Raw genomic sequence first — 178,019 nt, forward strand, 5'->3', positions numbered from 1 at the left:
ATCAGGAATGGACGCAATTCTGGACTGGTTCGAAAGGCATGTCAAGAACTGGAGGAAAATAATTCCGGATGCGTTATCGAGTGCCTTTATTCAACTCAAGAAAACCTCGGCCCTCCCGACAGCCGTTATCAGGCCTTCGCTCGCTGACACGCCTGCACGGCCGGTGAGCGACGTCGGCCCGACGTCCTCAGTGCCCGCGAATGTAGTGCTCCAGTTGCCGAATCAAATCGGCCTGCTCGACGATGGCTTCCTTGACCAGATCGCCGATCGACAGCAGCCCGATCAATTCACCGCCCTCCAGCACCGGCAGATGGCGCAAATGACTGTCGGTCATCACCTCCATGCAGCGCTCGATGCTCTGCAAGCTGTCGGCGGTCACCACCGGTGCGCTCATGATGTCGCGCACCGGCGTGCCGACCGAAGAACGCCCCTGCAGCACCACTTTGCGCGCATAGTCGCGCTCGCTGATGACGCCGATCACCTGCCCTTCTTCGATCACGGGCAGCGCGCCGACGTTCTTTTCGGCCATCATTTTCAAGGCGTCGAGAACCATCTCGTCCGGTGCAATGCTATGCACCTGCTGGTTTTGCACGACTTTCAGTTTCAGCAACTGTGCGGCTGTTTTCATCCACGTTCTCCGATACGGTTCAGGGCGGCGGTCAAGCCGCCGCGACTTCCACGACGCCGGCGTTCAGGCGCACCGGCCAGACCCGCAGGCGCTGCTCCGGGTACTCCAGGCAACTGCCATCCTCCAGACGGAAATGTTGCTTGTAGATCGGCGAAGCCACCACCAAATCGCCCTTGAGGCTACCGATCAAGCCGCGGCCGATGACGTTCGCGCCGGATTGCGGATCATGGTTGTCGATGGCGTAAAGGGTGCGGCCTTCAGCCTGCGGCAGGTAGAACAGCGCCACCTGGGCGCCGTCGAGCCAGACGACAACGCCGGAGTTGCTGACCAGATCCTGCTGGCTGCACACCGCCTGCCAGGCCTGGGCATGGGCCGCGGTGGCCAGGGCATCGACACGCTGGGTAGTGGACTGGCTCATCAGGCATTCTCCTCGGTGACAGGGATAAGGTTGAGTTCGGCGGCCATGATCGGCCGGCGTTGACCGCGTTCCTGAACAAAGTGGATGTCCGGATCCGGGCGTTGATCGTTGACGAAAGTGCGGAAACGCTTGAGTTTTTCCGGGTCTTTGAGGGCGTTGGCCCATTCGCATTCGTAGCGGTTGACCACCAGTTGCATCTGCGACTCGAGTTCCTCGCCAAGCCCCAGGCTGTCGTTGATGATCACGTCCTTGAGGTAATCCAGACCGCCTTCCAGGCTTTCACGCCAGACCGAGGTGCGCTGCAATTTGTCGGCGGTGCGGATGTAGAACATCAGGAACCGGTCGATGTAACGGATCAGGGTTGCATCGTCCAGGTCGGTGGCGAACAGTTCGGCGTGGCGCGGGCGCATGCCGCCGTTGCCGGCCACGTAGAGGTTCCAGCCATTCTCGGTGGCGATCACGCCCACATCCTTACTCTGCGCCTCGGCACATTCACGGGTGCAGCCAGACACCGCGAACTTGAGCTTGTGCGGCGAGCGCAGGCCTTTGTAGCGATCCTCCAGGGTCAGGGCCATTTTCACGCTGTCCTGCACACCATAACGGCACCAGGTACTGCCCACGCAAGACTTCACGGTGCGGGTCGATTTGCCGTAGGCGTGCCCGGTTTCGAAACCAGCCTCGATCAGCTCGGACCAGATGTCCGGCAGCTGATGCAATTGCGCGCCGAACAGGTCGATCCGCTGGCCGCCGGTGATTTTGGTGTAGAGGTCGTATTTCTTCGCCACCACGCCGATCGCGATCAGCTTGTCGGCCGTGATCTCGCCCCCGGCGATGCGTGGCACCACCGAATAGGTGCCATTTTTCTGCATGTTGGCCATGAAGGTGTCGTTGGTGTCCTGCAACGGCACCAGCGAGGCGTCCATGATCGGCTGGTTCCAGCATGAGGCGAGGATCGAGCCCACCGCCGGTTTGCACACATCGCAACCGGTGTGACCACGGCCATGCTTGGCCAGCAGTTCTTCGAAAGTGATCACCCCTTCTACCCGCACCAGTGCATATAGCTCCTGACGGGTATAGGCGAAGTGTTCGCACAGGCTCTTGTCGACGCTGACGCCACGGGCAATCAGCTCATGCTCGAACACTTGCTTGAGCAGCCCCGCGCAACCGCCGCAACCGGTGCAGGCCTTGGTCTGCGACTTGAGCAGGCCCAGGTCGGTGCAGCCGCCGTCGATGGCCGAGCAGATCGAACCCTTGGTGACGTTATGGCATGAGCACACCGTTGCCGACTCGGGCAACGCGCCCGGGCCCAGGGTTGGCGCGCCGGCGGACGATGGCAGAATCAGGCTGGCCGGTTCCGACGGCAAGGCAATGCCGTTCTGCATGTATTGCAGCAGGGTGTCGTAATAGCTGTTGTCGCCAACCAGCACTGCGCCGAGCACGCGTTTGCTGTCGGCGTCCACCACCAGACGACGGTAGCTGGCCGTCGCTTCGTCGATGAACTGATAACTGCGCGCACCCGGTGTCTGGGCATGAGCGTCGCCGATGGAACCGACGTCGACGCCGAGCAGTTTGAGCTTGGTCGACATGTCGGCGCCCTGGAACGGCTCGGCGGCTTGATTGCACAGCAGGGACGCCACACCACGGGCCATCTGGTAACCAGGGGCGACCAGGCCGAAGAGGCTGCCATTCCAGGCAGCACACTCGCCGATGGCGTAGATGCTCGGATCGCTGGTCAGGCACTGGTCGTCGATCACCACGCCGCCACGAGGACCGATGTCCAGCGCGCATTGGCGGGCCAGCGCATCTTGCGGGCGGATGCCGGCGGAGAACACGATCAGGTCGGCTTCGAGAAATTCGTCGTTGGCAAAATTCATCCGGTAACGGTACTGCTCGCCGGCACTGATCGACTGCGTGCCACGGGACAAGTGCACGCCCACGCCGAGTCGCTCGATTTGCGCCTTGAGCGCCAGGCCACCCTGCTCGTCCAGCTGCACCGGCATCAGGCGCGGGGCGAATTCCACCACATGGGCTTCCAGCCCCAGGCTTTTCAGGGCGTTGGCCGCTTCCAGGCCGAGCAGCCCACCGCCAACCACCACGCCACGCCGGGCATTGGCCGCCGCGGCACGAATGGCGTCGAGGTCTTCAAGGGTGCGATACACCAGGCGCGAATCACCTTCAGCACCTTCAATGGGCGGCACGAAAGGATAAGAGCCGGTGGCCAGCACCAGTTTGTCGTAGGCGACGCAACCTTGTGCGGTGATCACCTGACGCCGTGCGCGGTCGATCTCCAGCACCGGCACGCCCAGATGCAGGGTGACGCCCGGCGTCTGGTACAGAGAGGCTTCGCCCAAGGCCAGCGACTCGGCATCGCGACCACCGAAATACTCGGACAGATGCACGCGGTCGTAGGCACGCATCGGCTCTTCGCTGAAGACATGCAGGCGGTAGTGGTCGAGGGCGCCGCGCTCGATGAGCTGCTCGACACAATGATGTCCGACCATGCCATTGCCGATCACGATCAGCGTTTGCAGTTTGTTCAATGCGGCAACATTGGAATTCATAGTAAGCACCCAGCCAAAGCCAATCACGGTTAAAAAAGCAAAAAAAAACGCCTGAAACCTCTCGGTTTCAGGCGTCTTTGCCTGTTCTTCGCGGTGTTGACCTGGCGCCTTCGCCGGATCCACCGATGTTGCCCACGACCTGCTCGGCCGGTCGATCTTCGTTGATCGACGGGGCGGCCCACTGCGTGGACCTTGATCGATGTCATGCAGCGTTTGTGCCAGTTGCGGATCGGCGTCTTGAAAAGGTCTTATCGGTGGGGATCTAGCGGGGCTTAACGTGATTTCCCTTGCGAATCATTGAGGCTCGGGACGATTCGGTTTTTGCCTTGGCATAGTGCAGGCCACCTGCGGTGAGCTTCATAAAAGTGCATGCACCTCAATGAATGAAAGAACAGCAACACTTCGTAAATAACGAAATGTTGGTAAAGAATATTCGATTTTTCTTCGCCGCAATCTCCCCGCTAGCATGACCCTGTCGGCTCCAGAACACATCGAGACAGGGAGAACGACATGCGGCCCATGAACATCGGTGAACCCTGGATGTGGTTCGCCTTCATCGTCTTCGTTCTTGCCATGCTGGCCGTGGATCTGTTTGTCCTCGGTGGGCGCAAGGCGCATCGGGTATCGGTGCGCGAGGCGTCGTGCTGGGTGGTTGCGTGGTGCGCGCTAACGCTGACCTTCGCGGGATTGCTCTGGTGGTATTTGAATGGCGAGTTCGGACCTGAGATCGCCCAGCGCAAAATCCTCGAATTCCTCACGGGCTACCTGATCGAGCAGTCACTGTCGATCGACAACATGTTCATCTTCGTGATGATTTTCGGCTACTTCGCCGTGCCGCCGGAGTTGCAGCGCCGGGTGTTGCTGTACGGTGTGCTCGGGGCAATTGTGATGCGTGGGGCGATGATTTTCGCCGGCGTGTGGTTGGTGTCGCAGTTTGTGTGGCTGCTGTATGTATTCGGTGTGTTCCTGATCATCACCGGGATCAAGATGCTGATATTCGCCCATCAGCGGCCTGACCTTGATAAAAACCCCTTGTTGCACTGGATACACGGCCATCTGCGCGTCACCAGCGGACTTCATGGCGAACACTTTTTTGTGATGCAAGACGGTCGGCGCTGGGCGACGCCAATGTTTCTGGTGCTGGTGCTGATCGAGGCCAGCGACCTGATCTTTGCGGTCGACAGCATCCCGGCGATCTTCGCCATCACCACCGATCCGTTCATTGTGTTCACGTCGAACATCTTCGCGATCATGGGCCTGCGGGCGCTGTACTTCCTGCTGGCCGACATGGCTGACCGCTTCCACCTGCTCAAATACGGCTTGGCGATCGTGCTGGTGTTCATCGGCGCCAAGATGACGCTAATGCCGTGGCTTCAAATGCCGGTTGAATGGTCGCTGGCCATTGTTGGCGGGGTGATTCTGGTTTCGGTGGTGTTGAGTCTGATCTTGACCCGCAAGGAGGATCAAATGCGATCGCTGTAGGAGGGCCGAAGGCTGCGATCTTTTATCGTATTCGCCTGCCCTCACCTGATAATCTGAGGACCCTTGCCTGCATGTCTCTGATGGATCATCCGCGCGAAGACACCTCGATGATCACTTCACCCCCCATTCAATCAAGACACGGTGACTCTTTTGATCAGTAACACCCCTGCATTTGCCCGCGACATCGACGGCAAAGCCATTTCTGCCAAAGTCCTCGACGAAGTTCGGGATGAGGTTCTGGCCCTGGCCGGCCAACAGATCTATCCCGCCCTGGCGGTCGTGTTGGTCGGCGACGACCCGGCCAGCCACGTTTATGTGCGCAATAAACTGCTACGGGCCAAGGAAGTCGGTATCCGTTCCCTTGAACACCGCCTGCCGGAAACCGCCAGTCAGGCCCAGGTACTGGAACTGATTGCGCAACTCAATGCCGATCCCTCGGTGAACGGCATTCTCGTGCAACTGCCCTTGCCCGCTCCTATCGATGAACAGGCGGTGATTCATGCCATCGACCCGATCAAGGACGTGGACGGTTTTCATCGGGAAAACGTCGGCGGGCTGGTGCAAGGCATCGAGGTTCTGACCCCATGCACGCCCAGCGGCTGCATGCGCCTGCTGCACGAAACCTGCGGTGATGACTTGAGCGGCTTGCACGCAGTGGTCGTGGGCCGTTCGAACATTGTCGGCAAGCCGATGGCGACCTTGCTGTTGCAGGCCAACTGCTCGGTCAGCGTGGTGCATTCGCGCAGCGTCGATGCCCCGGCGTTGTGCCGGTTGGCCGATATCGTGGTCGCGGCGGTGGGTCGGCCGGGGTTGATCGACGCCAGTTGGCTCAAACCCGGCGCGGTGGTGATCGATGTCGGCATCAACCGCATCGCCGACGAGTCGGGCGAGCGTCTGGTGGGCGATGTCGACTACGCCAGCGCGCGCACCGTCGCCCGTGCGATCACCCCGGTTCCCGGCGGCGTCGGACCAATGACCATTGCCTATCTGCTGAAGAACACCCTGATCGCCAGCCGGTTGCAGCGCGCCGCGCAGGCCCGCGGGCAGCAGCCTGTGGACGACCTGGCGTTGAACTGAGCATTGATCTGACCCCAAAATTAGGATTGGTGCCCAACTTTTGGGGGGCAGATCAACCTGTAGGAGCGAGGCTTGCCCGCGAAGCTTTTGGCGTACTTGAGAACGCCTTCGCGGGCAAGTCGGATCGCCGCACCGCTCGCTCCTACAGTGGGCCGGGCCGGTCTTGCACTTCCTTTGTTTATTTCCCGGCGTGCAGCACCTGCGCTTGCGGCATCGCCGAAGAGTGGTGATTGAGAATCTTCCACTGACCGCCCACTTGCTCATAAACGAAGGTGTAGCGCGCCTGCACTTGACGGGTCTTGCCGTCGGCGTCGGTCAGGGTAAAGGTGTAGACGCCACTGTCCATGGCCACGTTGGCACCCAGTGGGCGGATCTCACGGAAGTTGATCTGGCCCACCGGCTTGAGCGCCATGAAGTGATCGAAGTAGTCCTTGATCTGCGCCGGCGTGGTGCGTACTTGATTGGAAACCGTCGGTTGCAGCACGGCGTTCGATGCATACAGGTCGACCACGCTCTGAACGTTGCCACTCTTCAACGCGCTGTTCCAATGGTCAAACAGGGCGGCGATTTCGCGTTCCTTCGCATCAACTGGCTGCTGCACCACGCTGCTGTAAACGTAAGGCACTGCCTCCAGTGCCTGGGCCAACGGGGCGCTCAGGGCGAAAAACAGGGCGATGGCTGAGGTCTTGAATTTCATTGCGCTATTCCAATGGTGGTCGATGGGCACACTGTGCCGTCCGTAACACCGCCCGCCATCGGCCAACCGGAGCCATTTGCCTATGCCATTCGGCAGATAGCGCCCTGCCCCGTTAACAAGGTTTAATGACGCCCCCGCCCGAACGGGCGTGCCAGCGCCGGAACCCTCCCATGCAAAAACCTGATCATGACCCCGGCAGCGCCCTGGCCATTCGCACCCAGTATCGGCAATCGCAAAGTCGCGCCGCGCGGCTGCGGCTGTTGGTGGATACCGGTCAGGAACTGACGCAACTGGATCCCGAGGCCATGCGTCAACGCGTGTTACAACGGGCCTGCGCCTTCCTGGCGATGGACCATGCACTGCTGCTGGAATGGGACGTGGATGCGCAAGTCCGGACCACCGCCAGTCACGGCAACCGTGATCGTTTGCACAGCCTGGAACGCCTCGCCGATACCGCGATGTGCACCCCGCACTGGCAGGAACAGCCAAGCGCGGTCTTGCCCAACGTGCTGCGGGTGCCTTTGCGCGGTGGCGATGGCGCGGCCTTCGGTGCGTTGGTGCTGGCCAACAGCGTCAGCATCAACGCGCCGGACACCGAGGACCTCGAGTCCCTGCAATTGCTCGCCACCCTGCTGGCCGCACACCTGGAGAACCAGCGCCTGCTGGACGCACTGGTGGCCCGCGAGCGCACCATGTCCGATCTGGTGCACAGGCTGTTTCGGGCCCAGGAAGACGAACGCAAACGCATGGCTTACGACCTGCACGACGGCCTGGCACAAACACTCGCCGGGCTGCATCAGCGCCTGCAAGGTTTTGCCGGTCGTTGCCCGCCACTGCCCGAGGAACTCGGCGCGGACTTACAGACGATTCTGGCACTGGCCCAGCATTGCGTGGGTGAAGGCCGACAATTGATCAGCGGCCTGCGCCCGACGGTACTCGACGATTTTGGCTTGCTCAAGGCCGTCGACAAAGAAGCGGATCGCCTGCGCGACGCCGGGATCAAAGTGAACTGGAATGCGCGTTGCGAAGCTCGCTTGCCCAGTCACGTGGAGATCGCCCTGTTCAGGATTGCCCAGGAAGCCATCAACAACATCCTCAAACATGCGCAAGCCAGCCACGTCGTCCTGGCGCTGGAACTGCTCGAAGGACAAGCCTCGCTGCGGGTGGACGACAACGGCAAAGGCTTTGCCATGGAGCAACCACTCGACACCTGCGGCGCCCGGCATCTGGGGCTTGCCGCGATGCAGGAGCGCGCGAGCCTGCTGGGCGGCGAGTTCACTTGCCTCAGCCAGGCGCACGGCGGCACGCAACTGCACGCCACCGTCCCTCTGGCCTCAATGGAACAGCTCAATGACTGACGCTATACGACTGGTGGTCGCGGACGATCATGAAGTCACGCGCACCGGCTTCGTCTCGTTGCTCGCCGGCCTGACGCAATTCGAAGTGGTCGGCCAGGCGTGCAATGGCCAGGAAGCACTGGATTTATGTGAACGGCTTTTGCCCGACATCGTCATTCTCGACATCCGCATGCCGGTGCTCAACGGGCTGGGCGCGGCACGCCTGCTTCAAGAGCGCCTGCCGAGCCTGAAAGTGATGATGTTCACCATGGACGACAGCCCCGATCACCTTGAAGCCGCCATGAACGCGGGCGCCGTGGGCTATCTGCTCAAGGATGCCAGCCGCCATGAGGTAATCGACGCCTTGCAACGTGTCGCCGCCGGCGAGCAAGCCCTCAACAGTTCAGTCAGTGCGCAGCTGCTGCGCCGCCTGACCGAGCGCAACGCCAGCGGCGCCGCCCCCGTCACCTTGACCCCACGGGAACGCCAGGTGCTGGGGCTGGTGGCCAGTGGCATGAGCAACCGTGCAATCGGCGAAAATCTCGGCATCACCACCGGCACGGCTAAAGCTCATGTGGAACGGGTCATCGGCAAACTCGGCGCCGCCGACCGCACCCAGGCCGCTGTGCGCGGCATCGCGTTGGGCCTGGTGACCCAGTCATGAAAGGTTCAAGCGCCCGCCGCTGGGCCGATCTGCCGTTACGCGGCAAAGCCCTCGTGGTGATTTCCCTGCCGTTGGTGATTCTGCTGCTCTCGCTGGTGCTGATCTATATCACCGAGCGCCAGACCGCTCGCGCGGAAGAAGACGTACGCCGTGTGCTGCTGGTGCAAGGCGACATTCAAGCGGTGCACACCCTGCTCGCCGAGGCCGCTGCCAGTGTGCGCGGCTATCTGCTGACCCACCGCGAGGATTTCCTGCCAGGCTACCGACAAGCCAAGCCCTTGATCGAATCGGCTCTGCAACGGCTCGACCGCAACGTTCGCGATGAGCGGGTGCGCAAACATCTGGAGGCGATCACACCGCTGATCGACACCAAGGTCGAGGGTCTGGTTGAACTGCTCGATGATCGCAACGCAACCCCTGAGTCGATCACCACCATCCTGATCAACAACAAGCACGTCCTCGACGAACTGCGCGAACGCATCAGCGCCATGCGCACCCTTGAGGACACCCTGCTGGCCGAGCGTACAGCGGCGGCGGCCTCCACTCGACAACGGCTGTTGTTCTCCACCCTGCTGGCCGCCGTTTGCGGGCTGTTTGGCGCCATTGTCGCGGTGCTGTTCCTGTCCAAGGGCATCGTCGCCCGGGTGAAACAGGTCCAGGGCAACGCCCAACGGCTGGCACTCGGTCAGCCGTTGTTGCCGCAACCGCCGGAAAACGATGAGATAGGTCAATTGGGCACGCGTCTGGTCGAAGCCGGGCTGCTGCTGGCCGAACGTGAACGGGCCTTGCGCGACAACGAAGAACGCCTGCGGCTGATCATCGACGGGGTGAAGGACTACGGCATTTTCGCCCTCGATACGCGGGGCGTCGTCACCAGTTGGAATGCCGGCGCCGAACGGATCAAGGGTTACACCGAACAGGAGATCGTGGGTCAGCATTTCTCCGTGTTTTATTTATCGCAGGAGTGCCCGCAACATCCCGACATGGCGCTGCGCGAGGCCACTCGCAATGGTCATTACATGGAAGAGGCCTGGCGCTGTCGTAAGGATGGCAGCCGCTTCTGGGCCAGTGTGGTGATTACCGCGCAGTACGACAGCAGTGGCGCCCTGCGTGGCTTCTCCAAGATCACCCGCGACATCACCGATCGCCGTGCCGCCGAGATCGCCCTGAGTACCGCACGGGAAGAAGCGGAGCGCGCCAGCCGCGCCAAAAGCGAATTCCTGTCGCGCATGAGCCATGAACTGCGCACGCCGCTCAACTCCATTCTCGGCTTTGCGCAACTGCTGGACATGGACTCACCCAAGGGGCAACGGGCGCAGATCGGTCATATCCTGCGGGCCGGGCAACACCTGCTGACCCTGATCAACGAAGTGCTGGACATCGCCAAGATCGAAGCCGGGCGCCTGCCGCTGAATGTAGAAGCGGTGCCCCTGGCGGTGGTGCTGCAAGAAGCCCTGACGCTGGTGTCTCCCATGGCGTGCGACGCCGGCATTCAGCTGGTCGAGTTGCCGATGCTGGCCGCCGACAACGGGATCGTCGCCGATCGGCAACGCCTGGTTCAGGTGCTGCTCAACCTGTTGTCCAACGCGATCAAATACAACCGCCCCCAGGGCCAGGTGCACATTGAGGTCAGGGTTCATCAACAGCGAATTGCCGTGTCGGTCTGCGATACCGGCAAGGGCATTGTGGCCGATCGACTGGATCAACTGTTCAAGCCGTTCGAGCGCCTGGAGACCGATCCGAACGTGGAAGGCACCGGCCTGGGGCTGGCCTTGAGCAAGAGTCTGCTGGAAATGATGAACGGCAGCCTGACGGTCAAAAGCCAGCCGGGCGAAGGCTCCAGCTTCACCCTGGAGTTGCCCTTCGTGCGCCTGCAGCCAGCCGCCGAGTCACCTGCTGCACGAATCAGCCACCCAGCGGCAAGGCCCGCCCTCGCCGCCCCCGATTACCAGGGCAAAGTGCTGTGCATCGAAGACAATCTGTCGAGCCTGGCCCTGATCGAAACCCTGCTGCAACGGCGACCGCACATCCAGTTGCTCTCAAGCATGCAAGGGCAAATGGGCCTGGACCTGGCCCGGCAACATGCACCGCAGCTGATTTTGCTGGATGTGGCGCTCCCGGACCTTGACGGCTTCAACGTCCTGCAACGCTTGCGTCAGTCCCCCAGCACCCGTGCCACGCCCGTGCTGATGATCACCGCCGATGCCAGCGACCTCACTCACCTGGCCTTGCTGGAGGCGGGAGCGACCGCGGTGCTGACCAAGCCGATTCACATTCCCTCATTCCTCGCCCACCTTGACCAGCACCTACCGGAGCCCGTGTGAACACCGACCTGCGTATTCTGATCATCGATGACCAACGGCCCAACCTCGATTTGATGGAGCAATTACTTGTCCGTGAAGGGCTGAGCAATGTACTGAGCAGCACCCAACCGTTGCGAACCCTGGACCTGTTCAACAGCTTCGAGCCTGACCTGGTCATTCTCGACCTGCACATGCCGGAGTTCGATGGCTTTGCCGTGCTTGAACAGCTCAACCGGCGCATCCCGGCCGGCGAATACCTGCCGATCCTCGTGCTCACCGCTGACGCCACCCGCGATACCCGGCTGCGCGCGCTGGCGCTGGGCGCCAAAGACTTTATCAGCAAACCATTGGACGCCCTGGAAACCATGCTGCGGGTATGGAACCTGCTAGAGACCCGCGCACTGTATAAAGCCCTGCGCACGCTGGTCCCTGCCGATCAGATCGAGTTGTTGCGTCAGCTAAAGCCGCAGCCAATTACCTGACTGAAGCGGCGGGATCACCGATGATTTGCCACTCAAAGCCAGGCTACGGGGCTGGCTTGGCGTCCTTACGACCACCGGCTGCAGAAATCCCAGCAAGGCCTGTTGGGTGTCATGCCAGGCTGTCGGGTGTTCCATGTCGAGGAAGTGTCCGGCGTTCTTGATGGTTTGAAACTGAGCCTGACGGGTATGACGCGCAAAAAGGCGGGCGTCTTCCACCGAGGTGTACTCATCCCGATCACCGTTGATGAACAGCAGCGGGACTTCGATGGCATCAGCACAGGAAACGTAGCAGTGGGTGTCCTGGGTCAGCACTTCATTGACGTGAAAATGCATCTGCTGGTATTCGTGTTCGTCCAGGCTGCTGACATGGCGTTCGTTGAAACGCTTGAACAGCGATGGCAGGTGCTTGCCGATCGTGCCGTTGATCAAACGCCCGACATTGCGCCGATCGCACGCGTGGAGAAAGTCCCGACCGCTCTCCAGATAATCGCGCATCGGCGTGTTGATCCGCGCAGCGAATGAACTGATCACCGCCTTTTCGATCCGGCGTGGCCGCTGGGCCAGCGCCACCAGGGTCGCTGCACCGCCCCAGGAAAAGGACAGCACATGGTGCGCGCGAAAGTGCTCGATCAACTCCAGCAGTATTTCGGCCTCGTCTTCCTTGCGGATCGGTTGGTCGTGCCGGTTGTGTTGTTTCGATTGACCGGCGTAGGGCTGATCGTAGAGGACCACATTGAAGCGTGGCCGCAGGTAACGCACCGTTTGTGCAAAGGATGCGGTCGTTGCCAGCGAGCCATTGACCAGAATGATGGTCTTGTCAGCGGCGGCGTTGAGATAGTGCTCGGTATAAACCTTGTACTTCTTACCAATCTCGACGATGGCAGTTATCGGCATCATTTCATTCTATTCCTTGAACAATTTGGACCAGACACACAGCTCGATCGACCGTCCGGCGTCCTCCGGGCAAGCCTGACAGCGCGAACCAGCGACAACGGTACAAGGGCGCTGAGATGAACGCCATGACTAATAAGTCACAACCCGACCAGCGGTTTCCAGTTAAGCAGGGATTTCTCCATGCGCAAGGTCGAAAAGCTTGAAAATGGCTGCCCAGACGCTTCGCCAACACCCGCCTAAGCGGGTTCATTGACCCATCGTCATCCGTACAGGGTTATCGCCGTCTGCGTTTGAGCCTTGCGCTCCCCCCCCTCAAGTCCAACGAGGAGTTAAAAAATGTCGCTGACGCTTTACTACCATCCGCTGTCATCGTACTGCCATAAAGTACTCGTCGCACTCTACGAGAACGGGATCGAGTTCGACAGAAGGATCATCGATCTTGCGGACGCTGCCGACCGTGCAGAACTTCAGGCATTGTGGCCAATCGGAAAGTTCCCGGTACTTCGCGACCCTGCTCGCCAACGTGATCTGCCGGAGTCCAGTGTCATCATCGAGTACCTGGATCGCCTGTATCCAGGTGAACGACGCCTGGTTCCAGACGATTGGGAGACCGCACTGGAGGTGCGGTTATGGGACCGTTTCTTCGACAATTATCTACAAACGCCGATCCAGCGGATTGTCAGTGATCGCCTATACGCGACCAACGGTGATTTGACGGGAGAACGGTCTACGCTTGCGACGGCGTACCGCATGCTCGATCACCGGATGGCGTCCAGAATCTGGGCGGCCAGCCCGGACTTCAGCCTGGCCGATTGCGCTGCCGCTCCGGCGCTCTTCTATGCCTGCACGCTTGTGCCGTTTCCCGACGACTGCAGCCACTTGAGCGCCTATTTTGAAAGGTTGATACAGAGACCGTCAGTCCTGAGGGTGATCGATGAAGCCCGGCCCTGGTTTTCGTTCTATCCGTTTGCGCAGGCCATCGAGCAACGGTTTCGCCAGGCGTCGGAGGAGAAAGGGTCCCGACCGGTTTAGCGCCCAATCGTGGCGGCGGTCTACCGTTGCGCCAACTCATGCCGGATGCATTGCTCGTAATACGTTTGCCTGATGCCGGCCGGCTTGAGACGCGAAGAGCTGTTATAGGTTTGCTCCGTAATTCCCATGGCCGTCATGCGCATCCACGGCCGGGGAAATTTGCGCGATTGCAGCTTCTTGCGTGCCCCATAAAGCGTGAGCCCGGAAAGTTTCGAGGCTTGCGCGCCCTCGGCAATTTCCGAACCCCAGCTGCATACATAGCGAGCGTTCTTGCTCAGTTCCTTGGCCTGAGCCCCAAGCGAGATAGCCACCAGGACAAACGTTGCAGCCATCCCTACCAAAGTCCGCATATCGCCAATGCCTAACCTGCTGAAAAGAAAGCAAGTTTGACAACGAACCGGAGATCGGGGGGCCAGCAGTTTGCCTCATTTCATCGCTGATTCTCTCTGCCAGGCCCGATGCAAAAGATCGATGACTTCTTCGTCCGATGTCTGAGAAAAGTCCGTGTACCAATGGCCGATCGATATCAGCCAGTCAGGGATCAGCGGGCAAATCAGTTCGTCCACTTCGTCGCGCAGCGCCTCTGCCGTCTCAAGGGGGGCCACCGGCACGGCAACGACGATGCGCGACGGCGCTTGCAGGCGCACGGACTGTATCGCCGCCATCATCGTGGCTCCTGTCGCCAGCCCGTCATCGATCAGGATCACCACCTGATCCTTGAGCGCCACAGGCGCACGGGACGCCCGGTATACCTGCTCGCGACGCAACAATTCCCGGGTTTCCCGTGCAACCACGCCATCGAGCGTGCGTTGATCGATACCGTTAGCCCGCAGCGCATCGTCATTCACAATCTGGATGCCGCCGCTGGCGATGGCGCCCATGGCGAACTCCTGGTGGGACGGCACCCCCAGTTTGCGGACCAGCATCAGGTCCAGGCGAACCTCCAGGGCTGTGGCCACTTCATAGGCGACCGGCACGCCGCCACGGGGTAAGGCAAGGACGATGACATCGGCTCTTTTAGCGTATTTAAGCAACGGCTCCACCAGGCTGCGGCCGGCATCGACCCGGTCATGCAAGATGGTTTGCAATGACGGACTATGAGTCATTTTGAAAACCTCCCTGGGGCGGGAGCCCCAAAAAACGGGCGAGCCCATTTCGTCAAGGATGCTCGCAACTACACCGCCAGAATGCTGCAAGGCACCTGATACAGAATATGCTCGGTCGTGCTGCCCAGCAGCCTCTCCAGACCACTGTATTGAGCTCTGCCCATCACGATCACATCCATTTGATGCTCGTAGGCAAACTCGCTCAGCACCGAAACCGGTTGCCCCATGACGAAATGCCGACAGTCAGGGGGCACACCGAACCGACCAGCCAGCTTGAGAAAAGACGTCTCCAGGTCGCTGCGCAATTCCTGGGTCAGCTCCGCGAGCATCAGACCGCCATCCATATCCGCCAGAAAAGCTGCCGAAATGTCACAGGCGTGCAGTAGATGCAACTCGGCATTGCATTGCAGTGCAAGGCTCGACGCCTGCAGGATGATCCGATCATTGAGCTCGCTGTTCGAAGGCTCGGTATCAGCAACGTCAACCGCGGCCACCACCTTCTGCGGCAAGGCATGGCTTTGAGCCCCCACCAGATAAACCGGCACCGGACAATGGCGCAACAAACGCCAGTCCAGCGGCGTAAAGAACGCGCGCTTGAGCATTGGCTCATGCTCGACTTGCTTGATCAGCAGATCGGGCTGCATTTGCGTGACGTGTTCAAGGATGTCCCGGCGCATGTTGTCGGCCCAGGCGACTTCGGTAGTCACCTCGACCCCTCTGCCCTGTATCTTTTGCGCCTGCTCCTCGAGCCAGTCGCGGTGTTCCTGCAGGTAACTCGCCCGCGCCTGTTTCCGGTCGCCTTCTTCAAGCAACGACAGAATGTTCAACGAAGGGATCAGCGCAGCAATATGCAAGCTCGCCCCGCTGGCCTTGGCCACGGCAGCGGCATGGTTCATCGCAGGAGAATGGCGCAGGAGCGGATTGATGATCAGTAATAACCGTTGATACTGGCTCATGAGCTGACTCCTCGGCATTGAAAGTGCCACTTGAAAAAGAATAGTTCACAACGGTGCCGTGCATCTCCCATCGGGCTCATTGGCGTGGGCTGTCAGCCTGGAAATCGGCGATCTGTTGCCACATCGCGATCGGGTTGGAATACATGGGGAAATGCCCGCACTGCGCAATCGGCGCCAACCGCACGCCTTCAGCCTGAATGTGCGGCAAATAGGACAGTGAGGCATTTTGCTCGCCGTACATGAACATGCGCGGGCATGGCAGGCCAAGAAACTTGCCCATCAGGTCGGCATTGTCGGAAAGATCGACCATTGACTCGAAAATCCCGCGCACCGCGCCCGCGCGCACCTTGTGCCGCAAGCTGGCGGCATAGAGCGCGCTGGCGTACGCCGGGGCGTGCCGGGCCCGTTCGATGAAGGCGGCGAAAAACTCCTCGGGATCGTCCGCCGGGTAATCGACGATCTGTCGGCTCAGGAAACAGTCCTCCGGGGCGATATTGCCCTCGATGTCGACGAAACTGAGCACCCGGTCCGGGTAGTGATGCGCCAGCATCAGCGCGGTCAGTCCGCCCATGGAATGGCCGACCAGATGGAAGCGCTCGATACCAAAATGCTCCAGCACCTTTAACGCGGCCTTCAGCAGTAAGGGAATGGAAATCCGCGACAGGTCGCTGCACTGGCTTTCCCCGCAACCCGGTGCGTCATAGGCGACGAAGGGATGACCGGTGAAGGCGGCTTGCTGCGCGATGTCGGCGTAGTCTTCCTTGGTCGAGCCAAACCCATGCAGGAACACAATTGGCGCCAGGGCACCGTCGCGATGAAGGGTGGCGATGTTCAGATCGATACCCTCCACGATCAGAGGAATGTGCGCTTGAGTAAAGGGTTTGGACACAGGATAGACTCCTTGAACGAAAAGATGGCCGTCGGGCCGGAGTTGCCGCCGGCAGGGCCGACAATTTCAAGGGGATCGGGCCTTGTGTAAATTCCTCATTCGGGAACACGGTCATAGGTCAAACCTATCAAACGCCATCGCGTAGCCGGGCGACCACCTCCTCCACCAGCGGATTAGGCCGATCGGCATTCCAGGCCACCGCGGTGGTCACCACATTGAGTGGCTGGCTCAACGGTCGCAACACCACATTGTCGGGGGCCAGTTTTTTCAGCGAGGCCGGCACCAGGGCGATGCCTTGGCCACAACTGACGAAAGCGATTTGCGAGGCGACGGAGCGCACTTCATGCAGCACCCGCGGGGAAAAACCGCTGGCGCGGCAGGTCGCGATCAGGTTGTCGAAATACACCGGGCTGACCTTTCGGGAAAACATCACCAAGGGCTCGGTGGCCAGGCTCGACAGGCTGATGCGCTTGCGCGAAGCCAATGGATGATCGCTGGCCAGGGCCACGACCAGACGATCCTCGGTCAGCGGCAGCGACTTGATCGCAGGCCCCAGGTCGCCGTCCAGGCGGGCGAAGGCCAGGTCGATGTCCCCGGCTTCCAGCGCAGGTACGGCTTCGACGCTGTCGATCTCGCGCACGGACACGGTGAGGTGCGGGTATTCGATCTTCAGTTGCTCGATCAACCCCGGCAACACATCGAACATCGCCGTGGAAATCGCGCCGATGGTTAACATCCCCGACTGACCCGCCACTGCCTCTTCCACCGCCAGTTCCAAGCGCTCCAGTTGCTCGGCGAATTTACGCACGGCCGGCAGGATCGCCGCGCCCACAGGGGTCAGCTTTGCGCCGCGTCGCGAGCGCTCGAACAGCGTGACCTTGAGTGCCTGTTCCAACACCTGAATCTGTTCGCTCAGCGGTGGCTGGGACATCCCCAGGCGCTTGGCGGCGCGGCCGAAATTCTGTTCTTCGGCTACGGCCAGGAACAACCAGAGGTGACGAATCAGACGGAAATTGATCATGGCTAATCCATAGGTTTAACGTATCTAACGCTTCTGTTATTCGTAATATACCTATCAAACCGTCTCGCCGACACTGGGCGCCTCCGACACCCCAGGGGCTCTCCCATGATCGATAAAAATTTGCTGGATCGCTTGGCGGCGCTGGACACCAATACGGTTTCCGACGCACTCGACTTCCTCGGCCTACCGGGTGCCACGGTAGGGCTACGCCCGCTGTGGAACTGCCCGAAGATCGTCGGCCGCGCCAGCACCGTGTTGCTGGCGCCCAAATCCGACACCGTACCGACCGTGCACCTGATCACACCGGTGGTTGAACAGATCGACAGCGACGATCGTGTGCTGGTGATCGCTGGCGGTAGCGAAGGTATCTCTTGCTGGGGCGACATCCTCGCCAATGCCGCGGCCGGCAAGCACGTGCGTGGCACGGTGATCGACGGATTCAGTCGCGACATCGACGGCAGTGAAGCCATCGGTTATCCGGTTTACGGGCGTGGCGTCACCATGATCAGCGCACGCAATCGGGTGGTGCAGATCGATGCGGCGGTGACGATCAAGGTGGCCGGTGTCGACGTCAGCGAGGACGACTATGTCATCGCCGATGCCTGCGGCACCGTGTTCGTGCCCCAGGCTTGCATCGAGAAAGTGATCGACCTCGGCGAGCGCATCGCCCGCCGCCAGGACGGCATGGTCGAGGCGGTACGCAGCGGTCGCTCGGTGGCCGAAGTGATGCATGACACCCAGTTCGAAGCGATCCACGTGGAGCACGCCCGATGAATCTTGAAGATCAAACCCTGGTCGCCTTGTTCGAAGGCCTGGACACCCCCGGCGTCTCCGATGCCCTGGACAAACTCGGCCTGCCCGGGCAATGCCTCGATGTGGCGCCGCTGGACAATTACCGCAAGGTCGTCGTCGGCCCAGCGTTCACCGTGCAGTACGTCTCGGCCAGTGTGCCGCCGGGCACGGTGGGCGATTTCATTGAAGACGTGGCACCCGGCGATGTCGTGGTGATTGACAACGGCGGCCGCACCGACTGCACGGTCTGGGGCGACATCATGACCCAGTACGCCGGCACCCGGCAGATCGCCGCCACGGTCATCGACGGTGTTTGTCGTGACGTGAACAAGGCACTGGGCGATGGCTACCCGATCTTCAGCAAGGGCCGCTTCATGCGCACCGGCAAAGACCGGGTGCAGGTGCAGTCGGTCAACCAGCCGGTGTCGATCGGTACGACGCGGGTCTGCGCCCGTGACATCGTGGTCGCCGACGCCAACGGCGTGGTGATCGTGCCGCGCGCCCGTGCCGCTGAAGTGGCGGCGTGTGCCCGTCAGATCGAATCGGTCGAAGCCGACATTCGCGCCCTGATCAGCCAAGGCAAAACCCTTAAAGAAGCCCGGGCCGCCCTGGGTTACCACAACCTGCAGAGGAAAGCCTGATGAGCACGCTCCCCTTTCCCCCGGATTTTCGCGCACGGGCCAAAGTGCTGGGCAGTTCGACGCTGTATGAAGCGTCCCATCTGCCCTGCGCGGTCGACAGTGCGATCCGCCCGATCTGGGACGGCGCCTTCATCGCGGCCCCCGCCTACCCGCTGGAATGTTCGCCGGGCGACAACCTCGCTCTGCACCTGGCCATGGAGCGCGTGCCCCGTGGCAGCGTGCTGGTCGTGGGCACGGGTGGTTTCATCGCCGGTTACTGGGGTGAGGTGCTGACCGTGGCGGCCGAAGCGGCTGGGGTGGTCGGGCTGGTGATCGATGGTGGCGTACGCGATATCGCGGCGTTGAAGAAACGCCAGTTCCCGGTGTTTGCCCGTGGTGTTTCGGTCAAAGGCACGGTCAAGGCCAGCGCGCCTTCGGTGGGGCAACCGTTCAATTTCAACGGTGCCTTCGTGGCGCCGGGCGATCTGGTGGTGGCCGACGATGACGGCGTGATCATCATTCCCAAGGCCGATGTGGCACGTACCCTGGCCGAAGGCGAGGCGCGCGCGAACAAGGAAACACAGATGATGCAGGCGCTGACCGAAGGCCGCTCGACCCTGGAACTGATGAACCTGACCGACTGGAGAACCCGGGCATGAGCACCGACATTCAGCGCCTGAACCAACGCCTGGTCAGCGCACAGCCCTCAGCGACTTACCGGATTATCGACCGGGTGGCGGAACGCCGGGCACAAGGGGCGAAGATCATTTCACTGTGTGCCGGCGAACCCGATTTCGATACCCCCGGGCATGTGCGTGAAGCCGCCATTCACGCCATCGAGCATGGCCACACCCGCTACACCCAGGTCGCCGGCGTGCGCTCGCTGCGTGAAGCCGTGGCGGCCAAGTTCCGTCGCGAAAACGGTCTGGACGTGAGCTGGCAAGACACGTTGGTGTGCAACGGTGGCAAACAGGTGATCTACAACGCCCTGGCCGCCACCCTCAACGAGGGTGACCAGGTCATCGTGCCGGCGCCGTACTGGGTCAGTTACCCGGAGATGGTGCAACTGTGCGGCGGTCAAGCGCGGATCGTCACCTGCGATGCCGGTACGGGATTCAAGCTGACGCCCACCGCGCTGGCCGCCGCGATCACCCCGCAGACGCGCTGGTTGATCCTCAATTCGCCGTCCAATCCGACCGGTGCGGTGTATAGCGAGCCGGAACTCCGTGCCCTGGCCGCTGTACTGCTGAATCATCCCCACGTACTGATTCTGGCCGATGACATCTATGAACACCTGATCTTCGACGATCAGGTGTTCTATACCCTGGCCCAGGTGGAGCCACGGCTGGCATCGCGCACCCTGACCATGAACGGTGTTTCCAAGGCCTACGCCATGACCGGCTGGCGCATCGGTTTTGCCACCGGGCCGCGCTGGTTGCTGGAGGCCATGGAAAAACTGCAAGGCCAGCAGACTTCCGGTGCGAGTTCTGTCTCGCAGCAAGCCGCGCTCGCCGCGCTGGAAGGGCCGAAGGATTTCATCCGCCAAAGCCGTGCCGCTTTTCAGGGCCGTCGCGATTTGATGGTGGAGCTGCTCAACGACACTCCGGGGTTGGAATGCGTCAGCCCGGCGGGGGCATTCTATGCGTTCGCCTCCTGTGCCGGGCTGATCGGCCGCACCTCGCCCGCCGGTCGAACGCTGCACACCGACGAAGATGTCGCCCACGCACTGCTCGATGAAGCGGATGTGGCGGTGGTGCATGGCAGTGCGTTTGGTCTCGGACCCTACATTCGTATTGCGTATGCGCTGGACGACGGGTCACTGCGTCAGGCCTGTAAAGCCATCCGCGCGTTCTGTACAGCGGTGCGTTAAGGAGTACGTAAAAAAACTGTAGGAGCGGGCTCGCCCGCGAAGGCGGCGGCACAGTCAACATCGATGTCGCCTGAAACACCGCCTTCGCGAGCAAGCTCGCTCCTGCATTATTGGTCGATCACCAGGTTTTGTTTGTGACCCGGGAATTCATCGTCCAGTCCCAAGAACAAACAACTCCAACATGGCCTCGATAGCATGCACCCGCAAAGACTGCCCCTGCACAACGAGCTGCACGCGCGCCCGTCCCTGTATTTCGACGAGCCCGCCCAGGTGTTTCATCTGGCGTTTCTGGCCAATGACGGGCAATGCGACACGCTGCTCAGTCGCTGCTGCCCCGGCCCTGTCGACCCGCAAGCCGCCCAGGGCATCACCGAGCTGCAAGGCCATGCCTTGAAGTGGGAGCGGCACGCCGAGTTCCTGACGCTGACGCTGGTGGTGCCCTCTTCCAGTCACGAACCTTTCTGGAGCCAGCCACCCAAAGCCTTGATGGACCGGGTCGAACCCTTCATGCAGCACGTGATCAACGCGGTGCAGATTGTGGTTCGCAACGACACATCCTTTGCCGGCGACCTGTCTGTTTATGGATTCAAAGACCCTTGCGGCTCTTGCATAGGCGGGGGCGATGCGACGGTCTGGAGCGATTTTCGCCTGAGCGCGGACGGCACTAACCGTTTCCTGTTCGTCAATAAACGCCTGAATGCCTATCGCCAGGGACGGATGATCCGCCGCCTGCTGGAAATCGAAACCTACCGCATGATGGCTTCGCTTTCGCTCACGACGGCGAAAGCCTTGAGCGCTCAGCTCAACGTTTTCGACAAGACATTGGTAAACCTTTCGGAGCGTAATGCTGGCCCCGATACCGGCAATGCCAAAGAGCTGCTGACCGACATCGCCAGCCTGTCGGCGCAAGTGGTCAGCAGCACCGCGAAAACCCGACACCGCTTCAGCGCCACCCAAGCGTATGCCCAGCTGGTTTTCGAGCGTCTGGGCGAACTCAGGGAAACTCACGTCGGTGATTGTCAGCGGCTGGGTATCTTCATCGAAAGACGCTTCAAACCCACCGTCAGGTACTGTGACGTCACCGAACAACGCCTGGAGCAACTGGCCAAAAGCGTGGCCAACCTCGGGGATCTGTTGCAGGCGCGGGTACAGGTCGAAATGGAAGAGCAAAACTCGGAAATTCTGAAAAGCCTGAACGCTCGCGCCGATACCCAAATCAAAATCCAGCGCGCGGTCGAAGGCTTGTCGATTATCGCCATCACCTATTACTTGCTGAGCCTGTTCAAGCTGTTCTACTCGGGTCTGCACACCCTGGGCGCGGACATTTCCGCGCGGGACGCCATGCTGGCCATGACCCCGCTCGCGCTGTGCATCCTGCTGTTCATTTTGATCAGAATCAGGAAAGCCAAAGAGCACTGATCCCCGCGCCGGCGTTCAAGGCTTGCGCAACAGGTAGGTGTCCATGATCCACCCGTTCGCCAGCCGCGCCGCCTTTCGCACCCGCTCGATCTCATCCGCGACATCCTTGAGCTGGCCGCTGATCAGGATTTCATCCGGTGTTCCCAGGTAAGCCCCCCAGTAAATCTCCGTTTCCTGATCGGCCACGCAATGGTAGGCATCCTGCGCATCCAGCATCACCACCAGGCTGTCGGCATCGCTCACCTGCCCCGCCGCCAACCGTCGGCCGGTGGTTATTTCAATCGAGCGGCCGATGCGATTGAGCGGCACCTTATGTTGCGCCGCCAACGCCTGCACGCTGGTGATCCCGGGGATCACCTCGAACTCGAACACACAACGACCTGACGCCAGAATCGCCTGCAGGATCCGAATGGTGCTGTCGTACAACGCCGGATCGCCCCACACCAGAAAACCGGCGCACTGGTCGTCGGTCATTTCCTCGTTGATCAACCGCTCGAACGTCTGCTGCTTGGCGCGGTTCAGTTCCTCGACGCTGGCGTTGTAGTCCACATCGCCGCGCTCACGCTCCGGGCTGTGGGCTTCGACGAAGCGGTAGTCGCGATCGGTGATGTAGCGCTCGCAGATCTCGCGGCGCAGGTCGATCAGTTTGTCTTTGCTCTGGCCCTTGTCCATGAGAAAAAACACGTCGACCCGGTTCAGTGCCTTCACCGCCTGCATCGTGATGTAGTCGGGGTTGCCGGCGCCGACACCGATGACCAGAAGTTTTTTCATCAACGCATCCCCTCAAGATCAGCGTTCATCAAGCGTAGCCGCCAGCGACCGTTGAATCGCAACTCGACGGCCGACAACGGTTCGACATCGATCTGGTTGAATGCCGCGCCCTGCAACACCTGCATCAGTGCGGCGCGAATGACGAAAGGATGGGTGACGGCAACGATATGCCCCGGCGTCGCCTCAAGGGTACTCAACCACGCAGCCACCCGCTCAGCGAGTTGTGCCACCGACTCTCCACCGTGGGGCGCCGACGTCGGGTCACTGAGCCAGGCCTGGAGCGTCTCGGGTTCGGATCTTTGCAGATCGTCGATCGACATGCCTTTCCAGCGTCCGAAATCGCAATCCCTCAATGCCGCGACAATGTCCACATTCTCGCCATACAGCTCAGCCGTTTGCCGGGTCCGCAGCTCCGGGCCGCAGAGCAACCGTCGCGCTCGCTTGAACTGACTGCAGCGCGACCCCTTCGCCGATTGCCAATCCATTTCCAATGGCTCATCTGTAGGAAAACGCGCCAATTTCTGTGCGACGGTTCGAGCGTGGCAAATCAGGGTCAAGCGGGTCGCCTGCACGGAAGAAATCTCTATCAATGGGATGGAAAACGGCACGCTGCCATGAACAACTGGCTCATTGTGCCGCAAGAAACGCACTCTGAACGCATCTCGTAGCAGCCTCGCGAGCTGGCAGCTGGTACGGCCTCTGATTCACCCCGGGAAATGGCGATATCTCACATCGCTATGGGCGATGTCCTACAAGCCCCATCGACATCTACGTAGCCCAATGAACACGAGGGTTTCGCTCTGTTTTGGTGCTTTGAAAATCCATGCGAAAAATCGCTAGACATGTAGCGCACGTTACACAAATACTATTTTAGCGATTTATGAAATGAAACCGACACACCCATCCAGCAGGAGCCCGGATGCCCCCTCTCAGAGACCTGCTCACCGATCCCGGCCTGGACTTCACGCCGTCGGATCGCAAAGTCATACGTGCCTTGCTGGACCAGTACCCGCGTAACGGACTGGGGCCGATGTCACGTTTGGCCGAACATGCCGGTGTCAGCGATCCGACCATCGTGCGGCTGGTAAAGAAGCTTGGTTTCAGCGGTTACGCCGATTTTCAAGAAGCCTTGCTCAGTGACATGGACCACCGCTTGCGCTCCCCCAGCAGCCTGTTGCAACCCCGCGCCCAACTCAAGAAAGATGACCCGTGGAGCCACTATCTGGCGGACAGCCATCGGGCACTGGTAGAAACCCAGGCGCTGACCCAACCCGAAGATGTACGAATTCTGGTCGAATGGCTGCTCGACACCCGCCACCAGGTCCACTGCTTTGGCGGGCGCTTCAGCAGTTTCCTCGCCAACTATTTGCTCAATCACCTGCGCCTGTTGCGGCCCGGCTGTTTCGCCCTGGAAGACAACGCGCAATTGCCGGACCGGTTGTTCGACGTGCAGCGCCAGGACGTGGTGCTGGTGTTCGACTATCGCCGCTACCAGTCTCAGGCCTTGCGGGTCGCCCATGCCGCGAAGAGCCGACATGCGCGGGTCGTGCTGTTCACCGACATCTATGCATCACCGCTACGGGAAGTGGCCGACCTGATCATCAGCGCACCGGTGGAATCGGCGTCGGCTTTCGACTCGATGGTGCCGGCGCTGGCCCAGGTTGAAGCGCTGATTGCCTGCCTGACCCTGCGCAGCCCCGATCTGGCCGATCGCCTGGAAGGCATCGACGCCCTGCGGACCGACTTCGACACTCACCTGCTGGAGGAAAAATAAGGATGTTCACGCTCCCCCACCCTTCGCCCCGGGACTTGCCGTTTGCCGCCGGCCATACCGCGCTGTTGCTGGTAGACATGCAACGTGCCTGGCTCGAGCCGCAGTTCGACCCACACCTCAACGGGCCGGACGCCGAATACTTCCTGACCCGCACCCACATGCAGGTGGTGCCTAATCAACGCAGGCTGCTCAGCGCCTTTCGTGGCGCACGGCAAAACGTATTACACACGCTTATCGAAAGCCTCACCGCCGATGGTCGCGATCGCTCGCTGGACCACAAGCTCTCGGACATGCACTTGCCCAAGGGCTGCCCGCAAGCGCGGATCATCGATGACCTGACGCCGGTCGAAAATGAAATCGTGCTGCCCAAGACCTCTTCCGGGGTGTTCAACTCCACCAACATCGACTACGTGCTGCGCAACCTTGAAACCCGGCACCTGATCATCGCCGGCATCGTCACCGATCAGTGCGTCGACATGGCCGTGCGCGACGCCGCCGACCGTGGCTATCTGGTGACGCTGGTCGAAGACGCCTGCGCCACTTACACCGAACAACGGCATCACGCCTGCCTGAATGCCATCAAGGGTTACTGCTGGATCACCGACACCCAGACCGTGCTCGGCCGGTTGCAGGAGATGCAGCCATGAGCGAACGCCTGTCGCCGCTGCCCATGACCACCATCGTCACCACCGACCTGATCGGCGTGACGCGCGGTCGCTCCTTTCCTACCGACGAACTCGACGCCTATCGAGTGGCAGGCTGCGGCTGGGTGCCGGCCAACAGCGCCCTGACCCCGCAAGACATCATCGCCTCCAGCAATCCATGGGGTGCTTATGGGGACTTGCGGCTGATTCCCGACTTGAGCAGCCGCGTGACCGTCAACAATGGCCCGGATGCCAATGCCCCCGCGCTGGACTTCATTCACGGCGATATCCGCGAAACCGATGGCCGTTCCTGGAGCGCCTGCCCGCGCACGCTGTTGTGCACCGAAGTGGAGCGCTATCGCGATGAGCTGGGCTTGCAGATCAACGCGGCGTTCGAACATGAGTTCAATCTCGACAGCGGCACGGCCGCGCATCTGGCCTTCTCCCTGCAAGCCCAGCGCCAGGGCGCCGAGTTCGGCGGCTGGCTGCTCAGCGCATTGCGTGCCGGCGGTGTGGAGCCGGAGATGTTCCTGCCCGAATACGGCAAGCACCAATATGAAATCACCTGCCGTCCGGCCCTCGGTGTCGCTGCCGCCGACCGCGCAGTAAACGTGCGTGAGATCACCCGTGAGATCGCCCGGCAAATGGGCCTGGACCTGAGCTTCGCGCCCAAGACGTCCGCGCAAGCGGTGTGCAATGGCGTGCATTTGCATGTAAGCCTGCAGGACCTGGCCGGCCAGCCGGTGATGTATGACGCCGGCGCCACCGACGGGCTGTCGACCCTCGGCCAGCATTGGGCCGCCGGCGTTCTGCATTACTTGCCTGCGCTCTGCGCCTTTACCGCGCCGACGCCGGTGTCCTACGAACGCTTGCAGCCCCATCACTGGAGCGCTTCCTACGCCTGCCTCGGCCAACGCAACCGCGAAGCGGCGCTGCGGATTTGCCCAACGGTGAGCCTGGGCGGCAAAGCCGTGGCGGCGCAGTACAACCTGGAATTTCGCGCCCTGGACGCCACCGCCTCGCCACACTTGGCCATGGCCGTGTTGCTGATCGCCGGGCGCCTGGGCATCGAGCAGCGCCTGGCGCTGAACGCGATCACCGATCAAGTCCCTGATTCCCTGAACGAAGAACAACGCCAGGTCCGCGGCATCGTCGCCCTGCCCGCTTCGCTGTCCCAGGCCCTGGACTGCCTGCGTCACAGCGAGGCGCTGATCGAAGCCCTGCCGAACGCGTTGCTGGACACTTACTTCGCCCTGAAAACCGAGGAACTGAAGCTGACGGAACAGCTCTCGCCCGCCGACCTCTGTGAGCACTATGCACGCCTGTACTGAGTCCGCCGAACGGGGGCTCTACACCCTGCCTGCGTACACCCTGAGCCGCGAAGCTTCCGAACACCCGCTGATTCTGGTGTGTGAACACGCCAGTCGTTTTATCCCGGCCGGGTTGAATGACCTGGGCCTGAGCGACGAGGCCGCCCGCGAACACATCGCCTGGGACATCGGCGCCCTGGCGCTGGCCGAGGGTTTAGCCCAAGCGCTGGGCGCTACCCTGTTGGCGGCCAATTATTCGCGGCTGTTGATCGACCTCAACCGTCCGCGCCATGCGCCGGACAGCATTCCGTTGCAGAGCGAGATTTATCAGGTGCCGGGCAATCGCGATCTGGACGAGGCCACCCGTGATTACCGCCGGCACTGCCTGTTCAAACCGTTTCATGCACGCCTGCAAACCTTGATCGACGCCCGTGTGGAGCAAAATAAACCGGTTCGAGTGGTGGGGATTCACAGTTTCACGCCGATATATTACGGCCAGCGACGAACGCTGGACGTCGGCGTGCTGTATGGGCAGGCCTGGGAGTACGCCCAGCGAGTGATCGACGGGCTGAGCCGATATCCCTTGAAAATCGCCGGTAATCAACCGTACAAAGTCGATCCGCTGGGTGACATGACCGTGCCGGTTCACGGCGACGCACGAGGACTGGACTCAGTGCTGATCGAGGTACGCAACGATTTGCTGCGCACGCCCGAGGACGTCGGTCGCTGGACCGACTATCTGGCGCCGTTGCTGTAGAGACCGCTTCAAACCCGCAGCGTGCAGCTGCTTTCATATCAAGGAGAACGACTTCATGGACATTGAAGAATTGGGCTACAAGCAAGAGTTGAAACGTAGCCTGTCGCTGACAGACCTGGTGGTGTACGGGATGATCTTCATGATCCCCATCGCACCGTTCGGCGTTTACGGTTACGTCAACGCCGAAGCACCGGGGATGGTGCCGCTGGCCTACATCATCGGCATGGTGGCGATGCTGTTCACCGCCCTCAGTTACGGCAGCATGGCCCGGGCCTTTCCGGTGGCGGGCTCCGTATATTCCTACGCACAACGCGGGCTCAACCCGCATGTCGGCTTTATCGCCGGTTGGCTGATGTTGCTCGACTACCTGCTGATTCCACCGCTGCTCTATGTGTACGCGGCGATGGCGCTGAATCATTTGTACCCGGACATCCCGAAAGTCGGCTTCATCCTGGCCTTTCTGGTCAGCGCCACCTTCGTCAATCTGCGGGGCATCACCTTCACCGCGCGGATGAACATCATCTTCCTGCTGGCGCAACTGGTGGTACTGGGAATCTTCCTGTTCTACGCCTGGAATGCCTTGCACAGTGGCGGCGGTAACGGTCAGCTGACCCTGGCGCCGCTGTACAACCCCGAGACGTTCAACTTCGCCTTGCTGATGCAAGCGGTGTCGATTGCGGTGCTGTCATTCCTCGGTTTCGATGCCATTTCCACCCTCGCCGAAGAGATCAAGGGCGACCCGGGCCGCAGCGTCGGCAAGGCAGCGCTGATCACACTGCTGGTGATGGGCGCGATTTTCGTGGTGCAGACCTGGATTGCCACCGACCTGGCTGCCGGCCTGGGCTTCAAGTCCGCCGACACCGCATTCTATGAAATCGCCGAAATCGCCGCCGGTAGCTGGCTGGCCACCCTGACCGCCGTGGCCACCGCGCTGGCCTGGGGGGTGGCGGTCGCGATCACCTCGCAAGCGGCGGTTTCGCGTCTGCTGTTCGGCATGGCCCGGGACGGCAAACTGCCGAAGGTGCTGGCCAAGGTACACCCGAAACACAACACGCCGTACTTGAGCATCTATCTGGTGGCGGTGCTGTCGCTGGTGATCTGCTACCTGTTCATCAACTCGGTGGACACCCTCACCTCCCTGGTGAACTTCGGAGCCCTGAGCGGTTTCATGCTGCTGCACCTGACCGTGATCAACTACTACTGGCGTCGGCAGCAGTCCGGCCAGGTGATCCGTCACCTGATCTGCCCGGTGATCGGCTTCATCATCGTCGCGGCCATCATGTACAACATGGGCGTCGACGCTCAGAAACTCGGCCTGATCTGGATTGCCCTGGGCCTGGTCTATCTGTTTTTCCTCAACAAACTGGGTGCCAGCACCGCACTGCCCGACCCAAGCAATGGCTGACAAGAAAAAGGGCAGCGTCTGACACGATTTCAGGCGACTGCCGATTTAACGCGTGGAAACCGACAGTGATAGTCAGGTTCGGTGCAAGCCGCCGAACCCTTTGATACAGGAGTACATCCATGCTGGTGTTACGCCCAGTGGAGTTAGCCGACCTGCCCCAGTTGCAACAACTGGCGCGCGACAGTCTGGTGGGGGTCACGTCCTTGCCGGACGACACCGAACGCCTGCGCGAGAAAATACTCGACTCCTGCGCTTCGTTCGAAAAGGATGTCCAGAGCCCAGGCCCGGAGAACTATTTCTTCGTGCTGGAAAACCTGACCACTCGCGGTCTGGTGGGCTGCTCGGAAATCCTCGCCACCGCGGGGTTCAACGAGCCGTTCTACAGTTTGCGCAACCGCCATTTCACCAGTGCCTCACGGGAGCTGAACATCGAGCATGGGGTGCCGGCGTTGTCGTTGTGCCAAGACCTCAGCGGCCATACCTTGCTGCGGGGTTTCCATATCGACTCGGCGCTGGAACGCACGCCGTTTTCCGAGTTGCTGTCCCGGGCACGGCTGTTGTTCATCGCCGCACACAAGGCGCGTTTTGCCGAAGCGGTGATCACCGAGATCGTCGGTTACAGCGACGAACAGGGGCAGTCGCCGTTCTGGGATGCGCTGGGCAAGCATTTCTTCGACCTGCCTTACGTCGAGGCCGAGCGACTTTGCGGTCTGCAGAGCCGGACATTCCTCGCCGAACTGATGCCGCAATACCCGATCTACGTGCCGATGCTGCCGCCAGCCGCGCAGGCCTGTATCGGCCGGATTCACCCCGATGGCCAGGAGGCCTTCGATATTCTTGAGCGTGAAGGCTTCGAGACCAACAGCTACATCGACCTGTTCGACGGTGGCCCGACGTTGTACGCACGCACTTCGAACATTCGCTCCATCGCCCGGAGCCACACCGCCGCGGTGCAAACGGGCTCATCCATCGATGCCCGTGGCCGTTATCTGGTGAGCAACGATTCGTTGACAGGCTATCGCGCCATCGTCGCCGAACTGGACTACCACGCAGGGCAACCCGTGGCCTTGAGCGACGAGATGTGCGCGGCCCTGAACGTGACCGCCACCCGTGCGATCCGGTTGATCGCCCTGTGAGCGGCCACCTGCCCCGTGCCCAACGACAGCGCCCGAGCAGGCGCGAAGAAGGAGTTGCATCATGATTGTCCGCCCGGTTCAAGTCACCGACCTGCCCGCCTTGCTGGATTTGGTCCAACGGGCCGGCCCCGGCTTCACCACCCTGCCGGCCAACGAGGAGCGCCTGGCCCACCGGGTGCGTTGGGCTCAGCGGACCTTCGCCGAACAGGTCGAGCGTGCGGATGCCGACTACCTGTTTGTGCTCGAAGACGACGATCGGCAAGTGGTCGGCGTCAGCGCCCTGGTGGGGGCCGTGGGTTTGCGGGAGCCGTGGTACAACTATCGGGTCGGGCTCACGGTCAGCTCATCGCCGGACCTGGGTATTCAGCGCCAGATCCCGACGTTGTTCCTGAACAACGAAATGACCGGGCAATCGGAAATCTGCTCGCTGTTTTTGCGACATGATCAACGCCACGGCAGTAACGGTCGATTGCTGTCGCTGGGGCGTCTGTTGTTCGTCGCCGAATTCCCCCACCTGTTCGGCGACAAGCTCATTGCCGAACTGCGCGGCAGTGCCGACGAAAACGGCTGCTCACCGTTCTGGGACAGCCTGGGCCGGCACTTCTTCAAGATGGATTTCAGCCATGCCGACCACTTGTCGGGGCTGGGCAGCAAAGCGTTCATCGCCGAACTGATGCCGCGTCAGCCGCTCTACACCTGCCTGCTCACCGAACAGGCCCAGGCGGTGATCGGCAAGCCTCACCCCAACACCGAACCTGCGCTGAAGATCCTCACCGCCGAAGGGTTTGCCCATAAGGGTTACATCGACATCTTCGACGCAGGCCCGGTGATCGAAGCCCCGGTGTCGAGAATCCGCACGGTACGCGACAGCCAATCATGGGTGCTGGCCATCGGCACGCCCGACGACCAGGCCCCGCTATGGCTGATCCACAACCGTCGCCTGGAAAGCTGTCGCATCACCGCCGCCCGGGCGCGGGTGGTGGGCAACAGCCTGATGGTCGACCGCCTCACCGCCAAGCGCCTGCAACTGCAACCCGGCAACTCGGTCCGCGCCGTACCGCTGCCTAACCAACAGCAACAGGCGGTGGCGGCGTGAACGGAAAATATCGTCCGATCTTTTGATCTGGCATCCACTGGCCAAAAAATTCGTCATCATTCCTTACCCGCCCGCGTGATAGCCTTTTGTTCCTTCGGCGTTGACACTTTTGCTCAAGCCCTTCCATTCCTTTGTATTGGTGGAACTCATATGTCCAGGCTGTCTCATCAAGATTTACGCCGTAATTTCCGTCAACTGCTCGCCTCCGACACCTGCTATCACACGGCATCGGTCTTCGATCCCATGTCGGCACGCATCGCCGCCGACCTGGGTTTTGAAGTGGGGATCCTCGGCGGTTCGGTTGCGTCGTTGCAGGTTTTGGGTGCCCCGGACTTTGCATTGATCAGCCTCAGCGAATTCTCCGAACAGGCCACCCGCATCGGCCGTGTGGCGCAATTGCCGGTCATCGCCGACGCGGACCACGGCTACGGCAATGCGCTCAACGTCATGCGCACCATTGTCGAACTCGAACGCGCCGGCGTGGCGGCCCTGACCATCGAAGACACTCTGCTGCCGGCGCAATTCGGCCGCAAATCCACCGACCTGATCACGGTCGCCGAAGGTGTCGGCAAGATTCGCGCGGCGCTGGAAGCCCGGGTCGATTCGGAAATGGCCATCATCGCCCGCACCAACGCGGGGATCCTGCCGATCCAGGAAATCATCAGCCGCACCCAGCATTACCAACAGGCCGGGGCCGATGGAATTTGCATGGTGGGCGTGCAGGATTTCGACCAACTGGAACAGATCGCCGAGCACCTGAGCGTGCCGCTGATGCTGGTCACCTACGGCAATCCGCTGCTGCGCGACGACAAGCGCCTGGCCGAACTGGGTGTGCGCGTCACTATCGACGGGCATGGTGCGTACTTCGCTGCGATCAAAGCGACTTACGACAGCCTGCGGGAACAGCGGCAGATCTTCACCCAGGCCTCCGACCTGAATGCCACCGAACTGACGCATACCTATACGCAGCCGGAGGACTACATTCTTTGGGCCAAGGAGTTCATGAGCGTTAAAGAATGATGGTGCAAACCGCCTCACCACGGCGCTTGCGCCTCTGTGGTGAGGTTGAGGTCAAGCCATTGGCATGTCCTTCAGTCCGACCTGCGACACCACTTCAAACCGATCCGCCAGAAACGGTGTGATGTCCAGCGGTAACGGCTCGTTATTCACCAGTTTGTCCAGCAATACGCCGGTTATCGCCGAGGTCAGGATGCCGGTGCGGAAATGTCCGCAGGCATTCAGGTAACCCTGCACCCCTTTCATCGGCCCGAGAATCGGCAACTCGTCCGGCGAACCCGGACGCAACCCGGCCCAGCAACGCTTCAGGCTGATGTCGGCGAGCGCCGGAATGCAGCGCACCGCGCCTTGCACCAGGCCGCTGATTTCCGGGTAGGTGGTGGTCACGTCGAAACCTTTGTCTTCGGTGGTGCTGCCGATCAGGACTTCACCGTTGTCTTTCTGCGCCACATAACAGTCGCTGGTGGTCAGGCAACCGTGCAAGATCTTCGGCATACGCTCGGTCAGCAGGATCTGGCCTTTCACCGGTTTCACCGGAATGCGAATGCCGGTGGCCTGCTCGCTGAGGTCGGCGGCCCAGGCTCCGGCGGCGTTGATCAGCGTATCGCAATGGAACACTCCCGCTGCGGTGGTCTGCACGCCGCTGACCCGCGAGCCGTGGTGCAACACGCCGGTGACGTTGGTGTTGAAATACAGATCCACACCGTTCTGCCGCGCACCTTCGGTGTAGGCATCGGCCAGGCGGAACGGGCTGACCTGATGGTCGCAGAGAAACTCCAGTGCGCCCCTCGCCTCATGGCTGACACTCGGCTCGGCTTCGCGCAGTGCCGCTTGATCGAGCCAGCGCACCTGATCCGCCAGGTGTGGTATGCAGGCAACGATGTGCTCGGCGTAGAGCCGGTCTTCATCGTCGTAAATCACGAATTTCAATCCGGTTTTCTCGAACTTGAAATCCATCCCGTGGTTTTCCTGCAACTCCCGATGCAGGTCCGGGTACATCGCGTTGGACTGCAAGGCGAAATCGAAGAATGACTGCGGCAGGATGTGCGGCGTGCTGGAATCCACCGCCACGGCCGCGCCCTGGGCTTCGCGCTTGCGATTGGCCGACATCATGCGGAAGAAAATCACCCCGCAACCCAGCCCCACCGACTCACCGATTGCCCATAAGCCACCGGCCGAAGCGCGGGTCGCGTTGCCGGGACGCTTGGCGTCGATCAGGGCGACTTTAAGGTGTTTGCGCTTGGACAATTGATAGGCGCAGGACGCCCCGATCACACCGCCGCCGGCGATCACCACGTCGTAGAACTTACTCATGGCTTGCGGCCTCCGTGCCGACAGACTGGAACGCTGAAAAGGGAATCGGGTCGACAGGAAAGCGCGGTCGCAACCAGCCGACGTCGTGCCGTCCGGTCGCTTCGCGCAAACGGTCGGTGCAATACCCGACGCACATCCGCCCCTGACAGTCGCCCATGCTCACGCGGGTGTGCATTTTCAGGCTGGCCAGGTCTTGCACGCCTTGCTCCAGCGCCCGATCGATGTCGGCGCGGGTCGCATGCTCGCAGCGGCAGATCACCGTGTCGGCGGCCGGCAAGGCGGTCTGCCCTGCGCCGCGTTCGGTGTAACGGTCGACGGCGGCGCGAAAGCGCACGATGGATTTGAGTTTCGACAGGTAGCGGTCGCGTCTGATCAACGCCAGTTCCGCGTCCAGCACGTCCCGTTGCAGCAGGATCGACACCGCGGCGATCCTTCCCGCGAGCATCGCCGCCTCGCCTCCGCGAATGCCGCCCATGTCACCGGCCAAGTGCACGTGTGGTTCGCTGCTTTGCTGCCAGACATTGGCGCTGGGCCGCAGATAGCCGTCATCGCTGAAGCCGTGATCCAGGCCCATTTGCTGGCTCAGTTGCGTGCGTGGCATGAAGCCGTAGCCGACCGCCAGGGTCTGCGCGGCAATCCGTTCGGCGCGGCTCAGGTCCGGCTCCCAGGTGCTGGAGTACGGCGCGACGGCCACCGAATGCAACTCGCCTTCACCCTGTGCCTCGACCACGCCCCAGCCATAGTGCATGGGAATGCCGTGCAGTTTCAGATAGGCGAGCATGCTCAAGCCATCGAGAAACAGTTGCGGCTTGTTCAACAGTGCGAGGCCTTCCCGAGCGATCTTGCCGAATGCACACGCCTCATAGACCCCGGCGACGTTCACCCCGGATGTGTGCAACTGGCAGGCTACCAGCGGCAACAGCGGACCGGTGCCCGCGATCACTACCGGCCCTTGGGGTTTGACGACGCCGCTCTTGATTTGCAGTTGCAGACCACCCAGCAGAATCACCCCGGGCAAGGTCCAGCCCGGGAACGGTACGCTGCGTTCATGGCAACCGGCCGCCAACAGCAGCTGCGGGTACTCGACCTCCTGCAAACGCTCGTTGACGTCCAGCACCACCAGCGCCCGGGTGCCTTCGGCGCCGACCACTCGGTGGTTCAAACGTACGTCGATCAGGCTCGACTGCTCCTGGAATGCTCCATGCAGTCTGGCCAGGGCTTCCGAATAGCGTGGCCCCAGATAGTCCAGTTGAACGTTGTCGCGCAAGGGGCCGCGATAGACCACCCCGCCAAGGCGCGAAGCTTCTTCGAGCAAGGTACAACGCACACCATGGCGCGCCAGTTCAATGGCCGCGGCCATGCCCGCCGGTCCGCCGCCGACAATCACCGGATGCGGGCTCATGACACTTCCTGCCCGGCGATACGGTTGACCCGGGTTTCGACGCTCATGCCGTCACGCACGATTGTCTGGCAGGCACGACGCTTGTGTCGGCCATCGATTTTCACCAGGCAGCACTGGCACACGCCCATGCCGCAATAGGCACCGCTGACTTGATCGTGATCGTTACGGGCCAGCTGGCGAATGCCCAGTGATTGAATGACTGTCAGCACGGTTTCGTCGATGGCGGCGCCGACGGTCTGGCCATTGATGCACACCGTCATGTCCGCCCGCACCAGCGGCTGGATATCGAAGGTTCGGTCCAGGTGTTGCATTGCGAAGTTCCTCCTTGGAAAGTTCAGGTCAGGGTTGCCAGCTTCATGCTGCGCATACACCTTGCCGGCCAGCGCAGGAAGGGCCTGGATCTTTTATGTTAAGGAGTGTCGCCAAAGGGAACATTGATCCAGGCCAGTGAAAACGCCTGCGGCGCTCAACATGAAAGTTAATTTAAAAAACCGTGCGTAAATCTTGGCAAAATGCTCGCAACTTCGTATTGAACCGATTATCAGGCAAGCCCTATGACCCGCATCTTGACCATTGAAGACGACGCCGTGACCGCCCGGGAAATTGTCGCCGAACTGAGCAGCCACGGCCTTGAGGTGGATTGGGTCGACAATGGCCGCGAAGGCCTGGAGCGGGCGGTCAGCGGCGACTATGACCTGATCACGCTTGATCGCATGCTACCGGAGCTCGATGGCCTGGCGATTGTCACCACCTTGCGCACCATGGGCGTGGCCACGCCGATCCTGATGATCAGCGCCCTCTCCGACGTCGATGAACGGGTGCGCGGCCTGCGCGCCGGCGGCGACGATTACCTGACCAAACCGTTCGCCACCGATGAAATGGCCGCCCGGGTGGAAGTCTTGCTGCGCCGGCAGAACACCGTGACCGCCCAGGCCACCACATTGCGCGTGGCCGATCTGGAGCTGAATCTGATCAGCCACGAGGCCAGCCGTGCCAGTCAGTTGCTGACGCTGCTGCCTACCGAGTACAAGTTGCTGGAATTCCTGATGCGCAACACCGGGCAGATCCTGTCCCGGATGATGATTTTCGAAGAGGTCTGGGGCTATCACTTCGACCCCGGCACCAACCTGATCGACGTGCACATCGGCCGTCTGCGCAAGAAGATCGACCCGCCAGGCAAAGTCCCACTGATTCGGACTGTGCGAGGCTCGGGCTATGTCATTGCTGAACCCCTCTAACGGCTGGCGCTCCTCCAGCAGCCGTTTGCTGGCGCTGTACAGTTCGCTGTTCGTGGCCTGGAGCGGGATTCTCATGGGGGTCATGTACTACGAGGTGTCCAGTTACCTCGACAGCCTGGCCAAGCATTCGCTGATGCAACGTCAACATTTGTTTTCACACGTCCAGGGTGAGCAACTGGTGGACGCCCTCGCCGCCAGCATGACCTTCGACATTCGCGGCATCGATGCCTACGGCCTGTTTGATGACCAGCAACGCTACCTCAGCGGTGCCCTGCGCCAGATCCCCCAGGGCCTGCCGCTGGACGGCAAGATTCACATGCTCGACGACTGCGCCGATTCCAACGATCCGACCCTGCCCGCCGACAGCTGCGATGCCGTGGCCACCCGGACCCGGGACGGGCGCTGGCTGGTGCTGGTGCGGGACAACGGTTCGTTGTTTGCCGTGACCCGGATCATCCTGCACGCGCTGCTGTGGGGTGTGTCGCTGACCATTCTGCCGGGCATCGCCGGCTGGCATTTATTGAGACGGCGCCCGCTGCGGCGGATCCGGGCGATCCAGGCCAGCGCCGAAGCCATCGTCGCCGGCGACCTGACCCGGCGCCTGCCGCTGTCCAACCGCCGCGACGAACTGGACATGCTCGCCGCCATCGTCAATGCCATGCTCGAGCGCATCGAGCGCCTGATGAACGAGGTCAAGGGCGTGTGCGACAACATCGCCCATGACCTGCGCACGCCGCTGACCCGCCTGCGGGCGCAGCTGTACCGGATTCAACAGCAGGCCGACGAAGGCTCGACGCTGGCCGTGCAGCTGGATTCGGTACTCGGCGAGGCCGATACCTTGATGGCGCGTTTCCGTGGTTTGCTGCGGATTTCCGAACTGGAGGATCGCCAGCGCCGCTCGGGTTTCGTGCAACTGGACCCGGTGCCGCTGCTCAAAGAGCTGCACGACTTTTATCTGCCACTGGCCGAAGAAGGGGAACTGACCTTTGAGCTGCAACAGCCCGAGTCCCTGCCCTGGCTGAACGGTGATCGGGCACTGTTGTTTGAAGCCGTGGCGAATTTGCTGAGCAATTCGATCAAATTCACCCCGCCCGGTGGCGCGGTGATTTTGCGTGGGGTGAATGACAACGGGCATACGCGAATCGAAGTGCTCGACTCCGGCCCCGGCATTGCGCTGGCCGAGCGTGAGGCGGTGTTTCAGCGTTTCTATCGCGCCGAAGGCGGCAACCCGCAAAGCGGATTCGGACTGGGGCTGTCGATCGTCGCGGCGATCGTCAGCCTGCACGGGTTTACGCTGGAAGTGGGCAGCAGCGAGCTGGGTGGCGCGCAATTGGTGCTCGATTGCCGACAGAGCCCGATGTAGGAGCGAGCTTGCTCGCGAAGACGGTGTCTCTGGCGACATGAATATTGAATGTGATGGCCTCTTCGCGGGCAAGCCCGCTCCTACAAGGGATTTAGGGTGTTATCGAGTCAATACCCCGGCACCTCGCGCAGAAACTCCGGCAGGTCGGTGATCGGTGGCATGGCCGGAATCTCGAAGTACATCTGGATGACCCAACCCCGGTGATAACTGGCCTGGTTCACCACATGCAACAGCATGGCGCCGGCGCTCATGATCCCGCTTTGCCCCGACATGGAGGTGAATTCGATGGGTTTATCCAGCGATTCGTCGGTCTGGGCCGAACTCCACCCACAGAACCATTGATCGATCTCCTGTTGCACCCTCCGCAGCTCGTCGAGTTCGGTATGCAGCAGGTCATGGGAGGTTTTGAAGTCGTGCCCCCGGCCCTCCAGGTGGGCTTGCCAGATACAGTCCACCACGTAGGTGTGGTTCAAAGCGCCGATCATGTCATTGAACACTGAGACCCGTTTGCGGTTGAGCTCCTCCGGTGGCAGCGCAATGAGGCTGTCGAAGAGTCGCTGATCGGCCCAGCGCTTGTAATCGGCGAGCATGCGGGCAGTGCGTACGTTGATCATCAGAGGTCTCCCATGGCGATGGGCGCATTGCCAAGAATAGCCCTCGCGGCGGGCAGTATCGTAAACGCTGATTATCGGTCAAGCCCGGTGACTCGATGCCGATCATCGATCAGGCCGGAGGATATCGCCAGCAGCAAAGCCACGATCACAAGATCACACGCCTACGCTTTCGAATCAGCAGGGGAACTCCTGAGCGTCGCCAGACATCCTAAACTATGTGTTACTTCCTTTACGCTTCACGCTTTCGGAGGACGCTGTCATGCGCCGTCTGTTTCTCATCTCTTCGCTAGTGCTTTGTTTACCCGTTGGTTCAGCCTTGGCCGATGTGGATGCAAAAGATGTCGCCACCTCGGCAGGGGTCTCCGCATCGCTGTACTCGACGTTCAAGGATGACAAAATCGTGATCCCCGCACGGGATGACGCCTCAAGCTTCGTGGCGAGTGGCGGTACGATTCGTGGCGCTTATCTGGAGTCGATGTTGAAGGAAATTCGACAAAATCATCCCGACCTCAAGGCCAGCGACGAAGACCTGGCCAAAGCGATCCTCGCAGGTCACTGAAATTTGCAAACGTAAACGGTGGGGCTTGTGACACCTGGATCGTGTTTGCAGCCCTACCTTGCGTCAGCGCTGTTTTTTTCAACCCCAGCGGACAGGCGTGCCCAGCCGGCGACCAACTGCGCGCTGATGCTGACCCCGCCGCACACCACAATCACCACGTCATGGGCCTCGGCAATCGCCGGATGGTCGAGGTATGCCACCGCCAATGAAACGCCGCACGCCGGTTCGACCAATTGGCGCAGGTCGTTGGCGTAACGGACCACGCCCATGATCGCCTCATCATCGCTGAGCACCACGCATTCGTGCGCAAAATCGAGGATGTGCTGCACCGGCCAGGCCGCCACTTGCGCAGCGCCGAGTGACGTGGCGACAGTGTCGATGCGCGGCAGTCTGACCGGGTGGCCGGCACGCACGGCGGCAGCGAAAGACGCCGCCCCCCGGGTTTCGCACGCAACGATCCTGCAGTCCATGCGCTGATGACGGATCAGCCCGGTGAGCAGGCCTGCCAGCAAACCGCCGCCCCCTACCGAGGTCACCAACACATCGACCTGAGGGCAGTCCTCAAGGATTTCATCAATCATCGTGCTGTGCCCTTCCCACAGCACCGGGTGATCAAAAGCCGGGACGTATTCGGTGTCCGCGCCCTGCGCGAGTTCTTTGGCCCGTTGATTGGCCTCGTCCCAGACCTTGCCATGGACGATCACCTCGGCACCGGTTTTTCTGATCCTGGCGCGGGTGGTTTCCGGGGTGGTATTCGGCACCACGATGCAGGCTTTCAACCCAAGGGCGGCGGCGGCCACGGCGGTGGCCAAACCGGCATTACCGCCGGAAGGACAGACGACTTTGCGCTTGCCCTGCTCCGCTGCCTGGCTGCACAGCAGGCCCATGCCGCGTAATTTGAACGAGCCGCTGGGTTGCAGGTTTTCCAGCTTGAGCCAGATTCGCCGGGCCGGGGTCGACAGGCCAGGATGCAAAATCAGGGGTGTTCTGATGTGAAGCATCGGGTGCTCCTTGTGGACTCATCCTTATCCAAGCTTAGTTCACCCTGCCCCCCCGGCCTGCCGCCGAATGACCGAACAACCGCGCAGGAGCTCCCGCAGCCAGGCGCCTACAATGTTCATATACCTTTTGCGAAGTCAGTCATGAAAATCTCGGCCAAGCTCGCGTTTTTCACCCTCGTTTCCACGCTTGCCTACCTCGCTCTCGCGGTGTTCGGACTGGGCGGGTTGGCGGTTTTTTTCTCACACCCGCCGCTGGTGCTCATTGCGTTTGCAACCTTGGTGATGGCGATCGTTTCGTTGTTCAGCGAGGGCAATTTGAGCTCCGGTGTACGTGAAGACCGGGCCAATCGCTGGGTATTGCCGGTCTTCGGGGTGATCGGGTTATTGAGTGGGTTTGTGCCGGCCTACACCGATCGGGTCGACTTCTGGACCTTCGGTGGCGAGGGCGTGCGTTGGCTGGGCGCGCTGCTGTTCATCGGCGGCGGCGCGTTGCGGATGTGGCCGGTGTTTGTCCTGGGCAAACGCTTCAGCGGCCTGGTGGCGATTCAACCGGGGCACCGCCTGGCAACCGACGGAATCTATCGAAACGTGCGCAACCCCAGCTATCTGGGGCTGCTGATCAATGGTGTGGGCTGGGCGCTGGCCTTTCGTTCCGGCGTCGGATTGCTGCTGGTGGCGTTGATGTTGATACCGTTGATCGCCCGCATTCGCTCCGAAGAAACGCTGTTACAGGCGCAGTTCGGCAGTGAATACGAGGCTTATTGCGCCCGTAGCTGGCGATTGATCCCCGGGATTTACTGAACTGACCGCCCCCACATTAGCGGCTGTACAGGCTTATTTGGCTGTCGAGATCCACTCGCACTTCGACCGAGTCATAACTGGCCAGGGTGGCATGCTGCGTCTGGAGCGGATGAACGTGGGTCGCGGTGATGACCATGACATTGGCCCCCGCCGCTTCACCGGCGCGAATACCGACGTCGGCGTCTTCGAAGATCAGGCACTCGGCAGGCTCCACTTGCAGCCGGCGAGCGGCCAGTCGATAGCCCGCAGGGTCGGGCTTGCCAGCGCTGACGTCTTCGGCGGTAACCAGCACGCCAGGTTCGGGAATACCGGCCGCCGCCATTCGGCGCAGGGCCAGCGCTCGCGGCGCGGAGGTGACGACAGCCCATTGATGGACGGGCAGCGACTTGAGGAAATTCGCCGCGCCGGGCACCTCGACAACCCCTTGCACATCGTCGATTTCCGCCTCGGTGATCCACGCCGCTTCAGCTTCAGCGTCTACTCCGGGCAAGGCCAGACGATTGATGGTGTCGATGGCGCGCACCCCATGAATAGTCGGCAGGAAAGTAACGACATCAACACCGTGGCGCAGGGCCCAGGCCGTCCAGATTCGCTCGGCGGCGGCGATGGAATTAAGGAGTGTGCCGTCCATATCGAACAGGAAGGCGCGGTACGACGGGGTAACGGATGCTTGAACTGACAAAGGGCAACTTCCTTTCCCAAGAAGGATGAGTGTTGTCAGGCAATGTACACCAGCCGTCCTACGGGATCCGGTTCGAGTGCAAGGCACTTTGCACGCAGTCCAGCAACTGCCCTACCGCCCACGGCTTCTTGATGAACGAAACCGGGTGCTTGACCCCGGAGCTTTTCGGGGTTTCGAAGCCGGACATGATCATGATCGGTTTGTCTGGCCAACGGTCGCCGAACTGATTGGCCAGGTCCGCGCCATTGAGTTTGCCCGGCATGGTGATGTCCGTCAGCAGCAATCTCACCTCTGGAGCGTGCTGCTCCAGATACTGCGACGCAGCGTCCGCGCTGACTTGTGGTTCAACCGCAAAGCCTTCTTCCTGAAGAATTTCGCACAGAAACTCCAGGATCAACGGATCGTCCTCAACCACAAGAATCAAACCGTCAGACAAATGCTCGCCCGCCGCCGATACTGGACTCATCACTGTGCCACTCCCTGATTGTTTCAATGGTTGCGCGGGCTCAAATCCGCCTCCTATTTCAGGTATGAGCAGCGGACTTCGCGGAAAATTCATTTTTGATGCATCTGCCTTGTACATTCTCCGTCCAGGCCGACAAACACGACCGTTTGTCAGCGCGTAATTGTGGTTAAAATGCCGCCTCTTCTACTTTGCCGACCTTGCCCGATGAATCCAGACGCCCTCTCCATCCTCCATGACCATTTGCTGACAGCGCTTGCGGCTGCGCCCGCAGAAACCCGTCGGCTGTTCCACGGCCGTGGGCGCTGCTGGCCGGGGCTGGAGCAATTGACCGTCGACTGGCTGCAGGGCGTGGTGCTGGTCTGCGTGTTCAAGGAGCCCGAAGCGTCGCAACTGGACGATCTGAAGCAGCGGCTGATGGCAATCACCCAGTCACCTGCGTGGAAAACCTCCGGCGCGCATACCTTGCTGCTGCAACATCGCTACCTGCAGGAAAGCACCACCGAATGGCTGCTCGGGGAGCCGATCGACGAGATGACGATCACCGAGGGCGGCTTGCAGTATCGCGTGGACCTGGGCCGCAAACAGAACACCGGCCTGTTCCTCGACATGCGCTACGGCCGCGACTGGGTGCGAGCCAATGCCGATGGCAAGCGGGTGTTGAACCTGTTTGCCTACACCTGCGGGTTTTCGGTGGCGGCCATCGCGGGGGGCGCAACGCACGTGGTCAACCTGGATATGTCCCGCGCGGCCCTGAGCCGTGGTCGCGACAATCACCGGCTCAACGGCCATGACCTGAGCAAGGTGAGTTTTCTGGGCCATGACCTGTTCAAATCCTGGGGCAAAGTGATCAATGGTGGCCCTTACGATCTGGTGATCATCGATCCACCGTCCTTTCAGAAAGGCAGTTTTCTGCTGACCAAGGACTATCAGCGCGTGCTGCGCCGTCTACCGGAACTGCTCAGCCCTCAGGGCACGGTTTTGGCCTGCATGAACGATCCGGCTTTTGGCGCGGACTTCCTCATCGACGGCGTCACTCGCGAAGCACCGAGCCTACGGTTTGAGCAACGGCTGGAAAACCCGCCGGAGTTTCCCGACGCCGATGTTGAGTGCGGGTTGAAAGCGTTGGTGTTTCGACAGGGGTAGTTGAAGATTAAAAGACGTTGATTCAACGCGGCTGCAACACCAGCGCAAACAGTTCGCCATGCCCATTCACATTGAGCTTGTGGTAAAGATTGCGCCGATGCACCTTCACCGTTTCCGGAGAAATACCCAGTTGCTGGGCGATGGCTTTGCTGGAAAAGCCCTGAAGAATCAGCCGCGCCGTCTCGACTTCGCGCCCCGACAAACGCGCATCGAAGCGGTCCAGCAGGGTCGCCAGATCACCGGCCACGGCCTCGGCGGTCGGCCCTTCCGGGGGCAGCAGTTGCAAGTGACGGCGCATCGCTGAGAGCACCCAGTCGCGCACGCACAGCAGACGACCCTGCTCCTCAAGGGTGAACGCCGTCGAGCGCCCCAACGATAAGCCGAGCACCGCCCCGTCGACGTTGACCATGAACTGCAACTCGTCGCTGCCCACCACCGAGCGGAAGTAGCTCAGGTAATACTCGCTCTGCTGAAACTGGTCAGGGGCCACGGACGCCAGGCTGTGCAAGCCATCGGCAACACCGGCGCACGCGGCCTGATAGAACGGATCGAGCAGGTACATGCCGGCGCTGTAGTCCGCCAATTCCTCATGCTCGTCGGCGCCGCCCTTGGTGTCGAAATCAATCAGCAGCCGTGGCACCCGCCCTGGCTGCATCACCGCGACCAACGCGTTATCCAGCGGCACCAGCAGCCGCAACGTGTCCACCAGCGCTCGCCAGAAACCGTCCTGCCCCAATGCCCCAAACATCCGCGCCAGCCCTTGGTGCATCGGCAATTCTTTGAGCAACGCGTCCACGCCCTACCCCTTTTGAGTAACCCATAATGGGAATGGGTGAGTACCCCGCCTGCCGATACGCTGCAAGCACCTGATCATCACCGGCCTGCAGCAGGCCAGGAGTGCCGCATCATGAGTGGTCATCGCTCGCATATCAACCTGGGACTGGGCGCCTGTCTGTGCGCTTCGCTGTCGGCGGTCGCCGCCGATACTCCCTCCGTGCACGTCTACAACTGGTATGACTACATCGGTCCCACCACCCTGCAGGATTTCAAGCGCGACACGGGGATCCAGCCGGTTTACGACACCTTCGACAGCGCCGAAGTCCTGGAAGGCAAACTGCTGACCAGCCGCAGCGGCTATGACGTGGTGGTGGCCAGCAACTTCAGCCTGCCGACGCTGATCAAGGCCGGCGCGCTGGCACCACTGCCCCGCGCGCAGATGCCTGGCCTCAAAAACATGGACACCGAACTGTTGGCGAAACTGGCCAACAACGATCCGGGCAACCAGTACGCCGTGCCGTATCTGTGGGGCACCAACGGCATCGGCTACAACGTCGACAAGNCTGTGGGGCACCAACGGCATCGGCTACAACGTCGACAAGGTCCGCGCTGCACTGGGCGACAAGGCTGCGCTGGACTCCTGGGAATTGATATTCAACGAACAGAACCTGGCCAAGCTCGGCGAATGCGGCGTGGCCATGCTCGACTCGCCTTCGGAGATGCTGCCGGTCGCCCTGCACTACCTGGGCTTGCCGCCCAACAGCACCGACCCCGAGGACTACAAGAAAGTCCAGGCGCTGTTGCTCAAATTGCGCCCGCACATCGCCTACTTCAACTCCTCAAAATTCATCAGCGACCTGGCCAACGGCAACATCTGCGTGGCGGTGGGTTGGTCCGGCGCGATGCTGGAAGCCAAGACCAACGCCGAACAGGCGGGCAATGGCGTGAAAATCGCCTACAGCCTGCCGAAGGAAGGAGCGCCGGTGTGGTTCGACACCTTGGTGCTGCTCAAGGACGCGCCGCATCCACAGCAAGGCCTGGCATTCATCGACTACTTGATGCGCCCCGACGTCATTGCCCCGGTCAGCGATCACCTGTCTTACCCCAACGGCAATCGCAGCGCGACACCGCTGGTGGCCGAAGCGACCCGCAACAACCCCGCCATTTACCCTCCGGCCGAGGCCATGGCCAAGCTGTTCACCCTTGAACCTCTGCCGAAGGCGACCGAGCGCATACGCACTCGCGTCTGGAGCGTTGTGAAGAACGGTCAGTAAGTCCCTTTTTTCTGCCACGAATTGACGATGAGAGAAACAATGAAACCACGTGCCCGCGACCTGAACATTCAGTTCGGACAACTGCAACCCGGCCCCCTCAACGCCATCACCGATGTGCCCGGCGTACGGGTCGGCCACAGCAATGTGCGAGGACGAACCGCCAATGGCCGCGACATCCATACCGGCGTCACGCTGATCGAGCCCCGTGCCGGTTCCACCAATCAACAGCCGTGCTTCGCCGGCGTCCATGTGCTCAACGGCAATGGCGATGCCACGGGGCTTGAATGGATTCGCGAAGCAGGCTTGCTGACCAGCCCGATCGCCTTCACCAACACCCACAGCCTGGGCGTGGTGCGTGATGCGCTGATTGCTCTGGATCGCCAGGACCAGCCCGACGACGGGCGTCTTTACTGGAACATGCCGGTGGTGCTGGAAACGTTCGACGGTTTGCTCAACGACATCAATGGCTTTCATGTGCGTCCTGAACATGTGGCCGAAGCGTTGCGCACAGCCGTCGGCGGCCCGGTCATCGAAGGCGCGGTGGGCGGCGGCAGCGGGATGATCTGTCATGAATTCAAGGGCGGGATCGGCACCGCATCGCGGCGGCTGAACGCAGCGCAGGGAGGCTGGACCGTCGGCGCCATCGTCCAGGCCAATCACGGCATTCGCAGTGAGTTGCGCGTCGATGGTTATCCGGTGGGACGTTATATGGAGCAGGTCGACTCGCCCTTCCTCAAAGCCTCCCTGCCGCATCCGGGCATGGGCTCCATCGTGGTCTGCCTGGCCACCGACGCACCGCTATTGCCGCACCAATGCACACGCCTGGCGCAACGTGCCAGCCTCGGCCTGGCCCGCACCGGCGGCGGCAACGAAGACCACAGCGGTGATATCTTCGTGGCCTTCGCCACCGGTAACCGGCACGTGCCGCCGGCTGCTTACGAAGGCAAGGGCGCCCCCACCTGCGACCAACTGAGCATGGTCAACAACGACCACATCAGCGAACTGTTCCTGGCCGCCACCGAAGCCGTGGAAGAAGCCATCATCAACGCCCTGCTGGCCGCGAACACCCTCGAAGGCAATGGCCATACGGTGCCGGGCCTGGACGCCGACACTTTGCTCAAAGCGTTGCGCCAGGCCGGTTGGCCGGGGGAGCAGACTAATGGTACTTGAGTACACACTCGCGGCTTCCTACGATGATGATACGCAGCGGTTGGAGGTTTAGGCCGTTGCGTAGGTGGTGGGTGAACTGAACCCCAATAAGCCCACCACTTGTTTCATGCGCATCTTGAGCCTCTGGGCTCTACTTCCTCCCCATCAAAGAGCTTTGAGGCTCTTTTTTTGTCTGTCAAAAGCGAAAAGCTCACGACCCAACACACGCGCCGTCTCCAGATGAACCGTCGGCTCCTGGATTTCCGATTCGAGCAGCAGTTCGGACGTGACCACGCGGGCGCCGCAATAATCGAAGATCCCATGGTCGATCTGTGTCTTCATGGCATCGGCATAACCGTGGCGCGCATAGGTTCCTGCGTCGGCACCGCCAACCCCCACCAGATGAACCCGCAGATGGCGAAGTTTCTTCTCTAACTTGGCATCCGCGCTGAAATCGAACGCCCAGCCATTGGCGAACACACGGTCGATCCAGCCTTTGAGCAGCGCCGGCATCGACCACCAATACACCGGATAGACCAGTATCAACGCATCGGCGCGATCGATTCGTGCCTGCTCGGCGGTCACATCCGCGGGAGGCGGTGCTTCGCGGTGATGGACGGCGAGATCGGCCGCGCCGAACCGCGGATCGAACCCTTGCGCCCAAAGGTCTGCAATTTCGAAAGAGTGAACGGAATCAGCCTCGGATACACCTTCAGCGATGTGCCTGGCGAGGCTATGGGTGAGCGACTTGGGATCATGGTGAGCCACAACGATGAGCGCATGCATGTCGAAAACTCCTGCGACGGAATGAGTGATTGAGGGTGAAAGACGAGCCTTATATACTCTTGGTAAGTTACGTTCAGTAAGCTACTTTTGGTATATAGCCATGTCAAGCACCGAAACACCCGAGCAAGATTCCAGCCCGCAACCACGCCGCCGGATGTCGCGGGAAGAGCGCCAGCGCCAGTTGCTGGACGTCGCCTGGCAACTCGTTCGAGAAGAAGGCACGGACGCGTTGACGCTTGGCCGGCTCGCCGAGCAGGCCGGTGTGACAAAACCGGTGGTTTACGATCACTTCACCACCCGCCCCGGGCTGCTGGCGGCGCTCTATCAGGAGTTCGACGCGCGTCAGACCGCACTCATGGATGCCGCGCTTCAAACCAGTGAGCCGACGCTGGCCAGCAAGGCAACGGTCATTGCCTCGTCTTATGTCGACTGCGTCCTGCTTCAGGGCCGCGAGATACCCGGCGTGATCGCGGCGTTGACCAGCTCGCCCGAGCTGGAAAAGATCAAGCGCGAGTACGAAGCGATCTTCATGGACAAGTGCCGCAATGCCCTGCTCCCCTTCGCCGGAACCGGTGATATCGCGCCGGCGAGTCTGCGGGCGATGCTCGGTGCCGCCGAGGCGCTGTCCCATGCCGCCGCGACTGGAGAAATCACGGCTTTGCAGGCGCAAGACGAACTCTTCGAAACGATCATGGCGATGGTCGAAAGAAGCGCGCGCCTCGGAGGCGGCCTCGAAGCCTGAATGGCATTACAACGCCTGGCAAAGCAGCTTCAAGAGGAGACAAAGGCCCGTCAGGACAGCAGCGTAATGCCACCTATACTCAAGCCACCTTCCCCCCACGGGGACCTGCGCTAACGACAATAAAAAGCAGAGGTGGAACATGGTCTGGCAGCAAATCTACGACCCCTTCGGTAACCCCGTGCTATCGACCCTCATGGCGGCGGTGCCGGTGGTGGTGATGCTGGTTTCCCTGGCGTTTTTCCACATCAAGGCGCATCTGGCGGCGTTGCTGGCCCTGGGCTCGGCCTTGTTGATCGCAATTTTCGCCTTCGGCATGCCGGCGAACATGGCGGGCTCGGCCGCACTGTTCGGCGCCGCCAACGGTCTGTTGCCGATTGGCTGGATCGTGCTCAACATCATTTTCCTGCATCGGCTGACCACCGAAAACGGTTCGTTCAAGGTGCTGCAAGACTCCCTGGCGCGCATCACCGACGATCGACGTTTGCAATTGCTGCTGATTGCCTTCTGCTTCGGTGCCTTCTTCGAAGGGGCCGCCGGCTTCGGCACTCCCGTGGCGGTGACCGGGGCCATTCTGATCGGGCTGGGTTTTTCGCCCCTGGCCGCGTCTGGCCTGGCGTTGATCGCCAATACCGCGCCGGTGGCGTTCGGCGCTCTGGGCACGCCCATCATCACCCTGGCCAAAGTGACCGGGCTGGATGAAATGGAGCTGTCGATGATGGTCGGCCGGCAGTTGCCGTTTTTCTCGGTGATCGTGCCGTTCTGGCTGATCTGGGCCTTTGCCGGCTGGCGCAAGATGCTGGAAATCTGGCCGGCGATTCTGGTTGCCGGGGTCAGCTTCGCCATACCGCAGTTCCTCGTCTCCAACTACCACGGGCCCATGCTGGTGGACGTGATCGCCGCGCTGATTTCCATGACCTGCCTGACCGGTTTCCTCAGGGTCTGGAAGCCGGCCACGGTGCATACCTCCGCCGCCCTGTCTGGCCGGGCCGACACCTCCAGGGTGGATGCGGACCCGGACGAGCAACCCAGCGAAATATTCACCAGCGATGCAAAACCCGCCGTGATGCGCGCCTGGATGCCGTGGATCATCCTCACGGTGTTCGTTTTCGCCTGGGGCACTCAAAGCTTCAAAAACCTGTTCGATACACGGCCGGCGATCGATCCGCAAACCAGCTCGGCCAGGCTTGATCCTCAGGGCAAGCCGATGCGCGAAGCGAACCCGATCTTTGCCCCGACCGTGACCTTCACCACGATTCACCAACAGATCGAAAAAGTCCCACCCGTGGTGCCCGCGCCGAAAACCGAGGATGCGATCTACAAGTTCACCTGGTTCACCAGCACCGGTAGCGGCATCTTGCTGGCGGCGATTCTCGGTGGGCTACTGATGGGCTATTCCATCCCGCAACTGGTACACCATTACTTGCGAACGCTATGGGTGGTTCGCTATTCGCTCATCACCATCGTGGCCATGCTCGCCCTCGGTTTCCTGACCCGCTACTCGGGCCTGGACGCGACCATGGGCCTGGCCTTCGCCGCAACGGGGATTTTCTATCCGATGTTCGGCACCCTGCTCGGCTGGCTCGGCGTGGCCCTGACCGGCTCGGACACGGCCTCCAACGTGTTGTTCGGCGGCTTGCAACGGGTGACCTCCGAGCAACTGGGCCTGAGCCCGGTACTGATGGCCGCGGCCAACAGTTCCGGCGGAGTCATGGGCAAGATGGTCGACGCCCAGTCGATCGTGGTCGCATCCACCGCCACCCGCTGGTACGGCCATGAAGGGGAAATTCTGCGCTACGTGTTTTTCCACTCCGTGGTGCTGGCGATTCTGGTCGGCGGGCTGGTGACGTTGCAGGCGTATGTCGCGCCGTTCAGCCATATGGTGGTGGGCGGGCACTGATTCAGACGGTGTCGGGCTGCCGATCCGCGCCTTGTTTTTGGCGCTGCTGCGGCCCTGACGCTGACAATTTGTCGGACAAGGCAACATCCTCTTGTATGATGGCCCGCTTCAAGAGCGGGCCGCGGATTCAGACTTGCCAATGACCACCGGAGCAACTCCGGCCTGGCGCTCTCAGGGCACACATCGCTTTTTCCAGTGTTAACAGCACGGCGCTTTCCTGAAGCGCGCCCGGCAACTGTGCCCGGTGCTCACCTAATCCGGGAATGCAGTCGTTGAGGAGTTTTGATGGATATGCTTGACCGGACCTCCCGCCACGGAGTGTCCGCCCCGCGGTTCGCGCTCAATCCCCTGAATCTGGGCCTGTTGCTGGCCAGCGTGGTGCCTTCGGCCTGGGCCGTCGAGACCGAATTGCCGGCGATGACGGTCACTGGCGAAGACACCTCCGGTTATCAGGTCAGCAGCGCTTCAGTCGGCGGTTTCGAGGCGGCGCCATTACTTGATACACCGGCCTCGATTTCGGTGGTCAATGAAGCCTTGATCAAGGATCAGCAGGCCCGCCTGCTCAGCGAAGTGCTGCGCAACGACGCCTCGGTGGGTGAAAGCTATGCGCCGGTCGGCTATTACGAAAACTTCGTCGTGCGCGGCTTCTCCCTCAACTCCGCCAGCAGTTACAAGATCAACGGCCGCACTATCACCGGCGAACAGAACGTCGGGTTGGAAAACAAACAGCAGGTGGAGTTGCTCAAGGGCCTTTCCGGCTTGCAAAGCGGTGTCAGTGAGCCCGGTGGGCTGGTCAACTACGTGACCAAGCGGCCGACCGATGTACGTTCGGTCACCGTCTCTACCGACGATCGCGGCAGCGGTTACCTGGCCACCGACGTCGGTGGCTGGTTCGGCAGCGAACAGCAGTTCGGCCTGCGCGCCAACCTGGCCCATGAAGACCTCCATTCCTACGTCGAACACACCCATGGCCAGCGTGATTTCGCCTCCCTGGCCTTCGACTGGAACATCAGCCCCGATGCTCTGCTGCAGCTGGATGTCGAGTACCAAACCAAGGAACAGCGTTCGGCGCCAGGTTACCAATTGCTCGGCGGTTCCAGCCTGCCGCACCACGCCTCGCCGAAAAAGCTGCTGGCCCACCAGAGCGGTTCGAAGCCGGTCACCACCGATGCGCTGAACCTCAATGGCAACTTCGAATACCGTTTCAGCGATCAATGGAAAGGCAGCCTCAGCGCCTCGCGCAGCCGGGTGGTGATCGATGACTACAGCTCGTTCGCCTGGGGTTGCTACGGTTCCGCCAGTTGCGCCGGCGCTACGGTGCCGAACTACTTCAGCCCCGAGGGTGACTACGACATTTACGATTTCCGCAGCCCCGACGATACCCGCCGCAACGACGAGGTGCAGGCTGCCCTCAGCGGTCACTTCGAGACCGCCGGCCTGAGCCATGAGCTGAGCGTCGGCACCAGCGCATTGCGTCGCGTAGTGGACAAGCGCGATGCCATCAACGTCATGATCGGCAGTGCCAACATCGACAGCGAACCGGCTGACGTTGCCCGCTACGAGGGCCCGCTCAACGATTCCTACCGACGGCTGGACAGCCGACAGTACGGGCTGTTTTTCAATGACCGGATCAGCTTCAACGAGCAATGGCAGACCGTGCTTGGCGGGCGCGAAGTACGCCTGGATGAAGAAACCTTCGACAGCCAGGGCGACACCACCCGGCACACTCAACGCTACGTGTTCCTGCCCCAGGCCGCGCTGATCTACAAGCCGGTGCAGGACCTGTCGCTGTACACCCGCTACAGCAAGGGACTGTCCCTGGGCGGCGAAGCGGCGTGGTTCACCACCAATGCCTATGAAATCCTTGCGCCCACTGTGTCGCGACAAATCGAGGCGGGCATCAAGTACGACTGGCAGCGAATCAGCCTCGCCGCGGCGCTGTTCCAGATCCGCCAGGCCTACCAATATTCGCGACCGAATGACGACGGCACCTTCACGTTCACCCAACAGGGCGAACAGAAGAACACCGGACTGGAACTCACGGCCAATGGCTGGGCCAGTCAGCGCCTGCAGATTAGCGCCAGCGTCGCGGCGATCCGCGCACGGGTTATCGACAGTGGCACACCGGCTTATGAAGGCCACCAGACGATCAACGTGCCGACCCTGCGCGCCAGCCTCTATGGCGACTACGCCCTGCCCTGGTTCGACGGCCTGGCGCTGCTCGGCGGGGTGCAATACAGCGGCAGCAAGTACGCCAACCGCCAGGGCGAAGTGCAGACCGGCGCCTACGCCATCTTCAACATCGGCAGCCGCTACAGCACACGCATCGACGGCTACGACACGGTGTTCCGGCTGACCGTGGACAACCTCTTCGATAAACGCTACTGGCGTGATGCCGGTGAATACCTGGGCGATGGCTACCTGTTCCAGGGCGCGCCACTGACCGCCCGGTTGAGTGCCTCGATCAACTTCTGATTCGCCGGACGGGAGCGAAGCCTGGTACTGAGCTCGCCGACGCCTGATGCGCCGTCGAGACTAAAGATGACCGCCGCCCCGTTCCGCCGGCTACACGGGCAGAACGGGGCAGCGCGTCAACGCGGTGCGATCAGAACGTCACACTGGCGCTGAGGCGTGCCGTGCGCGGCTCGCCGACATTGACCGCCAGTTGGCTGCCGGTGGAGGACGGGTAGTACTGTTTGTCGAACAGATTGTCGACGTTGAATTGCAGCGAAGTCTTGTACCCGAACATCGGCGACTCCCAGCGCACGAAGGCATCGGCGACGGTGTAACTGCTCAGCCAGAAATCGTTGGCGTTGTTGGCGGCGCGCTCGCCGACGTAACGTGCGCCGCCACCGGTATGCCAGGCCCCGAACTCCGCAGGCACATTCAGGTGATGCGTGAGGTACAGGCTCGCGGTGTGCTTCGGCGCGTTGGCGAGGCGGTGACCTTCGTCATTCGGATCGTCGAGGATTTCCGTGTGGGTGTAAGCGTAGGTGCCGATCAGGTCCCAGCGCTCGGCCACACGTCCGGTGATGTCAAGTTCCAGGCCCTGTGAACCGACCTTGCCCGCCGCCTCCGAAAGACTCTCGCCATTGATCGTTTGGGTGGTCACGACGTTTTTCTTGACGATGTCGAACAGCGCCAGGTTGATGTTCAGCCCCGGTAGCGGGTCGTACTTCGCGCCGACCTCGTAGCTGCGGCCCTCCTCCGGATCAAAGGTGTGGCCGGCATCGTCGACTTGGGTATTGGGCTTGAACGAACGGCTGTAGTTGCCGTAAAGCGACAGGGTATCGGTGGCTTTGTAAACTAGGCCCAGGAACGGCACGAAGGCATCGCCGTTATCGTCGCGGTTGACGGTGTAGCTGCTGCCGCGGCCCTGATCGCTGTACTGATCGTAATGCTGCTGGCGACCGCCGAGGACCAGGATCCAGCGGTCATCAAGGTGCCAGTTATCCTTGAAGTACACGGAGCTGGAGGTCAGCTGGTTACTCAGGTCACTTTGGCTGGCGCTGACAAGGCTCGGCTCGGCCAGACGACCATAAACCGGCGATGTGATGTTGAAGCCCGATTGCGCGGTATTGCGATAGGTTTTGCCGCGAAATTGGTCCGACGCTTCGGTGTCCGCGCCGATCAGCAGGTCATGGCGCTGGCCGAACAGTTCCTGCTGACCGATGAAGTCCCAGCTGGCGTAGCGGGTTTCATCGTCGTAGTGAGCGCCGTTGGCAGCACGGCGCAGATTGTTGCCGGTCAACGAACTCGGCTGGGCAATCGAGAGGCTGTAGCGGTCGTTGTTCCAGCCATAGGTGACGCGGGTTTTCCAATCGTCATTGAGCTGATATTCGAAACGCGCGGTGGCCACTTCACGGATACCAATGCTTTTGGCCCATTTTTCGTCAAGGCGCTTGTCGTAGTCGATGTCTGCCGGATGACCGTTGGTGAACACGGTGCCACGGTCAAAGGGCTTGGAATAATCGTTGTATTCGTAGCTCAGGGTCAGGCTGGCGCGATCGCCGGTCCAGGTCAGCGAAGGTGCGACCAGAGTGCTCTCATTCACGCCGTAGTTGCGCCAGTAATCCTCATGCTTACGTTCGGCAATCAGGCGATAGGCCAGGCCTGTATCTCCCAGCGGCCCGGTGGTGTCCACGGCCATGGTGCCGCCGCCTTCGCTGTAGGCCGAGCCGCTCAGGGTCGTGCTCTGGGTGTATTCAGGCTTCTTGCTGATCACGTTGACCAACCCGCCGGGCTCCAGCGCGCCGTACAGCAGAGACGCAGGCCCTTTGAGCACTTCGACACGATCTGTCGTGGCGCTGAAATTTTGCCCCAGATTGGAACGCACGCCATCGCGCAGGATCGAGCCGTCATCGTTGGTGCCGAAACCGCGCTTGACCAGCGAGTCCCGAGAATTGCCCAGCGTATTGCCCTGGCTGACACCGCTGACGAACTTCATGGCGTCGTCCAGCGAGCGCACCTGATAGTCGGCCAGGGTCTGCCGGGTGACCACATTGATCGACTGCGCCTCTTCCTTGATCGGCACATTGCTTTTGCTCGCCGTGCTGGCCTGGGAAGTGGTGTAGCTCGTGTCTTGGCTGACGCGGCTCGCCTGAACATCAGTGGTCGGCAGTTCGATGGTTTCCTGTGCCCATAAAGGACTGGCAAACATGACGCAGGAGAGTGTCGGCAACGCGTGTTTCATGAAGACCTTGCGGCGGGCAAAGGGGTGGGGATGGCTCAAGACGTCGCACTCAATGAGTTAGTAGTAATGATTCTCATTGTATGATGCAAGATATTTCCAGTAAATCCCCCCTTACATTATTAACTAACGAGTTATTGATCCGCCGCATAGATGATGGTCTGTGTGCTGTCTGCCCTTCATCGGTCCGGGTGGATGTGTCCCGCCGCAAAGTCTGGGTAGAATACGGTCTCGATACCGGACCCTATACAACAACAGACTCATCCTCCCTGTGATCAACACCCCTGTGGCTCTCCTCTACTTTCAATGCCTGAATGATCAACCATGAGCGGCAGCTCACGGGTCTCAACTGCCTGGACAACGGCACTTTGCTGGTTTTGTCTGTCGGTTTCGCTGCTGATGGCCTGTCACGCGAGCGGCGCCCCCTTGCCGCTCGAACTGTATATTCCGGACGCTCCACCCCTGACGTTCGTCGACGGCTCCAAAGGCCACGGCATGGTCGGTGAAGCCGTGCTGACCGCCATTGCCAACGCCGGCTATGTCGCGCATGTCCATGTGCTTCCCTGGGCCAGATCGCAGAAACACGTCAGCGAGAATCAGGACATCCTGATCGCCCCTTTGTCACGCACGCCGGAACGTGAGGATCGCTTCACCTGGATCGCGCCGATCATGCCCATGGAGCGCGCTTTTTTCAGCCTTGACCGGCCGGTGAACAGCTTCGAGCAAGCGAAGCAAACCTACCGGGTGATCGGCGTCGGCCTGGGCAGTGCGCAGGAGGAAATCCTCCGTGTACAAGGCTTCAGCGACAATCAGATCTACCCGCTGACCATCGGCGACAACCCTGCGCAGATGCTCTTGAAAGGTCGCATCGATGCCTGGTTCAACGGTGTCCCGGAGAGCCAATACATCTGGTCGAAGGTTTCTGAACACGCACTGCTCATGAGCCCCGTCATGAGCAGAGTGGAACTCTATCTGGCCTGCTCCAGGCGTTGCTCCGCCCAACTGGTGCAAAACTTGCGCGCGGCGGTTGAAACGCTTCGCGATGATGGCACCCTGGCGCGCATACAAAAGAGCTATTTGTCGCCATAACGATACGGGTCAAGGGACCTGCCGCAGCCCCGCGCTGTTGATGGAACCGACAGCGCCAGCTGTCTGGGTCAAGCACGATCATATCGATCAGTCACGAGCCCCTGTCGCGGCCATATCGCAGTCAGCAGGGCCGTGCCTGCGAACCAGTACAGAGCACGGCGGCTCAGCCATTCCCGCGACTGGTGCGTTTATCTCCTTTCTGCCTTCGCAGCCCAATAGCCATCGAATGGATTCCCCTTTCACCGTGGGCGCGACAGGCCGCCCCGTTGTCGAGCACAAAGGCTGGCAAACAACTTGCTTGGCTCTGCTCAAGCTTGAGCCATCAACGACGACGGCTTGGCAAACATCACGGACAACGGCGTCCGCTCCCCTGCACATTGCGGCAGGAGGGCGTGCGCCGTTTTTGCTTTCATCCCGGCATCAGAAGGAAATCCTCATGTCTGCTCAAGGAATGTCCCACCCGGGCCATGCCATCGCCAATCTGCACAGCGATGCCGGCAAGTCGCACCCGGTCGGCACACCATTCGCCAAGGCCTTGTTCGAACCCGGCGTGGCCCTGCTCGAACGCAGCAGGATCGGCTTCTGGGCACCGCTCGCATTGGCCCTTGGCGCCTGCGGTCTCGCACTGGTCGAACAGCCCGCCAGCGCACTGGCGCTGATACCTGGCGTCCTCTATCTGGGAGGTGCCTGGCAGCTTCGCGAGCGTCATCAACGCCATCTACAGACATTCTGGGACACTGAACTGGCACAACTGCTGCGCACCTCCCGGGAGGCCGACCCGGCGACGCTACTGGTGGCCGTCAGCCTGCAACTGCGCAACAACGAACGCTTGCGCAGCGAAGTACAGTTCGCCAGCCGTGCCCTGGAGCAGATGGCCCAACAGGCCAGCGATCAAGGTGAGGAACAGAGCCAACGCATCGCCATGATCGCCGCCGCCAGCGAGCAGATCGATCAGACCCTGCACAGCATCGATGCCTTGGCCCAGGGCGCGTTGGCAGCCTTCGCCAACGCTCATACCCAGAGCGAAACCGGTTGTCTGCAGGCACGTTCGGTGGGCGACAGCATGCGCGCCATTCAGCACAGCCTGGGCAATACCGCACACGCCGTCGAAGCGTTGCTGCAGCGCACGACCGCCGTGGCAAGCACCGTCAACAGCATTCAGGCACTGGCCAAACAGACCCAGTTGCTGGCGCTCAATGCCTCCATCGAGGCCGCCCGCGCCGGCGAACACGGTCGCGGTTTCGCCGTGGTCGCCGATGAGGTCCGCAGTCTGGCCCAGGCCACCGACCGGGCGACCCATGAAATCACCACCGCCGCGACGGCGATCGCCATGGCCGTGCGCCAGGTGGATGGCGAGGTCAAGGAGCACCGCGACCTGCTGGCCGCCGGTAGCCAGCAGAGCGAGCAGCTCGCCGCCAACCTCGACGACCTGGCGCAACATAGCCAGATCAATCTGCAACAGCTCGGTGCCATGCAACAGGCGCTCAGCGAGCATCAGCAAGCCAATCATGACCTCAGTGAACAGTTGCAACAGGTCAATGGCGCGGTGCAGGAACAGAGCACGCAGACCCATGCGTTGCACGACCTGACCCGATATCTCAACCAGCTCACCGTCGGAAGCCGCCCATGAATCCAGCACTCGCCGCAACACTCGAAGGTGGGCCATCCCGCCGAGTCCGCCTGCCACAGAGCGACACGGGACTAAGGCAGGCGCTGTTGCTGGGTATCGACCTGCTGCAAGGTCTGCAACAGCATCGCGGTCTTGGCGGGCAGATCACCCGCGAGGCGCAACAACGTTGCCAGGCACTGGGTCAATCGCTCGACCAACGCTGGAGAGGGTGGCCGTATACCGCACAGTGCCAGGCCTGGAGCGCGTTACGCCGCGACCCGGCGGATTTCGATGGCCATTGCCGCTTGCTGCAAGACCTGCTCGGTGCCATCCAGCACCTGGAACTGCAGCGCTGCGCGCTCAACCTGGCGCCCCCGAGCATCGCCGCGCGCTGCTGGGAGCTGGAAGACCTGGGACGACTGCGCGGGCTGTCGGTACGCGCCGCCGCCCATCGAAGCTGCCCATTGGAAATGCTGATTCAATTGCAGTACCTGCACGAACGCTTGCTCGAGCACGCTCCCCGTTCGCTGCACGCCGCGCTCGAACAACTGCAACGCTGCCTGATCGGTACAACGACCGTGTCCATCACCCCGGCGCAGTGTTACGCCCTCCTCACCCCATTGCTCGACGAACGCCTGGACGCGATCCGTCGGGATCTCGATTAAGGCCGCAACAACTCGTTCCTTTACCGTAGATTCGCTACTATGTTTGTCCCGCTTTCCTTGTCTGCGAATTTCTTCACTCTGGAGCCCGAATGCCTAGTCAAAAGGACATCGCCGCCGACAGCGGCGCACCGATGATTCCTGAACAGCGCCGTGAATTGATGCTGCGCCAATTACGCAAGCATCAGGTGCTGAGCGTTCATCAATTGATGGAAATGTTCGACTGTTCGCACATGACCATCCGCCGCGATATCGCGCTGCTCGAGCAGGAAGGCCGGGCTTACTCGGTCACCGGCGGCGTGCGCATCGCCAGCCAGCTCCACAGCGAGCCCAGCCATCAGTTCAAGGCGGTGGTCGAGTTGCCGCAGAAGCAGGCGATGGCCAAGATGGCCGCGCGGCTGCTGCATGCCGATATGACGGTTTATCTGGATGCGGGGACCAGCACGCTGGAGATCGTCCCGTACATCAAGGCACTGTCGGGGATGACCGTGGTGACCAACGATTTCGGGATTGTCCAGGCGCTGATCGATGCACCCCATGTCACGGTGATTCACACCGGCGGGCAGCTGGATCACTCCAACCAATCGTGCGTGGGCGGCCTGGCGGTGGCCACCTTGCGTCAGGTCGTCACCGATATCGCCTTCATCTCCACCAGCTCCTGGGATTTGCGTCGCGGCCTCACCACGCCTTCGGCGCTGAAGGTGGAGGTCAAGCAAGTCGCGATGCAATCGGCCTCGCAAGTGGTGCTGGTGGCCAGCAGTTCGAAGTACGGCACGTTCAGCATGTACCGGATCGCCGGGCTCGAGCAGTTCGACATCATCCTCAGCGACGACGCGCTGACCCCTGCCGCGGCCGATAGCATCCGCAAGCAGGGTGTCGAACTGCTGTTGCCTTCCGATAACAACCTGTAAGGCGTTAGCGCGCCTTCCAGTCACGCAACCACTGCAAGCCGGCCGACGTGTTGCCACGGGGCCGGTATTCGCACCCTACCCAGCCGTCATAACCCAACTGGTCGAGCAACTCGAACAGGTAGGGGTAGTTGACTTCGCCCTGGTCCGGCTCGTGTCGATCCGGCACGCCGGCGATCTGGATATGGCCTATCCCGGCGAAGTCCCGACGCAGTTTAGTGGCCAGGTCGCCTTCGACGATCTGGCAGTGGTAGCAGTCGAACTGAACCTTCAGGTTACTGGCGCCCACTTCCTTGCAGATGGCCTGGGCCTGATCCTGGCGGTTGAGGAAAAAGCCCGGCATGTCCCGCGTATTGATCGGCTCCAGCAGCACCGTGATGCCGACCTTGGCGGCCTGCGCGGTGGCGTAGGCCAGGTTCTCCAGGTACACGCCGTGGTGCCGCGGGCGATCGCTTTCCGACGGCAGCAACCCGGCCATCACATGGATGCGTGAGTTGCCCAATACTGCGGCGTATTCCAGTGCGCGATCGAAACCGCTGCGAAATTCACTCTCGCGGCCGGGCAACGACACCGTGCCCCGCTCGCCCGCCGCCCAATCGCCGGGCGGTGCGTTGAACAATGCCTGCACCAGGCCGTTATCGCTCAGGCGCTGTTTGAGTTCCTGAGCGCTGTAGTCGTAGGGAAACAGATATTCCACTGCTTCGAAACCATCGGCGGCCGCGGCGGCGAAGCGATCCAGAAACTCATGTTCCGGGTAGAGCATGCTGAGGTTGGCAGCAAAACGAGGCATGGTAGCTCCTTGGATAGAAGGTTAGACAAACGGCCAGATCAACAAGGTAATACCGAAACCCAACGTGCCGAGCAAGGTGGTCAGTACCGTCCAGGTGCGCAAGCCGTCGGCCACGTTCAGCCCGGACAGTTTGGTGAAGATCCAGTAACCGGCGTCGTTGATGTGGGACATGGCCAACCCGCCACCGCCCATGGCCAGGCACAGCAGCGCCATGTGGTTCGCGGTGAGATCGAGGGTCGCGATCAGCGGACTGATAATGCCGGCGGTGGTCACCAGCGCCACCGTGGTCGAGCCCTGAACCGCACGCAGCAGCATGGTCAGCAGAAAGCCCAGCGCGAGTACCGGCAGACCGGTGGTGCGCAGCAAATCGGAGACGACGGCGCCGATGCCGGTATCCACCAGCACCTTGCCGAACACACCGCCGGCGCCGGCAATCAGAATCACCATGGCCACGCCTGGCAAGGCCGAGCCGATCACGTCAGACACCTGAGTACGGCTCCAGCCCCGACGCGAACCCAGCAACCAGGCACACAGCAAGGTATCGATCAACAACGCCACCAGCGGCGCACCGAGCACGGTCATGATGCCGCGCAAGACCGAGTCGGCCGGCAGCAACGAGGTGGACAGCGTTCCCAGCAGAATCAGAATGATCGGCAGTGCAATCAGGCTGACGATCATGCCAAAACCCGGCGCGGGCGCCGGCGGCAACTTGGAAACGATAGCGCTGGTGGCTTCTTCCAGACCCATGTGCGACGCGGCCACAGCGGCTCGTTCAGCGCTCTTGCCATTGCCATTGGCCCAGGCGGCCAGATCCTCGTTGGTGACATGCGGGCCATAGACTTCGGCACGGATATCGTCGGTCATCGGGTACACACGACGGGTCATGCGCCCGGCCACGCGGTAGCCGACATAGCAGAGGAACGCCGTGATCGGCAGACCGAACATCAGCACGCGGCCAAGGTCGGCGCCCAACTGACTGGCAGCAGCCACCGCACCTGGGTGTGGCGGCAGGAAGGCGTGTACGGTCAGCAACGCCGCGCACATCGGCAGCGCGAACACCAACAGCGGCTTGCGCGCACTGCGAGCGACGCCATAGGCCAGCGGCATCAGGATGATCACGCCGACCTCGAAGAACACCGGCACCCCGACCATGAACCCGGCAATCGTCAGCGCCAGTGGCGTGCGTTTATTACCGAAACGGGTGATCAGCGTCTTGGCCAGCGCCTCGGCACCGCCAGAGAGTTCAATGATCCGCCCGATCATCGCGCCCAGGGCAATGATGATCGCGATATGGCCCAGGGTCTTGCCCATGCCGCCTTCGATGGTGGCGACCAGATCGGCCGGTTTCACCCCGGCCACCAGCGCCACCAGAATGCTCACCAGCATCAAGGCCACGAACGGCTGGAACTTGTACTTGAGCACCAGAAACAACAACAGAGCGATCCCTAGCCCCGCGGTAACCATCAGGATTAACGGGCTCATTTCACGAGCCCTCCACGCCGGGTGAACACAAGGGTTGTGCAACCGGATCCGAAACTGCCGCAGTGAAGATGAGTCATGCCTGGATGTCCTCTTGTTATTGTATTTTTCAGGCAAGCCGGGGTCGTGGGAAGTCGCTGCGCGTCTCCCGAACAGGGCCTGCTTTATCGGTCTTTCGTGTTCTTTCGTTTTCTAGCGTTTTAAAAGAAGCCAGCGCACTACCAGTGCACGCCGAAGGCCGCTCGCAGCTCGTCCAGTGCTGCCTGATCGAGCGGCTCGGGCTTGGGATTGCTCATCAGCCACAGTCGCGCGGTTTCCTCGAGTTCTTCCAGGGCATAGCTGGCCCGGGATACCGAACCTTCCCAGACCACCGGCCCCAGCCGTTCGAGCATCACGCCGCGAACGCTGTTGGCCAGTTGCGCCACCTGTTCGGCCACCTTCGGCGAGCCGGGACGCTGGTAGCCGATCAACGGGATATGCCCGACTTTCATCACCTGATACGGCGTCAGTGGCGGCAGGATGTCGTCCGGCTGCCAGACACCCGCCAGGGTCAACGCCACCAGATGAGTGGAATGGGTATGCACCACGCCACCGACACTCGGGTTGCGGTCGTAGACCTGGCGATGCAGCGCCAATGTTTTTGACGGCTTGTCACCGGACACCCATTCGCCGGCCAGATTGACCTTGGCGATGGTCGCCGGATCGAGGCGACCGAGGCATACGTCGGTCGGCGTGATCAACCAGCCGTCATCCAGCCGTGCACTGATATTGCCGGCGCTGCCGACGGTGTAACCGCGCTCATAAAGGCTGCGGCCAACGTCGCAGATTTCTTCGCGCAGGGCGTTTTCATTACTCACTGCGCAGCTCATTGCACATTCCCCTCGGCCAATTGCTTCAAGGCTTTGCTGAAGAAATCCCGACCACCGAAGTTGCCCGATTTGAGCGCCAGGGCCAGAGGCTCATCGGTGCTGCTGACCGTCGCCGGCACACCCGGATCGATCTGCGCGCCGATCTGCAGCAGTTGCACACCCAGCGCCTGAACCACCGCGCCCGAGGTTTCACCGCCGGCGATCACGAAGCGCCGCACGCCACTCTGACGCAGGCCTTGGGCAATTTCGCCGAAGGCGTTTTCCACCAGACTGCCGGCCCGTTCGACGCCGAGTTGCTGTTGCACAGCCTTGACCTCGTCCGGTGAGCAGGTGGCATAGATCAACACTGTTTGTTCGTTGTCCTTGGCGAAGGCCAGGGCCTGGGCAACCACCGGCTCCCCGGCGGCCAGGGCCAACGGGTCAATCCGCAACGCGGGCCGACCGGCTTCGAGCCAGGCCGCGACCTGGCCATTGGTGGCGATCGAAGCGCTGCCGGCCAACACCACTTCACCGCCAGATACTGCCGGGAGTTTCGAGGCATCGAGGTCGCGCAATTTACCGGCGCGACGGAAGTTTTCCGGCAAGCCCAGGGCCAGCCCCGAACCGCCAGTCAGCAACGGCAGGTCGGCGCAGGCGGTGCCGAGGGTGTACAGATCCTGGTCCGACAAGGCATCGGCAATCGCCATGCCGACTCCTTCAGCCCGCAGTTCTGCAATGCGCGCACGTACCTTGTCAGCCCCTTGGGCAATGGTGTCGTAGCGCAACAAGCCGACGTTCAATTGGGTCTGCGATTGCAGCACCCGCACCAGGTTGGCATCGGTCATCGGCGTCAACGGGTGATGCTGCATGCCCGACTCGCTGAGCAGCTGATCCTGGACGAACAAGTGGCCGCGAAAGATCGTTCGGCCATTCTCCGGGAACGCCGGGCACGCCAGGGTGAAGTCGCTGCCCAGCGCCGCCAGCAGCGCTTCGCTGACCTGGCCGATATTGCCGGCCGCGGTGGAATCGAACGTCGAGCAGTACTTGAAGAAGATCTGTTCGCAGCCTTGCTCACGCAGCCAGGCCAGCGCGGCCAGGGATTGCTCGACCGCTTCGGCGACTGGAATGGTGCGCGACTTCAGCGCGATGACGATCGCATCGGCATCCAGCCCGGCCGCCACTTCGCGGCTCGGAATACCGATGCTTTGCACGGTGCGCATCCCGCCGCGCACCAACATGTTGGCAAGGTCCGTGGCGCCGGTGAAATCGTCGGCGATGCAGCCCAGCAATGGGCGTGCAGGGGTTGTGTTCATTGGGCGTTCCTCAAACCGGCTCGGTCTTGGCAGTCGGCAACTCGATGCCGGGGAAAATCTTGATCACTGCCGAATCATCCTCACGCCCGAAGCCGGCGCTGGAAGCCTGCATGAACATTTGGTGCGCAGTGGCTGACAGCGGCAGCGGGAATTTGCTGGCCCGCGCTGTATCCAGCACCAGCCCCAGGTCCTTGACGAAAATATCCACCGCGGACAACGGCGTGTAGTCGGCCTTGAGAATGTGCGGCACGCGGTTTTCAAACATCCAGGAATTACCGGCGCTGTGGGTGATCACTTCGTAAAGCGCATCGGCATCGACCCCTTCACGCAGGCCCAGCGCCATGGCTTCGGCGGAGGCGGCGATGTGCACCCCGGCGAGCAGCTGGTTGATGATCTTGACCTTGGAACCCAGGCCATGGCTGTCACCCAGGCGATAAACCTTGCCGGCCATGCCCGCCAGAACCGCTTCGGCCTTGGCGTAGGCGTCGGCCGGGCCCGAGGTCATCATGGTCATTTCACCGGCAGCCGCCTTGGCCGCGCCACCGGAGATCGGTGCATCCAGATACAGCAAGCCTTGGGCGGTCAGGCGCTGGCCCAGATCCACGGCGTAGGTCGGCGCCACGGTGGCGCAACCGATCACCAGGCTGCCAGGGCGCAATGCAGCAACGGCACCACCCTCGCCAAACAATACGGTTTCGGTCTGCTCGGCATTCACCACCACGGTAATGATCACGTCGCACGCTGCGGCCATCTGCGCGGGCGAAGCGCACGCCACGCCGCCCTCCCCGGCAAACTGTTCAGTCACCTGCGCACGCACATCACAGGCATGCACATTGAAACCGCTGCGCAACAGTGAGCGGGCAATGCCCAGGCCCATCGCGCCCAGACCGACAACACCGACAACACCGACATTCTTGTTATTCATGGGGTACTCCTGAGGGAAGCAGCGGCCTGTTTCACGCAAGGCGCAGGCAGTGGGCCGCGTTGTAGAAATGAGCACGGGCAGTCTGAGGGCAGCCACGATCGCTTGAGCAGATAATCCTCCAATGAACAGATTATGTGAAGTATTTTTTTAAAATAACATTTTTTAACATCGACTGATAATCTGATACCGACCAGACGCTGCTTCTAATGAAAGACACGGAATCAGAACAAAAAGAGGGATGCTTGATGAAGCGCAGCCATGGGGAAGGTTCGTTGTCGCAACAGGGGGGGCCCGGCTAGTGTTCGGCAGGCTACGGCGGGTGCAGCTCTGAAAAAGCGGGCTACAGGCTCCCTGAACATCTCCTGCCCCGAATTCGGCAGGAGTGTTCAGGCTCGGCGATCGTCAATCGCTCTCTGACGTGTCTCGGATTCGAGCGGGTGACACGATGATTTTCACGTTGTGCTGCTTGTTGTTGACCAACTCCTCAAAGCCCTGCCCGACGATCTGTTCCAGCTGAATACGCCCGGTTATCAGCGGCGTGATGTCCAGCCGACCGTCGGCGATAAAGGCGATCACATCTGCAAACTCACCGTTGTAGGCGAGTGCACCCAGCACCTGTTTTTCGGTGGCGACCAGCTCGAAGAAATTGAACTCGCTGGGCTCCTCGAAGATGCCCACCAGCACACACGTGCCGGCCTTGCGGATGAGGTCGATGGCGAGCTTGGCCGTGTGTTTGTTGCCGATGCATTCAAAACTGACATCCGCCCCTAGCCCGCCGGTCAGCCGACGCACCTCGGCCAGAGCGTCGCACTCATTGGGGTCCAGCACTTGACTCGCTCCCACCTCCAGCGCCTTGGCCTTGCGCGCTCCGGACATTTCCAGAGCAATGACCTGGGCCGCACCAGCAGCCTTGGCGCACATGATGGTGCACAGGCCGATGGTTCCCGCGCCAACCACCACCACATTTTTCCCCAGCAAACTCCCGGCCTTTTTCACCGCGTGCATGCCCACTGCCAGCGGTTCGATCAGCGCGCCGGCTTCGGCGGGAAAGTTGGCCGGCAACTTGTAAAGCAGGTTGGCCGGCACGTTGACCAACTCGGCGAACGCGCCATTGTTCATCAGCCCGGTGAAGGCCAGGTTCTCGCAAATGTTGTACAGCCCATGGGTGCAGTAATAACACGTGCCACAGTGCTGACAGGCATCGGCGGCCACCGGTTCGCCCACACTGAACCCTTGGACCCCGGCGCCGATTTCGACGATCTCGCCACAGAACTCATGACCGAGAATGCACTGCCCCTTGATGCCGGTCAGCGGGTGCGGCGCATCCACTGGAATGAACACTGGCCCGGCCACGTATTCATGCAAGTCGGAGCCGCAAATACCGCACCATTGCACGCGAATCTGCACCCAACCCGCCGGTGGCGAGACGGGCAACGGCACGTCTTCGACACGGATATCGTGACGACCATGCCAGACAGCGGCACGCATGCTGCGGGTCGGATTAATGGGAAGGCTCATGTTGGAATCTCCTTGAACTCGTTGGCCTTGGCGCCCGGCAAATGGCCGGCCGCCAAGGGAGGCATCAGTGTTGTTGGACAAAGTCCAGAATCAGCCGATTGACCTGCTCGGCCGCTTCCATCTGCACCATGTGCGCCTGACCCGGCAGGATTTCGACCTGAGCAGCCAGGCCAGCGCTGTGGGTCGCAGGAATGATCGCGTCGTCACTGCCCCAGATCAGCAATACCGGTTGCCGGTTTTCTTGCACCACGCCGCGCAGATCGAGTTGTTGCCGCCCTTCTTTGAACAGCCCCGCAACCAGCAGGCGCAGGGCCGCATCCACCCCTTCCAGACGCTTGTACTTGAGCATGTCTTCGAGCATCTGCCGATTGACCAAATCGGGATCGGAGAACAGTTGCACCAATTGTGGTTTGAGGGCATTGCGGCTGGCCGCCTCGACAAAACCTTGCAGGTAATCGCCGTTGATTTCCGCGCCCAGGCCGGCGCTGCCGATCAAGCTCAGGGAACGCACCCGCTGCGGTGCCAGGCGCGCGGTGTTCAGCGACACCGCCCCGCCCATGGAATGCCCCACCAGATGCGCCACGGGAACATCCAGATGATCGAGCAGAGCCAGCAGCACCCCGCTCAACTCATCCAGATCGCCGTGCTCCAGTTGTTTGGTCGACTCACCATGGCCCGGCAGATCCAGGGCAATCACCCGGCGCTCGGCGGCCAGTGCTTCATGATTGAACATCCAGTTATTCAGGTCACCGCCGAACCCGTGCACCAGCACCAACGGCACTCCGCCTTCGCCGCGCTCGAAGTAACGGATCAGTCGCCCGTCCAGTTCGACCTTCTGCGGCTTCGGCCCACTGTCTTCCTCGGCACCGTCACCTGGCACGAACGCAGCCTGGAACTGCTCGATCACTGCATCGATCTCGGCCTCGCTGGCTTCGCCGTCGACCACGATGCCGAGCAATGCACCGACCGCGAGGGTTTCGTCCTGGCGCGCGATCTGACGGCGCAGTACACCGGAAAACGGCGCTTCGACGCTGCTGGAAATTTTGTCGGTTTCCACGTCGAGCACTTCATCGCCCTTGGCGATCGCCTGGCCCTCCTCCTTGAGCCAGACATCGACCCGGCCTTCGGTCATGGACAAGCCCCACTTGGGCATGGTCAGGGTATGGATCTGGCTCATGAACGCTTGCTCCACTCGATCAGTTTGAGCACGGCGTTTTCGATCTTCGCCGCGTCAGGGATATAGAGGTCTTCCAGGGCGTCGGAGAATGGCACCGGCGTGTGCGGCGCGGTGACCATCTCGATGGGTGCCTTGAGCGAGGCGAACGCTTTTTGCGCCACCAGGGCCGAGATGTCGGTGGCCATGGAACAGCGCGGATTGGCTTCGTCGATCACCACCAGGCGTCCGGTCTTTTCCACGCTTTCAAGAATGCTGTCTTCGTCCAGCGGGCTGGTGGTGCGCAGGTCGATGACCTCGCAGTCAATGCCTCGCCCTGCCAGGCTGCGGGCTGCATCCATCGCCGTATTGACCGTGCGCCCATAGGAGACCAGGGTCACGTCCTTGCCGTCGCGCAGGAAGTTGGCCTCGCCGAACGGGATGGTATAGAGCTCTTCCGGCACCTCGCCCTGCATGCTGTAGAGCAGTTTGTGTTCGCAGAAGATGACCGGATCGTTGTCGCGGATGGCCTGGATCAACAGGCCCTTGGCGTCATAAGGGGATGACGGGCAGACAACTTTCAGGCCGGGGATGTGGGTCCACAGCGACGTGAGCATTTGCGAGTGTTGGGCGGCGGCCCGCAGGCCCGCGCCGACCATCGTGCGAATCACCAACGGGGTGGAGGCCTTGCCCCCGAACATGTAGCGAAACTTGGCCGCCTGATTGAGGATCTGGTCCAGGCAGCAACCGGCGAAGTCGACGAACATCAACTCACACACCGGGCGCACGCCGCAGGTTGCTGCGCCTACCGCGGCACCGACATAACCCAACTCCGACAGCGGCGTGTCCAGCACGCGACCGGGAAATTGGTGGTAAAGGCCCTTGGTCACGCCCAATACCCCGCCCCAAGCGTCGTTTTCCCCGGGAGCACCGGCACCGCCGGCGACGTCTTCCCCCATGATGAACACGCTGGGGTCGCGGCGCATTTCCTGGGCCAGGGCTTCGTTGATTGCCTGCTGATAACTGATTTTTCTCGCCATGATGAAGGTCTCGATTCTTGTTATAGGGGGCGTTCAAGGATAGGAAACGTAGACGTCGGTGAGCAGGTCGGCGGCGCTTGGCTTGGGGTCGGACTTGGCCTTGCGCACGGCATTTTCGATCAGCAGGTCCACTTCGCCATCGATCTGGTCCAACTGGCTGGCATCGATCAATCCGGTCCGGGTGGTGCGCTCGCGAAACTGCATCAGGCAGTCGTTGTGTTCGCGGAAATACTTGACCTCGTCCGGTGCCCGGTAGGTCTGGGCATCGCCCTCGAAGTGACCGTAGTAGCGGGTCAACTTGACTTCGATCAGCGACGGTCCTTCACCGGCTCGGGCGCGCGCCACCGCCGCACCGGCGGCTTCGTGAACGGCAAAAAAATCGAAGCCGTCGACGGTGACCCCAGGCATGCCGAAACCGGCTGCGCGGTCGGCGATGTGATCGCAGGCCACCGACCAGTTGGAGGCCGTGGCCTCGGCGTAACCGTTGTTCTCGGCAATGAACAGGCACGGCAGGTTCCACACCGAGGCCATGTTCATCGCTTCGAACACGGCCCCTTCGTTGGAACCGCCGTCGCCGAAAAACGCCACGGCGACGCCGTCGGTTCCCTTGAGCCTGGCGGCCAGGGCCGCCCCTACCACCAGCGGTGCACCGGCCCCGACGATGCCGTTGGCACCGAGCATGCCCTTCTCGAAATCGGCGATGTGCATGGAGCCGCCCTTGCCCTGACAGACCCCGGTTTTCTTACCGTAGATTTCGGCCATCATCCCGTGCACATCAACGCCCTTGGCGATGCAATGACCGTGGCCACGGTGGTTGGAGGCGATGCAGTCGTCATCCCTCAAGTGAGCCATGACACCGGCGGCCGAGGCCTCTTCACCGGCATAAAGATGGACGAAACCGGGAATCTCGCCGGTGGCGAACTCCACGTGCAGGCGCTCTTCAAAGACGCGGATGGTGCGCATCACCCGATAGGCATGCAGCAATTGATCAGCAGTCAGCTGTGTCGACATTTTTATTCTCCAGGGTGTCTTGAGGCTCAAGTTTCAAAGTGCAAGGTTCAAAGGGTGTTGCGGGTGTTCACGACCGATAGCCAGCAGCCGCTCTTGCGCGGCATAGGCCAGCGCCGCATTGACATCGATGCTCAACGGGCCGCCGGCATCGAGGGTCACGGTGGGTAAGTCATGGGCGTTGAATTCGATTTCCCGCTCGCCATCCAGGGCCAGGGTGCCGCTGCTCAGGCACAGACGATGGGCAATGCCAGGTTCAAGGCTGGCGGCTGCGAGCACGCCGCAGCCTTGCAACAGGCCAGGCGCCAGGGGCACCAGCAAGGCTTCGGACGATTGCGGATCCAGGCGCATCCAGGCACCGTTGGGGGCTTGGCGCGATACTGGAAACCACAAGCCGCAGAGGGCCGAGATGCCAATGGACTGAGGTTCCGCGAAGGTGACGAACACCTCCGCCAGATCAATCCCGCGACTGATTGCACGGGCGCCGACGAAGGGCAGCGAGGACACCGCCACGTCCACCAGCGCCACTTCGCACAAGTCGCGGCTGGGAATCCGCACCAGCAGGCGTTTATTGCGGCGCAAAGCGATTTCGGGGGCAATCCGCCCGCTGGCAAATAGCCCGCCGGCCAACCCGGCACTGGTGGCCTCACGCAGCTCCGGGAAGGCATTGTTGGTCCCCGTCGACAGGGTCAGCAGCGGAATGTCGCCGACTTCGGCGGCCACCGCTTTGTGGGTGCCGTCACCGCCGAGCACGGCAATCAGCGACACGCCGCGTTCAGCCATCCAGCGCGCGGCCTGGCGAGTGTCCGCCACGCTCTGGCGCAAGGTCAGTTCCAGGAACTCCAGAGTTGGCCAGTGGCTGTCACGCGCCTGGCGGCCATGACTGTTCTTCTTCACCGCGGCCGCGATGCCGGTCATGTCGGTGGGCATCAGCACGCGCTCGACACCGGTGGCGCCAAAAGCCGCCAGCAGCCGTTGGATCACCGAGACCTTGTCAGTGCTGGAAAACAGCCCGGCATTCGCCGTCAGGCGCCTTACGTCCCGGCCGGACGCCGGATTGGCAATGATGCCGACGGTCAGGGGCAAGCGACTCATGTCGCCACCACGGGTACAGCAGAGTAAAGGCCTTGGCAGGAGGACATAGGGCACCTCTTGTTATTATCGGGTTGCCAGTCGTACTGGTTGACGGGGTTAGAGCAAGGCCGGTGCCAGGTTCGCAAAAGATCGCCAGAAAGCCCGGTCCAGAGCGGTTCTTGATCGCATTACAAGTGGTGGGATCTCACTTGATTGAGACGTCCCATGTCAGCCTGCACGGGTTCATGGTGAGACCTTGAGACATCGCGTCTCAGCTTCGCTGTGGGGTGAACCGATGCTTGTCGACCGTCGGTGAACGGCGCTTAATAGCCCGCACAACTAAAAGAAGATCGAACCGGAGGCCTTAAATGCTTTCCGCACACTCGAAGGCGCATGTGGATTGCGTCAGCCGTGTTTTGAAGAACGCAGCGCACCTGCCGCAACTGCCGGTGCCGGACTTGATACTGGATTCCTGGCGCCGCTCCATGGAGCAACACCACCTGGACCCTGGCTCATTACAAGGACCGCGAATCCTTTCCCAGAACGTACTGCAGGAGTGTCGAGAACGCGCCGAACTCTTCCTGCGCATCGCCAGCGAAGAAGTCGCCCGACTCCACGGTCGTGTGCGCGATGCCGACTACTGCGTGTTGCTCACCGACGCCCAGGGCCAGACCATCGACTATCGCGTGGAAACCTCCATCCGTAATGACTGCCGCAAAGCAGGCCTGTACCTGGGCACCTGCTGGTCAGAGGGCGAGGAAGGCACCTGCGGCGTGGCCGCGGTGCTGACCGCGCGAACACCGGTCACGGTGCACAAGCGGGATCACTTCCGCGCGGCTTTTATCGGACTCACCTGCTCTGCCGCTCCGGTCTTCGACCCTCGGGGTGAACTGCTCGGGGTGCTCGATGTGTCTGCGGTGCGCTCGCCGGACGACCGTCGTTCGCAGCATCTGATCCGGCAAATGGTGGTGCAGAGCGCACGGGAAATAGAGCAGGCGTTTTTCATGAACAGTGCCCAGGGTTACTGGGTGCTACGGGCCCACAACAGCCCGGGCTACGTCGACAGCCAACCCGATTACCTGCTCGCCTGGGATGACGACGGACAACTGCAGGCGCTGAACCCCGCGGCGCGACAGTGGCTGTTGCAAAGCGTTGGTCAGTTGCCGGAACACGTCGGCCAAGTGTTCGATCAGCAGTTGTTGCATCGGGCCAGGGACGAATCGCTCTGCCTGTTTCACTGCCAGGGTAGCCGCCATGTCTTGCATGGCCGACTCAGCGCGCCACGGCAGGTGAAACGCAGCCCTGCGCGTCGGGTATTGTCACCCGCCGATCTCGACCCGCGACTCGAAGAAAGCCTGCGCCTTGCGGTTCGGGTCAAAGACCGTAATCTGCCGGTGCTGATCCATGGCGAAACCGGTTCCGGCAAGGAAGTCTTCGCCCGCCAGCTGCACCAGGCCAGTCTGCGCCGTGATCGACCTTTTATCGCGGTGAACTGCGCAGCGATTCCCGAAAACCTGATCGAAAGCGAGCTGTTTGGTTATGCGGCCGGCGCCTTCACCGGGGCTTCGAGTAAAGGCATGCAAGGTCTGCTGGAACAGGCCGATGGCGGCACCCTGTTTCTCGATGAAATCGGCGATATGCCTCTGACCCTGCAAACCCGGCTACTGCGGGTTTTAGCCGAGGGCGAAGTGGCGCCCCTGGGGGCGTCACGAAGCAAAGCGATAGACATTCAGGTCGTCTGCGCGAGCCACCGCGATCTGGAAGCCCTGGTGGCCAGCGGCGAGTTTCGCGAGGACCTGTACTTTCGTCTCAGTGGCGCGCGATTCCAATTGCCGCCGTTGCGCGAACGCAGTGATCGACTCGCATTGATCAACCGGATACTCGAAGAAGAATCGTCGACCTGCGCGGTAGCGCTGCAACTGGGAAGCGCCGCACTGGAATGCCTGCTCGGCTATCGTTGGCCGGGTAATGTGCGCGAACTGCGGCACGTGCTGCGTTACGCCTGCGCCGTGTGCGAGAACCACTTGATTCTGTTGAGTGACTTGCCTGAGCATCTGCCCGGCCATCGACTCAATGATCCGGCTTCAGCTGACACCGTGGAACGCTGCGCCAGTCCGGAACGCCAGGCACTCATCGATGCCCTCGTGCGTCATCGCTGGAAACCCACCCCCGCAGCCAAGGCATTGGGCATCTCCCGGGCAACGCTGTACCGACGGGTGCATCTACATCACATCGACATGCCTGGCAGGGGCTAACCACCGCCTCATCCGGCGGCCCCGCTCAATGAGCGTTCGCCACCGGACAGGGAGCAGCCCCGGGTATTAAAACCAGGTTTCCATCTGTATCCCGTACTGCCACACACCGCCGGCATTGAAGTCCGTCTTGCCGAAGTTGTCTGTGGAGCTGTATCGGTCCAGGTCCGAAGACCAGTTCATGAGGCTGGCGAACACACGCAGTTCGGGGCGTGTGAGCAGGTCTCCAAGGTCAGGTTTGAATGTCGGCGCGACGGTGAATTTCCAGAAGTTACCGTCCACTGCATTACGTTGCAGGTAGCCCTTGGGGTCGAGGTTCATGGTTTGCCAGCTCATTTCGTAGGCCATCTCGAAATTGCTGTTGATTTCATTGGCCAAGCGCACGTTCAGGGTCATCCAGCGGTAGTCGTCACCCTTGACGTAGCGATCCTTGCTTTGTTCAGCCAGCAGACTGGGGCCGATGCGCCAGCCGGGTGCAATCGGTGTCTCGCCGTACAGCGCCAGACGCAGCGCGCGGGCGTCGTCGATCAGCTCGCCGTCCGAGCCGATGTTCTTGACCTCGGCCCCCAGCCCTTGCCCATAGAGCAGCGCCGTTTTGAAGAAGCCTTCCCTGCCGAAAAAGGTTTTCTGATGATTCGCGACCATGCTGTGCAAGCCGGAATCCGCAGGTGTCAGGCCCGCTTCATTGGTGCGAGTGCCAAAGTCGTTTTTCTTCGAGCCAATGCCATTGAACATCCACTGCCATTGACCGTTGTCGAAGAACTGGTTGGAGGTGAGGATGTAGCTTTCCACATCGGCATTGACCCCGCCCTCACTGAAATCCCCGTAGTTACGCCCGACCAACGAGTAATTGGAGCGCCAATCCTTGGTCATCTGCACATCGTAGATTCCACCCCCGGTGCCCGCCAAAAAGACCACGTCCGAGTCCAGCCAGTGGATATCGAAGTTGTCTCTGTCGAAGCGTTTGCCGGCCCACAGCGTGGCGTTCTCGAACACTGAATTGCCCTTGAAGGCGGCCAGATGATCAAGCTCGGTAAATACCTGACGCACGTTCAGATTGCTTTCGTCGGCCGTCCAGTCATTGGAACTTTCCACGCCGTCGGCGATGGAAACCGTGAATTTGGAACGGGTACCGTTCTGCGCAAGAATTTCTTTCGACAGGTCGATACGCATGTAGGTGTCGTCTTCGTTGCCCAGTCGCCCGACGGCGCCACCGACAGAACCGGCAGGCGTTGTATAAGGGCCGCCACGACCACCGCCCAGCCCATCGTTGATCAGCAATCCGGAGCGGGCGTAGCCCTTGAAACTGAAGCCGTCGGTGAGGTGTCCAGTGCTGCCCTGTTTTTCCAGGCTCTGCTGTTGGGCCTCGAGTTTGGCCAGACGGGTGTCCACAGTGGGCGCGGCAATGGCTGTCGCCGTGGACGCCGCCGGCTGTGAGGTGGGCGTGGCGAGTTTGATCTGCTGCAATTCCCTGGCAAGCGCCTGGGTTTGCTGTTCGGCGGCGGCCGCGCGTTTTTCCGCCGCGCTGGCACGGGCTTCAAACGCAGCCATGCGTTCTTCCAGCGTCGCGGCCTGAGAGGTGGCCGCCGAGGTGCCGAGTACGCCTGCGAGTAGCCAGCTTGATGCTTTCTGCATATCAATTTCCTTGTTTTGTTTTTATTGTCTTGTTCCCGCGACCGCCCTTTTTCCTCGTCAACTGTGAGTTGTCACAATCCATGAAAAAAAGGATGCCTAATCGCAAATACGCTGCTACATTTGGCGATGTTAACGTTAACTTTTCTAAAAACAAAAATAAAGAGGGCTTTATGAAACAACTAAAATCGCTCCTTCCAGCAGCACTGCTCACCCTGTGTGCCGGGCTTCCATCCCTCTCGAACGCAGCCGATCTGACGATCTCGTGCGGGGCCGTGGGTGCCGAATTGCAACTGTGCAAGGAGGCTGTCGACGCATGGTCGAAACAGACCGGCAATCACGTCGAGGTGGTGTCCACACCTAACTCGGCGACCGAAAGGTTGTCGTTCTACCAACAGATCCTCAGTGCCCAGTCCAGCGACATCGACATCATTCAAATCGACATGGTGTGGCCAGGGATGCTGGCCAAACATCTGTTGAATCTGCGCGAGGTGCTGCCCGCCGACGCGACCCAAGGCTACTTCCAGGCACAGGTGGACAACGCCACGGTGAACGGACGGCTGGTGACAATGCCGTGGTTCACCGACTCGGGCCTGCTGTATTACCGCAAGGACTTGCTCGAGAAATACAACAAGTCGGTGCCCCAGACCTGGGAGGAAATGACTGCTACCGCCAGGGATGTTCAACAGGCCGAGCGCAACGCCGGGAACGCCAATGCCTGGGGTTACATCTTTCAGGGACGCGCCTACGAGGGCCTGACCTGTAATGCGCTGGAGTGGATCAGCAGCCAACCGCAAGGTGGACTGGTCAACTCAAAAGGCGACATCGTGGTCAACAGTCAGGCCTCAAAAACGGCTTTGACCCTGGCCAAAAGCTGGGTAGGCGACATCTCCCCGCGTGGCGTACTCAACTACACCGAGGAAGAAGGACGTGGCGTATTCCAGTCGGGCAATGCGCTGTTCATGCGTAACTGGCCTTATGTCTGGGCGCTGGTGCAAAGCCAGGACAGTGCCATCAAAGACAAGGTCGGCGTCGCTCCCCTGCCCCGAGGCGGCAGCGCCGGCACCCATGCCTCCACCCTCGGTGGCTGGGGCCTGGCGGTATCGCGTTACAGCGCCCATCCAAAACTCGCCGCAGAACTGGTGAGCTACCTGAGCAGTGCCCAGCAGCAGAAACGTCGTGCTCTGGTGGGCGCCTATAACCCGGTGATCGAGTCGCTTTATCAAGATCCTGAATTGCTCGCGGCCATGCCTTATTACAGCCAGCTGCACAGCATCCTCAACGATGGGGTCATGCGCCCCGCTTCAATCACCGCCGATCGTTACCCACGGGTTTCCAATGCGTTCTTCGATCAAGTGCATGGCGTGCTGGCCGGTGAGTTGCCGGTCGATCAGGCGCTGGCCGAACTGGAAAGCCAACTCACGCGCATCAAACACCGGAACTGGTAAGCCACAAGGAAGGAAATCACCATGTCTGTTTCTACTGCCCATGTTCCCTGTGACGAGCTCCTGCTCGCCAGGGAAACGCCGGTCCAGCGTCGCCGAGTACGCGCCGCCTGGCTGTTCCTGACACCGATGTTGCTGTGTCTGGCCCTGGTGGCGGCCTGGCCGCTGCTGCGCACATTCTGGTTCAGCCTGACCGACGCCAACCTGGCGGACACCGCTGACGGAACCTTCATTGGCCTGAGCAATTATCTATTCCACAACGGTTCCAGCTGGTCGGGCATTCTGGTCGACCCTCAATGGTGGAACGCGGTGCGCAACACCTTGCATTTCACCGTGGTGTCGGTGGGGCTGGAAGTCGTACTCGGGCTGCTGGTGGCGTTGCTGCTGAACATCAAGTTCACCGGCCGTTCGCTGGTGCGGGCATTGATTCTGATTCCGTGGGCAATTCCAACGATTGTCTCGGCGAAGATTTGGTCGTGGATGCTCAACGACCAGTTCGGCATCATCAATCACCTGATGCTCAGCCTCGGCCTGATTGACGCGCCCCTGGCCTGGACGGCAGACGCGGACCTGTCGATGTGGGCGGTGATCCTCGTCGATGTCTGGAAAACCGTGCCTTTTGTCACGCTGCTGATGCTGGCGGCGTTGCAGATGTTGCCGAGTGATTGCTACGAAGCCGCCAGGGTCGATGGCATTCATCCACTGAAGGTGTTCTGGCGGGTCACACTGCCACTGCTGATGCCCGCACTGCTGGTGGCGGCGATCTTTCGCATCCTCGACTCCTTGCGAGTGTTCGACGTGATCTATGTATTGACCTCTAACTCGTCGAGCACCATGAGCATGTCGGTCTATGCCCGCCAGCATCTGGTGGAGTTCCAGGACGTCGGCTACGGCAGCGCGGCCTCGACCCTGCTGTTTCTGGTCGTTGCGGTGATTGCCGTGCTTTATCTCTACCTCGGCCGCCGTCAACTGGAGGTCCGCTCATGAGCCCGCGTCTACTGAAAAAAGCCCTGTTGCGCTTCGGGTTCTGGTGCCTGATCGGGGTGTTGCTGCTGTATGCGGTGTTCCCGTTCTACTACGCCATCGTCACGTCGCTGAAGCCGTCCAGCGCCTTGTTCCAGGTGAGCTACTGGATCAAAAACCCCGACTTCTCCAATTACGCGGCGGTACTGAACCAGGCCTCATTCCTGCGGGCGATCGGTAACTCGCTGGTGGTTGCGCTTAGCGTGGTGACGCTGGCGCTGTTCCTCAGCCTGACCGCCGCCTATGCCTTGGGCCGGGTGAAGTTCCGTGGGCGCGGCACGGTGTTGATGATGGTCCTTGGGGTGTCGATGTTTCCCCAGGTCGCGGTGCTGTCGGGGCTGTTCGAAGTGATCCGCGCCCTGGGCCTGTACAACACCTCCTGGGCGTTGATCCTCAGCTACACGATTTTCACCCTGCCCTTCACCGTCTGGGTGCTGACCACGTTCATGGGCCAACTGCCCCATGAACTGGAAGAAGCGGCAATCATGGATGGCGCGTCGCCCTGGGTCACGCTGACCCGTGTGCTGTTGCCGCTGCTCTGGCCCGCCCTGGTCACCACGGGTTTGTTGGCCTTCATCGCCGCGTGGAACGAGTTCCTGTTTGCCCTGACCTTCACCCTCACTGACACCCAACGCACAGTGCCGGTGGCCATCGCCCTGATTTCCGGCGGCAGCCCCCATGAGCTGCCTTGGGGGCTGTTGATGGCCGCCTCGGTGCTGGTCACCGTCCCGCTGGTGATTCTGGTGCTGATCTTCCAGCGCCGAATCGTTTCCGGTCTCACTGCCGGCGCGTTAAAGGGTTGATGCCCGACAATTACAAGGAACAGCATCGTGATCAAATTGAAACTGGACAACGTGAACAAACAATTGGGCGGCATGCGGATTCTGCGCGACGTCAGCCTGGACATCGCGGCGGGTGAATTCGTGGTGTTCGTCGGCCCTTCGGGCTGCGGGAAGTCGACCCTGCTGCGCCTGATCGCCGGGCTGGATTCGATCTGCGCCGGCGACCTGTTGATCGACGGGCGTCGGGTCAACGACCTGGAGCCCCGCGAGCGTGGCGTCGGCATGGTGTTTCAGTCTTATGCGCTGTACCCGCACATGAGCGTCTACGACAACATCAGCTTTGGTCTCAAACTGGCCAAGACTGAAAAAACCAGCCTGCGCGAGCGGGTGCTGAAAACCGCGCAAATCCTGCAATTGGACAAATTGCTGCAACGCAAGCCAAAGGAACTGTCTGGCGGGCAGCGTCAGCGGGTGGCGATGGGCAGAGCCATGGCGCGGGAACCGGACATTTTGTTGTTCGATGAGCCGCTCTCCAACCTGGATGCGTCCTTGCGGGTGCAGATGCGCAACGAAATCGCCCGGCTGCATGCCCGACTGGGCTCGACCATGATCTACGTCACCCACGATCAGGTGGAAGCGATGACTCTGGCCGACAAAATTGTCGTGCTCAATGGCGGTCGCGTCGAGCAGGTCGGCTCCCCACGCGAACTCTATGAACGCCCGGCCAGCCGCTTTGTCGCCGGCTTTCTCGGCTCACCCAAAATGAACTTTCTGGCGGTGCGCCTGCAGGCGCCAGGCGCCACCAGCCTGGTCGACAGCCCCGTTTTGGGTACGACATCCCTGCCCTTCGACAGCTCGAGCCTGACGGCGGGTGCGCAACTGACTCTGGGGGTTCGCCCGGAACAGGTGTCGCTCAAGGCGGCGCAGAGCGCCGGCATCGTCGTGACCGCAGTCGAATACCTGGGCAGCGAAACCTATGTGCACCTTGATATCGGTCAGGACGAGCCGCTGATCTGTCGTTGCGAAGTCAACGCCGGATGGCAGGCAGGCGATCGGGTCGAGCTGCAGCTGGACATCGCCAATCTGCATCTGTTCGACGCCGACGGCGCGGCCTTGAAGCGCCACGCCATTGAAACCCTGCCCGAGGGCGTCCCTCTGCGCTCGGCACGGGCAGGCGCCCTATGACCTTGTCTTTGAATACCATGAGCGATCCAATGTCTGCCTCTCTTGACCTTGCGCAGCGTGCGCTGAGTCACGGCCTGTCTCGCGTCATCGACGATTACCGCCCCGGTTATCACCTTGCCCCCCCGGCGGGCTGGATGAACGACCCTAACGGGGTGGTGTACTTTCGTGGCGAGTATCACGTGTTCTATCAACACCACCCCTTCGACGCGAAATGGGGCCCGATGTATTGGGGGCATGCCAAGAGTGCCGACCTGGTCCATTGGCAGCATCTGCCCATTGCCCTGGCGCCCGGCGATGACTTCGACCGCGACGGTTGTTTTTCCGGTAGCGCGGTGGTGTGTGGAGATACCCTGGCACTGATCTACACCGGGCACACCTGGCTGGGGGACGTGGGAGACGAGCGCTCGATCCGTCAAGTCCAGTGCCTGGCCACCAGTGTCGACGGCATCCGCTTCGTCAAACATGGCGCCGTCATCGAGACCGCGCCGCACGACGCGATCATGCACTTTCGTGACCCCAAGGTCTGGCAGGAGGATGACTGCTGGTACCTGATTGCCGGTGCACGCCTGGGCGATCAACCGCTGCTGCCGCTGTACCGTTCCACGGATCTGCATGCCTGGGAGTTCCTGGACTATGTGTCCAGCGGCAACGAGGGCGATGGCTATATGTGGGAGTGTCCGGACCTGTTCCGACTGAACGGACGCGATGTGCTGCTGTACTCGCCCCAGGGCATGCAACCCCAGGGTTATGAACGGCTCAACAAATACCAGACCGGTTATCGCGTGGGCCGACTCGACAGCCAATGGCACTTCACCGGCGGGCCTTTTATCGAGCTGGATAACGGCCATGACTTCTATGCCGCGCAAACCCTGGTGGCCGCCGATGGTCGACGCCTGGTGTGGGCGTGGCTCGACATGTGGGAAAGCCCGATGCCAAGCCAGGCCCATCACTGGTGCGGCATGCTCGGTTTGCCACGCGAACTTGAACTGCACGACGATCGCCTTCTCGTGTACCCGGCACGGGAGCTCACTGCTCTGCGCGAGGCGCCATTGCCGAGTACGTCTTGGTGGAATGAGTCAGGAACCCGTCGGGTGCCAGAAGTGAATGGCGACAGGCTCGAAATCCATGTGCACCTGGATCTGCTCGGCTGCACCGACGGCCACCTGGGCATCGCCTTGCGTTGCAGCGACGATGGCCAGGAACAAACCCTGCTCTACTACGATGCGTCGCTGCAGCGTCTGGTGCTGGACCGAAGCCGATCGGGTGCGCAAGTCACCGGCGAGCGCAGCGTGTCGATAGACCCGACGCAAGCGCGACTGGCACTGCGCGTGTTCCTCGATCGCTCGTCCATTGAGGTATTCGACGAAAACGGGCGCTTCAGCCTCAGCAGTCGCCTTTATCCGCGGCCCGACAGTCTGGGGGTGAAGCTTCTGGCTAGCGGAAGTGGCGGGCGTGTCCGCGTTCCCAGGGCATGGCCTTTGGCCTCGGGATGGCTGGGAGCGGCGTCATTCGGGTCGCGAGAAGCCCAGGGCCTGTGTCATGATTCTGCGTCAACCTGACCGGCCTCGCCTCGCATGACTTCAGTGAAAGACGTTGCACAACTGGCCGGCGTGTCCCTGATGACGGTTTCTCGAGCGCTCAACAACCCGGAAAAACTGAGCCCCGAAACCCTTCAGCGGGTGCGTCGCGCCATTGATGAACTGCAATTCGTACCGAGCCTGTCGGCGCGCAAAATGCGCGGCGACAATCTCCAGTCCCGAACCATTGGCGTGTTCGCGCTGGACACCGCCACCACGCCGTTCGCCGTAGAGCTGCTGCTGTCCATCGAACAGACCGCGCAGCAGGCGGGCTGGAATGTCTTCATTCTTAACCTGTTGAGCAACCCGCCCACCGACCAGAACATCGACCTGATGCTGTCGCACCGCCCCGACGGGTTGATCTTCAGCGCCATGGGCTTTCGCCAGGTGAGCATTCCCGAGCGATTGAAGAGCAAACCCCTGGTGCTCGCCAATTGCCTGGCGGACGACAGTCGCCTGGTCAGTTATGTGCCGGACGACGAAACGGGGCAGTATCGCGCCGTGCACCACGCCTTGAGTCAAGGCTATCGGCGCCCGCTGTGTATCAATCTGCCCAAGCAGAGCCTGGCCTGGGACTTGCGACAAAAAGGCCTGCAGCGTGCCTGTCAGGCATTCGGGCTGGCGCCTGACGCACTCTTGCAATACGACCTTTCCGAGCATGACGCCTATGGTGAAACCGCCGCCATCCTCGACCGGCACATCATTGAGGGTCGCCCGCAATTCGACATTCTGATCTGTGGCAACGACCGCATTGCGTTTTGTGCCTATCAGTTGTTGCTGGGCCGTGGCCTGAAGATTCCCGACGATGTCGCGGTGCTCGGCTACGACAACATGATCGGTATCGCCGAACTGTTCATCCCGCCTTTGACCACGGTGCAACTGCCGTACTACGAAATCGGTCGCAATGCGGCCCGGCACCTGATTGAAGCCCTTGAGGTGGAGGGAGCCCATCCGGTTGATTGTCCATTGGTGGTCAGGGCGTCGCTATGAGGCGCACGCCCTTCCCTCAGATCCAGCGCGGATCGACCTCCCCGGTCCAGGCCAGCAGCGCCGCCAACAGAAAGAAACTGCCGCAGGCCGACTCGACTTTCTGTTCCTGCGCCGCCGTGGTGCGATAGCAATGGCCGATGAAGCGCCCAGCCTCGAAGTCGGCACTGCGCAGGATCGCCGCCAGTAGCTGGCCGGCCTGTTGCCGCAATAACTCAGCCTCAACGGCTCCTGCCGCTTGCCCTTGCAGAGCCAAAGCTGCCATCGCCGCGGCGCAAGGGTCGTCCAGCCCTTGGGGCTGATCCAAACGATTGGCCGGGACCAACAAGCCCCGACTACCCAGCCAGTACCGGCGTGCCTTTTCGGCGTCGCTGCTGAACGGCTCGCCGTACAAGCGGGCGCCCGTTCCCAGACCGAGCAGGGCCCAGGCCTGCCCCCGGGACCAATTGCCCGGCACATCGCCGGCCTGCCACGGCCCTTGATCAAAACGCGCATGACTGCTCCAGGTCCCGCCCGTGCCTGCGCAGGCCCGCAAGGAAGTCTGCAACTGTTGACGGCCCAACCCCAGCAGCCGTGGTTCGGCATTCAGGGCAAACAGCTGCAGGGTCGCGGCCAGCGGATCGATGCTCAAACGGCTGTCACCCTGTTCACCGCCACCCATCTCGCGGCCCAGAGGGATGCAGCCCAGCACCGGATCGAAGGCCCAGGCCAGACGTTCTATCGCCTGCTCCGTCAGTTCTTCGGCCAGGGGATCGGCCAACAGGCGTGCGCCCAACCCGGCGCCGTACCAGAAAATCAGGCTGCGATGATGAGTATCGCAGTTGAGCTGGCCACGCAGCCGCTCGGCCATGCGCTGCGCCTGTTGCAGATCCGACCGACGCCCGCTGCAATGGGCGCGCAACCACCACAGACCGGCCCAGAACCCGCCCAGCCAGGAGCCGCTGGCAGAGACTTTCCAGGCCTCGCCGCTGCCCGTGCAAAACAGGGGGAAGCCTTGGTCACACGCAGCGTCGATCTGCTCCAGTCGGGTGAAGATATCGTTGATGGCGCGCCGAACTTCAGCGGTTTCAAGAGGCCGATCCAGGCGTTCGAAAGCGCTCATTTGACCACCCTCAAGGACGGCTCGACCGTACCGTTTCTCAGGCGCAGTCGAACCTGCGTCAACAAAAGGCACAGCAGGCAACCGAGCAGCAACACGCCGATCAGTGCCAGCCAGGCTTGGGCAAAGCCCCATGGCCCGTTCAGCACCCACCCGAACAACGGCGGGCCCAGCGCAAAACCACCAAAGAAACCCACCGACAACAAACCCGCAGCCGGCGCCGGGCTGCCGAAGCCCGGGTCGCGCAGCACCATGCTCATGGCGATGGCATTGGTCGCCACCGCCGTCAGCCCCATGCCCAGAGCCCCGGCCCACAATGGCCAGTGACTGCCCGGCGCGGCCAGCGAAGTCAGCCATAAGGCCAGGCTCGACAGCAGCAATAACACCAGCAGCAGCCAGGATTCGTCAGCCATGCGCGCGCCCAACGGTGTCAGGAAAATCCGCGCGACAATGCCCATCACACCGAAGCCGGCGATCAGACCGCCGATCAACGTCGCCGGCATCCCCTGCCCCGCGGCGAACACCCCAAGAAAGGTCACGAACGACGAGAGCACAATCCCCACGCACAGCTGCACGCTCATCAACAGCGCCAGTCGCCCGTTGGGCCGGGAAACGCCAAGGCTCAGCGGTTTGCCCTCGTGTACCCGTGGGGCCACTCGCGGCCCCAGAAGCGCCAGCAACAAGGCCGGTATCAACAAACTCGCCAAGGCGCCGCGCCAGCCGAAACTCACCGCCAGGGTCGGCAGCAGCAGGCCGGCAAACAGCGCCGAAACCTGCACCCCGGATTGTTTCAAGCCAACCACCGCCGCCTTGTGCCGGGGCTCGACGCGCTCGGCGATCAGCAGATTGGTCACCGGGTTGGCCAGCGCCTGGGCAATTCCGCACGCCGCCAGCGCCAACACCACGCCGACGAATCCCGGCAGGCTGGCGAGCAAGCCATAGGCGCCCACCGTGCTCCAGAACAGCACCGCCATGGCCCGCCGGGTGCCCAACCGGTTGACCAACGGCCCGGCCCACAACGACAACAGCGCAGCGAAACCGAAGGCGCTGGTGATCAGCCAACCCAGCCAGTGGGTCGGCATCCCGAGGTCGGCGACGATTAACGGGCCGAGGGTCCCGACGGCGTAGAAGATCAGCATCGGCAAAGCCATCGCCGCAGTCAGCACCACTCGCAGCCACAAACCCGACGGGGCTTTGTGCTCAGTCATCGGCCCGCTCCCGCTACCTGCGACGGCCAGTCGAAATCCAGCCCGGCTTCGCCGCAACTGTCCAGCAGTTGCCGCCCCACCGCGCTGATCAGCGCATCGTCGGTGCCGTCAAGAATGTGCGTGGTGCGGGCGGTGCGGTAAATCCCCGACAGTGGCGACAGCTCGCTCAGGCCCTCGGCGCCCATGATCTGGATCGCCGAATCCACCGCCTCGCTCAAGGCCTGGGAAGCGGCGACCTTGGCGATGTTGACCTCAATGCTGTTGGCCACCCCGGCATCGTGTTTACCGGCAGCGTCCTGCAACAATGCGCGGGCGCTGGCGATGGCCTGATAGACCTTGAACACCCGCTGGCGCACCAGCTGTTTATCCGCCAGCCGTGCCTGCTGGCCACGGGCCGAGTGGATACGCGCGCACATCAGATCGAAGCAGCGCTGAGCCAGGCCCAGCCAGTGCACCGAGCGCAATATCCGTCCCAGCCCCAGGCGTTCCTGCATCAGCGCCAGCCCTTGTCCCGGTTGCCCCAGCACATGGCTGGGCGGGACTCGCACCTGATCGAAGGATAACTCGCCCTGGCCAGAGAACCGGCCGAGGATCGACAGCGGCCGCTCGACCCGAAAGCCCGGCGTATCACTGGGCACCAGCAACATCGACAAGGCGCTTTCCAGGGGACCGGCGCCAGTGCGGGCAATCACCGTGACCAGGCCCGCACGCTCGGCGCGGCAGATGAACCACTTGCGCCCGTTCAACAACCATTGGCCGTCGATGAATTCGGCGTGGCTGCTCAAGGTCGCCGGAATCGAGCCGATGCTGTCGGGCTCGGACATGCCGTAGCTGGAGACCAGCGTCCCCGCCGCCAACGGCGCGAGAAAACGCTGGCGAATGTCCTCGCTGGCATGCCGGGTGAGCATGTGCAGATCGAGCGTCGCATCGTCACCGAAGATCGCCGGGGCGTACTCGCAACGCCCCTCCTGTTCGGCCACCGCCAGATAGTCGCGCAGGCTGGCGATGCGCCCGCCGAGAGCCTGAGGATAAAAACTGCCCCAGAGCCCGGCGGCCCGTGCCTCGGCGCTGAGCTCGGCCATACGCTGGGCGGCCTGCCGGGGTTCCGCCGCCAGTTCGGCCTCCAGTGGAATAATGCGTTCGTCGACAAAACGCCGAACCGCTCGGGCCAGCTGCGCAGTGTCCCGAGTGGCCGCCAATGGCTGTGCACTCAACATGCGATGCCCGCCCCACTCTCCAGAAACGCCACTTCGGCGGCCAGGGATTTCTTGTCGATCTTGCCCGCCGGGGTCAGCGGCAGCTGGCGGTAGAAGCGCAGGTACTCCGGCAATTTGTTGACCTCCAGGCCCTGCTCGCGCAGGTAGTCGGTCAGCTCGCTGAGGGAGAAGCGCGGCGCGCCTTCGCGCAGGGTCACGCAGATGCATACGCGCTGGCCGAGGTCCGGGTCCGGCACGGCCACGCACGCGACGCTGACCACATCCGGGTGACCGGTGGCCAGGGTTTCAATCTGCACCGGGCTGATATTGGCGCCGCCACGGATGATGATGTCTTTCTTGCGCCCGGCCAGAATCAGATAGCCGTCAGCATCGATGTAGCCCAGGTCGCCGGTGTTGACCCAGCCTTCGGCATCGCGGTACTGCGCGTCGAGTTCCGGGGCGTTGACGTATTGCATCGGGCTCAGCGGGCCGCGGGCCTTGATTTCACCGACGCTGCCCTGGGGCAATTCATGGCCCTGCTCGTCGCAAATCCTGATCGCGCACACCGCCGGGTTCGGCCGGCCGACGCTGTAGAACACCACGTCCTGGGCATCGTCCAGGGTGTTGTGACAGTTCACCCCGTCCGCCGAACCGTAAAGACTGATAAAGCCGCAACCGAACGCCTCGACACAGCGGCGCACGGTCACTTCATCGATCAGCGAACCGCCGCAAATCAGCCCCAACAGGCTGGATTTGTCGACCTGTTGCAGGCGGGCATCGGCGGCGATGCGCTGGAGCATGGTCGGCACCCCCAGAATGTGGGTCGGACGCAGCTGCTCGATGGCCTCGATCGCCGCCTCCACGTCGAACTGCGGCAGCACGGCAATCGAACCGCCGAGCCAGGACAGGCTGCCAAAGGTGGCGGTGGAGCCGAAGGACGACCCCAGTGGCACCAGGTACAACCCACGGAAGCTCTCGCCTTCGGGGTGGATACGCTGCAGGAATCGCCCGCGCCCGCCCACCAGGGCGTTGTGGGAATAGGCCACCAGCTTGGGTTCGGATTCAGTGCCGGAAGACACCAGCAAGCGCACCGGCGAGTTGGGGCAAACCTGGGGCAATTGTTCTTGGGTCAACGGCTCGGCCTGGAGCATGTCCTGCAGACTCAGCCAACCGTCCCGGGCGCTACCTTCAACCACCAGCACCCGCAGCGACAACAGGCTCGGGCGCAGGGACTCGATGACCTGGCACAGGTCGATGCCGGCGTACTGCGCCGGAACGATCACCGCCCGCGCATCGCAACGGCGCACAAGGGCCTGGATGTCCAGGCTGCCACGTCCCGGTGGAAACGGCGCGACCACCGCCCCCAGGGCTGCGGCGGCGAGATCGATGGCGCAACTGCGCCAGCTGTTGGTCAGTTGATAGGCCACCACATCGCCGGCGACGATGCCAGCAGCGCGCAGGCTCGCGGCCAGGCGCAGCGCGGCGTCGTGCAACTCGCCGTAGCTCAAAGTGCCTTCGGGCGAGAGCACCGCCGGTTTCTGCGGAGCACGCTGTGCATGCTCGCGGAACAGTTGGTAGACCGAACGGTTGGGGTAGGTGCCGTCGCGTTCCCAAACACTGCGAACGTCGGCGGGGACCAGATCAATAATGCCTGCGTTGTTCATCGAAAACTCCAGTGAGCGTTGACCGAGGTATAGGTATTCACGCTTAAACACGTCTTCAATCGCCTGTCTTGAGCCAGCTCTGACAGGTCTTCTACGACCACGGAGGCCGGTATGGCGGCGTCGCCCAGCACCTGTTGCCAGGTAGCGGCGGACTGCGACGCCAAGGCACTGCGAATCAGCCCGTCACGCCCCTCGGGGTCGCTGTGCAGATCGCAGGCGAGGATGTTTTCCAGTTGCTGAAGCTGGGCCGGGGTCTGGCAGTCGATGGCCAATAGCCCGGCCTGGGTCGGATACACGCCCTTGAGCAGACTGTCGTCGGCGGTATCTGTCTCCTGCAGTTGCTGCGCGCACAGCAGGTTGGCGGCGCCGAGCAGCGAGCTGTCGACCCGCACGCCCTGCCCGCTGAGGGCACGATGCAGCAAGGCGGCGCTGACCCCTTGGGCCGCGACCACGCCGCCCAGCACATCGAGCACGGTGAACAGCGAACCGCCCGGCGTCGCCGAAGCCAGACCGATCTGTTCGCCGACCCCGGACCAGGCCTGGACCACGAAATCGGTGCCCGGCAAGGCTTCGCCCGGACGGTCGTGGCCCCAACCGCCGGCATAGGCGTACACCAGCGCCGGATTGACCCGCATCAGGTCGGCGCGATCCAGGGCCAGTTCGACGGCCTTGCCCGGCGCCCAGTTGTGCAGGAACACGTCAGCGTCCCGGACTCGCTCATACAACTCTTCGCGGCCGGCGGCGGATTTGATGTCCAGTTCGCGGACCTGCTTGTGCCGATTGAGGGCGTCGAAGCGCACCGACACCCCGTCGACGCACGGCGGCATGCCGCGCAGCGGATCGCCACCGGGCAGCTCGATGCGGATCACCTCGGCCCCCAGCTGCGCCAACAGGTGCCCGGCCAGCGGCCCCTGGATCCGCCGGCATGACTCGATCACCGTCAGGCCGCTCAACGGCAGTGCCTGCCCATCCAGGTCACGCATCGGTTTGCCGCCAGCGCTGATGGCGTCGAAGGCCCAGGGCCCCTGCTCCAACTGACCAGGCAGATCGCGATCAGCCCGACGCTCGGCGAGGCTGCGCACCGGGCACAGGGCAACGCCGCTCAAGTCGCACAGAGCGCTGATCCGCGCCATGGACAAACGCGAAAGCGCCTGACGAAACACCGCCGGCATCGGCGCAACAGCCTTGGCGTAGCGCAGCAAAAAGGCCTTCCAACCCTGCCCGGCCTGTTCGCCGTCGATGCCTACCGCCGCCCAAAAGCGCCGCCACGGTTCGGCGTCCAGGGTTTCCAGTTCAAAGTGCACGCCGTCGGCCGAGACAAACGGCGGACGATTCTTCGCGCACGTGGCCCCTGGCAACAGGCGTTCGGCTTCGGCGCCCGCGGTCGCACCCGCCAGGTACTGGGCAATCCCCAGCACCCCGGCTGCGGCCATGGAGGTGCTCACGGTGTTGAAGTCGCCACCGCGCAATTGTCCCAGCGCTGCGGCAAATACGCCTTGCAGAGCCAGGCTGGCGCTGAGGGTCGAGACATAATCCACGCCAAGCCCTTGGGCCTTGCCGCTGGCCCGGCCATGCACCGACATCAACCCGCAAGCTGCCTGCACGGTGTGCTCTGTGATACCTGCGCTGCTGCCGTCGGGCCAGCCATGAATCAGCCCTTTGAGTGGTTGTAGATCGGGGTGGCGCAGGGTGAAGCTCAATCCCCCGTGCGCTGGATCATCGGTTGTGGTCTGCGGGTTCAGACCCAGCGTCGTCGCTTGATAGCGCAGTGACGCGGCCAGTGATTCGAACCCGGCAGGTGAAGAGGCAAAGGAGCCGCTGAGGCTACATCCATGTAAAAGACGAGACATAAAACCTACACCAGAGTGGTTGCATAACGCTGCGCGGACGGCCTCGGGTGAGGTACGTCGCGCACGCCCGGAGCGATCAGTCAGCAATCAACCGCCGGCAACCGCCGGCAGAATGGTGATGGCATCGCCGGCCTTGAGGGGGGTGGCCAGGTTGTCGGCAAAACGGATGTCGTCATCGTTGACGTAGATGTTCACGAAACGATGCACTTGACCGTCGCCAATCAGCCGTTCCTTGACGCCGGGGTACTCCCGTTCCATCTGTTCGATCACTTCAAGCACCGTACTTCCCTGAACTTCGACGCGCTTCTGGTCTTGAGTAAAAGTGCGCAACAAAGTTGGCACAATGACGGAAATCGACATGCAGAACTCCCTGAGCCTGAACAAGGCTCTTTTTATTAATTAATGGATCTTGTTTAACGCCATGCCGGTATCAAGTTTCAACGCACGACATGAATACTTTCTTCGGTCACTTTACGATTAACGATTCGAAAGCTACGCACCGCTACATCAATGTCCGGAATGGTTGAAATAATCACGTAGTGCACCGAAGCGTCACCGGCGTACTGCACATCTTCAGCACTGGGATAAGCCGCGCTGGCGGTGTGGGAGTGATAGATCACCCGGCATTCCTCGTCCCGCTCATCCAGTTCACGCCAGACCGCCAGTTGCTGTTTCGGCGCAAAGCTGAAGAAGGTTGGCGAGCGCGCCGCGTTGTCCATGGCAATCAGCCTTTCGGCGGTTTTGGTGCCAGCAGGCGCGGCGATGATGCCGCAGGTTTCCAGCGGATGATCCCGCCGTGCTTGCTCCAGCATGGCCTCCAACAGGCCGGCACGAATACTCAACATCCTCGTCCGTCGCCCCCGCTCAATAACTCGGCAACGTCGGCTCGACGTCCCGCACCCAGGCGAGTACGCCGCCGTCGAGGTTGCGCACATTGCTAAAGCCCAGTTGCTGCAATTCCAGCAACACCGCTTTGGAGCGCGCCCCGGACTTGCAGTGCAGAACCAGGTTGGCGTGCTTGCCGAAACGAGTTTCGATCAGCGCGGCGATCTTCGGGCCCTTGGGGATGTGCTGGGCTCCCTGAATGCGCACGATGTCCCATTCGGTACGTTCGCGCACATCGATCAGCAGCACATCCTGGCCGCTTTCGCGCAAGGCTTTTAGCTCCCGGGCGCTGATCGACGGAATGTCCGAAGGCTGCACGCCCTTGGGCGCGATCAGGCCGCAGAACGCCTGATAATCGCTCAGGGCGGTGATCGGCTGGCGACCGGGTGAACGGCGCAGCGGCATCTGCCGGTAGGACATTTCCAGGGCGTCGTAGACCATCAGCCGCCCCAGCAAACTTTCGCCAATGCCGGTAATGAGCTTGACCGCCTCGGTGGCCATGATCGCACCGATGGAGGCGCAGAGAATGCCCAGCACCCCGCCCTCCGAGCAGGACGGCGCCAGCTCCGGCGGTGGCGGTTCCGGGTACAGGTCGCGGTAATTGAGGCCGACGCCGCCGGGAGCGTTTTCCCAGAACACCGAGGCCTGGCCCTCGAAGCGGAAGATCGAACCCCAGACATAGGGCTTGTTGGCCAGCACACAAGCATCGTTGACCAGATAGCGGGTGGCGAAGTTGTCGGTGCCGTCGAGGATCAGGTCGTACTGGCTGAACAGCTGCACCGCGGTTTCCGGCTCCAGACGCTGATCGTAGAGGTTGACCTGCACATGGGGGTTCAGGTCCTTGATCGCCGCGGCGGCGCTTTCAACTTTCAATTGGCCGACGGTGGCCACCCGGTGAATCACCTGACGCTGCAGATTGGACTCGTCCACCCGGTCGAAATCGATGATGCCCAGGGTGCCGATGCCGGCCGCCGCCAGATACAACAAGGCCGGTGAACCCAGACCGCCCGCACCGATGACCAGCACTTTACTGCTCTTCAATCGACGCTGGCCTTCAAGGCCGACATCGGGAATTAACAAGTGCCGACTGTAGCGGGTTATTTCTTCGCTACTTAGGCTTGCAACGGGTTCTACAAGAGCGGGAAGTTTCATGGCAAATACCTGTTACTGAATGCAACCGATTCTCAAGCAGGCACTTCGATTAATCAATTCAACGGGGCTGGATTTTCATATTCAGAACACACGTTTTTGTATGCATTTAAACAATCGTCGGTAACTTGTGACGAATAGATGAAAGCCCTCTTTCAAGGGCTTTCATGGGCCGTCAATACTGTCAGGCGAGGAAGGTCGACATGTCCTTGCACACGGCGCTGAACGCCTCGACAAAATGCCGCGCTTCAGCGTCGCTGAGCACCAGCGGCGGCTGGATGCGCATCACCCGGTTGTTGTTGGCGGTGACGAAGGTGAGCACCCCATGCTCCCTCGACAGTTTGCTGACAAAGCGCAGCACGAACATCTCCTCGAAGTTCTTCTCCACCTCGCTGATGGCCTCCTCGATATGCCGCTTGGCCTTGCCCGACAGCATGCGGTAGGTGCCCGCCGCGTTCCCCGGAATCCGGGTGGCGAACTCACGCACGAACGCCTCGACCCCACCCTGGAAGCTGTACTCGAACTCGATGGCGATCATCAGCCCGACACCTCGCACCTCGCGGATAAACGGGTAAGCGCTGACCGCTTCGCGCAGCGCTTGCTTGAGTTGCCCGCCGACCCGCGCGGCATTGCCGGCCAGGTCTTCGTCGGCGATCACGTCCAGGGTTGCCAGGGCCGAGGCCGAGGCGAAATTGCCGCCGCCGAAGGTCGAGGTATGCAGGGCAAAGGTATCGATGCTGCCGTAGGCGCGGTCCCACAGTGCCGCGCTGGACAGGGTCGCGCCGATGGGCACGGCGCCGCCGGAAAGGGACTTGGACAGCACCAGGATATCCGGCACCACCGCCTCCCATTCGCAGGCGAAGAGCTTGCCGGTACGCCCGAGGCCGGTCTGGATCTCATCGAGGATCAACAGGCAGTCATGGGCGCTGCACAGCTCCCGGACCTGTTTCAAGTAACCCGTCGGCGGCAGTATCACCCCGCCCTCGCCCTGGATCGGCTCGAGGATGAAGGCGCCGATATCGCCCTGGCTCAAGGCCGTCTCCAGCGCGGCCAGATCGCCGAAGGGAATCGAATCGCAGCGCGACAACAGCGGCTTGAACGGGTCGCGGTGTTTGTCGCGACCGGTCACCGACAGCGCGCCCAGGGTCTTACCGTGATAGCCGTTGTCGCAATACAGCACCCGTGGGCGACGCATGGCGGCCATGGCCAGTTTCAATGCGGCCTCGATCGCCTCGGTGCCGGAGTTGCTGAAAAACACTCGCTCCAGATTACCCGGCGCCAGCTCGCTCAGACGCTTCGCCAGCAGGCTGGTTTGCAGCGGCACCGAGACGTACTGGACGAAGGTCGGGTGCTGCTGTTGCAAGTACGCCTGCAATGCCTGGTTGACCCGCGGGTGGTTGTGCCCGGTATTCAGGCAGCCATAACCGGCGACGAAATCCAGGTAGCGACCGCCATCCAGATCGGTCAGCCAGCAGCCGCTGCCGTGGGTGAACACTCGCTCGATGTGGTTGAACTGATAGAACTCGCGCAACACCGGATTGATGTGCTCGCCAAAACAACGCAGGGCTTCGGCGCGCAACGCCGCCGGCTGTTCGACGGACGGGGTTGGTGTGGGCCGTCGATGGAAACGGCGCAAAGCCTGGAAGTCTTCTTCGCGCAGACGCTCGCCATAGGACGCCATGGGCGATGGGGAGAAACCATGCAGCTCGGCGATCCGGCCGATCTCCAGCACCCGTTCCTCGGGCAGTTCGCGACCGATGGAAAACGCCTCGGCACGCCCCTCCAGCGCCAGCACTAGGGTTTCCGCCAGGCAGCCATTGAGGAATTTCTTCGGTGCCAGGCCCAGGGTCTCGGTGCCGAAACGCAAGGCTTCACTGGCCGACACCAGGCCACCGTCGATGATCAGAATGTCTTTTCGGTCGTGGTGAAACGGCAGCACATCACGCGGCAACGCGGCGTCCACCACCACCGAACCCGGTGCCAGCCGGTAGGGATCGATCACCCCGCCACTGGACGTCGCGGCGACGTAAAAGCGCACCTCGTCGTAGCAACTGTCGATGTCCGCCGTCATGCGCACCTGGCCGTGCATTTCTGCCGGCAGATACGCCAGACTTTCGCGGCCTTGCTCGACGCTGCCGCGATGTACCAGACGCAGGCGGCAACCATCCCGGGCCAGCAGCTTGGCGATGACCAGGGCAATCGAACCCGGGTAACCGACCACCGCCACTTCGCTGTCCACTGGCGACACTTCCAGGCGAGCCATGGCTTCCAGCACATTCTTGTAGGCGGCGTAGGCCGTGAGCGAGTTGCCTGTGGTCACCGGCACACCGCTACGGTCCAGGGTTTGCAAACCGCGATTGCCGACGATCGCGGTAAACCCGCCCAGGCCAACCAATTGCGCGCCCTGCTCTTTGAGGCTTTGCACACCTTCGAGCACGCGGCCGGCAATGGTTCGCGGCTGGCTGAGCATTTGCTCGGCGGTCAGCGGCAGGTAATGCAGGATGCCTTCGCAGGTCGCGCCGCTGGCGCTGACGATGCGCCCGAAGTCGGCGAACGGCACCAGGTTGCGCGGCTGCCAGAGTCGGGCCTGATAACCACGGTCCTGCTCGGCGAGAGTGCGGTCCAACAGGTCGATGATCTTCACCTGACGTTGCAAGGCGATGGAGGTCGGGTGGGCGATAAAACCGAATTTCATGGGCGTCTTTCCTGGGTTCTGGCTCATTGACGGTTCCAGGCGGTTTCGGAGACCAGGCTCAAGCCGTCGCCTTCCGAGTTATGGGCCAGTAACACGTCGAAAATATTCAATTGTCCGGGGCGCGTCAGGGCGCCGCGCAGGTGCGCTTCATCGAAGTTCACCAAGCGCTCGCGGTGCAGGCTGATCGGCCCGACGCGCTCCAGTGGTGCCGCCAACGGTGCGGCACTGGTCACCGCAACCTGTTGCGCGCCATGGTGGGCGTAGCGTTTGTCGAGGTAGGTCTGAATCAGCGACAGCAGGCCGTTGGTGAGGTAGAACAGGGTCACGTTGCGCTTCGCCGACCCGGGGTCCTCGGCCAGCCCCTGGGCCAGCCGCGCCTCGATATCCGGCACCAGCGCCCGGGCGCCGTCGCCGACAAACGCCAGGACATTGCCGGTCCCGGTCATGGCGATGTAAGGCAAAGCCATCAGCGCATCGCCCATCAAGGCGCGCCCGTACCAACCGGAAAAACCCGGATCAGTGCGCGGCACGTTGCGCATCGCCGAGATGCCGCAGCGACCGACGTCGTAAACGCCGATATAGCGATAGTCCTGCTGCTCGATCAGTTCGCGCACCAGGTTGCCCAGGCGGCGAAAGAAGTAGTTGGAGGTCATCGGCAGGGTTTCGATGTGGTCCGCCGCCACGCTCTCGCTGGTGGCCGACAGCACCTGGAGCTTGGCGCGACGCAGGGCGAGAATCTGCGGCTCGACCTGCAAGCCCCTTTCGATGTGATCGAGGAACACGTCCAGCGGCACATCCAGCGCCAGGTCGGTAAACGGCGAAAGATGCCGGGGCTCATGGTTGACCTGCACCACCCGCAACTGACGCTTGAGCTTGCCTTCGGAAAACGGCGTGGCGGCCTGGTCCACCTTGCCCTTGAGGAAGAACACGCAATGGCTTTGCGGCCCGTTCAACTCGTGGTCGGTGTGCACGAACTGATAGACCCGTCGGCTGAAACCATACAACGACAACGGCCCCAGGTAGTGCGGCACCGATTTCCCCTCGTGATAAGGGCCGACACTGCCGGGCTGGGTGATGCTGTCGGCCAGGCCGATGGCGCCGCGTTCGGCCAGGGCGTGTACCCGTTGCCGCTGCTGATCACTGAGCTTGCCGCACTGCCAGAGCAGGTGCAGCGGCTGGTGGTTGATCAGATCCAGGGCCTGATCCAGCGCCTCAATCTGAGTGCTGCTGAGAGTGATCCCCGACGTCTTCGGCGGCTCGGGCAGACGCACATCCAGCGGCACCACCGGCCGGGATTCGAGCACGCCTTGAGTGGCCAGGATGAACACCGGTTCGGCCCGTTCGGCGAGCATCGCGAAAGCCTGCTCCAAGCAGGCACCGATCTCCTCGACTTTGCGGATGAACACCTGGCGCAGGCCCTTGGCCTCGATCACCCGACGCCCGTCATTGTCACCGTCATGGGTGCCCTGGAAGGCATACCAGACGCTTTCCGGACTGTCGGCGCAGATAATCAGACCCGGCGCGCCGAGGCGCTTGAGGTTGGCCAGGGTACCGCGAAACTCATCGATCATGCCCGAGGTCACGGTGATCACGTAGGCCCGGCCAAACAGTTGCCAACCGGCCATGGCACTCACCGCCAGGCTGTGTTCGTTGCAGCCACTGAGGCAACGAATGCCCGTGCCGGCGACATTCTGCTGCATGGACTGGATCAACCCGGCCACCATGGAACCGGTGTAGGAATGAAAATCCCATCGCTCCTGCCAACGGCTGCGCATAAAGCGCGTCACTTCGGTGGCCAGACTCACCGACAGCAGCGGGCCGCTGATGGAGCGCGCCAGCAGGCGGTTGAAGTGGGCATGTTCCAGGTGATCGAGGACGATGCGCAACAAGTCCGCGCGCCGCGCCACACGGTCCTCCCCCGCCACCCGCAGATGACGATTGCCACCGATGCGGTTCATCCACTGCGGCAAGGCCGACAAGCTGCAATACAACAAGGCCGAATGGGGTGACAGGCGCGAGTTGGGCGCGGCGGCGATCAATTCGTCGAAAGGGTCTGCGACACCCGCCTCTGCTTGCTCGCCAAGGTCGAGAATGAACAGCTCGCTCGACAGTTGCGGGCCGAGGTGGCGCAACCGCGATTGCGCCGCCTCGACTGAATCGAAGGTCATCAACCACAGATCGGGCAGCCCCGCGGCATTCGCCGCGCTACCTTGAAGATAGCTCTGGGCCTGGACCATCAAGGTTTCCAGCACCGCTTCGCTGCGAGGCCGTGACCCCAGGGCCCGGTGCATGTCTTCGCAGCCTCCGATCGTCAGTGGCCAGTCAGCGGCGGTGGCAGGTGGCTGCAAGCCGGCCTGCAACTGCTCGATGACAAAGGTCACATCCTCGATCAGAGGCTCAGCCTGGGTAACCAGACAGATACCTAAGGTTGCCTTCATGGACTCATCCTTACTCAAGTCAGACTTACGATTGAATGGCTCGCCGCTGAGGGCCATGGCCCTCAGCTCGAACCGGACGGGGCGCCAACCGCCTTGTTGGCGCCTCCTTGTGAAGACCGGCCGTGGCCACCGCGATCGAACGCCGGGCAGCCAAAGCCAGTGCACAAACCAAAAACATCGCCAGGGACAGACCGGCCAGCATTCCCAGATGACCGCTGTGGTCGAGCAGCACCCCGGCAGCGATTGGCACCAGCAGGCGCGTCAGCACGAACAGGCTGGCTTGCAGCCCGTAGTCGGCGGCCTGCCGATGTTCGCGGGAGAACAACATCATCAAGGCGAAGACCAGTGTCGACACCGCGCCCATGGCCGTGGCCAGCACAAAAGCCGCGGCCACCAGCCAGGCCATCCCCGCCTGCAACCCCACCGCCGCGGTCAGCGCCAGCAGGGCAAACAAGGCCCAGACCATAAACAGTGGAATCGCCCGCCCCGGCCCCAGGCGCTGAATCAAGCGACCACCCAGCACACTGGCCAGAGCCCCCACCACGCCGCCGCCAACACCGGCAATCAAAGCCACTTGCTGCGCGGCCATGCCCTGATCCAGCAGCAAAGGCTTGAGGTACAGCCAGGCGGCGCCGACAAAGGGAAAGCTGCTCAGCAGTAGCCAGGTCCACAGTCGTGCACCGGGCTGGCGGAAATAGCCCGACCAGTCGGCCAGTGAGGGGCTGGCCGGCGCAGGCGTTGCACCCTCGACGCAGCCTTCGCGCAGCCAGGCCAGGGGCAGCAACGCCAGCAGCAGTCCGGCGGCCATCAGCAGAAACGGCGCCTGCCAGCCCCAGCGGTTGTGCACCAGCAACATCACGCCGGCGCCGACGATGGCGCCGAGAAACAGCGCCGCCGAGCGGATGCTGCCCGCGCGAATCCGCTCGGACTCGGGCAGCAACTTGATCGCCAGGGCATTGACCGGAATGTCCGCCCAGGTCGCCAGCACCCCGGCGGCGAACGCCAGGCCGAACAGGTACCCGCGAGGGGCCGTGATCGCCTGCTGGCTGACCACCACCAGCAACAGCGCCAGCAACAGGCACAGCACCAGCGCCCAGATCCGGTAATGCCCGCGCTCGAAGCGAAAACGCTGCACGGGCAACGCCAGCAGGAATTTGAACACCGCCGGTAAACCGGCCAACTGGAACAGGCCGATATCAGTGCCGGACCAGCCGTGCTCGCGCATCACCAGTGGCAACCCGAGCAGCAGGTAGATGCTCGGCACCGCCAGCACAAAACTCAGCCAGCCAAAGAGCAATTGCAGACGCCAGGCGCCGGCGTCGACCTGGCGATTCACGAGGCACTCCGACGCGCCACCAGCACCGACACCGGTGCCACGGCGAAAGCCACTTCGGGGTAACTGTCGATAGTGACGAAACCGGCCTGCTGCAAGGCGTCGCCCAAACCGCCGGCAGGGGTCACCTGGCGCCCGAGCATCTGCATCGACAGGTAATAAGGCATGACCCGCCGAGCGTGCGCCGGGTCTGCGGGGATTTCCGCATGGGCGCTGACCAACACCCCGCCCGGGCGCAGCGCCGCATGGATCTTGGCCAGGGTCGCGGCCATGTCCGGGACGAAATGCAGCACCGAGGAGCACCAGATCAGGTCGTAGCCCTCGCCGATCGGATCGCTCGCCAGATCACCGCCGCGCACGTCCAGCCGTCCTTCGAGGCCGGCCTGGCGAATGTTGTCCGCCGCCACCGTCACGGTCTGGGCAAAGTCGAACACCTCGCCGGTGAGCATCGGGTTATCCCGGGCCAGGGCAATGGCCACCAGCCCCGGGCCACCACCCAGATCAAGCATGCGCCGCGCAGTGGAGAACTCCGGCACCTGGGCCATCAGGCGCAACGCCATATCCACGGTGACCGCCCGTTGTTCCTGGGCGATTTGCAAGCGCGCCGCCGTGGTCCAGTTGTCGATGGTGGTCGCCACATTCGGCGCCTGGCCGCTGAGCTGGCCGCTGCGTACCTGGTCGCCGAGCTGGCTGCCGAAATGCCGCAAGCCGCGCAGGCGAAAGGTCCAGGCGTCACCGCAATAGTCTGGCGCGTCGGCCCGCAAATAATCGCTGGCCACCGCGGTGTTGCGGTAGTGGGCCGGCTGACGATCGTCGCGCTCCAGCAGCTCCATGCTCCACAACGCCTCCAGCCAGTAGCCGGTATTGGCTGGGTCGAGCTGTAATTGCCGGGCAATCGCCAGGGCCGTGACTGGCACTTGCAGCAGGTTGAACAGTTTCCAGTCCAGGGCGATGCGCAGGGCATCGGCGCGTACCGCCGCCAGGGTCAGATCCCAGTAAGGTTGCAGGGGATGAGGGGTTGCCAGGTTGATTGCGTTCATGGTTCGCAGCTCACTATTTTCATCATTCACAGTTCGTAGCTGACCCGCAGGCCGATCTCCCGCGGCGGGCTGTAGACCCGGGCGGTGCCATTCAAGTAGCCGACGGCGTCGTAGCGCTTGTCTGCGGCGTTTTTCACGTAAGCGCTAATGCCGTAGTGGCTGAAGTCGTAACCGGCATTCAGGTCGATCAGGCCGTAGCCTCCACGGCTGTACTGGTTGGCCGAGTCCAGGTAAGTCTTGCCAACGGCACTGATACCGCCCTGGACATACCAGCCTGCGGGCGCGTCATAGCGCAGGCTGAGGTGGCCGGTGAAGTCCGGCGCGTAGGGGTTGTGGTTGCCCTGGTAGTCGTTGCTGCCTTCGTTGAAGCGCTCGAAACGGGTGCGGTTCAGGCCCACCGCGCTGACCACCCGCCAGTTCTCGGCGAACAGGTATTCGGCTTCCAGGTCGAGCCCGGTGGAGTGCGCCGAGGCAGCGTTGGTGATGTACACCACGCCTGGCTGGATGATCTGCTGCACCTGCATGTCACGGACGTCCATCCAGTACAGCGCCGCCGAGTAGCGCAGGCGTTTGTCGTCGAGCCAGCCCTTGGCCCCGATCTCGTAGGTTTTGACTTTTTCCGGGTCGTAGCCAGGGTAATTGGCGGCACTGGAAAAGGCGTTGAAACCACCGGCGCGGAATCCTTCGGCGTAACTGCCATAGAGATACGACTCGGGCTGCCATTCGTATTGCAGCGCCGCCTTGGGGGTGAAGCGCTGCCATTTAGCGCTCTGGCGGCTGCCGACCGCCGGGTCGATATGCACTTTGTCCTGCTCGGCCCGGGCACCGAGCGTCAGCGTCCAGCGCTCGGCCAGGGGCATCACCCATTGGCCGAACAGCGCCGTGGTATTGCCGCCCAATTGCACATCGGTGCGGGTCAGGCTCAGGGGCAGCTTCTGTTCATAAGACAGGTCGTGATCGTCGCGGTCGGCATAGGCACCGAGCAGCCACTGGTTGTCGCGCCACTGGCCTTCCAGGCGAAACTCCTGGGACAGGGTGTTCAGGTGAAAGTCGCGGCCCAGGTGGAACAGGTCTGCCGGCATGAAATCGGTGTCCTGCCGGACCCGGTCGTAGAAGTCATTGCGCGCGGTGATCGAGCGCAGCTTCAGACCGGAATCGAATTCATGCAGCACATCCAGAGACAGGCTGCGGCCGCTGGAATGGTTCCAGCTTGAAGTGCCGGAACGCACCTCGCGTCGTGAAGTGTTCACCGCGCCCCACTGCGAACCACCGTCGCGATAATCCTGGCGGCTGTAGCGCAGGTTGACGTCCGTGGCCAGACCCGGGGTCCAGCGCAGGACCGTCCTTGCACTGTGCCGCTCACGATCATCGGCTTGGCCGCCGCGATAGGCGTTGTCGATAAAGCCGTCCTGCTCCAGCCATTGCCCGGACACGCCGGCATAGAGGGTGTCCAGCACCAGGGCGGTGCTGGCATCGGCGCTCAGGGTGCGCTGGTCGCGACTGCCGCCACCGGCTTCGATGCGGGCGTAAGGCTCGGCGCCGGGCTGGCGGGTATGAATGCTCAAGACCCCGGCTTCGGCATTGCGGCCGTAGAGGGTCGACTGGGGCCCACGCAGGATCTCGATGCGCTCCACCCCCAGCAAGTTGTGATCAAAGCCCTGCGCCATCAGGGTCGGCACGCCGTCCACTAGCATCAGCATCGAAGACGAAAACGCCGTGGGGCTGGAGGTCAGGCCGCGCACCACCGGCAGGTTGGTGCCAGACTGGCCGAAGGGTTGAAAGGTGAACCCGGGGGTGACCCTGGCAAGGCGTTGCAGATCATCGATGGCGCCCTTGCGCAGGTCTTCGCCGTTGAGCACCGACAGGCTGGCCGGGACCTGCTCCTGTTGCTGCTCGATCTTGTTCGCCGTGACAATGACCGACGGCAGTTCGGTCTGCGCGATTGCAGTCGTCGCCCCACTCACCCAGCAGCCAACAAACAGCGTATAACCGCTGGCTTTCAACACATGCATGCTCATTGCTTTCCCCATCAATGAATCAGCGCGCTGCCGTCCGGAGATGGCAGTTGACTTGGAAACATGTTATTCATTAATGCGAATGCTTATCATGTGTGTACGTATGGATTCTGGATCAATCCATATGCGAGCCGCAGTCAAATCAAGGAGGACAGTAAAAGTGGCGGTCTTACAGAGGATTTCCCAGTCGTATCGAGTCGCGTCAACGCACTCGCGGCTGGTCAGCAACGACACCTGTGGCTGGATGCGCCAGCAATTGCCGCAAGAGTTGGGCGAGTGTTATTCCGAACGCTTGTGCCTGGATGAAGACTTGATGGTGGTGCGCTCGCGCTACCGCCCCACGCGCAACCTGATCGAGGAAACCGTCAGCCCGCACAACCGTCATATGCTGGTGATCACCTTCGGCATGCAGGGCGACTCCGGGTACAAGGGCGCCGACGGTTCGGCGGTATCATTTCGCGCCGGCTACACCACCATCACCTCGTTCCAGCTGAGCCTCGGCGAGCGCTGCTACGAAGCCGGGGCAACGGTGTCCCAACTGCGGTTGCTGATCGGCGAAAACATGCTCAACAAATACATTGGCGAGCAGCGCACCCGCCAGTTACTGGGCAACGGCAACGTCCGCCAACTGGCGTTCCAGAAGACCTCGGCGGCCAGCGCCAGCCACGCCACCGCCCTGACCCGCTACCTCAATCAGGGGGTGACCGGAACGCTGGAGATGCACATTCACACCCTGAGCCTGCTCTCCGAACAGTTGAAACTGCTGAGCCCCGAGGTTAGCGGCGACAGCACGCAGTTCAGCGCGGTCGACATCGAGAAACTCGACCGCGCCCGGGACATCATGATCGAGCAGATGGACCAGCCGCTGACCATCCCCTATCTGTGCGCCGCGGTCGGGCTCAATGAGTTCAAACTCAAGGAAGGCCTGCACTATCGATTCAACTCCACTCCCCACCGCATGCTGCACGAGATCCGCATGCGCAAGGCCTACACCCTGCTCGAAAGCGGTTGCCAAGTGGCCCAGGCGGCCTATCAGGTGGGCTACAAGTTCCCCAACAATTTCAGCGCGGCCTTTACCCGGTTTTTCGGCAAGCCCCCCAAATCGGTATTCGGCAAACGCCGCTGAGCAATCAGCGGCGCACTGCCCTCCATGAACCCAAACCACGCCCCAACGTAAATCCTTATAAATCATTTTAAAAACAATCAGTTGGAACCACTGAATAGATTATTGGACAGAAGGCTGTATTTTTGACGAGGGACATTTGACAGGTCGCCTTGAGTGATCAATACATAACAGAGTCGACACCTGATTAAGGTGAGCACGCAAGTTAGTGGATATCCGTTACCACCAGCATTTAAGGCTCACGATCGAAAGTACTTGTTTTTAAAGGGCCGAAGGTTCGGACCATGCGGTAGCCTTGACTTGGATTCGGCCCTTACTGTTACTTGTGCATTACATGCTTCATCATTGATACATCGTTTTAAAAACTTAACACTTTCGCGTCCCCACGTTCTCAATAGCGTTGGCGGCAAGTGTGATGACATCGCTGAGGCGCGAACAGGCATGCTTAAACCAACGCTACGGAGCTTGCCAGTATGCTGACGAGTACCCACGTTTCTAACTGGTATCTTTTGCAATGCAAGCCACGTCAGGACGAACGGGCACAAATCAATTTATTGCGACAAAACTATGTTATTTTTTGCCCGCAAATCGTTAGCCAGCGCTTGATTCGTGGTAAACCCCATCAATCCTTTGAATCTCTCTTTCCCGGGTATCTGTTCATTCAGCTGAGCCGAGACGACAAGTGGGCGCCTTTGCGTTCTACCCGTGGTGTCAGCCGCATCGTCGATTTCAATCATGGCCCGGCACTGGTCCCGGACGATGTCATCGAGCATCTGCGTAGCCGCTGTTTTAAACCACCGCATGCCCACCCACCGCTCAAGCCCGGCGATACATTGCAAATAACCCGAGGACCGCTATCGACCCTCGAAGGTATTTTCCTGACCCTGTTAGGGGACGAGCGAGTCATGATCCTGCTTCACTTTCTAAATAGAGAACAGCAGATCCGTATTCCATTGACTGATATTGAACAACCACGATCGCAATTATAAATCTGGCGATCTGTTTTCTTTAGCAGTGCGCTTAATTATTAATTCATTTAACGCCCACTCCATTTGATCTGACGCTTCACGCCTAAGCCTGTTACTGCCAACTTCTTTGTTAATTAACCGTACCCTGGAGAGTTATTATTTAAGTGAGCTCGAAGCACTTCCCCACACAACATACCTCCCGCACGGATCGCGCTCCCTACCTTGTGCAGTCGCCTTGAGACAGGAACGCTCTATCATGGGAAAAACCACGTTGATAACTGGCGGGGCCGGCTACATCGGCTCCCATACCACCCTGGCCCTGATCAACGCCGGCAAAAAGGTGTTGGTGCTCGATAACCTGTGCAACAGCTGCCGGGAATCGCTTGTGCGTCTGGAGTATTTGACCCGCACACGGGTCGACTTCATTGAAGGCGATATTCGCAATACGAACCTGCTCGACGATATTTTCAGCCGCTACGACATTGATGCCGTGGTGCACTTTGCCGGCCTCAAATCCGTGGAGGAAAGCGTTCGAAAACCGCTGGATTATTACGCCAACAATGTTGTCGGTACGCTCAATCTCTGCCATGCCATGGCGCGATCCGAGGTCTTCAAGCTGGTGTTCAGCTCGTCGGCCATGGTGTATGGCACCCCCCGGCAGATACCGATCATCGAAGACCTGGGCACAGGCAAACCGATCAATCCCTATGGTCGCACCAAGCTCCTGATCGAAGAGTTGCTTACCGACCTGTGCCTGTCCGATCCGCAGTGGCGGATCGCGGTGTTGCGCTACTTCAACCCGATTGGTGCTCACGAAAGCGGGCTGATCGGGGAAAACCCCAATGGCAGGCCCAACAACCTGCTGCCTTGCCTGACACGGGTCGCGATGAGGCAAGTGCCCGAACTCATGGTGTATGGCGGCGACTATCCCACTGCCGACGGAACGTGTGTGCGCGATTACGTCCATGTGGTCGACCTTGCCGATGGCCATCTCAAAGCGTTGCAGGCGTTGCAGAGCAGAAACGGCATCCATGCCTGGAACCTGGGAACAGGCATCGGCTACAGCGTGCTGCAGATCATCCGCAGCTTCGAGGACATGACCGGTATCACCATCCCCTTGCGGTTCGCGCCACGCCGCGCCGGCGATATCGCCGAATGCTGGGCCGACCCCAGCAAGGCGGAGCGTGATCTGGGCTGGTATGCACAGCGCGACTTGATGCAGATGATCATCGACACCTGGCGATGGCAGATGCGTAATCCGCATGGGTACCGCTCCCAACCCGGATTGCTGGCGTCGATTGCGTTAAAGCAGTGGGTGTGAGCGGCAGCGAGATTCAGCGCCCGGGCAACGGCAAGCCCAGCAGCCATTCTCTGAAAGCGACCAGAGAAGGCAGGTTCTGATACCGCTGTTGATACCCCAGGTAATAGCTTCGGTCGCTGCTGACGGGCTCGAACAGTTCGATCAGGTCGCCGTTATCAATCTCGTCCTGTACCAGGATTCGAGGCACAAGGCCTACACCAATCCCGGCGACGACTGCCTGGATCAAATGAGAGGTGAGTTCGAAACTCGGCCCCTGGCGCATGGCCCTGTGGTCCAGCCCCTTTTTTTCGAACCACTCCGACCAGGCGTGGGGTCGGGTCACGACACTGAGCAACGCATGTTTGGCAATCTCGATCGGCTGTATCGACGCTTGCGCGGACACGACCTCGGGACTGGCAATCACAATCAGTTCTTCGGATACCAGTTCATGAGTGATGTAGCCAGGCCAGTTACCGGCACCCGCGAAGATAATGGCGTTCATCTCGCTGGCTGCCGACGACAAGTCGGAATGAACGATACGCGAGTGGATATGCACCTGAATGCCCGGGTGCGCAGCATAGAAATTCTTCAGGCGTGGCAATAGCCATTTCGAGCCAAACGTCGGCAGTACCGCCAGGTGCAGCGTGCCGCTCTGAGAATTGAAGGCGATGGTTTGCAAGGTCGCGCTACGAATACGGCTCAGTGCAGCGGCCAATTCATGCTGATACAACGCACCGGCCGCGGTCAGTTCGATGCGTCTGCCTTCGCGCTTGAACAGCGCAACCTCCAACAATGACTCCAGGGTTTGCACCTGCCGGCTGACGGCACTCTGGGTCAGCGCCAGTTCATCGGCCGCCCGGGTGAAACTGCAATGTCGAGCGGCGGCTTCAAAAGCGACCAGCAACGACATGGAGGGGGTAAGTTTTCGCGGGTTCATTCATAAAGCTCATGCTAATGCTGCAGCAATTACGTTTGTTTAAAGGCCTGGAATGAGCAAAATCTAGCACAACCGCTCAAACCGGGTGCCTGAATGATGCGCCCTGCATGCATCTTCTGAATACAACAATTTCCCTCAGGAACACGTGCCGTGATTGCCCTTTTAAACACCGATGATCAACAAACTGCGCATTGCGAGCAGTTCCTGAGGGTTCTCAAGCAGGAGGGTTTTCGCGGAGAAATCGTCAAGGATCACGGTTCGCGAACCGTATTGGCCACCGATAACTCGATTTACCAGCGCTTGCCCCAGGCCGCCGTTTTCCCGATGGATACCGCCGATGTCCAGTTACTCGCCCGCCTGGCCGCACAGCCCGGGCACCGGCACATTGTGCTGACACCCCGGGGTGGCGGAACAGGCACCAACGGCCAATCGCTGACAAACGGGATCGTCGTCGATCTGTCGCGGCACATGAACACCATCCTCGACATCAACGTCGAGGAGCGCTGGGTGCGCGTGCAAAGTGGCGTGGTGAAGGATCAGTTGAACGCGGCGCTGAAACCCTATGGCCTGTTCTTCGCGCCAGAATTGTCGACCTCCAACCGGGCGACTGTCGGTGGAATGATCAATACCGACGCCAGCGGGCAAGGCAGTTGCACGTATGGCAAAACGCGGGATCACGTCATTGAACTGTCCACGGTGCTGCTGGGCGGGAATCTGCTTCACAGCCAGGCCTTGGATGACAAGCGCCTCAAAGACGAAACGGCGCGCACTGATCGCATTGGTGAGGTTTACCGCTGCGCCAGCGGGATTTCGCACAGCCAGTCGCAATTGATTGCGACCACCTTCCCCAAACTCAACCGCTGCCTGACGGGCTACGACCTGGCCCATCTGCAAGAGGCCGATGGGCGCTTCAATCTCAACAGTGTGTTATGCGGCTCGGAAGGCTCGCTGGGTTTCGTGGTCGAGGCCAGGCTGAACGTCTTGCCGATTCCCCGGCATTCGATCCTGGTCAACGTGCGTTACGCAGGATTCATGGATGCGTTGCGAGACGCCAAGGCGCTCATGGCCCTTCATCCGTTGTCTATCGAGACCGTGGACTCCAAAGTCCTGATGCTGGCGATGAAAGACATCGTCTGGCACGGTGTGGCCGAATACTTTCCGGCAGACCCTGGCACGCCAACGCTGGGGATCAACCTGATCGAATTCAGCGGCGACGATCTCACGGTGCTTGAGCAGCAGGTTCATGCTTTTGTCGAGCACCTGCAAACGGACACTTCGGTGCTGCGCCTGGGCCATACGCTGGCGAGCGGCGCCGAAGCGGTAAAGCGCATTTATGCGATGCGCAAACGCGCCGTCGGTTTGCTCGGCAACGTTCAGGGCGAGGCCCGACCGCAGCCGTTTGTCGAGGATACAGCCGTGCCACCGGAGAACCTGGCGGATTTCATTCTGGCGTTCCGGGCGCTGCTTGACAGTTACGGGCTTGAGTACGGCATGTTTGGCCATGTGGATGCCGGCGTGTTGCACGTCCGGCCGATCCTGGACATGAAAGACCCCGTTCAAGCCGCGTTGATCCGTCCGATCTCCGATGCCGTGGCGGCATTGACGCGCCAGCATGGCGGGCTGCTGTGGGGCGAACATGGCAAGGGCCTGCGCTCTCAATATGTGCCGGATTACTTCGGCGATCTTTACCCGTCGCTGCAAGCGCTCAAAGCCGCGTTCGATCCGTTCAATCAATTGAACCCCGGCAAGATAGCGACGCCGTCGTCCATTCCGACAGCACAGTTGACCCGAGTGGACGAGGTCGAACTCAGGGGCGCGTTCGACCGTACCATCGATGAACGGGTGTGGCGCAGCTACGAGAGCGCCGTTCACTGCAACGGCAACGGCGCCTGCTACAACTTCGACCCGGACGACGCCATGTGCCCGTCCTGGAAGGCAACGCGCAACCGAATCCACTCGCCCAAAGGTCGCGCGTCATTGATTCGCGAATGGCTGCGCCTGCAGGGCGAGCAAGGCCTGAATGTGCTGGAGGTGAGCAAACGCATTCGCACCTCCAGCCACCTGGCCGGTTTTGTCCGTCGAGCCAAAAACACAGTGGCCATGAAGTGGGGGCAACGGGATTTCTCTCACGAAGTTTATGACGCCATGGCGGGCTGCCTGGCCTGCAAATCCTGCGCGGGCCAGTGCCCGGTGAAGGTCAACGTCCCCGAGTTCCGCTCGCGTTTTCTGGAGCTTTACCATGGACGCTACCTGCGCCCGTTGAAGGACTACCTGATCGGCTCCCTGGAGTTCAGCATCCCGTGGCTCGCACGTTTCCCATCGCTGTACAACGCCATCATGAGTGCCAGACCCACCCGCTATGTGCTTGAGCGTGTGGTGGGCATGGTCGACAGTCCGCTGCTGAGCAGGCTGGATTTCCAGGCGGTGTGTGAGCGCTGGAACGTTCGCATCGCCACGACGCAGCGCCTGGAGGCTTTGACGGCCGAGCAGCGCCAGCGCAGTGTGATTCTGGTCCAGGATGCATTCACCCGTTACTTCGAAACCCCCGTGGCGGCAGACTGGATTGAACTGATCGCCAGGCTGGGTTATCAGGTCTACCTCGCGCCGTTTGCGCCCAATGGCAAGCCGTTGCAGGTGCAGGGTTTCCTGGGAGCGTTCGAGCGCGCCGCTCGTTTCAACGCGCAATCACTGCGCACGTTGCAGCAGTACGGTGTGCCGCTGGTGGGACTGGATCCGGCGATGACCCTGGTGTATCGCCAGGAATACAGCAAGACGCTGGACGGTGAAGACACACCGACCGTGGTCCTGCCTCAGGAATGGCTGGCTACCGCCCTGCCCCGGCAAGCGGCGGAACCTGGCGCTGAGGTCTATCAATTTCTCCCCCACTGCACTGAAAAAACCAATGAGCCGGCCAGTGTCGCTCTATGGCAACAGGTATTCGAGCGGATGGGGCTCAAGCTTGAGGTATTGGCGAGCGGCTGTTGCGGGATGTCGGGGACCTATGGGCACGAAACTCGGAACGTCCAGACCTCCGCGGTCATCTACGGTCAGTCCTGGCAGCCGCTGGTGGCGAAGTTCGGCGTTACCGGTCGGTTGGTAGCCGATGGTTATTCGTGTCGAAGCCAGGTTAAACGGCTGGACGGCCAGGTTGTGTTGCATCCGCTGCAGGCGCTTCTCGGCCATATGAAAGCGATGGAGGCCTAGCCGCCGAGGCCCCGAGGCCACGGCTTTATCCGGCGGCCCTGCGCGGCAGCGGTCGCCACCGGGCAGCCTACGCGTGCCGGCCGAGCGTTTCGCCGCTACAATGCGCGCCTCGACCGTGACAAGCCCGATTAAAAAAATATGTCCTTGCCCAAACATCATCTGGAACTGCTCAGCCCCGCCCGCGATGTGGCCATTGCCCGCGAAGCCATCCTGCACGGCGCCGACGCGGTGTACATCGGCGGCCCGAGCTTCGGCGCCCGCCACAACGCCTGCAACGAGGTGAGCGATATCGCCCAATTGGTGGAGTTCGCCCGTCGCTACCACGCCCGGGTCTTCACCACTATCAACACGATCCTGCACGACAACGAGCTGGAGCCGGCCCGCAAGCTGATTCATCAGCTGTACGACGCCGGCGTCGACGCGCTGATCGTCCAGGACCTGGGCGTGATGGAGCTGGACATTCCGCCGATCGAGCTGCACGCCAGCACCCAGACCGACATCCGCACCCTGGCGCGGGCGAAGTTCCTCGATCAGGCCGGTTTCTCGCAACTGGTACTGGCCCGCGAGCTGAACCTGCAGGAAATCCGCGCCATCGCCGACGAGACCGACGCGGCCATCGAATTCTTCATCCACGGCGCGCTGTGCGTGGCGTTCTCCGGCCAGTGCAACATCTCCCACGCGCAGACCGGCCGCAGCGCCAACCGGGGCGACTGCTCCCAGGCTTGCCGCCTGCCGTACACCCTCAAGGACGAAAAAGGCGGTGTGATCGCTTACGAAAAACACCTGCTGTCGATGAAGGACAACAACCAGAGCGCCAACATCCGCGCACTGGTGGAAGCCGGCGTGCGCTCGTTCAAGATCGAGGGACGCTACAAGGACATGGGCTATGTGAAGAACATCACCGCCTTCTATCGCCAGCGCCTGGATGACGTCCTCGAAGACCGCCCGGACCTGGCCCGCGCTTCCAGCGGCCGCACCGCGCACTTCTTCCTGCCCGATCCGGACAAGACCTTCCACCGCGGCAGCACCGACTACTTCGTCAGCGAGCGCAAGATCGACATCGGCGCCTTCGATTCGCCGACCTTCACCGGTCTGCCCGTGGGCGTGGTGGAGAAAGTCGGCAAACGCGACCTGCTGGTGGTCACCCACGAACCGCTGTCCAACGGCGACGGCCTCAATGTGCTGGTCAAGCGCGAAGTGGTGGGCTGGCGCACCAACATTGCCGAGCCCAAGGGCGAGTTCGAAGAGGACGGCGAAAAACGCTACCGCTACCGCGTCGAGCCCAACGAAATGCCGAAGGGGCTGCACCAGTTGCGGCCGAACCACCCGCTGAGCCGCAACCTCGACCACAACTGGCAGCAGGCTCTGCTCAAGACCTCCGCCGAGCGCCGGGTGGGTGTGGCCTGGGTCGCTCGCCTGCGCGAGGATCGCCTGGAACTGACCGCCACCAGCGAGGAAGGCGTCAGCGTCAGCGTCGCCCTGGACGGTCCATTCGGTCTGGCCAACAAGCCGGAACAGGCCCTGGAGCAATTGCACGACCTGCTCGGCCAACTGGGCACCACTCAGTACCACGCCACCGCGATCGAACTGGATGCACCCCAGGCGTACTTCATCCCCAACTCGCAGCTCAAGGCCTTGCGCCGCGAAGTCATCGAAGCGCTGACCACGGCCCGCATCGAAGCCCACCCTCGTGGTGGTCGCAAGGCCGAGACCAATCCGCCACCGGTGTACCCGGAGTCGCACCTGTCATTCCTGGCCAACGTCTACAACCAGAAAGCCCGGGACTTCTATCACCGTCACGGGGTCAAGCTGATCGATGCGGCCTATGAGGCTCACGAGGAAACCGGCGAGGTGCCGGTGATGATCACCAAGCACTGCCTGCGTTTCTCCTTCAACCTCTGCCCCAAGCAGGCCAAAGGCGTCACCGGCGTGCGCACCAAGGTTGCGCCGATGCAACTGGTGCACGGTGACGAAGTGCTGACGCTGAAGTTCGACTGCAAGCCCTGCGAGATGCACGTGATCGGCAAGATGAAGGGCCACATCCTTGATCTGCCGCAACCGGGCAGCGTGCAGCCGGTTGTCGGCCACATCAGCCCTGAAGACTTGCTCAAGACCATCCCTCGCGCGCCCCACTGAGTGACGGGCGAGCGCGCCGCTACGGCGCCGCGTTCGCCAGTCGGCTGAATGTTAAAGGCGTCACTGAAAGGGTATGCAACCGACACAAAAAAACGCCAGGCCGGATCGGCGTTGGCGTTTTTCGTAAAGACAATCATCCTGAACTCATGCAATGCCTGCCGGCGGAGTCATATCTGGATGATTATAAGGAAAATGGCAGGGGCGGCTGGATTCGAACCAACGCATGGCAGGATCAAAACCTGCTGCCTTACCGCTTGGCGACGCCCCTGTATCTGTTGCGACGAGTGCCTGGCACTCTCTTTCTGATTTTGCAGCTTGCGAGCAATATCGAGCTGCTGCGTCCTTGCACTGCAAGCCCTGTAAGGGCCTCTGCAAGAACGGGCGGAAATTTATCAGCTTTTGTTTCGTCCGGGAAGCCCAGAACCAAATATTTTTGTTTTAAAACAGACGCTTGCTGTTGATCCTGGAGGGTGCCATGGCAACTGTTAGCGATACGTTGAAGTTGTTTCTCACCGGCGATGTCATGACCGCCCGCGGCATCGACGCGGTTCTGCCGCATCCTGGCGATCCGCGGCTTTACGAAGACTACGTCAAGAAAGCCGGCGATTACGTCCGGCTGGCAGAACGGCTCAATGGCCCGCTTCCCCGCCCGGTCGATTTCGCCTATGTCTGGGGCGTTGCCCTGGATGAGTTCGAACGTCGCCAGCCACACGCACGCATCATCAACCTGGAAACAGCGGTGTCGCGCCGTGGGCGTCCGGAGCCAAAGGGCATCAATTACCGCATGAACCCGGAGAATTTCCCGGCGATCAGCGCCGCCGGCATCGACTGCTGCGTGCTGTCCAACAACCACGTGCTGGACTGGGGGGTAGCCGGCCTGGCCGATACGCTGGCCACCCTGGCGAGCAACGGCATGCGCAGCGCTGGTGCCGGGCACAACCGGCAAGCTGCCGAGGCGCCCGCCGTGCTGCTACAGCCTGGTGGGCAGCGCTTGCTGGTGTTTGGCCTCGGTGCACCTGACAGCGGCATTCCACCGGAATGGGCCGCCACGGACAAGCGCGCGGGCGTCGCACGATTGAAAGATCTGTCGATGCAAAGCCTGCGCCCTGTGGCCGAACGGATTCTCCAGTACAAAAAAACCGGGGATCGGGTGGTCGCCTCCATTCACTGGGGCGGCAACTGGGGATTCGAAATCCCGCGCGAGCAAGTCCGGTTCGCCCATGCCTTGATCGACGAGGCCGGCGTTGACGTGGTGCATGGGCATTCCTCGCACCACATCAAAGGCATCGAGGTGTACCGCGAACGCCTGATTCTCTATGGCTGCGGTGATCTGCTGAACGATTACGAAGGCATCGAGGGCCACACAACCTATCGCGGCGACCTGGGGTTTCTGTACTTTGCCTCGCTGGACCCGGGTGGACGCCTGCAGACGCTGGAGCTGACCCCCACTCGCCTGCATCGCTTTCGCCTCTGTCACGCCGAAGGGGATGACCGCCAATGGCTGCACGATACCCTTTCTCGCGAGTGCGCACGTTTGGGCAGCAGCCTCCAGCCGGGCACGCAAAATGCTTTCGAGTTGCGTTGGTAGGCTTTTTCGTTTCTGCGTCGCTTTTGCATTTTTGTGCGACAGATCGTACTTCAGGTACTCCCGTACCACTCCATCATGGTGTTAGTTTGCAAAAACTTCTGTCTCATCGATCAGATATTTTTCACCAACAACCTGCAAAGGAATGCCCCCAGCGATGGACTTTTCACTCAAGCACCTGGCCGCGACAACCCTGATGCTGGCCAGTCTTTCGTCGTTCACCACCTCAGCGCACGCCAACATCACCCCCGCAACAGAGCCCATGAGCTGCCCAACGGCGTGCAGTTCGGTTTGGCCAGGCCCGAGCTCAAGTACACCGGCCACAACGACAACGCGTTCAAGACCGTCGACCAGTTCCTGCCGGACCTGCAGATCGTGACCGAGATGATGGCCGCGTAGGGCAATTGCCGACACTCTGATCCCCCTTTCGGACCCGCCGTTCTGGCGAGTCCATCGTTTTGATCGTCTTGCCATGAGCCGGCGGCTATCGCACAACTGGCCTATTCTGAATCTGCCGACAAGGCGTCAAACCCTTCCGGCTTACCGGACTCTTTACAGCAATGGAGGCTAGGCGATGAAGGAGCAATCGATTGAGTTCCGCCCTGGAGATGAGCACTTTGGCAAGGGGCACCTTGGCGAGGGGCACTCTGCGCCCCTCTCCACGACCCATTGCGCCAAATCCTCCACGTCCAATAGCCGCATCGAGCTTTACACCCAGGAGCCGATGGTCAATTGGCTAGGCCCGTTTCAGCTCATGCGCACGGGCTTGCAATCGGCCGCAGCCACCACGATGGGGGCCTTTGCGGACCCACGCGACGTGCTGGCCATGCTCAACCCTCGGGACTCCAACCCCCCCCTCCAGGTAGCTGGCGACGGTGACGTGTGGATCGACTATCTGGCCGATACCGGCGATGGCTGGGACTCCACCTATTCCATGGCGCTGTGCGTCAGCCAGGATGTCAAGTTGCCGGAGCTCACGCTGCCGCGCGGCGACGTGTTGCTGCTCGGCGGCGATCAGGTCTATCCCACACCGGCCCAATCCGGTTATCGCACTCACTTCCTGGACCCCTTCCGCGCCGCCTTTCCCGCGCCGGTCCCCAAGGTTCGCCCCAATGAGCAGGACCAGCCCGTGCCGCAGCCGGGTGCACCGTGGATGGTGGCGACGCCCGGCAACCACGATTGGTATGACGGCCTGCGCGGATTCTCCCAACTGTTTTGCGAGCAGAAGCCCATCGGCGGCTGGGAAACCCGCCAGCACACCAGTTACTACGTGCTGCAGTTGCCCAATGGCTGGTGGGTCTGGGGCCTGGACCTGCAGTTGGAGTCAATGATCGACCGACAACAGAAGCAGTACTTCGAAGAGATGCGCGCCAAGCTGCAGCCAGGCGACCGTGTGATCCTCTGTACGCCCGAGCCGAGCTGGGTGGACGAAGCCGAACGACTCGCACGCGTGGGGAACAAGACCCTGCCCTCGATCGAGACCCAGACCCTGCGCTTCAGCAGCCTGCGCGAGATCGAGCAGCTCTTGGGTGACCATCTGGCGGTGGTCCTGGCCGGGGACTCGCACCACTACGCGCGCTACCAGCCAAAAGCCGGCACCCAGGCGCCGCAACGCATCACCTGCGGAGGCGGTGGCGCCTTCCTGCATGGTACGCATCAGCTTCCAGATCCGCCCAAGCCGATCAACGTCGGCGGAACCCGGCAGCACTACGAGCTGGCCGCTGCCTACCCGGACAAAAAGACTTCCGAACAGCTGCGTAATCGGGCCTGGCGGCTACCCACCCACAACCTCTCGTTCTGCGGCATGCTGGCCATCTTGTACCTGCTGTTCGACTGGATGGTGCAAAGCGCCAGCAAGGTGCCCCACCTGGCGCGCGATAACCGCAGCCTGATGGAGGTGTTGTCTAGTCTCGAAGTGTCTATTCCCAACATCCCCGAGGTTTGGCGACAACTGGTCCTGGTCCTGGCACACAGCCCTTCGTCGGTGATGTTCGCCGTGGCCATTATGCTGGGCTGCGCCGTGCTCTCAGCCGCCGGGGTCAAGCGCACCCGAAAGCTTGCCTACGGCATCGGCGCCGTTCACGGGCTGCTTCACCTGGGACTGGCGATCGGTCTGCTGTGGCTCATGGGCCGTATCAACATCCACTACTTGCAGTTCGAAGTAGAAAATCTGCTTCAGGTCTTGTTGTTCCTCGTTGGGACACTGATGCTCGGTGGTATTTTTGGGGGCCTGCTATTCGGTGCGTGGATGGTCATGGCCAACACTTTATGGGGGCTACATAGCGAGGTGGTTTTTTCCTCGCAACGCATCGCCGACCACAAATGCTTCCTGCGCATGCACTTCAAAGACGACAAACTCACCCTTTACCCGCTCAAGTTGGAGAAGGTCTGCCGGCGCTGGTCGGTGGCCTCGGGAGTTGCCAAACTGACGAAAATACAGCGCACCTGGAGGTTGCGGGCAACGCCTGAAAGCACTGGCCCGCGCTTCGTGCCCGCCTCGGGCGAGCTCGAACTGCGGCTGATCGAGCCGCCCATCGAGATTCTGCGTGCAGGAACCACCCCATGAGTTCGAGCCGCCTCCCAGCCGGCTCGAGGAACGGAACGACGAGCGATGGTGTCAGGTGTATTAGGCACCGTCGTATCGCAATCCTGTTGAGGCAGAGAGGTGGTTTCCATGAACAATATTATCTACATCGTCGGGGCAGTTGTGATCGTCCTGGTTATTCTGTCGTTTGTCGGTCTTGCATAGCCTTCGCTAATAGACGCAGAACCTGTAGGAGCGTGGCTTGCCCGCGAAGAATGCACCGCGTTTTTTTCAGGTACTACGCGTCATCGTTCTTCGCGGGCAAGCCTCGCTCCTACAGCGTGTAAGAAATACCAACCTGAACCGTTCTCGGCTCACCGGGGTAGGCATAGACATTGCCGAAAGCGCCTTCTTCATAGTCACGATCGAACAGGTTCTTCACATCGAGATTAAGCCTGACCTTGTCGTTGACCTTGTAGAAACCAAGCAGGTCGACGACGGTGTAGCTGCCCATCGAAAACGCCGTGTTGGCGGTCTGGCCCGCACGTTCATCGACGTATTTACCCCCCACGCCCAAGCCCAGCCCTTTGAACGTGCCGTCCTGGAACTCGTAGACGTTGAGCAGGCTGAAGCTGTTCCGCGGAATGTTCATCAGCCGGGCTCCCGACTGGATCACATTGTCCTTGGTGACCTCGGCATCGACATAGGCATAGCCGCCAATCACCCGCCATTCCGGGGTCAGATTGCCTGCCACGTTCAGATCAAAGCCACGACTGCGCACCTCGCCAGCCGCGACACTGAATGTAGAGTCCACCGGGTCAGTGGTGAGGACATTGCGTTTTTCGATCTGGTAGATCGCCGCGTCAACACTCAACTGGCGATCCAGGGCTTCCCATTTGATACCCATCTCATAAGACTTGCCCTTTTCCGGCTCAAAGCCGCCGCCCTGACGGCTAGCCCCGGTATTGGGCTTGAAAGAGCGTGCGGCATCGGCATACACCGCCACCGTATCGGTCAGGTCGTAAATCACCCCAAGACGCGGCGTCACCGCGTTGTCGCTCGCGGCCCAGCTTCTGCCACCCGGTACGAAGGTTTCATAGTCGTGCTCGAAGCGCTCGAAGCGGGCGCCGGCCAAAACCTTCAAACGTTCGGTCAACGCCACCTGATCCTGAACGAAGGCGGCGTATGTCTTGAGGTTTTCCTTGTCGTTGGTCGGGGTCCGGGTCAGGGCCGGACGAGGTTGGCCATACACCGGATTGAACAGGTCGATCGAATAGGCGCCGACCGCGCCGCTGGAGCGCTGGATGATGGACTTGTAGTCATAATCCTCGTACTCGACACCGGTCAGCAGCGTGTGATCGAAGCCGCCCGTGGAGAAATGCCCGGTGAGGTTCAGTTGAGTGTCTTTGTCTGTCCACTCCAACTTGCGGTAGCTGAAGTTACGACCCAGCGTGCGCCCGTCAGCGGCGACACCATTGGCTTCAACCGCGTTGCCCTGCAAGGTGCCATCGAGCCATTGAAAACCACCACCCAATGTCCAGTTATCGCTCAGCAGGTGCTCGAACCGCAGCTGCGCCATGTTGTTGTCGTTGTGTAATTTGCCCGCGTCTTTTTCACCGAAGAAGGTGTCACGAGACGCTGTGCCAATCTGATTCGGATAGCGCGTCACACCGCGATCCAGCGGGTGATTGTTGCGCATGAAGTCGCCCTCGAAAATCACTTTGGTGGTGTCGTTGGCCTGCCAGGAAATCACCGGCGCCACACCATAACGTTCGGTTTCGACATGATCACGGAAGGTGTCCCCGCCCTCGCCCACCACATTCAGGCGATACGCCAGGCGGCCCTCTTCGTCGAGCGGGCCAGAGGCATCCAGCGTGCCGCGCTTCATGCCCTGGTCATCCAGTTGGCTGCCCAGCGTGACCGTGCGCTCTGCCAGCGGCTGTTTGGAGACAACGTTGAAGGTGCCACCGGGATCGCCCCGGCCATAGAGCAGGGTCGCCGGGCCGCGCAGCACTTCCAGCCGCTCGATGGTGTTGGCGTCAGGCATGTTCGGATAACCACGGTTGATCGGAAAACCGTTGCGATAAAACTCTCCGGTGGTGAATCCGCGCACCGTAAAAGTGGTCAGCCCCTGACCACCGAAGTTGTTCGCCCGCCCCACTCCACCGGCGTAGTCAAGTGCGTCTTGAAGGCGGGTTGCACCGATGTCCTCTACCACGTCCCGGGACACCACGCTGATGGACTGTGGTGTTTCGTGAATCGCCGTGTCGGTTCGCGTCGCACTGGCCGACCGCGTTGCGTGATACCCCTGCACCGGCCCTTGAGCTGTTTCATAGTCCGTCGTACCGATGATGTCGGTCGCTTGCAACTCCAGACTGGCCTTTTCCGTAGCGGCTTGCTCAGCCCATGTAAAAGGAGAAAACGCCTGAAGCACACAGAGAGAAAGCAGGGTACGACGCATTGATGATGAACCTTGGTGAAGAAGCCAAATGGGACGGCATACGTGCCAACAAATTGCGGCGCATGATACATCACACCATTAGCCTTTGATACGTATTCGCATTTGATATCTTCACTCTGTCTCTATCTGCCATCCTCCGACGCCTTGTCTGTCGTGATGACCGCCTCACTGCCCCCGTCGCCAGACAGATGCCAATCCTCTCCAAACAACTCCGCCGGATGCATCGTGCGCTCGGAACCATTGCCGCAAGCAAGGGACTTCGCCGGACAATAGCGGTCGCATCCCCAACAGATCCGCTCGGGGTGCCTGGGGTTGACGGGGAAGTGCTTGGCCATGCCGATCTCCTATCATTGAGTGGCGTACTTCCAACCTACAGTCCCCGAACAACGCCGGCCTTGATACCTGTCAAGAATCGACTGCGCTCCCCCTGCGCAATGGCGAGCGTGCCCAACGCAACGAGCCATCGGTTTAATTGCTCGAAACTTGATAACAATCATTATTGTTCGCAGCAAAGCTTTCTAGACTCGGGCTCCTACTCGTCAGTGCTCAGGAAGTTCTCATGCGTACCCCTTTTTCGTTGTCACTCGCCCTGCTCTTGCTCACCCCGCTGGCTCACGCCAAGGAATACCCAATCGGGGAACCCCAACTGTGTCCGGGGCTGGAAGTCGGGGCGGTGTATCTGCAACCGATCGAAATGGCACCTGCCGGGATGATGCGCGCCACTGCGGATTCCGACGTGCATCTGGAAGCCGACATTCGGGCCACTGCGGACAATCGACAGGGCTTCCAGGAAGGCAGTTTCGTGCCTTACCTCACTGTCTCTTTCAACTTGAAAAGAGCAGGTAACCCCGACGAAATCAAAGGTGACTTCCATGCCATGGTCGCCAACGACGGCCCGCACTATGGCAATAACGTCAAGCTGCTGGGCCCCGGAAAATATCAGCTGACGTTCACCGTTCTGCCGCCCGGCGGTCATGGTTCCCTCGGACGCCACACCGATAAGGAAACCGGTGTCGCCCCCTGGTTCGAACGCTGCGAACTGCACTACGAGTTCATCTACGCCGGCATCGGCAAAAAAGGCGGCTATTGAATGAAGCGTTTGCGCATTGCCTGGCTGATGCTTGCCGCAGCGGTTGTGCCATTGACGGCTCATGCCCAGTTACCCAGCTATGAACTGAGCCTTCGCGATGGCCACTTCACGCCCGCCTTGCTGGAGGTGCCGGCCGGACAGCGCTTCAAAATCGTTCTGAAGAACGTCGGTCAAGGTCCGGCCGAGTTCGAGAGCACGCCGTTGCGGGTGGAAAAAGTCCTGTCGCCGGGGGTGACGACCTTCGTGGTCATTCACCCCTTGAGGCCCGGACACTACCCGTTTTTCGACGAGTTCAATCCGCAATTGCCCGAGGGCGGCATCCTCGCGAAATAACCGGCCAGCGCACGGAGCTTCCATGAATCAATCAATGTTTATCGTCTGGCGTGAAAGCGTCGAGGCGTTGCTGGTGATCGGCATTCTCCAGGCCTGGGGCAGCCAGCAAGGCCAAGGTCATCGTTTGCTCAGATACCTGTGGGCCGGTGTGGCACTGGGGTTGATGCTCTCGGGTCTGCTGGCGGTGTTGATCCTGTTTGCCGGTGAAACCATGAGCGGCTCGGCCAGTGAATGGTTCCAGGCCGCACTCGCGCTGGTGGCCAGCCTGTTGATGGTGCAGATGGTGGGCTGGATGCACCGTCACGGGCGCACCCTCAACCACGATTTGCGGCGACACGCCGATCGCCACCTGGCCCGACAAGGTGGCGCCGGTCTATTGCTGCTGGCAATGCTCGCGATCAGCCGCGAAGGCAGCGAAACGGTGGTCTTTCTCTATGGCGCCGGGGCGCGACTGCGAGGTCCGCAGCTGGGTTTGTTTGCCGTCGGCGGCGTATTGGGGCTGGTGCTGTCGGCGCTGACCGTTACGTTGCTGCACAGCAGTCGCCGACTCCTTTCATGGCAACGATTCTTTGCCATCAGCGAAGTCATCTTGCTCATGCTCGGCGCGGCGTTGCTGGTCAGCGGCACCGAGCGGATCAGCGGCCAACTGCTCGCCCTGGATGTGCCGGACGTGGTTTACAGCCTTGTTGGCGAAGCGCTGTGGGACAGCAGCGGGTGGCTGAGCGACAGCCATGGATTGGGTGGTTTCCTGGCCGGTTTTGCCGGTTATCGCGCGACGCCCAGCGGCATGACCTTGCTGGTGTGGGGCGGTTACTGGCTGGTTGTCGGCGGTTGGCTACGGCAACGCACTGTGGAAAATGTCCCATGCCTGAACTGAGCCGGCGCAATCGATGGCTCCAGCATCTGGGTGACGGGATGCGTCGCCATGCGTCCGTCATCCGTGCGCTGCAATGGGCTGTCGTAGTGTTTTACGCGGTGCTGTTGGTGACCCCGGCGCTGTTGCCGCTGCCGGACAGCCAGGCCCGGCTACTCGACGACCTGACCTTGCTCGCGCAGTTTCTATTCTGGGGGATCTGGTGGCCGTTCGTGTTGCTGTCGATGGTGTTCTTCGGCCGGCTCTGGTGTGGCGTTCTGTGCCCGGAAGGTTCTCTCAGCGAATGGGCCAGCCATTACGGTAAAGGCCTGGGTGTGCCGCGCTGGGTGCGCTGGGGCGGTTGGCCCACCTTGGCGTTTTGCCTGACGACTCTCTACGGCCAGTTGATCAGCGTCTATGACTACGCCCAGGCCGCGCTGTTGATTCTGGGCGGTTCAACCGTTGCTGCCGTCATCGTCGGGTTGTTATTCGCCCGGGGCAAGCGGGTCTGGTGCCGTTACCTGTGCCCAGTCAGCGGCGTTTTCGCCCTGCTCGCCCGGCTGGCCCCTGTGCACTTTCAGGTCGATGAACAACGCTGGATGGAAAATGCCGCACCCCGCCTGCCGCCGCCCAACTGCGCGCCCCTGCTCGATATCCGCCGCCTGCAAGGCGCCAGCGATTGCCATGCCTGTGGACGCTGCAGCGGGCAACGTGGTGCCGTTCAACTGATCGCCCGCTCCAGCAATCAGGAGATTGTTCACGCGACAGCGCAGACACTGTCCCCGTGGGATACACGCTTGCTGCTGTTCGGCGTGATCGGCTTGGCCATGGGCGCGTTTCAGTGGACGGTCAGCCCATGGTTTGTCGCCCTCAAACAGCACCTGGCCCAGTGGCTGGTCGAACACGACCAGCTCTGGGCTTTGCAGGACAATGCCCCCTGGTGGCTGCTCACCCATTACCCGCAACTCAACGACAGCTTCAGTTGGCTCGACGGTTTCAGCATCGTCGCGTACTTGGGTTTGAGTTCGCTCGTGCTCGGCACAGCGTTGATGCTGCTCCTGCGTCTGACAGCCCGCCTGGCGCAAGACCGCACACTGTATGGGCCTCTGGCGCTGACACTCACGCCCCTGGGGGGTGCCGGGCTGTTTCTCGGGCTGTCGGCCACCACCGTCAAATTGCTGCGTTATGAAGGTTTGCTGCTCGAATGGGTGCAACCCGCCAGGGCCTGTCTGTTATTGGCCGCAATGGGCTGGAGCCTGCTACTGGGCTGGAAACGGCTGAGCCGCGAAAATCTTTCCCTGATGCGTCGCGGGTCAGCCATCACTTGCCTGCTACTGGCCCAAGGCATGGTGGGATTGGGCTGGTGGTTGCAGTTCTGGGGCTGGGCTTGAGTGCCCAGCCCCCATTACCCCCGTAACACGAAGACTGGAAACAACTCGCGCAGGGCCTCCCACAGCTCAGGCTGCAAGGCTTGCGCCGAAATGCCTGGCAGCAGCGGATCGAACATTCGCTCGGTGCGAACCAGTTGCACGGCAAAGCGTTTGACGCCCAGCGCGCTCAAGCGTTTTGCCAGGATCAGCAGACGCGCCGGCTCGAACAGATGCCAATGCACGGTGGTGCGGCATTCGTAGTCCACACCACTGGCCAGCAGATGCTCAAGACTGCGCCAGTTGGCCGTTCCGCTGCCCTCGACCCGGGTAATGGCCTGGCAATCCTCGGGCAACGCCTTGACATCGAAGCCGACCCAATCAGCACCGGTCAGTGCCTTGGCGAAGGCCGCAGGCTTGATGCCGGCGCTGTGCAAGCCAATGCGAAATCCCATCGCCCGCACTTCGTCCATGGCGCCGGGCAAGCCGTCCTGCAGGGTCGGCTCACCACCGCTGAACACCACGGCATCGAGCAGGTCCTGACGCCGTTGCAGAAACGCCAACACCCGCCGCCACTCCACTTCGTCAGTCCCACGAGGCGGAATCAGCTGCGGGTTATGGCAGTAACGACAACGCCAGGCGCAACCCTGGCAGAACAGCACGCAGGCGAGTTGTCCCGGATAGTCGATAGTGGTCAGGGGCACCATGCCCCCGACCCGAAGCATTCGACTCATTGGCGCCCGGCCGGTGTCGCGCATTCAGTGAAGTGCAGCCGTTCACGGTGCTCCGACTGTTTACCCGGATTGAACGCCGACACAGGGCGGTGATAGCCCATCACCCGGGTCCAGACTTCGCAGCGTTGACGTTGAGCCTGGGGCAGTGTTTGCGATGCAGTCATGGTGAAGCTCCTTGCGGTTGAGTGGATCGAAATCAATGAACGGTGCCGGCCTTCTGTTCTTGCAACAGCAGGACCTCGTCACATTTGGGGCAAAACTCATGCTCGCCATCGAGGTAGCCATGCACCGGGCAGATGGAGAAGGTCGGGGTCACGGTCAGGTATGGCAGGCGGAAACGTCCAAGGGCCTTGCGCACCAGTTGCTTGCAGGCCTGAGTCGATGAAATCCGCTCGGCCATGTACAGATGCAAAACCGTGCCGCCGGTGTATTTGCATTGCAGTTCGTCTTGAAGCTCCAGGGCCTCGAAGGGGTCTTCGGTATAGCCCACCGGCAGTTGCGAGGAGTTGGTGTAATACGGCGCCTGCGGGCTGCCGGCCTGGAGAATGTCGGGGTAGCGCTTGAGGTCTTCCTTGGCGAAGCGGTAGGTGGTGCCCTCCGCCGGTGTCGCTTCCAGGTTGTAGAGATGACCGGTTTCTTCCTGGAAACGCAGCAAGGTGGCGCGCACATGGTCCAGCAGATTCAGGGCAAACTGGCGGCCATGCTCGGTGTGCATGCCCTCCTCGTCGCCGGTGAAATTGCGCAGCATTTCATGCAGGCCATTGAGACCGATGGTGGAAAAATGGTTGCGCAAGGTGCCCAGGTAACGCTTGGTGTAAGGGTACAAACCGGCATCCATGTGGTGTTGAATGACTTTGCGCTTGACCTCCAGGCTCTCCATCGCCAGTTCCATCAGCGTGTCCAGGCGCCGCAACAAACCACTGGTGTTGCCCTTGAACACATAGCCCAGCCTCGCGCAGTTGATGGTCACCACGCCGAGCGATCCGGTCTGTTCCGCCGAACCGAACAAACCGCCGCCACGCTTGAGCAACTCGCGCACATCGAGCTGCAACCGACAACACATCGAACGCACCTGATTGGGCTGCATGTCCGAATTGAGGAAGTTCTGGAAGTACGGCAAACCGTAACGCGCCGTCATCTCGAACAGACGGTCGGCGTTTTCACTGTCCCAGGGAAAGTCATGGGTGATGTTGTAGGTCGGGATCGGAAAGGTGAACACTCGCCCCTTGGCATCGCCGGCCTGCATCACCTCGATGTATGCACGGTTGAGCAGGTCCATTTCGACTTGCAGATCGCCATAGGCAAACGGCATTTCCTCACCGCAGATGACAGGTATCTGCTCACGCAAATCCTGCGGGCAAACCCAGTCGAAGGTCAGGTTGGTGAACGGCGTCTGGGTGCCCCAGCGCGAGGGCACGTTGAGGTTGTAGATGAACTCCTGGATCGCCTGGCGGACCTCCTGATAACTCAGTTGGTCCTTGCGTACGTAAGGTGCCAGGTAGGTATCGAACGAGCTGAACGCCTGGGCGCCGGCCCATTCGTTTTGCAGGGTGCCGAGGAAATTCACCATTTGCCCCAGGGCACTGCTCAAGTGCTTCGGCGGACCGGCTTCGACCCGCCCCGGCACGCCGTTGAGCCCTTCGTGCAACAGGGTGCGTAGCGACCACCCGGCGCAGTAACCGGCGAGCATGTCCAGGTCGTGCACATGCAAATCCGCCTCGCGGTGGGCCTGGCCGATGGCTTCGCTGTATACCTCGTCCAGCCAGTAGTTGGCGGTGACCTTGCCCGACACGTTCAACACCAGTCCGCCCAGGGAGTAGCCCTGATTGGCGTTAGCCTGGACCCGCCAGTCTTCACGGTCCAGGTACTCATTCATCGAAGTCGCCACCTCGACCATGGTCCGGCGGTCGCGGCGCAAACGCCCGTGCTGTTCGCGGTAGACGATGTAGGCACGCATGGCGAAGAAAAAACCGGCGTCCATCAATACTCGTTCGACCCGATCCTGGATCTGCTCGACGTGCAGCCTTGGCAGCCCTTCCAGCCGGGCCAGCACGGCCTGAAGCAACCCCTCAACCTCAACCTCGGTGTACTCCCCTGTCGCCTTGCCGGCGGCGATCAACGCCTGGCGGATCTTGTCCGCATCGAAGGCGACCAGACTGCCATCGCGTTTGTGCAAGCGGTTACATCCCACTGAGATCAGCGTGCTCTGCATTTGGCCTCCAGATACTACATATAGATGTTCAGACACAAACAAACACAACATGCAGTGAAGACTACGGACAAAGCGCTGTTCTGCAATTGATCGACGTCAAGAATCGCTGGTGAAAAAACACTGTGGCCAACGAAGACTAAATGTAGGAGCGAGCTTGCTCGCGAAGGCGGTCTATCAGTCAAAATTGATGTCGACTGACACTCCGCCTTCGCGAGCAAGCTCGCTCCTACGTTGGATTTGTTGTGTTTTACAGATCAGTTCAACCGCCGCTCATGTTCATGAACCGCACAATCTGCACCTCCCCTTCGGGGTTGAAGTCGTGGCGCAACGGCTTGCCGCGCAAGGCCTTTTGCACCGCATTGATCAGCGGTTTGTCGTCCAGCGGATAGCGCCGCAGCAATCCGCGCAAATCCAGCGCGTCTTCCTGGCCGAGACAGAGCAACAGCTTTCCTTCCACGGTCATTCGCACCCGGTTACAGGTGCCACAGAAGTTATGACTGTTGGGTGAGATGAAACCGATCCGGGTCTCGGGATGGCGCTCCAGGCGAACATAGCGCGCCGGCCCGCCGCTGTTTTCAGTGCTGTCGAGCAACCGGTGATCGCTGGCGATCAGCGCCCGGACCTCATCGCTGGAACAAAACGACTCGCCCCGGGAACGCCCGACATCACCCAAGGGCATTTCTTCAATGAAACTGATGTCGATGCGCTGATCGATGGCGTATTGCACCAACGCCGGGACTTCATCGAAGTTGCGCCCTTTCATCACCACGCAGTTGAGTTTGATCCGCTCGAATCCCGCATCCCGCGCCGCCTCAATGCCGCCCAGCACCTGATCGAGATCGCCGTTGCGGGTGATCGCCCGAAACCTTTGCCCGTCGAGGCTATCGAGGCTGATGTTCATCCGCTTGACCCCCGCCTCCGCCAACGGCCGGGCCAGACGGCCCAGCTGCGAGCCGTTGCTGGTCATCACCAGTTCGCGCAAACCGGGCAGCGCGGCGATGTGGCGGCACAGCTCGACAATCCCCGGACGAATCAGCGGCTCGCCGCCGGTCAGACGGATTTTGCGTACGCCCAACCCGACGAACAGCGTTGCCAGGCGCTGCAACTCTTCCAGCGTGAGCACCTGCTGACGCGGCAGGAAGGTCATGTTTTTCGCCATGCAATACACACAGCGAAAATCACAACGGTCCGTCACCGACATCCGCAGATAATCGATCTGCCGCCCAAAACCATCCTGCATCACAGCGTTCATCACATCTCCCGGTTTGCCCGATGTTCACTGCACCAGCGGTGAGTCGGCGCCCTGCAAGCGGATGCCGCGAATATCCGCCGCACCGATCAGGGTTTGCAGGTATTGCACCAGGGCTTTTTGCCAGACGCCCTGCTGCAACTGCGTGCGGATCGACGTCGACACCACTTCATAGGGCAGCGGCATGCCTTCGATCCGCTGATCGACACTGACCACGTGCCAGCCGTAACGGCTTTCCAGCGGTTTGCCGGCCAGCCCCGGTGCCAGGGTGAACAACTGACGCTCCAGTTCGGGCACGGTCTGGCCCTTGCTGATCTGCCCCAGGGAACCGCCTTGGGCCTTCGACGGGCAGGCCGAATATTTCAGCGCCAGCTCGGCGAAGCTGCCGGGCAAATCCGCCAGCCGCTGCAACAGGGTTTCGGCCTGGGCATGCGCCAGCGCGCGGGCCTCGGCGTCGTCCGGCGCGCATTCGAGCAGGATGTGCCGCACCGCCAGTAACGGCGCGCTGTGGAAGCGCCCGCGATTGTTTTCGTAGTAGCGCAGACTGGTTTGCTCGTCGCACTGCGGCACGTGGACCTCGCGCTCAAGCAACAAGCGCGTGGCCGCTTCTTCTGCGTTCTCGCCAGGGCCAATCTCCAGCGACAGGCCGAGTTCGGCAATACGCTGCTGCAACAACTCGCGGATCACCAGCGCCCGGGCCGCCAGGTACACCGCTTCCTCGCGGCTCTCGGCCGGATGATATTGCAGCTCCTGGGCCATTGCTTCCGGGGTGATCGGCACCTGGTTGACGCTGATGATCGGCCACTCCTGCTCGCTGCTGGCGATCAACTGCGCCGGGGCCTCCTCGGCAGCCGCCGGCTCGACCGGCAGTGCTTCAAACTGCGCGATGTCGACAACGTCCGGCACCGCAGCCTCTGCTTGTTTGGAAGAGCCGCAACCACCGCTGCCGCCGTTACCACCACCACATCCACATCCACCTGACATGATTGTCTCCTCAGATTTTCTGCCGAACGATTTGATAACGGCGTCCCAGGTACCAGACCGGTGCACTGACGATGTGCACGAGACGGGTGAAGGGGAACAGCACGAACAGGGTCAGACCGAGAAACACGTGCAGCTTGTAGGTCAGCCCGACCGGCGCAATGGACGCCGCTGCTTCCAACGGCCGCAACAGCACGGTGTTCTGCGCCCAGTTGGCGAGCATCACCATCACCGAGCCGTCCATGTGGCCGGTGGACGCGACGATCGTCAGCAGACCCAGCAGCAACTGCGCCAGCAGCACCAGCAGAATCAGGATGTCCGAACGGCTGGAAGTGGCACGTACCCGAGGATCAGTCAGCCGCCGGTTGACCAGCATCAGCAGGCCGATCAGGCACAACAGGCCGAAGAACCCGCCGGACACCATCGCCAGCAACTGCTTGTTCTCGGTACTGATCACATGGTGATAGACCGACGCCGGGGTCAGCAGGCCGACGAAATGCCCGGCCAGCACGAACAGCACACCGATGTGAAACAAGTTGCTCGCCACGCGCATGCCGCTCTGATTGAGCATCTGGCTGGAGCCAGCCTTCCAGGTGTACTGCGACAGATCGAAGCGTGCCCAGCTGCCAACCAGGCAAATCATCAGGGCTACATAGGGATAGATCCCGAACAACAACAGGTTCCATTTAGACATTACCCACCTCCTGGGCCGGCACGGCGGCCGGCCCTTCATGCTGAAAATCCACCCAGTGCAACGGCACCGCGCTTTCTTCCCGGGCCTTGCCCGGTGCGCTTGGCAGTGAGCCGCAGCGCTCCTGTTGTTCGGCCTTGAGGAAATCCACGGCCTCCTCTTCCCAGATCTTGTCGAGGGCTTCGAGGGAGTCGTCGCGCACCTCGGCGGCGACCTGCTCACGCAGATCGGCCACGGCCTGATGCGGCTCCGCCCCGGCAATCTGCAGCAGCGCCCGGAAGCAACTGGCGTAGGCGCTTTCACGCTCCTCCAGACGCGCCGCGAGCAGGGCCAGCAAGTGCGAAACATCCGCCAGGCCCTCCCGGGCCTCGTCGTCTTCGCGGGTGGACAGGAACTCCAGGTACAGCGGGATATAGTCCGGCAGCTCCTTGACGCCGATGGCAAAACCGGCGGCTTCGTATTGCGCCATCATGTCGACCATCGCCTGGCCACGATCGCGGGATTCGCCATGGACATGCTCGAACAGCAGCAGCGACAGCGAGCGACCCCGACCGAACAACGCACCGTAGTGCTCCTGCCCGTCCATCAGGTCATTGGCGCAGATCAGCTCCAGCAATTCGAACAATGCACCGCGCTGTTTCGGGCTGATTTCCCGGGACTGGATAATCGCCTGCTCCAGTTCGTCGCGCCCGGCAATCAAGGTTTGGGTCGGGTAGTCGAGCAGCAACGAAATCACTTTGAGAATTTGCATGCTCACTCCTCCCACAACTGGACGGTTTTCAGAACGTCGCGGCGGTTGGCTTTCTTCGCACCGAACATGTTGGTGTCGGAGCTGCCGCTGCAGCCGCTGCCGAAACTGAAGCCGCAACCGGAACGCTCGGCAAAGGCGTCGCTCATGGCGTCTTCACGGTGGGCACTGGGCACCACGAAACGATCTTCGTAGTTGGCGATCGCCAGGTAGCGATACATCTCCTCGACCTGCGTCACGCTCAAGCCGACATCCTTGAGCACTTGCAGGTCCTGAACGCCATCGACTTGCTCGGAACGTTTGTAGGCGCGCATCGCCAGCAAGCGTTTAAGCGCACGTTTGACCGGTTTTTCGTCGCCGGCGGTCAGCAGGTTGGCCAGGTAACGCAACGGAATACGCAGGCTGTCGACGTCCGGGATCACCCCGTTCATGCCGACGGTGCCCGCCTCGGCCGCGTTCTGGATCGGCGACAGCGGCGGTACGTACCAGACCATCGGCAAGGTGCGATATTCCGGGTGCAGCGGCAGTGCGAGTTTCCAGTCCACGGCCATTTTGTAGACTGGCGAACGTTGCGCCGAATCGATCACCGATTGCGGCACGCCGTCGGCCAGGGCCTGACGAATCACCGCCGGGTCATGCGGATCGAGGAAGATCTCCAGTTGTTTTTCGTACAGGTCCTGCTCATTGGCGGTGCTCGCCACTTCGCTGATGCGGTCGGCGTCATACAGCAACACGCCGAGGTAACGGATGCGCCCGACGCAGGTTTCGGCGCAGACGGTCGGCATGCCGGCTTCGATCCGCGGGTAGCAGAAAATGCACTTCTCGGATTTGCCGCTTTTCCAGTTGAAGTAGATTTTCTTGTACGGGCAGCCGCTGATGCACATCCGCCAGCCACGGCATTTTTCCTGGTCGATCAGGACGATGCCGTCTTCTTCACGCTTGTAGATCGCGCCGCTCGGGCACGACGCCGCGCACGCCGGGTTGAGGCAGTGCTCGCACAGGCGCGGCAGGTACATCATGAACGTGTTTTCGTACTCGCCGTAGATGTCCGCCTGGATCTTGTCGAAGTTCTTGTCCTTGCGACGCTTGGCGAATTCGGTGCCGAGGATTTCTTCCCAGTTCGGGCCCCACTCGATTTTCTCCATGCGCTTGCCGGAGATCAGCGAGCGCGGACGCGCAACCGGCTGGTGCTCGCCCAGTGGTGCGGTGTGCAGGTGCTGGTAATCGAAGTCGAACGGCTCGTAGTAGTCGTCCAGGCTCGGCAGGTCCGGGTTGGCGAAAATGTTCGCCAACACGCGGAATTTGCCGCCGATGCGCGGGTTGATCGAACCATTGGCATTGCGGATCCAGCCGCCCTTCCACTTGTCCTGGTTCTCCCATTCTTTCGGGTAGCCGATGCCGGGTTTGGTTTCAACGTTGTTGAACCAGGCGTATTCCATGCCTTCACGGCTGGTCCAGACGTTTTTGCAAGTGATCGAGCAGGTGTGGCAGCCGATGCATTTGTCCAGGTTCAGGACCATGCCGATTTGTGAGCGAATCTTCATCTCAGTTCTCCTCGATGTCGGTCGGCAGTGGACGCGGCAAGGCATCGCCGTCTGTGCCATCGAGCCAGTCAACTTTGGACATTTTGCGCACCACGACAAACTCGTCGCGGTTGCAACCGACGGTGCCGTAGTAGTTGAAACCGTAGGCCTGCTGGGCATAGCCGCCGATCATGTGGGTGGGCTTGAGCACCACGCGGGTCACCGAGTTGTGGTGGCCGCCACGGGTCTTGGTGGTCTGCGCACCGGGCACGTTCACGATCCGTTCCTGGGCGTGGTACATGATCACCATGCCGTCCTTGACGCGCTGGCTGACCACCGCACGGGCGGTCAATGCACCGTTGGCGTTGAAGCACTCGACCCAGTCGTTGTCCTCGATGTTCGCGCTCTTGGCGTCGTTCTCCGAGAGCCAGACAATCGGGCCGCCACGGCTCAAGGTGAGCATCAGCAGGTTGTCGGTGTAGGTACTGTGGATACCCCATTTCTGGTGCGGGGTGATCCAGTTCAGGACGATTTCAGTCTCGCCATTGCCGCGCTTGCCTTTCACCCCGGCGATGGTCCGGGTGTTGACCGGTGGCCGGTAGTTCATGAACTGCTCGCCGAACGCCTGCATCCACGGGTGATCCTGGTAGAACTGCTGGCGACCGGTGATGGTGCGCCATGGGATGTCTTCATGGACGTTGGTGTAGCCGGCGTTGTAGCTGACGTGTTCGTCCTCGAGCCCCGACCAGGTCGGGCTGGAAATGATCTTGCGCGGCTGCGCCTGAATGTCGCGGAAACGAATCGCTTCGTGGGCTTTCGACAGCGCCAGGTGGCTGTGGTCGATGCCGGTGAATTCCGACAACGCCGCCCAGGCCTTGACCGCCACATGGCCGTTGGTTTCCGGCGCCAGGGACAGGATCACTTCTGCGGCATCGATGGCCGTGTCGATTTTCGGCCGACCCTGGCTGATACCCGCAGCCCCTTCGCGATGATTGAGCTCACCGAGGAATTTCACTTCCTTGTCGGTGTTCCAGTTGATGCCCTTGCCGCCGTTGCCGTGTTTCTCCAGCAATGGACCCAGCGAGGTGAACTGCTTGTAGATGTTGGTGTAATCACGCTCTACCACTTGCAGGTTCGGCGCGTTCTTGCCCGGCACCGGGGCCACCCCGGCGGTTTTCCAATCGGTGCCGCCAAACGGTTGGGCCAGTTCGCCCACGCTGTCGTGCATCAACGGCACGGTCACCAGGTCCTTCTCGACGCCCAGGTGTCCTTCGGACATGGCGGAAAATGCCTTGGCGATGCCTTTGTAGATCTCCCAGTCGGAACGCGATTCCCACGCCGGGTCGATCGCAGCCGACAACGGGTGAATGAACGGGTGCATGTCCGAGGTGTTCATGTCGTCTTTTTCGTACCAGGTCGCGGTCGGCAACACGATGTCGGAATAGACGCAGGTTGAGGACATGCGGAAGTCCAGGGTGGTGACCAGATCGAGCTTGCCGATGGCGCCCTCGTCCACCCATTCGGCTTCTTCGGGCTTGCAATCGCCGACCTGACCGATGTCTTCGTTCATCACCCCGTTCTTGGTGCCCAGCAAGTACTTGAGCATGTACTCGTGGCCCTTGCCCGAGGAGCCCAGCAGGTTGGAACGCCAGATGAACATGTTGCGCGGGAAGTTGACCGGGCTGTCCGGCTGTTCGCAGGCAAAACGCAGCGAACCGTCCTGCCACGACTTGACCACGTAGTCTTTGGGGTCCATGCCGGCGGCGGCAGCATCGCGGCAGATGTTCAGCGGGTTGGTGTTGAGTTGCGGAGCGCTGGGTAACCAGCCGGCCCGTTCGGCGCGGATGTTGTAGTCCAGCGCATGTTCGGGGAATTGCGACTTGTCGGCCAATGGCGAGAGCACATCGTGCATGCTCATCTTCTCGTGGCGCCATTGCGAACTGTGGGCGTAGAAGAAGCTGGTGCCGTTCATCTGGCGTGGCGGACGGTTCCAGTCCAGGCCGAAGGCCAGGGGCAACCAGCCGCATTGCGGACGCAGTTTTTCCTGGCCGACGTAGTGCGCCCAACCACCACCGGTCTGACCGACACACCCGCAGAGCATGAGCATGTTGATCAGCCCGCGGTAGTTCATGTCCATGTGGTACCAGTGGTTCATCGCCGCGCCGACGATGATCATCGAGCGACCACGGGTCTTGTCGGCGTTGTCGGCAAATTCACGGGCGATCTGGATGGCTTTCTCGCGGCTCACGCCAGTGATCTGCTCCTGCCAGGCCGGGGTGCCAGGTACGCTTGCGTCGTTGTAATCCTTGGCAACGTTAGCGCCACCCAGGCCACGATCGATCGCCAGGTTGGCGGCCGACAGGTCGAACACGGTGGCCACTTTGGCCACGCTGCCGTCCGCCAGCACCACGCTGTGCACCGGTACGCGGCGGTATTGCACGGCATCGCCGGCCACGTGCTGGAAGTGCTCTTGCGATTCACCGGCAAAGTACGGGAACGCCACTTCGGCGACGTCTTCACCGATCAGACTGAGTTTCAGGTCGATCTCACGACCTTCGCCGCCCTCGCGAGGCAGGATGTTCCACTTGCCCTTCTCGCCCCAGCGATAACCGATGGAGCCCTGCGGCGACACCAGCTCGCCGTTGGCATCCAGGGCGATGGTTTTCCATTCCGGGTTGTTGTCCTGGCCCAGGTTGTCGGTCAGGTCACTGGCGCGCAGGAAACGGTCGGGCTGGTAACCGGCGCCCGGTGCCACATCGGCCATTGGCTTGAGCAGTACCAGCACCGGCAAGTCGGTGTAGCGCTTGGCGTAGTCGGTGAAATAGGCGCTCGGCTTGTCCAGGTGGAATTCTTTGAAGATCACATGGTTGAACGCCTGGGCCAGCGCCGCGTCGGTACCCTGTTTAGGGTTGAGCCACAGGTCGGTGAGCTTGGCGACTTCCGAGTAGTCCGGGGTGATCGCCACGGTCTTGGTGCCCTTGTAGCGAACTTCGGTGAAGAAGTGCGCGTCGGGGGTACGGGTCTGCGGAACGTTGGAGCCCCAGGCAATGATGTAGTTGGAGTTGTACCAGTCGGCCGATTCCGGCACGTCGGTCTGCTCGCCCCACACCATCGGCGAGGCTGGAGGCAAGTCGCAGTACCAGTCGTAGAAGCTCAGGCAGGCGCCACCGATCAGCGAGAGGTAACGCGCGCCGGCGGCGTAGCTGACCATCGACATCGCAGGGATTGGCGAGAAGCCGACGACCCGGTCGGGGCCGTACGTCTTGATGGTGTAGACGTTGGACGCGGCAATGATCTCGTTAACTTCCTCCCAGCTCGAACGAATGAAGCCACCCATGCCGCGCTTGCTTTTATACGAGTCAGCCTTGGCCTTGTTCTCGACGATGCTGGCCCAGGCTTCGACAGGCGCCATGGTCAGGCGCGCCTCACGCCAGAGCTTGAGCAACGGCTTGCGGATTTTCGGGTACTTGAGCCGGTTGGCGCTGTAGATGTACCAACTGTAACTGGCGCCACGCGGGCAACCACGGGGTTCATGGTTAGGCAGATCGTTGCGGGTACGCGGGTAGTCGGTCTGCTGGGTTTCCCAGGTGATCAGGCCGTTCTTGACGTAGATTTTCCACGAGCAGGAGCCGGTGCAGTTCACCCCGTGGGTGGAACGCACGATCTTGTCGTACTGCCAGCGCGAACGGTAGACGTTCTCCCAATCGCGAGACTCCTTGCGGGTCTCTCCATGGCCGTCGGAAAACTCGTTTTGCTTGCGATTGAAAAACCGCAGTTGATCCAGTAAATGACTCACGGTGTGTCCTCTCAGGCTTGCTGCGGGGTTCTGTGCCCCGCCCACGCAATGGTTGGATTCGGGTCGGCTTAGCAGGGGGTTGCGGCGCCTTTGCGGGCGTACCACCACCAGGTCACGACGATGCAGCTCAGGTAAAAACCGACGAACATGTAGAAGGCCATCTCCGGGCCGCCGGTGTGGGCCATCGAAGTGCCGAAGGATTTGGGAATGAAGAACGCACCGAAGGCGCCCATGGCCGAACTGAAGCCCAGGACGGCGGCCGATTCTTTGCCGGCATCCTTGAGCGCCTGTTCGCGCACCGCTGGTGGTTTTCCGGCAGCGGCTTTTTCGTGCTGGGTGCGGAAGATCACCGGGATCATCCGGAAGGTGGAACCGTTGCCCACGCCCGTGGTGATGAACAGCAGCATGAACAGGCCGAGAAAGCCGTAGAAGCTACCGCCGTGGCCGTCCTTGGGGAGAAAGTGAAGAACGCCGAACACCATCACGATCATCAACACGAAGTTCCACAAGGTCACTTTCGCGCCGCCGAGTTTGTCCGCCAGCCAGCCGCCCAATGGACGTACCAGCGCACCGACCAACGGGCCGAGGAAGGCGAATTTCAAGGCGATGACGTCAGGAAAGGAGGTTTTGATCAGCAGCGGAAACGCGGCGGAAAAGCCAATGAACGAACCGAAGGTCGCCAGGTACAACCAGCACATCAGCCAGTTGTGTTTGCGCTTGAAGATCACCGCCTGCTCGCTGAACGAGGCCCGGGCGCTGGACAGGTCATTCATGCCGAACCAGGCCAGCACCGTCACCAGGACAATGAACGGCACCCAGATGAACCCGGCGTTTTGCAGCCACAACTGGCCGCCGTCCGGCAGTGCTTGCGGCGAACCGCCTATGAAGCCGAACACACCGAAGGTCATCACCAGCGGCACACAGAACTGCATCACCGAGACGCCCAGGTTGCCCAGCCCGGCATTGAGGCCCAAGGCTGTGCCCTGCTGGGACTTGGGATAGAAGAAGCTGATGTTGGACATGCTCGAGGCAAAGTTGCCGCCACCAAAACCGCAGAGCAAGGCAATCAACACGAACACGCTATAGGAGGTAGTCGGGTCCTGCACGGCGAAGCCCATCCAGATCGATGGCAACAGCAGCGACGCGGTGCTCAGGGCGGTCCAGCGCCGGCCACCGAAGATCGGCACCATAAAGGAATAGAAAATCCGCAGGGTCGCTCCGGACAGCCCCGGCAACGCCGCCAGCCAGAACAGTTGGTCGGTGGTGAAGTTGAAGCCGATGGCGTTCAACCGCACAATCACCGTGCTCCAGACCATCCACACCGCAAAGGCCAACAACAGCGCTGGAATGGAAATCCACAAGTTGCGCGTGGCGGTCTGTTTGCCGCTACTCCCCCAGAACGCGGGGTCCTCGGGGCGCCAGTCATGAATGACCGGGCCTTTGTCAGGCGTTTGCAGAACGGACATGTTCTTCTCCTTGGGCAATGCTGGAAATCGGGGACGGGGTCAGCAGCGGCTCTTTACCAAGCACCGGGCTTTTGCGTATTTCGCTGAAGTACATCCAGGTGAGGGAGACCCAGACCACGCCGTACATCAACATGAAGCAGGAAGAGCGCACGCCGGTGAGGTCCACCAGGGCGCCGAACAGGATCGGCAGCACGAAACCGCCCAGGCCACCCGCCAGGCCGACGATGCCGGACACCGCGCCCATGTTTTTCGGGTAGTCGTTGGCGATGTACTTGAAAACCGAGGCCTTGCCGAACGCGAAGGCGATGCCCATGACGAACAGCAGCACGGTGAACAGCGCGGGGCTCAGGCCAATGTGGAAATTCAACGGGCCGTCGATGGTCTGCACTTGCAGTTGGGTCTGGGGATACGAGAGCAGGAACAGGCAGATCCAGCTGACCCACAACACCCACCAGGTCACGCTTTGCGCGCCCCAGCGATCCGACATCCAGCCGCCGACGGCACGCAGCACGCCTCCGGGCAGGGAAAAACAGGCCGCCAGCAGCGCGGCGCTTTGCAGGCTGAAACCGTATTCCTGTACGTAGTACTTGGTCATCCACAGGGCCAGGGCCACGTAGCCACCGAAGACAATCGAGTAGTACTGGCAGTAGCGCCACACCGCAGGATCCTTCAACGCCCTCAGTTGCTCACGCAAACTGGCGCCCGAGGCACTGCGATGGCCCTTGTCTTCTGAAGTCAGGAACCAGAACAGCAGCGCGGTGATAAACAGGATGGCGCTGAAGACTTTCGGCACCAGGTGCCAGCTGCCGGCAGCGATCAGCGCCGGGGCCAGGAATTTGGTCACCGCCGACCCGGCGTTACCGGCACCGAAGATGCCCATGGCAAAGCCCTGGTTCTCCTTGTCGAACCATTTGGCGACGTAGGCAATCCCCACCGAAAACGAGCCGCCGGCCAGGCCGACGAACAAACCCAGCACCAGGAACTGCCAGTAGGCGGTGGCGTGGCTGATCAAATACAGCGGCGCGACGCAGACCAGCATCAGCAGGAAGAACACACTGCGCCCGCCAAAGCGGTCGGTCAGCAAACCCAGCGGCAAACGCACCAGCGAGCCGGTCAGCACCGGGGTCGCGGCCAGCAGGCCGAATTGGGTTTCGTTGAGCTGGAGCAGTTCCTTGATCGGCACTCCGAGCACGGCAAACATCATCCAGACCATGAAGCACACCGTGAAGGCCAGCGTGCTCATGCCCAGCACCAAGCCTTGTCGTACACGCGGTTGGGTCACAAATGCTCTCCCGTCAGTTAGCCATGCCGGCAGACTAGAGAGGCAAACCCCGCAAAAACTTGACCCATATCAACGAAGCCCATGGGTCCCCAAGCCTATGCTTGCACTGCCTACCTCCAAGGAGGTAGTCCAATAAAAGCTTAAAACCCTTTATTTATCAGCTTGTTAAGGATTTAAGCCGACGCTTTTGCTGACAAGGAACTGTCGACAACTCTTTAGAGGTAGCGCGCCCTGGATGGGCGGCAAAACCCGACGCTGGAACTTTGCATGCTCTGTTTTCTGATCGTTTTCCCGGACCTGCGCCGATGATCCGCTGGTTGCGCAGCTCCCTGCCCGCTCGCGCCGGGCTGGCGGTGATCCTGATCGCCGTGCTGGCGCTCGCCAGTTCATTGAGCGCCGGGCTGATTGCCTGGTTCAGCCAGGGCGATGCCGCCGCCATCAACACTGCAGGCTCGGTACGCATGGAGACCTATCACCTGAGCTGGAAACTCGCCGCCGGCGCCACCGGCGAAGAAATCGCAACCATCACCGACAGCCTGCAATACCGCTTGAACAGCCACTCGCTCAAGGCAGTATTGGAAGATGGCCCGACCACCGCCCTGCAAATCAGTTACGGGCAAATCCAGCAACGCTGGAGCGAGGATTTGCGTCCGGCCTTGGATCGCGGCGATGCAGCGGCCTTTCAAGCCCAGGCCCTGCCCTTCGTTGAGCAACTGAACCAGTTCGTCAATCTGTTGCAGCGCCAAAGCGAACAAAAGCAAGGCTGGCAACAGGCGATCCAGGGCCTGGCCCTGTTCACCACCATGATTGTCCTGTTGCTCGGGCTCTACGAACTGCAGTACGGCGTTGTCACCCCTTTAAAGGAGTTGGTGGATGCAACCCAGCGCTTTCGTCGCGGCGACTTCAAGGTGCGGGTCAACCATCAGTCCGAGGACGAACTGGGCCAGTTAGCCATGAGCTTCAACACCATGGCCGAGACGATCGAAGAGTCGCATCGCACCCTGGAAAGTCAGGTCCGGCAAAAAACCCTGAACCTGCAACAAGCCAATGCCGCCCTGGAGCTTCTGTATCAAAGCAGCCGAAGCCTGGCCACACGCCTGGCCAATGCCGAAGGCCTGGATGAGTTGATCCGCCGCTTCCAGCAACGCCTGCCCGGCTTGCGCCTGTCGCTGTGTCTGCAGGGGCAGCTGCAGGCACCGGCCCAGCAGTTGCTCGCCCTGCATGGCGCGAACATCCGGGAAGTCTGCGCCAGTAGCGACTGCGCCACGTGCCAGCGACATCCTAAAACCAACCCGCAAATCTTCAGCATCAGCAACCAGGGCAGTGAACTGGGTGAGCTCAAGGCGCACTTTGTCGACGGGCACCCCATGCAAGCCTGGGAAACCCAACTGATCCAGGCCCTGGCCAATCTGATCGGCACCTCACTCTCGCTCAAGCGTCAACGGGAACAGGATCATCGCCTGCTGCTGCTCGAAGAACGCACGATCATCGCCCGCGAACTGCACGATTCACTGGCCCAGGCCCTGTCCTACATGAAGCTGCAAGTCAGCCGCATGCAGACCTTGATGCGCCGGGGCGAACCGGTCCAGACCCTGGAAACCGTCACCGCCGAATTGCGCGAGGGACTGAACAATGCCTATCGCCAGTTGCGCGAGTTGCTGACCACGTTTCGCTTGCAGATTCACGACGCGGGACTGGTACAGGAACTCAAGGACACGGCCGAGGAGTTTTCCCGTCGCGGAGAATTTCAGGTGCACCTGCACGTCGACACGCTGGCCTTCCAGCTATCGGCCAGCGAACAAATCCACATTCTGCAGATCACCCGCGAGGCGCTCTCCAACTGCCTGCGCCATGCCCATGCGCAAAACGCCTGGCTACAACTGCGCCAGGACGGCGAGACCGTCAGGTTGTCGGTCGAAGACGACGGGCGTGGATTCAGCGGCAACGTCGATCAACGCGAACACCATGGCCTGAACATCATGGATGAGCGGGCTCGCAGCCTGCGCGGCCAGCTGCAGATATTTTCCAGGGAGCCCCAAGGCACCCGTGTCCAACTGGAATTCCACCCGGAATTTCTCGGGCAGCAAACAGAAGGTAGCGCCACATGAACCCGTCCCCGCAACACAAAATCCTGCTGGTAGACGATCACCCGATGATGCGTCACGGCATTCGTCAGATGCTCGAACTCGAAGATGATTTCCTGATCGTCGGCGAAGCCAGCCAGGGTGAAGAAGCACTCAGCCTGATCGAGCCGCTGCAACCGGATCTGGTCCTGCTCGATAACAACATGCCGCAAATGAATGGCATCGAAACCCTGCGCCGATTGCGGGCGATGCACTACACCGGCAAGGTGCTGCTGTTCACCGTGTCGGACGCCGAAGACGATATTCGCGACGCCCTGCGCCTGGATGCCGACGGCTATCTGCTCAAGGACATGGAGCCCGAACTGTTGATTCAGTACATCCGAGATGCCTTGAACGGCGTCCTGGTGATCAGCCCGGGCCTGACCCAAGTCATGGCGCAGGCGCTGCGGGCACCTGCGCGTCAGGCGGTGGTGGAACTGACCGAGCGTGAGCGTCAGGTGCTGAAAACCATCGCCAGCGGCTTCAGCAACAAGGTCATCGGGCACAAATTGGGCATCACCGAAGGAACGGTCAAGGTCCATGTGAAAAACCTGCTGCACAAACTCGGTTTGCGCTCGCGGGTAGAGGCGGCAGTGTGGGCCATGGAGCATCTGCGCAATGCGGGCTGACAGGCATCCCTCCTTGGAGGTAGGCCTGTAGAGGCATAGGTCATCGGGCCCGCGCTCTCTACTATGACGGTCAGCGGAGGTACGCCATGCTGACCCACCCTTCCATCGTTTTAACGTTGCGCCGTCATCATCTGTTCAGCCAACTGCCGGAGAAAGTCTTCGAAGAAGTCTGCAGCCTGGCCATGCTCAAACGCCTGAGTTGTCATGGCACGCTCATGCATCAAGGGGATCCGGCCAGGCGTTTTTTCCTGCTGGTCAGTGGCCAGGTCAAATTGTACCGGCTCACCGGCGAAGGCCAGGAAAACCTGGTGGAGATCATTCAGCCCGGCCAGACTTTTGCCGAAGCTTTGTTATTCAGCCAGGCGCGTCTGTATCCGGTGAGCGCCACCGCACTGAAGGACAGCGTGCTGGTAAGTATCGACGGCAACCATTACCGCAATGCCCTGGAGGACCAGCCGAAAGTCTGCCTGGCCATCCTGGCGAGCATGAGCGTTCACCTGCACCTGCGTCTGCGCGACATCGATACCTTGACCATGGCCAGTGCCACCCGCCGGGTGATCAATTTCCTGTTCCAGGAACGCCACCCGGTGACCGGCCAGATTGTCTTGCAGGTGTCCAAGCGCCTGGTGGCGTCGAAGCTGGGGATTCAACCGGAAACCTTTTCGCGGATATTGCATCGCCTGGTGGAAAGCGGACTGATCGCCATGGAACGGCGCCATATCAGCATCCTCGCGGAAGAAGAACTGGCGGCTTTCCAATAGCCGGAATTGACCGTCATCAAGGCGCGATACCACGGGTCTTGCACACTGACAGAGCCCATCCACGGAGAGTGCAAATGCCCCATTCAACCCTGCCTTTGGTTTACTCCTGCTCAGGTTGCTCCAACGTCGCCCAACTGGCCAACACCCTGGCCGTGCGGCTGGACCGCAGTGGCCTGGCCGAAATGTCCTGCATCGTTGGTGTCGGCGGGCATGTGGCAGCGCTGGTCAACAAAGCGCGCTCGGGACGGCGGATCTTCGCGCTGGACGGCTGCCCCCTGCAATGTGTTGAAAACTGCCTCAAGCAGCATGGCCTGCATGCGGATGTGCACCTGATTCTCAGCCATTACGGGCTGCGCAAACGCTATGGCGAGGACTGCACACAGGCGCAGAGTGATGAGTTGTTTGAAGGGATCAGGCGGTTGATTGCCAGCGAGCCCCACACAAATCACCTGTAGGAGCGGGCTTGCCCGCGAAGGCGGTGTGTCAGTCAACATCAATGTTGTATGGGCCGGCCCCTTCGCGGGCAAGCCCGCTCCTACGGGTGATTTGTGTCAGTCACCCCGCCGCCAGGCCCTTCCCTGCCCGCTCCAGATGGCGCCACAGCCAAACCGGCAAGCCAGCCCCAGTTCGGATTGATTGCCAGTGAGCCCCACACAAATCACCTGTAGGAGCGGGCTTGCCCGCGAAGGCGGTGTGTCAGTCAACATCAATGTTGTATGGGCCGGCCCCTTCGCGGGCAAGCCCGCTCCTACGGGTGATTTGTGTCAGTCACCCTGCCGCCAGCCCCTTCCCTGCCCGCTCCAGGTTGCGCCACAGCCAGACCGGCAATACGTCGGGGTCAAGGCTGTCGATCAGGTTCTTCAGCGCCAGCCCCAGTTCGGTATCGCCTTCGATGACCAGGCGCCGACGAAAGAACAGCGTGTCCGGATCTTCCTGACGACTCGCCAGGAGTAGAAACTCGCGCCAGTTGCCGCTGATCGTCACATCCGCCGTGGCGTGCCGGGCGATCCGCAATCCTTCACGACTGAAGGTCAGGTACCAGGACAAGCCCAGATCCGCAATCCGCAGGCACAGCCAACGCCCACGCAACACTTCAAATTCGCCATCGCGCAATGGCTCGGCGAGGCAGCGATTCAGCGCCTGCTGCAACGCCAGGCGCTGCACGGCAAAAGGCACCCGGCGCACCAGCGGCAGCAACCGGTCGGCACCTTTCAACAGCCACTTCTTCCGATTCAACACAGGCCGACCTCCTCGACGCGCAGCATGCCGGCCTGGCCATGCCAGTAACCATTGCACCCTTCGACGAACAGCGGCGGTGTCTCGCCCAGGCGAACCCGTTGATAGGCCGCGATCACTTCGGCCATGCCCTGAGCACGAGGGCTCAGGCGCAACAGATCGGCACCGCAGGCCACCAGCCCGGAATAATCGGCCAGCAGATTGGTCACCTGGGCCGACATCGTCTGAATACCGTTAAGGGTGAACAGCGGCTGCCCTTCCTGGCTGGTCAGCGCCAGGCCGTCGGGGTAGTTGATGCAGCAGAATTGGCAGTCGTCCTTGGGCCGGTTTTCCGCACGGGCGGTGAAGCAGCGGGCGGAATAGGCCAACGGCAAATGCCCGTAGGCGAAGATTTCAACTTCCGGCACCGCACGGTTCAGTTCGCGCACCTGCCCGATCACATCACCAATCAGCGCCGCCGAACATTCCACGGGCGGCACCCAGCGGGTCATTCCGCTGTCCAGCAACTGCACCAATGAGTGACCGTTGTACAGATTGAGGGCCGGCCCCCCAACGAACGGTAACTTGCGCTCGGCCAGGAATTGCACCGCGCCCATGTCATTGGCTTCCACCAACATTTGGCCGTTGTCGCACAGCCGGCGCAGGCTGGAGAGTTCGGACGCCGCCTCGATCAGCGTCAGGCTGGAAAGCACCAACTGCGCCTGGCTGCATTCCTGCAACTCGCGCCCCAATCCCAGCCATTGATCCAGTGAAAAGGCCCGGCGTTTCGAGCACACGGTTTCCCCCAGGTAAATCACATCCAGAGGCAAGGCCGACATCTCGGCGTAAAAGTGGCTAAGTTGCTCTTTGTCCCAATAAAACAGGACCGGTCCCAGGCTGAGTTTCATGTCGAGCCCCTCATTGCCATGATCGATGATAAGCACCCAGGGTGGTCTGGCTGCCTTCGGACAAACCGGCCAGCACCTGACGCCATTCTTCCTTGACCCGAAAACTGCCCGGCGCGCCGCGATGGGCATCCAGCGCCGCGCGCCAGACACGGGTGACTTGTTCGACATAGGCCGGACTGCGTTGCCGGCCCTCGATTTTCACCGCTTCGACGCCAATGGCCGTCAGTTCCGGCAGCAAGTCCAGGGTGTCGAGGCTGGTGGGCTCCTCCAGCGCATGAAAGCGTTTGCCCTCGACCAGAAAACGGCCTTTGCACAAGGTCGGGTAACCGGCCGATTCGTCAGGGGTGTAGCGATCGATCAGCACTTCGCTGAGTCGCGCGCTCAAGCCTTCGGCGTCTTCGCTCCAGCGCACCGCCTTGGCCGGCGAACAGACGCCGCACAGGTTCGGCGACTCGCCGGTAATGTAGGAAGACAGGTGACAACGCCCTTCGGCCATGATGCACAGGCTGCCGAAGCCAAACACTTCGATGGGCACCGGGCTGCTGGCGGCGACCTGGCGTACTTGCGCCAACGACAACACCCGCGGCAATACCGCGCGACGAATGCCGTAGCGCTGCGCATAGAACTCCAGCGCCGCGGCATGGGTCGCCGAGCCCTGGACCGACAGGTGCAACGCCAGCTGCGGGTGACGCTGACTGGCGTAGTTGAGCACTCCGGGGTCGGCGGCGATCAGCGCATCCACGCCGAAATCGGCCGCACGATCCACCGCCCGCTGCCAGCGCTCCCAGCCTTTGGGTTGCGGGTAGGTGTTGACCGCGACGTAGAGCTTGCGCTGATGCTGACGAATGTGGGCGACGGCGGCGTCGAACTGCTTGTCGTCCATGTTCAGCCCCGCGAAATGCCGGGCGTTGGTGTCATCGCGAAAGCCGACATACACGGCATCGGCGCCTTGGCGCACCGCCGCTTTGAGCGCAGGCAGGTTCCCTGCCGGGCAGACCAGTTGCATGGGTAATCCTCATGAAAAACGCGCTGCCAGTCTAGCCAGACCGGCAGGCACGGCCTTGACGGCAATCAATTGCCCTCAATGCATCAGGTCGGCAAAAGGCAGGAACAACACGTTGTCGTGCTTGAGCACTTGCTGCTCGCAGTCGATCACCGCCAGCCCGTCGGCCCAGCACGCGGCGGTCAACATCGCCGAGCTCTGCTGAGGGTGCAGTTCCACACGCAACTGGCCGTCGGTGCCGGGCGTCAATTTGGCCCGCAGGTACTGCCGACGCTTGTTGCGCTGCAGCCAGTCGAACCCGGCCGGCACGGCCAGCGGCACCGGCAGCACGTCCGTCACGCCCTGGGCCCTGAGCAGAAACGGACGCACCACCACCAACGCGGTGATCAGCGCCGCCGACGGGTTGCCCGGCATGCCGATCCAGGGTTTGCCGGCCACTTCGCCAAAGGCCAGCGGCTTGCCGGGCTGCATGGCCAGCCGCCAGAAATCCACGCGGCCCAGTTCCTCGATGGCCTGTTTGAGGTGATCTTCCTCGCCCACCGACACGCCACCGGAGCTCAGCAGCAGGTCGCATTCCGAAGACGCCAGGCTCAAGGCATGCCGGCTGACCGCCAGTTCATCGGCCATGACGCCATAGTCATGCACCTCGACACCCCAGCCGCGCAACAACGCAGCGAGGCAATACCGGTTGCTGTTGTAAATCTGCCCCGGCGCCAAGGGATCGCCCGGCTCGCGCAGTTCATTACCGCTGCTGAGCAGGCACACCTGCAACGGCCGATAGACCTCGACCCGGGCGATCCCGGCGCCGGCCAGCAACCCCAGTTCCTGTGCGCGCAGGCGTTTGCCGGCCTTGAGCAACAGATGCCCGCGACGCACTTCCTCACCCTCCTTGCGCACGTGATCACCCATGGTTACCGGCGGGAACCAGACACGCCCGCCCTCGACCCGGCAGCGCTCTTGCGGCACAACAGTGTCGGCACCCGGTGGCAACGGCGCGCCGGTAAAGATTTGCACCGCGTGCTGCGCGAGCAAAGGCGAGCACGCTTGATCCCCTGCCGCAATTCGCCCGCCAATCGACAAACAGCCACCTTCCGACGGCAGGTCGGCGGCCCTGAGGGCATAACCGTCCATGGCACTGTTGTCCCAGGCCGGCAGGTTCACCGGACACTGGATGTCCGCCGCCAGCACTCGTCCCATGGCTTGATCCAGCGGGATCATATGCGCCAGGGGCGGTGGCGGTGCCTGGTCGAGCAGACGGCTGATGGCCTCGTCCACGGGCATCAGGTTGCCGAGGTCACACACCCGGCCGGTCATGGGCGTGCCTCGCAGGCGTCGATGACCCGCTGCGCCTGCGCTTTCAAATGCGGGGCGAAATTGCACGGGCCGGTGCGACTGTCCAGTTGTTCGAGCAGGATCTTGTTCCAGGCGGTCCGGCAGGCACCCGGCGAGCCAGGAACGCAGCACACCAGTACGCCGTTACTCATGCCGGCCAGTGCCCGGGACTGCAGGCTGGACATGCCGATTTCCTCCAGAGACACCTGGCGGAACAATTCGCCGAAGCCTTCCACGTGTTTGTCCAGCAGCGGCAACACCGCTTGCGGTGTGTTGTCGCGAGCGGTGAAACCGGTGCCGCCGGTCATTAATACAACTTGCACCTGGGGGTCGGCGATCCACTGGGAGACCTTGGCGCGGATCTGATAGATGTCGTCCTTGACCAGATCCCGATCGATCAACACATGCCCGGCGGTTTGCAGCAAATCGGTCAGGGTCTGTCCCGAGGTGTCGGTGTCAAAGGTGCGCGTATCGCTGATGGTCAGCACGGCGATGTTCAGGGGTTCGAAACTGCGTTGCGCCAGATGGGCCATATCCAGGTTTTCCCGTAGATGAGGGTATGGCCCAAAGCCTGAACCGGAATGGCGAGCGAGCCTATTCCTCCAAGGAGGTATCTCGATGGGGACAATGAACACCTGTAGGAGCGGGCTTGCCCGCGAAGGCGATAGTCGACTCAACACATGCATCGACTGAGATGACGCCTTCGCGGGTAAGCCCGCTCCTACACAGTGTTCAAGGCGCCAAGCGGCTGCGTTGCCATACGCCCTCGCGTAAACGGTAGTCGATTCGATCATGCAAACGGTCAGCCCGCCCTTGCCAGAACTCCAGACGCTCAGGGTGCAAGCAATAGCCGCCCCAATGCTCGGGGCGCGACACGGTCTGGCCGACGAAGCGTTTGATGGTTTGCGCCAGCATGGATTCCAGCGCGGCGCGACTGGCCAACGGACGACTTTGCGGTGAGGCCCAGGCCCCCAGACGACTGGCCATCGAGCGGGTATCGAAGTACGCATCCGAGAGTTTCGGGTCGAGCCTGGACACCTGCCCTTCGATACGCACCTGGCGCTCCAGCCCCGGCCAGAAAAACGTCATGGCGGCATAGGGATTGGCCGCCAGTTGCTGCCCCTTGTCGCTCTGGTAATTGCCGAAGAAAGTAAAACCTTCATCGCTCAACCCCTTGAGCAGCAGCACCCGGCAGTGCGGCCGCCCTTCATCGTCGACCGTCGCCAGCACCATGCTGTTGGCCTCGACAGGTGCGCACTCGGTGTCGCGGGCCTGTTGCAGCCATTGCCGGAACATCGCCAGCGGATCGTCCAGCGCTGCTTCATCCTGCAGGCCATTAAGGGTGTAGTTGCGGCGCATTTGGGCCAGGGAAAGGGGCATGACAGTGATCTCCGGGAAGGTTTTGCGCAGTGTGCGAGGCACTGCGCGACACCACCTTGACCGCCATCAACATGCGGCGCCGCCCCTGGCTTACTTAAGGCGCAGACGCCGGGCCAGTTTGTGCAGATTGCTCGGATCGACTTCCAGCAACCGCGCGGCGCTGGCCCAGTTCTCCCCGGAAAGACTCAAGGCGTGGAGAATTTTTTGCCGCTGGTAATCGTCGACGGCTTCGCCCAACGGCTGGAACGGCAGATCAGCCGTCACGTCCGGGGATGGCTCGAGCATCGACGCCGGTGCCGTCATCGCGCTGTCGAGATCAAGCACCTCAGGCTCCAGCGTCATGATCAACGTGCGACTCGTCCCGCGACTGAGCTGCTTCAACGCGGCCCGGCTGATCACGTGTTCCAGTTCGCGCACATTGCCCGGCCAGGTATAAAGCAGCAGCGCGCGTTCGGCCGCCGGCGACAGGCGCAAGCCCCGCAGGCCGAGCCGCGCCCGATTGAGTTCAAGGAAATGCCCGGCCAGCAGCAACACGTCGTGGCCGCGTTCGCGCAGGGCCGGAATCGGCACCGGGTACACCGAAAGCCGGTGATACAGATCGGCGCGAAACAAGCCGTCGCGGATGCTGTCCGGCAGGTGCCGGTTGGTGGCGGCGATGATGCGCACATCGACGTGCAACGGCTTGTCGGCGCCCAAGCGCTGGATCTCGCCATTCTGCAGGGTGCGCAGCAATTTCGCTTGCACGCTCAAGGGCAACTCCCCGACTTCATCGAGAAACAGCGTACCGCCATTGGCGGCATCGAAGCGTCCGGCACGGTCACTGGTGGCGCCGGAAAAGGCGCCTTTGACATGCCCGAACAACTCACTCTCTGCCAGCGACTCCGGCAAGGCGGCGCAGTTGACCTGTATCAGCGGCTTGTGGTGACGCCTCGAAAGACGATGCAAGCGCCGGGCGAACAGCTCTTTGCCGACGCCGGTCTCGCCCAGCAGCAACACCGGCAAATCGGAGTCGGCCAGTACATCCAGCTCATTGAGCAACTGGTGCAACACCTCACTCTGCCCGAGGATCTCGCCCTCGCCGACCGGCATTCGCAAGTCCTGGGGATCGCTGCGGGACAGACGCAAGCTGCGGTTTTCCTGTTCCAGGCGAGTGACCCGCACGGCGGCTTCGATCTGCAGGGTGCAACGCTTGAGTTCTTCCCGCGCCTGGCTGTCAAAGGTCCCGGCATGCAGCGCATCGAGGGTGATCGCGCCCCAGATCCGCCCCTCGACATAGAGACTCACGCCCATGCAGTCATGCACCGGCAGCGGTTCGCCGACGTGGTTGTCGAGCAGGCCGTCGTAGGGGTCCGGCAGGCGACTGTCGGGCTCGAACCAGGTCGGCTCGCGCGACGCCATGATTGCCGCCAGTCGAGGATGCTGGGCGATGACGAACCGGCGCCCCAACGCTTCATGCACCAGCCCCACCGTCGCAACCGGCCTGAGGCTGTCGTCATCCAGACGCAGCAAGCCCACGGCGCCACTGTTGAAGTATTCGCGCAGGGTCTGGACCAGTCGTTGCAACCGCACGGCATTGGGCAACTCGACGATCAGGTCGGCCGCCAGGCTTTCTCGCAGCATGGTAGTCATCACCCTCTATGGTTGGATTCACCCTGAAGCATCAGGGTAAATATCACCACAACTAAAAATTAATCCATGTTTTTCAATACGTTAAAAATGGCATGCCGGGTGCAATGAGCTTGGAGAACCGTTGAAACCCAAACAAGGAACCCTGATGAGCCAGACCCTATTGGAACAAAGCCTCGGCCAACTGGCCTGCGACATTCCCGGTGCCACCCGGATCTTCCACACCTTCAAACTGGACTTCTGTTGCGGCGGGCATAAAAGCCTGCGTGAAGCAGCCCTTGGCAAACACCTCGATCCGGTCCTGATTGCCGACGCCCTGAGCTTGCTGCAAGACGCCGGCGAAACCCAGCACGACTGGCGCAACGAGCCGTTGGAACTGCTGATCGCCCACCTCCTGACGCGTTACCACGCCCGCCATCGCGAGCAACTGCCGGAACTGATCCGTCTGGCTCGCCGCGTCGAGCAGGTCCACGGTGCGCGCAGCAGCTGCCCCAACGGCTTGGCCGATCTGCTGACCGACATGCAGCAAGAACTCGAAGGCCACATGCTCAAGGAAGAACAAGTGCTGTTCCCGATGCTGCAACAAGGCATCGGACCCCAGGCCGCACCGCCGATCCAGGTGCTGCGCTTTGAACATGATCAACACGGCGAAGCGCTGGAGAAGATGCTCGCCCTGACCCATCACATCACCCCGCCTGCCGATGCCTGCAACACCTGGCGCGCACTCTACCGCGGGTTGCTGGAGTTTAAAGATGACCTGATGCAACACATCCATCTGGAAAACAATGTGTTGTTCATCAACGCCCTGAACCCTCGTCATTGATCGCTTGCTGATCCCGCCCAACCCGCGTCAGCCCACCGGTTGACGCGGGTTTTGTTTATCCGGAACGGCTTGCGATCAGCCGTGCCAATAGAACATCGCCTTGGCCAGGATCACGATCAACACCATGTGCCCCAGGATACTGCGGCGGATCCAGCTGGCGCGGGTCGCGGTCAGGCGCGCGTGGGTCAGCCAATACGCCAACAGCAAGTAGTGACCAATGATGCTCAGGGCCAACAGGATTTTCAGGCTCAGCAACGTACCAAACTGGCTGGCCAGCGGCTGACTCAATGCACCCCGGTACTGCCACGCCAGGCCGATGCCGGCGCCATACAACAGCAACACCACGCCGTGCAGGACTTTACGCGAACGCAGCGCAATCGCCTGATCCGCCGTCGCTTGCGCAACGTCCGTCAACGGCTGGCGGGCGCGATGCCAGATGACCACCTCGAAAAACAGCGTACCGATGAAAGCAATAGCCGCCAGCAGGTGGGTGACCAGTAGAAAGGGGTACATCAGCGCCAGCCTCTGTCAGTTCGCGTGCTCATCCCGGATGACCGTCGACCCGGGCTCGCAGCAGCATCGGCCCATAACGCCAGGCGTACAGCGCAAACGCCAGCGCCCAGCACAGGCCGGCCAGCCACAATGCGCCCAAGGGCAAGAACAGGATCAACACCACCCGGCTCAAACACGCCAGGTTGAGCAGAATGAACGCCAGGGTCATGCCTGATGGCGGTTCCAGGGGGCGACCGGTGTGGCCGAGGCTGACCCGGGCGATCATCGCCAACACCAGGCCGCCCATGGCCCCAATGGTCAGGCAATGCACCGCCAGACTCGGGTTGATCGGCACGCCGAAGTGCCACAACGCCATTGCCAGACAGGCCACCGCCAACCAGCCATAGGCCAGGTGCAACGACCACAGCAACGGCACGCGCCAGAGTGCCCGGTCATGCCAACGCACCAGGCGCAGCAGATGCCCCGCCGCCAGCACCGCGAACAGCAGGCCCACCCAGACATTGGGGTTGAGCGCCGGTCCCGCGGCATACAGCAACGCCACCAGCGGCGACCCGATCAACAGCAGTCGATCCAGCCAGGGCCAGGCTGCAACGCCTTCAACCCGACCAAGGCCACGCTGGGTGAAGAACGGAATGACCCGCCCGCCGATCAACCCCATCATCGCCGCCACCAGCCAGAGGCCGCTCAGCACGCCCTGGCGTTGCCAGCCTTCATGCCCCTCGACCAGGCCATACAGGGACAACCCGTCGGCCCCGGCCAACAACAGCAAAACCACCACAATCGGGTAGTTACGCTTCTGCCGCACCTTCCACAGGGTAAAGCCCATGAGCACCGCCACTGCCAACGGGAACGCCAGTTCCAGCACCGCGAGCAACGGCCATGGCGCGTTGGCCAGCCAGGCCACTCGCGCCAATAACCACAGCAACGCCAGCGCCGCCAACGGTTTGCCACTGAGGCCGGGGCGACCGGTCCAGGTCTGCACCGCCGTCAGCAAAAAGCCCGCGATAATCGCCAGGCCGAATCCGAACAGCAATTCATGCCGATGCCAGCCCAACCAGCCGCCTGCCGGCTGCCAGTTGGAAATCGAGCCACTGAAGGCCGCCAGCCAGAGCGGTATGGCCAGCACCGCCAAGAGGCTACCGGCGAGGAAAAATGGTCGAAAGGCCAGACGAAACAGCGGCGTGATTGCCATTGCTTTACGGCGGTCAAGCACTTGCATAAAACCACTCCTCTACCTTGTTGCCGACCTTGCGCCAACCCGCAGGCGCCGAGGTAAATCCAGGAGCAATTATCGGGTATTACCGATCAATTGCCGTTGTCGCAGATCAAGTGTGCAAGGGGCATGCCCCAATTCCGGAGTTAACGCGCACTGTAGGAGCGTGGCTTGCCCGCGAAGAATGCACCGCGGTTTTCAGGCATTACGCGTCATCGTTCTTCGCGGGCAAGCCACGCTCCTACAGGGTACAAATGACCATTAAAGGGTTATTTGCACCCTAATCATCAGGGTATTTTTTACCCTCGCACTTGAGAACCCCGCTAAATAAAGGCCTCCAGGCCTGGCCCATGTCTTGCTCAAGCTTCTGGAAATCAAATAAACCGATCCCCCGGAGTCGTCATGAAAAAAGTCATCCAGCCACTGGCCTGGTTCGTGGTGCTGACCTCAATCCTGGCCGTGGCCAGCGGCGTTTCCCTGGGCCTCGTCTGACTTGATCACCAGTCCCCTTCTCTACCTTCAGGATGAATTCTCATGGTGCTTCACCGCGTCCATCACCAGATTCTGCGCAGTCATCATTTGTTCGAGCCGTTGAACGAAGAACAACTGGACGAATTGATGAGTACCAGCCACTTGCTGAGCATCGACAAAGGCGAGCCATTGTTCCGTCAGGGTGAGCCGGCCGATGCGTTCTATTTCATCATTGCCGGCGCGGTGAAGATCTACCGACTGACACCGGATGGGCAGGAGAAAGTGTTCGAGGTCATCAGCGAGCGGCAAACCTTCGCCGAGGCGATGATGCTGATGGACACCCCCAACTATGTGGCCTCGGCCGAAGCGGTCTGCCCCACCCAGCTCTATCGGTTATCCAACAGCACCTACATGCGCCTGTTGCAGAGCAACAGCCGGCTGACCTTCGCGCTGCTGGGCAAGCTCTGCGTTCGTTTGCATCAACGGGTCAACGAAATCGAAACCCTGTCCCTGAAAAACGCCACCCACCGGGTCGTGCGTTATCTGCTGACGCAACTGGTGCGCTTGCAGCCTGTTGACTGCCAATTCGAGCTGCCGATGGCCAAGCAACTGATTGCCGGACATCTGTCGATCCAGCCGGAAACCTTTTCGCGGATCATCCGCCGCCTGATCGATGAAAACATCATCACTCAGGAGGGCCGCCAGATCGCCATTCTTGATCGTCTGCGCCTGGAACAGTTCGAGTGAGTGCCATGCCCGCCTGCCTGTATTGCCAACACGCCAACCCACCGCAAGCGACCGAGTGCCACCAATGTGGCATGCCTTTGCCGGCACTGGCTGCACGCGCCGGGGAACGTCGGCAGCGCCGATTCATGTGGTTTTGCGTTGGCCTGACGATCTTTTGCGTGGTGATGTTCTTCTGGTTGCCGCGCAACTGAAGACCACACACATCCCCTGTAGCAGCTGCCGAGCGTGCGAGGCTGCGTTCGGCTCGGGCCGCGTTCGGACGCAGCAGTCGCAAATCCTGAACCCACGGTATTCCTGAATCACCGCGGTGAATGGTTTTACGACTGCTGCGCAGCCGAACGCAGGCTACGCCAGCTGCTACAGGGACGCAGGTGGTCAAGGAGATCACGGTTGGGTCAGTTGGCGGTACAACTGCGGCAGGCGCAGGGGTAACTGCTCGGGCTGACGGATCAAGGTGTAGCCATTGGCGCCAAACATGTACGGCAGGTAATCCCCGGCTTCGCGATCGATCGTGATGCAGAACGGCGTCAACCCTTGGCGCCGCGCCTCCAGCACCGCTTCGCGGGTGTCCTCGACACCGTAGCGCCCCTCATACAGGTCCAGATCATTCGGTTTGCCATCCGTGAGCAGCAGCAACAGTTTGCTGCGCCGCTTGCTCGTGCCCAGCAGTTGCGTGGCCTGGCGAATGGCGGCGCCCATGCGTGTGTAATAACCCGGTTTGAGCCCTTGGATGCGGCCTCGGGTGTTGTCGTCATACCGCTGGGTGAACGACTTGAGTTCCTGCATGCGCACTTGCTGGCGGCGCAGCGAGGAAAACCCGTACAGGGCGAACTCATCCCCCAGCACCGACAGGGTTTCGCCAAACAGCAGCAAGCTGTCGCGGATCACGTCGATGACCCGATGCTCATCGTTGAGGTGGGCGTCGGTGGACATCGACACGTCGGCCAGCAACAGGCACGCCAGGTCGCGGCGCGTCTGCCGTTGCTCCATGAACAGACCGCGTTCGGCGCACTGGCCCTGCTCACGCTCAACGTGAAAATCCAGCCAGGCCTGCATGTCCAGCTCAGAACCCTGGGGTTGCTGGCGTAGCCACTGGCGATCATTGCGCAGGTGCTCGAACTGGCGCCGCAAGCGGTGTGCCGAGGCCTTCAAGCGTGGCGGCAGCGGCTGTGCCTCACAGTCGCGGGGCACCCTCATTTGCAGGTTGACGAAGCGCGCCTGCATTTGTTGTTTGCGATAGTCCCACTCCGGCAACTTGAGGCCCTCGCCCAGGGGAATGTCGTCGACATCGGCTGGCGGTAAATCCAGGTGCAGCTTGAGACCGCCGCCCTTGCGCAGGCGTGTGCGCGACAGGGTCAGTTCGTCCAGGTCGTCGGCGACCCGGGCGGCGTCCGGGTCCTCGCTGTCGTCCGACCAGCGATCCAGGTCCACGTGCTCGGTCCAGCTGAACAGGTTTTCCAGGCGTACCACCAACAGCCCGCCTTCACGGGTGCTTTCATCGATCCGTGTGGCGCGTTTACGCCCGCTCTTCTGTTCACCGGGCGGCGTCGTCAACGATTCTTCGGACTCATCCCCCAGATCGGCAGCCTGCGGGCTGGCAAGGTTTTGCGGCGGGTACAACCACAGCGGCAGCGGCCATGCGGCCCGTTCGCTGCGCGGGAAATGTTCGACGCTGCCGGGTTCGCGCAACGCCTGGCACAACGCCCGTTCCAGTGCGGCTTCACTGGCGTTCAACGAGGCCGGATCGGGGCGCAATTGCAGATGGGCATCGACCAGGCGTGTGTAGCGAGCACGCAGCGCGGGATAGCGCCGCAGCAGCTGTTGCGTCCAGCGTTGATTGTCCCGGCCCCAGTGGCGCATCTGCCCGGCCTGTGCCGCCAGCAAGGCAAGCCAACGATAGAGTTCCTCATTGAGTGCGACTTCAGGAAAAACCGCCAGGCTCGATGGCAGCCGAAAATTACTCTCGTCGCACCACGCCAACGGCACTTGTTTGCAGGTGCCGGCGATTTGCTGCAACAGGTTGCGCCGCAGCAGCAGATCGCGGTCGCTGGCGGCTTCCACCGCGATGCCATTGGCGCCGCCCATGGCGCGAAACAACAGCGCCAGCGACCGTTGCTGACTGGCCAGTTCAACCCGCGCTTCAGGGAAATCAGGGCTGGCACGCCGGGTGATGAAACGATGCCAGGCGCTGCCCACCCATTCTTCCAGTTCGACGGTAAACGCCATGATGCTTGCCCTTGCTGGAACCCAAAAAACGGCCCGCTGTATCAGCCGGGCCGACCTTTTCTAGCCATTGCACCCATTCATGAACGGACAACCGCAGCCGGGGCGCGCAAGGCTGCGCGAGCACGCTGCCTGAAGCTCAACAGATAACAGAGCAACCCGGCGAAGAAGCCTAGACCGGCACCCAGACGCGCCCAGAACAGCACGCTCAGATGATCGACCGTGGCCATGAATGGCAAGGCACTGCCGTCGACAGCCCAGCGTTGCAACATCACCTGCACGACACCGGCAGCGGTGAGGAACAGCGTGATCATCACCATCGACAAGGTCATCAACCAGAAACCCCAGACTTCCAGGGTCTGCGAGCGTTCGTCGGCGGCTTCACCCAATCCGCGCAAGCGCGGCATGGCGTAGCTGATCAAGGTCATCACGATCATCGCGTAGGCACCGTAGAAGGCCAGGTGACCGTGGGCCGCCGTCAGTTGCGAACCGTGGGTGTAGAAGTTGACCGGCGCCAGGGTGTGCAGAAAGCCCCAGACACCCGCACCGAAGAACGCCGTGACCGTGGTGCCCTTGGCCCAGAGCGTGGCCGCGCGGTTGGGGTGTTGCCGACGACGGTTCTTCACCATGCTGAAGGCAAAGATCACCATGGCCAGGAACGGCAGCGGCTCAAGTGCCGAGAAGATCGAGCCGACCCACAACCAGACCTCGGGCGCACCGATCCAGAAGAAGTGGTGACCGGTGCCGATGATCCCGGTAATCAGCGCCATGGCGATGATCACGTACAGCCACTTCTCCACGACTTCGCGGTCGACGCCGGTGATCTTGATCAACACGAAGGCCAGCATCGACCCCATGATCAGTTCCCACACGCCTTCCACCCAAAGATGCACCACCCACCACCAGTAGAACTTGTCGCGGGCCAGGTTGCCGGGGTTGTAGAAGGAGAACAGGAAGAACACCGCAAGGCCGATCAACCCGGTCATCATCACCATGCTGACCGTGGTCTTGCGACCTTTGAGCAGGGTCATGCCGATGTTGTAGAGAAAGCCCAGGCACACCACCACAATGCCCATCTTGGTAATGGTCGGCTGCTCCAGGAACTCCCGGCCCATGGTCGGCAGCAACTCGTTGTGGGTCAGTTTGGCCAGGCCCGCATAAGGCACCAGCAGATAGCCGAGGATCGTCAGCACGCCCGCGGCGGCGAATACCCAGAACAGGATGATCGCCAGCTTCGGGCTGTGCAGTTCGCGGTCGGCCTCTTCCGGAATCAGGTAGTAGGCAGCACCCATGAAGCCGAACAGCAGCCAGACAATCAGCAGGTTGGTGTGCACCATCCGCGCCACGTTGAAGGGAATGATCGGGAACAGAAAGTCTCCGATCACGTATTGCACCCCCATGATCAAACCGAACAGCACCTGACCGAGAAACAGCATCAGGGCAAACACGAAGTAAGGTTTGGCCACGGCTTGCGAGGCGAATTTCAGATGTGGATTGGCAAGACTCATTGCTCAGCCCTCCTTGTTTGGCGGCCAGCCATTGGTGTTGATGTTCGAGCTCCATTTGAGGAACTCGGCGATGTCATCCACCTCCTGCTCGCTCAACTTGAACTGCGGCATCGCTCGCCGGCCCGGTACGCCCAGCGGTTGCATCTTCATCCAGGCATGCAGAAAGGGTTTGAAGCCCTCCTCCCCGCCGCGTCGCTGGAACACATTGCCCAGCTCAGGCGCAAAGTAGGCGCCCTCGCCCAGCAGCGTGTGGCAGCCGATGCAGTTGTTTTGCTCCCAGACTGTCTTGCCGCGGATCACTGATTCGCTGAGCTGCGCTTCGTTGCTGCGCACTGGAAAGGTCTGTTCCGTGTGATAGGTCAAGGCCAGGAATATCAGGAAGAAGAAAACGCTTCCCCCGAAATAGATATTCCTGGCCATGCCTTTGGTGAAGGTCTCTGACATCGTCGCTTCCTCTTTGCTTGGCCCGTCCATGATAGGAAGCGAAGGGTTGAAACCTGCTTGATGGCGATCAAGAAATTCTGATGGTTTGGGTCGGGTATCAGGGCCAACCTGTAGCAGCTGCCGAAGGCTGCGTTCGGCTGCGCAGCAGTCGTAAACCCGCCTCCTCAATCATCCTGAAACACCGCGGCGTCTGATTTTGCGACTGCTTCGCAGCCGAACGCAGCCTTCGGCAGCTGCTACAGGGTTCGCGTCAGCCCCACTACCGCCGCCAACACCACCGCCCAACTCAACATCAACCGGCGCCACCCTCGCGGCGCGTGGCGCATCTCCATGAAGCCATCGGTGATCAGCCAGGCCTTGCCGACCGCCACCAGCAAAATGGCCACGGACAGCAGCCACGTTGCGCCCACCTGAGCCAGCACCACCGTGCACACGCTTAACGTGGTCAGCGCGGCCCAGCAGACGAGTAAAAACCTGGATGCCGACATCAGCCCTCCGTCAATTCAGAACGTAGACCAGCGGAAACAGCACGACCCAGATCAGATCGACCATGTGCCAATACAGCACGCCGGACTCAAACCCGCTGCGATTGCCGGCGTTGTACAAGCCACGACGGCAGCGCTGGGCCAGCCATCCGAGAATGACCATGCCGAGCAATACGTGGAGAAAATGAAAACCGGTAAGAATCCAGTAGAGGGTGAAAAACGTGTTGTGCTCCATGCCCAGCCCCGAGGCCAGCAAGTGGCGGTATTCCGTGAGTTTCAACACCACGTAAACGCTGCCGGCAAGCAACGCTGCCACCAGAAACACGGCGCCGTGGCGGGGCCTTGAGCGCCTGACTTGCTCCTGGGCCAGCGCGGCGAACAGCCCGGCGGTGAGCAGGCTCAGGGTCATCGCCAGGCCGGTAGAGGTGTCGAGCAACAGACGGCTTTCGCCGAACAGTTGGGGCTTGAGTGCCTGGGTCATGGCGAACGCCAGCATCAGAATGGCGAACACCGACAGCTCGGCCAGAATGAAAAACCACATCGCCAGATCGCCCGGCAAGTGGCCCGGCGCAACGTTGGCGGGCTCAACCGAAGTGGACATCAACCACGCCCATCAGCGCCGACACCGTCAGCGGATCATCGCTCAGCGGCTCGGCCAGGCAGGCCATGCATGCCTCACGCGGGCTCATGCCGGAACGGATCATCCGCGCGGTGAAAATCAGCAGCCGCGTCGAGGCGACTTCTTCCAGGTCATGTTGGTCCAGTCGGCGCAGGGCCTGCCCCAGCCTGACCACTTGCGCCGCCAGCGCGCTGTCCACTTGGGCTTCCCTGGCGACAATGCGCTCTTCATCGGCCACCGGCGGATAGCCGAAACGCATCGCCACGAAGCGTTGGCGGGTACTGGGTTTCATGCCTTTGAGCAGGTTCTGGTAGCCGGGGTTGTACGACACCACCAACATGAATGACGGCGGTGCCTTCAACACTTCGCCGGTGCGCTCCAGGAACAACTCGCGACGATCGTCGGCCAACGGGTGCAACACCACCACCGTGTCCTGTCGCGCCTCGACCACTTCGTCCAGATAGCAGATGCCGCCTTCACGCACCGCGCGGGTCAGTGGCCCGTCCTGCCACCAGGTGCCCTGAGCACCGATCAGATGCCGGCCGATCAGGTCGGCGGCACTCAGATCGTCATGGCAGGCCACGGTGTACAGCGGCAGTTTCAGCCGATGGGCCATGTGCTGGACGAAACGGGTCTTGCCGCAGCCCGTCGGGCCTTTGATCAGCACCGGCATGCCGTGTTGCCAGGCTTGCTCGAACAGCACCTGCTCATTGTTCAGCGGTTGATAGAAGGGTTCGCAAGACTGAATTCGGTCCATGGGCTACCTGTTCCAAAAGCGGATTCAAGCCACACGCTACGGCCCCCTGCGACAACCTGGCAAGCGCCATGGCCGGCAAACTTGATCGCGGTCAAGCGAGCATCGGCCTGCTCGGGCATAGCCTTGCACGGCACTAAGAACCTGCGTTCTGCGCTGCCGTTTCAGCACATCGCAAAGGTCTTGCCTGAGGAGAAATGGAATGCTGATCAGCAATAGAAAAACGTTTGCTCTGACTGTCGCCACCCTGTGTTCGACGCTGGCCCTCGCGGTGACTCACGCAGCCAGAGCCGAAGAACCCGCCGCTGCTGCGGCCAGCCCGCTGATGGTCAAAACCGCCGGAGCGCCCGACATGAGTCAGGCCGAGTTCGACTCATCCAAGGAAATCTACTTCCAGCGCTGCGCCGGCTGTCACGGCGTTCTGCGCAAAGGCGCCACGGGCAAACCCCTGACGCCGGACATCACCCAGTCCCGCGGCCAACCGTACCTGGAGGCGTTGATTACCTTTGGCTCGCCGGCGGGCATGCCGAACTGGGGCACATCGAATGCGCTGACCAAGGAGCAGATCACGACCATGGCCAAGTTCATTCAGCACACGCCGCCCACGCCGCCGGAATGGGGCATGGCCGAGACGCTGAAAACCTGGAAAGTGCTGGTCAAGCCCGAGGATCGTCCGAAGAAGCAACTGAGCAAACTCAACCTGCCCAACCTGTTCTCGGTGACGTTGCGCGATGACGGCAAGATTGCCCTGATCGACGGCGACAGCAAGAAAATCGTCAAGCTGATCGAGACCGGTTACGCGGTGCACATCTCGCGAATCTCCGCCTCGGGCCGGTACTTGCTGGTGATTGGTCGAGACGCCCGGATCGACATGATCGACCTGTGGCCCGTGGAGCCGACCAAGGTCGCCGAAGTCAAAGTGGGCATCGAGGCGCGCTCGGTGGAGACCTCCAAGTTCAAGGGCTACGAAGACAAATACACCGTCGCCGGCTCCTATTGGCCACCGCAATTCACCATCATGGATGGCGAAACCCTGGAGCCCAAACAGATCGTCTCGACCCGCGGCATGACCGTCGACAAGCAGCAATACCACCCCGAACCCCGGGTCGCGGCGATCATCGCCTCCCACGAATGGCCGGAGTTCATCGTCAACGTCAAGGAAACCGGCAAGGTCATGCTGGTCAATTACCAGGACATCAAAAACCTCACCATCACCTACATCGATGCCGCGCCCTTCCTGCATGACGGCGGCTGGGACAGCACGCACCGCTACTTCATGACCGCCGCCAACAACTCCAACAAAGTCGCCGTGATCGACTCCAAGGAGCGCAATCTGGCAGCCCTGGTGGACGTCGGCAAAACCCCTCACCCCGGTCGCGGTGCCAACTTCGACCACCCCACCTACGGGCCGGTCTGGGCCACCAGCCATCTGGGTGACGAGGGCATCTCCCTGATCGGTACCGACCCGGTCAAACACCCGCAATACGCCTGGAAACAGGTCGCCTCGCTCAAGGGCCAGGGCGGCGGTTCGCTGTTCATCAAAACTCACCCCGACTCCCGTCACCTGTATGTCGACACCACCCTCAACCCGGACGCCAAGCTGAGTCAGTCGGTGGCGGTGTTCAACATCGACAAACTCGACGCCGGCTACACCGTGCTGCCCATCGCCGAGTACGCCGGCATCAAGCAAGGCGCCATGCGGGTCGTGCAGCCGGAGTACAACAAGGCCGGCGATGAGGTCTGGTTCTCCGTGTGGAGCGGCCAGTCAGACGAGTCGGCGCTGGTGGTGATCGACGACAAAACCCTGAAGCTCAAAACAGTCATCAAGGACAAACGACTGATCACACCCACGGGGAAATTCAACGTCTACAACACCCAACACGACATTTATTGAGCTCTATCAATGCAAGGAACTCCCATGAAAAATACTCTGTTTTCACTGTTCGCCCTGACCGCTGCGCTGAGCGTGCAGCCGGCCATGGCCCAAGACGCGCCGGAGCTGTTCAAGAGCAAACCCTGCGCCGCCTGCCATACCATCGACACCAAGTTAGTCGGCCCGGCGCTCAAGGATGTCGCAGCCAAGAACGCTGGCGTGGCCGGAGCCGTGGACACCCTGGCCAACCACATCAAGAACGGTACGCAAGGCAACTGGGGCCCGATGCCAATGCCGGCCAACCCGGTGACGGATGAAGAAGCGAAGATCCTTGCGACGTGGGTCCTGAGTCTCAAATAGCCAATGGAGGGCGTCATGATGGTGTATCGACACGCTGTGGTTCTGGCGGCCCTCCTCCTCATTTGCGCGACCTCGGTTGCGGCGCCGGACGCCAAGCGTCAGGCACAACTCGAACACCTGCTGGCCCAGGACTGCGGCGCCTGCCATGGATTGCACATGACCGGCGGACTGGGTCCCGACCTGACCCGCGCGAAGCTGGCGGGCAAGTCCAGGGACAGCCTGATTGCCACCGTCACCCACGGCCGGCCCGGCACCGCGATGCCCGGTTGGGCTCCGCTGCTCAACCCGGACGACATCCGTTGGCTGGTCGACCTTCTTCTCCAGGGATATCCCGCACCATGATCCGTTCAACCCTGCTGTTAGCGGCGACCGGGCTGTTGTTGTCCGCGTGTGTTCAGCCTCCGTTGCGGGGCACCGGCGATCTGGGCGTGGTGGTGGAGCGCGCCACTGGCAGCGTGCAAATCATCGAAAGCGACACCCGCGGGGCGTTGGCCCGCCTCGAAGGCTTGGGCGACCTGTCCCATGCTTCGGTGGTGTTCTCCCGCGACCAGCGTTATGCCTATGTGTTCGGCCGCGACGGCGGGTTGAGCAAAATCGACCTGCTGAGCCAACGCATCGATCAACGGGTGATACAGGGCGGCAACAGCATCGGCGGCGCCATCAGTCAGGACGGCAAACTCATCGCCGTGTCCAACTACGTGCCCGGTGGCGTGAAGGTGTTCGATGCCGTCACCCTGCAACAAGTGGCCGATATTCCCGCGACACCGCTCGCCGATGGCAGCAAGCGTTCGCGGGTAGTTGGCCTGGTGGATGCGCCGGGGCAACGTTTCGTGTTCAGCCTGTTCGATACCGGTGAGATCTGGAGCGCCGACTTCAGTCAGGGCAACACACCACAGATCAGCCGCTTCACCGGCATCGGCCAGCAACCCTACGATGCGCTGATCACCCCGGATGGTCGCTATTACATGGCCGGGCTGTTCGGCGAAGACGGCATGGCGCAACTCGACCTCTGGCATCCGGAGCGTGGCGTGCAACGGGTGCTGGGTGATTACGGGCGCGGCCAGGCGAAATTGCCCGTTTACAAGATGCCGCACCTGGAGGGCTGGGCCGTCGCGGACAACCAGGCCTTCGTGCCCGCCGTTGGCCGTCATCAGGTGCTGGTGATGGATGCGCGCACCTGGAAGCAGACCGCTGTCATCCCGGTGGCCGGCCAACCGGTGTTCGTCACCTCACGGCCGGACGGTCGGCAGTTGTGGGTCAACTTCGCCTACCCGGACAACGATCGGGTCCAGGTCATCGACAGCGAAACCCATGCCGTGGTCGCCGATCTGCGGCCGGGGCCGGCGGTGCTGCACATGGAATTCACCGCCCGTGGCGACCAGTTGTGGCTGTCGTTACGCGATGGTGATCAGGTTCAGGTCTGGGACCCGTACAGCCTGAAGTTGTTGAGCACTCTGCCGGCCACCGCGCCCAGCGGCATCTTTTTCAGCAGTCGCGCGCAGAAAATGGGGTATTGAGATGAACCTTGAGCTGCTCAGCCGGCAACTGATCGACCGCTTCCAGCACGGCATGCCGCTGTGCCCGGAACCTTACAAGGAGATGGCGCGGATGCTCGGTTGCCGCGAGGACCAGGTGATGGCTTGCCTGGAAGAAATGGATAAGGCCGGCACCCTCTCACGGATCGGCCCGGTGTTCGAACACAGTCGCGCCGGGGCCAGCACCCTCGCCGCCCTCGCCGTGCCCGCCGAACGGCTGCAACAGGTCGCCGAGCGCGTCAGCCAATACCCCGAGGTCAACCATAACTATGCACGGGAGCATTTCTACAACCTGTGGTTTGTGCTGACCGGGCCTGATCGCCCGCACATCGAACGCGCTCTGGAACAACTGGAGAACGACACCGGCCTCGTTCCGCTGGATCTGCCGATGTTGACCGCTTACCGCATCGACCTCGGTTTTGCCTTGGGAGAAGGCCCATGACAGCGGGATTGAGCCCCAAACAGGCATTGGCCCTGCGTCGGCATCTGGAAGGCGGATTACCACGGGTATCGCGCCCCTATCAGGCCCTCGCCGAACGGATCAACGCCGATGAAAGCCAGGTGCTCGCGCAAATGCGGCAGTGGCACGAACAAGGACTTTTTCGCCGCGTCGGTCTGGTGCTCAACCATCGCGCGCTGGGCTTTACCGCCAACGCCATGCTGGTGCTGGATGTTCCCGACGCGCTGATCGACGAGGTGGGCCAGCGCCTGGGGCGAGCGCCCGGTATCACCCTCTGCTATCAACGGCCGCGGCGTTTGCCGCAGTGGCGCTACAACCTGTTCTGCATGGTTCACGGGCGTCAACGCGCTCAGGTCGAGGCGCACATCCAGACGTTACTGGAAGAACACCTGCTAAGCGACCTGCCCCACCAACTGCTGTTCAGCACCCAGGTATTCAAACAGTGCGGCGGACGCTTTGCGCCCTCGCCAACAGGAGCCCCCCGCCATGGATGACCTCGACCGCCGGTTGATCAACCGCTTACAACTGGGCCTGCCGCTGGTGCGCCATCCCTGGCAGGCACTGGCCGCCGAACTGGACAGCAGCAGCACCGAACTGCTCGATCGCCTCCACCAATTGCTCGAAGACGGCATCCTCACGCGCTTCGGCCCGATGTTCGACATCGAACGCCTCGGCGGCGCCTTCACCCTTGCCGCACTGGCGGTCCCGGAAGAACGTTTCGACGAGGTCGCCGAGCAACTGCATGCCCTGCCTGAAGTGGCGCACAACTACCGACGCGAACACGCCTGGAACATGTGGTTCGTGCTCGCCTGCGCGACCGAACAAGGAATCGCCCAGACCCTGCAGCGCATCGAAACCCTGACCGGTTTGCCGCCGCTCAACGTGCCCAAAGAGGAGACTTACCATGTCGGTTTGTACTTCACGGTCTGAAGAGACCCTGGCTCATCGTTTGATCGAATTGACCCAGGCAGGCCTGCCGCTTTTGGATGATCCGTGGGCCTGGCTCGCCGAACAGCTGGAGCTGAGCATCGAATCCACCCTGGATTTGCTCAAGCGAATGCAGGCCGAGGGTTCGATCCGGCGCATCGCCGCCGTGCCCAACCACTATCGCCTGGGCTATCGCTACAACGGCATGACCGTCTGGGATGTGCGCGACACCGACATGCCGCGCCTCGGCGCGTTGATCGGCGCGCAGCCTTTTGTCAGCCACTGTTATCGACGCCCGCGACGAACCGCATGGCGCTACAACCTGTTCGCCATGGTCCACGGTCGCAGCCGCGAGGAAATCGACAGTTACCGTGAACAGCTGCGCTATTTGCTGGGCGACGCCTGTGCCGCCGACGAGATGTTGGTGAGCAGCCGCATCCTGAAAAAAACCGGTGTGCGTTTAATGCCGCTCAGTTAGCAACGCATACCTTGTAGCAGCTGGCGAAGCCTGCGTTCGGCTGCGCAGCAGTCGTGAAATCAGGCAGTGCGGCATGTCAGACACACCACGCACACAGGTTTTACGACTGCTGCGCAGCCGAACGCAGCCTCGCGAGCTCGGCAGCTGCTACGGGCATCAGGTTTGCGTTTACCACCCGCTTCGCGCTGAACACACCCTGACTCAAGGAGATTTGCATGTTGAGGATCAGCCAATACCTGCGTGCCCTGACCGGCCAGGCGCCTGCCCCCAAAACCCGCCCACCGGGCAGCCACCGTGCGCCGGTGGTGATCTGGAACCTGCTCAGGCGCTGCAACCTGACCTGCAAACACTGCTACGCCACGTCCGCCGACAGCGTCTTTCGCGACGAGCTGGACACACCCGCTGCGCTGAGGGTGATCGACGACCTGCACGAGGCCGGGGTGAAGGTGCTGATTCTTTCCGGCGGCGAACCGCTGTTGCGCGATGACCTGTTTGTGCTCAGCGCCTACGCCCGGGACAAGGGTTTCTTTGTGGCTCTGTCCACCAACGGCACGCTGATCAATGAGCAGAACATCGCGCAGATCCACGCGGCGAATTTCGACTATGTCGGGATCAGTATCGATGGCCTGGAAGCCACCCATGACGCCTTTCGCCAACTGAAGGGCAGCTTCGCCAGCTCCATGCGGGCGATCCGGCTCTGTCGCGAACAAGGCATTCGTGTCGGCCTGCGCACCACACTGACTCAGGAGAATCATGGGCAGCTTCCCCGATTACTGGCGCTGATGCGCGAGTACGACGTGCAGAAGTTTTACCTGTCGCACCTCAACTACAGCGGTCGCGGCAAACGCAGCCGCCAACTCGACGCCCGGCAGCAGATGAGCCGCGAAGCCATGACGCTGATCTTCGAACAGGCCTGGGAAGACATCCAGCACGGCCGCGACAGCGATTTTGTCAGTGGCAACAACGACGCCGACGCGATTCTCTTGCTGCAATGGGTGGGCCTGCATCGACCCGAACATTATCCGCGCCTGGAACACATGCTCCGCGCCTGGGGCGGCAACGCCTCGGGCAGCGGCATCGCCAATATCGACAACACCGGCGAAGTACACCCCGATACCTATTGGTGGCAGCACTCGGTGGGTAATGTCCGGCGCACATCGTTCCGCACCCTGTGGCTGGACCGGCCAGACGCCTTGTTGCAGCAACTGCGCGCGCATCCTCGCGCCGTGGGTGGCCGTTGTGGCCAATGCCGCTGGCTCAGTATCTGCAACGGCAATACCCGCACCCGCGCCTGGGCCGAAGGTGATCTCTGGGGCCAGGACCCCGGTTGCCATCTCAGCGATGAAGAAATTGGCGTGCCGCCCTTATCGACCATCCCTTGCGTCATGCACTGAAGCACCCGCCTGGCGAGCCATCTGACAAAGGATGGGGCCGGCCCACCTGATGAAGCACCAAGGACGTCCCATGCATCCATCGATTATGTTACCGGCCGCGCTTGAGTCCCCGTTCAGACCGGGCGAAGTGGCCCTGGTCGGCGCCGGCCCCGGCGATCCACGCTTGCTGACCCTGCGGGCCTGGAGCCTGTTGATGCAGGCCGATGCCGTGGTTTACGACCGCCTGATCAGCCCCGAGCTGCTGTCATTGATCCCCCTCACCTGCGCCCGGCATTACGTCGGCAAGGCCAGCGGCTGCCATAGCCTGCCCCAGGAACAGATCAACCAACTGCTCGCCGACCTCGCCGATCAGGGGCAGCGCGTGGTCCGGCTCAAGGGCGGCGACCCGTTCATATTCGGTCGTGGCGCCGAGGAGCTGGAGTATCTGCTGCAACGCAACATTGACTGCCAGGTGGTCCCGGGCATTACCGCCGCTTCCGGCTGCAGTGCTTACGCCGGCATTCCGCTGACCCACCGGGACCTGGTCAACTCCTGTCGATTCATCACGGGTCATCTGCAGCGCGAGGGTGAGTTGCAACTGCCCTGGCGCAGCCTCGCCGACAGCAGCCAGACCCTGGTGTTTTACATGGGATTATCGAATCTCGGAATGATCGCCCGGCGCTTGATCGAAGCCGGCATGGCCGCCGATACACCGGCGGCGTTGATCAGTAATGGCACGCGCCCCGACCAGCACGTCGTTCGAGGCAGGCTGCAGCAGTTACCGACCCTGGCGCTGGATTGTCCACCGGGCATCCCGACCCTGACGGTGATCGGCAAAGTGGTCGATCTGTTCGCGATACATCAGCAGGAATACCCGGCGTGCTTCTACCCCGCGCAAGGGTCGCAACACCACGGCAAGGTGGCGATATGAGGCGCATGATGCTTGCCCCGTTGCTTTGGCTCGCTGCGACCCATGCCAGCGCAGCGGTTCCGCCCTCCGACGCGGCATTTGAACAAGCCGCCAACCTCTACCAACAGCATTGCCAGCGCTGCCATGGCGCCAACCGTCTCGGCGGTACCGGGCCGGCCTTGCTGCCGGAGAGTCTGAGCCGGATCAAACCCGGTGAAATCCGCAGTGTCATCCACAACGGCCGCCCCGCGAGCCAGATGGCCGGGTATGCCAACATATTCAGCAGCGCGCAGATCGAGGCGATGGTCGATTATCTCCAGCAACCACCCGCCACTGCGCCCACCTGGAGTAACGACGACATTCTCGCCAGTCACTCGATACTCACCGATATCAGCAAACTGCCCGACACGCCCCGGCATGGCGCCGACCCGCTGAACCTGTTCGTGGTGGTGGAAGCCGGCGACCATCACATCAACATCCTCGACGGCGATCGTTTCGAGGTGCTGGCACGGTTTGCTTCGCACTTTGCGGTGCACGGCGGGCCGAAGTTCTCGCCAGACGGACGCTTCGTCTACGTCGCCTCACGCGATGGCTGGATCAGCCTGTACGACCTGCACAACCTCAAGCTGATCGCCGAGGTCCGCGCCGGCCTTAATACCCGCAACCTGGCGGTGAGCAAGGATGGACGCTGGGTGCTAGTGGGCAACTATCTGCCGGGCAATCTGGTGGTGCTCGATGCCCGCGATCTGTCACTGGTCAAAACCATCCCGGCGATCGGCCAGGACGGTACCGCGTCTCGGGTCAGCGCGGTCTATACCGCGCCGCCACGGGACAGTTTCATCGTGGCGCTCAAGGACGTGAAGGAAGTCTGGGAGCTGCCGAGCGCAGGCACGCCAGACTTCGAACCGCGTCGGATCCAGGCCGAGGATATGCTGGACGACTTTTCCTTTTCACCGGACTACAAGCAACTGCTGGCCACGTCGCGCAAGGCCAGGGGCGGCCAGGTGATCGACCTCGACAGTGGCCAGGCGGTCACCGACATACCGCTGCCGGGCATGCCGCACCTGGGGTCCGGGACCTATTGGAAGCGCAACGGTGAGTGGGTGTTCGCCACGCCGAACATCAGCAAGGGGCTGATCTCGGTCATCGACTTCAAGACCTGGAAGCTGATCAAGGAAATTCCGACCCTGGGGCCGGGCTTCTTCATGCGCAGTCACCTCAACTCGCGGTATGCCTGGACCGACGTGTTCTTCGGCCCCGACAACGATGCGATTCACCTGATCGACAAACAGACCCTGGAAATCGCCCACACGCTGCGCCCGATGCCCGGCAAGACCGCCGCCCACGTCGAGTTCAGCCGCGACGGCCGCTACCTGTTGCTGAGCATCTGGGCCACCGACGGCGCGCTGATCGTTTACGACAGCAATACCCTCAAGGAGCTCAAACGCCTGCCGATGAACAAGCCGTCGGGCAAGTACAACGTGGGCAACAAGATTGAGTTTGTGGAGGGGACTTCGCATTAGGTGTTGGTGTACATATCCGTTTCTGCGGTAACGGCTATGTACACCATCAAAAAGCCGCTAGCTCAACACACAGTCTTCGCGGGCAGGCTCGCTCCCACAAAAGATTCCGGGAACATCCGCAAAACCAGCAGCGATCTTAAGCGAGCACGCACAAAGCCCAAGTGTGTTTACCCTTCAGCCCAGGGTGTAACCGTTATCGACTTTCCAGTCCTGACCGTAGACACCCCGAGCGCCTTGGGACAGTTGAAAGAGAATCACGTTGGCCACCGCTGATGCATCGAGGAAATGACCGGGCAGCAGACGTTCGCCGAGGGATTCGGCGACGTCGTCGAGCTCACTGTCGCTCAACCCCAGGTTGTCCCACATCGAGGTCGCGGTCGGACCCGGCGAAACCAGATTGATGCGCACATCAAAGCGCGCAAACTCCACCGCCAAGGTGCGCGCCTGTGCTGCCAGCGCGGCCTTGCTGGCGATACAGGCGGCCAGGCCGGGAAAGCTCGAACCGGTTAGGAAGCTGCCGACAAACACCACCGAAGCCGGACTCGCCAACTCACCGCGCAACGCCGCCAGGGTGTTCAACGCCCCTGCGCCATTGACTACCCACTGGCGCTGGAAGGCCGGCATGTCCAGGCTGTCGGCCATTTCGGCAATACCCGCGTTGGGCACCAGATAATCCACCGGACCCAGCGCCGCAGCACGCCGAGCCAGCTCGTGCAGGTCTTCCTGGCACGTGACGTCCCCTGCACACCATTGAAGCCGCTCACCGTATATCCGTTGCAAGGTCGGCAATTCACCGACAGTCCGTGACATGGCAAGTACCTTGACTCCACGCGGCAGGAGCGCGGCGCACAACGCCAGGCCGATGCCGGAGCTGGCACCGGTGATCACCGCCAAACGATCCTGAAACTCGGTTTGCATCATGTTCTCCTGGGCATCGTTAATGCCAAGCACTGGGGACCTTGTGGGGCCTTATCTTCGAACAGACGCAGAAATACCGACTTGACGGCGATCACTTTTCCAGGTGGCACGCCGGTCAATGAGTCGAATACGACATCGCTGGCTGCTGCTGAAGTACCGCCTGATCGATATCACTGAACCGCAGCACACGACCGCCCTGGTCGGCGGCCAGTTTTTGCGCAGCCTGTTGGCTGGAGAAAGACGCCAGCACCACACCCATTGCTCCCTTGAGTTGGGTGCCGACCACATAAAACGCCTCCCTGGCATCGATCAGATCGGCATCATTGGGTGCGTTCCACGGACTGCGGCCCATGTCGTGGACATACAACCTGGCCTCGCCATGATGATTTTCCGGCTGTAACCACCAACCGATCATCTCCGCCGTGGAGCAGAATTTCTTGATGCCGCTGCGCTCGACCACTTCACCCTTGGGCCCGGGGAAGCCGTCGATGATCATGCCGCAAACATGGCATTCGTCACTGGGATGAAAAGCAGCGGGGGCGTCGCTGTAGGTGGCTTGCACCGGTTTGTCACAGGCCGCCAGCAGCAGGCAGACCATCAGGCCCGCCACGGCGCGTACCGTTGTCGAATAAAGAGTGCTCATTGTCAGATGCTCCAAAAACCAAGGTGTGAATTCATGTCGCCCGTCGACGGAACAGGAGCCAGGCCGAGCCCAGAGGCACCGCCACCCACAGCAACAGGCACAACCAGAGCATCGAACCCGGCACAGGCAAATCGCTGCCCAGCGTCAGCACGCCAGCGGTACCGGCGCCGGGCTCAAAACCGGAAAGATTGATCAGGCGATAGACATCGGCGGGGTTGAGCAGCAGCAACCAGGGCAGTACTTTCGGGTTGAACTGCCCTTCGCTGAGCACCAGCAGTGCCAGCAGCACCAGGTCGAACACCAGCACGAAGAAGAACCACACCCCCAGCGCCAGCCCGGCAGCCGTGGATTTCTCGGCAGACACACTGCTCAGCACATAGGCCAGCCCAAGAAAGCCCCAGCCCAGCAACGTCGACGACAGCATGAATCGTCCAAAAGCCCAGAGCAGCAAGTTCAGTTCGACGTCCTCCACCAGCACCGCAATCGCCAGCATCGCGCAGCCGAAACCGATGAGGGTCGCCAGCGCCAGGATCGATCCGTGGCCGAGGAATTTGCCGAGCAAAATGTGCCCGCGCCCCAGTGGATAGGTCAGCAACAGCAGCAACGTGCCGCTTTCGTCTTCGCCGACGATGGCGTCATAGGCCAGCAGCAAGGCAATCAGCGGCATCAGGAATGTCGCCAGGCTGGCCAGGCTGGCGATGGTGGCGGGCACCGACGTAAAGCCCAATTGCCCGGACGCCGCCGCCCCCAACCAGGCGATACCAGTCGCCAGCACCGCGAACAACAGGCTGATCGCCAACAACCAGCGGTTGCGCAAACCGTCATTCAGTTCCTTGCGGGCCATGTACCAGATCGGGTTCATACGATCTCTCCACTGGGAGTCGCAACGGCACGGCCCATGTAATAGCGGTAAATGTCCTCCAGGGACGGTGGGTCGATTTCCACGTCAGCTGGCTCATGCTCATTGAGCAATTGGCGCAACAGGCCCAATTTGCTGCCATTGAGCGCAGCCACTTCAAGGCCCTCCCCCCCCCAGCGCCGGGTGACGTGCCCGGCGTTGTTCCAAGACGCCTGCAACGGCCCGGCATGCTTGAGCCCGCTGGCGCGAATCCGCGTCGGCAACCCGGCTGTCTCGCGCAAACTGCGCAGACTGCCGAGGGCCAGCAGGCGCCCCTGGGTCAGAATCGCGGCACGGTTGATGTGCGCCTCGACCCCCGGCAATACGTGGGAACAGAGAATGATGCTGGTGCCCTGGCTGCGCAGCCGGTCGAGCAACCGATACAGGTCTTGAGTGGCGATGGGGTCGAGACCGACGGTCGGTTCGTCGAGCAATAACAAGCGTGGCTCGCCGAGCAAGGCCTGCGCCAGGCCCAGGCGCTGGCGCATGCCCTTGGAGTAGGTCTTGACCCGTCGATGCGCCGCGCCCGCCAGGCCGACCTCTTCCAGCAGCACCTCCACCTGAGCGAGCGCTGCGCCTTTGAGTCGAGCGAAATGACGCAGCGTCTCCAGGCCGCTCATCTGCGGATAAAAGGTCACGTTCTCCGGCAAATAGCCCAGCAGACGCCGAACCTGCGGATCGCTGGGCAAGCGGCCGAACACCCGAACCTGACCTTCACTGGCCTGGAGCAGGCCGAGCACCAGTTTCATGCTGGTGGTCTTGCCCGCGCCGTTGTGCCCGAACAAACCCAGCACTTCGCCTTCGGCCAGGCTCAGGTGCAACTGATGCAACACCGTGGTGTGTCCATAACGCTGGCTGACGCCTTCCATATCGATGACGTTCATGCGGTGGGCTCCTGGATCAGGGATTGCGTGGTGGGACTCATCAGCGGATGGCTGTCCCGGACGCCCGGCGATCTCATCACTGGAAAGGCCCGTTGCACCCAGCGCAGCAACTCGATCCCGGGGCTGTTCATCAACAGCCGCACCTGCGGGTACAGCCACAGCAGGCGGTCGACGTTGTCGTTGGGTTCATAGGCAATATCGCCCAGGCCATCGTTGTTGCGATCCCACCCCAGGTAATCGCTCCAGTAATTGCCCCGGCCATCCGCCGACCATTCCTGCAAACGGGTGGCAACGTATTTGACCTGCCGTTGGTTGCCGACAAATGCGTTGTCGGCAATGCGGTTGTCTTCGGAGCCGGCGGTGAGGTGAATGCCCACGGCGCTGTGCTCGAAGTGGTTGTGTTCGATGCGATTGAACAGAGAGTTGTAGATGAACAGCGCCTTGCCTTCGGCGCCGCTGATCATGCTGTCGCCGGTCGAGCCGTCGCGCACGTCCGTGACGAAATTGTCGCGCAAGGTTGAATAGGTGATGTAGTTCATCAGGATGCCGTAGTTCTGATCCTGTTCGGAGCGGTTGCCAATCACCTCGAGTTTGCGGCTTTGCATCAGGGCGTAGCCGGTGCGGGTGCGGCGGGTGGTGTTGCCAATCAATCGGTTGTCGTTGGCGAACATGTAATGCACGCCGTAACGCAGGTCTTCCAGGGTATTGCCCTGCAGCAGGTTACCGTTGGAGGTATCGATGTAGATGCCATCGCGGGTGTCGCGCACCTGGTTACCGATGACCCGGGCGCCATGCACCGCATACAGATGAATACCGTTGCCGCGATCCTGGGAACGCATCACCGGATCACCCTGGATGCGATTGTCTATCAGGCTCGCATCCTGAGTCCCGTCGACCCAGATGCCGAAACCCTGGCCTTGCATGCGATTGTCTTTGATCACCGCGCCACGGGCTTTGGGCTGGAGGAACACCGCCGCATTCATGGCGGTGAGGTCATGCCCCCAGTCCAGAAAGGTGCAGCCTTCGATCCGGACATCGGGGGCGCTGACGATCACCCCGTTGCCCTGCCCCTGCGCCTGAAACACCGCGCCGGGCTCACAGAGAATCTGCATCGGTTGATCGACGCTGAACGAACCACGGTACTCGCCCGCTGGCAGGTGCCAGCGTTGTTCAGCGTCAACCCGCAACGGCAACGTGGTGATCGGTTGCACCGCCGCCAGTGCGCCGCCTGACATCAACAGGAGCACAAGGGCAATGACCTTCGCCGGGGTTTCCTTGAGATCAGTCATGGGCCCGCTCCCGTTGATTGGCAACCGTCAGGCCCGCTCGACCTTCATGCGGCCGACCATTTCCATGTGCAGCGCATGGCAGAACCAGCTGCAGTAGTACCAATGCAGGCCGGCCTTGTCGGCGGTAAAGGTGATGGACGAGGTTTGCTGCGGGCTGATCTCCATGCTGGCGCCATGGTTGGTCATGATGAAGCCGTGGGTCAGGTCTTCAATCTGGTCGATGTTGGTGATGGTCACGGTGACCTCGTTGCCCTGCTTGACGGTGAACTCGGTCAGACCATAGGCCGGCGCCATGGAAGTCATGTAGACCCGCACATGATTGCCGTCGCGGATGACCTTGTTGTCGGTCTCCAAGTTGACGCCGTCTTTCTTGGCCAGCTCCACGGTGGCGGCGAAGAACGGGTCATTGCGGTTCCAGATCTTTTGGGTCTTGATCTGGTCCCGGCGCGCCATGATGCAATCGTGAGGTTCGGCAAACGCAGGGCCGTCGTGCACCAGCTTCATCTCTTCGCCGGAAATATCGATCAATTGGTCGTTTTCCGGGTGCAGCGGCCCGGTCGGCAGGAAGCGGTCCTTGGAGAATTTGCACAACACCACCAGCCACTTGCCATCCGCCTCACTGGTTTCGGTCAGCGAGGCGTGGTTATGGCCAGGCTGGTAATGCACGTCGAGCTTTTGCTTGATGTAATTGACCTTCTCGCCCTTGTAGGCGCGTATCGCTTCCTCCATGTTCCACTTCACCACCTGGCTGTCGATGAACAACGTGGTGTACGCATTGCCGCGTCCGTCGAAAGTGGTGTGCAAAGGGCCCAGGCCCAGTTCCGGCTCGGCGACGATAACCTCGCGCGGGTCCTTGAATTTATCGGCGAACAGGTCGTCCAGCCGGTCGATGGCAATCATTGATACCGTTGGCGACAGCTTGCCGTTGGCAATGAAATACTTGCCATCGGATGAGGTGTTGAGGCCGTGGGGGTTCTTCGGAACGGGGATGTAACGGGTGAACTCAGAGTCCTTGCCATCAGTTTTACGACCGTCGACCACTGGCACTTTCGAGTCTTCCAGAGTGATGAACTTGCCGGCCTTGATGGCGGCTTCGATGCGCGGGATGTTGAACACCACGACCCAGTCGCGCTCGTTGCGCATCATGCCGCCAAGATCGTAAGCCTTCTCCGAGTTGTAGCAGGTGGACGCGGCGTACTTACCGGTGTAATCCATGTCGGCGTTGTCCAGGTTGCCGTCGACGATTACCTGGAAGGCCATTTCCATTTTCTCGGCATCGATGGCATTGAACAGGGTGAAGCTGTTTTTGTCTTGCAGGTCGAAGGTGTGGCCGTCATTGGGGTGTGGAATGACGAATTCGGCATTGGCGAACACATACTTGGTGTAGGGCACTTTTTGCAGACGCAGGCCGTGAATGGCTTGCACGTTCGGCACCGTAAGCATCTTGTCGCACTTCATGATGTCCAGGCGGATGCGCGCGACACGGGAGTTGGCCTTGTCGTTGATGAACAGGTACTTGCCGTCGTACTTGCCATCGGTCATGGAGATATGCGGGTGATGGCAATCGCCGTTCTGAAACTTTGCACTGTCGCCCAGAATCCGCTTGCTTTCGTTGGTCAGGCCCCAACCGGTGGCAGCGTCGACGTTGAACACCGGAATACGCGTCAACTCACGCATCGACGGCACGCCCAGCACCCGCACTTCCCCCTGATGACCACCGCTCCAGAAGCCGTAGTATTCGTCCAGCTCACCGGGGCCGACATGGGTTTTCGCCTGCGCATCCTTGACCGCCGCCGCCCATGACTCACGGCTGAACACCGCGCCGCCGAGGGTCGTGGCCCCCGCCAGCACCGCACCGGTGACGGCACTGCTGCCCAGAAAACCGCGACGACTGAGTCCCGCCTGTTCCTCTTCCTGCACGGGCTTTGTCGATTGTGTGTCAGTCATGCTGCGTACTCCTTGAAGGGATAAACGGTCATTGCGGACGTGCGCTCGCGAGCTTCATTCAGGAGCCGACACTTCCACGACAGGTATCAGGTGTGCGCCGGTGGGTGCCGGCTTGCTGCGCTTCTTGCGCTTGTTGATCAGCGGCGGGCATTTGTTTTCGTTGTGGTAGGTCATCTGGCAATCGAGGCAGTAGTGACACTCGTTGGCATTGATCCGGCCATCCGGATGAATCGCCTGGATCTCGCATTCCCTGGCGCACAGCTGGCAGGGGTTGCCGCATTCCTTGCGACGCTTGAGCCAGTCGAACAGACGCAATTTGGTGCCGATTGCCAGCCCCGCGCCCAAGGGGCAGATGTAGCGGCAATAGACTTTTCGCGTGAAAAGATTGATGACCAGCAGTGCCACCGCGTAGAGCACGAACCACCACTGACGGTCGAACTTGAGGGTGATGGCGGTCTTGAACGGTTCCACTTCGGCGAACAGCTCGGCAGCGGACATCGATTCCAGGGAGATGCCGAAAAGCAGCAGCAAGATGATGTACTTGATCGCCCACAGCCGCTCATGCACCGCGAACGGCAATTCGTACTGGGGAATTTTCACCTTGCGCGCGGCTTCGTTGATCAGCTCTTGCAAGGCGCCAAACGGGCACAGCCAGCCGCAGAACACGCCACGGCCCCACAGCAGAATGCTCGCTGCAGTGAAGACCCAGAGCATGAAGATCAGCGGATCGGTAAGAAACAGTTCCCAGCGAAAGTGCTCGAACAGCGCATGGACAAAGGTCAGGACATTGACCACCGACAACTGGCCCAGGGCATACCAGCCCAGAAAAACCACGGTAAAGAGCAGGTAGCCACGACGCAGCCAGTGCAGAAAACGTGGCCGGCGGGTGAGTTTGTCTTGCAGGAACAGGATTGCCGTCAGCAGCAGCAACGCGCTCGCGAGTACGGCGATCTGGAAATGTTTCTGATACCAGATGGTCAACCACATCGGCCGGTTGGCCTCCTCGACGGCCGCCCGCTCTTCGGCACTGGGCGCGGGTCGCTCAAGGTAAGGCTCGGGCAGTTGATAAGGCAGTTCGAAGCTGCTGAAGGTGCCGCTGACCGGTCCCGTCTGACGCCGCACCAGGAGCTCCAGGGACCAGGGCGATCCCGGATCGAATCCGGCCTGTCTGCGGACAATGAAAATCGACATTTCATTGAATTCGGGCATGCCCTCGGCAAACACATCGGAAATCCGCTGATGGTCCATGTCGCGAAAGCTGATGACGTTGCCGAACTGACGCAATTGCACCCGATCGAAAATCCCGCCGCGCACATAACCCGAGCCTTTATAGGAAAACAGCCCGCGACCCAGTACCACGATGGCCTGCTCGCCGGGTTTGAGTTCCTGCATGAGGAAGCGATATTGATTGTCGCCCAGCAGCGCACGACCAATGGTTGGCGGGTTCAGGTCGGCGGTGTACAGCTCGATAAAGGTGTCATTGACTTGATCCGGGCCGGCGTTGTCGACGCCTTCGGCTTCGGTGCCCTTGAAGGCGGCATCGACTTGTCCGCGGGTCAGGTTCAGCCGGCGAATGGCGCCGTTACCGGTCAGTTGCTCCCAGGTGGCGGGCTCGAAAAAGTCCTGGCGCACGGTGGCGGGCTTGTGCACCGCTGCACCCTTGTCCTCGATCAGCTTGAGCGATACGGCCACTTCATGGGCGGCACGCATGATGACCTCATTGACCACCATGGCGGTGACCGTTGCGCCGGCGATGGCATCCACGGTGACCGCGTTCGGGTCGCTGGAATGACCGACCACCACTCGCTGATTGACCTTGACTCCTTTGTATCGGGCACTGAAACCGTGAAGTTTTTCTTCAGCAATGCCAATCAGCAGAATCGGTTCATGGTGTTCCAGCACATAGGCGTCCTGAATCATGCCAGCGGTATCGAGGATCACCTGGGTGTTGACGGGTTTGCCCGAGTAGGCCGGAATATCCACCACATCCAGGCTCTGGAACACATAACCGATGACCTTGCCGGCCGCCGACAGCGTACGCACCTTGAACTTGCCTTCGGGTGCGGACACCGATTCGGTTTGAGGGAAGACCTTCTCGATCCGCTGCTGCTCGATGTCGCCATATGACTTGGCCTGCACCGTCGCGAACATTGCGATCATCAGCACGATCATCACCACCAGCCCGACGCCCCGGATGCGCAGGTTGCCATGTATCGAAGGCTGATGGATTGTCATGAACTCGCTGATTTCAAAGGGGCTTGCGGCCATGTTAGGGAGCGTTGCGCGCCCTGCCCTTGATTGAAATCAACTCGATAAAATTACTGTGCCAGAGCGTCCCGAAGCCTCAAACGGTACGTGAAAACTGGCCTTTTTGTTCACCACCCAAATAGGCGTCAAATGCCATCGCGGCACTGCGCATCATCAAATGCCCTTGGGGCAACAGCACCAATTCGTCATGGTGAATCTGCAACAGTCCATCGCGCACATGCTCGTCCAGTTGCGCCAGCGCATCGGCAAAATACTCGGTAAAGCGAATGTCATGACGCACTTCGAACTTGCCGAAATCGATCCGCCCGTGGCACATCAGGTCACTGATCACCTCACGGCGCAGCAGGTCATCCGCGCTCAAGCGGTACCCTCGATGCACCGGCAACAAGCCTTGATCGATACGGGCGTAATACTGAGAAAGCTCCTTGACGCTCTGGCTGTAGCTGTCGCCGACCTTGCCGATCGAAGACACCCCCAGGCCGATCAAGTCGCAATCGGCATGGGTTGAGTACCCCTGAAAATTGCGTTGCAGGGTGCCATGGGTGCGGGCCTGCGCCAGTTCATCGTCCGGCAAGGCGAAGTGATCCATGCCGATATAAACATAACCGGCTTCGGTCAGACGGCGGATGGTCAACTCGAGCAACTCCAGCTTGCGTTCCGGTGGCGGCATATCCTCCGGGCGAATCAGCCGTTGCGCGCGCACCAGCTCCGGCAAATGGGCGTAACTGTAGGCGGCAATCCGGTCGGGGCGCAGGGCGATGATCTTGCCGAGGGTGACATCGAAACTGTTCACGGTTTGCAGCGGCAGACCGTAAATCAGATCGACGCTGATCGACTTGAATTGTGCCTCACGCGCTGCGGCAACCAACCCCTGAATCTGCTCTTCACTTTGCTGGCGATTGACTGCAGCCTGCACGTCGGGATCGAAATCCTGTACGCCGAAGCTCAGGCGATTGAACCCCAGTTGGCGCAGCGACCGGATCTGCTCGGTGCTGACGGTGCGTGGATCGACCTCGATGGAGAACTCATGATTATCGCTGTCGTCCATGTCGAATGCCTGGTGCAGACAGTTCATCAGGTCCGCCAGCTGTTCACTGGTCAAATAGGTTGGCGTGCCCCCGCCCAGGTGCAGCTGCGTGAGTTTGCGCGTGCTGTCGAACAGGGCCGCCTGCATCACGATTTCACGTTTGAGGTACGTCAGGTATTCGACCGCCCGATGGGTTTTTCGGGTAATGATTTTGTTGCAGGCGCAGTAGTAACAAAGGCTCTTGCAGAACGGAATGTGGATATACACCGACAATGGCTTGGGCACAGCCACCAGGTTGCTGTCGGAGGCGGCGCGCTGATAGTCGTCGACAGCAAACGCCTGATGAAACTGTGGCGCCGTGGGATAAGAGGTATAGCGCGGCCCGGGGCGGTCATACTTTACGACCAGGGCTCGATTGAAATCGAATGAAGGCTTCATGATCAATCAACTCGCAGGTGGGTTAAATGCCTTGCACCGCCCAGATTCCTTTCAAACAGGTTGCAGATGGCATCCACTTCCGGCCGGCCGGCCGGAAGAATGCTGATGAAACGGTCCGACAATTCGATCAACCCATCACGCCTCAATTGCTCCAGCAATGGCCAGACAGATGCGAAGTACTGGTGGAAAATCAGCCCATAGCGCCGCTCGATGGCGCGGATGTCCAGCTCTTGATCACACGCCAGTCGCTCCATGACCTTGCGTCTTATCTGATCCCCTGCCTCGAAACGCCAGCCGCGACACGTCGGCAATTGGTCCCTGTCCAACTGCTGCCGATAACGTTCAATCGCGTCGGTGTTTTGCGTATACAAATCGTCGATCTGGCTGATGGCACCCAGACCGAAGCCGATATGGTCGCAATAGCCGTGACGGGTGAAACCCTCACAGGTGCGCCGTAACCGGCCGCGTTCCTGAGCGATCGCCAGATCATCATCGGGCCGGACAAACTGCCCCATCCCGATGTAGTGATAGCCCGCGACGTTCAGCTGCTCGAAGCAGATCCGGCGCATCGCGCCTTTATCGTCCTGGCTGCACAGCGCTCTGACCTTGTCGTCGAGCCTGGGACTGTAACGACGTGGTGGCCGGGTATAGTCGAACACCATCAGCCTGTCCGGCTCCAGCTCAATAATCGCCGCCAGTTTCAGGGCGAAACTTTCCGGTGTTTGCCAGGCATGGCCAAAACCCAGATCGACATTGATGGATCGAAAACCAAAGGTGCGGGCGGCATCGATCAGTGAGTGAATGGGGGCCGGGTTCTGGTAGCAGGTCACTGACCTGTCACAGTCGGTGTCGATATCCGGAACGCCGATGCTGACATGATTGAATCCCTGGCCACGCAGCGCGCCCATGGTCGACCAATTCGTATGGTGAAGGTCCACATCGACGCTGTAGTCGCCGCACTCATGTTCGAGAAAGTTGAACCGGCCACGCAGGTGATTCATCAGCCGCTCCAGATGAACGATGGTGGGTGTTGCGCCGCCCAGATGGAATTGTTCGACCCGTTGCTCTCTGCTCAGATGGCAACCGACGAGGTCGATCTCCTGTTCCAGACGCTGCAGGTACTGTTCGATGCCATCGTGTTCGCCGCAAACATCGCGCGGGGAGCAGAAGGATGGCTTGAGCCTGGAAGGCAGCTGTACGTTCAGGGCTATCGGACGTCGTTTCTGGCGGCTGATGCGCAAGGCACGAAGCAAATCCAGAGAGCCGATGCCGTCATGAAACTTTTGCGTGTCGGCAGGACAGTTGGGGTCGAGTACGCCCTGATCGCACCGATCGATCAGCTCGCCGGGGGCGTGGAAAAAATCGAGCATGACAGGTCTCCGAGACTGGCTGCGAATCAACAGTGTCCGGGATCGGCGAGCCATGCTCCTTGACTTGTATCAAGCACAAGACGAGTGCTTGCAGGACCGGTTTTCGCTCAAGGCCGGTCACCAGCTCAGGTAAAACATGCCCTTGGCCAACAGTACGATGATGACCATATGGCAGAACAGACTGCCATGGATGAAGTGCAGGGATCGCGCGCTCATTCGGCCGCTTTTGAACAAGAACATGGCGACCAGGAAATGCAGCAACACGCTCACGGCAACCACGATTTTCAACATCAACAAGGTGCTGAATGATGAAGCCATTGGTGTTGCAAGGACGGGCAAATAGCGGAGCCAGACCATGCCCAGCCCGGCGCCGAACAATATCAGCAGCACCCACGGCATCAGGGTGCGGGCTCGTCGGCCAATGCCCTGCTCGACCAGCAACATCACTTTGGCGGGCAACTGTTTGCGGATGCTTTCCAGGAACAGAACTTCGAAAAACACCGTGCCGATAAAGATCAGGGCGGCAAACAGGTGAAACGTCAGAAACAGCGGATAAAGCATGGGATTTTCGCCCTCGGGCGCCGACCCTCACTGGAGGGCTGGACAGGTTCGGCAAACCAGTCTCGCCATTGAAGCTGTCGGCTTCTGCGCAGAATACAGAGCAGGTCGGCTCATGCGGTTGACATCGATCAAGAACCCCGCAAATCGCGGATGCTCCAGCGCATGTCGCGAGTACAGGCCTTACATTCAAACGTCCAGCATGCCCTCATGCACAAATGGAATATGTGGTGCCGCTCCTTAGCGTCCTCATCCCGTTTTCCCCTCCCACATAGGCCGAAACTCCCATCCCGTTTGGGAGTATCGGCCGATGTGCAATCTGCGGCGCCTAGTCATAGTTGCAGAGGTCAATGGTCAGGCCTCAATGACCGCAATTGCTCAGGAGAACGTCATGACTATTCGCGAGCAAGACTCATCGCTAACGGGCGATACGGTCGCCCTATCCACAACGTCGGTCACGACCAACGCTTTGGGCGTGGTGACCGGCGAGGACGTTACGCTGGATGAAACGGCCGGGCTGCAGAACGCCACCGCCACGCCAAGCCCCGCAGCAGACGCTGACGACAACGACATTCTGGTGGCGTCCCTGCCCTCAGCCTTCGCTACCCGTTTGACTGCACTGGGTGCAGGTACCGCAACGGGTGCGGCCTTGAGTGGTTATACCGGTGCCGCGGGCGACACGGGCAGCAATGCGTTCACCCTCACCGACCCGACCGGCATTACCGATATCAGATTCGTCGACAGCGCTGGCGCACCGCTCGATGGCGTGGACAGCGGACTGGATACCCTCGATGGCACCAGCATCCTTCTCTATACCGATACGAACGACAATAACATCGTTGTGGGCCGAGCCGGGGGCCCAGCCGGCGCGATCGTGTTCGCGGGCTATATCGAAGAAACCGGATCGCCGGTCTCAGGTGGCAAGATCTGGACCGTGGAGTACCAACCGCTCAAGCATCCAGATACGACGAACCCCGATGATTCGCTCAACCTGCTGAATAAGGTGTTCATCGGAGTCACTCAAGACTTGGGATTCAGTCTGGCCGGCGCGCCCTCCGGTCAGAACCTCTTCCTGATGTTCACGAAAGCGAACCCGGCCACTGAAACGGTCAATGGTGTCGTGCGGATCACGGATCCCACCATCATCGCCACCGGCAAGAACCCTGCTGACCAGTCAAGCGGCGCCAATATAAACACTGGCGACACGATCAATACCAGCCAGGGGGGTGGCCCGACCACCATCGGCACCAATAACCAGATGATTACGGAACAGGAAGGCATCCGCTTTTCGTTCGTCACCGGTGCCAGGCAGGATGTGACCGTACCCAACCTCAGTCAGACCGAAGCGGATGTTGAGTCCAACATCGACTTCACCAGCGTCTACAATTCGACGTCGGCCAGTTTCGACGTCGTGCAGTTGCAAGGCGGCAAGAGTGCTGTGGTAAAAGTCAGCGCATACAACACCGCTGCTGAACCTGGCGTGAACTTCGTCAACGGCTATGTGGGTGATGCGTCGGTTGCCATCACCAATATTCGCGTCATCAACATCAGCACCGGGCTGGTGATCGAGAATTCAGACGGATCGGTGAATGATCCGGCCATTGGCATCAGCTTCGCCAATGGGGTTGCAACCATCACCGGCGTTTTGGCCGGCTACCAGATTGAATACACCACAACGTCGGATCACAACCGCGTACTCATCGAGAACGGGGCGGCCCTCGACGCCAGGGGTAATGACCATGCCGATTTTGATATCGGCGGCTTCACACTGCGCAAAGCCGATACTGCGATCGCCGAAATCGGCTCCAAGATGATCTTCGAGGACGACGGGCCAAGCGCCGACGTGGCCGATGGCGGCGGTTCAGTGACGATCGACGAAACGGCCGGCAACCAGGATGACGACAGCGACGCGGCGGCGGTGCTGGCGCTGTTCGACACGGAAGTGCTGAACAAGGGCACGGACTTGAATCCAACCGAGTTCGCGATCAGCACCACGCCTCTGGCCACCACGGCGCTCAGCAGCTTTGGCCAGGACCAGGAGAATGCAACGAAAGTGCTGTCGCTGGCGATTGT

At 61.3% G+C, this 178,019-nt stretch carries 154 protein-coding genes, 1 tRNA gene and 3 pseudogenes; 71 read left to right on the forward strand and 87 right to left on the reverse strand.

Translation table 11 applies throughout. The features are described from left to right. Positions 1-187: 187 nt before the first annotated feature. From HCU66_RS09825 to nirB, 3 genes are read right to left on the reverse strand one after another with little or no spacing between them, the layout of a single operon-like run. Positions 188-628: a CBS domain-containing protein gene (locus HCU66_RS09825; RefSeq protein WP_205888294.1), complete on the reverse strand. Its 441-nt coding sequence runs from the start codon at positions 626-628 to the stop codon at positions 188-190. Between the two features lie 31 nt (positions 629-659). Next, entirely contained in the window at positions 660-1,046 is a 387-nt protein-coding gene (gene nirD / locus HCU66_RS09830; RefSeq protein ID WP_205888295.1) for a nitrite reductase small subunit NirD, read from the reverse strand. Continuing rightward, positions 1,046-3,607 (reverse strand): nitrite reductase large subunit NirB, encoded by a 2,562-nt coding sequence (nirB, locus tag HCU66_RS09835; protein WP_205888296.1) that lies wholly within the window; start codon positions 3,605-3,607, stop codon positions 1,046-1,048. The genes nirD and nirB overlap by 1 nt, the downstream gene beginning before the upstream one ends. A gap of 510 nt (positions 3,608-4,117) precedes the next feature. On the opposite strand from nirB, the gene HCU66_RS09840 reads away from it, so the two are divergent. Together HCU66_RS09840 and HCU66_RS09845 are read left to right on the forward strand one after the other, a co-directional pair. After that, positions 4,118-5,089 (forward strand): TerC family protein, encoded by a 972-nt coding sequence (locus HCU66_RS09840; protein ID WP_277397056.1) that lies wholly within the window; start codon positions 4,118-4,120, stop codon positions 5,087-5,089. Positions 5,090-5,239: 150 nt separating this feature from the next. Next, on the forward strand, positions 5,240-6,166 hold the full coding sequence (locus HCU66_RS09845) for a bifunctional 5,10-methylenetetrahydrofolate dehydrogenase/5,10-methenyltetrahydrofolate cyclohydrolase (protein WP_205888297.1): 927 nt from the start codon (positions 5,240-5,242) through the stop codon (positions 6,164-6,166). A gap of 178 nt (positions 6,167-6,344) precedes the next feature. On the opposite strand, the gene HCU66_RS09850 is transcribed toward HCU66_RS09845, so the two are convergent. Further along, entirely contained in the window at positions 6,345-6,863 is a 519-nt protein-coding gene (locus HCU66_RS09850) for an SgcJ/EcaC family oxidoreductase (protein WP_205888298.1), read from the reverse strand. Positions 6,864-7,033: 170 nt separating this feature from the next. Here HCU66_RS09850 and HCU66_RS09855 point away from each other — a divergent pair, with 170 nt between their 5' ends. Genes HCU66_RS09855 through HCU66_RS09870 form a run of 4 tightly spaced genes read left to right on the forward strand, consistent with a single transcriptional unit; the run spans position 7,034 to position 11,649 of the window. Then, a complete protein-coding gene (locus tag HCU66_RS09855) occupies positions 7,034-8,221 on the forward strand; it encodes a sensor histidine kinase (RefSeq protein ID WP_205888299.1) in 1,188 nt (395 codons plus the stop codon). Then, positions 8,214-8,864: a response regulator gene (locus HCU66_RS09860; RefSeq protein ID WP_205888300.1), complete on the forward strand. Its 651-nt coding sequence runs from the start codon at positions 8,214-8,216 to the stop codon at positions 8,862-8,864. Before HCU66_RS09855 ends, HCU66_RS09860 begins: the two co-directional genes overlap by 8 nt. Then, positions 8,861-11,188 (forward strand): ATP-binding protein, encoded by a 2,328-nt coding sequence (locus tag HCU66_RS09865; RefSeq protein WP_205888301.1) that lies wholly within the window; start codon positions 8,861-8,863, stop codon positions 11,186-11,188. Before HCU66_RS09860 ends, HCU66_RS09865 begins: the two co-directional genes overlap by 4 nt. Beyond that, on the forward strand, positions 11,185-11,649 hold the full coding sequence (locus HCU66_RS09870; protein WP_205888302.1) for a response regulator: 465 nt from the start codon (positions 11,185-11,187) through the stop codon (positions 11,647-11,649). Before HCU66_RS09865 ends, HCU66_RS09870 begins: the two co-directional genes overlap by 4 nt. Here the strand turns inward: HCU66_RS09870 and HCU66_RS09875 are convergent. After that, positions 11,626-12,546, reverse strand: a complete 921-nt coding sequence (locus HCU66_RS09875) for an alpha/beta fold hydrolase (protein WP_205888303.1) — start codon at positions 12,544-12,546, stop codon at positions 11,626-11,628. The genes HCU66_RS09870 and HCU66_RS09875 overlap by 24 nt on opposite strands. 333 nt (positions 12,547-12,879) lie before the next feature. On the opposite strand from HCU66_RS09875, the gene HCU66_RS09880 reads away from it, so the two are divergent. Further along, positions 12,880-13,575, forward strand: a complete 696-nt coding sequence (locus HCU66_RS09880; protein ID WP_205888304.1) for a glutathione S-transferase family protein — start codon at positions 12,880-12,882, stop codon at positions 13,573-13,575. A gap of 20 nt (positions 13,576-13,595) precedes the next feature. Here the strand turns inward: HCU66_RS09880 and HCU66_RS09885 are convergent, their stop codons facing one another. The 5 genes from HCU66_RS09885 to HCU66_RS09905 form a co-directional block, all read right to left on the reverse strand. Next, entirely contained in the window at positions 13,596-13,925 is a 330-nt protein-coding gene (locus HCU66_RS09885) for a hypothetical protein (protein WP_205888305.1), read from the reverse strand. A 75-nt stretch (positions 13,926-14,000) separates the two neighbouring features. Next, positions 14,001-14,681: a phosphoribosyltransferase gene (locus tag HCU66_RS09890; protein WP_205888306.1), complete on the reverse strand. Its 681-nt coding sequence runs from the start codon at positions 14,679-14,681 to the stop codon at positions 14,001-14,003. Positions 14,682-14,749: 68 nt separating this feature from the next. Beyond that, entirely contained in the window at positions 14,750-15,637 is an 888-nt protein-coding gene (locus tag HCU66_RS09895; protein WP_205888307.1) for a universal stress protein, read from the reverse strand. A gap of 76 nt (positions 15,638-15,713) precedes the next feature. Continuing rightward, complete coding sequence (locus HCU66_RS09900) at positions 15,714-16,526, reverse strand: alpha/beta fold hydrolase (RefSeq protein WP_205888308.1); 813 nt, start codon at positions 16,524-16,526, stop codon at positions 15,714-15,716. Between the two features lie 127 nt (positions 16,527-16,653). Then, positions 16,654-17,547: a LysR family transcriptional regulator gene (locus HCU66_RS09905; RefSeq protein WP_205888309.1), complete on the reverse strand. Its 894-nt coding sequence runs from the start codon at positions 17,545-17,547 to the stop codon at positions 16,654-16,656. 105 nt (positions 17,548-17,652) lie between these two features. Between HCU66_RS09905 and HCU66_RS09910 the strand changes: the two genes are divergently transcribed. The 5 genes from HCU66_RS09910 (at position 17,653) to HCU66_RS09930 (ending at position 22,248) form a co-directional block, all read left to right on the forward strand. Beyond that, positions 17,653-18,321, forward strand: a complete 669-nt coding sequence (locus tag HCU66_RS09910; protein WP_205888310.1) for an RraA family protein — start codon at positions 17,653-17,655, stop codon at positions 18,319-18,321. Continuing rightward, the gene (locus tag HCU66_RS09915; RefSeq protein ID WP_205888311.1) at positions 18,318-18,980 is read left to right on the forward strand and encodes an RraA family protein; all 663 of its coding nucleotides are present in this window, start codon (positions 18,318-18,320) and stop codon (positions 18,978-18,980) included. The genes HCU66_RS09910 and HCU66_RS09915 overlap by 4 nt, the downstream gene beginning before the upstream one ends. Beyond that, the gene (locus tag HCU66_RS09920; protein ID WP_205888312.1) at positions 18,980-19,618 is read left to right on the forward strand and encodes an RraA family protein; all 639 of its coding nucleotides are present in this window, start codon (positions 18,980-18,982) and stop codon (positions 19,616-19,618) included. Before HCU66_RS09915 ends, HCU66_RS09920 begins: the two co-directional genes overlap by 1 nt. Then, positions 19,615-20,829, forward strand: coding sequence for a pyridoxal phosphate-dependent aminotransferase (locus tag HCU66_RS09925; RefSeq protein ID WP_205888313.1), 1,215 nt, complete (start codon positions 19,615-19,617; stop codon positions 20,827-20,829). The genes HCU66_RS09920 and HCU66_RS09925 overlap by 4 nt, the downstream gene beginning before the upstream one ends. Before the next feature lie 195 nt (positions 20,830-21,024). Further along, positions 21,025-22,248 carry a DUF3422 domain-containing protein gene (locus HCU66_RS09930; RefSeq protein WP_205888314.1) on the forward strand — a complete coding sequence of 408 codons (1,224 nt, stop codon included), beginning with the start codon at positions 21,025-21,027 and terminating at the stop codon, positions 22,246-22,248. A 15-nt stretch (positions 22,249-22,263) separates the two neighbouring features. On the opposite strand, the gene cobF is transcribed toward HCU66_RS09930, so the two are convergent. Together cobF and HCU66_RS09940 are read right to left on the reverse strand one after the other, a co-directional pair. Further along, the gene (gene cobF, locus HCU66_RS09935) at positions 22,264-23,019 is read right to left on the reverse strand and encodes a precorrin-6A synthase (deacetylating) (protein WP_205888315.1); all 756 of its coding nucleotides are present in this window, start codon (positions 23,017-23,019) and stop codon (positions 22,264-22,266) included. Then, positions 23,019-23,591 (reverse strand): histidine phosphatase family protein, encoded by a 573-nt coding sequence (locus tag HCU66_RS09940; RefSeq protein ID WP_205888316.1) that lies wholly within the window; start codon positions 23,589-23,591, stop codon positions 23,019-23,021. Before HCU66_RS09940 ends, cobF begins: the two co-directional genes overlap by 1 nt. 347 nt (positions 23,592-23,938) lie before the next feature. Here HCU66_RS09940 and HCU66_RS09945 point away from each other — a divergent pair, with 347 nt between their 5' ends. From HCU66_RS09945 to HCU66_RS09980, 8 genes are all read left to right on the forward strand, one after another. Further along, positions 23,939-24,793 (forward strand): MurR/RpiR family transcriptional regulator, encoded by an 855-nt coding sequence (locus tag HCU66_RS09945; protein WP_205888317.1) that lies wholly within the window; start codon positions 23,939-23,941, stop codon positions 24,791-24,793. A 2-nt stretch (positions 24,794-24,795) separates the two neighbouring features. Further along, positions 24,796-25,440, forward strand: a complete 645-nt coding sequence (locus tag HCU66_RS09950; protein WP_205888318.1) for a cysteine hydrolase family protein — start codon at positions 24,796-24,798, stop codon at positions 25,438-25,440. After that, on the forward strand, positions 25,437-26,768 hold the full coding sequence (locus HCU66_RS09955; RefSeq protein WP_205888319.1) for a type I glutamate--ammonia ligase: 1,332 nt from the start codon (positions 25,437-25,439) through the stop codon (positions 26,766-26,768). The genes HCU66_RS09950 and HCU66_RS09955 overlap by 4 nt, the downstream gene beginning before the upstream one ends. Then, entirely contained in the window at positions 26,752-27,504 is a 753-nt protein-coding gene (locus HCU66_RS09960; protein ID WP_205888320.1) for an N-formylglutamate amidohydrolase, read from the forward strand. The genes HCU66_RS09955 and HCU66_RS09960 overlap by 17 nt, the downstream gene beginning before the upstream one ends. Positions 27,505-27,559: 55 nt before the next feature. Beyond that, complete coding sequence (locus HCU66_RS09965; protein WP_205888321.1) at positions 27,560-28,909, forward strand: APC family permease; 1,350 nt, start codon at positions 27,560-27,562, stop codon at positions 28,907-28,909. Between the two features lie 119 nt (positions 28,910-29,028). After that, entirely contained in the window at positions 29,029-30,045 is a 1,017-nt protein-coding gene (locus tag HCU66_RS09970; protein ID WP_205888322.1) for an arginine N-succinyltransferase, read from the forward strand. A 61-nt stretch (positions 30,046-30,106) separates the two neighbouring features. After that, positions 30,107-31,141: an arginine N-succinyltransferase gene (gene astA, locus HCU66_RS09975; protein WP_205888323.1), complete on the forward strand. Its 1,035-nt coding sequence runs from the start codon at positions 30,107-30,109 to the stop codon at positions 31,139-31,141. Between the two features lie 150 nt (positions 31,142-31,291). Next, entirely contained in the window at positions 31,292-32,161 is an 870-nt protein-coding gene (locus HCU66_RS09980) for an isocitrate lyase/PEP mutase family protein (RefSeq protein WP_205888324.1), read from the forward strand. Between the two features lie 51 nt (positions 32,162-32,212). Here the strand turns inward: HCU66_RS09980 and hcnC are convergent, their stop codons facing one another. From hcnC to HCU66_RS09995, 3 genes are read right to left on the reverse strand one after another with little or no spacing between them, the layout of a single operon-like run. Next, positions 32,213-33,472, reverse strand: coding sequence for a cyanide-forming glycine dehydrogenase subunit HcnC (hcnC, locus tag HCU66_RS09985; protein ID WP_205888325.1), 1,260 nt, complete (start codon positions 33,470-33,472; stop codon positions 32,213-32,215). Next, on the reverse strand, positions 33,465-34,874 hold the full coding sequence (hcnB, locus tag HCU66_RS09990; RefSeq protein WP_205888326.1) for a cyanide-forming glycine dehydrogenase subunit HcnB: 1,410 nt from the start codon (positions 34,872-34,874) through the stop codon (positions 33,465-33,467). Before hcnB ends, hcnC begins: the two co-directional genes overlap by 8 nt. Continuing rightward, positions 34,871-35,185: a (2Fe-2S)-binding protein gene (locus tag HCU66_RS09995; RefSeq protein ID WP_205888327.1), complete on the reverse strand. Its 315-nt coding sequence runs from the start codon at positions 35,183-35,185 to the stop codon at positions 34,871-34,873. The genes hcnB and HCU66_RS09995 overlap by 4 nt, the downstream gene beginning before the upstream one ends. A 243-nt stretch (positions 35,186-35,428) precedes the next feature. Between HCU66_RS09995 and HCU66_RS10000 the strand changes: the two genes are divergently transcribed. Together HCU66_RS10000 and HCU66_RS10005 are read left to right on the forward strand one after the other, a co-directional pair. After that, positions 35,429-36,112 carry a response regulator transcription factor gene (locus tag HCU66_RS10000; RefSeq protein WP_205888328.1) on the forward strand — a complete coding sequence of 228 codons (684 nt, stop codon included), beginning with the start codon at positions 35,429-35,431 and terminating at the stop codon, positions 36,110-36,112. Beyond that, complete coding sequence (locus HCU66_RS10005; RefSeq protein WP_205888329.1) at positions 36,090-37,475, forward strand: sensor histidine kinase; 1,386 nt, start codon at positions 36,090-36,092, stop codon at positions 37,473-37,475. The genes HCU66_RS10000 and HCU66_RS10005 overlap by 23 nt, the downstream gene beginning before the upstream one ends. 107 nt (positions 37,476-37,582) lie before the next feature. Here the strand turns inward: HCU66_RS10005 and HCU66_RS10010 are convergent, their stop codons facing one another. Beyond that, positions 37,583-38,089 (reverse strand): DinB family protein, encoded by a 507-nt coding sequence (locus tag HCU66_RS10010; RefSeq protein ID WP_205888330.1) that lies wholly within the window; start codon positions 38,087-38,089, stop codon positions 37,583-37,585. A 259-nt stretch (positions 38,090-38,348) separates the two neighbouring features. Between HCU66_RS10010 and HCU66_RS10015 the strand changes: the two genes are divergently transcribed. Further along, a complete protein-coding gene (locus tag HCU66_RS10015) occupies positions 38,349-38,648 on the forward strand; it encodes a DUF2388 domain-containing protein (protein WP_205888331.1) in 300 nt (99 codons plus the stop codon). 53 nt (positions 38,649-38,701) lie between these two features. Here HCU66_RS10015 and HCU66_RS10020 read toward each other — a convergent pair whose 3' ends face one another. Beyond that, positions 38,702-39,649 carry a pyridoxal-phosphate dependent enzyme gene (locus tag HCU66_RS10020; RefSeq protein ID WP_205888332.1) on the reverse strand — a complete coding sequence of 316 codons (948 nt, stop codon included), beginning with the start codon at positions 39,647-39,649 and terminating at the stop codon, positions 38,702-38,704. A 141-nt stretch (positions 39,650-39,790) separates the two neighbouring features. On the opposite strand from HCU66_RS10020, the gene HCU66_RS10025 reads away from it, so the two are divergent. Further along, complete coding sequence (locus HCU66_RS10025; RefSeq protein ID WP_205888333.1) at positions 39,791-40,450, forward strand: methyltransferase family protein; 660 nt, start codon at positions 39,791-39,793, stop codon at positions 40,448-40,450. Between the two features lie 16 nt (positions 40,451-40,466). Here the strand turns inward: HCU66_RS10025 and HCU66_RS10030 are convergent, their stop codons facing one another. Beyond that, a complete protein-coding gene (locus HCU66_RS10030) occupies positions 40,467-41,132 on the reverse strand; it encodes an HAD-IA family hydrolase (RefSeq protein WP_205888334.1) in 666 nt (221 codons plus the stop codon). A 58-nt stretch (positions 41,133-41,190) separates the two neighbouring features. Then, on the reverse strand, positions 41,191-41,598 hold the full coding sequence (locus HCU66_RS10035) for a response regulator (protein ID WP_205888335.1): 408 nt from the start codon (positions 41,596-41,598) through the stop codon (positions 41,191-41,193). Positions 41,599-41,802: 204 nt separating this feature from the next. On the opposite strand from HCU66_RS10035, the gene HCU66_RS10040 reads away from it, so the two are divergent. After that, on the forward strand, positions 41,803-42,741 hold the full coding sequence (locus HCU66_RS10040) for a class I SAM-dependent methyltransferase (protein WP_205888336.1): 939 nt from the start codon (positions 41,803-41,805) through the stop codon (positions 42,739-42,741). 22 nt (positions 42,742-42,763) lie between these two features. Here HCU66_RS10040 and HCU66_RS10045 read toward each other — a convergent pair whose 3' ends face one another. Next, complete coding sequence (locus tag HCU66_RS10045) at positions 42,764-43,537, reverse strand: LuxR C-terminal-related transcriptional regulator (RefSeq protein ID WP_205888337.1); 774 nt, start codon at positions 43,535-43,537, stop codon at positions 42,764-42,766. 111 nt (positions 43,538-43,648) lie between these two features. On the opposite strand from HCU66_RS10045, the pseudogene HCU66_RS10050 reads away from it, so the two are divergent. Both HCU66_RS10050 and HCU66_RS10055 read left to right on the forward strand, forming a co-directional pair. Next, positions 43,649-44,792: pseudogene (locus HCU66_RS10050) on the forward strand (polyamine ABC transporter substrate-binding protein). A gap of 39 nt (positions 44,793-44,831) precedes the next feature. Beyond that, positions 44,832-45,962: a DmpA family aminopeptidase gene (locus tag HCU66_RS10055; RefSeq protein WP_205888338.1), complete on the forward strand. Its 1,131-nt coding sequence runs from the start codon at positions 44,832-44,834 to the stop codon at positions 45,960-45,962. A gap of 144 nt (positions 45,963-46,106) precedes the next feature. Here HCU66_RS10055 and HCU66_RS10060 read toward each other — a convergent pair whose 3' ends face one another. After that, the gene (locus tag HCU66_RS10060; RefSeq protein WP_205888339.1) at positions 46,107-46,727 is read right to left on the reverse strand and encodes an NAD(P)H-dependent oxidoreductase; all 621 of its coding nucleotides are present in this window, start codon (positions 46,725-46,727) and stop codon (positions 46,107-46,109) included. A 100-nt stretch (positions 46,728-46,827) separates the two neighbouring features. Here HCU66_RS10060 and HCU66_RS10065 point away from each other — a divergent pair, with 100 nt between their 5' ends. The 3 genes from HCU66_RS10065 to HCU66_RS10075 all read left to right on the forward strand — a co-directional run bounded on the left by HCU66_RS10065 (position 46,828) and on the right by HCU66_RS10075 (position 51,841). Further along, entirely contained in the window at positions 46,828-47,469 is a 642-nt protein-coding gene (locus HCU66_RS10065) for a TetR/AcrR family transcriptional regulator (protein WP_205888340.1), read from the forward strand. Between the two features lie 139 nt (positions 47,470-47,608). After that, positions 47,609-49,366 carry an L-lactate permease gene (locus HCU66_RS10070; protein WP_205888341.1) on the forward strand — a complete coding sequence of 586 codons (1,758 nt, stop codon included), beginning with the start codon at positions 47,609-47,611 and terminating at the stop codon, positions 49,364-49,366. A gap of 285 nt (positions 49,367-49,651) precedes the next feature. Further along, complete coding sequence (locus HCU66_RS10075; protein WP_205888342.1) at positions 49,652-51,841, forward strand: TonB-dependent siderophore receptor; 2,190 nt, start codon at positions 49,652-49,654, stop codon at positions 51,839-51,841. A gap of 130 nt (positions 51,842-51,971) precedes the next feature. On the opposite strand, the gene HCU66_RS10080 is transcribed toward HCU66_RS10075, so the two are convergent. Beyond that, positions 51,972-54,059 (reverse strand): TonB-dependent siderophore receptor, encoded by a 2,088-nt coding sequence (locus tag HCU66_RS10080; protein WP_205888442.1) that lies wholly within the window; start codon positions 54,057-54,059, stop codon positions 51,972-51,974. Positions 54,060-54,380: 321 nt separating this feature from the next. Between HCU66_RS10080 and HCU66_RS10085 the strand changes: the two genes are divergently transcribed. The 4 genes from HCU66_RS10085 (at position 54,381) to HCU66_RS10100 (ending at position 58,327) form a co-directional block, all read left to right on the forward strand. Beyond that, positions 54,381-55,145, forward strand: coding sequence for a substrate-binding periplasmic protein (locus tag HCU66_RS10085; protein WP_205888343.1), 765 nt, complete (start codon positions 54,381-54,383; stop codon positions 55,143-55,145). A gap of 1,063 nt (positions 55,146-56,208) precedes the next feature. Then, positions 56,209-56,775, forward strand: a complete 567-nt coding sequence (locus HCU66_RS27485) for a methyl-accepting chemotaxis protein (RefSeq protein WP_420908051.1) — start codon at positions 56,209-56,211, stop codon at positions 56,773-56,775. Positions 56,776-56,861: 86 nt separating this feature from the next. After that, positions 56,862-57,419 carry a hypothetical protein gene (locus HCU66_RS10095; protein WP_205888443.1) on the forward strand — a complete coding sequence of 186 codons (558 nt, stop codon included), beginning with the start codon at positions 56,862-56,864 and terminating at the stop codon, positions 57,417-57,419. A gap of 89 nt (positions 57,420-57,508) precedes the next feature. Further along, positions 57,509-58,327, forward strand: coding sequence for a DeoR/GlpR family DNA-binding transcription regulator (locus HCU66_RS10100; protein ID WP_205888345.1), 819 nt, complete (start codon positions 57,509-57,511; stop codon positions 58,325-58,327). A gap of 4 nt (positions 58,328-58,331) precedes the next feature. Here the strand turns inward: HCU66_RS10100 and otnI are convergent, their stop codons facing one another. From otnI to HCU66_RS10150, 10 genes are all read right to left on the reverse strand, one after another. After that, complete coding sequence (gene otnI / locus HCU66_RS10105) at positions 58,332-59,114, reverse strand: 2-oxo-tetronate isomerase (RefSeq protein ID WP_205888346.1); 783 nt, start codon at positions 59,112-59,114, stop codon at positions 58,332-58,334. A gap of 21 nt (positions 59,115-59,135) precedes the next feature. Further along, positions 59,136-60,596 (reverse strand): GntT/GntP/DsdX family permease, encoded by a 1,461-nt coding sequence (locus tag HCU66_RS10110; protein WP_205888347.1) that lies wholly within the window; start codon positions 60,594-60,596, stop codon positions 59,136-59,138. A gap of 215 nt (positions 60,597-60,811) precedes the next feature. Beyond that, positions 60,812-61,450, reverse strand: a complete 639-nt coding sequence (gene otnC, locus HCU66_RS10115) for a 3-oxo-tetronate 4-phosphate decarboxylase (RefSeq protein WP_205888348.1) — start codon at positions 61,448-61,450, stop codon at positions 60,812-60,814. A gap of 8 nt (positions 61,451-61,458) precedes the next feature. After that, a complete protein-coding gene (otnK, locus tag HCU66_RS10120; RefSeq protein WP_205888349.1) occupies positions 61,459-62,754 on the reverse strand; it encodes a 3-oxo-tetronate kinase in 1,296 nt (431 codons plus the stop codon). A 10-nt stretch (positions 62,755-62,764) separates the two neighbouring features. Continuing rightward, a complete protein-coding gene (ltnD, locus tag HCU66_RS10125; RefSeq protein WP_205888350.1) occupies positions 62,765-63,679 on the reverse strand; it encodes an L-threonate dehydrogenase in 915 nt (304 codons plus the stop codon). Between the two features lie 402 nt (positions 63,680-64,081). Beyond that, a complete protein-coding gene (locus HCU66_RS10130; RefSeq protein ID WP_241015442.1) occupies positions 64,082-65,167 on the reverse strand; it encodes a 2,3-butanediol dehydrogenase in 1,086 nt (361 codons plus the stop codon). Between the two features lie 94 nt (positions 65,168-65,261). Beyond that, entirely contained in the window at positions 65,262-66,374 is a 1,113-nt protein-coding gene (locus HCU66_RS10135) for an acetoin dehydrogenase dihydrolipoyllysine-residue acetyltransferase subunit (protein ID WP_205888352.1), read from the reverse strand. Next, positions 66,371-67,390: an alpha-ketoacid dehydrogenase subunit beta gene (locus tag HCU66_RS10140; RefSeq protein WP_030128853.1), complete on the reverse strand. Its 1,020-nt coding sequence runs from the start codon at positions 67,388-67,390 to the stop codon at positions 66,371-66,373. The genes HCU66_RS10135 and HCU66_RS10140 overlap by 4 nt, the downstream gene beginning before the upstream one ends. Positions 67,391-67,423: 33 nt before the next feature. Next, positions 67,424-68,401 (reverse strand): thiamine pyrophosphate-dependent dehydrogenase E1 component subunit alpha, encoded by a 978-nt coding sequence (locus HCU66_RS10145; protein ID WP_018928914.1) that lies wholly within the window; start codon positions 68,399-68,401, stop codon positions 67,424-67,426. 33 nt (positions 68,402-68,434) lie between these two features. Continuing rightward, a complete protein-coding gene (locus tag HCU66_RS10150; RefSeq protein WP_205888353.1) occupies positions 68,435-69,493 on the reverse strand; it encodes an ATP-NAD kinase family protein in 1,059 nt (352 codons plus the stop codon). A gap of 347 nt (positions 69,494-69,840) precedes the next feature. On the opposite strand from HCU66_RS10150, the gene HCU66_RS10155 reads away from it, so the two are divergent. Beyond that, on the forward strand, positions 69,841-71,727 hold the full coding sequence (locus tag HCU66_RS10155) for a sigma-54-dependent Fis family transcriptional regulator (protein WP_205888354.1): 1,887 nt from the start codon (positions 69,841-69,843) through the stop codon (positions 71,725-71,727). Positions 71,728-71,793: 66 nt separating this feature from the next. Here the strand turns inward: HCU66_RS10155 and HCU66_RS10160 are convergent, their stop codons facing one another. After that, complete coding sequence (locus tag HCU66_RS10160) at positions 71,794-73,359, reverse strand: carbohydrate porin (protein ID WP_205888355.1); 1,566 nt, start codon at positions 73,357-73,359, stop codon at positions 71,794-71,796. A gap of 170 nt (positions 73,360-73,529) precedes the next feature. Here HCU66_RS10160 and HCU66_RS10165 point away from each other — a divergent pair, with 170 nt between their 5' ends. From HCU66_RS10165 to HCU66_RS10190, 6 genes and pseudogenes are all read left to right on the forward strand, one after another. Further along, complete coding sequence (locus HCU66_RS10165; protein ID WP_205888356.1) at positions 73,530-74,804, forward strand: ABC transporter substrate-binding protein; 1,275 nt, start codon at positions 73,530-73,532, stop codon at positions 74,802-74,804. A 21-nt stretch (positions 74,805-74,825) separates the two neighbouring features. Beyond that, positions 74,826-75,788: a carbohydrate ABC transporter permease gene (locus tag HCU66_RS10170; protein WP_205888357.1), complete on the forward strand. Its 963-nt coding sequence runs from the start codon at positions 74,826-74,828 to the stop codon at positions 75,786-75,788. After that, positions 75,785-76,627 (forward strand): carbohydrate ABC transporter permease, encoded by an 843-nt coding sequence (locus tag HCU66_RS10175; protein WP_205888358.1) that lies wholly within the window; start codon positions 75,785-75,787, stop codon positions 76,625-76,627. The genes HCU66_RS10170 and HCU66_RS10175 overlap by 4 nt, the downstream gene beginning before the upstream one ends. Positions 76,628-76,654: 27 nt before the next feature. Further along, positions 76,655-77,791 carry a sn-glycerol-3-phosphate ABC transporter ATP-binding protein UgpC gene (locus HCU66_RS10180; RefSeq protein ID WP_205888359.1) on the forward strand — a complete coding sequence of 379 codons (1,137 nt, stop codon included), beginning with the start codon at positions 76,655-76,657 and terminating at the stop codon, positions 77,789-77,791. Beyond that, positions 77,788-79,284, forward strand: a pseudogene (locus tag HCU66_RS10185) (glycoside hydrolase family 32 protein); the annotation flags it as partial. The gene HCU66_RS10180 and the pseudogene HCU66_RS10185, both read left to right, overlap by 4 nt. An 81-nt stretch (positions 79,285-79,365) precedes the next feature. Beyond that, positions 79,366-80,358 (forward strand): LacI family DNA-binding transcriptional regulator, encoded by a 993-nt coding sequence (locus tag HCU66_RS10190; protein WP_205888360.1) that lies wholly within the window; start codon positions 79,366-79,368, stop codon positions 80,356-80,358. Positions 80,359-80,374: 16 nt separating this feature from the next. Here HCU66_RS10190 and HCU66_RS10195 read toward each other — a convergent pair whose 3' ends face one another. The 13 genes from HCU66_RS10195 to HCU66_RS10255 form a co-directional block, all read right to left on the reverse strand. Next, a complete protein-coding gene (locus HCU66_RS10195; RefSeq protein ID WP_205888361.1) occupies positions 80,375-81,457 on the reverse strand; it encodes a glucuronyl hydrolase in 1,083 nt (360 codons plus the stop codon). Beyond that, positions 81,454-82,662, reverse strand: a complete 1,209-nt coding sequence (locus HCU66_RS10200) for an MFS transporter (protein WP_205888362.1) — start codon at positions 82,660-82,662, stop codon at positions 81,454-81,456. Before HCU66_RS10200 ends, HCU66_RS10195 begins: the two co-directional genes overlap by 4 nt. Then, positions 82,659-83,879: an acyl-CoA dehydrogenase family protein gene (locus HCU66_RS10205; protein ID WP_205888363.1), complete on the reverse strand. Its 1,221-nt coding sequence runs from the start codon at positions 83,877-83,879 to the stop codon at positions 82,659-82,661. The genes HCU66_RS10200 and HCU66_RS10205 overlap by 4 nt, the downstream gene beginning before the upstream one ends. Further along, entirely contained in the window at positions 83,873-85,522 is a 1,650-nt protein-coding gene (locus HCU66_RS10210; RefSeq protein ID WP_205888364.1) for a class I adenylate-forming enzyme family protein, read from the reverse strand. Before HCU66_RS10210 ends, HCU66_RS10205 begins: the two co-directional genes overlap by 7 nt. Then, positions 85,519-87,372 (reverse strand): CoA transferase, encoded by a 1,854-nt coding sequence (locus HCU66_RS10215; RefSeq protein WP_205888365.1) that lies wholly within the window; start codon positions 87,370-87,372, stop codon positions 85,519-85,521. The genes HCU66_RS10210 and HCU66_RS10215 overlap by 4 nt, the downstream gene beginning before the upstream one ends. Positions 87,373-87,459: 87 nt before the next feature. Beyond that, positions 87,460-87,732, reverse strand: coding sequence for a MoaD family protein (locus HCU66_RS10220; protein ID WP_205888366.1), 273 nt, complete (start codon positions 87,730-87,732; stop codon positions 87,460-87,462). A 77-nt stretch (positions 87,733-87,809) separates the two neighbouring features. Further along, complete coding sequence (locus HCU66_RS10225; RefSeq protein WP_205888367.1) at positions 87,810-88,217, reverse strand: M67 family metallopeptidase; 408 nt, start codon at positions 88,215-88,217, stop codon at positions 87,810-87,812. Between the two features lie 19 nt (positions 88,218-88,236). Further along, on the reverse strand, positions 88,237-89,409 hold the full coding sequence (gene moeB / locus HCU66_RS10230; RefSeq protein WP_205888368.1) for a molybdopterin-synthase adenylyltransferase MoeB: 1,173 nt from the start codon (positions 89,407-89,409) through the stop codon (positions 88,237-88,239). A 181-nt stretch (positions 89,410-89,590) separates the two neighbouring features. Further along, entirely contained in the window at positions 89,591-92,101 is a 2,511-nt protein-coding gene (pigE, locus tag HCU66_RS10235) for a prodigiosin MAP biosynthesis aminotransferase PigE (protein ID WP_205888369.1), read from the reverse strand. A 23-nt stretch (positions 92,102-92,124) separates the two neighbouring features. Then, positions 92,125-94,539 (reverse strand): decarboxylase, encoded by a 2,415-nt coding sequence (locus HCU66_RS10240; protein ID WP_205888370.1) that lies wholly within the window; start codon positions 94,537-94,539, stop codon positions 92,125-92,127. A gap of 25 nt (positions 94,540-94,564) precedes the next feature. After that, positions 94,565-95,875 (reverse strand): MFS transporter, encoded by a 1,311-nt coding sequence (locus HCU66_RS10245; protein WP_205888371.1) that lies wholly within the window; start codon positions 95,873-95,875, stop codon positions 94,565-94,567. Beyond that, a complete protein-coding gene (locus HCU66_RS10250) occupies positions 95,872-96,912 on the reverse strand; it encodes a methyltransferase (RefSeq protein WP_205888372.1) in 1,041 nt (346 codons plus the stop codon). Before HCU66_RS10250 ends, HCU66_RS10245 begins: the two co-directional genes overlap by 4 nt. A 26-nt stretch (positions 96,913-96,938) precedes the next feature. Then, on the reverse strand, positions 96,939-98,930 hold the full coding sequence (locus tag HCU66_RS10255) for a TonB-dependent receptor (protein ID WP_205888373.1): 1,992 nt from the start codon (positions 98,928-98,930) through the stop codon (positions 96,939-96,941). Between the two features lie 157 nt (positions 98,931-99,087). On the opposite strand from HCU66_RS10255, the gene HCU66_RS10260 reads away from it, so the two are divergent. The 3 genes from HCU66_RS10260 to galE all read left to right on the forward strand — a co-directional run bounded on the left by HCU66_RS10260 (position 99,088) and on the right by galE (position 102,339). Beyond that, positions 99,088-100,053 (forward strand): helix-turn-helix domain-containing protein, encoded by a 966-nt coding sequence (locus HCU66_RS10260; RefSeq protein WP_205888374.1) that lies wholly within the window; start codon positions 99,088-99,090, stop codon positions 100,051-100,053. 470 nt (positions 100,054-100,523) lie between these two features. After that, complete coding sequence (gene rfaH / locus HCU66_RS10265; RefSeq protein ID WP_205888375.1) at positions 100,524-101,039, forward strand: transcription/translation regulatory transformer protein RfaH; 516 nt, start codon at positions 100,524-100,526, stop codon at positions 101,037-101,039. 235 nt (positions 101,040-101,274) lie between these two features. Then, the gene (galE, locus tag HCU66_RS10270) at positions 101,275-102,339 is read left to right on the forward strand and encodes a UDP-glucose 4-epimerase GalE (RefSeq protein ID WP_205888376.1); all 1,065 of its coding nucleotides are present in this window, start codon (positions 101,275-101,277) and stop codon (positions 102,337-102,339) included. 13 nt (positions 102,340-102,352) lie between these two features. Here galE and HCU66_RS10275 read toward each other — a convergent pair whose 3' ends face one another. Further along, complete coding sequence (locus tag HCU66_RS10275; protein WP_205888377.1) at positions 102,353-103,255, reverse strand: LysR substrate-binding domain-containing protein; 903 nt, start codon at positions 103,253-103,255, stop codon at positions 102,353-102,355. A gap of 150 nt (positions 103,256-103,405) precedes the next feature. Between HCU66_RS10275 and ydiJ the strand changes: the two genes are divergently transcribed. Further along, positions 103,406-106,459, forward strand: coding sequence for a D-2-hydroxyglutarate dehydrogenase YdiJ (gene ydiJ / locus HCU66_RS10280; RefSeq protein ID WP_205888378.1), 3,054 nt, complete (start codon positions 103,406-103,408; stop codon positions 106,457-106,459). Positions 106,460-106,597: 138 nt separating this feature from the next. Further along, entirely contained in the window at positions 106,598-108,595 is a 1,998-nt protein-coding gene (locus HCU66_RS10285; protein WP_205888379.1) for a peptidase U32 family protein, read from the forward strand. 193 nt (positions 108,596-108,788) lie between these two features. Here the strand turns inward: HCU66_RS10285 and HCU66_RS10290 are convergent. Then, a tRNA-Gln gene (locus HCU66_RS10290) sits at positions 108,789-108,863 on the reverse strand. Positions 108,864-109,070: 207 nt separating this feature from the next. Between HCU66_RS10290 and HCU66_RS10295 the strand changes: the two genes are divergently transcribed. After that, positions 109,071-110,183, forward strand: coding sequence for a CapA family protein (locus HCU66_RS10295; protein WP_205888380.1), 1,113 nt, complete (start codon positions 109,071-109,073; stop codon positions 110,181-110,183). An 81-nt stretch (positions 110,184-110,264) separates the two neighbouring features. On the opposite strand, the gene HCU66_RS10300 is transcribed toward HCU66_RS10295, so the two are convergent. Next, entirely contained in the window at positions 110,265-110,594 is a 330-nt protein-coding gene (locus tag HCU66_RS10300) for a hypothetical protein (protein WP_205888445.1), read from the reverse strand. 160 nt (positions 110,595-110,754) lie between these two features. Between HCU66_RS10300 and HCU66_RS10305 the strand changes: the two genes are divergently transcribed. Next, complete coding sequence (locus HCU66_RS10305) at positions 110,755-112,746, forward strand: metallophosphoesterase (protein WP_205888381.1); 1,992 nt, start codon at positions 110,755-110,757, stop codon at positions 112,744-112,746. 292 nt (positions 112,747-113,038) lie between these two features. Here HCU66_RS10305 and HCU66_RS10310 read toward each other — a convergent pair whose 3' ends face one another. Then, positions 113,039-115,165, reverse strand: coding sequence for a TonB-dependent siderophore receptor (locus HCU66_RS10310; protein ID WP_205888382.1), 2,127 nt, complete (start codon positions 115,163-115,165; stop codon positions 113,039-113,041). 122 nt (positions 115,166-115,287) lie between these two features. Then, on the reverse strand, positions 115,288-115,500 hold the full coding sequence (locus HCU66_RS10315; RefSeq protein ID WP_205888383.1) for a DUF3079 domain-containing protein: 213 nt from the start codon (positions 115,498-115,500) through the stop codon (positions 115,288-115,290). A 224-nt stretch (positions 115,501-115,724) separates the two neighbouring features. On the opposite strand from HCU66_RS10315, the gene HCU66_RS10320 reads away from it, so the two are divergent. The 4 genes from HCU66_RS10320 to HCU66_RS10335 are packed head-to-tail and all read left to right on the forward strand — an operon-like array spanning position 115,725 to position 118,832. After that, the gene (locus tag HCU66_RS10320; RefSeq protein ID WP_205888384.1) at positions 115,725-116,255 is read left to right on the forward strand and encodes an iron transporter; all 531 of its coding nucleotides are present in this window, start codon (positions 115,725-115,727) and stop codon (positions 116,253-116,255) included. Next, complete coding sequence (locus tag HCU66_RS10325) at positions 116,256-116,588, forward strand: cupredoxin domain-containing protein (RefSeq protein WP_205888385.1); 333 nt, start codon at positions 116,256-116,258, stop codon at positions 116,586-116,588. A 22-nt stretch (positions 116,589-116,610) separates the two neighbouring features. Beyond that, positions 116,611-117,465 carry an FTR1 family iron permease gene (locus HCU66_RS10330; protein WP_205888386.1) on the forward strand — a complete coding sequence of 285 codons (855 nt, stop codon included), beginning with the start codon at positions 116,611-116,613 and terminating at the stop codon, positions 117,463-117,465. Beyond that, positions 117,453-118,832 (forward strand): 4Fe-4S binding protein, encoded by a 1,380-nt coding sequence (locus HCU66_RS10335; protein ID WP_205888387.1) that lies wholly within the window; start codon positions 117,453-117,455, stop codon positions 118,830-118,832. The genes HCU66_RS10330 and HCU66_RS10335 overlap by 13 nt, the downstream gene beginning before the upstream one ends. A gap of 14 nt (positions 118,833-118,846) precedes the next feature. Here the strand turns inward: HCU66_RS10335 and HCU66_RS10340 are convergent, their stop codons facing one another. The 11 genes from HCU66_RS10340 to HCU66_RS10390 form a co-directional block, all read right to left on the reverse strand. Further along, positions 118,847-119,542, reverse strand: a complete 696-nt coding sequence (locus HCU66_RS10340; RefSeq protein WP_205888388.1) for an anaerobic ribonucleoside-triphosphate reductase activating protein — start codon at positions 119,540-119,542, stop codon at positions 118,847-118,849. Further along, a complete protein-coding gene (gene nrdD, locus HCU66_RS27310) occupies positions 119,539-119,706 on the reverse strand; it encodes an anaerobic ribonucleoside-triphosphate reductase (protein ID WP_205888389.1) in 168 nt (55 codons plus the stop codon). The genes HCU66_RS10340 and nrdD overlap by 4 nt, the downstream gene beginning before the upstream one ends. Positions 119,707-119,738: 32 nt before the next feature. After that, positions 119,739-121,754 carry a ribonucleoside triphosphate reductase gene (locus HCU66_RS10350; RefSeq protein WP_205888390.1) on the reverse strand — a complete coding sequence of 672 codons (2,016 nt, stop codon included), beginning with the start codon at positions 121,752-121,754 and terminating at the stop codon, positions 119,739-119,741. 259 nt (positions 121,755-122,013) lie between these two features. Beyond that, positions 122,014-123,006, reverse strand: coding sequence for a GTP 3',8-cyclase MoaA (gene moaA / locus HCU66_RS10355; protein ID WP_205888391.1), 993 nt, complete (start codon positions 123,004-123,006; stop codon positions 122,014-122,016). Positions 123,007-123,030: 24 nt separating this feature from the next. Then, complete coding sequence (locus tag HCU66_RS10360; protein ID WP_205888392.1) at positions 123,031-123,987, reverse strand: peptidylprolyl isomerase; 957 nt, start codon at positions 123,985-123,987, stop codon at positions 123,031-123,033. 10 nt (positions 123,988-123,997) lie between these two features. Beyond that, entirely contained in the window at positions 123,998-124,678 is a 681-nt protein-coding gene (narI, locus tag HCU66_RS10365) for a respiratory nitrate reductase subunit gamma (protein ID WP_205888393.1), read from the reverse strand. Beyond that, positions 124,671-125,426 carry a nitrate reductase molybdenum cofactor assembly chaperone gene (gene narJ / locus HCU66_RS10370; RefSeq protein WP_205888394.1) on the reverse strand — a complete coding sequence of 252 codons (756 nt, stop codon included), beginning with the start codon at positions 125,424-125,426 and terminating at the stop codon, positions 124,671-124,673. Before narJ ends, narI begins: the two co-directional genes overlap by 8 nt. Positions 125,427-125,428: 2 nt before the next feature. Continuing rightward, positions 125,429-126,967, reverse strand: coding sequence for a nitrate reductase subunit beta (narH, locus tag HCU66_RS10375; RefSeq protein WP_205888395.1), 1,539 nt, complete (start codon positions 126,965-126,967; stop codon positions 125,429-125,431). Between the two features lies 1 nt (position 126,968). Then, a complete protein-coding gene (locus HCU66_RS10380; RefSeq protein WP_205888396.1) occupies positions 126,969-130,742 on the reverse strand; it encodes a nitrate reductase subunit alpha in 3,774 nt (1,257 codons plus the stop codon). A 68-nt stretch (positions 130,743-130,810) separates the two neighbouring features. After that, positions 130,811-132,208: a NarK family nitrate/nitrite MFS transporter gene (locus HCU66_RS10385; protein ID WP_205888397.1), complete on the reverse strand. Its 1,398-nt coding sequence runs from the start codon at positions 132,206-132,208 to the stop codon at positions 130,811-130,813. Beyond that, complete coding sequence (locus HCU66_RS10390; protein ID WP_205888398.1) at positions 132,186-133,490, reverse strand: MFS transporter; 1,305 nt, start codon at positions 133,488-133,490, stop codon at positions 132,186-132,188. The genes HCU66_RS10385 and HCU66_RS10390 overlap by 23 nt, the downstream gene beginning before the upstream one ends. 305 nt (positions 133,491-133,795) lie before the next feature. Between HCU66_RS10390 and HCU66_RS10395 the strand changes: the two genes are divergently transcribed. The 4 genes from HCU66_RS10395 to HCU66_RS10410 all read left to right on the forward strand — a co-directional run bounded on the left by HCU66_RS10395 (position 133,796) and on the right by HCU66_RS10410 (position 137,458). Continuing rightward, a complete protein-coding gene (locus HCU66_RS10395; RefSeq protein ID WP_205888399.1) occupies positions 133,796-135,598 on the forward strand; it encodes a HAMP domain-containing protein in 1,803 nt (600 codons plus the stop codon). After that, on the forward strand, positions 135,595-136,242 hold the full coding sequence (narL, locus tag HCU66_RS10400; RefSeq protein WP_205888400.1) for a two-component system response regulator NarL: 648 nt from the start codon (positions 135,595-135,597) through the stop codon (positions 136,240-136,242). The genes HCU66_RS10395 and narL overlap by 4 nt, the downstream gene beginning before the upstream one ends. A gap of 86 nt (positions 136,243-136,328) precedes the next feature. Continuing rightward, positions 136,329-137,003: a Crp/Fnr family transcriptional regulator gene (locus HCU66_RS10405; RefSeq protein ID WP_205888401.1), complete on the forward strand. Its 675-nt coding sequence runs from the start codon at positions 136,329-136,331 to the stop codon at positions 137,001-137,003. A 74-nt stretch (positions 137,004-137,077) separates the two neighbouring features. Next, a complete protein-coding gene (locus HCU66_RS10410) occupies positions 137,078-137,458 on the forward strand; it encodes a putative zinc-binding protein (RefSeq protein ID WP_205888402.1) in 381 nt (126 codons plus the stop codon). Between the two features lie 313 nt (positions 137,459-137,771). On the opposite strand, the gene ubiT is transcribed toward HCU66_RS10410, so the two are convergent. From ubiT to norR, 7 genes are all read right to left on the reverse strand, one after another. Then, positions 137,772-138,242, reverse strand: a complete 471-nt coding sequence (gene ubiT, locus HCU66_RS10415) for a ubiquinone anaerobic biosynthesis accessory factor UbiT (RefSeq protein ID WP_205888403.1) — start codon at positions 138,240-138,242, stop codon at positions 137,772-137,774. Further along, positions 138,236-139,126 (reverse strand): U32 family peptidase, encoded by an 891-nt coding sequence (locus HCU66_RS10420; protein WP_205888404.1) that lies wholly within the window; start codon positions 139,124-139,126, stop codon positions 138,236-138,238. The genes ubiT and HCU66_RS10420 overlap by 7 nt, the downstream gene beginning before the upstream one ends. A 10-nt stretch (positions 139,127-139,136) precedes the next feature. Further along, positions 139,137-140,132, reverse strand: coding sequence for a ubiquinone anaerobic biosynthesis protein UbiU (ubiU, locus tag HCU66_RS10425; RefSeq protein ID WP_205888405.1), 996 nt, complete (start codon positions 140,130-140,132; stop codon positions 139,137-139,139). 75 nt (positions 140,133-140,207) lie between these two features. Then, on the reverse strand, positions 140,208-141,443 hold the full coding sequence (locus HCU66_RS10430) for a molybdopterin molybdotransferase MoeA (RefSeq protein ID WP_205888406.1): 1,236 nt from the start codon (positions 141,441-141,443) through the stop codon (positions 140,208-140,210). Further along, on the reverse strand, positions 141,440-141,994 hold the full coding sequence (gene moaB, locus HCU66_RS10435; RefSeq protein WP_205888407.1) for a molybdenum cofactor biosynthesis protein B: 555 nt from the start codon (positions 141,992-141,994) through the stop codon (positions 141,440-141,442). Before moaB ends, HCU66_RS10430 begins: the two co-directional genes overlap by 4 nt. 199 nt (positions 141,995-142,193) lie before the next feature. Then, positions 142,194-142,841 carry a pyridoxamine 5'-phosphate oxidase gene (gene pdxH, locus HCU66_RS10440; RefSeq protein WP_205888408.1) on the reverse strand — a complete coding sequence of 216 codons (648 nt, stop codon included), beginning with the start codon at positions 142,839-142,841 and terminating at the stop codon, positions 142,194-142,196. A gap of 90 nt (positions 142,842-142,931) precedes the next feature. After that, positions 142,932-144,461, reverse strand: a complete 1,530-nt coding sequence (norR, locus tag HCU66_RS10445; protein WP_205888409.1) for a nitric oxide reductase transcriptional regulator NorR — start codon at positions 144,459-144,461, stop codon at positions 142,932-142,934. A 154-nt stretch (positions 144,462-144,615) separates the two neighbouring features. On the opposite strand from norR, the gene ytfE reads away from it, so the two are divergent. Next, complete coding sequence (gene ytfE / locus HCU66_RS10450) at positions 144,616-145,290, forward strand: iron-sulfur cluster repair protein YtfE (RefSeq protein ID WP_205888410.1); 675 nt, start codon at positions 144,616-144,618, stop codon at positions 145,288-145,290. A 75-nt stretch (positions 145,291-145,365) separates the two neighbouring features. Here ytfE and HCU66_RS10455 read toward each other — a convergent pair whose 3' ends face one another. Then, entirely contained in the window at positions 145,366-145,803 is a 438-nt protein-coding gene (locus HCU66_RS10455; RefSeq protein WP_205888411.1) for a hypothetical protein, read from the reverse strand. 28 nt (positions 145,804-145,831) lie between these two features. Further along, the gene (locus HCU66_RS10460) at positions 145,832-147,022 is read right to left on the reverse strand and encodes an NnrS family protein (protein ID WP_205888412.1); all 1,191 of its coding nucleotides are present in this window, start codon (positions 147,020-147,022) and stop codon (positions 145,832-145,834) included. A gap of 528 nt (positions 147,023-147,550) precedes the next feature. Between HCU66_RS10460 and HCU66_RS10465 the strand changes: the two genes are divergently transcribed. Beyond that, positions 147,551-148,234: a Crp/Fnr family transcriptional regulator gene (locus HCU66_RS10465; protein ID WP_205888413.1), complete on the forward strand. Its 684-nt coding sequence runs from the start codon at positions 147,551-147,553 to the stop codon at positions 148,232-148,234. Positions 148,235-148,239: 5 nt separating this feature from the next. Continuing rightward, positions 148,240-148,425, forward strand: a complete 186-nt coding sequence (locus HCU66_RS10470; RefSeq protein WP_241015450.1) for a protein DnrP — start codon at positions 148,240-148,242, stop codon at positions 148,423-148,425. A 193-nt stretch (positions 148,426-148,618) separates the two neighbouring features. Here HCU66_RS10470 and HCU66_RS10475 read toward each other — a convergent pair whose 3' ends face one another. The 6 genes from HCU66_RS10475 to HCU66_RS10500 form a co-directional block, all read right to left on the reverse strand. Continuing rightward, positions 148,619-150,460, reverse strand: a complete 1,842-nt coding sequence (locus HCU66_RS10475) for a nitric oxide reductase activation protein NorD (RefSeq protein ID WP_205888415.1) — start codon at positions 150,458-150,460, stop codon at positions 148,619-148,621. A gap of 77 nt (positions 150,461-150,537) precedes the next feature. Then, the gene (locus tag HCU66_RS10480) at positions 150,538-151,965 is read right to left on the reverse strand and encodes a cbb3-type cytochrome c oxidase subunit I (RefSeq protein WP_205888416.1); all 1,428 of its coding nucleotides are present in this window, start codon (positions 151,963-151,965) and stop codon (positions 150,538-150,540) included. Positions 151,966-151,968: 3 nt separating this feature from the next. Continuing rightward, on the reverse strand, positions 151,969-152,409 hold the full coding sequence (locus HCU66_RS10485) for a c-type cytochrome (RefSeq protein WP_205888417.1): 441 nt from the start codon (positions 152,407-152,409) through the stop codon (positions 151,969-151,971). Between the two features lie 236 nt (positions 152,410-152,645). Beyond that, the gene (locus HCU66_RS10490) at positions 152,646-152,897 is read right to left on the reverse strand and encodes a cytochrome C oxidase subunit IV family protein (RefSeq protein WP_205888418.1); all 252 of its coding nucleotides are present in this window, start codon (positions 152,895-152,897) and stop codon (positions 152,646-152,648) included. 10 nt (positions 152,898-152,907) lie between these two features. Next, the gene (locus tag HCU66_RS10495; protein WP_205888419.1) at positions 152,908-153,495 is read right to left on the reverse strand and encodes a cytochrome c oxidase subunit 3 family protein; all 588 of its coding nucleotides are present in this window, start codon (positions 153,493-153,495) and stop codon (positions 152,908-152,910) included. Next, entirely contained in the window at positions 153,479-154,261 is a 783-nt protein-coding gene (locus tag HCU66_RS10500; RefSeq protein WP_420908053.1) for a CbbQ/NirQ/NorQ/GpvN family protein, read from the reverse strand. The genes HCU66_RS10495 and HCU66_RS10500 overlap by 17 nt, the downstream gene beginning before the upstream one ends. A gap of 208 nt (positions 154,262-154,469) precedes the next feature. Here HCU66_RS10500 and HCU66_RS10505 point away from each other — a divergent pair, with 208 nt between their 5' ends. The 11 genes from HCU66_RS10505 (at position 154,470) to HCU66_RS10555 (ending at position 163,706) form a co-directional block, all read left to right on the forward strand. Next, positions 154,470-156,161 carry a cytochrome D1 domain-containing protein gene (locus tag HCU66_RS10505; RefSeq protein WP_205888421.1) on the forward strand — a complete coding sequence of 564 codons (1,692 nt, stop codon included), beginning with the start codon at positions 154,470-154,472 and terminating at the stop codon, positions 156,159-156,161. Between the two features lie 24 nt (positions 156,162-156,185). Further along, on the forward strand, positions 156,186-156,500 hold the full coding sequence (locus tag HCU66_RS10510) for a c-type cytochrome (protein WP_205888422.1): 315 nt from the start codon (positions 156,186-156,188) through the stop codon (positions 156,498-156,500). 15 nt (positions 156,501-156,515) lie between these two features. Then, entirely contained in the window at positions 156,516-156,842 is a 327-nt protein-coding gene (locus tag HCU66_RS10515; protein ID WP_205888423.1) for a c-type cytochrome, read from the forward strand. Further along, complete coding sequence (locus HCU66_RS10520) at positions 156,839-158,017, forward strand: cytochrome D1 domain-containing protein (protein WP_205888424.1); 1,179 nt, start codon at positions 156,839-156,841, stop codon at positions 158,015-158,017. The genes HCU66_RS10515 and HCU66_RS10520 overlap by 4 nt, the downstream gene beginning before the upstream one ends. Position 158,018: 1 nt before the next feature. Next, a complete protein-coding gene (locus HCU66_RS10525; RefSeq protein WP_205888425.1) occupies positions 158,019-158,477 on the forward strand; it encodes an Lrp/AsnC family transcriptional regulator in 459 nt (152 codons plus the stop codon). Further along, a complete protein-coding gene (ahbB, locus tag HCU66_RS10530) occupies positions 158,474-158,989 on the forward strand; it encodes a siroheme decarboxylase subunit beta (protein ID WP_205888426.1) in 516 nt (171 codons plus the stop codon). The genes HCU66_RS10525 and ahbB (HCU66_RS10530) overlap by 4 nt, the downstream gene beginning before the upstream one ends. Next, positions 158,982-159,425, forward strand: a complete 444-nt coding sequence (locus tag HCU66_RS10535; RefSeq protein ID WP_205888427.1) for an Lrp/AsnC family transcriptional regulator — start codon at positions 158,982-158,984, stop codon at positions 159,423-159,425. Before ahbB (HCU66_RS10530) ends, HCU66_RS10535 begins: the two co-directional genes overlap by 8 nt. After that, on the forward strand, positions 159,400-159,900 hold the full coding sequence (gene ahbB, locus HCU66_RS10540; protein ID WP_205888428.1) for a siroheme decarboxylase subunit beta: 501 nt from the start codon (positions 159,400-159,402) through the stop codon (positions 159,898-159,900). Before HCU66_RS10535 ends, ahbB (HCU66_RS10540) begins: the two co-directional genes overlap by 26 nt. Positions 159,901-160,115: 215 nt before the next feature. Continuing rightward, a complete protein-coding gene (nirJ, locus tag HCU66_RS10545; protein WP_205888429.1) occupies positions 160,116-161,294 on the forward strand; it encodes a heme d1 biosynthesis radical SAM protein NirJ in 1,179 nt (392 codons plus the stop codon). A 70-nt stretch (positions 161,295-161,364) separates the two neighbouring features. Further along, a complete protein-coding gene (cobA, locus tag HCU66_RS10550) occupies positions 161,365-162,204 on the forward strand; it encodes a uroporphyrinogen-III C-methyltransferase (RefSeq protein ID WP_205888430.1) in 840 nt (279 codons plus the stop codon). Next, complete coding sequence (locus HCU66_RS10555; RefSeq protein WP_205888431.1) at positions 162,201-163,706, forward strand: nitrite reductase; 1,506 nt, start codon at positions 162,201-162,203, stop codon at positions 163,704-163,706. The genes cobA and HCU66_RS10555 overlap by 4 nt, the downstream gene beginning before the upstream one ends. A 174-nt stretch (positions 163,707-163,880) precedes the next feature. Here the strand turns inward: HCU66_RS10555 and HCU66_RS10560 are convergent, their stop codons facing one another. The 10 genes from HCU66_RS10560 to HCU66_RS10605 all read right to left on the reverse strand — a co-directional run bounded on the left by HCU66_RS10560 (position 163,881) and on the right by HCU66_RS10605 (position 175,949). Next, positions 163,881-164,624 (reverse strand): SDR family NAD(P)-dependent oxidoreductase, encoded by a 744-nt coding sequence (locus HCU66_RS10560; RefSeq protein WP_205888432.1) that lies wholly within the window; start codon positions 164,622-164,624, stop codon positions 163,881-163,883. Between the two features lie 115 nt (positions 164,625-164,739). Further along, positions 164,740-165,267: a nitrous oxide reductase accessory protein NosL gene (locus HCU66_RS10565; RefSeq protein WP_205888433.1), complete on the reverse strand. Its 528-nt coding sequence runs from the start codon at positions 165,265-165,267 to the stop codon at positions 164,740-164,742. Positions 165,268-165,298: 31 nt separating this feature from the next. Continuing rightward, positions 165,299-166,129, reverse strand: a complete 831-nt coding sequence (locus tag HCU66_RS10570; protein ID WP_205888434.1) for an ABC transporter permease — start codon at positions 166,127-166,129, stop codon at positions 165,299-165,301. After that, positions 166,126-167,049 (reverse strand): ABC transporter ATP-binding protein, encoded by a 924-nt coding sequence (locus tag HCU66_RS10575; RefSeq protein WP_205888435.1) that lies wholly within the window; start codon positions 167,047-167,049, stop codon positions 166,126-166,128. The genes HCU66_RS10570 and HCU66_RS10575 overlap by 4 nt, the downstream gene beginning before the upstream one ends. Continuing rightward, the gene (locus tag HCU66_RS10580; protein ID WP_205888436.1) at positions 167,046-168,338 is read right to left on the reverse strand and encodes a nitrous oxide reductase family maturation protein NosD; all 1,293 of its coding nucleotides are present in this window, start codon (positions 168,336-168,338) and stop codon (positions 167,046-167,048) included. The genes HCU66_RS10575 and HCU66_RS10580 overlap by 4 nt, the downstream gene beginning before the upstream one ends. Positions 168,339-168,365: 27 nt before the next feature. Then, positions 168,366-170,285, reverse strand: a complete 1,920-nt coding sequence (nosZ, locus tag HCU66_RS10585; RefSeq protein WP_205888437.1) for a TAT-dependent nitrous-oxide reductase — start codon at positions 170,283-170,285, stop codon at positions 168,366-168,368. 54 nt (positions 170,286-170,339) lie between these two features. Then, positions 170,340-172,553 carry a transcriptional regulator NosR gene (gene nosR / locus HCU66_RS10590; RefSeq protein ID WP_420908050.1) on the reverse strand — a complete coding sequence of 738 codons (2,214 nt, stop codon included), beginning with the start codon at positions 172,551-172,553 and terminating at the stop codon, positions 170,340-170,342. 76 nt (positions 172,554-172,629) lie between these two features. Further along, positions 172,630-174,018 carry an oxygen-independent coproporphyrinogen III oxidase gene (hemN, locus tag HCU66_RS10595; protein ID WP_205888438.1) on the reverse strand — a complete coding sequence of 463 codons (1,389 nt, stop codon included), beginning with the start codon at positions 174,016-174,018 and terminating at the stop codon, positions 172,630-172,632. Between the two features lie 2 nt (positions 174,019-174,020). After that, complete coding sequence (locus tag HCU66_RS10600; RefSeq protein ID WP_205888439.1) at positions 174,021-175,388, reverse strand: oxygen-independent coproporphyrinogen III oxidase; 1,368 nt, start codon at positions 175,386-175,388, stop codon at positions 174,021-174,023. A 117-nt stretch (positions 175,389-175,505) separates the two neighbouring features. Next, entirely contained in the window at positions 175,506-175,949 is a 444-nt protein-coding gene (locus HCU66_RS10605; RefSeq protein ID WP_205888440.1) for a CopD family copper resistance protein, read from the reverse strand. Between the two features lie 388 nt (positions 175,950-176,337). Here HCU66_RS10605 and HCU66_RS10610 point away from each other — a divergent pair. Further along, positions 176,338-178,019: pseudogene (locus tag HCU66_RS10610) on the forward strand (DUF5801 repeats-in-toxin domain-containing protein); the annotation flags it as partial.

Source organism: Pseudomonas frederiksbergensis (assembly GCF_017114915.1).
Taxonomy (GTDB): domain Bacteria; phylum Pseudomonadota; class Gammaproteobacteria; order Pseudomonadales; family Pseudomonadaceae; genus Aquipseudomonas; species Aquipseudomonas frederiksbergensis_I.

Bases quoted from the DNA above. Each gene is read 5' to 3' on its own strand.
- HCU66_RS09825 (WP_205888294.1), bottom strand. From the start codon at position 628: ATGAAAACAGCCGCACAGTTGCTGAAACTGAAAGTCGTGCAAAACCAG.
- nirD (WP_205888295.1), bottom strand. From the start codon at position 1,046: ATGAGCCAGTCCACTACCCAGCGTGTCGATGCCCTGGCCACCGCGGCC.
- nirB (WP_205888296.1), bottom strand. From the start codon at position 3,607: ATGAATTCCAATGTTGCCGCATTGAACAAACTGCAAACGCTGATCGTG.
- HCU66_RS09840 (WP_277397056.1), top strand. From the start codon at position 4,118: ATGCGGCCCATGAACATCGGTGAACCCTGGATGTGGTTCGCCTTCATC.
- HCU66_RS09850 (WP_205888298.1), bottom strand. From the start codon at position 6,863: ATGAAATTCAAGACCTCAGCCATCGCCCTGTTTTTCGCCCTGAGCGCC.
- HCU66_RS09855 (WP_205888299.1), top strand. From the start codon at position 7,034: ATGCAAAAACCTGATCATGACCCCGGCAGCGCCCTGGCCATTCGCACC.
- HCU66_RS09860 (WP_205888300.1), top strand. From the start codon at position 8,214: ATGACTGACGCTATACGACTGGTGGTCGCGGACGATCATGAAGTCACG.
- HCU66_RS09865 (WP_205888301.1), top strand. From the start codon at position 8,861: ATGAAAGGTTCAAGCGCCCGCCGCTGGGCCGATCTGCCGTTACGCGGC.
- HCU66_RS09875 (WP_205888303.1), bottom strand. From the start codon at position 12,546: ATGATGCCGATAACTGCCATCGTCGAGATTGGTAAGAAGTACAAGGTT.
- HCU66_RS09880 (WP_205888304.1), top strand. From the start codon at position 12,880: ATGTCGCTGACGCTTTACTACCATCCGCTGTCATCGTACTGCCATAAA.
- HCU66_RS09885 (WP_205888305.1), bottom strand. From the start codon at position 13,925: ATGCGGACTTTGGTAGGGATGGCTGCAACGTTTGTCCTGGTGGCTATC.
- HCU66_RS09890 (WP_205888306.1), bottom strand. From the start codon at position 14,681: ATGACTCATAGTCCGTCATTGCAAACCATCTTGCATGACCGGGTCGAT.
- HCU66_RS09895 (WP_205888307.1), bottom strand. From the start codon at position 15,637: ATGAGCCAGTATCAACGGTTATTACTGATCATCAATCCGCTCCTGCGC.
- HCU66_RS09905 (WP_205888309.1), bottom strand. From the start codon at position 17,547: ATGATCAATTTCCGTCTGATTCGTCACCTCTGGTTGTTCCTGGCCGTA.
- HCU66_RS09910 (WP_205888310.1), top strand. From the start codon at position 17,653: ATGATCGATAAAAATTTGCTGGATCGCTTGGCGGCGCTGGACACCAAT.
- HCU66_RS09915 (WP_205888311.1), top strand. From the start codon at position 18,318: ATGAATCTTGAAGATCAAACCCTGGTCGCCTTGTTCGAAGGCCTGGAC.
- HCU66_RS09920 (WP_205888312.1), top strand. From the start codon at position 18,980: ATGAGCACGCTCCCCTTTCCCCCGGATTTTCGCGCACGGGCCAAAGTG.
- HCU66_RS09925 (WP_205888313.1), top strand. From the start codon at position 19,615: ATGAGCACCGACATTCAGCGCCTGAACCAACGCCTGGTCAGCGCACAG.
- HCU66_RS09930 (WP_205888314.1), top strand. From the start codon at position 21,025: ATGCACCCGCAAAGACTGCCCCTGCACAACGAGCTGCACGCGCGCCCG.
- cobF (WP_205888315.1), bottom strand. From the start codon at position 23,019: ATGAAAAAACTTCTGGTCATCGGTGTCGGCGCCGGCAACCCCGACTAC.
- HCU66_RS09945 (WP_205888317.1), top strand. From the start codon at position 23,939: ATGCCCCCTCTCAGAGACCTGCTCACCGATCCCGGCCTGGACTTCACG.
- HCU66_RS09950 (WP_205888318.1), top strand. From the start codon at position 24,796: ATGTTCACGCTCCCCCACCCTTCGCCCCGGGACTTGCCGTTTGCCGCC.
- HCU66_RS09955 (WP_205888319.1), top strand. From the start codon at position 25,437: ATGAGCGAACGCCTGTCGCCGCTGCCCATGACCACCATCGTCACCACC.
- HCU66_RS09960 (WP_205888320.1), top strand. From the start codon at position 26,752: ATGCACGCCTGTACTGAGTCCGCCGAACGGGGGCTCTACACCCTGCCT.
- HCU66_RS09965 (WP_205888321.1), top strand. From the start codon at position 27,560: ATGGACATTGAAGAATTGGGCTACAAGCAAGAGTTGAAACGTAGCCTG.
- HCU66_RS09970 (WP_205888322.1), top strand. From the start codon at position 29,029: ATGCTGGTGTTACGCCCAGTGGAGTTAGCCGACCTGCCCCAGTTGCAA.
- astA (WP_205888323.1), top strand. From the start codon at position 30,107: ATGATTGTCCGCCCGGTTCAAGTCACCGACCTGCCCGCCTTGCTGGAT.
- HCU66_RS09980 (WP_205888324.1), top strand. From the start codon at position 31,292: ATGTCCAGGCTGTCTCATCAAGATTTACGCCGTAATTTCCGTCAACTG.
- hcnC (WP_205888325.1), bottom strand. From the start codon at position 33,472: ATGAGTAAGTTCTACGACGTGGTGATCGCCGGCGGCGGTGTGATCGGG.
- hcnB (WP_205888326.1), bottom strand. From the start codon at position 34,874: ATGAGCCCGCATCCGGTGATTGTCGGCGGCGGACCGGCGGGCATGGCC.
- HCU66_RS09995 (WP_205888327.1), bottom strand. From the start codon at position 35,185: ATGCAACACCTGGACCGAACCTTCGATATCCAGCCGCTGGTGCGGGCG.
- HCU66_RS10000 (WP_205888328.1), top strand. From the start codon at position 35,429: ATGACCCGCATCTTGACCATTGAAGACGACGCCGTGACCGCCCGGGAA.
- HCU66_RS10005 (WP_205888329.1), top strand. From the start codon at position 36,090: ATGTCATTGCTGAACCCCTCTAACGGCTGGCGCTCCTCCAGCAGCCGT.
- HCU66_RS10010 (WP_205888330.1), bottom strand. From the start codon at position 38,089: ATGATCAACGTACGCACTGCCCGCATGCTCGCCGATTACAAGCGCTGG.
- HCU66_RS10015 (WP_205888331.1), top strand. From the start codon at position 38,349: ATGCGCCGTCTGTTTCTCATCTCTTCGCTAGTGCTTTGTTTACCCGTT.
- HCU66_RS10020 (WP_205888332.1), bottom strand. From the start codon at position 39,649: ATGCTTCACATCAGAACACCCCTGATTTTGCATCCTGGCCTGTCGACC.
- HCU66_RS10025 (WP_205888333.1), top strand. From the start codon at position 39,791: ATGAAAATCTCGGCCAAGCTCGCGTTTTTCACCCTCGTTTCCACGCTT.
- HCU66_RS10035 (WP_205888335.1), bottom strand. From the start codon at position 41,598: ATGAGTCCAGTATCGGCGGCGGGCGAGCATTTGTCTGACGGTTTGATT.
- HCU66_RS10040 (WP_205888336.1), top strand. From the start codon at position 41,803: ATGAATCCAGACGCCCTCTCCATCCTCCATGACCATTTGCTGACAGCG.
- HCU66_RS10055 (WP_205888338.1), top strand. From the start codon at position 44,832: ATGAAACCACGTGCCCGCGACCTGAACATTCAGTTCGGACAACTGCAA.
- HCU66_RS10060 (WP_205888339.1), bottom strand. From the start codon at position 46,727: ATGCATGCGCTCATCGTTGTGGCTCACCATGATCCCAAGTCGCTCACC.
- HCU66_RS10065 (WP_205888340.1), top strand. From the start codon at position 46,828: ATGTCAAGCACCGAAACACCCGAGCAAGATTCCAGCCCGCAACCACGC.
- HCU66_RS10070 (WP_205888341.1), top strand. From the start codon at position 47,609: ATGGTCTGGCAGCAAATCTACGACCCCTTCGGTAACCCCGTGCTATCG.
- HCU66_RS10075 (WP_205888342.1), top strand. From the start codon at position 49,652: ATGGATATGCTTGACCGGACCTCCCGCCACGGAGTGTCCGCCCCGCGG.
- HCU66_RS10080 (WP_205888442.1), bottom strand. From the start codon at position 54,059: ATGAAACACGCGTTGCCGACACTCTCCTGCGTCATGTTTGCCAGTCCT.
- HCU66_RS10085 (WP_205888343.1), top strand. From the start codon at position 54,381: ATGAGCGGCAGCTCACGGGTCTCAACTGCCTGGACAACGGCACTTTGC.
- HCU66_RS27485 (WP_420908051.1), top strand. From the start codon at position 56,209: ATGCGCGCCATTCAGCACAGCCTGGGCAATACCGCACACGCCGTCGAA.
- HCU66_RS10100 (WP_205888345.1), top strand. From the start codon at position 57,509: ATGCCTAGTCAAAAGGACATCGCCGCCGACAGCGGCGCACCGATGATT.
- otnI (WP_205888346.1), bottom strand. From the start codon at position 59,114: ATGCCTCGTTTTGCTGCCAACCTCAGCATGCTCTACCCGGAACATGAG.
- HCU66_RS10110 (WP_205888347.1), bottom strand. From the start codon at position 60,596: ATGAGCCCGTTAATCCTGATGGTTACCGCGGGGCTAGGGATCGCTCTG.
- otnK (WP_205888349.1), bottom strand. From the start codon at position 62,754: ATGAACACAACCCCTGCACGCCCATTGCTGGGCTGCATCGCCGACGAT.
- ltnD (WP_205888350.1), bottom strand. From the start codon at position 63,679: ATGAATAACAAGAATGTCGGTGTTGTCGGTGTTGTCGGTCTGGGCGCG.
- HCU66_RS10130 (WP_241015442.1), bottom strand. From the start codon at position 65,167: ATGCGTGCCGCTGTCTGGCATGGTCGTCACGATATCCGTGTCGAAGAC.
- HCU66_RS10135 (WP_205888352.1), bottom strand. From the start codon at position 66,374: ATGAGCCAGATCCATACCCTGACCATGCCCAAGTGGGGCTTGTCCATG.
- HCU66_RS10140 (WP_030128853.1), bottom strand. From the start codon at position 67,390: ATGGCGAGAAAAATCAGTTATCAGCAGGCAATCAACGAAGCCCTGGCC.
- HCU66_RS10145 (WP_018928914.1), bottom strand. From the start codon at position 68,401: ATGTCGACACAGCTGACTGCTGATCAATTGCTGCATGCCTATCGGGTG.
- HCU66_RS10150 (WP_205888353.1), bottom strand. From the start codon at position 69,493: ATGAGTCGCTTGCCCCTGACCGTCGGCATCATTGCCAATCCGGCGTCC.
- HCU66_RS10155 (WP_205888354.1), top strand. From the start codon at position 69,841: ATGCTTTCCGCACACTCGAAGGCGCATGTGGATTGCGTCAGCCGTGTT.
- HCU66_RS10160 (WP_205888355.1), bottom strand. From the start codon at position 73,359: ATGCAGAAAGCATCAAGCTGGCTACTCGCAGGCGTACTCGGCACCTCG.
- HCU66_RS10165 (WP_205888356.1), top strand. From the start codon at position 73,530: ATGAAACAACTAAAATCGCTCCTTCCAGCAGCACTGCTCACCCTGTGT.
- HCU66_RS10170 (WP_205888357.1), top strand. From the start codon at position 74,826: ATGTCTGTTTCTACTGCCCATGTTCCCTGTGACGAGCTCCTGCTCGCC.
- HCU66_RS10175 (WP_205888358.1), top strand. From the start codon at position 75,785: ATGAGCCCGCGTCTACTGAAAAAAGCCCTGTTGCGCTTCGGGTTCTGG.
- HCU66_RS10190 (WP_205888360.1), top strand. From the start codon at position 79,366: ATGACTTCAGTGAAAGACGTTGCACAACTGGCCGGCGTGTCCCTGATG.
- HCU66_RS10195 (WP_205888361.1), bottom strand. From the start codon at position 81,457: ATGAGCGCTTTCGAACGCCTGGATCGGCCTCTTGAAACCGCTGAAGTT.
- HCU66_RS10200 (WP_205888362.1), bottom strand. From the start codon at position 82,662: ATGACTGAGCACAAAGCCCCGTCGGGTTTGTGGCTGCGAGTGGTGCTG.
- HCU66_RS10205 (WP_205888363.1), bottom strand. From the start codon at position 83,879: ATGTTGAGTGCACAGCCATTGGCGGCCACTCGGGACACTGCGCAGCTG.
- HCU66_RS10210 (WP_205888364.1), bottom strand. From the start codon at position 85,522: ATGAACAACGCAGGCATTATTGATCTGGTCCCCGCCGACGTTCGCAGT.
- HCU66_RS10215 (WP_205888365.1), bottom strand. From the start codon at position 87,372: ATGTCTCGTCTTTTACATGGATGTAGCCTCAGCGGCTCCTTTGCCTCT.
- HCU66_RS10220 (WP_205888366.1), bottom strand. From the start codon at position 87,732: ATGTCGATTTCCGTCATTGTGCCAACTTTGTTGCGCACTTTTACTCAA.
- HCU66_RS10225 (WP_205888367.1), bottom strand. From the start codon at position 88,217: ATGTTGAGTATTCGTGCCGGCCTGTTGGAGGCCATGCTGGAGCAAGCA.
- moeB (WP_205888368.1), bottom strand. From the start codon at position 89,409: ATGAAACTTCCCGCTCTTGTAGAACCCGTTGCAAGCCTAAGTAGCGAA.
- pigE (WP_205888369.1), bottom strand. From the start codon at position 92,101: ATGAAATTCGGTTTTATCGCCCACCCGACCTCCATCGCCTTGCAACGT.
- HCU66_RS10240 (WP_205888370.1), bottom strand. From the start codon at position 94,539: ATGAAGGCAACCTTAGGTATCTGTCTGGTTACCCAGGCTGAGCCTCTG.
- HCU66_RS10250 (WP_205888372.1), bottom strand. From the start codon at position 96,912: ATGAACGCAATCAACCTGGCAACCCCTCATCCCCTGCAACCTTACTGG.
- HCU66_RS10255 (WP_205888373.1), bottom strand. From the start codon at position 98,930: ATGAGCATGCATGTGTTGAAAGCCAGCGGTTATACGCTGTTTGTTGGC.
- rfaH (WP_205888375.1), top strand. From the start codon at position 100,524: ATGCTGACGAGTACCCACGTTTCTAACTGGTATCTTTTGCAATGCAAG.
- galE (WP_205888376.1), top strand. From the start codon at position 101,275: ATGGGAAAAACCACGTTGATAACTGGCGGGGCCGGCTACATCGGCTCC.
- HCU66_RS10275 (WP_205888377.1), bottom strand. From the start codon at position 103,255: ATGAACCCGCGAAAACTTACCCCCTCCATGTCGTTGCTGGTCGCTTTT.
- HCU66_RS10285 (WP_205888379.1), top strand. From the start codon at position 106,598: ATGTCCTTGCCCAAACATCATCTGGAACTGCTCAGCCCCGCCCGCGAT.
- HCU66_RS10295 (WP_205888380.1), top strand. From the start codon at position 109,071: ATGGCAACTGTTAGCGATACGTTGAAGTTGTTTCTCACCGGCGATGTC.
- HCU66_RS10305 (WP_205888381.1), top strand. From the start codon at position 110,755: ATGAAGGAGCAATCGATTGAGTTCCGCCCTGGAGATGAGCACTTTGGC.
- HCU66_RS10310 (WP_205888382.1), bottom strand. From the start codon at position 115,165: ATGCGTCGTACCCTGCTTTCTCTCTGTGTGCTTCAGGCGTTTTCTCCT.
- HCU66_RS10315 (WP_205888383.1), bottom strand. From the start codon at position 115,500: ATGGCCAAGCACTTCCCCGTCAACCCCAGGCACCCCGAGCGGATCTGT.
- HCU66_RS10320 (WP_205888384.1), top strand. From the start codon at position 115,725: ATGCGTACCCCTTTTTCGTTGTCACTCGCCCTGCTCTTGCTCACCCCG.
- HCU66_RS10325 (WP_205888385.1), top strand. From the start codon at position 116,256: ATGAAGCGTTTGCGCATTGCCTGGCTGATGCTTGCCGCAGCGGTTGTG.
- HCU66_RS10330 (WP_205888386.1), top strand. From the start codon at position 116,611: ATGAATCAATCAATGTTTATCGTCTGGCGTGAAAGCGTCGAGGCGTTG.
- HCU66_RS10335 (WP_205888387.1), top strand. From the start codon at position 117,453: ATGCCTGAACTGAGCCGGCGCAATCGATGGCTCCAGCATCTGGGTGAC.
- HCU66_RS10340 (WP_205888388.1), bottom strand. From the start codon at position 119,542: ATGAGTCGAATGCTTCGGGTCGGGGGCATGGTGCCCCTGACCACTATC.
- nrdD (WP_205888389.1), bottom strand. From the start codon at position 119,706: ATGACTGCATCGCAAACACTGCCCCAGGCTCAACGTCAACGCTGCGAA.
- HCU66_RS10350 (WP_205888390.1), bottom strand. From the start codon at position 121,754: ATGCAGAGCACGCTGATCTCAGTGGGATGTAACCGCTTGCACAAACGC.
- moaA (WP_205888391.1), bottom strand. From the start codon at position 123,006: ATGAACGCTGTGATGCAGGATGGTTTTGGGCGGCAGATCGATTATCTG.
- HCU66_RS10360 (WP_205888392.1), bottom strand. From the start codon at position 123,987: ATGTCAGGTGGATGTGGATGTGGTGGTGGTAACGGCGGCAGCGGTGGT.
- narI (WP_205888393.1), bottom strand. From the start codon at position 124,678: ATGTCTAAATGGAACCTGTTGTTGTTCGGGATCTATCCCTATGTAGCC.
- narJ (WP_205888394.1), bottom strand. From the start codon at position 125,426: ATGCAAATTCTCAAAGTGATTTCGTTGCTGCTCGACTACCCGACCCAA.
- narH (WP_205888395.1), bottom strand. From the start codon at position 126,967: ATGAAGATTCGCTCACAAATCGGCATGGTCCTGAACCTGGACAAATGC.
- HCU66_RS10385 (WP_205888397.1), bottom strand. From the start codon at position 132,208: ATGTCCGTTCTGCAAACGCCTGACAAAGGCCCGGTCATTCATGACTGG.
- HCU66_RS10395 (WP_205888399.1), top strand. From the start codon at position 133,796: ATGATCCGCTGGTTGCGCAGCTCCCTGCCCGCTCGCGCCGGGCTGGCG.
- narL (WP_205888400.1), top strand. From the start codon at position 135,595: ATGAACCCGTCCCCGCAACACAAAATCCTGCTGGTAGACGATCACCCG.
- HCU66_RS10405 (WP_205888401.1), top strand. From the start codon at position 136,329: ATGCTGACCCACCCTTCCATCGTTTTAACGTTGCGCCGTCATCATCTG.
- HCU66_RS10410 (WP_205888402.1), top strand. From the start codon at position 137,078: ATGCCCCATTCAACCCTGCCTTTGGTTTACTCCTGCTCAGGTTGCTCC.
- HCU66_RS10420 (WP_205888404.1), bottom strand. From the start codon at position 139,126: ATGAAACTCAGCCTGGGACCGGTCCTGTTTTATTGGGACAAAGAGCAA.
- ubiU (WP_205888405.1), bottom strand. From the start codon at position 140,132: ATGCAACTGGTCTGCCCGGCAGGGAACCTGCCTGCGCTCAAAGCGGCG.
- HCU66_RS10430 (WP_205888406.1), bottom strand. From the start codon at position 141,443: ATGACCGGCCGGGTGTGTGACCTCGGCAACCTGATGCCCGTGGACGAG.
- moaB (WP_205888407.1), bottom strand. From the start codon at position 141,994: ATGGCCCATCTGGCGCAACGCAGTTTCGAACCCCTGAACATCGCCGTG.
- pdxH (WP_205888408.1), bottom strand. From the start codon at position 142,841: ATGCCCCTTTCCCTGGCCCAAATGCGCCGCAACTACACCCTTAATGGC.
- norR (WP_205888409.1), bottom strand. From the start codon at position 144,461: ATGCTGCGAGAAAGCCTGGCGGCCGACCTGATCGTCGAGTTGCCCAAT.
- ytfE (WP_205888410.1), top strand. From the start codon at position 144,616: ATGAGCCAGACCCTATTGGAACAAAGCCTCGGCCAACTGGCCTGCGAC.
- HCU66_RS10455 (WP_205888411.1), bottom strand. From the start codon at position 145,803: ATGTACCCCTTTCTACTGGTCACCCACCTGCTGGCGGCTATTGCTTTC.
- HCU66_RS10460 (WP_205888412.1), bottom strand. From the start codon at position 147,022: ATGCAAGTGCTTGACCGCCGTAAAGCAATGGCAATCACGCCGCTGTTT.
- HCU66_RS10465 (WP_205888413.1), top strand. From the start codon at position 147,551: ATGGTGCTTCACCGCGTCCATCACCAGATTCTGCGCAGTCATCATTTG.
- HCU66_RS10470 (WP_241015450.1), top strand. From the start codon at position 148,240: ATGCCCGCCTGCCTGTATTGCCAACACGCCAACCCACCGCAAGCGACC.
- HCU66_RS10475 (WP_205888415.1), bottom strand. From the start codon at position 150,460: ATGGCGTTTACCGTCGAACTGGAAGAATGGGTGGGCAGCGCCTGGCAT.
- HCU66_RS10480 (WP_205888416.1), bottom strand. From the start codon at position 151,965: ATGAGTCTTGCCAATCCACATCTGAAATTCGCCTCGCAAGCCGTGGCC.
- HCU66_RS10485 (WP_205888417.1), bottom strand. From the start codon at position 152,409: ATGTCAGAGACCTTCACCAAAGGCATGGCCAGGAATATCTATTTCGGG.
- HCU66_RS10490 (WP_205888418.1), bottom strand. From the start codon at position 152,897: ATGTCGGCATCCAGGTTTTTACTCGTCTGCTGGGCCGCGCTGACCACG.
- HCU66_RS10495 (WP_205888419.1), bottom strand. From the start codon at position 153,495: ATGTCCACTTCGGTTGAGCCCGCCAACGTTGCGCCGGGCCACTTGCCG.
- HCU66_RS10505 (WP_205888421.1), top strand. From the start codon at position 154,470: ATGCTGATCAGCAATAGAAAAACGTTTGCTCTGACTGTCGCCACCCTG.
- HCU66_RS10510 (WP_205888422.1), top strand. From the start codon at position 156,186: ATGAAAAATACTCTGTTTTCACTGTTCGCCCTGACCGCTGCGCTGAGC.
- HCU66_RS10515 (WP_205888423.1), top strand. From the start codon at position 156,516: ATGATGGTGTATCGACACGCTGTGGTTCTGGCGGCCCTCCTCCTCATT.
- HCU66_RS10520 (WP_205888424.1), top strand. From the start codon at position 156,839: ATGATCCGTTCAACCCTGCTGTTAGCGGCGACCGGGCTGTTGTTGTCC.
- HCU66_RS10525 (WP_205888425.1), top strand. From the start codon at position 158,019: ATGAACCTTGAGCTGCTCAGCCGGCAACTGATCGACCGCTTCCAGCAC.
- ahbB (WP_205888426.1), top strand. From the start codon at position 158,474: ATGACAGCGGGATTGAGCCCCAAACAGGCATTGGCCCTGCGTCGGCAT.
- HCU66_RS10535 (WP_205888427.1), top strand. From the start codon at position 158,982: ATGGATGACCTCGACCGCCGGTTGATCAACCGCTTACAACTGGGCCTG.
- ahbB (WP_205888428.1), top strand. From the start codon at position 159,400: ATGTCGGTTTGTACTTCACGGTCTGAAGAGACCCTGGCTCATCGTTTG.
- nirJ (WP_205888429.1), top strand. From the start codon at position 160,116: ATGTTGAGGATCAGCCAATACCTGCGTGCCCTGACCGGCCAGGCGCCT.
- cobA (WP_205888430.1), top strand. From the start codon at position 161,365: ATGCATCCATCGATTATGTTACCGGCCGCGCTTGAGTCCCCGTTCAGA.
- HCU66_RS10555 (WP_205888431.1), top strand. From the start codon at position 162,201: ATGAGGCGCATGATGCTTGCCCCGTTGCTTTGGCTCGCTGCGACCCAT.
- HCU66_RS10560 (WP_205888432.1), bottom strand. From the start codon at position 164,624: ATGCAAACCGAGTTTCAGGATCGTTTGGCGGTGATCACCGGTGCCAGC.
- HCU66_RS10565 (WP_205888433.1), bottom strand. From the start codon at position 165,267: ATGAGCACTCTTTATTCGACAACGGTACGCGCCGTGGCGGGCCTGATG.
- HCU66_RS10570 (WP_205888434.1), bottom strand. From the start codon at position 166,129: ATGAACCCGATCTGGTACATGGCCCGCAAGGAACTGAATGACGGTTTG.
- HCU66_RS10575 (WP_205888435.1), bottom strand. From the start codon at position 167,049: ATGAACGTCATCGATATGGAAGGCGTCAGCCAGCGTTATGGACACACC.
- HCU66_RS10580 (WP_205888436.1), bottom strand. From the start codon at position 168,338: ATGACTGATCTCAAGGAAACCCCGGCGAAGGTCATTGCCCTTGTGCTC.
- nosZ (WP_205888437.1), bottom strand. From the start codon at position 170,285: ATGACTGACACACAATCGACAAAGCCCGTGCAGGAAGAGGAACAGGCG.
- nosR (WP_420908050.1), bottom strand. From the start codon at position 172,553: ATGGCCGCAAGCCCCTTTGAAATCAGCGAGTTCATGACAATCCATCAG.
- hemN (WP_205888438.1), bottom strand. From the start codon at position 174,018: ATGAAGCCTTCATTCGATTTCAATCGAGCCCTGGTCGTAAAGTATGAC.
- HCU66_RS10600 (WP_205888439.1), bottom strand. From the start codon at position 175,388: ATGCTCGATTTTTTCCACGCCCCCGGCGAGCTGATCGATCGGTGCGAT.
- HCU66_RS10605 (WP_205888440.1), bottom strand. From the start codon at position 175,949: ATGCTTTATCCGCTGTTTCTGACGTTTCACCTGTTTGCCGCCCTGATC.